Origin of the sequence: Mesorhizobium sp. ZC-5, from assembly GCF_025753855.1 — a bacterium.
Lineage (GTDB): Bacteria > Pseudomonadota > Alphaproteobacteria > Rhizobiales > Rhizobiaceae > Neomesorhizobium.
The window spans coordinates 55,253-278,309 of sequence record NZ_JAOWPT010000003.1 but is presented as its reverse complement, the minus strand read 5'-3'; the positions used below and the strand labels follow the sequence as shown (position 1 = coordinate 278,309).

General features: G+C 63.1%; 230 protein-coding genes, 1 tRNA gene and 2 pseudogenes (2 of these 233 cut by a window edge). 104 read left to right on the top strand and 129 right to left on the bottom strand.

What is annotated here, in order from left to right:
- On the bottom strand, nt 1-417 hold the start of the coding sequence (locus OHD58_RS09945; protein WP_263803069.1) for an AI-2E family transporter. The gene continues 741 nt to the left of window position 1, outside the view; the window shows 417 of its 1,158 coding nt (coding positions 1-417); the start codon lies at nt 415-417; its stop codon lies beyond the left edge, outside the window.
- Nucleotides 389-946 (bottom strand): CDP-alcohol phosphatidyltransferase family protein, encoded by a 558-nt coding sequence (locus OHD58_RS09940; RefSeq protein WP_263803067.1) that lies wholly within the window; start codon nt 944-946, stop codon nt 389-391. Before OHD58_RS09940 ends, OHD58_RS09945 begins: the two co-directional genes overlap by 29 nt.
- A gap of 199 nt (nt 947-1,145) precedes the next feature.
- Between OHD58_RS09940 and purM the strand changes: the two genes are divergently transcribed.
- From purM to OHD58_RS09925, 3 genes are read left to right on the top strand one after another with little or no spacing between them, the layout of a single operon-like run.
- Nucleotides 1,146-2,210: a phosphoribosylformylglycinamidine cyclo-ligase gene (purM, locus tag OHD58_RS09935; RefSeq protein WP_263803066.1), complete on the top strand. Its 1,065-nt coding sequence runs from the start codon at nt 1,146-1,148 to the stop codon at nt 2,208-2,210.
- Nucleotides 2,207-2,914 carry a phosphoribosylglycinamide formyltransferase gene (gene purN, locus OHD58_RS09930; protein ID WP_263803065.1) on the top strand — a complete coding sequence of 236 codons (708 nt, stop codon included), beginning with the start codon at nt 2,207-2,209 and terminating at the stop codon, nt 2,912-2,914. The genes purM and purN overlap by 4 nt, the downstream gene beginning before the upstream one ends.
- A gap of 36 nt (nt 2,915-2,950) precedes the next feature.
- Entirely contained in the window at nt 2,951-3,466 is a 516-nt protein-coding gene (locus tag OHD58_RS09925) for a SixA phosphatase family protein (protein WP_263803064.1), read from the top strand.
- A gap of 1 nt (nt 3,467) precedes the next feature.
- Here the strand turns inward: OHD58_RS09925 and OHD58_RS09920 are convergent, their stop codons facing one another.
- Nucleotides 3,468-5,576, bottom strand: coding sequence for a molybdopterin-dependent oxidoreductase (locus OHD58_RS09920; RefSeq protein WP_263803063.1), 2,109 nt, complete (start codon nt 5,574-5,576; stop codon nt 3,468-3,470).
- 110 nt (nt 5,577-5,686) lie between these two features.
- On the opposite strand from OHD58_RS09920, the gene OHD58_RS09915 reads away from it, so the two are divergent.
- The gene (locus OHD58_RS09915; RefSeq protein WP_263803062.1) at nt 5,687-6,553 is read left to right on the top strand and encodes a 23S rRNA (adenine(2030)-N(6))-methyltransferase RlmJ; all 867 of its coding nucleotides are present in this window, start codon (nt 5,687-5,689) and stop codon (nt 6,551-6,553) included.
- 9 nt (nt 6,554-6,562) lie between these two features.
- Here the strand turns inward: OHD58_RS09915 and OHD58_RS09910 are convergent, their stop codons facing one another.
- A complete protein-coding gene (locus OHD58_RS09910) occupies nt 6,563-7,129 on the bottom strand; it encodes a TetR/AcrR family transcriptional regulator (protein WP_263803061.1) in 567 nt (188 codons plus the stop codon).
- A gap of 109 nt (nt 7,130-7,238) precedes the next feature.
- On the opposite strand from OHD58_RS09910, the gene OHD58_RS09905 reads away from it, so the two are divergent.
- On the top strand, nt 7,239-8,153 hold the full coding sequence (locus OHD58_RS09905) for an SDR family oxidoreductase (protein WP_263803059.1): 915 nt from the start codon (nt 7,239-7,241) through the stop codon (nt 8,151-8,153).
- A 119-nt stretch (nt 8,154-8,272) separates the two neighbouring features.
- On the opposite strand, the gene OHD58_RS09900 is transcribed toward OHD58_RS09905, so the two are convergent.
- Complete coding sequence (locus OHD58_RS09900) at nt 8,273-8,875, bottom strand: CGNR zinc finger domain-containing protein (protein ID WP_263803057.1); 603 nt, start codon at nt 8,873-8,875, stop codon at nt 8,273-8,275.
- A 103-nt stretch (nt 8,876-8,978) separates the two neighbouring features.
- Between OHD58_RS09900 and OHD58_RS09895 the strand changes: the two genes are divergently transcribed.
- Nucleotides 8,979-9,866, top strand: a complete 888-nt coding sequence (locus tag OHD58_RS09895; protein WP_263803056.1) for an alpha/beta fold hydrolase — start codon at nt 8,979-8,981, stop codon at nt 9,864-9,866.
- A gap of 72 nt (nt 9,867-9,938) precedes the next feature.
- Here OHD58_RS09895 and OHD58_RS09890 read toward each other — a convergent pair whose 3' ends face one another.
- Both OHD58_RS09890 and OHD58_RS09885 read right to left on the bottom strand, forming a co-directional pair.
- On the bottom strand, nt 9,939-10,691 hold the full coding sequence (locus tag OHD58_RS09890; RefSeq protein WP_263803055.1) for an HXXEE domain-containing protein: 753 nt from the start codon (nt 10,689-10,691) through the stop codon (nt 9,939-9,941).
- A 164-nt stretch (nt 10,692-10,855) separates the two neighbouring features.
- Nucleotides 10,856-11,443 (bottom strand): TetR/AcrR family transcriptional regulator, encoded by a 588-nt coding sequence (locus OHD58_RS09885; RefSeq protein WP_263803053.1) that lies wholly within the window; start codon nt 11,441-11,443, stop codon nt 10,856-10,858.
- A gap of 138 nt (nt 11,444-11,581) precedes the next feature.
- Here OHD58_RS09885 and OHD58_RS09880 point away from each other — a divergent pair, with 138 nt between their 5' ends.
- Nucleotides 11,582-12,169 carry a DUF308 domain-containing protein gene (locus OHD58_RS09880; RefSeq protein WP_263803051.1) on the top strand — a complete coding sequence of 196 codons (588 nt, stop codon included), beginning with the start codon at nt 11,582-11,584 and terminating at the stop codon, nt 12,167-12,169.
- A gap of 9 nt (nt 12,170-12,178) precedes the next feature.
- Here OHD58_RS09880 and OHD58_RS09875 read toward each other — a convergent pair whose 3' ends face one another.
- The gene (locus tag OHD58_RS09875; RefSeq protein ID WP_263803049.1) at nt 12,179-12,655 is read right to left on the bottom strand and encodes an SRPBCC family protein; all 477 of its coding nucleotides are present in this window, start codon (nt 12,653-12,655) and stop codon (nt 12,179-12,181) included.
- 130 nt (nt 12,656-12,785) lie between these two features.
- Here OHD58_RS09875 and OHD58_RS09870 point away from each other — a divergent pair, with 130 nt between their 5' ends.
- From OHD58_RS09870 to OHD58_RS09860, 3 genes are all read left to right on the top strand, one after another.
- On the top strand, nt 12,786-14,084 hold the full coding sequence (locus tag OHD58_RS09870; protein ID WP_263803048.1) for a PQQ-dependent sugar dehydrogenase: 1,299 nt from the start codon (nt 12,786-12,788) through the stop codon (nt 14,082-14,084).
- Nucleotides 14,085-14,193: 109 nt separating this feature from the next.
- A complete protein-coding gene (locus OHD58_RS09865; RefSeq protein WP_263803047.1) occupies nt 14,194-14,634 on the top strand; it encodes a hypothetical protein in 441 nt (146 codons plus the stop codon).
- A 10-nt stretch (nt 14,635-14,644) separates the two neighbouring features.
- Nucleotides 14,645-15,376 carry a ribonuclease T2 gene (locus OHD58_RS09860; protein ID WP_263803046.1) on the top strand — a complete coding sequence of 244 codons (732 nt, stop codon included), beginning with the start codon at nt 14,645-14,647 and terminating at the stop codon, nt 15,374-15,376.
- Nucleotides 15,377-15,400: 24 nt separating this feature from the next.
- Here OHD58_RS09860 and OHD58_RS09855 read toward each other — a convergent pair whose 3' ends face one another.
- On the bottom strand, nt 15,401-16,552 hold the full coding sequence (locus OHD58_RS09855; protein WP_263803044.1) for an acyl-CoA dehydrogenase family protein: 1,152 nt from the start codon (nt 16,550-16,552) through the stop codon (nt 15,401-15,403).
- Between the two features lie 194 nt (nt 16,553-16,746).
- Between OHD58_RS09855 and OHD58_RS09850 the strand changes: the two genes are divergently transcribed.
- Together OHD58_RS09850 and OHD58_RS09845 are read left to right on the top strand one after the other, a co-directional pair.
- On the top strand, nt 16,747-17,439 hold the full coding sequence (locus OHD58_RS09850; protein ID WP_263803043.1) for a winged helix-turn-helix transcriptional regulator: 693 nt from the start codon (nt 16,747-16,749) through the stop codon (nt 17,437-17,439).
- Between the two features lie 106 nt (nt 17,440-17,545).
- The gene (locus OHD58_RS09845) at nt 17,546-18,142 is read left to right on the top strand and encodes a glutathione S-transferase (RefSeq protein WP_263803042.1); all 597 of its coding nucleotides are present in this window, start codon (nt 17,546-17,548) and stop codon (nt 18,140-18,142) included.
- Between the two features lie 129 nt (nt 18,143-18,271).
- Here OHD58_RS09845 and OHD58_RS09840 read toward each other — a convergent pair whose 3' ends face one another.
- On the bottom strand, nt 18,272-18,943 hold the full coding sequence (locus tag OHD58_RS09840) for an outer membrane protein (protein WP_263803041.1): 672 nt from the start codon (nt 18,941-18,943) through the stop codon (nt 18,272-18,274).
- A 393-nt stretch (nt 18,944-19,336) separates the two neighbouring features.
- Between OHD58_RS09840 and OHD58_RS09835 the strand changes: the two genes are divergently transcribed.
- The 7 genes from OHD58_RS09835 (at nt 19,337) to OHD58_RS09805 (ending at nt 26,068) form a co-directional block, all read left to right on the top strand.
- Nucleotides 19,337-20,101, top strand: coding sequence for an SDR family oxidoreductase (locus tag OHD58_RS09835; RefSeq protein WP_263803040.1), 765 nt, complete (start codon nt 19,337-19,339; stop codon nt 20,099-20,101).
- Nucleotides 20,098-22,206 carry an excinuclease ABC subunit UvrC gene (gene uvrC / locus OHD58_RS09830; protein WP_263803039.1) on the top strand — a complete coding sequence of 703 codons (2,109 nt, stop codon included), beginning with the start codon at nt 20,098-20,100 and terminating at the stop codon, nt 22,204-22,206. The genes OHD58_RS09835 and uvrC overlap by 4 nt, the downstream gene beginning before the upstream one ends.
- A gap of 116 nt (nt 22,207-22,322) precedes the next feature.
- Complete coding sequence (gene pgsA, locus OHD58_RS09825; protein ID WP_263803038.1) at nt 22,323-22,913, top strand: CDP-diacylglycerol--glycerol-3-phosphate 3-phosphatidyltransferase; 591 nt, start codon at nt 22,323-22,325, stop codon at nt 22,911-22,913.
- Entirely contained in the window at nt 22,910-23,167 is a 258-nt protein-coding gene (moaD, locus tag OHD58_RS09820; RefSeq protein WP_263803037.1) for a molybdopterin converting factor subunit 1, read from the top strand. The genes pgsA and moaD overlap by 4 nt, the downstream gene beginning before the upstream one ends.
- A 4-nt stretch (nt 23,168-23,171) precedes the next feature.
- Nucleotides 23,172-23,645, top strand: coding sequence for a molybdenum cofactor biosynthesis protein MoaE (locus OHD58_RS09815; RefSeq protein ID WP_263803036.1), 474 nt, complete (start codon nt 23,172-23,174; stop codon nt 23,643-23,645).
- Between the two features lie 71 nt (nt 23,646-23,716).
- Entirely contained in the window at nt 23,717-24,208 is a 492-nt protein-coding gene (locus tag OHD58_RS09810) for a YbaY family lipoprotein (RefSeq protein ID WP_263803035.1), read from the top strand.
- Nucleotides 24,209-24,304: 96 nt separating this feature from the next.
- The gene (locus OHD58_RS09805) at nt 24,305-26,068 is read left to right on the top strand and encodes an adenylate/guanylate cyclase domain-containing protein (RefSeq protein WP_263803034.1); all 1,764 of its coding nucleotides are present in this window, start codon (nt 24,305-24,307) and stop codon (nt 26,066-26,068) included.
- A gap of 101 nt (nt 26,069-26,169) precedes the next feature.
- On the opposite strand, the gene OHD58_RS09800 is transcribed toward OHD58_RS09805, so the two are convergent.
- The 3 genes from OHD58_RS09800 to OHD58_RS09790 all read right to left on the bottom strand — a co-directional run bounded on the left by OHD58_RS09800 (nt 26,170) and on the right by OHD58_RS09790 (nt 28,197).
- Nucleotides 26,170-26,787 (bottom strand): glutathione S-transferase family protein, encoded by a 618-nt coding sequence (locus OHD58_RS09800; protein ID WP_263803033.1) that lies wholly within the window; start codon nt 26,785-26,787, stop codon nt 26,170-26,172.
- Nucleotides 26,788-26,961: 174 nt separating this feature from the next.
- Nucleotides 26,962-27,384, bottom strand: coding sequence for a nucleoside-diphosphate kinase (ndk, locus tag OHD58_RS09795; RefSeq protein WP_263803032.1), 423 nt, complete (start codon nt 27,382-27,384; stop codon nt 26,962-26,964).
- A gap of 120 nt (nt 27,385-27,504) precedes the next feature.
- Entirely contained in the window at nt 27,505-28,197 is a 693-nt protein-coding gene (locus OHD58_RS09790; protein ID WP_263803031.1) for a glutathione S-transferase family protein, read from the bottom strand.
- Nucleotides 28,198-28,263: 66 nt separating this feature from the next.
- Between OHD58_RS09790 and OHD58_RS09785 the strand changes: the two genes are divergently transcribed.
- From OHD58_RS09785 to OHD58_RS09770, 4 genes are all read left to right on the top strand, one after another.
- Nucleotides 28,264-28,776, top strand: coding sequence for a DinB family protein (locus OHD58_RS09785; protein WP_263803030.1), 513 nt, complete (start codon nt 28,264-28,266; stop codon nt 28,774-28,776).
- A 189-nt stretch (nt 28,777-28,965) separates the two neighbouring features.
- Nucleotides 28,966-29,772, top strand: coding sequence for a hypothetical protein (locus OHD58_RS09780; protein ID WP_263803029.1), 807 nt, complete (start codon nt 28,966-28,968; stop codon nt 29,770-29,772).
- 118 nt (nt 29,773-29,890) lie between these two features.
- A complete protein-coding gene (locus tag OHD58_RS09775; protein WP_263803028.1) occupies nt 29,891-31,768 on the top strand; it encodes an ABC-F family ATP-binding cassette domain-containing protein in 1,878 nt (625 codons plus the stop codon).
- Nucleotides 31,765-32,571, top strand: coding sequence for a crotonase/enoyl-CoA hydratase family protein (locus OHD58_RS09770; protein ID WP_263803027.1), 807 nt, complete (start codon nt 31,765-31,767; stop codon nt 32,569-32,571). Before OHD58_RS09775 ends, OHD58_RS09770 begins: the two co-directional genes overlap by 4 nt.
- Before the next feature lie 17 nt (nt 32,572-32,588).
- Here the strand turns inward: OHD58_RS09770 and OHD58_RS09765 are convergent, their stop codons facing one another.
- The 4 genes from OHD58_RS09765 to OHD58_RS09750 all read right to left on the bottom strand — a co-directional run bounded on the left by OHD58_RS09765 (nt 32,589) and on the right by OHD58_RS09750 (nt 35,895).
- Nucleotides 32,589-33,206 (bottom strand): hypothetical protein, encoded by a 618-nt coding sequence (locus tag OHD58_RS09765; protein ID WP_263803026.1) that lies wholly within the window; start codon nt 33,204-33,206, stop codon nt 32,589-32,591.
- Nucleotides 33,207-33,338: 132 nt separating this feature from the next.
- The gene (locus OHD58_RS09760) at nt 33,339-33,890 is read right to left on the bottom strand and encodes an AAA family ATPase (protein ID WP_263803025.1); all 552 of its coding nucleotides are present in this window, start codon (nt 33,888-33,890) and stop codon (nt 33,339-33,341) included.
- Nucleotides 33,891-33,926: 36 nt separating this feature from the next.
- A complete protein-coding gene (locus tag OHD58_RS09755) occupies nt 33,927-34,376 on the bottom strand; it encodes a DNA polymerase III subunit chi (protein ID WP_263803024.1) in 450 nt (149 codons plus the stop codon).
- Nucleotides 34,377-34,401: 25 nt separating this feature from the next.
- Entirely contained in the window at nt 34,402-35,895 is a 1,494-nt protein-coding gene (locus OHD58_RS09750; RefSeq protein WP_263803023.1) for a leucyl aminopeptidase, read from the bottom strand.
- Nucleotides 35,896-36,276: 381 nt separating this feature from the next.
- Here OHD58_RS09750 and lptF point away from each other — a divergent pair, with 381 nt between their 5' ends.
- The 6 genes from lptF (at nt 36,277) to rsmA (ending at nt 43,845) form a co-directional block, all read left to right on the top strand.
- On the top strand, nt 36,277-37,482 hold the full coding sequence (gene lptF, locus OHD58_RS09745; RefSeq protein WP_263803022.1) for an LPS export ABC transporter permease LptF: 1,206 nt from the start codon (nt 36,277-36,279) through the stop codon (nt 37,480-37,482).
- Nucleotides 37,479-38,564, top strand: coding sequence for an LPS export ABC transporter permease LptG (gene lptG, locus OHD58_RS09740; protein WP_263803586.1), 1,086 nt, complete (start codon nt 37,479-37,481; stop codon nt 38,562-38,564). The genes lptF and lptG overlap by 4 nt, the downstream gene beginning before the upstream one ends.
- 65 nt (nt 38,565-38,629) lie before the next feature.
- Nucleotides 38,630-40,987, top strand: coding sequence for an LPS-assembly protein LptD (locus tag OHD58_RS09735; RefSeq protein WP_412177201.1), 2,358 nt, complete (start codon nt 38,630-38,632; stop codon nt 40,985-40,987).
- An 85-nt stretch (nt 40,988-41,072) separates the two neighbouring features.
- The gene (locus OHD58_RS09730) at nt 41,073-41,999 is read left to right on the top strand and encodes a peptidylprolyl isomerase (protein ID WP_263803021.1); all 927 of its coding nucleotides are present in this window, start codon (nt 41,073-41,075) and stop codon (nt 41,997-41,999) included.
- Between the two features lie 14 nt (nt 42,000-42,013).
- Entirely contained in the window at nt 42,014-43,024 is a 1,011-nt protein-coding gene (gene pdxA / locus OHD58_RS09725; RefSeq protein WP_263803020.1) for a 4-hydroxythreonine-4-phosphate dehydrogenase PdxA, read from the top strand.
- Entirely contained in the window at nt 43,021-43,845 is an 825-nt protein-coding gene (gene rsmA / locus OHD58_RS09720) for a 16S rRNA (adenine(1518)-N(6)/adenine(1519)-N(6))-dimethyltransferase RsmA (protein WP_263803018.1), read from the top strand. The genes pdxA and rsmA overlap by 4 nt, the downstream gene beginning before the upstream one ends.
- A gap of 7 nt (nt 43,846-43,852) precedes the next feature.
- On the opposite strand, the gene OHD58_RS09715 is transcribed toward rsmA, so the two are convergent.
- Nucleotides 43,853-44,299, bottom strand: a complete 447-nt coding sequence (locus OHD58_RS09715) for a type II toxin-antitoxin system VapC family toxin (protein ID WP_263803017.1) — start codon at nt 44,297-44,299, stop codon at nt 43,853-43,855.
- Nucleotides 44,299-44,553 (bottom strand): type II toxin-antitoxin system Phd/YefM family antitoxin, encoded by a 255-nt coding sequence (locus OHD58_RS09710; protein WP_263803016.1) that lies wholly within the window; start codon nt 44,551-44,553, stop codon nt 44,299-44,301. The genes OHD58_RS09715 and OHD58_RS09710 overlap by 1 nt, the downstream gene beginning before the upstream one ends.
- A gap of 94 nt (nt 44,554-44,647) precedes the next feature.
- Here OHD58_RS09710 and OHD58_RS09705 point away from each other — a divergent pair, with 94 nt between their 5' ends.
- Both OHD58_RS09705 and OHD58_RS09700 read left to right on the top strand, forming a co-directional pair.
- A complete protein-coding gene (locus tag OHD58_RS09705; protein WP_263803015.1) occupies nt 44,648-45,001 on the top strand; it encodes an ASCH domain-containing protein in 354 nt (117 codons plus the stop codon).
- A gap of 19 nt (nt 45,002-45,020) precedes the next feature.
- Nucleotides 45,021-45,545, top strand: coding sequence for a GNAT family N-acetyltransferase (locus OHD58_RS09700; protein ID WP_263803583.1), 525 nt, complete (start codon nt 45,021-45,023; stop codon nt 45,543-45,545).
- Between the two features lie 18 nt (nt 45,546-45,563).
- On the opposite strand, the gene OHD58_RS09695 is transcribed toward OHD58_RS09700, so the two are convergent.
- From OHD58_RS09695 to fabD, 11 genes are all read right to left on the bottom strand, one after another.
- The gene (locus OHD58_RS09695; RefSeq protein ID WP_263803014.1) at nt 45,564-46,322 is read right to left on the bottom strand and encodes a sulfite exporter TauE/SafE family protein; all 759 of its coding nucleotides are present in this window, start codon (nt 46,320-46,322) and stop codon (nt 45,564-45,566) included.
- Between the two features lie 2 nt (nt 46,323-46,324).
- Complete coding sequence (locus OHD58_RS09690) at nt 46,325-46,933, bottom strand: class I SAM-dependent methyltransferase (RefSeq protein ID WP_263803013.1); 609 nt, start codon at nt 46,931-46,933, stop codon at nt 46,325-46,327.
- A gap of 25 nt (nt 46,934-46,958) precedes the next feature.
- On the bottom strand, nt 46,959-47,618 hold the full coding sequence (gene gmk, locus OHD58_RS09685) for a guanylate kinase (protein ID WP_263803012.1): 660 nt from the start codon (nt 47,616-47,618) through the stop codon (nt 46,959-46,961).
- A gap of 3 nt (nt 47,619-47,621) precedes the next feature.
- Complete coding sequence (locus OHD58_RS09680) at nt 47,622-48,509, bottom strand: YicC/YloC family endoribonuclease (protein ID WP_263803011.1); 888 nt, start codon at nt 48,507-48,509, stop codon at nt 47,622-47,624.
- Between the two features lie 32 nt (nt 48,510-48,541).
- Nucleotides 48,542-49,729, bottom strand: coding sequence for an endolytic transglycosylase MltG (gene mltG, locus OHD58_RS09675; protein ID WP_263803010.1), 1,188 nt, complete (start codon nt 49,727-49,729; stop codon nt 48,542-48,544).
- A 94-nt stretch (nt 49,730-49,823) separates the two neighbouring features.
- The gene (gene fabF, locus OHD58_RS09670; RefSeq protein ID WP_263803008.1) at nt 49,824-51,086 is read right to left on the bottom strand and encodes a beta-ketoacyl-ACP synthase II; all 1,263 of its coding nucleotides are present in this window, start codon (nt 51,084-51,086) and stop codon (nt 49,824-49,826) included.
- Between the two features lie 37 nt (nt 51,087-51,123).
- A complete protein-coding gene (locus tag OHD58_RS09665; RefSeq protein ID WP_263803007.1) occupies nt 51,124-51,360 on the bottom strand; it encodes an acyl carrier protein in 237 nt (78 codons plus the stop codon).
- Nucleotides 51,361-51,547: 187 nt separating this feature from the next.
- Complete coding sequence (gene fabG, locus OHD58_RS09660) at nt 51,548-52,285, bottom strand: 3-oxoacyl-[acyl-carrier-protein] reductase (RefSeq protein WP_263803006.1); 738 nt, start codon at nt 52,283-52,285, stop codon at nt 51,548-51,550.
- Nucleotides 52,286-52,311: 26 nt separating this feature from the next.
- Nucleotides 52,312-52,578 carry a type II toxin-antitoxin system RelE family toxin gene (locus OHD58_RS09655; protein WP_263803005.1) on the bottom strand — a complete coding sequence of 89 codons (267 nt, stop codon included), beginning with the start codon at nt 52,576-52,578 and terminating at the stop codon, nt 52,312-52,314.
- Nucleotides 52,562-52,783 (bottom strand): DUF6290 family protein, encoded by a 222-nt coding sequence (locus tag OHD58_RS09650; protein WP_263803004.1) that lies wholly within the window; start codon nt 52,781-52,783, stop codon nt 52,562-52,564. Before OHD58_RS09650 ends, OHD58_RS09655 begins: the two co-directional genes overlap by 17 nt.
- Nucleotides 52,784-52,850: 67 nt before the next feature.
- Nucleotides 52,851-53,789, bottom strand: coding sequence for an ACP S-malonyltransferase (gene fabD, locus OHD58_RS09645; protein ID WP_263803003.1), 939 nt, complete (start codon nt 53,787-53,789; stop codon nt 52,851-52,853).
- Between the two features lie 322 nt (nt 53,790-54,111).
- Here fabD and ilvD point away from each other — a divergent pair, with 322 nt between their 5' ends.
- The 4 genes from ilvD (at nt 54,112) to OHD58_RS09625 (ending at nt 59,253) form a co-directional block, all read left to right on the top strand.
- A complete protein-coding gene (gene ilvD, locus OHD58_RS09640; protein WP_263803002.1) occupies nt 54,112-55,953 on the top strand; it encodes a dihydroxy-acid dehydratase in 1,842 nt (613 codons plus the stop codon).
- Nucleotides 55,954-55,992: 39 nt separating this feature from the next.
- A complete protein-coding gene (locus OHD58_RS09635) occupies nt 55,993-57,234 on the top strand; it encodes a flavin monoamine oxidase family protein (protein ID WP_263803001.1) in 1,242 nt (413 codons plus the stop codon).
- Between the two features lie 222 nt (nt 57,235-57,456).
- On the top strand, nt 57,457-58,791 hold the full coding sequence (locus tag OHD58_RS09630; protein ID WP_263802999.1) for a DUF2778 domain-containing protein: 1,335 nt from the start codon (nt 57,457-57,459) through the stop codon (nt 58,789-58,791).
- A gap of 156 nt (nt 58,792-58,947) precedes the next feature.
- Nucleotides 58,948-59,253 carry a hypothetical protein gene (locus tag OHD58_RS09625; RefSeq protein WP_263802998.1) on the top strand — a complete coding sequence of 102 codons (306 nt, stop codon included), beginning with the start codon at nt 58,948-58,950 and terminating at the stop codon, nt 59,251-59,253.
- 26 nt (nt 59,254-59,279) lie between these two features.
- On the opposite strand, the gene OHD58_RS09620 is transcribed toward OHD58_RS09625, so the two are convergent.
- A complete protein-coding gene (locus OHD58_RS09620) occupies nt 59,280-59,540 on the bottom strand; it encodes a hypothetical protein (protein WP_263802996.1) in 261 nt (86 codons plus the stop codon).
- Nucleotides 59,541-59,862: 322 nt separating this feature from the next.
- Here OHD58_RS09620 and rpsF point away from each other — a divergent pair, with 322 nt between their 5' ends.
- The 9 genes from rpsF to OHD58_RS09575 all read left to right on the top strand — a co-directional run bounded on the left by rpsF (nt 59,863) and on the right by OHD58_RS09575 (nt 67,469).
- On the top strand, nt 59,863-60,357 hold the full coding sequence (rpsF, locus tag OHD58_RS09615; RefSeq protein ID WP_263802995.1) for a 30S ribosomal protein S6: 495 nt from the start codon (nt 59,863-59,865) through the stop codon (nt 60,355-60,357).
- Nucleotides 60,357-60,605, top strand: coding sequence for a 30S ribosomal protein S18 (rpsR, locus tag OHD58_RS09610; protein ID WP_019170551.1), 249 nt, complete (start codon nt 60,357-60,359; stop codon nt 60,603-60,605). Before rpsF ends, rpsR begins: the two co-directional genes overlap by 1 nt.
- Nucleotides 60,606-60,800: 195 nt before the next feature.
- Nucleotides 60,801-61,391 (top strand): 50S ribosomal protein L9, encoded by a 591-nt coding sequence (gene rplI / locus OHD58_RS09605; protein WP_263802990.1) that lies wholly within the window; start codon nt 60,801-60,803, stop codon nt 61,389-61,391.
- A gap of 153 nt (nt 61,392-61,544) precedes the next feature.
- Nucleotides 61,545-62,831 carry an SAM-dependent methyltransferase gene (locus OHD58_RS09600; RefSeq protein WP_263802989.1) on the top strand — a complete coding sequence of 429 codons (1,287 nt, stop codon included), beginning with the start codon at nt 61,545-61,547 and terminating at the stop codon, nt 62,829-62,831.
- A gap of 241 nt (nt 62,832-63,072) precedes the next feature.
- Nucleotides 63,073-64,563 carry a replicative DNA helicase gene (locus OHD58_RS09595; protein ID WP_263802988.1) on the top strand — a complete coding sequence of 497 codons (1,491 nt, stop codon included), beginning with the start codon at nt 63,073-63,075 and terminating at the stop codon, nt 64,561-64,563.
- A gap of 63 nt (nt 64,564-64,626) precedes the next feature.
- Nucleotides 64,627-64,893, top strand: coding sequence for a type II toxin-antitoxin system Phd/YefM family antitoxin (locus tag OHD58_RS09590; RefSeq protein ID WP_263802987.1), 267 nt, complete (start codon nt 64,627-64,629; stop codon nt 64,891-64,893).
- 92 nt (nt 64,894-64,985) lie between these two features.
- Complete coding sequence (locus OHD58_RS09585; RefSeq protein ID WP_412177188.1) at nt 64,986-65,324, top strand: hypothetical protein; 339 nt, start codon at nt 64,986-64,988, stop codon at nt 65,322-65,324.
- Complete coding sequence (gene radA / locus OHD58_RS09580) at nt 65,324-66,721, top strand: DNA repair protein RadA (RefSeq protein ID WP_263802986.1); 1,398 nt, start codon at nt 65,324-65,326, stop codon at nt 66,719-66,721. The genes OHD58_RS09585 and radA overlap by 1 nt, the downstream gene beginning before the upstream one ends.
- 52 nt (nt 66,722-66,773) lie before the next feature.
- The gene (locus tag OHD58_RS09575; protein ID WP_263802985.1) at nt 66,774-67,469 is read left to right on the top strand and encodes a CvpA family protein; all 696 of its coding nucleotides are present in this window, start codon (nt 66,774-66,776) and stop codon (nt 67,467-67,469) included.
- 25 nt (nt 67,470-67,494) lie between these two features.
- Here OHD58_RS09575 and OHD58_RS09570 read toward each other — a convergent pair whose 3' ends face one another.
- Entirely contained in the window at nt 67,495-67,869 is a 375-nt protein-coding gene (locus tag OHD58_RS09570; protein ID WP_263802984.1) for a GFA family protein, read from the bottom strand.
- 117 nt (nt 67,870-67,986) lie between these two features.
- On the opposite strand from OHD58_RS09570, the gene OHD58_RS09565 reads away from it, so the two are divergent.
- The 5 genes from OHD58_RS09565 to purF all read left to right on the top strand — a co-directional run bounded on the left by OHD58_RS09565 (nt 67,987) and on the right by purF (nt 71,519).
- On the top strand, nt 67,987-68,493 hold the full coding sequence (locus OHD58_RS09565; RefSeq protein WP_263802983.1) for a DUF1993 family protein: 507 nt from the start codon (nt 67,987-67,989) through the stop codon (nt 68,491-68,493).
- 189 nt (nt 68,494-68,682) lie between these two features.
- On the top strand, nt 68,683-69,090 hold the full coding sequence (locus tag OHD58_RS09560) for an OsmC family protein (RefSeq protein ID WP_263802982.1): 408 nt from the start codon (nt 68,683-68,685) through the stop codon (nt 69,088-69,090).
- Between the two features lie 175 nt (nt 69,091-69,265).
- The gene (locus tag OHD58_RS09555) at nt 69,266-69,547 is read left to right on the top strand and encodes a BrnT family toxin (RefSeq protein WP_263802981.1); all 282 of its coding nucleotides are present in this window, start codon (nt 69,266-69,268) and stop codon (nt 69,545-69,547) included.
- A gap of 169 nt (nt 69,548-69,716) precedes the next feature.
- Nucleotides 69,717-69,944, top strand: coding sequence for a BrnA antitoxin family protein (locus OHD58_RS09550; RefSeq protein WP_263803581.1), 228 nt, complete (start codon nt 69,717-69,719; stop codon nt 69,942-69,944).
- A 105-nt stretch (nt 69,945-70,049) separates the two neighbouring features.
- A complete protein-coding gene (purF, locus tag OHD58_RS09545) occupies nt 70,050-71,519 on the top strand; it encodes an amidophosphoribosyltransferase (RefSeq protein ID WP_263802980.1) in 1,470 nt (489 codons plus the stop codon).
- Between the two features lie 159 nt (nt 71,520-71,678).
- Here the strand turns inward: purF and OHD58_RS09540 are convergent, their stop codons facing one another.
- Nucleotides 71,679-72,077 (bottom strand): DoxX family protein, encoded by a 399-nt coding sequence (locus OHD58_RS09540; protein WP_263802979.1) that lies wholly within the window; start codon nt 72,075-72,077, stop codon nt 71,679-71,681.
- Between the two features lie 190 nt (nt 72,078-72,267).
- Here OHD58_RS09540 and OHD58_RS09535 point away from each other — a divergent pair, with 190 nt between their 5' ends.
- Together OHD58_RS09535 and OHD58_RS09530 are read left to right on the top strand one after the other, a co-directional pair.
- The gene (locus tag OHD58_RS09535) at nt 72,268-73,047 is read left to right on the top strand and encodes an SDR family NAD(P)-dependent oxidoreductase (RefSeq protein WP_263802978.1); all 780 of its coding nucleotides are present in this window, start codon (nt 72,268-72,270) and stop codon (nt 73,045-73,047) included.
- Between the two features lie 112 nt (nt 73,048-73,159).
- Nucleotides 73,160-74,935, top strand: coding sequence for an SLC13 family permease (locus OHD58_RS09530; protein WP_263802977.1), 1,776 nt, complete (start codon nt 73,160-73,162; stop codon nt 74,933-74,935).
- A gap of 10 nt (nt 74,936-74,945) precedes the next feature.
- On the opposite strand, the gene OHD58_RS09525 is transcribed toward OHD58_RS09530, so the two are convergent.
- On the bottom strand, nt 74,946-75,455 hold the full coding sequence (locus OHD58_RS09525; protein WP_263802976.1) for an OsmC family protein: 510 nt from the start codon (nt 75,453-75,455) through the stop codon (nt 74,946-74,948).
- A 183-nt stretch (nt 75,456-75,638) separates the two neighbouring features.
- Between OHD58_RS09525 and OHD58_RS09520 the strand changes: the two genes are divergently transcribed.
- On the top strand, nt 75,639-76,271 hold the full coding sequence (locus OHD58_RS09520) for a hypothetical protein (protein WP_263802975.1): 633 nt from the start codon (nt 75,639-75,641) through the stop codon (nt 76,269-76,271).
- Nucleotides 76,272-76,445: 174 nt separating this feature from the next.
- Nucleotides 76,446-77,351, top strand: coding sequence for a DMT family transporter (locus OHD58_RS09515; protein ID WP_263802974.1), 906 nt, complete (start codon nt 76,446-76,448; stop codon nt 77,349-77,351).
- Between the two features lie 19 nt (nt 77,352-77,370).
- Here OHD58_RS09515 and OHD58_RS09510 read toward each other — a convergent pair whose 3' ends face one another.
- Nucleotides 77,371-77,772 carry a DUF6463 family protein gene (locus OHD58_RS09510; RefSeq protein WP_263802973.1) on the bottom strand — a complete coding sequence of 134 codons (402 nt, stop codon included), beginning with the start codon at nt 77,770-77,772 and terminating at the stop codon, nt 77,371-77,373.
- A gap of 136 nt (nt 77,773-77,908) precedes the next feature.
- Between OHD58_RS09510 and OHD58_RS09505 the strand changes: the two genes are divergently transcribed.
- A complete protein-coding gene (locus OHD58_RS09505; protein ID WP_263802972.1) occupies nt 77,909-78,508 on the top strand; it encodes a TetR/AcrR family transcriptional regulator in 600 nt (199 codons plus the stop codon).
- Between the two features lie 51 nt (nt 78,509-78,559).
- On the opposite strand, the gene OHD58_RS09500 is transcribed toward OHD58_RS09505, so the two are convergent.
- The gene (locus OHD58_RS09500) at nt 78,560-78,997 is read right to left on the bottom strand and encodes a VOC family protein (RefSeq protein WP_263802971.1); all 438 of its coding nucleotides are present in this window, start codon (nt 78,995-78,997) and stop codon (nt 78,560-78,562) included.
- A gap of 255 nt (nt 78,998-79,252) precedes the next feature.
- On the opposite strand from OHD58_RS09500, the gene OHD58_RS09495 reads away from it, so the two are divergent.
- Nucleotides 79,253-81,481, top strand: coding sequence for an AMP-binding protein (locus tag OHD58_RS09495; RefSeq protein WP_263802970.1), 2,229 nt, complete (start codon nt 79,253-79,255; stop codon nt 81,479-81,481).
- A gap of 3 nt (nt 81,482-81,484) precedes the next feature.
- Here OHD58_RS09495 and pssA read toward each other — a convergent pair whose 3' ends face one another.
- The 5 genes from pssA to OHD58_RS09470 form a co-directional block, all read right to left on the bottom strand.
- Nucleotides 81,485-82,324, bottom strand: coding sequence for a CDP-diacylglycerol--serine O-phosphatidyltransferase (gene pssA / locus OHD58_RS09490; RefSeq protein WP_263803580.1), 840 nt, complete (start codon nt 82,322-82,324; stop codon nt 81,485-81,487).
- Nucleotides 82,325-82,328: 4 nt separating this feature from the next.
- Entirely contained in the window at nt 82,329-83,027 is a 699-nt protein-coding gene (locus OHD58_RS09485) for a phosphatidylserine decarboxylase (protein WP_263802969.1), read from the bottom strand.
- 128 nt (nt 83,028-83,155) lie between these two features.
- Complete coding sequence (locus OHD58_RS09480; RefSeq protein ID WP_263802968.1) at nt 83,156-85,045, bottom strand: ABCB family ABC transporter ATP-binding protein/permease; 1,890 nt, start codon at nt 85,043-85,045, stop codon at nt 83,156-83,158.
- 31 nt (nt 85,046-85,076) lie between these two features.
- Nucleotides 85,077-85,409 (bottom strand): ArsR/SmtB family transcription factor, encoded by a 333-nt coding sequence (locus OHD58_RS09475; RefSeq protein ID WP_263802967.1) that lies wholly within the window; start codon nt 85,407-85,409, stop codon nt 85,077-85,079.
- A 49-nt stretch (nt 85,410-85,458) separates the two neighbouring features.
- Nucleotides 85,459-87,108 (bottom strand): Ig-like domain-containing protein, encoded by a 1,650-nt coding sequence (locus OHD58_RS09470; protein ID WP_263802966.1) that lies wholly within the window; start codon nt 87,106-87,108, stop codon nt 85,459-85,461.
- A 109-nt stretch (nt 87,109-87,217) separates the two neighbouring features.
- Here OHD58_RS09470 and OHD58_RS09465 point away from each other — a divergent pair, with 109 nt between their 5' ends.
- Nucleotides 87,218-87,829: a TIGR00730 family Rossman fold protein gene (locus OHD58_RS09465; RefSeq protein ID WP_263802965.1), complete on the top strand. Its 612-nt coding sequence runs from the start codon at nt 87,218-87,220 to the stop codon at nt 87,827-87,829.
- A gap of 9 nt (nt 87,830-87,838) precedes the next feature.
- Here OHD58_RS09465 and OHD58_RS09460 read toward each other — a convergent pair whose 3' ends face one another.
- From OHD58_RS09460 to cysS, 9 genes are all read right to left on the bottom strand, one after another.
- Nucleotides 87,839-88,528 carry a glutathione S-transferase gene (locus OHD58_RS09460; RefSeq protein WP_263802964.1) on the bottom strand — a complete coding sequence of 230 codons (690 nt, stop codon included), beginning with the start codon at nt 88,526-88,528 and terminating at the stop codon, nt 87,839-87,841.
- An 80-nt stretch (nt 88,529-88,608) separates the two neighbouring features.
- On the bottom strand, nt 88,609-89,523 hold the full coding sequence (gene rarD, locus OHD58_RS09455; protein ID WP_263802963.1) for an EamA family transporter RarD: 915 nt from the start codon (nt 89,521-89,523) through the stop codon (nt 88,609-88,611).
- A gap of 91 nt (nt 89,524-89,614) precedes the next feature.
- Complete coding sequence (gene cimA / locus OHD58_RS09450) at nt 89,615-91,228, bottom strand: citramalate synthase (protein ID WP_263802962.1); 1,614 nt, start codon at nt 91,226-91,228, stop codon at nt 89,615-89,617.
- On the bottom strand, nt 91,225-92,187 hold the full coding sequence (pip, locus tag OHD58_RS09445) for a prolyl aminopeptidase (protein WP_263802961.1): 963 nt from the start codon (nt 92,185-92,187) through the stop codon (nt 91,225-91,227). The genes cimA and pip overlap by 4 nt, the downstream gene beginning before the upstream one ends.
- Nucleotides 92,184-92,663, bottom strand: coding sequence for a GFA family protein (locus OHD58_RS09440; RefSeq protein ID WP_263802960.1), 480 nt, complete (start codon nt 92,661-92,663; stop codon nt 92,184-92,186). The genes pip and OHD58_RS09440 overlap by 4 nt, the downstream gene beginning before the upstream one ends.
- Complete coding sequence (locus tag OHD58_RS09435; RefSeq protein WP_263802959.1) at nt 92,660-93,151, bottom strand: GFA family protein; 492 nt, start codon at nt 93,149-93,151, stop codon at nt 92,660-92,662. Before OHD58_RS09435 ends, OHD58_RS09440 begins: the two co-directional genes overlap by 4 nt.
- A gap of 3 nt (nt 93,152-93,154) precedes the next feature.
- On the bottom strand, nt 93,155-93,538 hold the full coding sequence (locus tag OHD58_RS09430; protein ID WP_263802958.1) for a VOC family protein: 384 nt from the start codon (nt 93,536-93,538) through the stop codon (nt 93,155-93,157).
- The gene (locus OHD58_RS09425) at nt 93,535-93,942 is read right to left on the bottom strand and encodes an endonuclease domain-containing protein (protein WP_263803579.1); all 408 of its coding nucleotides are present in this window, start codon (nt 93,940-93,942) and stop codon (nt 93,535-93,537) included. Before OHD58_RS09425 ends, OHD58_RS09430 begins: the two co-directional genes overlap by 4 nt.
- A 244-nt stretch (nt 93,943-94,186) precedes the next feature.
- Nucleotides 94,187-95,701 (bottom strand): cysteine--tRNA ligase, encoded by a 1,515-nt coding sequence (gene cysS / locus OHD58_RS09420; RefSeq protein WP_263802957.1) that lies wholly within the window; start codon nt 95,699-95,701, stop codon nt 94,187-94,189.
- Between the two features lie 348 nt (nt 95,702-96,049).
- Between cysS and OHD58_RS09415 the strand changes: the two genes are divergently transcribed.
- The gene (locus tag OHD58_RS09415; protein WP_263802956.1) at nt 96,050-96,208 is read left to right on the top strand and encodes a transcriptional regulator; all 159 of its coding nucleotides are present in this window, start codon (nt 96,050-96,052) and stop codon (nt 96,206-96,208) included.
- 3 nt (nt 96,209-96,211) lie between these two features.
- On the opposite strand, the gene OHD58_RS09410 is transcribed toward OHD58_RS09415, so the two are convergent.
- Both OHD58_RS09410 and OHD58_RS09405 read right to left on the bottom strand, forming a co-directional pair.
- Nucleotides 96,212-96,820, bottom strand: a complete 609-nt coding sequence (locus OHD58_RS09410; protein ID WP_263803578.1) for a LysE/ArgO family amino acid transporter — start codon at nt 96,818-96,820, stop codon at nt 96,212-96,214.
- A 94-nt stretch (nt 96,821-96,914) separates the two neighbouring features.
- On the bottom strand, nt 96,915-97,679 hold the full coding sequence (locus tag OHD58_RS09405; protein WP_263802955.1) for an SOS response-associated peptidase: 765 nt from the start codon (nt 97,677-97,679) through the stop codon (nt 96,915-96,917).
- Between the two features lie 136 nt (nt 97,680-97,815).
- Between OHD58_RS09405 and OHD58_RS09400 the strand changes: the two genes are divergently transcribed.
- From OHD58_RS09400 to OHD58_RS09385, 4 genes are all read left to right on the top strand, one after another.
- Entirely contained in the window at nt 97,816-98,226 is a 411-nt protein-coding gene (locus OHD58_RS09400; protein WP_263802954.1) for an NUDIX hydrolase, read from the top strand.
- A 69-nt stretch (nt 98,227-98,295) separates the two neighbouring features.
- Nucleotides 98,296-98,667: a TIGR02301 family protein gene (locus OHD58_RS09395; protein ID WP_263802953.1), complete on the top strand. Its 372-nt coding sequence runs from the start codon at nt 98,296-98,298 to the stop codon at nt 98,665-98,667.
- 138 nt (nt 98,668-98,805) lie between these two features.
- Entirely contained in the window at nt 98,806-99,063 is a 258-nt protein-coding gene (locus tag OHD58_RS09390) for a hypothetical protein (protein WP_263802952.1), read from the top strand.
- A gap of 124 nt (nt 99,064-99,187) precedes the next feature.
- Entirely contained in the window at nt 99,188-99,988 is an 801-nt protein-coding gene (locus tag OHD58_RS09385; protein WP_412177187.1) for a hypothetical protein, read from the top strand.
- Between the two features lie 8 nt (nt 99,989-99,996).
- Here OHD58_RS09385 and OHD58_RS09380 read toward each other — a convergent pair whose 3' ends face one another.
- A complete protein-coding gene (locus OHD58_RS09380) occupies nt 99,997-101,328 on the bottom strand; it encodes a dihydroorotase (RefSeq protein ID WP_263802951.1) in 1,332 nt (443 codons plus the stop codon).
- A gap of 76 nt (nt 101,329-101,404) precedes the next feature.
- Between OHD58_RS09380 and OHD58_RS09375 the strand changes: the two genes are divergently transcribed.
- From OHD58_RS09375 to OHD58_RS09360, 4 genes are all read left to right on the top strand, one after another.
- Nucleotides 101,405-102,289, top strand: a complete 885-nt coding sequence (locus OHD58_RS09375) for a YgfZ/GcvT domain-containing protein (RefSeq protein WP_263802950.1) — start codon at nt 101,405-101,407, stop codon at nt 102,287-102,289.
- Entirely contained in the window at nt 102,286-102,900 is a 615-nt protein-coding gene (locus tag OHD58_RS09370) for an HD family hydrolase (protein WP_263803576.1), read from the top strand. Before OHD58_RS09375 ends, OHD58_RS09370 begins: the two co-directional genes overlap by 4 nt.
- An 89-nt stretch (nt 102,901-102,989) precedes the next feature.
- Nucleotides 102,990-105,149 carry a putative bifunctional diguanylate cyclase/phosphodiesterase gene (locus tag OHD58_RS09365; protein ID WP_263802949.1) on the top strand — a complete coding sequence of 720 codons (2,160 nt, stop codon included), beginning with the start codon at nt 102,990-102,992 and terminating at the stop codon, nt 105,147-105,149.
- Between the two features lie 115 nt (nt 105,150-105,264).
- Nucleotides 105,265-106,176 carry a hypothetical protein gene (locus tag OHD58_RS09360; protein ID WP_263802948.1) on the top strand — a complete coding sequence of 304 codons (912 nt, stop codon included), beginning with the start codon at nt 105,265-105,267 and terminating at the stop codon, nt 106,174-106,176.
- Nucleotides 106,177-106,183: 7 nt separating this feature from the next.
- Here the strand turns inward: OHD58_RS09360 and OHD58_RS09355 are convergent, their stop codons facing one another.
- The 4 genes from OHD58_RS09355 to OHD58_RS09340 form a co-directional block, all read right to left on the bottom strand.
- The gene (locus OHD58_RS09355) at nt 106,184-107,638 is read right to left on the bottom strand and encodes a RimK family protein (RefSeq protein ID WP_263802947.1); all 1,455 of its coding nucleotides are present in this window, start codon (nt 107,636-107,638) and stop codon (nt 106,184-106,186) included.
- A 138-nt stretch (nt 107,639-107,776) separates the two neighbouring features.
- Entirely contained in the window at nt 107,777-108,262 is a 486-nt protein-coding gene (locus tag OHD58_RS09350) for a GNAT family N-acetyltransferase (RefSeq protein ID WP_263802946.1), read from the bottom strand.
- 174 nt (nt 108,263-108,436) lie between these two features.
- Nucleotides 108,437-109,231, bottom strand: a complete 795-nt coding sequence (locus tag OHD58_RS09345; RefSeq protein ID WP_263802945.1) for an anti-sigma factor family protein — start codon at nt 109,229-109,231, stop codon at nt 108,437-108,439.
- Complete coding sequence (locus OHD58_RS09340; RefSeq protein ID WP_263802944.1) at nt 109,228-109,746, bottom strand: sigma-70 family RNA polymerase sigma factor; 519 nt, start codon at nt 109,744-109,746, stop codon at nt 109,228-109,230. The genes OHD58_RS09345 and OHD58_RS09340 overlap by 4 nt, the downstream gene beginning before the upstream one ends.
- 264 nt (nt 109,747-110,010) lie before the next feature.
- Between OHD58_RS09340 and OHD58_RS09335 the strand changes: the two genes are divergently transcribed.
- Nucleotides 110,011-111,249 (top strand): MFS transporter, encoded by a 1,239-nt coding sequence (locus OHD58_RS09335; RefSeq protein ID WP_263802943.1) that lies wholly within the window; start codon nt 110,011-110,013, stop codon nt 111,247-111,249.
- A gap of 2 nt (nt 111,250-111,251) precedes the next feature.
- Here the strand turns inward: OHD58_RS09335 and OHD58_RS09330 are convergent, their stop codons facing one another.
- The 10 genes from OHD58_RS09330 to rpoZ all read right to left on the bottom strand — a co-directional run bounded on the left by OHD58_RS09330 (nt 111,252) and on the right by rpoZ (nt 122,719).
- Nucleotides 111,252-113,993: a DUF2339 domain-containing protein gene (locus OHD58_RS09330; RefSeq protein WP_263802942.1), complete on the bottom strand. Its 2,742-nt coding sequence runs from the start codon at nt 113,991-113,993 to the stop codon at nt 111,252-111,254.
- An 86-nt stretch (nt 113,994-114,079) separates the two neighbouring features.
- Nucleotides 114,080-114,841, bottom strand: coding sequence for a DNA repair protein RecO (gene recO, locus OHD58_RS09325; RefSeq protein WP_263802941.1), 762 nt, complete (start codon nt 114,839-114,841; stop codon nt 114,080-114,082).
- A gap of 156 nt (nt 114,842-114,997) precedes the next feature.
- The gene (locus OHD58_RS09320; RefSeq protein ID WP_263802940.1) at nt 114,998-116,089 is read right to left on the bottom strand and encodes a helix-turn-helix transcriptional regulator; all 1,092 of its coding nucleotides are present in this window, start codon (nt 116,087-116,089) and stop codon (nt 114,998-115,000) included.
- Between the two features lie 198 nt (nt 116,090-116,287).
- Nucleotides 116,288-117,205, bottom strand: a complete 918-nt coding sequence (gene era / locus OHD58_RS09315) for a GTPase Era (protein WP_263802939.1) — start codon at nt 117,203-117,205, stop codon at nt 116,288-116,290.
- Complete coding sequence (gene rnc, locus OHD58_RS09310; RefSeq protein ID WP_263802938.1) at nt 117,202-117,924, bottom strand: ribonuclease III; 723 nt, start codon at nt 117,922-117,924, stop codon at nt 117,202-117,204. The genes era and rnc overlap by 4 nt, the downstream gene beginning before the upstream one ends.
- A 15-nt stretch (nt 117,925-117,939) precedes the next feature.
- Nucleotides 117,940-118,698: a signal peptidase I gene (gene lepB, locus OHD58_RS09305; protein ID WP_263802937.1), complete on the bottom strand. Its 759-nt coding sequence runs from the start codon at nt 118,696-118,698 to the stop codon at nt 117,940-117,942.
- 100 nt (nt 118,699-118,798) lie between these two features.
- On the bottom strand, nt 118,799-119,200 hold the full coding sequence (gene acpS, locus OHD58_RS09300; protein ID WP_263802936.1) for a holo-ACP synthase: 402 nt from the start codon (nt 119,198-119,200) through the stop codon (nt 118,799-118,801).
- Nucleotides 119,197-119,790, bottom strand: a complete 594-nt coding sequence (locus OHD58_RS09295; RefSeq protein ID WP_263802935.1) for a DUF2062 domain-containing protein — start codon at nt 119,788-119,790, stop codon at nt 119,197-119,199. The genes acpS and OHD58_RS09295 overlap by 4 nt, the downstream gene beginning before the upstream one ends.
- A gap of 163 nt (nt 119,791-119,953) precedes the next feature.
- Entirely contained in the window at nt 119,954-122,206 is a 2,253-nt protein-coding gene (locus OHD58_RS09290) for a RelA/SpoT family protein (protein ID WP_263802934.1), read from the bottom strand.
- A 111-nt stretch (nt 122,207-122,317) separates the two neighbouring features.
- Nucleotides 122,318-122,719, bottom strand: coding sequence for a DNA-directed RNA polymerase subunit omega (gene rpoZ, locus OHD58_RS09285; RefSeq protein WP_263802933.1), 402 nt, complete (start codon nt 122,717-122,719; stop codon nt 122,318-122,320).
- 232 nt (nt 122,720-122,951) lie between these two features.
- On the opposite strand from rpoZ, the gene OHD58_RS09280 reads away from it, so the two are divergent.
- The 6 genes from OHD58_RS09280 (at nt 122,952) to OHD58_RS09255 (ending at nt 128,870) form a co-directional block, all read left to right on the top strand.
- On the top strand, nt 122,952-124,022 hold the full coding sequence (locus OHD58_RS09280) for an ABC transporter ATP-binding protein (protein WP_263802932.1): 1,071 nt from the start codon (nt 122,952-122,954) through the stop codon (nt 124,020-124,022).
- A 48-nt stretch (nt 124,023-124,070) separates the two neighbouring features.
- A complete protein-coding gene (locus OHD58_RS09275) occupies nt 124,071-125,396 on the top strand; it encodes an ABC transporter substrate-binding protein (protein WP_263802931.1) in 1,326 nt (441 codons plus the stop codon).
- A gap of 244 nt (nt 125,397-125,640) precedes the next feature.
- Complete coding sequence (locus OHD58_RS09270) at nt 125,641-126,528, top strand: carbohydrate ABC transporter permease (RefSeq protein WP_412177200.1); 888 nt, start codon at nt 125,641-125,643, stop codon at nt 126,526-126,528.
- A gap of 1 nt (nt 126,529) precedes the next feature.
- Nucleotides 126,530-127,423, top strand: coding sequence for a carbohydrate ABC transporter permease (locus tag OHD58_RS09265; RefSeq protein ID WP_263802929.1), 894 nt, complete (start codon nt 126,530-126,532; stop codon nt 127,421-127,423).
- Between the two features lie 200 nt (nt 127,424-127,623).
- Nucleotides 127,624-128,205: an NYN domain-containing protein gene (locus OHD58_RS09260; RefSeq protein WP_263802928.1), complete on the top strand. Its 582-nt coding sequence runs from the start codon at nt 127,624-127,626 to the stop codon at nt 128,203-128,205.
- A complete protein-coding gene (locus tag OHD58_RS09255; protein WP_263802927.1) occupies nt 128,205-128,870 on the top strand; it encodes a uracil-DNA glycosylase in 666 nt (221 codons plus the stop codon). Before OHD58_RS09260 ends, OHD58_RS09255 begins: the two co-directional genes overlap by 1 nt.
- A 45-nt stretch (nt 128,871-128,915) precedes the next feature.
- Here OHD58_RS09255 and cml read toward each other — a convergent pair whose 3' ends face one another.
- The 6 genes and pseudogenes from cml to dapA form a co-directional block, all read right to left on the bottom strand.
- On the bottom strand, nt 128,916-130,097 hold the full coding sequence (gene cml / locus OHD58_RS09250; protein WP_263802926.1) for a CmlA/FloR family chloramphenicol efflux MFS transporter: 1,182 nt from the start codon (nt 130,095-130,097) through the stop codon (nt 128,916-128,918).
- A 226-nt stretch (nt 130,098-130,323) separates the two neighbouring features.
- Nucleotides 130,324-131,046, bottom strand: coding sequence for a GH25 family lysozyme (locus tag OHD58_RS09245; RefSeq protein ID WP_318528250.1), 723 nt, complete (start codon nt 131,044-131,046; stop codon nt 130,324-130,326).
- An 85-nt stretch (nt 131,047-131,131) separates the two neighbouring features.
- A pseudogene (locus OHD58_RS09240) lies at nt 131,132-131,220 on the bottom strand (SsrA-binding protein); the annotation flags it as partial.
- 40 nt (nt 131,221-131,260) lie between these two features.
- Nucleotides 131,261-132,160, bottom strand: a complete 900-nt coding sequence (locus tag OHD58_RS09235) for a M23 family metallopeptidase (RefSeq protein WP_263802924.1) — start codon at nt 132,158-132,160, stop codon at nt 131,261-131,263.
- Nucleotides 132,161-132,247: 87 nt separating this feature from the next.
- Nucleotides 132,248-132,727 carry an SsrA-binding protein SmpB gene (smpB, locus tag OHD58_RS09230; protein ID WP_263802923.1) on the bottom strand — a complete coding sequence of 160 codons (480 nt, stop codon included), beginning with the start codon at nt 132,725-132,727 and terminating at the stop codon, nt 132,248-132,250.
- A gap of 51 nt (nt 132,728-132,778) precedes the next feature.
- Nucleotides 132,779-133,660 carry a 4-hydroxy-tetrahydrodipicolinate synthase gene (gene dapA, locus OHD58_RS09225; protein ID WP_263802921.1) on the bottom strand — a complete coding sequence of 294 codons (882 nt, stop codon included), beginning with the start codon at nt 133,658-133,660 and terminating at the stop codon, nt 132,779-132,781.
- A gap of 229 nt (nt 133,661-133,889) precedes the next feature.
- On the opposite strand from dapA, the gene OHD58_RS09220 reads away from it, so the two are divergent.
- Both OHD58_RS09220 and OHD58_RS09215 read left to right on the top strand, forming a co-directional pair.
- Nucleotides 133,890-135,977, top strand: a complete 2,088-nt coding sequence (locus tag OHD58_RS09220; RefSeq protein ID WP_263802920.1) for a lytic transglycosylase domain-containing protein — start codon at nt 133,890-133,892, stop codon at nt 135,975-135,977.
- A 100-nt stretch (nt 135,978-136,077) separates the two neighbouring features.
- On the top strand, nt 136,078-136,959 hold the full coding sequence (locus OHD58_RS09215; RefSeq protein ID WP_263802918.1) for an alpha/beta fold hydrolase: 882 nt from the start codon (nt 136,078-136,080) through the stop codon (nt 136,957-136,959).
- A 219-nt stretch (nt 136,960-137,178) separates the two neighbouring features.
- On the opposite strand, the gene OHD58_RS09210 is transcribed toward OHD58_RS09215, so the two are convergent.
- Nucleotides 137,179-138,309 (bottom strand): porin, encoded by a 1,131-nt coding sequence (locus OHD58_RS09210; RefSeq protein WP_263802916.1) that lies wholly within the window; start codon nt 138,307-138,309, stop codon nt 137,179-137,181.
- Nucleotides 138,310-138,797: 488 nt separating this feature from the next.
- Between OHD58_RS09210 and OHD58_RS09205 the strand changes: the two genes are divergently transcribed.
- The 4 genes from OHD58_RS09205 to OHD58_RS09190 all read left to right on the top strand — a co-directional run bounded on the left by OHD58_RS09205 (nt 138,798) and on the right by OHD58_RS09190 (nt 142,793).
- Nucleotides 138,798-138,888, top strand: a tRNA-Ser gene (locus tag OHD58_RS09205).
- A gap of 75 nt (nt 138,889-138,963) precedes the next feature.
- Nucleotides 138,964-140,160: a serine hydrolase domain-containing protein gene (locus OHD58_RS09200; protein ID WP_263802915.1), complete on the top strand. Its 1,197-nt coding sequence runs from the start codon at nt 138,964-138,966 to the stop codon at nt 140,158-140,160.
- A 153-nt stretch (nt 140,161-140,313) separates the two neighbouring features.
- Nucleotides 140,314-141,426, top strand: coding sequence for a pyridoxal phosphate-dependent aminotransferase (locus OHD58_RS09195; RefSeq protein ID WP_263802914.1), 1,113 nt, complete (start codon nt 140,314-140,316; stop codon nt 141,424-141,426).
- Nucleotides 141,427-141,479: 53 nt separating this feature from the next.
- Complete coding sequence (locus tag OHD58_RS09190; protein ID WP_263802913.1) at nt 141,480-142,793, top strand: NAD(P)/FAD-dependent oxidoreductase; 1,314 nt, start codon at nt 141,480-141,482, stop codon at nt 142,791-142,793.
- Between the two features lie 30 nt (nt 142,794-142,823).
- Here the strand turns inward: OHD58_RS09190 and OHD58_RS09185 are convergent, their stop codons facing one another.
- Nucleotides 142,824-143,816 carry a helix-turn-helix domain-containing GNAT family N-acetyltransferase gene (locus OHD58_RS09185; RefSeq protein WP_263802912.1) on the bottom strand — a complete coding sequence of 331 codons (993 nt, stop codon included), beginning with the start codon at nt 143,814-143,816 and terminating at the stop codon, nt 142,824-142,826.
- A 188-nt stretch (nt 143,817-144,004) separates the two neighbouring features.
- Here OHD58_RS09185 and OHD58_RS09180 point away from each other — a divergent pair, with 188 nt between their 5' ends.
- The 3 genes from OHD58_RS09180 (at nt 144,005) to OHD58_RS09170 (ending at nt 146,188) form a co-directional block, all read left to right on the top strand.
- The gene (locus OHD58_RS09180; protein WP_263802911.1) at nt 144,005-144,289 is read left to right on the top strand and encodes an acylphosphatase; all 285 of its coding nucleotides are present in this window, start codon (nt 144,005-144,007) and stop codon (nt 144,287-144,289) included.
- A gap of 110 nt (nt 144,290-144,399) precedes the next feature.
- On the top strand, nt 144,400-145,059 hold the full coding sequence (locus OHD58_RS09175) for a TetR/AcrR family transcriptional regulator (RefSeq protein WP_263802910.1): 660 nt from the start codon (nt 144,400-144,402) through the stop codon (nt 145,057-145,059).
- Entirely contained in the window at nt 145,025-146,188 is a 1,164-nt protein-coding gene (locus OHD58_RS09170) for an isovaleryl-CoA dehydrogenase (protein ID WP_263802909.1), read from the top strand. Before OHD58_RS09175 ends, OHD58_RS09170 begins: the two co-directional genes overlap by 35 nt.
- 17 nt (nt 146,189-146,205) lie before the next feature.
- Here the strand turns inward: OHD58_RS09170 and OHD58_RS09165 are convergent, their stop codons facing one another.
- Nucleotides 146,206-146,598 carry a hypothetical protein gene (locus OHD58_RS09165; protein ID WP_263802908.1) on the bottom strand — a complete coding sequence of 131 codons (393 nt, stop codon included), beginning with the start codon at nt 146,596-146,598 and terminating at the stop codon, nt 146,206-146,208.
- Between the two features lie 239 nt (nt 146,599-146,837).
- Between OHD58_RS09165 and OHD58_RS09160 the strand changes: the two genes are divergently transcribed.
- Together OHD58_RS09160 and OHD58_RS09155 are read left to right on the top strand one after the other, a co-directional pair.
- Nucleotides 146,838-148,445, top strand: coding sequence for a carboxyl transferase domain-containing protein (locus tag OHD58_RS09160; protein WP_263802905.1), 1,608 nt, complete (start codon nt 146,838-146,840; stop codon nt 148,443-148,445).
- Between the two features lie 103 nt (nt 148,446-148,548).
- The gene (locus tag OHD58_RS09155) at nt 148,549-148,902 is read left to right on the top strand and encodes a DUF2200 domain-containing protein (protein WP_263802903.1); all 354 of its coding nucleotides are present in this window, start codon (nt 148,549-148,551) and stop codon (nt 148,900-148,902) included.
- 58 nt (nt 148,903-148,960) lie between these two features.
- Here OHD58_RS09155 and OHD58_RS09150 read toward each other — a convergent pair whose 3' ends face one another.
- Both OHD58_RS09150 and OHD58_RS09145 read right to left on the bottom strand, forming a co-directional pair.
- Nucleotides 148,961-149,461, bottom strand: coding sequence for a GNAT family N-acetyltransferase (locus OHD58_RS09150; RefSeq protein WP_263802902.1), 501 nt, complete (start codon nt 149,459-149,461; stop codon nt 148,961-148,963).
- 187 nt (nt 149,462-149,648) lie between these two features.
- On the bottom strand, nt 149,649-150,068 hold the full coding sequence (locus tag OHD58_RS09145; protein WP_263802900.1) for a VOC family protein: 420 nt from the start codon (nt 150,066-150,068) through the stop codon (nt 149,649-149,651).
- A gap of 211 nt (nt 150,069-150,279) precedes the next feature.
- Between OHD58_RS09145 and OHD58_RS09140 the strand changes: the two genes are divergently transcribed.
- Together OHD58_RS09140 and OHD58_RS09135 are read left to right on the top strand one after the other, a co-directional pair.
- Entirely contained in the window at nt 150,280-150,810 is a 531-nt protein-coding gene (locus OHD58_RS09140) for a MarR family winged helix-turn-helix transcriptional regulator (protein WP_263802899.1), read from the top strand.
- A gap of 174 nt (nt 150,811-150,984) precedes the next feature.
- Nucleotides 150,985-151,782, top strand: a complete 798-nt coding sequence (locus OHD58_RS09135) for a L,D-transpeptidase (RefSeq protein ID WP_263802898.1) — start codon at nt 150,985-150,987, stop codon at nt 151,780-151,782.
- A gap of 15 nt (nt 151,783-151,797) precedes the next feature.
- Here OHD58_RS09135 and OHD58_RS09130 read toward each other — a convergent pair whose 3' ends face one another.
- The 5 genes from OHD58_RS09130 to msuE all read right to left on the bottom strand — a co-directional run bounded on the left by OHD58_RS09130 (nt 151,798) and on the right by msuE (nt 156,502).
- Nucleotides 151,798-152,571, bottom strand: coding sequence for an ABC transporter ATP-binding protein (locus OHD58_RS09130; RefSeq protein WP_263802897.1), 774 nt, complete (start codon nt 152,569-152,571; stop codon nt 151,798-151,800).
- An 8-nt stretch (nt 152,572-152,579) separates the two neighbouring features.
- Nucleotides 152,580-153,584 (bottom strand): ABC transporter substrate-binding protein, encoded by a 1,005-nt coding sequence (locus tag OHD58_RS09125; RefSeq protein WP_263802895.1) that lies wholly within the window; start codon nt 153,582-153,584, stop codon nt 152,580-152,582.
- 48 nt (nt 153,585-153,632) lie between these two features.
- The gene (locus OHD58_RS09120) at nt 153,633-154,478 is read right to left on the bottom strand and encodes an ABC transporter permease (RefSeq protein WP_263802894.1); all 846 of its coding nucleotides are present in this window, start codon (nt 154,476-154,478) and stop codon (nt 153,633-153,635) included.
- Between the two features lie 25 nt (nt 154,479-154,503).
- Nucleotides 154,504-155,853 (bottom strand): LLM class flavin-dependent oxidoreductase, encoded by a 1,350-nt coding sequence (locus tag OHD58_RS09115; RefSeq protein ID WP_263802893.1) that lies wholly within the window; start codon nt 155,851-155,853, stop codon nt 154,504-154,506.
- Nucleotides 155,854-155,944: 91 nt separating this feature from the next.
- Nucleotides 155,945-156,502 carry an FMN reductase gene (msuE, locus tag OHD58_RS09110; protein ID WP_263802892.1) on the bottom strand — a complete coding sequence of 186 codons (558 nt, stop codon included), beginning with the start codon at nt 156,500-156,502 and terminating at the stop codon, nt 155,945-155,947.
- Nucleotides 156,503-157,321: 819 nt separating this feature from the next.
- Between msuE and OHD58_RS09105 the strand changes: the two genes are divergently transcribed.
- Nucleotides 157,322-159,289: an acetyl/propionyl/methylcrotonyl-CoA carboxylase subunit alpha gene (locus OHD58_RS09105; protein ID WP_263802891.1), complete on the top strand. Its 1,968-nt coding sequence runs from the start codon at nt 157,322-157,324 to the stop codon at nt 159,287-159,289.
- 190 nt (nt 159,290-159,479) lie between these two features.
- Here the strand turns inward: OHD58_RS09105 and OHD58_RS09100 are convergent, their stop codons facing one another.
- Nucleotides 159,480-159,746 (bottom strand): sel1 repeat family protein, encoded by a 267-nt coding sequence (locus OHD58_RS09100; protein ID WP_263802889.1) that lies wholly within the window; start codon nt 159,744-159,746, stop codon nt 159,480-159,482.
- A 448-nt stretch (nt 159,747-160,194) separates the two neighbouring features.
- On the opposite strand from OHD58_RS09100, the gene OHD58_RS09095 reads away from it, so the two are divergent.
- On the top strand, nt 160,195-160,536 hold the full coding sequence (locus OHD58_RS09095; protein ID WP_263802888.1) for a DUF2147 domain-containing protein: 342 nt from the start codon (nt 160,195-160,197) through the stop codon (nt 160,534-160,536).
- A 52-nt stretch (nt 160,537-160,588) separates the two neighbouring features.
- On the opposite strand, the gene OHD58_RS09090 is transcribed toward OHD58_RS09095, so the two are convergent.
- On the bottom strand, nt 160,589-161,299 hold the full coding sequence (locus tag OHD58_RS09090; RefSeq protein ID WP_263802887.1) for a glutathione S-transferase family protein: 711 nt from the start codon (nt 161,297-161,299) through the stop codon (nt 160,589-160,591).
- Nucleotides 161,300-161,454: 155 nt separating this feature from the next.
- Between OHD58_RS09090 and OHD58_RS09085 the strand changes: the two genes are divergently transcribed.
- From OHD58_RS09085 to OHD58_RS09075, 3 genes are all read left to right on the top strand, one after another.
- Nucleotides 161,455-161,592 (top strand): hypothetical protein, encoded by a 138-nt coding sequence (locus tag OHD58_RS09085; RefSeq protein WP_263802886.1) that lies wholly within the window; start codon nt 161,455-161,457, stop codon nt 161,590-161,592.
- A gap of 45 nt (nt 161,593-161,637) precedes the next feature.
- Nucleotides 161,638-161,832, top strand: coding sequence for a hypothetical protein (locus OHD58_RS09080; protein WP_263802885.1), 195 nt, complete (start codon nt 161,638-161,640; stop codon nt 161,830-161,832).
- Nucleotides 161,833-161,936: 104 nt separating this feature from the next.
- Nucleotides 161,937-163,439: an AMP nucleosidase gene (locus OHD58_RS09075; protein WP_263802884.1), complete on the top strand. Its 1,503-nt coding sequence runs from the start codon at nt 161,937-161,939 to the stop codon at nt 163,437-163,439.
- A 26-nt stretch (nt 163,440-163,465) separates the two neighbouring features.
- Here OHD58_RS09075 and OHD58_RS09070 read toward each other — a convergent pair whose 3' ends face one another.
- The gene (locus OHD58_RS09070) at nt 163,466-164,065 is read right to left on the bottom strand and encodes a DUF922 domain-containing Zn-dependent protease (RefSeq protein WP_263802883.1); all 600 of its coding nucleotides are present in this window, start codon (nt 164,063-164,065) and stop codon (nt 163,466-163,468) included.
- A gap of 223 nt (nt 164,066-164,288) precedes the next feature.
- On the opposite strand from OHD58_RS09070, the gene OHD58_RS09065 reads away from it, so the two are divergent.
- Nucleotides 164,289-165,290: an endonuclease/exonuclease/phosphatase family protein gene (locus OHD58_RS09065; RefSeq protein WP_263802882.1), complete on the top strand. Its 1,002-nt coding sequence runs from the start codon at nt 164,289-164,291 to the stop codon at nt 165,288-165,290.
- A gap of 30 nt (nt 165,291-165,320) precedes the next feature.
- Here OHD58_RS09065 and OHD58_RS09060 read toward each other — a convergent pair whose 3' ends face one another.
- Together OHD58_RS09060 and OHD58_RS09055 are read right to left on the bottom strand one after the other, a co-directional pair.
- Nucleotides 165,321-165,917 carry a DUF922 domain-containing protein gene (locus OHD58_RS09060; protein ID WP_263802881.1) on the bottom strand — a complete coding sequence of 199 codons (597 nt, stop codon included), beginning with the start codon at nt 165,915-165,917 and terminating at the stop codon, nt 165,321-165,323.
- Nucleotides 165,918-166,021: 104 nt separating this feature from the next.
- Nucleotides 166,022-167,704, bottom strand: a complete 1,683-nt coding sequence (locus OHD58_RS09055; protein ID WP_263802880.1) for an electron transfer flavoprotein-ubiquinone oxidoreductase — start codon at nt 167,702-167,704, stop codon at nt 166,022-166,024.
- Nucleotides 167,705-167,941: 237 nt separating this feature from the next.
- Here OHD58_RS09055 and OHD58_RS09050 point away from each other — a divergent pair, with 237 nt between their 5' ends.
- Together OHD58_RS09050 and OHD58_RS09045 are read left to right on the top strand one after the other, a co-directional pair.
- Complete coding sequence (locus tag OHD58_RS09050) at nt 167,942-168,568, top strand: hypothetical protein (RefSeq protein WP_263802879.1); 627 nt, start codon at nt 167,942-167,944, stop codon at nt 168,566-168,568.
- Between the two features lie 51 nt (nt 168,569-168,619).
- A complete protein-coding gene (locus OHD58_RS09045; protein ID WP_263802878.1) occupies nt 168,620-169,501 on the top strand; it encodes a uracil-DNA glycosylase in 882 nt (293 codons plus the stop codon).
- On the opposite strand, the gene OHD58_RS09040 is transcribed toward OHD58_RS09045, so the two are convergent.
- Complete coding sequence (locus tag OHD58_RS09040; protein WP_263802877.1) at nt 169,498-169,932, bottom strand: PaaI family thioesterase; 435 nt, start codon at nt 169,930-169,932, stop codon at nt 169,498-169,500. The genes OHD58_RS09045 and OHD58_RS09040 overlap by 4 nt on opposite strands.
- Nucleotides 169,933-169,957: 25 nt before the next feature.
- A complete protein-coding gene (locus OHD58_RS09035; protein ID WP_263802876.1) occupies nt 169,958-170,353 on the bottom strand; it encodes a hypothetical protein in 396 nt (131 codons plus the stop codon).
- A gap of 132 nt (nt 170,354-170,485) precedes the next feature.
- On the opposite strand from OHD58_RS09035, the gene OHD58_RS09030 reads away from it, so the two are divergent.
- On the top strand, nt 170,486-171,310 hold the full coding sequence (locus OHD58_RS09030; protein ID WP_263802875.1) for a helix-turn-helix domain-containing protein: 825 nt from the start codon (nt 170,486-170,488) through the stop codon (nt 171,308-171,310).
- Nucleotides 171,311-171,312: 2 nt separating this feature from the next.
- On the opposite strand, the gene OHD58_RS09025 is transcribed toward OHD58_RS09030, so the two are convergent.
- The 3 genes from OHD58_RS09025 to OHD58_RS09015 all read right to left on the bottom strand — a co-directional run bounded on the left by OHD58_RS09025 (nt 171,313) and on the right by OHD58_RS09015 (nt 176,797).
- Nucleotides 171,313-173,232 carry an ABC transporter ATP-binding protein/permease gene (locus tag OHD58_RS09025; protein WP_263802873.1) on the bottom strand — a complete coding sequence of 640 codons (1,920 nt, stop codon included), beginning with the start codon at nt 173,230-173,232 and terminating at the stop codon, nt 171,313-171,315.
- Between the two features lie 219 nt (nt 173,233-173,451).
- Nucleotides 173,452-174,423 (bottom strand): DMT family transporter, encoded by a 972-nt coding sequence (locus OHD58_RS09020; protein ID WP_263802872.1) that lies wholly within the window; start codon nt 174,421-174,423, stop codon nt 173,452-173,454.
- A gap of 64 nt (nt 174,424-174,487) precedes the next feature.
- Nucleotides 174,488-176,797, bottom strand: coding sequence for a xanthine dehydrogenase family protein molybdopterin-binding subunit (locus tag OHD58_RS09015; RefSeq protein WP_263802871.1), 2,310 nt, complete (start codon nt 176,795-176,797; stop codon nt 174,488-174,490).
- A gap of 250 nt (nt 176,798-177,047) precedes the next feature.
- Here OHD58_RS09015 and pepN point away from each other — a divergent pair, with 250 nt between their 5' ends.
- Nucleotides 177,048-179,693: an aminopeptidase N gene (gene pepN, locus OHD58_RS09010; RefSeq protein ID WP_263802870.1), complete on the top strand. Its 2,646-nt coding sequence runs from the start codon at nt 177,048-177,050 to the stop codon at nt 179,691-179,693.
- A 167-nt stretch (nt 179,694-179,860) separates the two neighbouring features.
- Nucleotides 179,861-182,197, top strand: a complete 2,337-nt coding sequence (locus OHD58_RS09005) for a PAS domain-containing sensor histidine kinase (RefSeq protein WP_263802868.1) — start codon at nt 179,861-179,863, stop codon at nt 182,195-182,197.
- An 83-nt stretch (nt 182,198-182,280) separates the two neighbouring features.
- On the opposite strand, the gene OHD58_RS09000 is transcribed toward OHD58_RS09005, so the two are convergent.
- The 5 genes from OHD58_RS09000 to OHD58_RS08980 all read right to left on the bottom strand — a co-directional run bounded on the left by OHD58_RS09000 (nt 182,281) and on the right by OHD58_RS08980 (nt 189,691).
- Nucleotides 182,281-182,721 (bottom strand): acid-shock protein, encoded by a 441-nt coding sequence (locus OHD58_RS09000; protein ID WP_263802867.1) that lies wholly within the window; start codon nt 182,719-182,721, stop codon nt 182,281-182,283.
- 69 nt (nt 182,722-182,790) lie between these two features.
- A complete protein-coding gene (locus OHD58_RS08995; protein WP_263802866.1) occupies nt 182,791-185,763 on the bottom strand; it encodes a bifunctional [glutamine synthetase] adenylyltransferase/[glutamine synthetase]-adenylyl-L-tyrosine phosphorylase in 2,973 nt (990 codons plus the stop codon).
- Nucleotides 185,760-187,208, bottom strand: a complete 1,449-nt coding sequence (locus tag OHD58_RS08990) for a sensor histidine kinase (protein WP_263802865.1) — start codon at nt 187,206-187,208, stop codon at nt 185,760-185,762. The genes OHD58_RS08995 and OHD58_RS08990 overlap by 4 nt, the downstream gene beginning before the upstream one ends.
- On the bottom strand, nt 187,208-187,882 hold the full coding sequence (locus tag OHD58_RS08985) for a response regulator transcription factor (RefSeq protein ID WP_263802864.1): 675 nt from the start codon (nt 187,880-187,882) through the stop codon (nt 187,208-187,210). Before OHD58_RS08985 ends, OHD58_RS08990 begins: the two co-directional genes overlap by 1 nt.
- Nucleotides 187,883-188,152: 270 nt before the next feature.
- The gene (locus OHD58_RS08980) at nt 188,153-189,691 is read right to left on the bottom strand and encodes a Do family serine endopeptidase (RefSeq protein ID WP_263802863.1); all 1,539 of its coding nucleotides are present in this window, start codon (nt 189,689-189,691) and stop codon (nt 188,153-188,155) included.
- 140 nt (nt 189,692-189,831) lie between these two features.
- Between OHD58_RS08980 and OHD58_RS08975 the strand changes: the two genes are divergently transcribed.
- Nucleotides 189,832-191,001 carry an adenylate/guanylate cyclase domain-containing protein gene (locus OHD58_RS08975; protein ID WP_263802862.1) on the top strand — a complete coding sequence of 390 codons (1,170 nt, stop codon included), beginning with the start codon at nt 189,832-189,834 and terminating at the stop codon, nt 190,999-191,001.
- A 19-nt stretch (nt 191,002-191,020) separates the two neighbouring features.
- Here OHD58_RS08975 and OHD58_RS08970 read toward each other — a convergent pair whose 3' ends face one another.
- From OHD58_RS08970 to OHD58_RS08840, 27 genes and pseudogenes are all read right to left on the bottom strand, one after another.
- Complete coding sequence (locus tag OHD58_RS08970) at nt 191,021-191,458, bottom strand: cytochrome c-type biogenesis protein (protein WP_263803574.1); 438 nt, start codon at nt 191,456-191,458, stop codon at nt 191,021-191,023.
- A 32-nt stretch (nt 191,459-191,490) separates the two neighbouring features.
- Nucleotides 191,491-193,467, bottom strand: a complete 1,977-nt coding sequence (locus OHD58_RS08965) for a heme lyase CcmF/NrfE family subunit (RefSeq protein ID WP_263803573.1) — start codon at nt 193,465-193,467, stop codon at nt 191,491-191,493.
- Nucleotides 193,467-193,907 carry a cytochrome c maturation protein CcmE gene (gene ccmE, locus OHD58_RS08960; protein WP_263802861.1) on the bottom strand — a complete coding sequence of 147 codons (441 nt, stop codon included), beginning with the start codon at nt 193,905-193,907 and terminating at the stop codon, nt 193,467-193,469. Before ccmE ends, OHD58_RS08965 begins: the two co-directional genes overlap by 1 nt.
- A gap of 3 nt (nt 193,908-193,910) precedes the next feature.
- A complete protein-coding gene (ccmI, locus tag OHD58_RS08955; protein ID WP_263802860.1) occupies nt 193,911-195,038 on the bottom strand; it encodes a c-type cytochrome biogenesis protein CcmI in 1,128 nt (375 codons plus the stop codon).
- Nucleotides 195,039-195,123: 85 nt separating this feature from the next.
- Nucleotides 195,124-195,564, bottom strand: a complete 441-nt coding sequence (locus tag OHD58_RS08950; protein WP_263802859.1) for a hypothetical protein — start codon at nt 195,562-195,564, stop codon at nt 195,124-195,126.
- A gap of 111 nt (nt 195,565-195,675) precedes the next feature.
- On the bottom strand, nt 195,676-197,052 hold the full coding sequence (locus OHD58_RS08945) for an ATP-binding protein (protein ID WP_263802858.1): 1,377 nt from the start codon (nt 197,050-197,052) through the stop codon (nt 195,676-195,678).
- A 43-nt stretch (nt 197,053-197,095) separates the two neighbouring features.
- Nucleotides 197,096-197,761 carry a response regulator transcription factor gene (locus OHD58_RS08940; RefSeq protein WP_263802857.1) on the bottom strand — a complete coding sequence of 222 codons (666 nt, stop codon included), beginning with the start codon at nt 197,759-197,761 and terminating at the stop codon, nt 197,096-197,098.
- 72 nt (nt 197,762-197,833) lie between these two features.
- Entirely contained in the window at nt 197,834-198,133 is a 300-nt protein-coding gene (locus OHD58_RS08935; protein WP_263802856.1) for a hypothetical protein, read from the bottom strand.
- 137 nt (nt 198,134-198,270) lie between these two features.
- The gene (locus OHD58_RS08930) at nt 198,271-198,486 is read right to left on the bottom strand and encodes a hypothetical protein (RefSeq protein WP_263802855.1); all 216 of its coding nucleotides are present in this window, start codon (nt 198,484-198,486) and stop codon (nt 198,271-198,273) included.
- A 29-nt stretch (nt 198,487-198,515) separates the two neighbouring features.
- Nucleotides 198,516-200,069, bottom strand: a complete 1,554-nt coding sequence (locus tag OHD58_RS08925; protein ID WP_263803572.1) for a phage tail protein — start codon at nt 200,067-200,069, stop codon at nt 198,516-198,518.
- A gap of 98 nt (nt 200,070-200,167) precedes the next feature.
- Nucleotides 200,168-201,359: pseudogene (locus tag OHD58_RS08920) on the bottom strand (glycoside hydrolase TIM-barrel-like domain-containing protein).
- A 1,060-nt stretch (nt 201,360-202,419) separates the two neighbouring features.
- Nucleotides 202,420-202,941 carry an NlpC/P60 family protein gene (locus tag OHD58_RS08915; protein WP_263802854.1) on the bottom strand — a complete coding sequence of 174 codons (522 nt, stop codon included), beginning with the start codon at nt 202,939-202,941 and terminating at the stop codon, nt 202,420-202,422.
- A 74-nt stretch (nt 202,942-203,015) separates the two neighbouring features.
- Nucleotides 203,016-203,906, bottom strand: a complete 891-nt coding sequence (locus OHD58_RS08910) for a DUF2163 domain-containing protein (RefSeq protein ID WP_263802853.1) — start codon at nt 203,904-203,906, stop codon at nt 203,016-203,018.
- Nucleotides 203,903-204,553 (bottom strand): DUF2460 domain-containing protein, encoded by a 651-nt coding sequence (locus tag OHD58_RS08905; protein WP_263802852.1) that lies wholly within the window; start codon nt 204,551-204,553, stop codon nt 203,903-203,905. The genes OHD58_RS08910 and OHD58_RS08905 overlap by 4 nt, the downstream gene beginning before the upstream one ends.
- 156 nt (nt 204,554-204,709) lie before the next feature.
- Nucleotides 204,710-205,318, bottom strand: a complete 609-nt coding sequence (locus OHD58_RS08900) for a phage tail tape measure protein (RefSeq protein ID WP_263802851.1) — start codon at nt 205,316-205,318, stop codon at nt 204,710-204,712.
- On the bottom strand, nt 205,311-205,496 hold the full coding sequence (locus OHD58_RS08895) for a phage tail assembly chaperone (RefSeq protein WP_412177186.1): 186 nt from the start codon (nt 205,494-205,496) through the stop codon (nt 205,311-205,313). The genes OHD58_RS08900 and OHD58_RS08895 overlap by 8 nt, the downstream gene beginning before the upstream one ends.
- 44 nt (nt 205,497-205,540) lie before the next feature.
- Nucleotides 205,541-205,885 carry a gene transfer agent family protein gene (locus tag OHD58_RS08890; protein WP_263802849.1) on the bottom strand — a complete coding sequence of 115 codons (345 nt, stop codon included), beginning with the start codon at nt 205,883-205,885 and terminating at the stop codon, nt 205,541-205,543.
- Nucleotides 205,882-206,298 carry a phage major tail protein, TP901-1 family gene (locus OHD58_RS08885; protein WP_263802848.1) on the bottom strand — a complete coding sequence of 139 codons (417 nt, stop codon included), beginning with the start codon at nt 206,296-206,298 and terminating at the stop codon, nt 205,882-205,884. Before OHD58_RS08885 ends, OHD58_RS08890 begins: the two co-directional genes overlap by 4 nt.
- A 111-nt stretch (nt 206,299-206,409) precedes the next feature.
- Nucleotides 206,410-206,826, bottom strand: coding sequence for a DUF3168 domain-containing protein (locus OHD58_RS08880; protein WP_263802847.1), 417 nt, complete (start codon nt 206,824-206,826; stop codon nt 206,410-206,412).
- Nucleotides 206,807-207,001, bottom strand: a complete 195-nt coding sequence (locus OHD58_RS08875; protein WP_263802846.1) for a hypothetical protein — start codon at nt 206,999-207,001, stop codon at nt 206,807-206,809. Before OHD58_RS08875 ends, OHD58_RS08880 begins: the two co-directional genes overlap by 20 nt.
- Before the next feature lie 113 nt (nt 207,002-207,114).
- Nucleotides 207,115-207,447 (bottom strand): phage head closure protein, encoded by a 333-nt coding sequence (locus OHD58_RS08870; RefSeq protein ID WP_263802845.1) that lies wholly within the window; start codon nt 207,445-207,447, stop codon nt 207,115-207,117.
- Entirely contained in the window at nt 207,447-208,016 is a 570-nt protein-coding gene (locus OHD58_RS08865; RefSeq protein ID WP_263802844.1) for a head-tail connector protein, read from the bottom strand. Before OHD58_RS08865 ends, OHD58_RS08870 begins: the two co-directional genes overlap by 1 nt.
- Nucleotides 208,017-208,287: 271 nt before the next feature.
- On the bottom strand, nt 208,288-209,544 hold the full coding sequence (locus tag OHD58_RS08860; protein ID WP_263802843.1) for a phage major capsid protein: 1,257 nt from the start codon (nt 209,542-209,544) through the stop codon (nt 208,288-208,290).
- Nucleotides 209,541-210,239 carry an HK97 family phage prohead protease gene (locus OHD58_RS08855; RefSeq protein WP_263802842.1) on the bottom strand — a complete coding sequence of 233 codons (699 nt, stop codon included), beginning with the start codon at nt 210,237-210,239 and terminating at the stop codon, nt 209,541-209,543. The genes OHD58_RS08860 and OHD58_RS08855 overlap by 4 nt, the downstream gene beginning before the upstream one ends.
- Complete coding sequence (locus OHD58_RS08850; protein ID WP_263802841.1) at nt 210,229-210,573, bottom strand: DUF6107 family protein; 345 nt, start codon at nt 210,571-210,573, stop codon at nt 210,229-210,231. Before OHD58_RS08850 ends, OHD58_RS08855 begins: the two co-directional genes overlap by 11 nt.
- 145 nt (nt 210,574-210,718) lie before the next feature.
- Complete coding sequence (locus tag OHD58_RS08845; RefSeq protein ID WP_263802840.1) at nt 210,719-212,068, bottom strand: DNA-packaging protein; 1,350 nt, start codon at nt 212,066-212,068, stop codon at nt 210,719-210,721.
- Nucleotides 211,962-212,564 carry a hypothetical protein gene (locus OHD58_RS08840; RefSeq protein WP_263802839.1) on the bottom strand — a complete coding sequence of 201 codons (603 nt, stop codon included), beginning with the start codon at nt 212,562-212,564 and terminating at the stop codon, nt 211,962-211,964. The genes OHD58_RS08845 and OHD58_RS08840 overlap by 107 nt, the downstream gene beginning before the upstream one ends.
- Nucleotides 212,565-213,217: 653 nt before the next feature.
- Here OHD58_RS08840 and OHD58_RS08835 point away from each other — a divergent pair.
- Entirely contained in the window at nt 213,218-213,928 is a 711-nt protein-coding gene (locus tag OHD58_RS08835; RefSeq protein WP_263802838.1) for an SMI1/KNR4 family protein, read from the top strand.
- Between the two features lie 161 nt (nt 213,929-214,089).
- Here OHD58_RS08835 and OHD58_RS08830 read toward each other — a convergent pair whose 3' ends face one another.
- Entirely contained in the window at nt 214,090-214,338 is a 249-nt protein-coding gene (locus OHD58_RS08830; RefSeq protein WP_263802837.1) for a hypothetical protein, read from the bottom strand.
- A gap of 289 nt (nt 214,339-214,627) precedes the next feature.
- Here OHD58_RS08830 and OHD58_RS08825 point away from each other — a divergent pair, with 289 nt between their 5' ends.
- From OHD58_RS08825 to OHD58_RS08805, 5 genes are all read left to right on the top strand, one after another.
- Nucleotides 214,628-215,428 carry an endonuclease/exonuclease/phosphatase family protein gene (locus OHD58_RS08825; protein WP_263802836.1) on the top strand — a complete coding sequence of 267 codons (801 nt, stop codon included), beginning with the start codon at nt 214,628-214,630 and terminating at the stop codon, nt 215,426-215,428.
- A 406-nt stretch (nt 215,429-215,834) separates the two neighbouring features.
- Entirely contained in the window at nt 215,835-217,991 is a 2,157-nt protein-coding gene (locus OHD58_RS08820; RefSeq protein ID WP_263802835.1) for a transglycosylase domain-containing protein, read from the top strand.
- Nucleotides 217,992-218,108: 117 nt separating this feature from the next.
- Entirely contained in the window at nt 218,109-218,693 is a 585-nt protein-coding gene (locus OHD58_RS08815) for a DUF1214 domain-containing protein (RefSeq protein ID WP_263802834.1), read from the top strand.
- Nucleotides 218,686-219,231 (top strand): DUF1254 domain-containing protein, encoded by a 546-nt coding sequence (locus OHD58_RS08810; protein ID WP_263802833.1) that lies wholly within the window; start codon nt 218,686-218,688, stop codon nt 219,229-219,231. Before OHD58_RS08815 ends, OHD58_RS08810 begins: the two co-directional genes overlap by 8 nt.
- A 431-nt stretch (nt 219,232-219,662) precedes the next feature.
- Nucleotides 219,663-220,646, top strand: a complete 984-nt coding sequence (locus OHD58_RS08805) for a hypothetical protein (protein WP_263802832.1) — start codon at nt 219,663-219,665, stop codon at nt 220,644-220,646.
- Here the strand turns inward: OHD58_RS08805 and OHD58_RS08800 are convergent.
- From OHD58_RS08800 to OHD58_RS08790, 3 genes are all read right to left on the bottom strand, one after another.
- Nucleotides 220,639-221,376: an alpha/beta hydrolase gene (locus OHD58_RS08800; RefSeq protein WP_263802830.1), complete on the bottom strand. Its 738-nt coding sequence runs from the start codon at nt 221,374-221,376 to the stop codon at nt 220,639-220,641. The genes OHD58_RS08805 and OHD58_RS08800 overlap by 8 nt on opposite strands.
- A complete protein-coding gene (locus OHD58_RS08795) occupies nt 221,373-222,203 on the bottom strand; it encodes a helix-turn-helix domain-containing protein (RefSeq protein ID WP_263802829.1) in 831 nt (276 codons plus the stop codon). Before OHD58_RS08795 ends, OHD58_RS08800 begins: the two co-directional genes overlap by 4 nt.
- Before the next feature lie 96 nt (nt 222,204-222,299).
- Nucleotides 222,300-222,647 carry a DUF1491 family protein gene (locus tag OHD58_RS08790; RefSeq protein ID WP_263802828.1) on the bottom strand — a complete coding sequence of 116 codons (348 nt, stop codon included), beginning with the start codon at nt 222,645-222,647 and terminating at the stop codon, nt 222,300-222,302.
- 238 nt (nt 222,648-222,885) lie between these two features.
- On the opposite strand from OHD58_RS08790, the gene OHD58_RS08785 reads away from it, so the two are divergent.
- On the top strand, nt 222,886-223,057 hold the 5' portion of the coding sequence (locus OHD58_RS08785; RefSeq protein WP_263802827.1) for a hypothetical protein. Its footprint extends 554 nt past the window's final position; the window shows 172 of its 726 coding nt (coding positions 1-172); its start codon is at nt 222,886-222,888; the stop codon falls past the right edge of the window.

Genomic DNA, 223,057 nt, shown 5'->3' with positions numbered 1-223,057 from the left:
GAGGCTGCCAGGGTCGACGCCGAAACGATCCTCCAGCCAATCGGGATCGAAATTGGTGACAAGCCCCTGAAGGCGCGTAAGGTATTCAGGCAGCCTGCCGACGAAATCAGCCATCTGCTGGGCGAGGATGGGGATCAGGATCATCAGGCCCAGCGCCAACACGATGACGAAGGCGACCAGGATCAACACCGTCGCCATGATCCGCGACAAGCCCGCCTTCTGCAATCTGTCGGCAACCGGATCGAGGAAATAGGCGAGCGCCATGCCGGCGACGAACGGCAGCAAAATATCGCTGAAAACATAGACGAAGAGCGCGAAAAGCGCGGCGGCGATCAGCCAAAAACGGATCTGGCGGCGGAAAGCTGCCGAGGCAGCTTCGTCGGCCTCGTCATCCGTGGGGACTTTTGCTCTCGCCATTGCCGCTCATATGCCTCGACCAGGCTACGAGATAGGCCGCGGCGGAAGCGACGGTCAAGAGGCCGGACAGGAATATGAGGGCGACGCGGGCATGGCCGAACTGGGTCGCAAAGGCCAGTTCGGCGAGCACTGTCGCCGCTAAGACGATCTGGATGGCGGTGTTGGCTTTCGACACGAACAGCGGCTTCATCTCGACCGGATTGCCCATGATCGTCGACAGCAGCACCGCACCGATGATCAGCGCATCGCGCGAAACCGCCGCAATCACCAGCCACAACGGCAGTTCGCCCATGAAGCCGAGCATCAGGAACACGCTGACCAGCAACAGCTTGTCGGCCATGGGGTCCATGTAAGCGCCGAGCTCGCTGCGCTGGTTGAACTGGCGCGCAATGAAGCCGTCGATGCCATCGGAAATGCCCGCGACCAGAAAGCCGGCAAGCGCCCAGCCCATCTTGTCCGTCAGCAAGGCGAAAATCACGCCCGGTACCAGCAGGAAACGCAGAATTGTGATCATGTTCGGTATGGTCACGCAGTTCGCCTCCCCTTCCCGCGTATCGTTAGCCGTTACATGGTCGAAAGCGCAGCGGCCCGCAAGGTGCCAGGGACTTGCCGGCCTCTGTCCACGGTTTTTGCCTTCTTCAGCGACACGAAACACGGCATTCTGTTGCGGCGCGTGGCGCTTCATGCGAAGAGCCCGGCAGGATATTCGCGCCACGCAGAGGATAATGATGAGCGAGCGCAAGAACGGCCTCACCTATGCGGAAGCGGGTGTCGACATCGATGCCGGTAACGCCATGGTCGAGAAGATCAAGCCGCTGGTGCGATCGACCAGACGTCCCGGTGCGGACGGCGAAATCGGCGGTTTCGGCGGGCTTTTCGATCTCAAGGCGGCCGGTTTCAGCGATCCGGTGCTGGTCGCCGCCAATGATGGCGTCGGCACCAAGCTGAAGGTCGCCATCGACGCCGGCATCCACGACACCGTCGGCATCGATCTTGTCGCGATGTGCGTCAACGACCTCGTCGTCCAGGGCGCCGAGCCGTTGTTTTTCCTCGACTATTTCGCCACGGGTAAGCTCGATCCCGAGCAGGGAGCGGCAATCGTCGGCGGCATCGCCGAAGGCTGCCGGCAGGCCGGTTGCGCGCTGATCGGCGGCGAAACCGCGGAAATGCCCGGCATGTACCAGGGCAACGACTACGACCTCGCCGGTTTTGCCGTCGGCGCCGCCGAGCGCGGCCAGTTGCTGCCGACCGACGATATCGTCGAAGGCGACGTGCTGCTCGGACTTGCCTCCTCCGGCGTTCATTCGAACGGCTTCTCACTGGTTCGCCGCATCGTCGAGCAATCTGGCCTTGCCTGGGACGCTCCGGCACCGTTCGCCGGCGACAAGACACTGGGTGCGGCCTTGCTGGAACCCACCCGCATCTATGTGAAGCCGGTGCTGCAGGCGATCCGCAACACCCATGGCATCAAGGCGCTCGCCCACATCACCGGCGGCGGCTTTCCGGAAAACATCCCGAGGGTGCTGCCCAAGGACTTCACCGCCGAACTCGATCTCGAAGCGATCGCGGTGCCGGGGGTATTTTCGTGGCTGGCGAGGACCGGCGGCGTTGCACCTGTCGAGATGATGCGTACCTTCAACTGCGGCATCGGCATGATCATGGTCGTTGCGTCAGGCCAGGCGGCACAGGTCGCCGCAGTGCTGCAGGAAGCCGGCGAGACCGTCGAGCCGATCGGCCGCATCGTGCCCCGCCGTGATGCCGGCGTCATTTACCGTGGTACCATCGACCTATGAGCACAAAAAGCAAACGCATCGTCATCCTTATTTCCGGTCGCGGCTCGAACATGGCCGCGCTGATACAGGCCGCTAAAGAGGCCGATTATCCGGCCGAGATCGCCGGAGTGATCTCGGACCAGGCCGATGCAGCGGGCTTGAAGGCTGCGGAAAGTTTCCGGGTCGCAACCCGCGTTGTTTCGAGGCGCGACCACGCCAGCAAGGAGGCGCATGACGCGGCCATCGACGCGGCACTTCGCAAATTCGGCGCCGATATCGTCTGCCTTGCGGGATACATGCGGCTGTTGACGCCCGGCTTCGTCGACAAATGGCAGGGCCGGATGATCAACATCCACCCCTCCCTGCTGCCGATGTTCAAGGGCCTGAACACCCATCAACGCGCGCTCGACGACGGATTGCGGGTGCATGGCTGCACCGTGCACTTCGTCACCCGGGACATGGACGACGGACCGATCATCGCGCAGGCGGCGGTCCCCGTTCTGACCAACGACACGGAGGAAAAACTCTCGGCACGCGTGCTCAAGGCCGAACACCAGCTCTATCCGCTGGCGCTGGCCCTGGTTGCCGGCGGCAAGGCACGCATGGAGAACGGACGAACCGTGTTCGACGGCATCGACCATGCCGGCGGCAGCGGCGTTATCATGATGCCCAGCACCTGGCACGATCCGAACGATCTCGAGAATTTGGCACGTTTCACACCGTAGACGCGATAAGGCACCGCCCCGAAAGCGGGAATCTCTATGAAAACCTTGCTCCTGTTGCGTCATGCCAAATCGAACTGGGACGATGCGTCTCTGGACGATTTCGACCGGCCGCTCGCCGAGCGCGGCCGCGAGGCCGCTCCGAGGATGGGAAAGGAACTCGCTGCACGCGGCTGGCTGCCGGACGCCGTTCTTGGCTCCGCGGCGGTGCGCGTCCAGCAGACATGGGCGCTGGTTGCGGCGCAGTTGACCAATGCGCCCAAACCGGCCCTTTCAAAGGCCCTCTACATGGCTGCACCTGCGCGCCTGCTTCAGCATGTCAGGAAAACGCCCGAGACGGTGAACTCTTTGCTTGTTGTTGGCCATAATCCCGGTCTGGAGGAGTTCGCGACGCTGATTGCCGGAGATGGCTCGGACGACGCCTCGCTTAGCCGCATGCGTGAAAAATTCCCGACCGCCGCATTGGCTCGGTTCGAATTCGACGGACCGTGGGAGAAACTTCGGCGCGGTACTGCGCGGCTGACACATTTCCTGCGACCGAGGGATCTGGGCTGAATTACCCCGCCGCCCGCACCCAGACCTTGTTGTCGTGGACGGCGGCACCCCCATAAGGCGCCGGGGCATCGGCGCCGGTCAGCACATTGATGCCCTCGCCGCGCTCATGCGCGCTGTTCGGCCAGATGCCCTCGGCTATGACCACGCCGCGCTTGAGGCCATCGAAGATCCTGGCATGCAGCACCACCTCGCCACGCGGATTGCCGATTTCGACACGGTCGCCCGCCGCTAGACCAAGCGTTGCCGCGTCGTCAGGATGGATCAGCAGTTCCGGCCTGCCTTCCTTGGCCTTTGATACCGGCGTTTCGGCAAAACTCGAATTGAGGAAGTTGCGCGCCGGCGACGTCGCCAGCCGGAACGGATGTTTTTCGTCCGCCACCTCGATCAGGTCGACATGGTCGGGGAACTCCGGCAGCTGCTGGTAAGGCCCGAAGATGCCCATGCTTTTCGGAGGCTTGTTCGGTGCGAAACCGCCGTTCCACTCCGGCTTGAAGCGGAACTTGCTGTCCGGATGGCCGAAGCCGTTGAGAAAATGCGCGTCGTCGAAATCGGGCTGCAGGTCGACCCAGCGCTCTTCCCTGAAAGAATCGAAATCGCCGAGCCCTTTCTTCTCCAGCATGACATCGATGTGCTGGCGTTCGGTCATGCCGAAGCCCGGCAGGTGCGAGACGCCGAGCCGCTTGCCGAGTTCCTCGATGACGTAGTGGTTGGTTCGCGGCCCCTCAGGCGGGTCGATCAGCTTCGGTCCCAGTGTGATGTGCTGGTTGCCGCCGCCCTTGTAGATATCGTCGTGCTCGAGGAACATCGTCGCCGGCAGAACCACGTCCGCCATCTTGGCCGTGTCTGTCATGAACTGCTCGTGCACGCAGGTGAACAAGTCGTCGCGCAGGAAACCTTGCCTCACCAGCCGCTGCTCGGGCGCGACATTCATCGGATTGGTGTTCTGGATCAGCATAGCTGTAACGGGTGGACCGCTGTAAAGAGCATCCTCGTGGCCCATCAGCACCGGGCCGATGCGCGAGTGGTCTAGATAGCGGATCGAAGGATCGCGCAGCTTGGTGCCTTCGAGAAGCTCGCCGTTGAGCTTCAGGACGCCGGAATTGGAGTGGAATGCGCCGCCGCCCTCATATTGCCAGCAGCCGGTGACGGCGGCGACGGAAAGTGCTGCATGCATATTGACCGAGCCGTTGCGCTGGCGCGCGAAGCCGTAGCCGAGGCGGAAGAATGTCTTTTTGGTCGTACCGATCAGCCGTGCGAACGCTTCGATTTCTTCCACCGACAGGCCGGTGATCGCCGCCGCCCATTCCGGTGTCTTGTCGGCGAGGTGCGCTTCCAGTCCCTTCGGGTCGTCGGTGTATTTTTCGAGGTAGGCGCGGTCGGCCAGCCCTTCCCTGAACAGAACATGCATGACAGCGCAGGCCAATGCGCCGTCGGTGCCGGGCTTCAGCACGAGGCCCATGTCGGCCTGCTTCATCGTCGCGTTTTCGTAGATATCGATGACGACGATCTTGGCGCCGCGTTCCTTGCGCGCTTTGATCGCGTGCGTCATCACGTTGACCTGGGTGACGACCGCATTAGTCCCCCAGATCACCACGCAATCCGACTTCGCCATCTCGCGCGGATCGCTGCCGCGCAGCGCTCCCGTGCCCATCACATAGCCGGTCCAGGCGAGATTGGTGCAGATCGAACCGAAGAAGCCGGAATATTTCTTGGCGTGGCGCAGCCGCTCGATGCCGTCGCGCTGTACCAGCCCCATGGTGCCGGCGTAAAAATACGGCCACACGGTCTCGCTGCCGTACTTTTCCTCAGCCGCGATGAACTTTTCGGCCACGAGGTCGAGTGCTGCTTCCCAGCTTGCTTCCTTCCAGCCGCCCTCACCCTTGGCGCCGGCGCGGATCAGCGGCTTCAGCAACCGGTCGGGATGATGCACGCGGTCGGCGTAGCGCGCCACCTTGGCGCAGACGACGCCGGCGGTGTAGCTGTTGTCCTTGGCGCCATGGACACGGCCTATCGTTTTGCTGTCCAGCAATTCGACGTCGAGCGCACAGGTCGACGGACAGTCGTGCGGGCAGGCCGAATGGCCGATTCTGAGCTTGGTGTGCTGGTTCATGCTTGGAAACTAGCGGGTTTCGTTACGGACGTGTAGACGCGGCTTGCGAAAATCGATTGTTGCAGATCTTGATCCCTGACTGCTGATTTTCGGGAGACGATGCTGCCCAAATGAATTATCGCCACGCCTATCATGCCGGGAATTTCGCCGATGTCGTCAAGCATGCGGTGCTCGTCCGCATCGTCGAATACCTGAAGCTGAAGGAAAAAGCCTTCCGCGTCGTCGACACGCATGCCGGCATCGGGCTCTACGACCTCTCCGCCGAAGAAGCGCGGAAGACAGGCGAGTGGCGGGACGGCATAGGCAGGCTGCTCGATGCAACGCTCAAGCCGGAAATCGCCAACCTTCTGAGCCCCTTGCTTGGAGCGGTTCACGCGATGAATCCGGAGGGTGGGTTGCGCTTTTACCCCGGCTCGCCGCTCATCGTGCGCCATCTCCTGCGCAAGCAGGACCGGCTGTCGGCGATCGAACTGCATCCCGCTGACGCTGCACTTCTCAGGGAGCGCTTTGCCGGCGATTTCCAGGCGCGCGTCATCGAACTCGACGGCTGGCTCGCTCTCGGCGCGCATCTGCCGCCCAAGGAGAAGCGCGGGCTGGTGCTGATCGATCCGCCGTTTGAACAGGAAGGCGAATTCGACCGGCTGGTCGATGGCCTTGCCAGGGCGCACCGGCGCTGGCCGGGCGGCATCTTCGCGCTCTGGTATCCGCTGAAGGACCGCACTGCCGTCAACCGGTTCCGCGCTGATCTGGTGGAGACCGGCATTGCAAAGATCCTCGACATCCGCTTCGAGGTACGGCCGCCCTCGCCTGAGCCGCGGCTCGACGGCACCGGCATGATCGTGGTCAACCCGCCCTACCCGCTGGAGGCGGAATTGCGCAGCCTGCTGCCAGCGCTAAAAACGCTTCTGGCGGAGAGCCCGCACGCCAAATGGACGGTCGAATGGCTGGCCGGTGAAACTGCGCCAGGCCGCGACTGAGTTGTCCGCTCAGACGTCCCTCCCGATGGAGCGGCAGAGGGCGATCAGGCCTTCCTTGACAGCTTCCGCCGGGGTGCCGTTGCGCGAAAACCCCCACCACAGCAATGCGCCCTGCCATTGCGACGCCAGCAGTTTTCCAAGGTCCGGCCGTGGGCCGCTTGCATCGCCCAAACACCGGCCGAGTGCTTCGGCCAGCCGCTTTCCCCATCGGTCGCCGCGCGCCCTCAGCTCCGCGTTCCTCAAGTCCTCGCGCAGGACCAGCAGGCCTTCCGCATAGTTTTCGCCGGAGCCGAAATCGCCGGACAGCGTGACCAGGATGGCAACGGCGCCTGCCGGGGTCGCCGGCTCGGCCGCGATTGCTGCTTCAGTACGCTGGTCGAGCAGATCCCAGGCTCGCAGCAGCGCAGCGTGCAACAGGCCGTCCCGCGTGCCGAAACGCTGCACCAGCGTCGGGCCCGAGAGCCCGGTTTCGGTGGCGGCGGCGGCAAAGGTAACGCCCTGCGGCCCCGACCGGCGCATCAGCGTCAGCACGCGGTCGAGGAGATCTGCATCCGAAAGCGACTTGCGTCTTGGCACTTGCAATCCATTTATAAATGATTATTAGTTTATATACGTCACTCACCCCGAAATAGCAAGCGCCGCCAACGCGGCGAACGCTACAGCTTTGCATTCAGGAGGCCAGTACATGAGCAACCCATTGGAAAGAAAAGTCGCACTTGTAACCGGGGGCACGCGGGGCGGCGGGCGCGGCATCGCGGTGGAACTCGGCGCCGCCGGCGCCACCGTCTATGTCACCGGCCGCTCGACGCGCGACCAAAAATCCGAAATCAACCGTTCCGAAACGATCGACGAGACGGCGGGCATCATCGAGGCAGCCGGCGGCAAGGCCATCCCCGTTCGCGTCGACCATCTCGAAAAGGACGCGGTGAAAGCGCTGGTGGAAAGAATCCGCCGTGACCACGGCCGCCTCGACGTCCTGGTCAATGACATATGGGGCGGTGAAAACCTGTTCGAATGGAACAAGCCGGTGTGGGATCACAATCTCGACAACGGCCTGCGCATGCTGCGGCTGGCCATCGACACGCATTTGATCACTTCACACTACGCCCTGCCCCTGCTCATCGAACGCCCCGGCGGCCTGCTTGTCGAAGTCACCGACGGCACTCGCGCCTACAATGAAACGCGCTATCGGCTCTCGGTTTTCTACGACCTCTGCAAGGTTGCCGCCGACCGGATGAGTTGGGCGCATGCGAAGGACCTGGAAAAGCATGGATGCACGGCCCTGTCGATCACGCCCGGCTGGATGCGCTCGGAAATGATGCTGGAACATTACAGCGTCACCGAGCCAACATGGCGGGACGCAATCGCCAACCAGCCCGACTTCGCCATTTCGGAGACGCCGCGCTTCGTCGGCCGCGCGGTGGCGGCGCTTGCCGCCGACGACAACAAGGCACGCTGGAACGGCCAATCGGTGTCGAGCGGGCAGATCGCCAAGGAATACGGTTTCGACGATGTCGACGGCTCGCGCCCTGATTGCTGGCGCTATCTCGTCGAAGTCCGCGAGGCCGGCAAGCCGTCGGACGTCACCGGCTACCGGTGAGGTCTTCCAGGGTCCAGTATCTGTAAACCGGGCGAAAGGCCGGATGACGGCTACCGACCCCGTTTGAGACATGCAGCCAAATGACCAAGCCTCCAAAAGCGGCCGTTTCGTGCGTGCATCTACTGATCATCAGCCTTTTCTTTGTGCCGCGATGCTTTCTCGCGGTTGCCGCAAGTCTGCATGCTGCACCACCGCCGCCTTCCGCCTCGTGATGTGTCGACAAAAAGCCAGCCACACCGAGGGCAGGCATGCAGCCTCTCTCGTGGCAAAGCGAAGTACGCCTCGATCGAGATGGTTGTAAAAAAAGCGACAATGGCTTTGGGATCATCAAAGCGCACAATTTGCGGTGCGGCGTCGGTTTCGACCAGCTTGAGCCCTCCTCCCGAAAGCCCTTTCGCTGCCCGTTCGAACAAGAGGCCTAGCGCCTCCGTCGATGGTGGTTTCCCGGCGGCAAGCGCATCGAAAACCGAAAAGGATGTCTCTCGCAATTCCCGAACGCTTCCCAGAAACGCCGGGGCCTGGATATCCGAAATCGCGTTCGCCTGAGCTTTCGTGGCCAGTCCAGCGAAATGAAGCCAGTTTCCGACATCTCGTGGGGAGTTCAACAAATCGTTGTCGTCGCCGGGCATGTGGCGGGTGAAGACGGCGTTGGTGAAGTCAACCGCCGGATGGCCACCTATGAAATGTCCGCGCGTCCAGACGGTATCCAAATTATTTGGCATGGAACCTAACCATATAAGAGCAGTTATCCGGTTGCCTAACAGATAACCGCTATATTGGGTTTAATCGGTTTTTCTGGCCAAGGATAGCAGTCTAGGAGGCCCCATGCAGACCAATGAGAAAACCAGACATCACACCGTTAATGTGGATGGCGTAGACCTTTTCTATCGGGAAGCGGGACGGCGCGGAGCGCCGGGGCTGCTGCTTCTGCACGGCCAACCCTGCTCGTCGTTTTATTTCCGCCACGTCATTGGCCCGCTGTCCGAAGTCGCGCATGTTGTCGCCCCGGACCTGCCGGGCTTCGGCTTTACAGAAGCGCCCGATGACTATCCCTACACCTTCAATGCCATGGCCGAAACTATCGACGCGTTGATGCGCGAGGTCGGCATGGATCGGTTTTTCCTTTACGTCCACGATTTCGGATCGCCCGTCGCCTATGCCTTGGCGCTGAAATACCCCGAACGCGTGCTCGGGCTTATCATTCAGAATGGCAATGCCCATGAAGAGGGCCTTGGGGCACCCTGGGATCTGGTCAAGTCATACTGGGCCGACCCCACTCCCGCAAACCTTGCCAGACTTCCAGAATGGCTCAACTTCGAGGGCGTCAAGCATACCTATGTCGGCGATATCCCGGATAGCCTCGTGCCGCTTGTTGCCCCTGAAGGCTGGCATCTCGACTGGGAGCGCATGAGCCAGCCGGGACGCGTCGAAATCCAACTCCGTATCTTTTCCGATTACAGTTCGCATGTGGCTCGCTTCCCGGAATATGCAGCCTACCATCGCGATCATCGACCCCCCGCGCTGCTGCTGTGGGGGCGACACGACCCGTACTATGAAATCGAAGAGGCCTACGCTTATGCCAAGGATCTCGACCGGATCGACATGCACCTCTACGACGGCACCCATCTGCTGCTTGAGACGCACTACGAGGAATGCGCGCGCGTGATGCGAAACTTCATCGTCAATGTGCAATATGAGAAGGCAGAAAGCTAACGGCTGCTTTTATATGAAATACGGCTAGAAGCGGTCCGACCGCTCCCTAGACCTCAAAGCGGAGATTCGCGGTTAGGTCCGCGCCGCTCTTGAGGTCAGTTGGTTTCGCGGGCTCGAGATCAGTTTCCCATCACGCCACCGCTCACCAAGCCACAGGATGAGCATCAGCAGGAAGGGATTCGCCAGTTGCAGCAAGACAAGCACGGCCGTGCTCATGCCAAGATTGAGAAACAGCAACAGCGGGGCCGCCAAAACGATGTGAACAATGATCCCACCAGCCACAAGAAGCGCGAGCGCGCCGTAGCTCATTCGGCCTGGACCGAAGCAGGCGCGGATGATCCACACGGCCAGGGCCGCGAAAAGTAATGAAGTCAAAAATCCTCCACCGAAATTACCCCCAAGCGCGGCCACCATATGTAACAGAGCGTTGATCATCATGATGCCGTAGACAGAAAGCCCGACAAGCGGGTGTCGTCGGCTCAACAGGGCTGCAAGGGGAGCCGCGATCCAGAACGCAGTTATATTGACCGCCAGGAAAAACACCGGTGGGATCGGACAATTCGGATAAGGCGGCAAACCGAGCTGTGCGCAAATCATGTCCGGAAATGCATGGAATGTCCCGAGCAGATCGATGCCGTATTCTTCGAAGTTGTGAAGCAGATAGGCCACCACCCCGAGCCAGGATAACCACACCCAGTCATGCCATCGCGAGCGGCTTGGATCGCTCCGGAGACGGTCAGTTGCAAAAAGCAGGACCGCCAGGACGATTGCGCCAACGCCGCCAATCCAGGGAAAGGCAATGTCGAACCAGTTCCAGTAGTGCATGGCGGCCCTCCGGGAAACAACCGATCGAATCCGACCCCAGTGATTCCAGAGCGTAATGCAATTCGGACCGAAATTAGATCGGGCAAACCGGACAGGTGAATTTGCGATCTGCGGAAACCTGCTTTCCACCCCATCTCGGTCGTTCCCGATTTATGGGTTCGCGACTAGCACCCCGGTGCTCGCAGCCTGGCGACCTGGGGGGTGACGATTGTGGTGAACAGTTCGGGATCGCTGAACGCCCGCGCAGAGAGCATTGCCCCATGAACCGAGGCCATCAGCATCTGGGCCACCTCTTCCGGCCGCTTGTCCAATCGGAACAGGTCCAGCTCCATTCCGGCCTGCAGCACCGACGCAAGCCAGTTCGCGAGACTACGGAAATGGACACGAACGCGTGATTCTACCTCTTCGGGCAGCATCTGCATTTCGCCGGCGAGCATCGCACAGACGCAGAAGGGCGGCGCGGCATCGCGAATGCATGTCTGCCAGTAGTTCAAATAGGTCTGCAGTTGCTCGGCAGGGTTTGAGAACTGCTGTCGAAGAGACTTCAAACCCGCGTCTGCCTGCTGGTTGTAACGATCCACCAGCGCCGAGACCAACTCGGCTTTCGTCGGAAAATGATGGTGGATGCTCGCTTTCCTGATGCCGATCGCAGCCGAGATGTCGGCATAACTGAACCCGTTGTAGCCTCCCTTCACAATGAGAGATTGCGCGACGTCTAGAATTTTCTCCGGGGTCGAAGTCATTGATTTCATGCTTCCGCCTACCTACTGGTAGGCAGTTTGTCAAGACTTCCGCATCGTTCCCGCGTCTCACAAGAAGGTGTTCCCGGACCCGGTTGACTCAAAAATTGCCTCCCTACTAGAAGGTAGGCGTCAACAAGGAACATACCAATGCAAACCCAATCTTCGATCCAGTCCAACTGGCTGCGATCCTATTACTTCGTGCGCGCCATATTCTCCATCGCGTGGATCGCCGCCGCCATTCTCTTCAGCGGGCAACCTGGCCCCGCCGCATTCCTGCTCGTGATCTACCCGGCATGGGACGCCTTCGCCAATCTGGTCGACGCCCGCGTGAACGGCGGCCTGAAAGCCAACCCGTCCCAGGCACTCAATGTCGTGGTCAGCACGATAACGGTGCTCGCCGTGATCGTGGCGCTCAGCAACAGCATCTATGCCGTTCTGGCGGTGTTCGGGGTATGGGCGATCCTCTCGGGCCTGCTGCAGCTGTACACGGGGGTGAGACGTTGGCGTCACTACGGCGCACAGTGGCCGATGGTGCTGAGCGGAGCGCAGTCGGCGCTCGCCGGCGGCTTCATGATCAGCCGATCCCTCGGCACAGTTGCGCCGACGATTCTGGACATCGTCCCCTATGCGGCGTTCGGCGCGTTCTACTTCCTGCTTTCCGCGATCTGGCTTGCCGTCGCAGCCTATCGCAACGTAGATGCCGCAGGTGCTGCCCAGTCGGGCAGTGGCAAATGAGTCCTGACTTCAGGCAAGTTCGGTAAACGCGGCGAGATTGTCCAGGCTGGATTTGAGGCCGGCGTCGTGGTCCTCCTTGCGTATTCCCTCCGGCACGTTCTCGCAGCGGATGGTCACTTCGCTGCCTCCCGGCACCGCCGCAATCGACCAGGTCATCGTCATCGTGCCGGCAAACGCCGCGTCGTCTGACTGGAACTCGACCTCCTGGACGATCTTTTCGTTCGGGACGAGTTCCAGAAACCTTCCGCCGACGGTGTCGGAATTCTCCGAGGTCTTTCCCGCGTGTCCTGCGTCCTGGTAGGTCAGCGTCATCCTGTAGGATCCGCCCGGCCTGGCATCGAAGGCATGCATCCGACCCGTCATGCCTTGCGGCGGCAGCCAGGATGTCAGCGCTTCGGGGTCGATGAAGGCCCGATAGATGGATTGCGGCGAAGCATTGATGATACGGGACGCGCAATCGGTTCTCTTCCGGTTCGGGGCATTCATCGCGCTGCTGTTCTCCCTTGCGTCGCCGGTCGGCCGAACGCCGCATCGTACAAACGATAACAGTGCCATCTCGGTGGTTCCACCCCTCACCCGGGTCGTGTAGCTTGCACGCAAATCACAGGAAGATACGATGAGTTTTTCAAGCATTTTTGCTCGTCTGGTGGCTTTGGTCGGCGCGGGCGCGATATTCCTGCGACACCGCGCCGATGGCACCCTGGAGCCAGCTTTCGGCAGCGCGCCCAACATCCCGCAGGCGAAGCCGCAAGGCATTCCGACGCTCAAAATGCCCACGGCCAGGGGGTGGACGGCGGGACGGACGCCCGTCGCGGCTCCCGGTCTCAAGGTCAACGCCTTCGCGCCGGGCCTCAAGCACCCGCGCTGGATCCATGTCCTGCCCAATGGCGACGTGCTGACCGCCGAGGCGTTGAGCGAGCCGGGCGGCATCAAGTCGGTTTTCGACTATGCCATGGCGAGCACCATGCAGCGCGCCGCCGCCACCGGCGTCAGTCCCAACCGCATCACTCTCCTGCGCGATGCCGACGGCGATGGCGTGGCCGAAACCCGCGAAGTGTTTATGGACAGGCTGAACCAGCCGTTCGGCATGGCTCAGCTCGGCGACACTTTTTATGTCGGCAACACCGACGGTGTCGTCGCCTTCCCCTACACGGCCGGGGCCAGCCGTATCGACTCATCCGGGCGCAAGCTTGTCGACTTCAAGTCCGGCGGGCACTGGACGCGCAGCCTGCTGGCGAGCCCGGACGGGCGCAAGCTCTACGCCGGCGTCGGTTCGCTGAGCAATATTGGCGACAAAGGCATGGAGGCTGAAGAGGGCCGGGCGTGCATCTACGAGCTGGACATCGAGACCGGCGACAGCCGCATCTTCGCCTCTGGCCTGCGCAACCCCGTCGGCCTGGCGTGGGAGCCGACGACCGGCGCGCTGTGGACCGTCGTCAACGAGCGTGACGGCCTCGGCGACGAGACGCCGCCCGACTACCTGACCTCGGTCCGCGACGGCGGCTTCTACGGCTGGCCCTATTGCTACTGGGGAAAGACCGTGGATGGCCGGGTTCCGCAGGATCCAACACTTGTTGCGGTCGCACTGACGCCCGATTTCGCGCTCGGCGGGCATACCGCTTCGCTCGGCCTGTGCTGGCACCCCGCCGGAACGCTGCCCGGCTTCCCCGATGGCATGATCATCGGCCAGCACGGTTCGTGGAACCGCAGCACGCTCAGCGGCTACAAAGTGGTGTTCGTGCCGTTCGAGAACGGAAAACCTGCCGGTCCGGTGCGCGACATTCTCAGCGGTTTCCTCTCCCTGGACGAGCGGGTGTCCTACGGCAGGCCGGTCGGCGTGGCGATCGGACCGGACGGTTCGCTGCTGGTGGCAGACGACGTCGGCGACGTGATCTGGCGCGTGACAGGCGCTTGACCGCAATCCTCGTGGCACCGAAGCAGTCTCCCGCTTGACCACTTCGCGCTTCGCTAGCACAGTGCAATGACGCGCGGTCGTTGAATCGCCGGGCGACGGAGAGATTATGATGAGACGCCTTGCCACCCTCGCTTTCACCGCCCTCATTGCCGCGGGAGCCGCGATTTTCGCTGGAAGCAAGGCGGAAGCCGCCGATCTTAGCAGTGTCTACGTGGAGGATTCCGGAATTTGCGGCGAAGCGTGGGTGTTGAACACGATCAGCAAGCGCTTCGATCATCAGGTCAAGCACGTTCCGAACCTGCCGGATGTCTCGATCACCGATTTCCGCCGCATCCACCAGCATCGGTACCTGCCGGCGCGTGAAGACCGTCCGATCGGCCGGCGCTACTGCGGTGCCACGGTCGACCTGTCGGATGGCCGTCCGCGCGACATCTGGTATCTGATCGAAGAAGGCCAGGGTTTCGCCTCGATGGGCGACAACGTCGAATTCTGCGTTGCCGGCTTCGACCGCTGGATGGTCTACAACGGGCGCTGCCGCGTTCTCAGGTGATCTCCTGGCGATGCGCGGCATCGGGACCCTAGCGGCGATCGCCTCTCTGTCAGCACTGCTCGCCGGATGCGAGCCGGCGCCTGAATCGCAATCGACCGCCAACGCGCCTATCGCCACTCCCGCACCGGCTGCCCCCACGGCCCCCGCCATCGACACGTTGCCGGTTGGCGCCGGTTTCGATTTTTACGTGCTGTCGCTGTCGTGGTCGCCGAGTTATTGCGAAGCGGAAGGCGAGGATGCCAACCAGCAGCAGTGCGCCGACGGGCGGCTCTATGCATTCGTCGTCCATGGGCTGTGGCCGCAATTCGAACGCAGCTATCCGCAGGATTGCGCGACGCAGGATCCGAATGTCTCCAGGGAAACCTTGCGCACCCTTTACGACATCATGCCGTCCGCCGGGCTGATCCGATATCAGTGGAAGAAGCACGGTGCCTGCGCCAACATGGCCCAGCAAGACTATTTCAGGGTGCTTCGGGCTGCCCGCGACAAGGTGGTCATCCCGACCCAGTTCCGCCGCCTCGACGACTACAAGACGGTCGATCCCAAGGAAGTCGAAAGCGCCTTTATCGAGACGAATCAGAGTCTTCCCGCCGAAGGCGTTGCCGTTACATGCGACAAGCGTTACCTGCGCGAGGTGCGCATCTGCATGACTAAGGACCTTGCCTACCGTCCCTGCCCCGAGGTCGATCGCCGCGCCTGCCGGCTGCCCAAGGCCGTGATGCCGCCGATGCGCGGCGGATAGCCGCCGCGCCGGGCAACTCCAGTTTTAGAAAATATTCGCCACAGGCAGGCCGAGAGCCATCGCCCCCGCATAATGCGCCTGTGGCCCAGCCTGCAGCGGATGGAACCGCGCACCCTGGATATCCCGGAAACGCCGTTCCAGACCGTTGCTGCGGTAGAAGCCGGCACCGCCCGCCAGTTCCATCGCCAGTTCGACGGTCCTGATGGCGTTTTCCGCGACGAGACTGCGGCCGATCATCACCTCGTTGATCGTCTCGGCTGATGGCGCGTTGCGTTCGACGATCTCGATCATCCAGCGATGCGCCAGTTGCGCCGTCCGCAAGGTCGTGTCCATCCGGCCCGCGAGTTCCGTGGCATAGGGCGTCTGCCGCTTCTGCTTCGCCAGCCCGATGGCGATGTCGCGGGCGCTCTCGGCAACGCCGAGATAGGCGGCGTAGACCAGCGGAAACGCGATCGTGGCGATGATATGGAACAGCGGATGCCATTCGCCGCTCTTGCGCGACACCGCAACGCTCGCATCGGGCACGAACAGTCCTTCGATGAGCACATCGTTGGACCCGGTGCCGCGCATGCCGAGGGTACGCCACGTATCGATGATCTTCACCTCTGGCGCTTTCATGGGCACCGGAAAATGTATCACCGCGTCCGGCTCACCTTCCGACTGCACGACGGCCCCGGTCATCAGGATATCGCCGGCTTCCGCACCCGAGGTGAAGACCTTGCGCGCGGAAACCCGGTAGCCGCCATCGACCTTCACCGCCTTGCCGGATCCGGCGATCCAGTCGGAACCGCCGCTGGACAGAAGCACGAGCCCTTCCCCGGCCACGCGCCGCAACAGCGGTTCGACGGCAGTCACCTTCTGGTGCCGCCAGCGCCATGCCGGAATGGCGACCTGATGCGTGTGCATTGAAAAGGCGAGCGCGGTCGAACCGCAGTGGTGCGCCAGTTCACGCAGCATGTTGGCAAGTTCAGCCACGTCCGCGCCGCTGCCGCCCAATTCCTTCGGCACGCCGGCGGCAACAAGGCCGGCCTGCTTCAGAGCCTTGTAATTTTCGGCGACGAATTGATCGTGTTCGTCGGCCTCGGTCGCCCGCTCGGCAAAATCCGCGCCGAGCCGGCGTGCTGCCGTGACGATGTCTTGTATTTCAGCTGTCTCTGCTCTCACAACACTTGTCATGGCTTCTCTCCCTTGGCCACAGTAACACGGATGAGAACATCCACCGGCTTTCGGCTACGATCTAGTTCAGGAACTGTACCGCTTTCCTGTTTGTCAGAAGCTTCCACATAGAAAAAGCACCGAACTCGGTGCCTTGGCAACGGCCTGGAGGACCGGTATTCTATGCGGATCAAAGACTTTCCCCGGAGACCAGCATGGAAGATCGCGGGGGATACGGCCAATTCTGCCCCGTTGCGATGGCATCCGAAATATTGTGCACGCGCTGGACCACACTGGTCGTTCGCGAGCTTCTCTGCGGCTCGACCCGGTTCAACGACCTCCGGCGCGGCGTTCCCCGAATGTCGCCGGCGCTTTTGTCCAAGCGCTTGAAGCAGTTGGAGAAAGCCGGCGTCATCGTGACGACGCCGACAGCTTCCGGGACACTGGAATACCGCCTCTCTCCGGCCGGCGAAGAGCTTCGTCCCATCGTCATGTCGATGGGATTCTGGGGGCAGCGCTGGGTCGAATCGCGGCTTTCGCTGAAGAATCTCGATCCGTCGCTGCTGATGTGGGACATGCGGCGCAATCTCAATCCGCAGCCGTTGCCGCCGCGGCGCTGCACGATTCAGTTTCAATACCCCGAATTGCCGGATGCGCAGAAAAACTGGTGGCTGGTGGTCGAAAACGGCACTGTCGACCTCTGCGGTTTCGACCCTGGCTACGAGGTCGACCTGCTTGTACGCGGTTCATTGAAGTCGATGACGGCAATCTGGATGGGCCTCGCCGTGGCACGCGGGGAAATCGATGCCGGACGGCTGGCCCTCGAAGGTGAGCCGTCGATCGCAAGCGCCATGCAACGATGGCTGGGCTTGAGCAGTTTTGCTCCCGGCACGCGCGCCGTTTCCTGATTTCGTAACGAAAACCGCCGCAAAACAGGCTGGCTCAAGCGAACACGATTGCTCCCCACGGCGTCGCCCCTTAGTTTTCAGCCGTCAGAAACAGGGATCCCGCTACATGCCGAAATTATTCTACGCACCCGCCTCGCCCTACAGCTGCAAGGTTCGCATGGCGGCTGCCCATGCCGGCATCGCGCTGGAACTCGTCAAGACCGATACCAATGCCGATCCGGCCGACTTGCTGCAGGCCAATCCGCTCGGCAAGATTCCGACGCTGCTGGCCGATGACGGCTCTGCGGTGCATGACAGCCGCGCCATTACCCAATATCTCAACCGCGTATCGAAGAACGCGCTGTTTCCGCGCAATGCCGAAAAGCGCACAGATGCCGAGAAGCTGGAAGCGCTGGCCGACGGCATGTGCGACAGCCTGCTGTCGCAAGTCTATGAACGGCGCTTCCGTCCGGAGGAAAAGATTCACCAGCCCTGGCTCGACCGGCAGTGGTCGAAGGTCGCGCGCGCTCTGGACGAACTCGAGGCGGTACCGCCGAAACTGACCGGAAAACTGCATGCCGGGCAGATCGCGCTGCGCAGCGCACTCGGCTACATGGATCTGCGGTTTGCCGGAAAGTGGCAGCAGCGCCGCCCCAAGCTCAAGCGCTGGGCAAAGAAGTTCGACCAGAAATTTCCCGACCTGGTGCCTTTGCTGCCGGCATAAGGAAGGCAATAGCTGATAGGACGGTAGGATTGGGTTTCCGGCTTCTGGCTGATGCCTATTCCTGCTGCCTTTATGAAAAAAGCCGGGCGTCGCCGCCCGGCTTTTCCTTGATCCAAGCGTGTCGCCGGATCAGAACTTCATGCCGACGCCGAACATCACGCGATGATCGCGCGAATCGGCTTCGACCGAACCGCCGTTGATGGCGTAGTCCTTCGAACCGAAGTCGGTGTAGCGGTACTCGACGCGGCCAAACACCTGCTCGGTGATCTTGACGTCGGTGCCGACACCGGCCGTCCAGCCGAGGTGGGTGTTGCGGTCGCTGCTGCCGGTGACGGTGTCGGTGATCTTGTTGCTCTGCAACGCGCCACCAGCCGTACCGTAGACGAGGATGTCCGGGGTTACCGCGACGCCCAGGCGAGCGCGCAGCGAGCCATCAAGGCCGGCCTTCGATTCGACGCCGGCATTGTCGCCCTCATAGCCGCCGTAGCCGAGATCGGCTTCCAGACCGTAGACGAAGCCGCCGTTTTCCATCTGGTAACCGGCAAAGCCGTGTCCCAGGAAGCCGTCGGTCTCGACTTCGAGAGCCGGGTTGCCGATATCGGTCTGACCGGCAAAGCCGTAGCCGAGCGTGACACCGGCATAAGGGCCGGACCAGGTGTTGACCGGCGGCTGTTCCATCGGAGCGGCCGGTGCCGGCGGCTCTTCCATGACAGCGTCGGCGGCGAAGGCGGGGGCCATGCCGAGGGCGAGAAGCCCGAAAGCAGCCGCAGTCGACCGCGCAAATTTGAGATTGGCTTTCATTCTTTTACTCCTTGGCTGCAGGGAACTCGCAGCCTTTTTCCGATTGACACTCAGACAACCGCGGGGGGAACGGCTGTCGCGTCAGACAGTTCCCAATGTCGGGTCGAAATGCGGCGCCACCACACCTGAAGTTGGGTGATTCCCCGGCTCCAAAAAGGCGGAAAGATGACGTTGCGGTTCGGCAACAGTTTTGTCAGCAGACTGACGAAACAGGGCTTGTAACCCGCTTGGAGCAAGGGGTTAGGCGACCTATATTGAAAACATGGGCTGCGGCGTGAAGCCATTCTGCGGCCCGTTCAGCAGCTCTTGCCACATTGCTGCCCTATGACCAAACACAACCTTACCGGAAATGGGGCATCGGGTCATATTTCCGGACTCCGGAGTTAGGCAGACATGGCGAAAGCCGAGAAGACCGCGCTCCTCACCGGCGGCGCCAGGCGGATCGGCAAGGCGATCGTCGAGGATCTTGCCGCGCACGGGTTTGCAGTGGCGATCCATTGCCACGAGTCACGCGAGGAAGCCGACAAGCTGGCGGAAAGCATCGTGGCGAAAGGCGGCCGCGCCGCCGTGATCGAGGTCGATCTGACCGATCTCGATGCCGCGGCAAACGTGGTTGCAAAAGCCCGCGCTGCGCTCGGGCCGCTCGGCCTGCTCGTTAACTCTGCCTCGCTGTTCGTCGACGATTCGGCTGAAAACTTCGATTGGGCGGACTGGGACCGGCATTTCGCCATCCATCTCAAGGCGCCGGCCCAGCTTTCCAGGGATTTTGCCGCGCAGGTGCCAGCCGATGCCGAAGGGCTAATCGTCAACATCATCGATCAGCGGGTATGGCGGCTTACACCGCGCTATTTTTCCTACACGCTATCCAAATCAGCCCTGTGGACCGCCACGCAGACGCTGGCCCTGGCGTTGGCGCCGCGCATCCGCGTCAATGCTGTCGGCCCCGGCCCGACGCTCGCCAACACCCGCCAGCAGCCGGAGGATTTCCAGGCCCAGCTTGATGGTCTCATCCTCGGTCGCGGGCCTGCCCTTGCTGAATTCGGGGCGACGATACGTTATCTATGGGAGGCACGGTCGGTGACCGGCCAGATGATCGCCATCGACGGCGGACAGCATCTTGCGTGGCAAACGCCGGATGTGACAGGCATGACGGAATGAACAGCGACGAAAATCCCAAGACACCGAAGCGGCCGCGCGGAAAGCTCGGCGCCAGCGACGACATAGCCGGCTACGTTCCCGGCGACGAATATGAGGAAGACGAGACGTCTGCCGACGAAGCGGTGATCCCCGAGATCGTCGCGGCGGACGGTCCGGCGCTGCCCTTCGTCGCCATCGACTGGGAAGCGCATGCCGGCGACGCCGACGGCATGCTCGGCGCAGAGGTGATCCAGACCCTGGTCAAGCGGCTGCCCAATTCGCCGGGCGTCTACCGCATGATCAACGCGTCCGGTGACGTGCTCTACGTCGGCAAGGCGCGCAACCTGAAGAAGCGTGTCACCAACTACGCGCAGGGCCGCTTCCACACCAACCGCATCGGCCGGATGGTGCGCGAAACCTCGACGATGGAATTCGTCGTCACCCGCACCGAGACCGAAGCGCTGCTGCTCGAGGCGAATCTCATCAAGCGCTTGCGGCCGCGCTTTAACGTCCTGATGCGGGACGACAAGTCGTTCCCCTACATCCTTCTGACCGGCGACCACCCTTCGCCCGGCATCTTCAAGCACCGCGGGGCGCGTTCACGAAAGGGCGACTATTTCGGACCGTTCGCGTCGGCAGGTGCTGTCGGCCGCACCATTAATTCGCTGCAGCGGGCCTTCCTGCTTCGAACCTGCACCGATTCGGTGTTCGAGAGCCGCACGCGCCCCTGCCTGCTCTACCAGATCAAGCGCTGTTCGGGGCCGTGCACCGGCGAGATCAGTGCGCCCGACTACGCCAACCTCGTCAGCGAGGCGAAGGATTTCCTGTCCGGCCGCAGCCAGAAGGTGAAATCCGAGATCTCGTCGGCCATGCAGGAAGCTTCGGAGGACCTCGATTTCGAGCGCGCCGCGGTCTACCGCGACCGGCTTGCCGCGCTGTCGCATGTGCAGAGCTACCAGGGCATCAACCCGCAAGGCGTAGAGGAAGCCGACGTCTTCGCCATCCATCAGGAGGGCGGCCATACCGGCATCCAGGTCTTCTTCTTCCGTACCGGCCAGAACTGGGGCAACCGCGCCTATTTCCCGAAAGCCGACCCGGCGCTCGAGCCCGGCGAAGTGCTGAGTTCGTTCCTCGCCCAGTTCTATGACGACAAGCCCTGCCCTCGCCTCATCCTCTTGTCGACAGCGGTCGAGGACCAGCCACTGCTTGCCGAAGCGCTGTCGACGCGCGCCGGCCACAAGGTCGCGGTCAGCGTGCCGCAGCGCGGCGAAAAGAAGGACCTCACCGACCACGCGCTGCAGAACGCCCGCGAGGCGCTCGGACGGCGGCTCGCCGAGACATCGACGCAGGGACGGCTGCTTACGGGTCTCGCGGAAACATTCGGGCTGGCCAAGCCGCCGCAACGCATCGAAGTGTACGACAACTCGCACATCATGGGCACCAACGCGGTCGGCGCGATGGTCGTTGCCGGGCCCGAAGGCTTCGTGAAGAACCAGTACCGGAAGTTCAACATTCGCTCGACCGAGATCACGCCGGGCGACGATTTCGGCATGATGCGCGAGGTGATGGAGCGCCGTTTTTCACGACTCCTGAAAGAACACGGACCGCCACTCGGCGAGAATGCCGAAGTGGTCGTGGATGACGAAGAAGTCAATCCTTCGGGTTTTCCCGCCTGGCCGGATGTCATCCTGATCGACGGCGGCCAGGGCCAGATGTCGGCGGTGCGGAAGATCCTCGATGATCTCGGCGTTTCCGGCTTCGTCACCGCGATCGGCGTCGCCAAGGGCCAGGACCGCGACGCCGGGCGCGAACGCTTCTTCATGCTCGGCCGCGACTCGTTCTCGCTGCCGGTGCGCGATCCGGTCCTTTACTTCGTCCAGCGGATGCGCGACGAAGCCCACCGTTTCGCCATCGGTTCGCACCGCGCGCGGCGCAAGAAGGAAATGATCAGGAACCCGCTCGACGAGATCGGCGGCATCGGACCCGGACGCAAGCGTGCGCTTCTGCTGCATTTCGGCACTGCCAAGGCGGTCAGCCGCGCGGCAATGGAGGATCTAATGGCCGTCGACGGCATTTCGGAGTCGATTGCGCGTCAAATCTACAACCATTTCCACGAAAATGGCTGAAACTGCTGTCATCGGCGGCAGGACAGCGCTTTTTGATTGGTCCATGGCGTGCTTGCGATTGACCGGCGGGCCGGCGTTCTGTTTTGAGTAACTGATCAGGAAAGCAGCAGGCATCCATGGCAAAACGCGCCTTCAACCTCCCCAACATGCTCACCTACGGCCGCATTCTTGCCGTCCCGCTGGTGGTGCTGTGCTTTTTCCTCGAAGGCCGGCTGCAGTCGAGCGATTTCGCGCGCTGGTCGGCGCTGGTGATTTTTGTCGTGGCCAGCATTACCGACTATCTCGACGGCTATCTGGCGCGGGCCTGGCAGCAAACCTCGAACATCGGCCGCATGCTCGATCCGATCGCCGACAAGCTGCTGGTCGCAACCTGCCTGTTGCTGCTTGCCGCCGACACCGACCGCACCATCGCCGGCTGGTCGCTGTGGGCAGCGATCATCATCCTTTGCCGCGAGATCCTGGTCTCGGGCCTGCGCGAATACCTCGCCGCGCTAAAGGTCAGCGTGCCGGTGACGCAGTTGGCCAAGTGGAAGACGGCCATCCAGATGGTGGCGATCGCCGTGCTGCTCGCCGGCCCCGCACTCGACAAGATCATCTCCTATGCCACGGAGACCGGGATCGCGCTGTTGTGGATCGCCGCGCTGGTGACGCTCTACACCGGCTATGACTATTTCCGCGCCGGCGCCAAGCACATCATGGACGAATGACGATGAAGCTCATCTATTTCGCCTGGGTCCGCGAGCGTATCGGCAAGCCTGAAGAAGACGTGGCGCTTCCCGCAGACGTGAAAACCGTAGCCGATCTCTTGCGCTGGCTGAGGTCGCGCGGCGAGGAATACGAGCACGCGCTGCAATATCCGGACGTCATCCGCGTCGCTATCAACCAGGAACATGTCGACCATCGCGAGAGCCTTGCCGGGGCGAACGAAATCGCGCTGTTCCCGCCGATGACCGGAGGCTGAGCCGATGACCGCGCAAGCGGTGCCGACCGTGCGCATCCAGGCCGAGGATTTCGACGTCACCGCCGAAATCGCCAGGCTGGCGCAGGGCCGCGGCGACGTCGGCGCGATCGTCACCTTCTCGGGGCTTTGCCGCGACGAAGCCGGCGCCCTGGCGGCACTCGAACTCGAGCACTATCCCGGCATGGCAGAGGCGGAGATCACCCGCATCGCAACGGAGGCGATGCAGCGCTGGCCGCTCACTGGGCTCACTGCCATCCATCGCCACGGCCGCATAAAACCCGGCGAAAACATCGTCCTTGTGGTCGCCGCCTCCTCGCACCGGCAGGCCGCCTTCGAAGCCGCTGATTTCCTGATGGATTATCTCAAGTCGCGCGCCCCGTTCTGGAAGAAGGAGCATCATGCCGACGGCTCCGCCGGCGACTGGGTCGATGCGAAGGAAACCGACGAGGTCGCGGCAAGGCGCTGGAAACCTTCCTGATCTTGTTGTCACGGAACCACCGCAATCACCTGATTCCTTGGCAGAACGCGCCGAACGGACGAGGTGGACCGATGATCAGCAGATTTGCCGAACTTTTCCTTTTTGGCGTGGCGCCGCTGCTGCTCGGACTTGCGGCGATGCCGGCAAACGCGCTGGCGGCCCAGAGAACGATCGAAGGCGAAGTGCTTTACCGCGAGCGCATCGCGATGCCGCCGGACGCTGTGGTGGTGGTGCAATTGGCGGATGTCTCGCTGGCCGATGCACCCGCCAGGATCATCGCGGAGCAGACCATCAAGCCCGCCGGACAAGTTCCGGTCCCGTTCAGCCTCTCCTTCGACGACGCCGAGCTCAAATCGGGCAGGACCTACGCGCTGCAGGCGCGTATCAGCGTCGGCGACACACTCTGGTTCATCACCGATACGCGCAACACCTTTGACCCCACCGCCGGCGACGGAAAGCACACGCTGCTGCTCAAGATGGTGCAGAAGTCGCGGGTGCCTTTGGACAACGCGCCGTTCGATACCGCCTGGCTGGCGAGCGGAAGGCAAACCGGCAACGCGTAACCGACCTCGGGTCTGGCTCCGACCGGCTCGGTTTCCACCCGAAATTGCTGGATTTGGCTGCCGCCGAGGAATACTCTCCATCGGGGCAAAAGCGTCATGGAACACAGACTAGCCGCGGTTCTGGCGGCCGACATGGCTGGCTACAGCCGGCTTATGGAAGCCGATGAAACCGGCACGCTTGCTCGTCTGCGAACCCATCGCATCGAACTGGTCGACCCGGCCATCGCCAAAAACAACGGCCGGGTGATCAAGACCACCGGCGACGGGATGCTCGTCGAGTTCCAGAGCGTCACCGACGCGGTCAGATGCGCCGTGGAAATCCAGGAACGCATGAAGCGACGCAATTCCGACGTGCCGAAGGAGCGGCGCATAGAATTCCGGATCGGCATAAACCTCGGCGATATCATTTTCGACAACGACGACATCTTCGGTGACGGAGTCAATATTGCATCCCGCATCGAGCAGCTTGCGGATATCGGCGGCATTTGCTTGACCGCAGCAGTCGCGACGCAGATCGTCGACCGCCTCGATATCGTCCTCGACGACCTTGGCGAGAAGAGCCTGAAGAATATCAGTCGTCCGGTTCATCTCTATCGCGTCACACTTGACGGGTCCTCTCAACCATTTCAGCAAGCAAAACATCGTCCGCAGGAGGCGCGGCCAGTTTCGAAACCGTCGATACTGGTGCTGCCGTTCGACAATATGAGCGGCGATCCGGAGCAAGAGTTCTTCGCAGACGGCCTGACCGAAGACATCATCACCGAATTGTCGCGCCATCACGAATTGTTCGTGATTTCACGCAACTCCAGCTTCATCTACAAGAATCGCGCGGTGAACGTGCGGGAGGTGGCTGAAAAGCTCGGGGCGCAATATCTGGTGGAGGGAAGCGTCCGGAAGGTGGGCGACCGGGTCCGCGTGACGGCGCAGCTCATCGACACAACGAACGACACCCACATCTGGGCCGACCGATATGACCGGAAGCTCGACGACATATTCGCAATCCAGGACGAGGTGACGGCCGCCATCGCGGCCACGCTGCCCGGTCGCCTGGAAGCCGCCCAGCGGGACCAACTGGCGCGGAAGAAGCCGGCAAGCATGGCGGCTTATGAATGCGTACTTACCGCCAAGGTGCTCCACCACCGAAGCACGCTTCCTGACAACGAACAGGCACGGGCCTTGATAGACCGGGCTGTCGCGCTCGACCCCGACTATGCCCATGCCCATGCCTGGCGCGCCTGCATTCTCGGCCAGGCCTGGGTTCATGACTGGTGCGAAGACAAGGATACTGTCTGGAACGAAATCGGGGCCGAGTTGGACAAGGCGTTGGCCCTGGATGACAACGATGCCGATGTCCATCGCATCCTCGCCGCGGTGAATGTGAACAGCAACGCCCTCACCACGGCGCGTTATCACCAGGAGCGGGCCTTAGCGCTAAATCCCAATTACGACCTTGTCGTTGTGCAGCAAGGCGAGTTGCTAACATGGTTGGGGCGCCCGGAAGAAGGAACCGAATGGATCCGCAAGGCAATGCGGCTCAACCCACACCATCCGGAGAGATTCTGGAGTCACCTTGGGAAGGCCCATTTTGCCGCGCATCAGTATGGCGAGGCGATTGAAGCGTTCATGCATCTGTCGGTGATGGACCATGTCCAGCACGCCTTCGTTGCCGCCTCCTACGGCTGGCTCGGAGATGAAATCGCGGCCTCGGCGCACGCAGCCAGGGTCAGAGCATTGGAGCCAGGATTCGACCTCGACGCATTTCTTGGGACGCTCCACTTCACGCGCGACTCCGATGTCCAGCACGTCCGCGACGGACTGCTGAAAGCGGGCTTGGGCAACGGGCTACAGCCGGCGGCTTAATGCATGTCGCCCGAGAGGTGTCCTCGATTTCGGGATAACGAGATGTATCAAATCAAAGAATCTGAAGCGCGGCCACCGAATCCCATTCGGCGCGACGCGCTTTAGTCGTGCGTGTCGCCTTCAAGCATCGTCGCCAGCATCGACGGCCGCTGCGAAAAGCTTTTGTACCACGCCGCCAGCCGAGGCCGTTCCGCCGCAAAATCGTAGACGTCGCGAAATTCGATCCAGCTCAGCGTCGTCGCCACCGCGATCTCGCCGATGGTCGGCACTCCTTCCAGTTCGGCTTCCTGCTCGATGAAATCGCAGGCCGCGGCGATCTTCTGCAATTGCGCGTCACGCATCGTCGGCCAGCGTACCTCTTCGGGCCGCCGCACGGCCTCCCAACGCACTGCGATCCCTGAATCGGCAATGCCCTGCGCCAGCGCCTGCAGCCGCAAGGCCTGCCAGCGTGCCTCGCCATCTACCGGGATCAGCTTGCGCCCTGCATGGAGTCCGTCGAGGAATTCGCAGATCACGCTGGAATCGAAGATCGCGACGCCATCGTCACGGATCAGCACGGGCACCTTGCCGAGCGGGTTGAGCGCGATGACGTCGTCATTCGGCCTGGTCGGACTGGTCTCGTGGTGGATGACTTCCAGCTGTCCGGCGAGCCCGGTTTCATGCGCCGCGACCAGCACCTTGCGGGCGTAAGGCGAATGCGTCTGGTAGAAAAGTTTCATCGGGACCATCCATGCCGCGTGACGGCTATATGGTCGGTGGCACGCTGGCACGCATGAGACCAGCGAGCCCAAAGCACCCGATCCAGCCATCTCCCGCCAACAAAAAGCCGGAGCTTTCGCCCCGGCTTTCATGAATCAGATCAGCGATCTGCGAAACGAAGCTCGTAAATTGATTCAGCCGACGACTTCGGTGCCCGAGAACCAGTAGGCGATTTCCTCGGCAGCGGTTTCCGGCGCGTCCGAGCCATGCACCGAGTTCTCGCCGATCGACAGCGCATGCACCTTGCGGATGGTGCCTTCGGCGGCGTTGGCGGGGTTGGTGGCGCCCATCACTTCGCGGTTCTTGGCGATGGCGTTCTCGCCTTCGAGAACCTGGACGACGGTCGGGCCCGACGACATGAACTCGGTCAGTTCGGCAAAGAAGGGGCGGTCCTTGTGGACGGCATAGAAGCCCTGGGCTTCGCGCAGGCTCATCCAGACGCGGCGCGATGCGACGACGCGCAAGCCGGCATCCTCGAGCATCTTGGTGATGGCGCCCGTCAGGTTGCGCTTGGTTGCGTCCGGCTTGATCATCGAAAAGGTGCGTTCAATCGCCATGGTCGGTCCTTTGGGATAAGTGATTTCGGAAGGTGGCGGGCTCTTTAGAGCAATTTCCGCCGGAACGGAACCCGGTCCGGCGCGACTTTTGCGCCGGACCGGCCAAACCTCCGGAACCGGTCAGGCGGCCGCGGGAACACGCCGACCCAGGCTGCCGTGCAGATCGAGGCAGCGGCCGAACCATTCCTGCACGAGATCGCCATCGGCGATCACCTGAAAGGGCGACATCACCCGCACCCACTGCAATGCGCCAAAGACGATGTAGTCACAGAACAATGGCCCCTCGCCGCCGATCCATTTCTGGTAGGTCAGCGTGCTGCGCAAGGGCTCCAGCGAAGCACGGAACGCGGCCAGGCCCGCATCGCGGTTCGACGCCACCTCTTCCAGGCTCTTGCCGAAACGCGCCTCGCGGCTGTTGCGGAAGTATGTCTTGTTGTCGTCACTCTGCCGCTCGTAGATGTCCATCAGCGCGGCGGCACCGAGATAGGGATGCAATGTGGCCTGCGACCAGCGTTCGACGAAACGGGCCATCGCCTCGCCGCCCGGCCCGCCGAACAGCGTCGGGCGATCCGGATAGGTTTTTTCGAGATAGAGCGCGATGGCGAAGGAATCCGACACCACGGCATCGCCGTCGCGGATCACCGGCACAAGTTTCGATGCGCCGTTCTCGACCTCCGGAACGTCCAGGAATCGCGTCGGCACGCTCTTGAAATCGAGGCCCTTGTGGGCGAGTGCCATCGTTGCCTTCCAGCAATGCGGGCTATACGGGCGGCCGGCATCGCTGCCGACAAGATCATAGAGCAGAATGGTCATTGACTTCCCTTTCGCGGCACGTCTGGTAACGCGGGAATTCTGTTTCGCTTCGCAAAGATAAAATCAATGAAAAAACACTTCATGATGTTCGCGGCCTACAACCAATGGGCCAATGGACGCGTCTATGATGAAACCGCGGAACTTTCGGTGGAAGAGTTCGGCCGCGATACCGGCGCCTTCTTCAAGTCGATGATGGGCACCCTCAACCACACCCTCGTCGCCGACCGCGTCTGGATGAAGCGCTTCACCGGCGAAGGCGAGGCCCCGGCGACGCTCGACACCATCATCCAGGCCGATTTCGCGAAACTGCGCGCGGCGCGGGAAGCGGAGGACAAGCGTATCCTGAAATGGGTCGGATCGCTCGGCGACAAGGAGTTCGGCGGCCGCTTCACCTACATGACCGTCTCGGACATGCGCACCATTTCGCAGCGCCTGGCGCCGGCGCTCGATCATCTCTTCAATCACCAGACCCATCATCGGGGCCAGGCTCACATGATACTGACGTCGCTGGGAAGACAATCCGTACAGCTCGACCTGATCGCTTTTCAGCGTACCGAAGAAGGAAGGGCGTTTGCGTAATGCTTACCCTTTTGATCTCTGTCCGTATTTCAGAAAGCGATTTATGATACTTTTAATATAATTCTGCGACATCTGGTTATTCTATATAAATGACAATCTCCTCTGCTTGAAACTTGCATTACACTCCTTCGTTGCTACGAATGCAACCGGCCCGACCGGCTGCGTTTCGCAACCACAGGAAGAAGTGTAATGGCAACGAATTTAAAGCGTTTCGCCGATACCCTGGCGAGTGGTGCTATCATTCTGGCGCTTTGCTTGCCGGCGTCGGCGCAGAGCCTGGGCGGCGGTAGCGGCGGTCTTGGCGGCGCGCTGGGCGGCGTCGGCGATACGGTCGGCGACGCTGTCGGTGGGCTCGGCCTCGGCGGCAACGGCGGCGGCCTCAATGTCGGCGGTGCCAACGGCATCAGTGTCGGCCCAAGCAAGAACGGCCCGCTGGGCGTAAGCGCCAACGTCGGCGGCGCCAGAGGTGTCAATGCAGACGTCGGCGCCGGTATCGACACCAGCAAGGGCCTCGCCAGCGTCGATGCCGATGCGACCGTCGGCGGTGCCAACGGCATCGCCGCCAAGAGCAACAACTCGGTGGCCGGTAGCAAGGGTCTCGTCGATTCCAAAACGACCGCGTCCATCGGCGGCACAAACGGCGTCAATGCCGATGTATCGGCTAATGTCGGTGGCAGAGGTCTTGCAAGTGTCGGCGTTGGCATCGGCATAGGCGGCAGCCCGCTCGATCCCGGCAATCCCGGCCCTGGCACGCCTGGTGCTCCTGGCGCTCCTGGCGTCCCCGGTGCGCCCGGAAGGCCCGGCGGTCCAATCGCCGGCAATCCGAACAACCCAGGTATCCCGGGCCGTCCCGGCCCCCGGCGCCCAGGTGTGAACATCGCAGGCCTTTCGAGCAGCAAGGTCGTCTTGATGAAGAAGCGCTGCCTCGATGTCATGGCCAATTCCGGCGGTTACGACCGCGGACTCGTGGAACTGTGCATGGCGCTGGGCCGCTGACAACGTTTCAACCAAGATTGGAAGGCCCGCGACGATGCGGGCCTTCTGCCTCGCAGCACCAAGCTTGTTTCGGGCAGCCCTTGCGATCAGCCGGCGGAGAGTGCAAAAGCGCCCCGCCATGCTTATCCTCAACGACATCTCGCTTCGCATCGCCGGACGGCTTCTGATCGATCACGCGTCGCTGACGCTGCCTGCGGGGTCGAAGGCAGGTCTGGTCGGCCGCAACGGTACGGGCAAGACGACGCTGTTCAAGGCGATCACCGGCGATCTCGCCACCGAGACCGGCTCAATCTCGATGCCCAAGAACACGCGGATCGGTCAGGTCGCGCAGGAAGCTCCGGGGACGGAAGAGCCGCTGATCGACATCGTGCTGAAGGCCGATGTCGAGCGTGCCGCCTTGCTGGAGGAGGAAAAGACGGCGACCGACGCGCACCGCATCGCCGAAATCCACATGCGGCTCGCCGACATCGACGCCCATTCGGCGGAAGCGCGCGCCGCGACCATCCTGGCCGGCCTCGGTTTCGATGCAGATGCCCAGAAGCGGCCCGCCTCGTCATTTTCGGGCGGCTGGCGCATGCGGGTGGCACTCGCCTCGGTGCTGTTTGCCGAGCCCGACCTGCTGCTGCTCGACGAGCCGACCAACTACCTCGACCTCGAAGGCACGCTGTGGCTTGAAAATTACGTCGGAAAATATCCGCACACCGTGCTGCTGATCTCGCACGACCGCGACCTGCTCAACCGGGCCGTCTCGTCGATCGTGCATCTCGACCAGCAGAAGCTCACCCTCTGGCGCGGTGGCTACGACCAGTTCGACCGGCAGCGCGAGGAACAGCAGATCCTGCAGGAAAAGAGCCGCATCAAGCAAGACGCGGCGCGCAAGCACATGGAATCCTTCGTCGAACGTTTCCGCGCCAAGGCCTCCAAGGCCAGACAGGCGCAGTCGCGCCTGAAGGCGCTGGAGAAGATGAAGCCGATCGCGGCGATCATGAACGACACCGTGAAGCCGTTCAATTTTCCCGAACCGGTGAAAACCGTCGCCTCACCGATAATCGCCATGAACGGCGTTTCGACCGGCTACGAACCGGGCAAGCCCATCCTGAAGCAGCTGACGCTACGCATCGACGAGGACGACCGCATCGCCCTGCTCGGCGCCAACGGCAATGGCAAGTCGACCTTCGCCAAGCTGCTGGCCGGCCGGCTGAAAGCCGATACCGGCTCAATGACAATCGCACCAGGCTTGAAGGTGGCGATCTTCGCCCAGCACCAGCTCGACGACCTGCGCCCGGAAGAAAACGCCATCGAGCATGTGCGTCTGCTCATGCAGGGTGCGCCGGAAGCCAAGGTGCGGGCGCGCGTCGCGCAGATGGGCCTTGCGACGGAAAAGATGATGACGCCAGCGAAGGATCTTTCCGGCGGCGAGAAGGCGCGCCTGCTGATGGGGCTTGCCGCCTTCGACGGGCCGAACCTGTTGATCCTCGACGAACCGACCAATCACCTCGACATCGATTCCCGCGAAGCGCTGGTGCATGCGCTGAACGACTATTCCGGCGCCGTTCTGCTGATCTCGCATGATCCGCACCTGATCGAGGCGACCGTCGACCGCCTCTGGCTGGTCAAGGACGGGTCGGTGAAATCCTACGAAAACGACCTCGCCGAATACCGCCGGGAGATCACCGGCGACGCCGGCGACCGGCGGCAGCGCCGCGAACAGGACAGGGCGTCTAAGGCGGACCGCCGCCGCGAGGCCGCGCAGCGTCGCGCTGCGTTGGAGCCTGTCGCCAAGGAAATCCGCGCGACTGAGGCGCTGATGGATCGCATCCGCAAGCGCATCGACAACATCGAGGACGAACTCGCCAACCCGGCGCTCTATGAAAAGGACCCGTCGACCGCGACGCGGCTTGCCAAGGAGCGTTCCGAGCTTTCCAATACGCTCGCCGGCCACGAGGAAAAATGGCTGGCGCTGTCGGCGGAATACGAGGAAGGAACGGCTGAATGACGATCCGGGTTGAGCAGGACGGCGAGATCACCATCGTCACCATCGACCGCGCGGAGGCGCGCAACGCGGTCAATCCGGATATGGCGCTGGCACTGTTCAATGCCTTCATGGCCTTCGAACGCGACGAGACGCGGAAGGTCGCGGTGCTGACCGGGGTTCCCGGCGTCTTCAGCGCCGGCTTCGACCTGAAATGGGCGGCGGGCGGCGGTGACGACAAATGGTTCGCCGAACACCAGCTCGACGGCAGTTTCGACGATCCGATCAAATATCCGCGCAAGGGCCCGATGGGACCCACCCGGCTCATGCTTTCCAAGCCGGTGATCGCGGCGATTTCCGGCCCGGCCGTCGCCGGCGGCATGGAACTGGCGCTGTGGTGCGACCTCAGGGTCATGGAAAAATCGGCCTACATGGGCGTCTACTGCCGCCGCTGGGGCGTGCCGCTGATCGACGGCGGTACAGTGCGGCTGCCGCGCATCGTCGGCCACGGCCGCGCCATGGACCTGATCCTGACCGGCCGCAAGGTCGAGGCTGACGAATGCCTCGCAATTGGACTGGCAACCAGGGTCTGCGCCGACGGAGCATCGCTGGAAACAGCGCTGGAGCTTGCCCGCGAACTCACCCGCTTCCCACAAGCCTGCATGCGCGCCGACCGCATGTCGGCCATGAAGCAATGGTCACTCGACCCGGCGCAATCGCTGGTCAACGAGTGGGAAAGCGCCGAGACATTCCGCTCGGAGGGTGCCGACGGCGCTGCTCGTTTCGCCTCCGGCAAGGGCCGCTCCGGAGATTTCGGCGAAATCTGAGGCGCGGGGAGCCGCCCTCAGCCCGTTCCGCCCCGTCCCCAGCGCCGCTGTGGCGGCTGCGAGTTCGGATTGGAAGGAGTACCGCCTCCCCGTCTGGCCATCGCCAGCACGAAGCCGATGAAACCGATTGCCGTCAGCGCGAAGCCGATAGGCTGGACGCGGCCATCGAGCGCCATGCTTTGCGTCCTCAGGAACAGTTCCGCCGATTTGACCGTGACGCCCTCGGCATCGCCCGGCCCGACGACAAACCTGTAAGTCGCATCCTCGACGGTGGCTATGGTCCCGGCGCTGTCGCGATACACCTTCTCGCCGAATTGCGGATTGACGTCACGCGGCTTCGACGTTTCGAAGGTGACCGGCTGCGCAAGTACCGTGCGGCCGCCAGTATCGGCCACCAGCGTCAGCACGGCGCCATTGCCCCTGAGATTGGGCACGCCTTCGGTCGTGATCTCGATCTCGACATCGACCGGCGCATCGCTCGATTTCAGCGGGATCTCGATCGGCTGATAACCCTTGACGTTGTCATAGGCATGCCAGGTGCCGATGTCGTGGCCGCCGACATTTTTCGTCATCCAAGGATAGCCGACACTTGCGGCGAGACCGCCCAGGAAAATCAGGAAAAACAGGACCCGCATCGAAAAACCTCGTTCCGCCCTCTCTGCCACGCAACGCCGCCGCTTGTCCAATCGGCCCATCCCATCCTGGCAACAGCGCGCACCGATATGTCGCCCGGCGCTGGTTTCGCTGCCTTGGCGGATGATGCCTTGCTACAAATCCAGCTGTCGAAGGCTTGCTGGATTGGCGAGAATCGCATCTACGGTCTCGCCGACCGCCTGCCCGGAACTGTCGATCCAGAATCCGATTCTCGGCGTCTCCGCATGGAGCAGGTCGCGCATCGCCTCGGCGGTCCACGCGCCGTAGCCCGTCTTCGCCCGTTCGGCATCCCGGCGCGCTAGGGTTGCTGGCGACGGATCAAGCACCACAACGCCTGGACCGTGAGATTTCAGCCGCCTCACGACCCGGGTAAGATATTCGCCCAGAATGACATCCTGATAGACGACATGGAAACCCGCGGCGGCATATTCGGATGCGACATGGCAAGCCAGATCGTAGCGTAATTCGAGCTGCCGCAGGGCTTCCGGCGATGCATCGGGCGACATCTCCTCGCGGCCTCCCACGACCATCTTGCGAAAGATGTCGCCGCGTAGGTGAACACTTTTCGGCAAACGTTCGGCGAGCGCCTGGGCGACGGTTGACTTGCCGGCGGCCATGCCGCCGGTCACGACAACGATTTGTGGAAAATCCCGGTCAGGCGGCATTCAGCGCTTCCATCATCACAACACAACAGCCCTTTTTCAGGCTTTGCGTTCCCAGCGCTTGTCCGGGGTCTGCTGCCAGTAGGTCACCTCGTGGCCCGCGCCCTTCATGGTTTTCCAGTGGCGGCGCGCGCCTTCGAGTTGGCCCGCGTCATGGCCGTCGAACATGAACACCGCGCGGGCATAGGCGGAAATCTCCGGCGGCACGGCACCGTCGACCAGAAAGCGGATCTCCGCAGCGTTCGGATTTCCCTGCTCCGTCGTCAGCAGCACCGGCTGCTCCTCGGGCCATGCCTCGCGATCCGTCGCATGGGCGAGAAAGGCATCGTCGCGGAAGGTCCACAGATGCGCGTCGAGCATATCGCGCCGCTCCTCGGTACCTGTCTGGACAACAGCCTTCCAGCCGCGCTGCAGGCTGCGCTCCAGCAGGCCCGGCAGCGCGTCCTCCAGCGTCGATTCGGTCAGATGATAAAACAGCACCTCGGCCATCGATGTCGCTCCGGCGCGATGAACCTCACGCCTCGTAGTGGTCGCGGACCAGCCTGTCGAGCAACCGCACACCGAAACCCGAGGCCCAGGACTGGTTGATCTCGTTGGTGGGCGAGCCCATCGCCGTACCGGCGATATCGAGATGCGCCCACGGCGTTTCCTTGACGAAACGCTGCAGGAACTGCGCCGCGGTGATGGCACCGCCGTAGCGACCGCCGATGTTCTTCACGTCGGCGTTCTTGGAATCGATCAGCTTGTCGTAATCCGCGCCGAGCGGCATGCGCCACACGCGTTCCTGCGTCGCCAGCCCGGCGGAAATCAGCCGCTCCGACAGTTCGTCGTTGTTGGAGAATAGACCGGCATGGTGCTGGCCGAGCGCCACCATGATCGCGCCGGTCAGCGTTGCCAGGTTGACCATGAATTTCGGCTGGAACCGCTCGTTGCAGTACCAGAGCGCGTCGGCAAGCACGAGGCGGCCTTCGGCATCGGTGTTCAGCACCTCGATCGTCTGCCCCGACATCGAAGTGACAATGTCGCCCGGTCGCTGCGCATTGCCGTCAACGCTGTTTTCGACGCAGCCGATGATGCCGACGACGTTGGCCTTGGCCTTGCGCGCGGCTAGCGCATGCATCAGGCCGGTAACGGCTGCTGCGCCGCCCATGTCCCCCTTCATGTCCTCCATGCCGGCGGCCGGCTTGATGGAATTGCCGCCGGTGTCGAACACCACGCCCTTGCCGATGAAGGCGATCGGCTTTTCCTTCGCCTTGCCGCCATTCCACGACATCACGACGAGGCGCGGTGGTCGCGGCGAACCTTGCGCGACACCCAGCAGCGCGCCCATGCCGAGCTTCTTCATTTCCTTTTCGGTGAAGATCTCGACCTTGACGCCGAGCTTCTCGAGATCCGTGGCATGCGCGGCGAATTCGATCGGGCCAAGGATGTTGGCCGGTTCATTGACCAGGTCGCGGGCGAGCAGCACACCGTTCACCACACCCTCGACCTCGGCAAACGCCTTTTTCGCAGCGGCCGGTTCGGCGCAAAGGATGGTGAATTTCGCCGGCTTCTTCTCCGGCTTGACGTCGCCATCGTCCTTCTTGGTCTTGTATTTGTCGAAGGCGTAGGCACGCAGCAGGATGCCGGCTGCAAAGTTGGCTGCATCGCTGCCGCTGATCTGAACTCCATCGACATCGAGCACGACCGACACGTCGTTCGGCTTGCGAATCTGCGCAAAAGCCGTGCCACCGAGCTTCAACCAGCTATATTCGTTGAGCGCTGAAGCCTTGCCCACGCCAAGCACGACCAGCCGGTCGAAGCCGGTGCCGTCGGGTGCGATCAATTCCACCGAAGTGCCGGACTTGGCGGTAAATTCCGTTATCGCGAACGCCTTTTCGAGCACCTTGCCTGGATCGCATGCCTTGGCGGCATCGCTCAATCCGCCGTCCTCCGCCGAAAAAACCAAAACGCTCCCCTTCTTCGGGGTGGCGAGTTTGGCAAAATTGATCGTGAGTCGGACGGTCATCGAAAATCCTTCGGGAAGGTGAGGTTCATTCCGGGCGCGATCTTGGGCGTTTTCGACGCCATGGCAAGGCTTTTAAGCTCAGGCAAGGCAGAATCAGCCCGCCTTCGCCAACCGTTACGCAACTCTCCGAAAAGTGACTTGCGGCGATCCGGCGGCGCTGCCAAACCCGCCACGCGACGCAATCGGGTGATGGAACGGAATGTTAACTTCGTTTGTTGGCCGTTTTTTAGCCAATGTTGACGAGACTTTTACCGAACCGGAACCTCGCGGCGCCGGGTTGATAGATGCGAACCAGTTGTGCGCCCTTCGCCGGGCGGATAAGTTTATCCTTTGGCGTCACTTCGGCGCATAACCATTTGTGATCGCGGAACCTTGTTGCTGATGAAAGTCGTCGAACGCTACATCCTGCGACGAGCGTTCGGGGTCTTTGCGGCTGCCCTGTTCTGGACGCTGGCTATCGTCTGGACGACGCAGGTGCTCACCCGCATCGATTTCGTCACCACCAGCGGCCAGTCGGCGCTGGCTTTCTTCGAACTGGCCACCCTCATCCTCCCATCCGTAATCCCGGTGGTGATTCCCTTCGCGGTCGGCATCGCGGTGGCGCAGACGCTCTCGATGATGAACACCGATTCGGAACTGGTGGTCATCAGCGCGGCGGGAAGCTCACGCATGACCGTCATCCGGCCGATCCTGCTTCTGGCGCTTGGCGCCAGCATCCTGTCCTTCGCCGTCGACAACGGCATCGATCCCTATGCGCGTCAGCGGGCTCGCGAACTCGTATCGAGCGCCCGAGCCGATCTGCTGTCGACGGTTGTGCAGGAAGGCAGTTTCCGCAAGGTCGACGAAGGTCTGTTCGTACAGATTGCCGAACGACGCCCGGACGGGCGAATGGGAGGCATTTTCGTCGCGGATTCGCGTGAGAAGAACATCGACCTCGTCTACTACGCCAAGGACGGTACGGTGGTTGAGCGCGACGGCAAGAATGTCTTGCTGATGAGCAACGGCGAAGTCCATCGCAAGGCGGTCGGCGGCGAAGTTTCCGTCATCAGGTTCAACTCTTATGCCTTTGATCTATCCGCCTTTTCTTCCGCCGCTTCGGAGGTATATCTGTTTGCGAAGGACCGTACGCTCGGCTTCCTCCTGAACCCCGATCCGAAAGATGTCGTCTACGCCAAGGCGCCGCAGCAATTCCGCGCCGAGTTGCACAGGCGGCTGTCGGAATGGACCTATCCGCTGGTCTTTGCACTGATCGCGCTCGCCGTCGCCGGCGACGCACGTTCGCATCGGGAAGCCCGGATACATCCGATGGTGACGGCCATGAGCATTGCGCTTTTTGCGCGCTGGCTGGGCTTCTTCGTTGCCAACGAAACGCAGACGACGCCGGCCTTTGCCATAGCCGTCTATGGCGTGCCGCTTGCCTATGCGGCGGTGTCGATCTGGTTCATCTATTCGCTGCGGACAATGGAACTGCCTATATCCTGGGCCGAAGGCGTCATGACGCTTGTGCGAAGGATAGGCGACCGCTTGATCATGATTCGTCACCGGTTGCTCGGGCATAAGGCCCCCTCGGCGGGAGGACGCGCCTGATGGGATGGACGCTCGGCCGCTATTTCTTCTTCCGCTACGTGACCATCACGCTATGGTTCTTCGTCGGCATCTTCGCGCTGGTCTTCATCATCGATTTCACTGAATTCTCAAGCAGCGCCGCCGGCCTTCCCGGCTTCACCATCCAGATCGCCCTCGCCGTGTCGGCACTGCGCGTGCCGATGGTGATGCAACAGGTGGTGCCGTTCGTCGGTCTTTTCGCGGCAATGGCGACCCTGGTGTCGCTCAACCGCAGGTATGAACTGGTCATTGCCCGCGCCGCCGGCATCTCGGCTTGGCAGTTCCTTCTGCCGGCTTGCATCGGTGCGCTGCTGTTCGGTCTTGCCACGATAGGGTTGCTCAATCCGATCGCGGCATATGGCTTTTCCCGGGCCGAAAATCTCGAGACATCGCTGCGATCCGGCCAATCCAACACGGTTTCCGCGTTTAGCGCGCCCTGGATCCGCCAGAAGACCGACGAGGGCGACACCATCATCGGCGCGCGCGCAATTCTCAACCAGGGGCTGGAACTTGCCGACACCGTGTTCTTTCGGTTTGACGCAGCCGGCGACATCGTGGAAAGGCTCGACGCCAAGCGCGCTTTCCTGCGCGACGGCTATTGGGAATTGATCGACCTCACCGAGTTCCGAGGCAGCAGCGAGAAGCCCCTCCCGTCGACCCGGATCAAGACGAATCTGCGCCCGGAAATCGTCCAGGAACGGCTTGCACGCCCGGAGACCATTCCCTTTTTCGAACTACCGGCTAAGATCGAGGTGGCGCGCTCGTTTGGATTGAGGGCAAATGCGTTCGCAATGCAATTTCATTCGCTTGTCGCGCTGCCGCTGCTGCTGGTCGCCATGACCTTGATCGCGGCGACGGTTTCGATGAGATTTGCGCGCATGGGACAGTCCGCGACGATGATTCTGGGTGGCATCGTCGCGGGGTTTCTGCTTTATGTCGTTTCAGTTCTGGTCAAAGCATTTGGAACTGCGGGATTCGTGCCACCGGTTATCGCGGCTTGGTTTCCGGTAATCGTGGCAATGTTCTTTGGGGTGACGTTCCTGCTCCACAAGGAGGACGGTTAGTGGTGGTGGCGCGGGCCAATATTCGCTCGTCGGCTCGTCTGGCGCGCCTGTTCGGCGCGACTGCGATGGCGTGCGTTTTTGCGTGCGTATTCGCGCCCGCACCTGCCCTTTCGCAAGACGTCCAGCTCGCCGCCCCGTCGATTCCCGAAAACGCGCAGATGCTGCTCGAGGCCGACACGCTGGTCTACGACAACGATGCCAACACGGTAACGGCGGTTGGTGGCGTTCAGATCGACTACGGCGGCAACAAGCTGGTGGCCGAGCGCGTCACGTATGAACGCAATTCCGGCCGCCTCATTGCCAGCGGTAATGTCGCCGTCGTCGACAACACCGGTACCAAGATCTTTTCCGACGAGATCGACATCACCGACGATTTCGCCGACGGCTTCGTTAACGCGCTGCGCGTGGAGACTGTCGACAAGACCTATTTCGCCGCCGAGAGCGCCAAACGCGAGCGCGGCGTGCTCACGACGTTCAACAATGGCGTCTATACCGCCTGCGAACCGTGTGAGGAAAAGCCCGACAGGGCGCCGATCTGGCGTATCAAGGCCAAGAAGATCATCTGGAACGGCCAGGCGAAGACGGTTCGATTCGAGCATTCGCGTTTCGAATTGTTCGGGTATCCGATCGCTTACTTCCCTGCCCTTGAGGTGCCCGACCCGACCGTCAAGCGCAAGACCGGCTTCTTGATGCCCGGCATCGCCTACAAGAAGGAGTTGGGCGTCGGGTTCAATATTCCGTTCTATATCGCACTGGCGCCGACCTATGATCTGACCCTGCACGGCCGCTACTACACCAAACAGGGTTTCCTCGGCATGGCCGAGTGGCGGCAGCGCTTCAACAACGGCCAGTACAATCTCAGGATCGCCGGCATCCAGCAGAAGGATCCGGGCGGTTTCCAATGGGGTAATGTCGACTCCGGCACCGAAGCCGACCCCAATAAGAACCGCGGCATGATCGGCTCCAAGGGCGACTTCACGATCAACCCGCGCTGGAGCTTCGGCTGGGACGTCCTTGTCCAGTCGGACAAGAACTTTTCCTACACCTATGGAATTCCTGGGTTTTCCAGCTACGTCCAGCAATCGCAGGTCTATCTGACCGGGCTGAACGACCGGAATTATTTCGATCTTCGCGCCATGCGCTTCCAGGTCCAGGAAGAATACTTCGATGGGAGGAGTGCCGCACGCAACGACAAGCAGCCCTGGGTCCTGCCGACACTCGACTATGCCTATACACCCGATGAGCCGGTATTCGGCGGTGAACTCAACTTCGACGTCAATGCGCGTGTCATCCATCGCTCCGAACTGGATTCCCTCGCCGCGGTTCCGGCCGTGCGCGGCATCGAGGGAACCAACAGCCGCCTGACCGCCGAGGCGGAATGGAAGAAATCGATCATCACCGACGGCGGCCTGGTCATCACGCCGATGTTCGACGTGCGCGGCGACGTGGGACAAGCCGACATGTCATCGGCATCCTTAACGGCGATCAACAATATGGCAGGCGGGCTGAGTGGCGCGCAATACAGTCATGACGGGTCGACGTTCGGCGACGTCACTGCTGATGTCCGTTCGGCCTACAACCGCTTCATGGCCACCGCCGGCCTCGAACTGCGCTGGCCGGTGCTGTTCTCGTCCACCAGTTCAAGCCATGTGCTTGAGCCGATGGCCCAGGTCTTCGCTCGACCGGACGAACGTTACGCCGGCGAACTCGGCATCCCGAATGAAGACGCCCAAAGCTTCGTCTTCGACGCCAGTTCGCTGTTCGAGCGTGACAAATTCTCCGGCTACGACCGCATTGAAGGCGGCACCCGCGCCAATATCGGTTTCCGTTATTCCGGCAGCTACGCCAACGGCTGGGCGACCAACGCGCTGTTTGGCCAATCCTATCACCTCGCGGGCGAGAACTCGTTCGCTCAGCCGGATCTCGTCAATGTCGGCGCCTACTCCGGCCTCGAAACGGATACATCGGACTATGTCGGACTAGCCGGTTTCACGAGCCCGAGCGGATTGTCGGCATCCGTCGCCGGCCGTTTCGACGAACAGTCCTTCGAAATAAGACGGGCAGAGGCGAAAGTCGGCTACGCGACCAAAGGGTTCTCGGTGACTGCGAAATATGCCTTCATCCAGGAGCAGCCGCTTTACGGTTTTCCGGAAGACCGGCGGGAAGTTACGCTCGGCGCTTCGGCGCGCGTACACGAAAACTGGAGAGTATTCGGGTCGGGGACGTATGACTTCGAAACCAATGTCATCGTTCGCGATTCGCTCGGCTTCTCTTACGACGACGAGTGTTTTTCCTACATGATGACTTTCTCGGAGACGCGTGATCGCTTCACCGAAGAAGCGTCGCAGAATATCGGATTTAACATTTCGTTCCGCACGCTTGGCGATTTCGGCACCAACACGAATACGTTCGCTTCAAATTGACGGAAAAGCCGAGGTCATGGTTTCGCCGCATAAGCGGAGCATGGAACAATCGTCTATCGACGTGCGGAATTCGGGGATAGTTGGAATGAAACTGATCAGGAAACAGCTGATTTCGACGGGCTTTGCCTTGCTCGTCGCGTTCGCCGCCTTGCCGGTGATCCATGCCGCCCCGGCATCCGCAAGCGAAATCAAATACGTCGTCAACGGCGTTCCGATCACCAGCTATGACATTCAGCGGCGCGCCGCCTTCATCAAGCTGCAGCGCAGCAAGGGCAGTGCATCGGAGCAGATGATCGATCAGGCGTTGCGCATGGCGGAAGTGAAGCGCCTCAACATTCGCGTTACCGATCAGGAAGTCGACCAGGCCTATGCCCGCTTCGCGCAGGGCAACAAGATGCAGTTGAAGCAGCTCGATGGCATCATGGCGCAATCCGGCGTCACCAAACAGCATTTCAAGGACTTCATCCGCGCCCAGATGAGCTGGAACCAGGCGCTTAGCGCGCGTGCTCGTGGCGGCGGCGGACGGATGACCGAGCAGGAGGCGGTCCGCAAGATGCTGCAGCAGGGCGGCGCCAAGCCCTCGGCGACCGAATACATGCTGCAGCAGGTGATCTTCGTGGTTCCGCCCGGCGAAAAAGGCTCGATGGGCAAGCGCAAGCAGGAAGCGGAAGCCATGCGGGCGCGTTTCAACAGCTGTGAGACGACCCGGCAGTTCGCCAAGGGCCTGCTTGACGTGACGGTGCGCGACATCGGCCGCAAGCTCGCACCGGAGCTGCCCTCGGATTGGGCGGATGCGATCAAGAAGGCCGGCGCGGGTTCGGCAACTCCGGTCCGCCAGACCGAGCGCGGCCTGGAGTTCATCGGCATCTGCAGTTCCCGTGAAGTCTCGGACGACCGCGTTGCGCAGTTGGTGCTCAACGGCGAGAACAAGAGCGGCGACCAGAACGCTGACCAGATCAGCAAGACCTACACCGAAGAACTGCGGAAAAAAGCCCGCATCGTCGAGCGTTAAGAGCCGGAGAAGCCGTGCCGCCTCTCGCATTGACGGCCGGCGATCCATCCGGGATTTCTCCTGAAATCGCCATCGCGGCGTGGCGCATGCGCGATGCCGCGAATGTACCGCCATTCTACCTCATTGCCGATCCAGCGCTGCTGTCAGCCCGGGCCCGCACCGCGGGACTTGACGTCAGGATCAGGGAAGTCGTGCCCTCCGGAGTCGGCTCGGTGTTTGCCGATGCGCTGCCCGTAGTTCCCCTGACGGCGCCGTTTGCCGATACGATCGGCAAACCCGACATGGCCAATGCGGCCGGCATCATCGAGTCCATCGATCGTGCCGTAGCCGATGTCTTCGATGGCGCCGCAAGCGCTGTCGTCACCTGCCCGGTCGCCAAGAAACCGCTCTATGACGCGGGTTTCAAGTTTCCCGGCCACACCGAGTATCTCGCGCATCTGGCTGCGGAGAGAACCGGCAAGCCGGTTGTCCCGGTGATGATGCTGGCCGGGCCGACCTTACGCGCGGTGCCGGTGACCATCCACATCGCGCTGGCCGACGTGCCGGCGGCGCTGACGACGAACGCCATCGTCACCACGTCCCGCATCACCGTTGCCGACCTGGTCGGCCGTTTCCGCATCCCGCGGCCCCGGCTGGCCATCGCTGGCCTCAATCCGCACGCCGGCGAAGGCGGCGCGATGGGCCGCGAGGACGAAGAGATCGTGCGTCCGGCCGTCGAGAAGCTGCGCACGGAAGGCATCGATGCCGTCGGCCCGCGGCCTGCCGACACCATGTTCCATGCCCGCGCCCGTGCCGGCTACGACGCGGCGATCTGTATGTATCACGATCAGGCGCTGATCCCCGCCAAGGCGCTCGCCTTCGATGAAACGGTGAACGTGACGCTCGGCCTGCCCTTCGTGCGGACCTCGCCCGACCACGGCACAGCCTTTGACATCGCCGGCAAGGCCTTGGCGCGTCCCGACAGCCTGATCGCCGCGTTGAAGATGGCGCATCGCCTTTCCAGCCACACGACAGGCCTCTCATGAGCGCCGACGGCCTGCCACCGTTGCGCGACGTCATCGAGCGGCATGGACTTGCCGCCAAGAAATCGCTCGGCCAGAATTTCCTGCTCGACCTCAACCTCACCGGCAAGATCGCCCGCGCCGCTGGAGATCTGACGCGGCATACGGTGATCGAGGTCGGCCCCGGCCCCGGCGGCCTCACCCGCGCATTGCTCCTGCATGGAGCCAGGAAGGTAGTCGCCATCGAGCGCGACGAACGCTGCCTCGCCGCTCTCGCCGAAATCTCGGCCCACTATCCAGGCCGGCTGGAGGTGATTGCCGGCGATGCGCTGAAAGCGGACTTTTCCGCGCTGGCAGACGATAAACCGGTGCGCATTGTCGCCAACCTGCCCTACAACATCGGCACCGAATTGCTGATCCGCTGGCTCACCGTGCCGCAATGGCCGCCCTTCTACGAATCGATGACCTTGATGTTCCAGCGCGAAGTCGCCGAGCGCATCGTCGCGCGTGTCGGCAATGACGCCTACGGGCGGCTTGGCATCCTCGCGGGCTGGCGGACCGAGGCGAAGATCGCCTTCGACGTGCCGCCGCAGGCCTTTACGCCACCGCCGAAGGTCACCTCCTCGGTGGTGCATCTCATCCCCCGCGCAGCACCGCTTCCCGCCGACGTGCGCAAGCTTGGCCGGGTTACCGAGGCGGCATTCGGACAACGCCGCAAGATGCTGCGCCAGAGCCTCAAGAGCCTGGGCGGCGAGCGGCTGCTCGAAGCCATGCACATCGACCCGACGCGCCGCGCCGAGACGCTGAGCATCGAGGAGTTCGTGCGGCTGGCGAACGCGGTCTGACGCGAGCTCAAACCTCTTTGTTAGCTTCCGGCCTTGGCATATAGCGCCACGGATCCAGGCAAGGCGCACCAAGCGCTTCGAAATGAGCAATATTTCGCGTAACCACGTGCAGATTGTGCTCCAGAGCCGTGGCCGCGATCATAGCATCCGCGGTCGGACGTTTCTCGGGCGTGGGCAAGCCTCCGGCGCGCAGTGCGACTGCGAGATCGAATGACAAGATACGATCGGCAAATTCCGGCAGGACGACCTCGTTTAGCCATCTTGCCAGATCAGCGGCGAACTCGGGATCCCTGTGCATTTCGCGTTGAATGCCGAAACGAAGTTCCATGATCGAGATTGAGGACAGGAATGCCTCATTCACATCGAAATCCCGCATGAAGTTCTGAAACGCGATTTCCTGCTTCTCCACTCTTCGGGCAGCGGAGATGACGGTCGTGTCCAGCAGCAACGGCATCAGAATTCGAATGTTCGCTCGTCGAAGCTGACGCGCGGCGGCTCGAAGCTCTTATCGTCAGTGGCTATGGGATCGCGCAAAGCATCGTAGAGCGTCTTTGGCTTCCGCCAGTTAGCTTCGAACTCGGCGTAGCTCACGAGCACATAGCTTGCCTCGCCGTGATCGGTTATGACCAAAGGCCGCTCTTCCGCCTTTTTCTTTGCCTTGCTCGGATTTTGGTTGAAGGCAGCGCTGGTCATGAAGGACATACGCATCGTCGTTTCCATGTAGTATTTTCTTTTTAAAAAGTACTACTTTCTTGGCCGCATTTCAAGGCGACAGATTCGAATGCGAAGTGAGAAGCAAATCATGCAACAGCTCGGAATTGTCCCACGCCTCTTTCCGCAGGTCGAAAGCGGAGAAAAGACCTCGACGATAAGATGGAGAGAGGCTCGCATCGAACCGGGGTACATGCGCTACATTTGCGACGGGGATCCTGCCAGAACGGCAATCGTCTGGGTAACGCGCTGCACCGACATGCCGTTGTCCAGTGCCGCCGCTTTCGTCGGCAAGGAACAGGAGTGGCCGAAACCGATTATGCTCGAAGGCATGCGCGAACACTATCCCGATATCCAGTGGGACGACCCGGTGCAGGTCATCGAATACCTGACGCCCGGCGAGACACGTCGACGCGATGATTTTCCGGCTAGTACCCATGGCTAAAACGCACTCGGAAGCTGACCTGGAAATGGAAAGTCCCCGCCTCCGCCTGAGGCATTGGCGGCCCGATGATCGCGCCTCTTTCGCCGCCATCAATGCGGAGCCGGAGGTGCAGCGCTATCTGGCGCCGATCACACGCGAGGGTTCGGATGCGATGCTCGACCGCATCGAGGCGCATTTCGCCGCACACGGTTGGGGATACTGGGCGCTGGAAGAGCGCCGTAGCGGCGCACTGATCGGACTGTGCGGGATGATGCATGTGCCCTTCGAAGCATTCTTCACGCCGGCCATCGAAATCGGCTGGCGTCTTTCCTCAGCTTGGCAGGGCAAGGGACTTGCCCGGGAAGCAGCGCAGACCGTTCTCGATGATGCTTTCGGCAGGCTCCGCCTTGATCGCGTGGTGAGTTTCACCGTTGCCGCCAACACGGCGTCCTGGGGATTGATGGAACGCCTCGGCATGCGCAGGATCGGCGATTTCGACAATCCCGGCCTGCCGGAAGGGCACCCGCTTCGCCACAATGTGGCCTACGAGATCCTGGCGCCATAACCGCCACGCAGCGGGACGTTACCAGGCCGATCGCAACGCGAGTTCGAGACCGAGCAGCAGCAGGCAGATCAGGAACCAGCGGCGGAAGGTTGCCGGGCTGATCCTGTCGCGCAGCCGCTGTCCCGCCCACATGCCGAGCAAGGCCGGCACCACCGCGAGCACGGACAGCACCAGGCCGTCGGCCTGCAACGCGCCACCGCGCGCCAGCCCGAGCGCCAGTGCGATTGTCGAGACGGTAAAGGACAGGCCGAGCGCCTGGACAAGATCGTCCTTGCTCAGTCCAAGCGCCTGCAGGTAAGGCACGGCGGGAATGACGAAAATGCCGGTTGCGCCAGTGACGATGCCGGTCGCCAGGCCGATCGCCGGCGACAAAAATCGCTCCAGGCGGGCCGGCACGGAGAGTTGGCGGGCGAGTAGGCTGAACCCGGCATAGACGACCAGCGTCAGGCCGAGTGCCGCAGTCGTCCATTGCTGGTTGCCGTCGGTCAACAGCGACGCGCCGGCCATGGTGCCGGCAACGATGCACAGCATCATCGGCCATAGCCTTTTCACCAGATGGAGCAGGCTCGGCCCGGCAAGCAGTTGCCAGATGTTGGTGACAAAGGACGGCACCAACAGCAGCGAGGTGGCCGCCACCGCCGGCATGAAGGCCCCGAGCAGGCCCATCGACACCGTTGGCAAACCCATTCCGGTCACGCCCTTGACGATGCCGGCCATGAAGAAGATCAGCGCCACGACGGCAACGAAATCGAGTGGAACTTCGGCCAGCGGAAGCATGCTTATGCCATACCACTGGCTTTCAGGGCGGTGACATGAAGCCAGTTTGTCGGCTCCCTGTCATAACCGCTGCCGATGTCGGCTTCGATCTCGACGCTGTCCCACTGAAACGCGCCATAAACCTCGCGCAGCCACTCGGGCGACGGATAATTATAATACCGCTGAAAACGGTCGCGACCTTCACGCGATCCAGCCTTGAAACTGGCATAAAAGACACCGCGCGGCCGCAGGGCGGCATGGATGCGTTCTATGATGCCTGGCAAATCGCGGCGCGGCACATGCAGCAGGCAGGCATTCGCCCAGACGCCGTCATAGTTGTCCTTTTCTTCGAGATGGCCGAACAACAGCACGCGGACCGGTCTGCCCAGTCGTTTCTCGGCTTCATGCGCGAGTTCGGCGCTGCCGTCGGTCGGCGTGACGTCGAAGCCTCTCGCCAGCATGGCCTGGCTGTCCTGGCCGCCGCCGCATCCGAGTTCGAGGATGGCGGCGCCCACCGGAAGCTTCGCCAGGAAAGGATCGAGGCGCGCGTCGTCGACGCCGCCCTGGCGGTCCGCATAGGCCTCCGCTTCCGTCGCGTAGAAGGCCAGGGTCGTCGGGTCCTTGGCTGCCACGGGATCTCCTCCGCCGGATGTCGGGCTAAACCACCTTCTCGTCGAGCAGGCCCGAGACAAAGTCGAACAGCCCCGGCCGGCGGTCGCGGCGCAAGCGCTCCACCGTGACGATCGCCCGCACCTCGGTATAGGCACGATCCAGATCGTCGTTGATGATGATGAAATCGTAATCGCGCCAATGCTCGATCTCGACGCGGGCATTGGTCAGCCTTGTTTCGATGACGGCTTCCTGGTCCTCCGCACGACGCTTCAGCCGTGCCTTCAGTTCCTGCATCGACGGCGGCAGGATGAAGATGGAGACGATGTCTGCCCGCATCTTTTCCTTGAGCTGCAAGGCACCCTGCCAGTCGATGTCGAACAGCATGTCCTGGCCCTTGGCCATTGCCGCCTCGACCGGCTCGCGCGGCGTCGCATAGAAATTGCCGTGCACCTCGGCCCATTCCAGCAGCGCATCGGAATCGCGCAGCCGGTCGAACTCCTTCTTGGAGACGAAGTGGTAATGGACGCCTTCGATCTCGCTTGGCCGGCGCGCCCGCGTGGTGACGCTGACCGAGAGAGAAAGGCCAAGTTCCTTCTCTTCCAAAAGGTTGCGAGCGATCGTCGATTTACCGGCGCCGGATGGCGACGACAGGACGAGCATCAGGCCGCGGCGGCGGATTGCGGCGGATGCGTCTTGGGCGGTCATTCGTCACTCCAGATTCTGGACCTGTTCGCGAAACTGGTCGACGACAGCCTTCAGTTCGAGCCCGGCGGCGGTAACCGCGGCAGCGTTCGCCTTGGAGCACAACGTATTCGATTCGCGGTTGAATTCCTGCGCCAGAAAATCAAGCTTGCGGCCGATCGGTCCACCATCGGCAAGCAGTTTGCGCGCCGAGGCGACGTGCGTCTTCAAGCGGTCGATTTCCTCGCGGATATCCGCCTTGGTGGCCAGGAACGCCGCCTCCATATGCAGGCGCTGCTCATCGAGATTGGCGCTGGCGTCCATCAACAGGCGCACCTGCTCGGTGATGCGTTCGCGGATCATTGCCGGCTCGCGCGATGGGTCGATCTCGGCGCGGTGGGTCAGCAGTTCGACGGTGTCGATGTGGCCGGCAAGCAATTCGCCGAGTGCCGCTCCCTCGGCCAGGCGTGCTTGTTCCAGCCCGGCAAGCGCGCTGTCGAGCGCGGTCAGGATCGCCGCGTCGGTCGCCGCACGCGTCTCCTCGTCCTCGATCGTTTCGGGCAGTTCCAGCACGCCGCGCAAGGCCAACAGCCCGTCGGCGCTGGGTGGCGTCGCGCCGAACTGTTCCTCGAGGCGCTTGGCGAGCCCCGCGAGGTCCTTCAGGAACGACTCGTTGACCACGGGCTGCACCTGGAGTCCGACTTTGGCGATGGTCAACGCGGCCTGGATGTTGCCGCGCGAAAACCGTTTCTGGATGGCCTGGCGAGCCGGCGCCTCGATGCGCTCGAAACCGGGCGGCAGGCGCAGCCGCGCCTCGACACCCTTGCCGTTGACCGACTTGACTTCCCACGCAATGACGGCGCCCGCTTCGTTGGCGGACGACCGTGCAAAGCCCGTCATGCTCTGCAAAGGCATCTATCCCCCCAATCCGCCTGCGTCCGTCCGCGTTACTGCGCGGCCGCCGGCTCCGCGTTTCCTCCGGCTTTCGCCGCCTCTTCCGCCTGTTTTTTCTCGAAGGCGCGGTAGCGCGCCACGTTGGCGTTGTGTTCTTCCAGCGTCGCGGCAAAGACGTGCCCACCGGTACCGTCGGCAACGAAATAAAGATCGCTGGTCTGCGACGGATTGGCGACCGCCTCGAGCGCCGCCTTGCCCGGATTGGCGATCGGCGTCGGCGGCAGGCCGTTGATCACATAGGTATTGTAGGGCGTGGCCTTGTCGATGTCCGACTGCCGGATCGGACGGTCGGAAGGTTTTCCCTTGCCGCCGAACAGGCCGTAGATGATCGTCGGATCCGACTGCAGCCGCATGTTCTTGTTCAGCCGGTTGATGAATACCGAAGCGACGCGCGAACGTTCATCGCCGCGTCCGGTTTCCTTCTCGACGATGGAGGCGAGCGTCACGAATTCGTCGACGCTGGCGATCGGCAGGCCTTCGGCCCGGCGTTCCCAGATTTCCTCCACCAGTTTCTTCTGGTCGGCCAGCATCTTGTCGACCACCTGCTGGCGCGAGGTACCGCGGGTGAAACGCATAGTATCGGCGGCAAGCGTTCCTTCCACCGGCATCGATGCCGGCATCTCGCCGCTCAAAGCTTCGCTGTCGGCGATACGCTGCCAGGCCTGGACGACCGTCAGGCCTTCCGGAATGGTCAGCGAATAAAGGATGGATTTTCCGCTCTTCAGCACTTCCATGATGTCGTGCATCGAGGCGCCGGCCTTGATTTCGTATTCGCCGGCCTTCAGCGAACCGTTATTGCCGTAGGCGCGCACGCCAACCTGGAAGACGCGCGCGTCGGTTATCAGGCCGCGCCGCTCGAGCTGGTCGGCGATTTCGGACACGCCGGTGCTCGGCTTTACCAGAAAGGTGCTGTTGGTCGCCGTCGGGCCAGGTGCCTCAAACGATTGCTTGCCGAAATAGACGATGAGGCCCGCGGCGAGCGTCACCATCATGATCGCCGACATCAGAAAATTCAGGAAAACCACGAACTGGTTGCGCGACTGTTTCGAGCGCCTCGCCTTGGCCGGAGGCGGTGTGCCGGTTTCGGGCCGCAGCGCATCGCTCGCCGACTTGGGAACGATCGGGTTCGGAGGGGTGGTACGCTGGCCGAAATCGCCCTGGTTCGCCGGAGTGGTATTCATCTTCCCACAGCACTTTCTCTTTCGATGAGTCCCGCCGAGAGACTAAATGCCAATTTGGCAAAATTCACGGCAGAGGCGCGCCTTGCGGCGCAACTCAGCCGGTGTAGCGCTGGAACACCAGCGAGGCATTCGTACCGCCGAATCCGAATGAATTGGAAAGCGCGACATCGATCTGGCGTTCGCGCGCCTTGTGCGGCACGAGATCGATCGCGGTTTCGACGGCTGGATTGTCGAGGTTGATGGTCGGCGGCGCGATGTTGTCGCGGATGGCCAGGATCGAGAAGATCGCTTCGGCGGCCCCGGCGGCGCCGAGAAGATGGCCGATCGCCGATTTGGTCGACGACATCGAGATTTTCGAGGCGGCGTTGCCGACCAGCCGTTCGACCGCGCCAAGCTCGATCGTATCGGCCATCGTCGATGTGCCGTGGGCGTTGATGTAGTCGACGTCGGCGGCCGTCAGCTTGGCGCGCTTCAGCGCGGCCGCCATGCAGCGATAGGCACCGTCGCCGTCTTCGGCTGGCGCGGTGATGTGATAGGCATCGCCGGTCAAGCCGTAGCCGGTCACTTCGGCGTAAATCTTGGCGCCACGCGCCTTGGCATGCTCGAGTTCTTCCAGGACCACTACGCCGGCGCCCTCGCCCATGACAAAACCGTCGCGGTCTCGGTCATAGGGGCGCGACGCCTGTTCCGGCGTGTCGTTGCGGTCGGTCGACAGTGCGCGGCAGGCGGCAAAGCCCGCGAGCGACAGCCTCGTCACCGGCGATTCCGCACCGCCGGCCAACATCACGTCGGCGTCGCCGAAGATGATCAGCCGGGCCGCGTCGCCGATGGCATGCGCCCCCGTCGAACAGGCGGTCACCACGGCATGATTCGGGCCTTTCAGCCCATGCCGGATAGAGACCTGGCCGGAGACCAGGTTGATGATGTTGCCGGGAATGAAGAAGGGGCTGACACGGCGCGGGCCGCGCTCGTGCAGGATCAGCGCCTGCTGGGAAATCCCTTCGATCCCGCCGATGCCGGAGCCGATCATCACGCCGGTTGCGTTGCGGTCTTCGTCGGTTTCCGGCTTCCAGCCGGAATCAGCCAGCGCCTCGTCGGCGGCGGCGATGCCGTAGAGGATGAAATCGCCGATCTTGCGCAGTTCCTTGGGTTCAAGCACTGCTTCGGGATTGAAGGTATTGTCGCTGCCGTCGCCGCGCGGAATGATGTGCGCGATCTTGCACGGCAGGTCTTCGACCTCGAATTCCGTAACCCGCCGGGCAGCGCTTCTGCCCGACAGGATGTTCTTCCATCCGTGCTCGACGCCCACCCCGAACGGGGAGAGCAGACCCATGCCGGTGACGACGACGCGCCTCATTGCAGGCTCTCGGATGCCGGTGGAGTTCTGGTAGACGTCAGGTCGACGCCTTGTCGATATACTTCACGGCGTCGCCCACGGTGAGAATGGTCTCGGCCGCGTCGTCCGGGATCTCGACGCCGAATTCTTCTTCGAACGCCATCACGAGCTCGACCGTATCCAGGCTGTCTGCGCCAAGGTCGTCGATGAAGCTTGCCGCCTCAGTGACCTTGTCGGCTTCCACGCCAAGATGCTCGACAACGATTTTCTTGACGCGTTCTGCGGTATCGCTCATGGGGGAACCCTCGTCTCTGTTAATTTGTCTTCGTTAGCGGCCCGATTGCCGCTAATCAAGCTGAAAGATTGTTTCCGCAAACGCGGAGGGATGCTGCGGGGCAATCAACCCCGAAACACCGGCTTGCGGGGCGCATTACACCAAAAACCGTTCGCGTCCAAGGCAAACGCCGCCTTTTCCCGACGAATTAGATCATCGCCATGCCGCCATTCACGTGAATGGTCTGGCCGGTGATGTAGCCGGCTTCGCTCGACGACAGATAGGCGACCGCGGAGGCGACTTCGCTGCCGGTGCCCATGCGTTTCATCGGGATGGCGCCGATGATCGCTTCTTTCTGCTTGTCGTTCAGCTTGCCGGTCATGGCCGATTCGATGAAGCCGGGCGCCACGCAGTTGACCGTAACGTTGCGGGTGGCGATCTCCTGCGCCAGCGATTTGGAGAAGCCGATCATGCCGGCCTTCGAGGCGCAGTAGTTCGCCTGTCCCGGATTGCCCATGACGCCCACCACCGAGGTGACGTTGACGATGCGGCCATAACGCCGGCGCATCATCGGATGCGTCAGTTCGCGGGTAAGCCGGAACACGGCGGTCAGATTGACCTCGATGACGGCATCCCAGTCCTCGTCGGACATGCGCACGAACAACCCGTCCTTGGTGATGCCGGCATTGTTGACCAGAATGTCGACGCCTTCGAGATCGGCCTCGGCCTTCTGGCCCAGCGCCTTCACCTCATCGCGATTGGACAGGTTGGCCGGGAACAGCTTGACCCGGTCGCCGAGTTCGCCCGCCAGCGCCTCCAATTTCTCTACGCGCGTGCCATGCAGCCCGACGATCGCGCCCTGCGCATGCAGCACCCGGGCGATCGCCTCGCCGATTCCCCCCGAAGCCCCGGTGACAAGCGCCTTCTTTCCAGTCAAGTCGAACATCTGTGAAACCTTTTCCTTCAAATCGGCTATCTGTACACGTTTCGCCGATTTCCAATCGCGACAACAAGAATGACGAGCTTCTTATCCTGGATATCGCAGATGATGCGAAAATCCCCTATTCGGTAACTCCAATAAGCAGCAAAAGAGCCCTTTAGTGCCTTACCCAGTTCCCTTGGGTTAGGGTGTTTCGCCAACCGATTTCGGAGAAATTCTTTAATTCTATCGCGACTTTGATGATCCAGCTTGTCAACGGCCTTGCGTGCGGTACGCGTGTATTCAAGCGTCCAAGTCACGCCAGAACTCCTCGTCGCTCAGGATTTCCTCCTCACCGCGGCGCACCCGTTCCATGACTTCCACAGCAAGGTAATAATCCTCGAGGTCCTCTAAGCCACGTTCGACCAATTCACGCAGATAATAGGCTTTGGTGCGTCCCGTGCGTTGGGCAAGCGCATTCAGGCGCGTCTCGGTCTCTTCCGACAGTCTGATGGATGTGGGCATCTCGAAACCTTATGCGATACATGTATTCAATGTATCGCATCTATCCTGTTTTCACAACTGACGCGGATCAGAGCGCCACCAGCGCCGCCTCGACATCGGACGGCGTATTGATGGCGGAGGTCGCGATGTCGCGGTTGATGCGCCGCGCCAGGCCAGAAAGAACCTTACCCGACCCAACTTCATAGAGCGTGGTCACGCCGTTCTGCCCGAACCATTCGACCGTTTCGCGCCAGCGCACCCGGCCCGTCACCTGCTCCACGAGACGCGCGACGATTTCCTCCACGTCGGTCAAAGGCTTCACCACCACGTTGGCCACGACCGGCACCAGCGGCGCCTGCTTTTTCACCTCGGCCAGCGCATTGCGCATGATCTCCGCCGCTGGCGCCATCAATTCCGAGTGGAACGGCGCCGACACGGACAGCATGATGACACGCTTGGCGCCCTTCTCGGTGCAGATCCGCCCCGCGTGATCGACGCCCGCCTTCGCCCCCGAGATCACCAATTGCCCGCCGCCATTGTCGTTGGCGATCTGGCAGGGCGATTGCCGTGCTGCCTCCGCGCAGGCTGCCTCGACGTCCGCCTGTTCGAGTCCCAGAACCGCGGCCATGGCGCCCTCGCCGGCTGGTACCGCCGCCTGCATGGCGTTGCCGCGAATGCGCAAAAGCCGCGCGGCATCGGCAACGGAAAACATTCCCGCCGCGGCAAGGGCCGAATATTCGCCGAGCGAATGGCCGGCCACGTAGGCAACCTTGTCCTTCAGGACGAAACCGCGCGCTTCCAGCGCCCGCAAAGCCGCCAGCGACACCGCCATCAGAGCGGGCTGCGCGTTCGCGGTCAGCGTCAGCGTCTCCTCGGGGCCTTCCCACATCACCTTGGACAGGTTTTCACCAAGCGCGTCGTCGACTTCCTGGAATACGGCGCGCGCTTCGGGAAACGCTTCCGCCAGATCCTTCCCCATCCCGACAGCCTGGCTGCCCTGCCCTGGAAAGGTGAATGCGATCGCCATTTTCCGCTTTCTCCGCCGCTTCGACGCCAAGCCTGTGCGGCAAGCAGGGGAGATGTGTCAAGGGCTACAGCAAAAGCTCCGAACAGGTCTTTTCCATCCTCGAAAACCTGGGTTCGCGAGCGCGGCAAGACCGTGGTCGCCTCCGCTGCCGGCAGGTGGAGCGCGATTCCGGCAAGAACGGTTACGATACTGTCTGCAAAGCGAGCAGCGATCGCTAACCGTACCCGCGGGTACGGTTTTCCTTTGCGCCCGCTTCCGAATGCCGCTATCAATCGCCTTCGCGCCTCTGGCGTCTTTCTTTTTCCAGCATGGTGAAGCCCAAATGCCCGCCTATAGATCTCGTACCACCACCCACGGCCGCAACATGGCCGGCGCCCGCGGCCTGTGGCGCGCCACCGGCATGAAGGATGGCGATTTCGGCAAGCCGATCATCGCGGTGGTGAATTCCTTCACGCAGTTCGTGCCGGGCCATGTGCACCTCAAGGATCTCGGCCAGCTTGTCGCCCGCGAGATCGAAAGCGCCGGCGGCGTCGCCAAGGAATTCAACACCATCGCGGTCGACGACGGCATCGCCATGGGCCATGACGGCATGCTCTATTCGCTCCCCAGCCGTGAGATCATCGCCGACTCGGTCGAATACATGGTCAACGCGCATTGCGCCGACGCCATGGTCTGCATCTCCAACTGCGACAAGATCACACCCGGTATGCTGAACGCCGCGATGCGCCTCAATATCCCCGTGGTGTTTGTCTCCGGCGGCCCGATGGAAGCCGGCAAGGCGATGGTCAAGGGCAAGCTGCAGGCGCTCGACCTGGTCGACGCCATGGTGATGGCGGCCGACGACAAATATTCCGACGAAGAAGTGCAGGCTGTCGAGGAAGCAGCCTGCCCGACCTGCGGCTCATGCTCGGGCATGTTCACCGCCAACTCGATGAACTGCCTGACCGAGGCGCTCGGTCTGTCGCTGCCCGGCAACGGCTCGACGCTCGCCACCCATTCCGACCGTAAGCGCCTGTTCGTCGAGGCCGGCCACCTGATCGTCGATCTCGCCCGCCGCTATTACGAGCAGGATGACGAGACGGCCCTGCCGCGTTCCATCGCCACCAAGGCGGCGTTCGAGAACGCCATGGCGCTCGACATCGCGATGGGCGGCTCGACCAACACGGTGCTGCACATCCTGGCCGCCGCGCATGAGGGCGGCGTCGACTTCACCATGGACGACATCGACGCGCTGTCGCGAAAAGTTCCGGTGCTGTGCAAGGTCGCACCGGCGAAGAACGACGTGCATATGGAAGACGTCCACCGCGCCGGCGGCATCATGGCGATCCTGGGCCAGCTTGACCGGGCCGGGCTGATCAACCGCGAAGAGCCGACGATCCACGCCGTCACGCTCGGCGATGCGCTCGACCAGTGGGACATCAGCCGCACCAATTCGGAGAATGTGCGCCAGTTCTTCATGGCGGCGCCCGGCGGCGTGCGCACCACCCAGGCCTTCTCGCAATCCAACCGCTGGGCCGAACTCGACCTCGACCGTAAGACGGGCGCCATCCGCTCGCCCGAGAACCCGTTCTCCAGGGACGGCGGACTGGCCGTGCTGAAGGGCAACGTCGCCATCGACGGCTGCATCGTGAAGACGGCCGGCGTCGACGAGTCGATCCTGAAGTTTTCCGGTCCGGCGCGAGTGTTCGAAAGCCAGGACGCCAGCGTGAAGGCGATCCTGTCCAACCAGATCAATGAGGGCGACGTCATCGTCATCCGCTACGAAGGCCCGCGCGGCGGCCCCGGCATGCAGGAAATGCTGTATCCGACCAGTTATCTGAAGTCGAAAGGCCTCGGCAAGGCCTGCGCGCTGCTGACGGACGGGCGTTTTTCCGGTGGCACCTCGGGCTTGTCCATCGGCCACGTCTCCCCGGAAGCGGCAGACGGCGGTACGATCGGCCTGGTGCGCGAAGGGGACAGGATCGAGATCGACATCCCGAACCGGACGATCCATCTGGCGGTGGACGACGCGGAACTTGCCGCGCGACGCGCCCAACAGGACGCGAAGGGCTGGAAGCCGGTGGAAAAGCGCAAACGCAAGATCACCGACGCGCTGCGCGTCTACGCCGCCTTCGCCACCAGTGCCGCGCGCGGCGCGGTCCGGGATCTGGGCGACGCCGAATAGCGACACAGCGGGCCGAAACATCTGGTCGAGGCCCGAATCATGGCTGGCGGCGATACCGAAGTGGTGGTGATCGGCGGCGGCGCGGCGGGTATAGCCGCGGCGCGCCGCTTGCACGACGCCGGCGTTGATTGCCTCCTCATCGAGGCGCGGCAGCGGCTTGGCGGCCGCGCCTGGACGATAGACCGCGATGTTCCTGTCGATCTCGGCTGTGGCTGGCTGCATTCGGCCGAGCGCAATCCCTGGGTGGAGATCGCACAAGCGCAGGGCCGCGCCATCGACCGTTCGCCGCCGCCATGGACGCGGCCACTGTTTAATTCCGCCTATTCGGCCGCCGACCGTGCCGATTTTGTTGAAACCCTGGAGGCATTCCGCCACCGGGTGGGCGAGTTTGGCGACGCGGAACCCGACCGCCCCGCCTCCGCTTTCGTCGACCTGTCCGGACGCTGGGCGAAACTCATCGACGCGGTCAGTACCTATTACAGCGGCGTCGAGCTCGATCGCGTGTCGGCCCGCGATCTCGGCCGTTACGCCGACGACGGCGTCAACTGGCGGATCCCGCAAGGATACGGCGCTACGGTCGCTGCCCATGCCGCCGGATTGCGCGTCGTGCTCGGCTGCCCTGTCCGTCGCGTCGACCACGGCGGACAACGCCTGGCGATCGAGACGGCAGATGGCACCGTCACAGCCGATGCCGCGATCGTCACCCTGCCGACCAGCCTGCTCGCCAAGGAGGAATTGGTGTTCGCCCCTGCACTTCCGGAGAAGACCGAGGCGGCGGCGGGGTTGCCGCTCGGGCTGGCCGACAAGTTGTATCTCTCGCTCTCCAACGCCGAGGAATTCGACACGGACCGCAGCTTCAACGGCCGCACCGACCGCACCGAAACCGCCGCCTACCAGGTGAGGCCGCTCGACCGGCCGCTGATCGAATGCTATTTCGGCGGTGGGCTGGCGGCCGGCCTGGAAGCCGGCGGCCGGGCGGCATTCCACGACTTCGCCGTCAGCGAACTCACCGGCCTGTTCGGCAACGATTTCGCGCGCCGGGTGAAGCCCATCCATCACCATTCATGGCTCGCCGATCCATTTTCGCGCGGCTCATATTCCTGCGCCTTGCCCGGCAAGGCCGATTGCCGCGCGACCCTTGCCACCCCAGTCGACGGGCGGCTGTTCTTCGCCGGCGAGGCCTGCTCGAAACACGATTTCTCCACCGCGCACGGCGCCTACCTCACCGGAATCACTGCCGCGGATCAGGTGCTTTCGGCGCGCAAGGACAAGCCGATTTGACGGACGATCCGGCCCGAAATACGCTCGCCCAACATTTAGACTGGATCGCAAAGCAAAATTTAACCATATTTGCCCATCTTTTGACGGACTGATGGTCAAACGGGGACAATTCGGGGATTAACAGTTCCTTAACGGCATACCAGTTTGGGGTGCTCCGAATAAAATTTGGTTGGTACGTTTGTGTTGAGTAGCTTTGTTCACTCGAAGTCTTTCGGCGGGTTGATGCGCCTGCTTCTGGTCACCTCCTTCTGCACCGCCTTTGCTGGTGGAGCCCTGTGGGCCAGTCACAACATGCTCACCGCCGGCGCTTCGCTGGCCTCCGAATCCAGTTCCTTCTCCTTCAGCGCTTCGAAACGGCAGTTTCTCGCCACCACCGGTCGATCGGACCGCCGCGTGGCCGCGCTGGACAGCGGTGGCGAGTCGGCAAAGGCCGAAAGGCTCGCCGTGGCGTCGGCACATCAGGCCTCTGCCGCCAAGCCCACCATCGAGGCCGAAAAAGCCGCGCGCCACGTCCTGAAAGGCAGTGCCGCCGCCAGTTTCGCGCCGGCGGCAAACGCGACGCTCGATCAGCGCTTCGACCGCGTGGTCGAGCAGGCGGCATTGACACCGGAGAAGCTGGCAAGCCTGTTCGGCACCACCAAGCCGGTAAAGACGGCAAGGGCGTCGGCCAGGAAATTGAAGGCACCGGCGCCGGAACGTTTCGCGTCGCTAACCCCGGCTATCGGCCAGTTGCCGCACCTGGCAATGGCCTATGCCGACCCGTCACAGGCCGGCAGCGCCGGCGCGCTTGCCGCACTTTCGACCGTCGCGCCGACAATGGACGACAGCGAAATTTACGGGGACGAATCCGATTTCGGCGTCGAGGACGATACGGCGATCCTGCCCGACAGCGAGGAAATGCCGTCCGACGTGCCGCTGCCGATGCCGCGCCCGCGCACCGAACAGGCGGCAAAGCCGGCTCAGCCGGCCAACGAGGAGCCGGAAGCGCCCAACGCACTGAAACTCGTCGAAAAGGCGCCGAAGGCGAAGGAACAGAAGCTCGCCTTCGCGCGACCGAACAATCCGGATCGGGACCACTCCGGCGGCGGTCTCGGCAACACGTTCCGGAAGCTTTTCAACCGCCCGAAGGCCGGCAATGGCGTCGCCGTCTACGACATCAGCGCGGCGAAGGTCTACATGCCCGACGGCAGCGTGCTCGAGGCGCATTCGGGCATCGGCAAGATGGCCGACAATCCGCGCTACGTGCATGTCAAGATGAACGGGCCGACGCCGCCGCACACCTACAATCTCAAGATGCGCGAAAAGCGCTTTCACGGCGTCGAAGCCATCCGCATGCTGCCGGTCGACGGCAAGAACAAGCATGGCCGTGACGGCTTCCTCACGCACAGCTATCTCTTGCGCGGCGGTCGCGCGGAATCGCATGGCTGCGTCGCCTTCAAGGACTACAAGCGCTTTCTCAACGCCTTCAAGCAGGGCAAGGTCAGGCAGCTTGTCGTGGTGCCGGGCAATGGTGGCGGCGGCAATGTGCGTGTCGCCAAGAACGGCGGCAGCGCCTGACCCTCGCATCTCCCGTCGCCTCGTGTGCGGTGCCTCGGGACACTTCCATCCCGACCATGGCATCCTGACCATGGCGCTGGCGTCCGACATATCCTAACCTTCCGCGGAAGCATGCGTCGGTTATACCGGCGCGCATGATACAGGGAGTGTTTTGTGATGGACGAAGCCAATCCATGGCGCCACATGAAGAATGCGCCGAGGGACGGCAGCCGCATCCTAGTGACAGTGAGGCCCACGGAGCAGGGTCCGGCCGAGATCGACGTGGCCTATTGGTCGCGGGCCGACCAGTTCGGCATCGAGGGCTGGCGCTCCGCCGATTCCCACCCCGGACAGATCATCGGATACGCCGACCCGGAACTGAAATGCTGGATGCCGTTGCCCGCGCCGAATGCCGGCGGCGCCGATATACCGGCACCCTGGGAAGGAGAGGACGCCGAGGAACTCTACGGATCGGGTATTTGACCCTCGCCGCCGGTCCGCGACAAACGCTACCGGCAGATGCCGCGATAACACGAAAACGCCCGCCCGCCGACCGTGCCGGTGGTGCGGCCGTCGGCATCGGTCCAGGCGCTGACCGCCTCGCCTCCGATGGTGCCGGTCGTGGTGCCGTCCGCATCGACGCGCAGCGCAACCTGTCTGCCGTTCAGCGATCCACGGATCGAAGTTCCGGCCTCGTTGCCGCTGAAAGTGACGGCGCCGGCCGCGCAGCCCGCGCTGAGCAGCAATGCGGCGAGGAGAAGATTCTTCATAGCCGCAGCAGGCTACCCGAATTCGGCAAGACAAAGGCATTGCTGCCGCGGCACGGGCCGCGCTTGCCTTTCCCTCAAGCCTCCTGTAAGAGCCACCGCAATCTGCCGGTCCCAGCTGGGGGCTGAACGGAGGGCCGGAGGTTTTCGCAAGGAAACCGCCGTCGCGAAGGCAAAAGCCTTCCGCCTCCCGTGTCTCCGCTCTCGACCGTCTCGACATGCGCCTTTCTTCTCCTGAGGTGGCCTTTGGCCCTCGAGGGATCAGAGAAGTTGCAGAGGCTTTAGCCGCCGGGAACCGGGAGAGAAACGAAGAAAAGGCAAGACAATGGCTCTATACGAACATGTGTTTCTTGCCCGTCAGGACCTCTCGCAGCAGCAGGTCGACGCGCTTGTCGAACAGTACAAGGGTGTCGTCGAAGCGAATGGCGGGTCGGTCGGCCGGGTCGAGAACTGGGGACTGAAGTCCCTCACCTACCGGGTCAACAAGAACCGGAAGGCTTACTACACACTGATGGACCTCACCTGCCCTCCGGCAGCCCTCAACGAGATGGAACGCCAGATGGGCCTCTCGGAAGACGTGCTGCGCTTCCTGACCATCAAGGTCGACAAGCACGAGGAAGGCGTTTCGGCGATGATGCAGAAGCGCGAAGAGCGCTCGGACCGCGGCGACCGTGGTTTCGGCGATCGTGACCGTGGGCCGCGCTCGTTCGGCGACCGTGACCGCGGCGATCGCGGCGACCGTCCGCCGCGCTCGTTCGGCGACCGCGACGACCGTGGCCCGCGCCGTCCGCGCGAAGGCGTTGAAGGGGGTGCAGAATAATGGTCGACATCAACCAGATCCCCACCCGGCGCCCGTTCCATCGCCGCCGCAAGACCTGCCCGTTCTCCGGCGCCAACGCACCGAAGATCGACTACAAGGACGTGCGTCTCCTGCAGCGCTACATTTCCGAGCGCGGCAAGATCGTGCCGTCGCGCATCACCGCCGTCAGCCAGAAGAAGCAGCGCGAACTCGCCAAGGCGATCAAGCGCGCCCGTTTCCTCGGCCTGCTGCCCTACGTGGTGAAGTAAACAGCGCCGGGGACAGTTTTTACTGTCCCCGGTATCAACCGCTTCGGGAGCGGACAAAATCCCGAGTTGGGGCCGGCAACGGCCTCTAACTGCCGACAGGCAGGACAGCGAAACCGGATGCAATCTGCGTCCTTTCTCTTCCTGACCTGTTCCGATTTTTACCGCGGCCGACGCCGCAAACGAAGGAACAAAGAGATGGAAGTCATTCTTCTCGAACGCATTTCCCGCATCGGCCAGATGGGCGACACCGTCAAGGTCAAGGACGGCTTTGCCCGCAATTTCCTGCTGCCGAAAGGCAAGGCGCTGCGCGCCAACGAAGCCAACAAGAAGAAGTTCGAAGGCCAGCGCGCACAACTCGAGGCCCGCAACCTCGAAAAGAAGTCGGAAGCCCAGCAGGTTGCCGACAAGCTTGACGGCAAAAGCTTCGTCGTCGTCCGTTCGGCCGGCGAAACCGGCCAGCTTTACGGTTCGGTGTCGACCCGCGACATCGCCGACATCCTGAACGCCGAAGGCTTCACGGTTTCGCGCAACCAGATCGAGCTCAACCAGCCGATCAAGGCGATCGGCCTCACCAACGTGGCGGTCGCGCTGCATCCGGAAGTCGAGGTGACGATCACGCTCAACATCGCCCGCACGGCCGACGAAGCCGAGCGCCAGGCAAAGGGCGAGACGCTCACCACCGCCGAAGCCATCTATGGCGACGACATCAACGAGAACGCCCGTCCGGATAGCTTCTTCGACCCCAACGAAGACGGCGCCGGCGAGGAAGCAGAAACGGAAGCCTGATTTCTCGGCTGTCCATCGAACCAAAAAGCCCGGGCCAGTGCCCGGGCTTTTTTTGTGCCAGAGGAACTTTACCGCTTTTCCATGATTTAAAACGGTGCACGATCTGACCACATGTTCGGGCGGGCTTGTCATTTAGGAGCGGAGTGCTCTGGCATGAACGTCTTTCTCAGAACCGTCGTCGACCGGCTGGTCCGCACCGGAAACCTTACCGTCACCGGCCCCGATGGCACTTCCCACAGCTTCGGCGACGGCAGCGGCGATCCGGTCCATCTCGTCATAAAGACAGGCCGGGCCGAACGCGCCATCACGCTGCACCCGACGCTCGCGCTGCCTGAAGCCTTCATGGACGAAGAACTCGACATCGTCGAAGGCGACGTGCTCGGTCTTCTGCATCTCGTGTACAGGAACATGGGTCCGCATGGCAGCATCGATGCCAGCTGGACCAAGGCCGCCGACGCCGTGCGCCTGGCGGTGCGGCGCCTGCAGCAGGTCAACACGATCGGCCGGTCGCGCAAGAACGTCGCCCATCACTACGATCTCTCGGGCGAGCTCTACCGGCTCTTCCTCGATGACGACATGCAGTATTCCTGCGCCTATTTCGAACGTCCCGACATGACGCTCGATGAGGCGCAACTCGCCAAAAAGCGCCACATCGCGTCCAAGCTCAAGCTGAAGCCCGGCCAGAACGTGCTCGACATCGGCTCCGGTTGGGGCGGTCTCGGCCTCTATCTGGCGAAATGTTTCGATGCCGACGTGCTCGGCGTCACCCTTTCTACCGAGCAGCACGCGGTCTCGACGGAACGTGTCCGCCAGGAAGAGCTCGAGGGACACGTTCATTTCGAACTGCGCGACTACCGCGACCTGTCCGAGCGTTTCGACCGCATCGTCTCGGTCGGCATGTTCGAGCATGTCGGCGTCAATTTCTACCGCGCTTACTTCGAGAAGGTCGCGACCCTGCTCAAGCCCGACGGCGTCATGGTGCTGCACTCGATCGGCCGATCCGGCCCGCCGTCCACCACCAACCCGTTCATCCGCAAGCATATTTTCCCGGGAGGCTACATCCCTGCCCTCTCCGAGGTGCTGCCGGCGATCGAAAAGGCCGGCCTCATGGTCACCGACGTCGAGATCCTGCGCCTGCACTACGCCGAGACGCTCAAGCATTGGCGCCAGCGTTTCCTTGCCAACCGCGAGCGCGCCAAGGCGATCTACGACGAGCGTTTCTGCCGCATGTGGGAATTCTACCTCGCCGGCTCCGAAGCGGCGTTCCGCTGGCAGGATTTGATGGTGTTCCAGGTTCAGCTTGCGCACCGCAACGACACGCTGCCGCTCACCCGCGACTATATCGGCAAATGCGAGAAAGCGCTGGCGATCCACGAGGCGGCCCACGAAACCGCGCCGCCGCGGGCTCCGGCGAGAAAACGTCGAAAAGTTTCGGAATGACGGTCGCACCGTAGGCTACTCCGAATTTTCTTGTTTTGTTCTTTTAATCAGGCGGGCTAAACTTCCTGCCTGATTCGCGTCAAACGGATTCTGGTTGCCGGCAAGACTGTCCTGTGGACGGTATGCAGCTGCTGTGAATTGCGGGCAGCAATTCGATATTCCAATCCGGCGATGCTGAATCTTTCCCTGTGCTCGTACCGCTTCTGGTAGCGAGGAAACGGGATAAGGAATCGGGGACAAGATGGCAGAAGCAGTCCGCAAGATCGGCGTCGCGGAACAACCGCTCTATCGCGAGGCGCCCAACAACATCGAGGCCGAGCAGGCGCTGCTTGGGGCCATCCTCGTCAACAACGACGCCTTCTACCGTGTCTCGGACTTTTTGAAGTCAGCGCATTTCTACGAGCCGCTGCACCGCAAGATCTTCGAGGTCGCCGCCGAGCTGATCCGCATGGGGAAGATGGCCAACCCGGTGACGCTCAAGACCTTCCTGCCGGCCGAGGAGAAGGTCGGCGACATGACGGTGGCGCATTATCTTGCCCGCCTTGCCGCCGAAGCCGTCACCATCATCAACGCCGCCGACTACGGCCGCGCCATCTACGACCTGGCTACCCGCCGCGCGCTGATCACCGTCGGCGAGGACATGGTCAACATCGCCTACGACGCACCGGTCGACATGTCGCCGCACGACCAGATCGAGGATGCCGAGCGGCGCCTGTTCGAACTGGCCGAAACCGGCCGCTACGACGGCGGCTTCGAGAGCTTCACCGACGCGGTCAAGACCGCGGTCGACATGGCGAATGCCGCGTTCATGCGCGACGGGCACCTGTCGGGCGTAGCCACCGGCCTGCGCGATCTCGACCGCCGCATGGGCGGGCTGCAGCCGTCCGACCTGATCGTGCTTGCCGGACGTCCCGGCATGGGCAAGACCTCGCTCGCCACCAACATTGCCTTCAACATCGCCCACGCCTATGAGCCGGTGCAGCAGGCCGACGGCTCCTTCAAGGCGGCAAACGGCGGCGTCATCGGCTTCTTCTCGCTGGAAATGTCGTCGGAACAGCTCGCCACCCGTATCATTTCCGAGCAGACCGAAATTCCTTCGTCGAAGATCCGCCGCGGCGAGATCAGCGAATACGATTTCGAGAAGCTCGTCGCCTGCTCGCAGACGATGCAGAAGATCCCGCTGTTCATCGACCAGACCGGCGGCATCTCGATTGCGCAGCTCGCGGCACGCGCCCGCCGCCTGAAGCGCCAGCGCGGCCTCGACGTCATCGTCATCGACTATATTCAGCTGATGCAGGGATCGAGCGCCAAGTCGTCGCAGAACCGCGTCCAGGAAATCACCGAGATCACCACCGGTCTGAAGGCGCTCGGCAAGGAGCTGGGCGTGCCGATCATCGCGCTCTCGCAGCTGTCGCGTCAGGTCGAAAGCCGCGACGACAAACGCCCGCAGCTCTCGGACCTGCGCGAATCGGGCTCGATCGAGCAGGACGCCGACGTGGTGCTGTTCGTCTACCGCGAGGAATATTACCTGAAGAACAAGGAGCCGAAGCCCGGCACCGAGGAATATTTTAAGTGGGAAGCCGAGATGAACGAGGTGCGCGGCAAGGCCGAATGCATCATCGCCAAGCAGCGCCACGGGCCGACCGGCTCGGTGTCGCTCGCCTTCACCGGCGAATTCACCCGCTTCTCCGATCTCGCCGAGGATTCTCACCTGCCGGAGCGGTATGAATAAGACTTCCTGATCTTACGCATTTCACGTATATTATGTATAATGCGCAACATACGGGAGATTGAGATGAATCCTCGCGTAAAAGTGAGTTCTGCCGACTTCCAGCGGAATTTCGGCCGCTATCAGGATATGGCGCTGACGCAGCCGGTTGCCATCACCCGCAACGGTCGCGAGCGTACGGTGATGATCTCGGTCGAGGAGTATGAACGATTGAAGCGCCGAGACCGACAGGTGCTGTCGTTGGACGATTTCACCGATGAGATGATCGCCGCCATCGAGCGTGCCGAACCGCCTGAGGAAGCTTCTCAATACGACCATGAGTATCAGCCTTGATCTCATCGTCTTGGCCGGAGCCGGTACCTGGCCTTGTCATCCGCTACAGCTATTTATGGCGGTCGGAACATGACAGGGGCCACGAGGAAGGCGTGAAAGACCGTCCGTGTGCGGTTGTGCTTGCCTTGCCCGGCCAGAATATTGTCGTTCTGCCGATTACCCACAGCCCTCCGCCCAAAGAACAAGCGGCATTGGAGATACCCGAACCGATCAAACGGCGACTTCGTCTCGATTCAGAACGATCGTGGGTCATTCTTACGGAAGCAAACCTTTTCAGTTGGCCTGGGCCGGACTTGCGGCCCCGGATAAACGGCGACCTTTCGACCATTGCGTATGGCCTGCTGCCCAGGTCCTTTTTTTATGCGATCCGCGCGGAATTCCTGCGCGGCGTCCGCGACCGGACAACTCGCCTCGTTCCCAGGACCGACTGATGGCCAAAACCCGTATCCAGTTCATCTGCCAGAATTGCGGCACGGTTCACACGCGCTGGGCGGGAAAATGCGACGCCTGCGGCGAGTGGAACACGCTGGTCGAGGAAGGCACCTCCGGCGGCATCGGCAGCGGCCCGCAATCGACGCGCAACGCGCGCAAAGGCCGCCCGGTCGCGCTGACCACGCTCTCCGGCGACATCGAGGACGCACCGCGCATCGCGTCGGGCATCGGTGAGCTCGACCGCGCCACCGGCGGCGGTTTCGTGCGCGGCTCGGCGGTGTTGATCGGCGGCGATCCCGGCATCGGCAAGTCGACGCTTCTGACGCAGGCCGCTGCCGCGCTCGCCTCGCGCGGCCATCGCATCGTCTACGTCTCGGGCGAGGAGGCCGTCGCCCAGATCAGGCTGCGGGCGCAACGGCTCGGCGTTGCCGAATCGGCGGTCGAACTCGCCGCCGAAACCAATGTCGAGGACATCCTTGCCACGATCGCGGAAGGCAGGCGTCCGGACTTGATCATCCTCGATTCGATCCAGACCCTGTGGACCGACATGGCCGATTCGGCTCCCGGCACCGTCACCCAGGTGCGTGCAGCGGCACAGGCCGTCATCCGTTACGCCAAGTCGACGGGCGCCGCCGTCGTACTGGTCGGCCACGTCACCAAGGAAGGCCAGATCGCCGGCCCCCGCGTCGTCGAGCACATGGTCGATGCCGTGCTCTATTTCGAAGGCGAAGGCGGTCACCATTACCGCATCCTGCGCACCGTCAAAAACCGATTCGGCCCGACCGACGAGATCGGCGTTTTCGAGATGTCGGACAAGGGCTTGCGCGAGGTTTCCAATCCATCGGAACTGTTCCTCGGCGAGCGCCATGCCAAATCGCCGGGCGCCGCAGTCTTCGCCGGCATGGAGGGTACCAGGCCGGTGCTGGTCGAGATCCAGGCGCTGGTGGCCCCCTCGCCGCTCGGCACGCCGCGCCGCGCCGTGGTCGGCTGGGACAGCCCGCGGCTCGCCATGATCCTCGCCGTGCTCGAGGCGCATTGCGGGGTGCGCTTCGCCACCCATGATGTCTATCTCAACGTCGCCGGCGGCTACCGCATTTCCGAGCCGGCCGCCGACCTCGCGGTTGCCGCCGCGCTCGTCTCCTCACTCACCGGTCTTGCCCTTCCCGCCGATTGCGTCTATTTCGGCGAAATCAGCCTTTCGGGCGCCGTCAGGCCTGTCGCGCACGCGCAACAGCGCCTCAAGGAAGCCGAAAAGCTGGGATTCGGACAGGCGGTGTTGCCGCGGGGCAGCGAGGAACTGGCAGGGGGAATTGGTGCCGGTTCATTCCAGCCCGCGACGCTCACCGATCTGGTGGTGCGCATCGCAGGTTCGCTCAGGCGGCGTGAGGAAGACTGACCGGGCACGGGGTCAGGCGGCGGAAAGTCCGCCATGATGGAGTGGGAACGACATGCCGATTACGCTGCTTGACGGAATTCTCGTCGGCTTCACTCTGGTTTCCGCAATGCTCGCCATGGTGCGCGGCTTTTCCCGCGAAATCCTGTCGATCGCCTCCTGGGTGGCGGCGGCGGCGGCGGCGTTCTTCTTCTATCCGGCGGTTCTGCCCTACGTGCAGCCCTATCTCGACAACGAGCAGCTCGCCATGGCGGCGTCGGCCGGCATCGTTTTCATCATCGCGCTGATCGTGGTGACCGTCATCACAATGAAGATCGCCGATTTCATCATCGACTCCAGAGTCGGCGCGCTCGACCGGACACTCGGCTTTCTCTACGGCGCCGCGCGCGGCATCCTGGTTGTCGCCGTCGGCCTGCTGTTCTTCACCTGGCTGATCGGCACCAACCCGCCGGCATGGATCGCCGAAGCGAAGTCGCGGCCGCTGCTTGAAGACATCGGCAGCCGCCTGCAGGCACTCCTGCCCGACGATCCGGAAAATTCGATCCTGAAGCAGCTTCAGCCAGGCGGCGATGCGGCGCCGGAGGCGGCTCCCGAGGGCGGCGCGGCCACCCCACCCGCCGAGGGCGGCGGCACTCCGCCCGCCGAAGCGCCGGCTGATGCGCCCGCCGAACCACCGGCCGATGCGCCTGCCGAACCGCCGGCCGATGCGCCTGCCGAACCGCCGGCCGAGGAAGCGCCCCCGGCCAACTGATTCTGGCTTCGCCGGAAATCCTGCCTCAGCCGGGGTCGCTGACCCAGGCATGCCGGTGTTCGCCATAAACGGATTGTGTCGGCGCCGGAAACGTCGGGTCGGCGAACGAACCGACACCGACCGCGATGGCGTCAGGCTTGCGCTGCGGTTCCCAGAACACTGTCGAGCCGCAGTCCGGACAGAAGTGAAGCCACACCGGAAAACCCCGGTCGGACTGGCGCTCGTAAGATTTGCTGGGCCCGTCCACCCGCACGTCCTGCCTCTTGAAGAATGCGGCGATGCCGTAGGTGCTGCCGGTCCGTTTCTGGCAGGCGAGGCAATGGCACAGCGATACCTTGGCCGGCTCGCCGGAACAGGTCACGCGAAGATTTCCGCAAGCGCATGTCGCAATTCTCGTCAAATCCGCCTCCTTGCTCTCGCGTTTCGAGTTAGTCCTTCCTAGCTAAGGATCGCAAGGGGATCGCAGGCAACTTCAGCCGAACATCCGCCAACCAGGAAACGAAACCAAGGAAACTCCATGTCCCTGTCGCTTTATGACGTCAGCGTGCCGGTATTCATCCGCGCATTTCGCAATCTGTCGGAAATCCTGGAAAAAGGCCGCGCCTTCGCCGACGAGAACAAGATCCCGCACAGCGAATTGCTGGAAGCGCGGCTTTATCCCGACATGGCGCCGCTCACCGGCCAGATCCAGCGCGCCAGCGATACGGCCAAATTCACCGCCATCCGCGTCGCCCAGGTCGAGAACGTTTCGATGGCGGATACCGAAACGAGCTTCGACGAGTTGCAGGCGCGCATCGCGGCGACCGTCGCATTCCTGGAAAAAGTGCCTTCCACCGCGATGGAAGGCCGCGAAGCGGCCGAAGTGGTGCTGAAATTCGGCAGCCTGACCAAAACTTTCACCGCGCCCGATTACCTGCTCACCTTCGCGCTGCCCAATTTCTTCTTCCACGTCACCACTGCCTACGACATCCTGAGGCACAAGGGCGTTCCGGTCGGCAAGCTGGATTATCTCGGAAGGAGCTGAGGGCCTGCCTTCACTGGTTGGTGCAGGATGCACGCGCAAAGTCTCCCTCCCCCTTGTGGGGAGGGGTTAGGGGTGGGGGTATACCTAGGCAAGCGCTTCGAAATTTCCATACGCAATCCCCTGCCCTTTGCCGGCGTGCGCGTCTGTGCTTAATTTCCAGCGCTTCCATTCTGGTGACAGGAATCCCGCATGCCGTCGATGACCGTCGAACTGCGCAATGTCGAGGGCACGCAAGCCGCCATGGGATGGGCCGGCGGACACACGCTGGTCGTCGACCGGCCCGAAGGCAAGGCCGGCGGCCAGGGTCTCGGCTTCAACGGCGGCCAGCTTCTGGCTCTCTCCATCGGCGGCTGCTTCTGCAACGACCTGCGCTATGCCGCCGCCGGGATGGGCATCGGCCTCGGCAGAGTCGCGGTCAGCGTGACGCTGGAACTGGAAGGCGATCCGCTGCTGGCGACAGGCGCGACCATGTCGGTTTCCTGCGAGACCCTCGACGGATCGGATCCGCAAACGGTCATCGATCGAGCCCAGGCCATCAGCACCGTCGCCAATTCTCTCCGCCGGGGCCTGCCGGTGGCAATCCAGGTGGCCGGATAGGCGCGAATTTCCGTTGAAAACGGGGGGGTAGGACGGCATCATTCTCTCGGCCACGACGGACCGTATGTGATGGGCAGCGGCGCTCACCGGCAATGCGGTCTATTTTTGTATATACGGAAACTCTTGTAGTCCTCATACTTTTCGTCTATACAGAAAAGGAAATCGGGCTGGTGGGATGAAGCTCGAGTGGGATGATAACAAGTCGAAAAAGAACCGGCGCAAGCACGGTATCGGCCTTGATGACGCGAAGCGCTTCGAGTTCGATGAGGCACTGATTTTTGTCGACGACAGCGAAGACTATGGCGAAGAACGGCTCGTCGGCATCGGCTTCATTGGCAACAAGATCCACTATCTCGTCTTCACTATGCGAGATGAAAGTGTCCGCGTGATCTCGTTGCGCCGCGCCACCAAGGAAGAAAGCAAAGGATATGTCGAATACATCGAAAAAGGGTACTGAACAGATTGCGGCAGCGCGCGTTTTCGGGGAACGGCCACGGCCGCCGGTCGGTGACAAGGATACCGGGAGGCAATCCTTGAGGGCTGCACTCGTTTCGATGAGAGATAGCGAACAAAGAAACCTGTCTCGAAAAACTCTTCTCGATCGAGCCAAGGCTGCCGCGGAAGCGATAACGCCGGAAGAGGACGCGGCCATCACCGCAGCGGCGCGAACCGATCCGGATGCACAGCCGAACCGTGCGCTTGCCAGGCGCATCGGACGCCCGCGTTCCGCAAATCCCAAGCAATCTGTGATGTTGCGCCTCGATCCCGATATTGTCGAGCGATTCAAAGCGGACGGCGACGGCTGGCAGACACGCATGAATGATGCACTGCGCAAGGCAGCAGGCTTGAAGTAGGTCGATCTGCCGCCGCTCCGGTGATACGTCGCCCTCGATTTGCCGGTGGCATTGGCGGCCCTGTTGCCCTATATGACGGTTTTCCGACACGAGACTCGTGACCCAATGGTTGACGCAGACAATTCCCTCTCCGCCGAGGCCGACGATCATTTTCACGACGAATGCGGCGTGTTCGGCATTTTTGGCCGCCAGGACGCGGCGGCGATCGTCACGCTGGGGCTGCACGCCCTGCAGCACCGCGGCCAGGAGGCCGCCGGCATCGTCTCCTATGACGGCACCCAGTTTCATGTCGAACGCCATGTCGGCCTGATCGGCGACACGTTCACCAAGCAGGCGGTCATCGACCGGCTGCAAGGCACCCGCGCCATCGGCCACACGCGCTACGCCACCACCGGCGGCGCCGGCCTGCGCAACGTGCAGCCCTTCTTCGCCGAGCTTTCCACCGGCGGCCTGGCGATCGCTCACAACGGCAACATCACCAACGCACTCACCGTGCAGCGCACCTTGCAGAAGCAGGGCTCGATCTTCTCGTCGACCTCCGACACCGAAACCATCCTGCACCTTGTCGCCACCAGCAAGGAACGCGACATCAATTCGCGCTTCATCGAGGCGATCCGCCAGCTCGAAGGCGCCTTCTCGCTGGTCGCGCTGACCTCCAAGAAGATGATTGGCGTTCGCGACCCGCTCGGCATCCGTCCGCTGGTGCTCGGCGATCTCGACGGCTCCTGGATCCTCGCCTCGGAGACCTGCGCTTTGGATATCATAGGTGCGAGATTTGTCCGCGATTTGAAGCCCGGCGAAATGGTCGTGGTAACTTCGAAGGGCATCGAGAGCCATTTCCCCTTCGAGCCACAGAAGACCCGCTTCTGCATCTTCGAATATGTCTATTTCGCCCGTCCCGACTCCTCGGTCGAAGGCCGCAACGTCTACGACGTGCGCAAGCGCATCGGCGCCGAGCTTGCCATCGAAAGCCCGGTCGAGGCCGACATTGTGGTGCCGGTGCCCGATTCCGGAACCCCCGCCGCGATCGGTTTTTCGCAGCAGGCGGGCATCCCGTTCGAGCTCGGCATCATCCGCAACCATTATGTCGGGCGCACCTTCATTTCGCCTGGCGATTCCATCCGCCACATGGGCGTCAAGCTGAAGCACAACGCCAACCGCCGCATGATCGAGGGCAAGCGCGTCGTGCTGGTCGACGATTCCATCGTGCGCGGCACCACCAGCCAGAAGATCGTGCAGATGGTGCGCGACGCCGGCGCCAAGGAGGTGCACATGCGCATCGCCTCGCCGCCGACCCGCGCTTCCTGCTTCTACGGCGTCGACACGCCGGAGAAGGCCAAGCTCTTGGCCTCGCGCATGTCGATCGAGGAGATGGCCGACTTCATCCGCGTCGATTCACTCGGCTTCCTCACCATCGACGGGCTCTACCGCGCCGTCGGCGAGACGGGCCGCGACAACGAACAGCCCCAGTTCTGCGACGCCTGCTTCACCGACCAGTACCCGACCCGCCTGCTCGACCACGAAGGCGCCGACAATGTCCGCACCCTGTCGCTTCTGGCCACCGGCGGGCAGTAAAAGGTTTCAGGTGCGTCCTTCGAGGCTCGCCCGCATATCCTCGCGCCAGCCTGTTGTCCGTTGAACCCGGCTCGCACCTCAGGATGAGGGAGGCAGGCGCAAACCGCCCTCATCCTGAGGTGCGAGCGCAGCGAGCCTCGAAGGACGCACGATCAAATTTCACTTCCAGATAAAACCCTGGCGCATCGCCAGCTTCTCGCCCGGCCCGTGCACCGCCGCGTAGAGAAGTCCGGCGAGAAAGGTGAAGTGGTTGATGAAGAAGCCGAACTCGGCCTGGTTGGCCGCCCACAGTGACGGGCCGTGGAAGGCGAAGGCGAGGAAGACCACATAGACCGCAGCCAGAAGCGCGGCTTCGGTGAAGAAGGCGCCGGTGAGAAACGCCAGCACCAGCGCGACTTCGAAGAAGGCGGCGAGCCAGGCGAAAAGCAGCGGAAACGGAAAGCCTATCGAGGCGATGTAACCGGCCGTGTCCGCCATCCCGGCGAATTTGAAGACGGCGGCCAATGCGAAGGCGGCAGCGAAGATCAGCCTTGCAAGGAGGATTGCGGCGGTTCTCATAGAACATCTCCCATGATTTGGCGTTCCCCGCCCGGGACGCTGGGCAGCATGCCTCCCGACATTCCCCAGCGGAAATTCCCGCACTCTCCGGCGGGTGTCCATCGCAATCCGGGTGTTAGAGGGTTTCGTCCACCGCGAATTCGTCCTATCTGGTGCCGCCAACGACCCCTGCAGCGACTGGATGCCCGCAATGACCCCTGCCCCCGACCTCACCGGCCGCATCGCGCTTGTCACTGGCGCCTCGCGCGGCATTGGCTACCACATCGCCAAACAGATGGCGGCGGCGGGCGCGCATGTCATCGCGGTCGCCCGCACCGTCGGCGGGCTGGAGGAGCTCGACGACGAGATCAAGGCGGAGCGCCAGAAGACCGGCAAGGGCGAGGCGACGCTGGTGCCGCTCGATCTCACCGACATGGCCGGCATCGACCGGCTCGGCGGCGCCATCCACGAGCGCTGGGGCAAGCTGGACACCCTGGTCGCCAATGCCGGCGTGCTTGGTGTCATTTCACCGATCGGCCATGTCGAGGCCAAGGTTTTCGACAGAGTGATGGCCGTCAACGTCACCGGCACCTGGCGGCTGATCCGCTCCGTGGACCCGCTGCTGCGCCTATCGGATGCCGGCCGCGCCATCATCCTCTCCTCCAATGCCGCCCATTCGGCGCGGGCCTTCTGGGCGCCGTATGCGGCCTCCAAGGCCGCGGTGGAGACGCTGATGCGCTCCTGGGCCGACGAAACCAGAAGCCTACCGCTGCGCGTCAACGCCGCCGATCCGGGTGGCACCCGCACCGCCATGCGCGCGCAGGCCTTTCCGGGCGAAGATCCTGAAACGCTGCCGCATCCCTCCGAGATTGCCGGGCGTATCCTCACCATGGCGTCGCCCGATCTCGTCAGGACCGGCCTCATCTATCAGGCCAAGTTCGACCGCTGGACGGAATACCAGCAGCCGACCGAAGTGGCGGCCGGTGCCTGACCGGTTACAGGCGCAGCATCCGGCAACCCTTGCGTCAGCGCCCGACGCCAATGCAACCAAGCGCCACCGCCGACGTTGACAGCGCGGGCTGCGGTGGGAGAACGTCCGGTCGATGACCACAATCCAGGTTCTCTCCTTCGCCATCATCGCGCTCATGATGGCGGCGTTCGTCTGGGGCCGTTTCCGCTACGATCTCGTCGCGTGCGTCGCCTTGCTCGCCGCGATCGCGACCGGAGTGGTGCCCTTTGATGCTGCCTTTTCAGGCTTCAGCAACGACATCGTCATCATCGTCGGCAGCGCGCTCCTGGTCAGCGCGGGCGTTGCGCGCTCCGGCATCATGGAATTCGCCGTCCAGCGTTATGCGCCGAATGTGACCGGTGTGCGCGCGCAACTCATCCTGCTGGTCGCCGTCGTCACGGTGCTGTCGGCCTTCGTCAAGAACATCGGCGCGTTGGCGATCATGATCCCGATCGCCTTCCAGTTCGCACGCAAGTCGGATACCTCGCCGTCGGTGTTCCTGATGCCGATGGCGTTCGGCGCGCTGCTCGGTGGCCTGATGACGCAGATCGGCACCTCGCCCAACATCGTCGTCTCGCAGATGCGCGAGGAGATCACAGGCACCGCCTTCACCATGTTCGACTTCACGCCGGTCGGCGCCGCTCTAGCGGCCGCCGGCATCGTTTTCCTGGCACTGTTCTACTGGTTGTTGCCGATCCGCAGCCGCGAAGGCGGTTCCATTCAGGAAGCGCTCGACGTCCACAGCTACGTTGCCGAGGCCCGGGTCGTCGCCGACTCGGCCGTCAATGGCAAGACCGTCGCCGACCTTCTGAAGTACGCCGGCGACGAGGTTGTGGTGACCTCGATCCTGCGCTCGCGCGTGATGCGCATCACGCCCCTGCCCGACGCGGTGCTCCGCGAAGGGGATATCATGCTGATCGAAGGCCCGCCGGAAGCGCTCGACCGCGTCGTCGCGCAGGCGCGGCTCAGCGTCACCGGCGACCGCGAAGCCGCGAGTGGCAGCGGCGAGGAACCGTCCACCGCCATCGAGGCCGTCATCGGCGAGCACTCCAGCCTGATCGGCTGGTCCGCGCAGCAGCTTGCGCTCTACGACCGCTTCAACGTCAATCTTCTGGCCGTCAGCCGCAAGGGCGAGCGCATCAGCGAGCGGCTCGGCACGGTCACGCTGAGGCTGGGCGACGTGCTCGTGCTGCAGGGCAATCCGCAGCGGCTGCCGGATATCCTGCGCGAGCTTGGCGCCCTCCCGCTCGCCGAGCGGCCGATCCTGCTCGGCAGCGTACGGCGCGGGGTAGTCCCTGTGCTCATCCTGCTGGCGGCGATGGGTTCCGCTGCCGGCGGCCTGCTGCCGGTGGAAATCGCCTTCTTCGCCGCCGCGGTCGCCATGATGCTGTTTCGCGTCATACCGGCGCGCGACATCTACAACGCCGTCGACGGTCCGATCCTGGTCATGCTTGCCGCGCTGATCCCGGTGAGCGACTCGCTGCGCAGCAGCGGCGCAACCGATCTGATCGCGATGTGGCTCGCCAGCGTCGGTTCCGCCTTGCCGCCGGCCGGAGCGCTGGCGCTGATCGTGGTCGTCGCCATGGCGGTGACGCCGTTCCTCAACAACGCTGCGACGGTGCTGGTGGTGGCGCCGATCGCCGCCGGCTTTGCCGCAACGCTCGGCTACAAGCCGGAAGCCTTCCTGATGGCGGTGGCCATCGGCGCAGGTTGCGATTTCCTCACTCCGATCGGCCACCAGTGCAATACGCTGGTGATGGGTCCGGGCGGCTACCGCTTCAGCGATTATCCGAGGCTGGGTCTGCCGCTGTCGATCCTGGTGATCATCGTCGCCGTGCCGATGCTGATGCTGGTCTGGCCGCTGCGCTAGTGCAAAGACGTCAGACCGCTTTCGCCACCACCGAAAGCTCCGGCTTCGTGTTTATGGTCTGGAAAACCACGCAATAGCGTTCGGTCAGCTTCAGCAGCGTGTCGATGCGTTCCTGCGGTTCGTCGGTGTCGAGGTCGAAAGCCAGCCGGATTGCTCGAAATCCCACCGGCGCGTCCTTCGCCACGCCCAGCGTTCCGCGGAAATCGAGGTCCCCCTCGGCCGAAACCGCAGCGCCGCCAAGCCGGAATTCCAGCGCCGTTGCCACCGCCTTCAGCGTCACGCCCGCGCAGGCCACCAGCGCCTCGAGCAACATGTCACCGGAGCAGAGTTCCAGCCCGCTGCCGCCGGTCGCCGGGTGCAGGCCGGCCACGGCAAGCGCCCTGCCCGTCTCCACCTTGCAGGCGATCGACTGGTCGTCGATCGAGCCCCTGGCCTTGAGCGTTATCAGCGCGCTGCCGGCATCCTGCCGGTAGGCTTCCTTCAGCGGTGTCTGCATCGCCTTCAGATCGGCTGCGTCCATGGCGTTTCTCCCTGCCGGTTTTTCCGGCTATCCTAATGGCCGCTTGCAGATCGAGGAACCGGCGATATCTTCCAATTGCGGCGCCGCAAGCACGAAGTCGTGATCGATGGACGAAGAATCGCGTCTTCAGCGTTTCATACAAACGTCGGAAGATTTTTCAGCAAAGGCCAGGAGGAGAATCCCATGCGAAAGTCACTGTTCCTGTCGGCAGCGGTGCTGTCCGCGGTTATCGGCGCGGCGAGTGCCCAGGACACGACGATGAGTTTCTTCGTCACCAGTGCCGGTTCCGGCAATGGCGCCAATCTCGGCGGCCTCGAAGGTGCGGACGCACTTTGCCAGAAGCTCGCGGAAGCCGCCGGCGTCACCGGCCCGAAAACCTGGCGCGCCTATCTCTCCACCAGCGAGGTCAACGCCAAGGACCGCATCGGCGCCGGTCCATGGTTCAACGCCAAGGGCGAGAAGATCGCCGACGATGTCGCCTCGCTGCACAGCGACGCCAACAACCTTACCAAGCAGACCGCGCTCGATGAAAAGGGCAATGTCATCAACGGTCGCGGCGACACGCCCAACAAGCACGATATCCTGACCGGCTCCATGCCCGATGGGACCAAGAGCGCCGACCAGACCTGCGGCGACTGGACGCTGAGCGGTGCTGATGGTGCCGCGATGGTCGGCCATTCCGATCGCACCGGGCTTGACGATTCGGCGGCCGCCAAATCCTGGAATTCGTCGCACGCCTCGCGCGGTGGCTGCGGCCAGGAGGCGCTGAAAGGCACCGGCGGCGACGGCTTGTTCTACTGCTTCGCGGCTGAATAAGACTCTCCGGCATCCTGCCGTCGGGCGTCACCCCGCCAAACGGCCTCGCTGGCCTCACACTCCGCCGGTTCTGGCGTAGCGCGGCTTGGTCCAGCGCTGGCATAGCCTTGCGCCGCCGGAGGTTTCCGGCGCGGCCGTCTGCTATGGCCGCATCTCGGGCCGCAGGCATCAGCGATGGTCGACACCGCCGTTATCGACACGCGCGAAAAGGTTTTCGCGGGCATCCTTTTGACCAGCCTTGCCTACCTCCTGTTTTCCTTCCAGGACGCCTCGATCAAGCTCCTTGTCGCCGGCTATTCGGTCTGGCAGATCCTGTTTTTCCGCAGTGTCACCATCCTCGTCGGCTGCACGGCGATCGGCGGGCGGCCGCTTATCCGGCAAAGCCTTGCATCGCCGATCGTCAAGCCGATGCTGTTGCGCTCCTTCATCATCCTGTCGGCCTGGCTGTGCTTCTATACGGCGATCGAGCACCTGCAGCTTGCCGAACTCACCACCATCTATTTCGCGGCACCCGTCATCGTCACGCTGCTGTCCGTCTTCATCCTCGACGAAAAAGTGCCGCTGATCCGCTGGGTCGCGGTCCTGCTCGGCTTCGCCGGCGTTTACGTGGCCTGCGACCCGGCGCGGCTCGGCCTTTCCGTGCCAGTGCTCCTGGTGCTTGCCGCCGCCTTCCTGTGGGCGCTGTCGATCGTGCTTCTGCGCAAGATAGCGCTGCAGGAGAGGACGCTGGTGCAACTTGTTCTCAACAATGGGTTTTTCCTGGTCATCGCCGGCCTGCCGATGCTCTGGTTCTGGCAGATGCCAAGTCTCGATGACGCACTGCTGCTCGCCGGCGTCGGGGCGCTAGGCGGGCTTGCCCAGTTCATGCTGTTCGAGGGCATGAAGCGCGCGCCGGTCTCGATCATCGCGCCGTTCGAATACACTTCGCTGGTTTGGTCGTTCATTCTCGGCTACCTGATCTGGCAGGACGTACCGCGCCGCGAAGTCTTTTTCGGCGCCGCGCTGATCTTCTGCGCCGGCCTGCTGATCATCGCCAGCGAGCATTTCCGCAAGCGTATCTTGCCGATCTCACCTCCCTGACCGACGGCCACGACATCGGTCAGGCGTGTCGGCGGTTTCGCCTGCTCGCTCCGAGGATGAGGCAGGCGGCAATCGGGATGCCGAGCGGAAAGCCGCTCGCCTCGATGATCAGCGATGCCACGGTGAACCAGGCAAGCAGCGCCCAGCCTACAAAGGCAGGAACGGGCAAACCTCTGCGATCGAGCCAGATCACCAGCGCTCCAAGCAGGATCATGGGCACGGCAAAACTGCCGACGGTTGCCCAGAAGGCGGCATTGCTGGCGAGGATGTCCAGCCGCTGTGCTTCGAAAGGCCGCCAGTGCTCGTCCGTCCACAGTTGCAGCCGCAGCCAGTCGGGCACATGCGGCAGCGCGTCCTTGCCGAGCACGATGACATGCAGAATGCCAACCGCGACCAGCTCTATTCCGCTCCATCTGATCATTCTTCCGGTCCTTCCAGTTCGCCGCATGAGCAGCCCGATCAGTTGCCATACGGTAGCGTATGTATCGTTTCGGCTTTCCAAAGTCCATACGGTACCGTATGGACTTGAGGTGGGATAGCGAGGAAGGAAAGAGCTGGTGAATGATAAGACAAAGGACCTGAGCCGCGACGACTGGGTTCTGGCCGCCTTGGCGGCGCTCGTCGAGGGCGGCATCGGCGCGGTCAGGGTCGAGCGCCTGGCCAAGGCGCTGAAGGTCAGCAAGGGTTCCTTCTACTGGCACTTCTCCGACCGGCCGGACCTGCTTTCCGCCCTGCTCGACCTTTGGGAACGCGATTTCACGGCGCAGTTGATCGCCAACGCGGCGGATATGCCGACGCCCCGCCAGCGCCTCCTTGCGGTGGCCGATGAAGCGCTGGAAGCAAACATGGACGGGGTGGACGTGGCGCGCGCCGAAGGCGCCTTCAGCGCCTGGGCAGCACTCGATCCGGTTGCTGCCGTCAGGGTGCGTGCCGTGGAGGCGCAGCGCGTCGATTATCTGGTCAGTGAGCTTTCGCTGATGGGCGCCGGTGCAAGAGATGCGCAATCGCTCGCCAGGGGCGTTTATCTGGCACTGCTCGGCGTCTACGCCGCGCGCCGCTACAATCCCGAGCTGGCGCAGGACAGCGTGTTCCGGCATGTCGTCGAACTTGTTCTGGATACCGCCGGGCGACGGCATGAGGCCGAGGCTGAGCCTTGAGCTTGTCGTAGAACAGGCGGCACTTCTTCGCCATTTGTCGTCGTATTGCGCTCAGCTGAGTTCCTGGGCGAGTCCGATGAGAAGTCCCTCAGGCCCGCGGATGTAGCAGAGCCGATACACGTCTTTATACTGCACGACTTCGCCTACGAGCTGCGCACCGCGCGCGCCGAGCCTTTCAAGCGTCTCGTCGACGTCGTCCACGGTGAACATGGCGCGGAGGTAGCCCAGGGCGTTGACCGGGGCGTTCCGGTGATCTGCGACGACTGGCGGCGTGAGGAAGCGGGAGAGTTCGAGCCGGTTGTGGCCGTCCGGTGTGCGCATCATGGCGACCTCGACATGCTGATTGCCCAGTCCGGTGACCCGCCCGGCCCACTCTCCCTCGATCGTGGCTTGCCCTTCGAGTTCGAGGCCGAGTTCGCGAAAGAAATCAATCGTCGTTGCGAGGTCTTCGACGACGATTCCTACATTGTCCATCCGCTTGAGCGCCATGTTTCCAATCTCCAACGTGTCGTTCCAATTACAAGGTATTGCCTGGTCGAACAACGGACGCTTGAGCCACCCCAACACCAGCGACCATCCAAGCCCGATTCGCTGCTGTCCACGTCAGAAGCTTGAATCATGGACCGCCACGGAGGGGAGCGAAAACGGCTACCTTCCATCATTGACCTTCGCCACGCTTCCGCTACCCTTGCCGGCCAAGCGTACATCAGAGACGCGGCAGACAACTGGCTGGGGAGATGCGGCATGATCCTTACCGGTGCGATGCTTCTTGCAGTTATCGCGGCGCTGGTCGCCGTCGCGATCGTGCTCAAATTCCAGCTCGGCTTGAGCTTCACGCAGGCGCTGCTCTACGCACCGCTGAAGCTCGCCTGGCGTGTCCAGGACCAGCGCATCGCCGTCGCCCGCGATGCCGAGACACCTGTCATCTACGCCATCTCGCATCAGTCGAAGCTCGACCCCGCGCTGATGCTCTCGCTGCTGCCCGAGCAGACCTTGCACATCCTCGACGACTATTCCGCCAAATCGATGTGGCTCGAGCCGTGGCGCGAACTCGCCCGCACCATCGCCTTCAATGCCGAGCATGTGTTCGTCAGCCGGCGCCTGGTGCGCCATTTGCGCGGCAGGGGCCGCCTCGCCGTCTATCTTCCCGATGCCGTCGAACCGGACACCAAATCCTTCAGGCTGTTCCGTGCCGTTGCCCGTATCGCGCTGAAAGCGGACGCCAAGATCGTGCCGATCGTCATCGGCGGCGCCCGCCACCTGCCGATGTCATCGACGCCTGCCGAGCAGGCGCCGCGGCGCTGGTTTCCCGAACTTCGCCTCAGCGTGCTCGAGCCGATGACGATTGCCGCGCTGATGGAGAGCGCCGGCGCCCAGCAGGCGACCGCGTCGAGTGCGCTGTTCGACCGCATCGCCGAGGCGCGCGTTGCAGCCGGCGATCCATCGCGCACGATCTTCAAGGCGGTCCGCGACGCCGCGCTGCGTTTCGGTCCGTCGCGCACCATCGTCGAGGACGTCGTCAGCGGCTCGATGACCTATCGCAACCTGCTGATCGCGGCGCGCGTGCTCGCCGGCCGTTTCGCGCACATCGATCAGCCTGGCGAGGCGGTCGGGCTGATGCTCCCCAATGCCAATGGCATCGCCATCTCGTTCCTCGCCTTGCAGTCGGCCGGGCGGGTGACGGCGATGATCAACTATACCGCCGGCACAGCCAGCGTCTCGGCGGCGATCCGCACCGCCACCATCCGCACCGTGATCTCGTCGCGCGCCTTCGTCGAAAAGGCCAATCTCGGCGATGTCGTGCAGGCGATCGAACAGGCGGGGGTCAAAATCGTCTGGCTGGAAGAGTTGCGCGACAAAGTGACGATCTTCGAAAAGGCGCTTGGCGCGCTTTTCTGGCGCTTCGCGGTGACCGATCGGGACCCGGCCAAACCCGCCGTCATTCTGTTCACCTCGGGTTCCGAAGGCCTGCCCAAGGGCGTCGTGCTATCGCACAAGAACCTGATCGCCAATGCCATGCAGGCGGAGGCGCGGCTCACCCTCACCCCTGAAGACACGCTGCTCAACGTGCTGCCGGCGTTCCACTCCTTCGGTCTTACCGCTGGCACCCTGCTGCCGCTGCTGATCGGCGTGCGGCTTTTCCTTTATCCCTCGCCGCTCCACTACAAGCTGATTCCGGAAATCGCGGCCAAGGCGAAACCCACTATACTGGTCGGCACAGATACCTTCCTCAACGGTTATGCGCGCACCGCCAAGGACAGCGACTTCGCCAGCCTGCGGCTGGTGGTCGCCGGCGCGGAGGCCGTCAAACCGGAAACCCGCCGCGTCTGGCGCGAACGCTTCGGCGCCGAGATCGTCGAAGGTTTCGGGTTGACGGAGGCGGCTCCGGTGGTTGCCGTAAACACGGCGAGCCATGGACGCGACGGCACCGTCGGCCGGCTGTTTCCCGGCATGCGCATGAAGCTCGAGCCGGTCGAGGGCATCGCCGAGGGCGGTCGCCTGTTCCTCTCCGGCCCGAACGTCATGATGGGCTACATGACCGCCGACAGGCCCGGCGAATTGCAGCCCCTGCTCGACGGCTGGCACGACACCGGCGACATCGTTTCGGTCGACCGCGAGGGCTTCATCTCGATTCGCGGCCGCGCCAAGCGTTTCGCCAAGATCGGCGGCGAGATGGTGTCGCTCGGCGCCGTCGAGATGCTCGTCCAGGCGCTGTGGCCGGAAGAGCATCACGCGGCGGTCTCCGTCCCCGACAAGCGCAAGGGCGAGCGCATCGTCCTGGTCACTACCGCCGACGCGGCCGACACCAAATCGCTGCGGCAATACGGCAAGAAGGCCGGCGCCACCGAACTGATGGTTCCCGACGACATCATCAAGATCGAGGAGATGCCGGTGCTTGGTTCGGGCAAGACCGACTACACCGCCGCCCGCCGCATTGCCGTGGAACGGCTCGGGCTGGAGGCCGCGGCGTAAGCTTCAGCCGGTGGAGACATCGGGTTTGATCTCGCCACCCTCCGCCAGGGCTTCCGCCTCAGCCTGTCGCGCGCGGCGCGCATAGGCGGTGAAGCTCCAGGGCAGGAAGGCGAAATAGGCGATCGCCGACGCGGTCAGCGTCTGCCATGTATAGGTCGCCAGCAGAAGCACGTAGAAGACGACGCCGAGGATCAGCGGCATCACCATGTCGCCGCGAATTTTCTTGCCGGCCGTCTTGCCCGAGTAGACCGGCAAGCGACTGACCAGCAGCAAGGCAACGAGCACGGTGAAGCCCGAACTGATGAAGGCTCCGAGAACGTTCAGCGGCATGCCGATGAAGCCGAGATAGACCGGCAGCAGCACCAGAACGGCGCCGGCCGGCGCCGGCACGCCGACGAAATAGTCGGCCTGCCAGACGGGCCGCTCGGTGTCCTCGTCGAGCACGTTGAAGCGCGCCAGCCTCAAGCCGCAGGCGATCGCGAACAGCAGCGCGGCAATCCAGCCGATCGGCCCCGCCCGGTCGAGCAGATAGGCGTAGAGCACCAGTGCCGGCGCCACGCCGAAATTGACGATATCGGCCAGCGAATCCATCTGCGCGCCGAATTTCGACTGCGCCTTCAGCCGCCGCGCGATTCGCCCGTCGATGCCGTCCAGGAAAGCCGCGATCAGCACCATCATCACCGCGGTCTCGAACCGGTGCTCGAATGCGAGCCTGATGCCCGACAGGCCGGCACAGATCGCCAGCACGGTGATCAGATTGGGGATCAGCATCCGGAGCGGAATCTCCTGGATGCGCGGGCCGCCCCTGCCATGTGGTTCGAATTTGTGGAAGAAGCCGGGCATCTGCTTACGAGATACGGACAAGCGGCGCAGCCGCGTTGCCGCCGAACTCGGCGATCACCGTTTCGCCGCCGACCGATGTCTGGCCGACAGCGACCCGCGGCTTCGCCTGCCTGGGCAGGTACACGTCGAGCCGCGACCCGAAACGGATCAACCCGATCCGCTCGCCGGTGCCGATGTTCGAATTGGTCTCGACGAAACAGACGATACGGCGCGCAACGAGGCCTGCAACCTGCACCACGCCGACGATGCCGTTGGGACTGTCGATGACCAGGCCGTTGCGCTCGTTCTCGCTGCTTGCCTTGTCGAGTTCGGCATTGAGGAACTTGCCGGGCCGATGTTCGATCCGGGTGATCTTGCCGCGCACCGGCGAGCGGTTCACGTGACAGGAAAAGACGTTCATGAACACCGAGATACGCGTCATTTCGTCGAGGCCAAGGCCAAGCTCGCGCGGCGGCACCGCAGGTCCGATCGAAGACACGACACCGTCGGCCGGGCTGATCACCAGCCGGTCGTCGACCGGCGTCACCCGCTCCGGATCGCGGAAGAAATAAGTGCACCAGCCCGTCAGGATCAAACCGACCCAGAACAGGAAGGTCGAGAACAGGCCGAGAATCAGCGTCACGCCAGCGAAGGCAGCGATGAACGGCCAGCCCTCGCGGTGGATCGGGACGAACGTGTTGCGCACTGTTTCGACGAGACTCATCGAGAACCGGCTCCAGCTAGAACAAAATCAGAGCAAGGACACCTGCTCCAGACCAACCTGAATTCTTGGTTGGGCGTGCTTAGCGGATATGGCCTTTGATCGCAACGCGGCAATGCCGCCGGCTGCTCTCAGTTCTCGAACTCCGCCGTCCGCCGCCGCACCACAACGCCGAGTTCGTCGGTTTCGCGGGCGATGCGCAGCCGCTCCTCGGCTTCTGTCGCTTCGCGCTGGCGGTCCCACATCGCGGCATAGAGCCCGCGCTCGCGCATAAGGTCGAGATGGGTACCGCGCTCGGCGATCTGGCCGTCCTTGAGGACGATGATCTCGTCGGCCGAGATCACCGTCGACAGCCGGTGCGCGATGACGATGGTGGTGCGGCCTCGGCTGACAAGGTCGAGCGCCGCCTGGATTTCCTGCTCCGTGTGCGTGTCCAGCGCCGACGTCGCCTCATCAAGCATCAGGATTGGCGGTGCTTTCAGAATGGTGCGGGCGATCGCCACCCGCTGCTTCTCGCCGCCTGAAAGCTTCAGGCCGCGCTCGCCGACCATCGACTTGTAACCCGCCGGCAGGGCTTCGATGAAGCTGCCGATCTGCGCAAGATCGGCGGCCTTCTCGATCTCGGCCTGGCTGGCGTCGATCCGGCCGTAGCGGATGTTGTAGGCGATGGTGTCGTTGAACAGCACGGTGTCCTGCGGCACCATGCCGATCGACGCGCGCAGGCTTTCCTGCGCCACCTCGCGGACATCCTGCCCATCGATCAGGATGGCGCCCTGCTGGATGTCGTAGAAGCGGAACAGGAGGCGCGAGATCGTCGACTTGCCCGCGCCCGAAGGCCCGACGATCGCGACAGTCTTGCCGGCGGGAACCTTGAAGCTGATGCCCTTGAGTATCGGACGGTCTGGATCGTAGGCGAAATGCACGTCGCGGAACTCCACCGCGCCCTCGCTCACCTTGAGCGGCTTGGCCCCGGGACGGTCCGTCACCTCCTGGGGCACGTCGAGAAGATCGAACATCTGCTCGATGTCGGTCAGCCCCTGGCGGATCTCGCGATAGATGAAGCCGATGAAGTTCAGCGGCACCGAAAGCTGCATCAGCATGGCATTGATGAAGACGAAATCGCCGATCGATTGCGTGCCGGCCATCACTTCCCGCGCCGACATCACCATGGCGATGGCCATGCCGACGCCGAAGATCAGCCCCTGGCCGAAGTTCAGCCAGCCGAGCGACGTCCAGGTTTTTGTCGCCGCGGCCTCATATCGGGCCATGGAATGGTCAAAACGCTCGGCCTCCATGCGCTCATTGTTGAAATATTTGACCGTCTCGAAGTTGAGCAGCGAGTCGATCGCCTTGGTGTTGGCATCGGTGTCGCTGTCGTTCATCTCGCGCCGGATCGAGATCCGCCAGTCGCTCGCCCGAACCGTGAACCAGGTATAGACCGCCACCGTCACCGCGACGACGACGACGTAGAGCCAGCCATAAGCAACGGCGAAGATCACCGCCGTCAGCGCGAATTCGAGGATCGTCGGCAAGGTATTTAGAATTGTGAACCGGACGATCGTCTCAATGCCCTTGGTGCCGCGCTCGATGATGCGCGACAGGCCGCCGGTACGCCGCTCCAGGTGAAAACGCAGCGACAGATTGTGCATGTGGACGAAGGTCTTGTAGGCCAGTTGCCGCACCGCATGCTGGCCGACCTGCGCGAACAGCGCATCGCGCAGCTGGTTGAAACCCCACTGGACGATCCGCACCACATTGTATGCAATCACCAGCATGACCGGCGCCAGCATGAAAGCCGGCAGCGGCGGCGCCGACCTGAAATCATGCGCCAGCGCGTCGGTTGCCCATTTGAAAAAATACGGCACGCCGATCAGCGTCACCTTGGCGACGACCAGGAAGATTGTCGCCCAGACGACGCGAAGCTTGAGGTCGGGGCGCTCCGCCGGCCACATATAGGGCCAGAGATTGCGCAACGTATCGAGGGTTGAGCCGGATTCGGCGGAAACGGTTTTGCTGGCCAACGTGCTTGCTTTCGAACTTTTCGTTGCCGCGTCAGGAAGCCGCGCAGCAGGAATCGATGAATGTGGAAACGGAGAGCGAGAGGCCTGCCAACGCTTCGCGGTCGAGTTCGTAGCGCGAGCGCTGCTTTTCCGGAGAAAAACGCACAAGTCCCGCATCGACGAGAATTTTCAGATGTTGCGAAACCGTGGACTGGGCGAGATCGAGATGGCCGACGACATCCTTGCAGCAACAACACCCGCAGCCGGCCAGATATTGCAAAATCTCGATGCGGGCGGGATGCGACAACGCAGCCAGCTTCGGCGCCAGGCTGCCGGCGCGCAGTGCTTGTCCGTTACAGTCGAATGGCTGAGACCTGCTTTCCATAGTTCATCGTCGATAGACGATGAAGGCCGCTGATGCAACCTCGATGGCGCTAGAGTGGCGCTTTTGCAGGCGGTGGCGCCGACTGATCCTTGACGGCGGTCATGTCGGCATCATCACCCTCGGGCGTCTTTTCCGGAACGCTGAAAACCTGACCCGGCCAGATGCGGTCGGGATCGCTGATCTGATCCTGATTGGCGAGGTAAATCGTCGAATAGCGAACGCCGCGGCCATAAACCCGGCGCGAGATCCGCCACAACGTGTCGCCCCGGCGGATGATGACGGCACCGTCCACGCTCTGCAATTTGGGCGCCACAGTCGCCGCTTCACCGGCTGCTGCCTGCTGGTCGGGAACTGGGGTGGGAGCGGCTCCCGCAGGAGCCGCCTCCGCAGGCCGAGATCCCGAGGTTGCCGTTTCGATAGATGGCGCGGTACCGGTGGCAGCCGGGGGCACGGGCGCAGTTGTGGGCGCGCCCGCTGTAGCGGGCGACCCAACCGGATCGGCTGCTTTCGGATCGGCAGCTTGAGCAGGATCCGTGGCAGGCTGCGGCGTCGACGCTTCTGGTGCGGCTTCGGGCGCCACGGCTGCAACCGCCTCACCCGGCTCGCGCTCGAACGGAACGGCAGCACGCGCCACCACCTTACCGCCATCTGGCTCCAGCCCATCGGCGCGGATGATGTAGTCGCCGACCGGCAGATCGCGCTCCGCCTCGATCAGGAAACGCCCGCTCGGAGACGCCAGCGCCTCTCCCAGCAGGATGTCGTTCGCATAGACGCGCACCCGGCGCCCGGGATCTGCGGCACCGGCGACAAACACCTTGCGGCCCTCGATCTCGACCGCATCGACGGCGACCCTCGGCTCGGTATTGGCCTGCGCCGGTTGCGGTGCAGGTTCGGCCGGCTTCGGGGGAGCGGAAGCCTCCGCGGCAGGCTCGGAATTCTCCTTCGCCGGCTGCTCCAGCGTCGCGGCCACGGTCTTCTCTTCGCTGGCGGGCGGCGTTTTGTTCTCGGCGGCGGCGGGCTCATCAGGCTGCACCGGCTTCTCGGGTGCGTCCGGCGCCTTGGCGTCGGTCATGACCTCCTGCTTCGGCTCCACCGGCTGTGGCACCGTGATCAGCTTGCTTGGTTCGCCCGCCTTTTCAACCAGCGCCAGGACCTGGCCGTCCTTCTGTTCCGGGATCGATACCACCGCCGTTTCCGGTGATGTCGCAACCACCTTGTCTTCGGTGGTCGAACGCAGCACGAGTTCATGACCGCCGGGCTTCAACGGTTCATCGAGCACAACGGCGAAATCGCCGTCCGCGCCAGCCTTGGTCGTGCCCAGCACCTGTGCACCTGCAACGATCTCCACGGTTGCTCCGGGAGCCGCCTTGCCGGCAATGACGAGCGAACCGTCCGGTTCGGCACGCACCAGATCGAAGGAAGGCGGGATAATCGCGGGAACTGCGGCCTCGGGAGCAGGCACCGCGGGTTTGACAGCCTCGGGGATCGTGGCGGGCGCCGGCAGCGGCGGTTGCGGCAGCCGCTGGCCCTTGGGCGATGCCGGATCGGCAGATGGCGCAGGCTCTTGCAGGGCCGCGACGGCCGCAACCTTCGGCTCGGACAGGTAGGGATCGAGAGCACCCGAGACGTAGGCGGTCGTCACCCCCGCAGTCGCACCTCCGGCAATGAATAAAAATGCCTTGAATGGGTTGATGACCATGATTCCTTGCCCTTAGCCGCCTAACCCGGTCTATCCTGTTTTGAAAAGAGCGACAAGAAAAAGCCCCTGAAGCCTTGACCTGATCCGTGACTGCCGATCAATCAGTTGCATGACTGCGATTCGATCCATCTGTGTTTATTGCGGCTCTTCCACTGGCCGCGGCGATCTCTACATGACAGCCGGGCTTGAACTCGGGCGGACCATCGGCCGCGCTGGAGTCCGGCTTGTCTACGGTGGCGGCACCAAGGGTATCATGGGCGCCGTTGCCAAGGGGACAGCCGAGGCAGGCGGCCAGGTTACCGGCATCATCCCGCGCTTCCTGATGAACAAGGAAGCAACCGAAAAGGCGCTTGGCGGACTCGACGAACTTGTCATCACCGACAACATGCACCAGCGCAAGCACATCATGTTCGAAAAATCCGACGCCTTTGTGGCGCTTCCCGGCGGTATTGGCACCGTCGAGGAGATCGTCGAGATCATGACCTGGGCGCAACTCGGCCATCACCGCAAGCCGGTCGTGTTCTGCAACATCAACGGCTTCTGGAACCCGATGGTCGCGCTGCTGGATCACATGCAGGCGGAAGGCTTTATCCACACGTCGCATCTGGTCAAGCCGCTGATCGTCGACAGCGCCGAGGCCGCGGTCGAGGTGATCCTCGAAGCCTCCGCAGACAAGGGCGTGCCCTCGCCCGGAGACGACGCCGTCATCGACAAGATGTGACGTCGAAACCTACTGTGCCACGGCGCGGTAGTCCGCGATATAGTCGCCCGACGCTCTGATTTCGTCCTCGTGCCCGACCTCGCGCCAGGTTTCAGCCAACGCGGCGTCGTACCACTCACGCATCGCCGGCAGGGCGCGGATCATCTCGGCGTAAGCGTTGGCGCGGTTCCCGAAATCTAGGTCGAAGATCAGCGCCCGAAACGTGACGGGCGCGAAAAAGGCATCGACCGCGCTGAAGGCTGCACCAGCCAGGAACGGTCCGCCGAAGCGGTCCAGGCCTTCCTGCCACAATTCACCGACCCGCTTAATATCGCGCAGCAGCCCTGCCGGTCGCTCGCGAAGCCGCACGCGAACGCCGCAACTCATGCCGCAGGTGTTGCGCAAATCCTGGAAGGAGGAGTGCATCTCGGCGGATGCAGAGCGAGCCCAGGCGCGGGCTACCGGATCAGCGGGCCAAACGCCCGGATGGCGTTCGGCGAGATATTCGACGATCGCCAGCGAATCCCAGACCGCAATATCGCCGTCGTGCAGGCAAGGCACTCGCCCGGTCGGTGAAAACGGCCGGTAGGTCTCATAGCTCGGACCGGACGGAAACGGTATCTGCCGCTCGGCGAAGGGGATGCCGAGCGTGCGCATCAGCAGCCACGGCCGCAGCGACCATGACGAATAATTCTTGTTGGCTATAAGAAGCTCGTACATGAGGTCCCTCACCCTTGGACTCTATACTGCCCGCAAAATCTGCCGGCTATGCGGCGCCGGCCACTCTACCTTGGCACCTTTCAGTTCGCGGCGCGGACACGCGAGAAGAACATCGACCAGGAATAGAGCGCCAGCGCCAGCCAGATCAGCACGAAGGTCACCATCTCGATGCGGCCGAAAGGCTCGTTGAAGGCAAAGACGGCGATCAGGAACACCATGGTCGGCGCGATGTACTGCATGATGCCGATGGTGGACAGGCGCAGCAGTTTTGCGCCGAACCCGAACAACAGCAGCGGCACCGCCGTAACAGGACCGCAACCGATCAGCAGCGCGGTATCGGACAGGTCGCCCGTACCGAAATGTCCTTTTCCGGTTACCGCCAGCCAGAAGATATAGCCGAGCGCCGGCACGGACAGCAGCAGCACTTCGAGCAGGAAACCCTGGCTCGGTCCGATCGGCAGCGTCTTGCGGAAGAAGCCATAGGCGGCAAAAGAAAGGGCCAGCCCCAGCGACACCCAGGGGAGCTTGCCTCCTTCGACAGTGAGGACGGCGACCGCGACGGCTGCAAGGAGCACGGCCGCAATCTGCAGCCGGTCCAGCTTTTCGCCGAGCAGGAGCGCGCCGACGACGACGCTGACCAGCGGGTTGATGTAGTAGCCCAGCGCGGTTTCCACGGTTCGATCCACCGCGATCGCCCAGACATAAATTCCCCAGTTGACCGAGATCAAAACGGCGGTCAGCGCCGCCATCATGAGCATGCGCGGCGAGCCCAGCGCCACCTTGAAGTCGGCGGTGCGGCCGAGCCAGATCAAGACGGCGGCGGCGATCGGCACCGACCAGACGATGCGGTGGGCGACGACCTCGAGCAACGGCAGATGGGCGACCGACTTCATGTAGAAGGGCAGCAAGCCCCAAAGCAGATAGGCACACAGCGCCAGCAGGAAGCCGCGCGCGGTTTCATTCTGGGTCATCGGTGTGGTCGGTTGGGCGGTCATGGCGCCGTCTATGCCCTGCCCCGCGCCAAAGAACCATTTCAAACTTCTTATGGCCCATGAAGTTCCGGTTGATGGTTCAGCCGGCCATTCGCTACTCGGCAGCCGCTAGCCCGGCCATTTCGCGGTTCTTCATGAGCTTGTAGACGATCGAATCCATCAGCGCCTGGAATGACGCGTCGATGATGTTGTCGGAGACGCCGACCGTCCACCAGCGCGCTCCGGTCGCGTCGTGCGATTCGATCAGCACGCGGGTGATCGCCTCGGTGCCGCCATTGAGGATGCGCACCTTGTAGTCGACCAGTTCCATGTCGCCGATCTCGGCCTGGAATTTCCCGAGATCCTTGCGTAGCGCGATGTCCAGCGCATTGACCGGACCATGGCCTTCGGCGACCGACATCTTCTCTTCGCCGTCGACCAGCACCTTGACGATCGCCTCTGACACCGTCTTCAGCTGGCCATTGGCGTCGAAGCGGCGTTCGATCATGCAGCGGAACGAGGTGACGCGGAAGAATTCCGGCACTGTGTGCAGCATCCTCAGCGCCAGAAGTTCGAAACTGGCGTCGGCGCCCTCGTAGGCGTATCCTTCCGCCTCGCGCTCCTTGACCACCGAGATCAGCGCATCCAGGCGATTGTCGTCTTTCGGCACGTCGATGCCGCGGCGCTTCAGTTCGGCAATGAAATTCGCCTTGCCGCCCTGATCCGACACCATCACCTTGCGGCGGTTGCCGACCGATTCCGGCGGCACGTGCTCATAGGTTTTCGGTTCCTTGGCCAGCGCCGATGCGTGGATGCCGGCCTTCGTTGCGAATGCCGAAGTTCCGACATAAGGCGACTGCGCTTCGGGCGCGCGGTTGAGCAACTCGTCGAAACCGCGCGACAGCCGCGAGATATCGGCCAGCGCCTCCGGCGAAATGCCGGTCTCGAACTTTTCGGCGAAAGCGGGCTTCAGCGCCAGCGTGGGGATGATCGAAATCAGGTTGGCGTTGCCGCAACGCTCGCCGATGCCGTTCAGGGTGCCCTGGATCTGGCGCACGCCGGCCTGCACCGCGGTGAGCGAATTGGCCACCGCCTGGCCGGTGTCGTCATGGGCGTGAATGCCGAGATGGTCGCCCGGGATCCCGTCGGCGATCACCTTGCCGACGATTTCACGGACCTCCGACGGCTGGGTGCCACCGTTGGTATCGCACAGCACCACCCAGCGGGCACCGGCGTCATAAGCCGTCCGGGCGCAGGCCAGTGCGTAGTCGGGATTGGCCTTGAAGCCGTCGAAGAAGTGCTCGCAATCGACCATCGCTTCCTTGCCGGCCGCACGCGCCGCCTCGACCGAGGCCCTGATGGCGTCGAGGTTTTCCTCGTTGGTGCAGCCGAGCGCCACCCGGACATGATAATCCCAGCTCTTGGCGACGAAGCAGACCGCGTCCGATCGGGCCTGGACGAGTGCCGCCAGCCCCGGATCGTTGGACGCCGACACGCCCGCCCGCTTGGTCATGCCGAAGGCGACGAACTGCGCGTGTGCTGTGCGCTTCTCGACAAAGAATGCGGTGTCGGTCGGGTTGGCGCCGGGATAGCCGCCCTCGACATAGTCGATGCCGAATTCGTCCAGCATCCTGGCAATGGCGATCTTGTCCTCGACCGAGAAGTCGATGCCCGGCGTCTGCTGCCCGTCGCGCAGAGTCGTGTCGAAGAGGTAGAGGCGCTCCTTCACGAAGTTTTTCCCGCAAAACCGTCCGTGGCGCGGATGAGGCGGTCCATGATACCCGGCTCGGAATAGGCATGGCCGGCGTTTTCGATCATATGGAATTCGGCTTCCGGCCAGGCCCTGTGCAGTTCCCAGGCGGTGGCCGGCGGACACGCGATGTCGTAGCGCCCCTGCACGATGACGCCCGGGATGCCTTTCAGCTTGCCGGCGTCGCGCAGCAGCTGGCCTTCGTCCATCCAGCCGCCATGAACGAAATAGTGGTTTTCGATGCGGGCGAAGGCGAGCGCGAACTCATCCTGGCCGAAAGCGCCGCTGGTCACCGGATCGGGCAAAAGCGTGATCGTTTCGCCCTCCCACAGGCTCCATGCCTTGGCGGCGGCGATACGAATGGCTTGATCGTCGCTGGTGAGACGGCTGCGGAAGGCGGCCATGAGGTCGCCACGCTCGCGCTCCGGTATCTGCGCAATGAAGCGTTCCCACTTGTCGGGAAACATCAACGAGGCGCCGCGCTGGTAATACCATTCGAGCTCGGAACGGCGCAGCGTGAAGACACCCCGCAGCACCAGTTCGCTCGTCCTCTCGGGATGCGTTTCGGCATAGGCGAGCGCCAGCGTCGAACCCCACGAGCCGCCGAAGACCAGCCATTTCTCGAACCCGGCCATCTCGCGCAGCCGCTCGATGTCGGCCACAAGATGCCAGGTGGTGTTGGCTTCCAGACCGGCATGCGGGGTCGATTTCCCGCAGCCGCGCTGGTCGAACAGGATGACGTCGTAGAGCTTTGGGTCGAAAAGCCGGCGGTGTTTCGGCGAGATGCCGCCACCGGGCCCGCCATGCAGGAACACGGCGGGCTTGGCGCCCTTGGTGCCGGAACGCTCCCAATAAATCTTGTGGCCGTCGCCGACGTCCAGCATGCCGGTGTCGAAAGGCTGGAGTTCCGGATAGAGGGTACGGAGTTCGCTTGTCATGTTCTGCTTTCTGCCGGAGGCCATTTTTCGGTGTCGTGGTCGGGATGCTGATGATTGGACGGTGCGATCGCCGCATACCATGCTGTCTCGTCAGTTGCCGGCTCCAGCGCATCGAACTCACCGAACCAAGGCATCTTCGCGTGCGGGGCGCACTGGAACGTCGGCCTGACCAGCGTCGGATCGTCGAGGGAGCCAAGCACGATATTCACGCTGTCCCGTTCGACAACCTCAAAGACAAGCGGCGTTCCGCACTCGCGGCAAAAACCGCGCCGCACGAGGTCGGACGAATGGAACCAGCCGATCTCGCCGCGCGTGACCGTGAACTTCGCCTTCGGTGCACGCGCCAGCGGCATGAAATAATTGCCAGAAGCCTTCTGGCACATGCGGCAGTGGCAGATATGGGCGTTCTCCAGCGCCTGATCGATGCGATAGTGCACGGCGCCGCACTGGCAGCCGCCAGTCACCTTCTCCGTCATCGCTTCTCCTCCGGCGGCCACGCCTCCGTGTCGTGGTCGGGATGCTGATAGGAAACAAGATCGGCCAGATACGGGGCCGATGCGATGTCGGCCATCGTGTCTTCGCCAGGCAGAGCCGGAATGCCGTCCACGAAGGGCAGCTTCGCCTCGGTGCCCCACTGGATTTCCGGCGGGGCGACGGAGGGATCGTCGAAAGCGCCGATTGCCAACGCAACACCGTCCGGCGCCTCGAATGTCAGCGGCGTGCCGCAGGCCGCGCAGAAGCCGCGTGTGCTGTGGTTCGAGGACTGGAATTTTTTCGGTTCCCCGCGCGTCCAGGTCAGCCTGGCGTCGCGCACGGAGACCAGCGGCAGGTAAAAATTGCCGCTGGCCTTCTGGCACATGCGGCAATGGCAGATCGAGGCCTCGCCCAGTGCGCCCTCGACGCGGAAGCGCACCGCGCCGCACTGGCAGCCGCCGGCATAGAACGGTTTGTTGTCGAGGCTCATGGTCTATTCCGGAGCATGGCAGACGGCTTCGACATTGTTGCCGTCGGGATCGAAAACAAAGGCGCCGTAGTAGTTCGGGTGATAATGCGGACGCGGACCGGGAGCCCCGTTATCCTTGCCTCCCGCGGCGATGGCTGCCGCGTGAAATGCGTCCACCTCGGCGTGGGTGCGTGCCTTGAAGGCATAGTGCCGGCCGGGGCCGGTTTCGGCATTCTCGTGCAGCCAGAAGTCAGGCTTCTCGCGGCCGTAGCCGCCGACCTTGACACCGCCGGTAAACTGCTCGGGCACCATGTAGAGCAGCTTCGCGCCGAGCGGCGCAAATACCTTGTCGTAGAAGGCCTTCGACACCTCGAAATCCTTCACGGAAATGCCGGTATGGTCGATCATGCGATTTCCTCCGGTTGGATTGGCCTGTCTGGGTCAGCCGCCGCATTCAGCCCGGCGACAATGACGATGTGCTGACACACACCATCGATATCGCGCAGCACGTCGTCGTTCCAGAAGCGGAGCGTGGTCCAGCCATCCTGCCCAAGACGGGCATCCCTTGCCTCATCACCAGTTGAATGCTCGGCATCGGCATGTTGCGATCCGTCGACTTCGACGATCAGCTTTTTGGACGAACACGCAAAATCGACGATGTATCCGGCAATGGGCACCTGTCGGCGGAAACCAAGGCCCATCAGACGGTGCGCGCGAAGTTCATTCCACAGTTTCAGTTCCGCATCCGTCATCACCCGTCGCATGGATTTTGCGCGAGAGCGATTTTTCGGAGGAAGCGGAGTGTGAGGCATGATCACATAGCCTCCGCCCAGGCGATGGACACCAGTCTATGCGCTCTACGTTGCCCCCCTCTGTCCTGCCGGACATCTCCCCCACAAGGGGGGAGATTGGCTGTCATCTCTGCTTTCGCTGATCGCAAACGTTGCAAAATGCAGCGCGGCGAAAGCGGCCGGCCTAATCTCCCCCCTTGTGGGGGAGATGTCCGGCAGGACAGAGGGGGGCGCTGTCCCGCTGACGTTTCCGTTCTTTCCCGGCTCACCGCTTCACCTCCCAGGTGGTCACGCGTTCGCCGGTGGCGGGGTTCTTGCCGTCCTTGAGCTGGATGCCTTGCGCGAGAAGCTCGTCGCGGATCTTGTCGGCCTCCGCCCAGTTTTTTTGCGCGATGAGGGCAAGACGGCGATCAATGTCTAGCTGGATATCTCCTACATCAGTCCTAGCCCTTATATCGACGCCCAAAAGCGTGAGAGTAGCTGCGAGAGCTTTGGCATTGATAGCCTGAGCCTCCGTATCGCCATGGGCTGGGTCCGGCTCTCCCCCTCCGAAGAAATAGCCGGAAGCCGCGCTCCCATACTTTGATAAGATTCTCATGACCCGAGGCGTGTTAAGATCATCCCGCAATGCGTCGAGCACTTCATTTGGAATCGAACTTTCGATGGCATCAAAATTCGAAATCGATCGGCTCCACCGATTCAACAGATTGGCCGCCTCCTCCAGCTTCCTGACACTAAAATCGATCGGCTCGCGGTAATGCGTCATCAGCATAGCCAGCCTCAACACCTCGCCCGGCCATTTCCGCCCGCCGAACTTCTCCGTGTTGAGCAACTCGTTGATCGTGACGAAATTCCCCTCGCTCTTGGCCATCTTCTTGCCTTCGACCTGCAAAAAGCCGTTGTGCATCCAGATGTTGGCCATGCGTTCGGAACCGAAGGCGCAGCAGGACTGCGCGATCTCGTTCTCGTGGTGCGGGAAGACGAGATCAATGCCGCCGGCATGGATGTCGAAGACATTCTTCTGAGGGTCGTCGCACTGCAGCCCGCCGCCGTAAGGCTCCAGCAGCTTCGCCATGGACATCGCCGAGCACTCGATGTGCCAGCCCGGCCGCCCGAGCCCTGAAATGCCGGCCGGCGACGGCCAGCCCGGTTCGCCCGGCTTCGACGGCTTCCACAGGACAAAATCCATCTCGTCGCGCTTGTAGGCGGCAACGTCGACGCGGGCGCCGGCCAGCATGTCGTCAAGCGCACGCCTGGATAGCGCCCCATAGCGCGGGCCGGTCTTGCGCGCGTTCATTGCCGAAGGCGAGAACAGCACATGGTCCTCCGCCACATAGGCAACGCCGTTTTTCACCAGCCGCTCGATCAGCGCCCGCATTTCCTCGATGTGCTCGGTGGCGCGCGGTTCACTGGTTGGAGGTAAGCATCCTAGAGCTTTGACATCCTTGTGAAATTGTTCGCTTGTCCGTTTTGTTACCAAGCGAATGGATTCGTTTAATGGATATCCCGGAAATGCTTGAAGCGCACGCGCGTTGATCTTGTCGTCGACGTCGGTGATGTTGCGGACATAGTTCACGTGCTCTGCGCCGTAGAGATGGCGCAGCAGCCTGAACAGCACGTCGAAGACGATCACCGGCCGCGCATTGCCGATATGGGCAAAGTCGTAGACGGTCGGCCCGCAGACATACATGCGCACTTTCTTCGGATCGATGGGGGCGAAAGCCTCCTTCGTCCGCGTCAGCGTGTTGTAGAGCCGCAAGCCGTTCCCTGCTTCAGACATGCAAAAAATCCCCTGGCCTGCTGGCCGGGGCGTTTGCTTTTCCTGTCGAGAGAAGGGCGAAAACGTCCGGTCCAGCGCTTGGCGCTAGCCAATAATGCAAATGCCGCAAATGGCGAAAGACGTTTTCATTGCCGGCTTTATCGCCCTGCCGACTGTTGCCGTCAAGCCGCATTCTCGAAGGAAAGATGTCGCTTTTTCGGAACCATCCCGATCCGTAAGTTTTTATTAAACATGTCTATACAAGAAAACAGGAGTACCGGCGGTTAATTGGTGCGGCGTCACGATTTCGACCCATTCAACCATCATTCCCGGCCCTCTCAACGCAACATGACCTTAGGGAAGAGAACAATGCCCCGAAAACAGAGCGAAGCCGAACGTGCCCGCGCTCAACATGCCGACCTCGCGAAACAATACCGCGCCATTGGCCCGGCCTCCCTGCAGGCGGCGCTGATCTGCATCACCAAGAAGCGTACCGCCAACACAGCCAAGGTTGTGAAAGCCGCCTGAAAGTCAGGCGAGACGGGCAAGCAGGCCGAAGCCGATCGCGGCCATGACGACGCCGATCAGGATGTCGAGCACGCGCCAGGCGGCAGGCCTGGCAAAGACCGGCTGAAGCAATCTGGCTCCGTAGCCCAATCCGAAAAACCAGACGAATGACGCGACCACCGCGCCGGCGCCGTAGGCCATACGCGCCGCGCCCTCGAAGCTCGCCGACAGCGAGCCGAGCAGAACGACCGTATCCAGATAGACGTGCGGGTTGAGGAAGGTGAAAGCCAGACAGGCGGCGATCGCCGCCTTCAGGCTGCCCTCGCCTTTCTTCGCCGCAAGCAGGGCTTCCGGATGCATGGCGCGGCGGAATGCCATGAACGCATAAGCGAACAGGAACAGCGCCCCGCCGATGGTGACGGCCACGATAAGCCGCGGCGACGTTGCGATCAGCGTGCCCAGCCCGGCAATGCCGGCGGCGATCAGCAGCGCGTCGGACGCCGCGCAGATCAGGCAGAGAACGAACACATGCTGCCGGAGCAGCCCCTGGCGCAGGATGAAGGCGTTCTGGGCGCCGATCGCCAGGATCAGCGAGGCGCCGAGCAGAAAGCCCGAAATGGCGGCGGAAACGATCGAGGACGACATGCAGCCTTCTCCCTACCTTCCAGGCTGGGTGCAATAGGCCAGCCGCGAAAATTCGGCGTGGATGGCTCTCCGACCGCTCAAGCTAGAAAAGGGTAAGTTGGTCAGGCTTCGGTTCAGCGGCTTTCTTCGCTTTCTCCGCCGCCATCGCCATCACCGGCTCGACCCGCTCCTGGATCTCCGGGCCGGTGTTGGCGAATTTGTTGACCTTGTCCGACACCGGCACGGCCTCGAAGAAACCGGGATCGGCCGGCCGCAGCAGGTCGGCAACGTCGCGCGGTTCCTGGAAGCGGCAATCCAGCCAGCGCGAAAAATCCTCCTGCCGGATGACGATCGGCATGCGGTCGTGAATCTGCGCGAATTCCGGATTGGCGTTGGTGGTGAGGATGGCGCCGGTGTCGATCTCGGAGCCGCCGGGTTCCGTCCATGTCTCCATCAGCGCGGCGAAGGCGACGAGCCCACCGGCTTTCGGCCGCACCCAATAGGGCTGCGACTGCTTGGTGCCGATGCGCTTCCATTCATAGAAGCCGGAGGCAGGAATCAGCGCGCGACGATGCCGCATCGGGGCCTTGAACGAAGCTTTCTCCGCGGCGGTTTCGGAACGCGCGTTGAAAAGCAGCGGCAGATCGCCGGGATTCTTCGCCCAGCCGGGGATGAGCCCCCAGCGTACCAGTTGGGTGCGGCGGTCGGGCAGGTTCGACCCCAGTCCTCGCGGCGGCGCGGCGATCGCCAAAAGCACCGGCTGGGTCGGCGCTATGTTGTAACGTGCCGGAAACTCCTCGACCTCGTCGAGGCCGAGGAAAGCGGCCGTCTGGTCCGGCCGGGCGGTGAGCGCAAATCGTCCGCACATGGTGGAAACCCGCATTTCTCGCTGACGTGTCCTGCAACGCCACTGCCAGTCCTATGTGGGCGCTAGGTCATGGCGGCTCAACCAAATCCATGCAAAGACAGTCGCCATCCACAAATATCTCGGCCGCGACGAAACCATGACCAGCCTTCTAGTCCCCGCCGTTTCGGTGGCCCTGGTGCGCGACGACCGGGTCCTGCTGGTTCGCCGAGGCCGGCCGCCATCGCTTGGCCTTTATGCGTTCCCGGGCGGCCGTGTCGAGGCCGGGGAGACGGCGGAGGCAGCGGCGCGGCGCGAGCTTTTCGAGGAAACCGGACTGGCCACCGGAAAGCTCGTCCCGCACCGCGAATATCTGATCGAGCGGGAGCCGCGCGGCAAGTCGGTCGGTTTCCGGCTTCAGGTCTTCTCCGGTTCCTACGCGGGCGGCGAAGCGATCGCCGGCGACGATGCCGCCGAAGCCGGCTGGTTCACGCTCGCCGAGATGGAAAAACTGCCGGTCATCGATTCAGTGCTGGAGGTCGCTAGGGAGCTTCTGTTACCTCCGGCTTAGCAAGCGTTCGCACAACCGGCACCCCACGTCACGCCTTGCGGCTGACAAAATCTTTGGCCACAAGGGCTTATGCGCTTTCGCTCAGCCATTCTCGCCTGCTGCCTCACCCTTGCCGCAACGGCAGGCACGGCGCGTGCCGCGGAAGCGCCGTTCGAGGGCAGGCTGATGCGGCTGGCGGAAGTTCTGGGGTCGCTGCACTATCTGCGCAATCTGTGCGGCGAGGCGGGCGACAAATGGCGCGGCCAGATGGAAAAGCTTCTGGCGGCTGAAAATCCGGATCCCACGCGACGGGCCAAGTTCATTGCCAACTTCAACCGTGGCTATCGCTCGTTCGACGAGATCTACGTCAACTGCACGCCGTCGGCGACCGAGGCGATCAGCCGCTACATGAAGGAAGGCGAGGCCTTGACGCGCGAAATTGCCGGGCGATATGGCAATTAGGGGACTATTAACTTTTCCGGCAATGCCTAAAATACATATCGGGGCAGTCGTGCTAAAAGCCTTAACGGGACATTAAAAGGGACGACTCAAGTTGATCCGTATTTGACGGATCCGAACTTGAAAGGGTGGAAGTTGAGTATGGAACATACCGCAGGCGACATTGATGCCCTCGTCAGGGAAGAAAAGCGGCTGACCGCTATCGAGAGTCACAACGAGGCTTGGGCGGAAGGCCTTTCCGCCGGCATCGAGCCTGAAATCATCGCCGAGGCGGCACTTGCGACCGCTTTTGCCGAATTGCTTCGCGCCAATGGCGAAACCGCGGCCCTCGCTTTGCTCGATCGCATGCGCGACAAGGTCATCGCCGGCGATTTCGAGGAAGACCGCCTCTGCCACTAGGTGTGGCCGGCGAGCTGTCATCATTCCGGCGGGTGTTGCTCTGACGCATCCCCAAGCCTGTATTTGTGTGTATGATCGCGCCGGATGACCCAGGCCAGCGGCGGCCTGTGCGAGAGAGTGCGACATGACTTCGAGAATGAACGCGGCAAGGTCCAGCCGTGAGCGGCGCATCGCCGGCTGGCTTCTGGCCGCCAGTACCACGCTGATGCTTGGCGTGACGGCGGCTGCGACGCCAGCCTGGTCGCTCAGCGAGATCAAGCGCGAGGAAGCACCAGCACCGCAGGAAGAGGCGATCGAGAAGGAGCCGCTTCCGCCGGTCAACAGCGTGCCGCTGCCCGACCCGATCCAGACAAACCCGCCGAGCGATGAGCCGACGTCCCCGGAAGAGGCCGAACCTGATGATGCCGAGCCGGGCGAACGCAATGTGACCCGACCGGAAATCGACCCCGACGCGCCACTTCCGGAAGTCGTCTACGATCTCGAAAGCCTGCCTGAACCGGTGAAGCGCATGCGCCAATTGATCGTGGATGCCGCCAGGAAGGGCGATATCGAGGCGCTGAGGCCGCTGATCGGAACCGGCGACAGCAGCACCCAGCTCTCGCTGGGCGGCCTCGACAGCGATCCGATCGAATTCCTGCGCGAGCTGTCCGGCGACAAGGAAGGCCACGAAATCCTGGCCATCCTCGAGGAAGTCCTCAGCGCCGGCTATGTCCGTGTCGATATCGGTACGGAGAATGAGCTCTATGTCTGGCCCTATTTCTTCGCGATCCCGCTCGACAAACTGGATTCGCGCCAGCGCGTCGAACTGTTCAAGATCGTCACCGCCGGTGACTACGAGGACATGAAAACCTACGGCGCCTACATCTTCTATCGTGTCGGCATCACGCCCGATGGCCATTGGTCGTTCTTCGTGGCGGGCGACTAGATAAGCCGCTAGGCCGGCAGGGCCTCCGAAAACAACACGGGCTGCCCCTGCCCCGGCGTCACGATCTCGCCTTCCCACATGATGCGGTTGCCGCGCACGATTGTGCCCACTGGCCAGCCGGTAACTTCCTTGCCGTGATAGGGCGTCCAGCCCGCCTTCGAGCCGGCCTGGGCGTTGGTGATCGTCTCGCGGCGCTTCAAGTCGACAATGGTGAAATCGGCGTCGTAACCGGCCGCGATCCTGCCCTTGCGAGCCATCCCGAACAGGCGCTGCGGACCATGGCTCGACAGGTCGACGAACCGTTCCAGCGTCAGCCGCCCGGCGTTGACGTGGTCGAGCATGATCGGCACCAGCGTCTGCACCCCGGTCATGCCAGAGGGCGAGGCCGGATAGGGTTTTGCCTTCTCCTCCAGCGTGTGCGGCGCGTGATCGGAACCGAGCACATCGATGATGCCTTGCGAAATACCATGCCAGACGCCGTCGCGATGCCGGCTTTCGCGCACCGGCGGGTTCATCTGGATGAGCGTGCCCAGCCGCGCATAGTCGTCGGCGGCCAGCGTCAGGTGATGCGGCGTCGCCTCGCAGCTTGCCACATCCTTGTGCTTCTCCAGGAATGCGATCTCTTCCGCGGTCGAAATGTGCAGGACGTGAATGCGCGCACGGACCGCGCGGGCAATGCGCACCAGCCGCTCGGTGCAGCGCAGCGCGGCGATCTCGTCGCGCCAGACCGGGTGCGAGGAAGGATCGCCCTCCACCTGTTCGCCAAGACGTTCGCGTAGCCGGAACTCGTCCTCGGAGTGAAAGGCCGCGCGGCGGCGCGTGTTCATCAGGATCGAGGCGACGCCCTCGTCGTCCTCGACCAGCAAATCGCCGGTCGACGAGCCCATGAAGACCTTGATGCCGGCGGCAGCCGGCAGCCGTTCCAGTTCGCCAACGTCCTTGGCGTTCTCGCGCGTACCGCCCACCCAGAAGGCAAAATCGCAATGCATCCGGTTGGTGGCGCGCCTCACCTTGTCGGCAAGAGCTGCCTCGCTGGTGGTCAGCGGCTTGGTGTTGGGCATCTCGAAGACCGCCGTCACACCGCCCAGAACGGCGGCGCGCGACCCGGTTTCCAGGTCTTCCTTGTGTTCCAGACCGGGCTCGCGGAAATGCACCTGGCTGTCGACCACCCCCGGCAGGACATGCAGGCCACGGCAATCGATCGTCTGGCCCGCGGACGCTGTTTTGAAATCGCCTATGCCGGCGATGCGCCCATCCTTCACGGCGATGTCGCGCACACCTTGGCCGTCATGATTGACCACCGTCCCGCCTGTCAGGATGAGATCGTAAGTCGCTGCCATGCCGTTACCGCCGCTCTTGCCGTGGGGTTGCCAGCGGCTTACGTAAAGGCCTTCCGAAATGCAAGCCGCCCAAGCCATGACAACCGTTCATCTTGCCAACCGCACCATCGTCTCGGTTTCCGGACCCGACGCCGAGCATTTCCTGCAAAATATCCTCACAACCGACCTCGACAAACTGGCCGCGGGTGTCGCCAAACCCGGCGCGCTTCTGACGCCGCAAGGCAAGATCCTGTTCGATTTCCTCATTTCGCGCCGCGGCGCCGATGGCTTCCTGCTCGACTGCCGCACCGATGTCGCCGACGACTTCGTCCGCCGCATAATGCTCTACAAGTTGCGGGCCAAGGTCGAAATCACCAAGCGCGATCAGCAGCTTGTCTCCGTTTCGTGGGAAACTGATTCCGGAGCCTCACATTCCGATTCAACGAGGTCACTGAGCGAAACAGGCCTCCGTGACCTCAGGTTTCCCCAATCCAATGCGGTCTATCGCTCCTGCGACACCGCCCTGCCCGGCACTGGCACCGAAGCCGATTGGGCAGCACTGCGTGTCGCGCACGGTATTGCCGAAAGCGGCAGTGATTACGCACTCGGCGATGCGTTCCCGCATGACGTCCTGCTCGACCAGATGGACGGCGTCGGTTTCAAGAAAGGGTGTTATGTCGGGCAGGAAGTGGTTTCACGCATGCAGCATCGCGGCACGGCGCGGCGGCGTATCCTGATCGTCGCCGCGGAACAAGACTTGCCACCGGCCGGAACCGACATCACAGCGGGCGGACGTTCCGTCGGCACGCTGGGCACCGTGGTCGGCACGGGCGGCTTAGCCATCGCCCGCATCGACCGTGTCAAGGACGCGGTAGACAGTGGCACACCCCTGTTGGCCGGCGATGTGGGCGTCACCCTGTCGATCCCGAGTTGGGCCAAATTCAGCTTTCCGCAGGACGCCGCAAACGCGGCCGACGCCTGATGGCCGACAGGGCCGGAGCGCCGCCGCGCGCCTGGCAGCGCATGCTGTCCGGCCGCCGGCTCGACCTGCTCGACCCGTCGCCGCTCGACATCGAGATCACAGACATCGCCCATGGCCTCGCCCGCGTTGCCCGCTGGAACGGCCAGACCAGCGGCGATCATGCCTTTTCCGTCGCGCAGCATTCGCTTCTGGTCGAGGCGATTTATTCCGCCTGTTGCCCAGGCATTACCCCGGACGGCCAGCTTGCCGCCCTGCTCCACGACGCCCCGGAATATGTCATCGGCGACATGATCTCGCCCTTCAAGGCGGTGGTCGGCGGCGGCTACAAGGACTGCGAATTGCGCCTGCAGCGCGCCATTCATCTGCGCTTCTCCCTGCCCGCCGAAATTGCCGCCGGCCTGCGCAAGGAAATCAAGAAGGCCGACCAGATCGCCGCCTATTTCGAGGCGACGGTCATCGCGGGTTTCTCCATCGCCGAGGCGACGCAGTTCTTCGGCCGCCCGCGCGGCATTTCCGCGAACAGTTTCGACCTCGCCTCGAAACCGGCCAAAAAGGTGCAGGAACGCTTCCTCGCGCGTTTTCACGCAATCGAGAACCTGCGCCGCGCCTGATGCTGAAATCTTGCACGCATCAGAAAACGTTAAATTAACCCGAAACCACCGACACTGGCCTCTCTGCGATAGTCTGTCTGGACCAATTCATGGCCACTGCGGATTTCGACGCCTATTCGTCTGCCGGTTCCGTTGTCGAAATCGACGTTGCCCCGGAAGACTGGCCTGTCGCGCACCGACACGGCGAACCGCTTTCGCAGAACGACCGCTTCTCCGCGGCGGTGGAGAACATGTCGCACGGCCTGTGCATGTTCGACGCCGAAGAGCGCATGATCATCTGCAACGGTCACTACATCGATATTTTCCGTCTCTCGCCCGCTGTAATGAAACCGGGCATCGCCTTCATCGACATTCTGCGGCACAGCGTCGAGGTCGGCATTGCCTCGCATACTGCCGAGGAACTTTACGCGATCCGCAAGCCGTTCATTGCCAGGGCGCAGCCGTCCAACTACGAGGAAATCCTTGCCGACGGGCGCATCATCAACATCTCGCATCGGCCGCTGGGTGTCGGCGGGTGGGTGTCGATCTACGAGGACATCACCGAGCAGCGCCGCGCCGAAACCGACTTGCGCGAACAGCATCGCCGCTTCGACGCCGCGCTTGCCAACATGTCTCAGGGTTTGCTGATGTATGACGCCGACAAGCGGCTCATCGTACGCAACGAACGCTTCCTCGAACTCTACGGCATTTCGGCCACCGACGTGTCGCTCGGCATGACCCACCGGCAAGTCTTCGATCGTCTGGTCGAGCTCGGTCTTTATCGGGATATCGACGGCGATATCGATATTCCCGCTGCCGAAGCCCGGCTGCAAACCGGATTGATGGTCGCCTTGCAGCGCCACCTCACCGACGGCCGCACATTCGAGATCAACCACCGGCCGATGAGCGGCGGCGGCTGGGTTGCTACCTTCGACGATGTCACCGAACGGCGTCGCGTCGAGGAGCGCATGATCCACCTGGCGCACCATGACCCGCTGACCAACCTGCCAAACCGCTCGGTGTTCCGGGAAAAACTCGATCACGCCATCGCCGCCGCGCAGCCCGCCGGCGGTTCGTTTGCGATCCTGTCGCTCGACCTCGACCGCTTCAAGGCGATCAACGACACCTGGGGGCATCCGGCCGGTGACTGGCTGCTCAAGAGCGTCGCGGAGAGGCTGCTACGCTGCCTTCGCGGCGAAACGGATGTCGTGGCGCGTTTCGGTGGCGATGAGTTCGCCATCCTGCAACTCGGCCTCAACACCCCGGCGGACGCGGAGCGGCTCGCAAGACGCATCGTCGATGCTGTCAGCAAACCATACAAAAACGACAGTTGCGAGATGCGGGTCGGGATCAGCATCGGCATCGCCCTGTCGTCCCTCGACGGCGAGGATGTCGATACGCTGCTGAAGAATGCCGACATGGCGCTCTACCGGGCAAAACACGAAGGCCGCAACATTTACCGTTTCTTTGAGCCGGGCATGGACGCCCGCGTCCGGGAGCGACGCGCGCTGGAAGCAGATTTGCGCAGGGCTCTCGCCCGCCGCGAATTCGCGCTGCATTTCCAACCTATCCTCGACATCGCTGCAGGCGAGATCGTTTGCTTCGAAGCGCTGCTGCGCTGGAATTCTCCGGAACGGGGCCAGATACCGCCGGATGTCTTCATCTCCGTTGCAGAAGAGACCAAACTGATCGTGCCGCTCGGCGAATGGGCATTGCGCAAAGCCTGCATGACTGCTGCCGGCTGGCCGGCGCATCTGCGCGTCGCCGTCAATGTTTCAGCCGTCCAGATCAGGAGCGGAACCTTCCCGCGCACGGTCGTCTCGGCGCTCGCCCACTCCCGCCTTCCGGCAAATCGCCTGGAACTGGAGATCACCGAAACCGTACTCATGGACGAGAGCGACGTCGTCGTGACGACGCTGCGCCAGTTGCGCGATCTCGGCGTGCGTATCGCGCTGGATGATTTCGGCACCGGATATTCGTCGCTCGGTTATCTCAGGCGTTTCCCCGTCGACAAGATCAAGATCGACCACTCATTCGTCAGCGATATCGACCAGCGGGACACCGCCGCCATCGTGCGGGCGATCCTCGGGCTCGGCGCACAACTTGGCATTACAGTCACGGCCGAAGGCGTGGAAACCGAAACACAACTCGATATCCTTCGAAAGGAAGGCTGCGTCGAGGCGCAAGGTCATCTCGTGGGTCTACCCATGAACAACGCCGATCTACGACAGGCTCTCAAGCAGATTTCGCAGAGCAGGCGCTTCGGCTGAATCGGAACGCTGGCAGAAAAACTTTTTCTATCGCATACTTCATCTTCAGGATGTTTCAATCATCTATGGCATTGCGGGGGCGAGCATGCGTATTTCTGCGTTGAATTTGTCTCGGTTGCTTTTTCTCTTATTCGCATTGCTGGCGGCCAGCCCCGCAGACGCCGCTGAGCCGGTTACCTTGCCCGGCGCCGTCTGGGCGGTCGTTCCGCCGGCTGGCTTTACGGTGGTGACCGAACCGATGGCGGTCTTCCGTCATCCCGCCGGCGCGCTGCTGATGGTTCAGGACTCTCCCAAACGCGCGGTGTCCAAAGCCGAATTCGACATTCCGCCCGAACAGGCGGGGCAAATGCGTGTCGACGAAGTGGCGGAAATCACGGTCGACGGGCGACATGCCGTGCTGGCCATCGTTTATGTCCATGCACAACGGGCGCTTTCGGTCGCACTAATGGTCGAGGGCGAAGACTCCAACGGCGCCATCATTGCCATGCTGCCGGACGCGGCGGCATCCCAGATTTCGGTGGCAACACTCCGCGAGGCGGTGCTGACCGCGGTGGAACGGCCAAAACCGATCGAGGCCAGGCTTGAATCACTGCCCTTCAAGATCGGCGACATGGCCGGAATGCGGGTGGCGTTCTATGCCGTCGGCGTCATGCTGCAACTCACCGACGGTCCCTCGGATGACCCGGACGAAGCCACCAGCCAGGCATTCGCCAACCTGATGACGATGGAGATCCCTGCCGGCACGGCGCTCGATATGCAAACCGACCTCGCCCCGATGGAGGCCCGGCTGCGTCAGGAATATCCCGACGCAAAAATCCTGGGCAGCACGGTCCTCAAGACCCAAACTGGCGACGTCGCGGAAATCCGTTATGAGCGCAGAACCAAGGCATCGAAGCCGGTCGCCGGCGTTACCTGGTTCAAGGTGATCGGCGGTCGAGGCCTCGTCATGATCTGCCAATATCCGGTCGGCGACGCAGCCGCCCTCGCCCAACTCGCCAAAGTCCGCGACGGCATCATGACGAGATAGCGGGACGCTACCTATCCAGCCGCTCCAGGAACCACTGGGTGAGCCTGACCCAGACCTCGTCCTTTTCGCCGGAATCCTCCCAGCCGTGGTCGAGGTTGGGATTGTCGTTGACCTCGATGACGTAGACGCCATCCGGCGTTTCCTTGATATCGACGCCATAGAGACCGTCGCCGATGCAGCGCGCCGCACGCACCGCAGTCTCCACGACATGCGAGGGCGCTTCCTTGAGCGTGAAGGTCTTGATGCCGCCCTGATCGGGCTTGCCGTTGGCCTTGTGGTTGACGATCTGCCAATGCTTCTTGGCCATCAGGTAATGAACGGCAAACAGCGGCTGGCCGCCCAGCACGCCGATGCGCCAGTCGTAGTCCGTCGGGATGAATTTTTGGGCGATCAGGAGATCGGAATCCTCCAGCCACTGTGTCGCCAGCGTCTTCAATTCCTGGATATTCGATGCCTTCTTGACGCCGCGCGAAAAGGCGCTGTCGGGAATCTTCAGCACCAGCGGAAAACCGAGCGTCTGTGCCGCGACATCGAGGTCGGCGGGACCCGCGATCATCACCGTAGGCGGCACCGGCACCTTGTTGTAGGCCATCAGTTCGTTGAGATAGACCTTGTTGGTGCAGCGGATCATCGACAGCGGATCGTCGATGACCGGCATGCCCTCCTGCTGGGCGCGCCGCGCGAAGCGGTAGGTGTGGTTCGAGATCGAGGTCGTCTCACGGATGAACAGTGCATCGTAGTTGGCGAGCTTGGCCAGGTCCTTGCGGGTGATCGGCTCGACCTCGACGCCCATCTTTTCGGCGATCTTCGCCCAGTGGCGCAGCGACTGGACTTCCGACGGCGGCAGTTCCTCATGCGGGTCGATGAGCGTGGCGAAGGTATAGCGCGCCGGCGTGCGCGCCTTGGTGTCGCGCCATTCGCGGTTGGTATAGATCTCCAGGCATTCGAGAAACCGCTTGTCCTCGTCGTCGCTCATGCGGGCGAGCGGCAGAAAGCCGATCTTGCGGATCGACGCCCATTCGGCGTTGTCGGTGATGCTCACCTCCAGTGCGGGCGCGCGAAACCAGTCGAACAGAAGCTTGGCAAAGCGGTCCCATGCCTTGGAAGGTCCGATGCCGAAGAAGATCGCGACCTTCTGCGGAAACGAACCGCCAAGGTCCTTGCGGCATTTGTTGAGCGTCAGCTCGAGTTCCGGCAGGGCGTGCTCGTAGAGCTTGCGCTCGGAGAGATCGATCATCGTCTCGACCGTCGGAATGACCTTGTGGCCGCGCGAACTGGCGAGCAGCGAAGCGTAGTAGCCGCGCGACTGGTAGCCGTAGTTGTTCGACAGGTTGATGACCTTCGGCCGCTGTCCGCGAAACAGTGCCGGATGCGCCAGGTAATCGCGGTTGGTGATGATCTTGTGCGGCGTCGCGAACTGATCGATGTCGTTCTGCCGTCCGGTAAGAATGACCCAGGTCATCGTGTCGAATGCTTTCCCGAGAATTTTTGCGCGAAGCGGCAAGAGTGGGATCGCGCTAGAGCGTGGAAACGGCGATAGGAAACGAGTCGGGCGCCGGCGTCGAGCCCCGCACCAGAACACATCTTTCCGCCGAACGCCTCAAGCACGCCGGAGTTCCCGCAGGGCCGGCTTGTCTTCGTCCACAAGCGATTTTTCGTAGCGGAGCGCCGTGGCGCCATCGGCGTAGTAGCCCGGCACCTCGCCGATGCGCCGATAGCCATTTTTCTCGTAAAGGGTGCGGGCGCGATCATTGTCGTCCCGCACCTCGAGGCGCAACGCCGTGCAACCTCTGCCCTGGGCGACGCGCTCGGCCGCAGCCAGCAGCGCCCTGCCCTGTCCCGGACCACCCCCCGGGGCGACCGCGATCGAATAGAGCCGCGCCGCAAGGTTTCCCTTCCTGAAGAGGACAACGCAATAACCGACAACCCTGCCGGCGGCGTCGGCAATAAGCACGGCCGCGGTAGTTGCCCCGGCAAGATGGCGGAACGATTTCCGTGAGATGCGGTCGGCAACAAAAACCGCGTTTTCGATCGCCACGAGAGCGTCGATGTCTGACACGCGGGCCGGGCGGATGTCGGCGGGCATTCGGACCACAAAACCTCGAATTCGAAGGAGGAAAGTCCAGTGTCGCTAGAGCAGGATGCCCGGCCCGTCACGGCCAGCATCGAAATCGCTTTCGCTCCTAGATTTGGGCCGAATTGTGACTGCCGATGCAAGCTGGAAGCAGTCCCGCAAGTTTAACCGATGCTGGCGTGGGTGTCAGCTTGCAGCGCCGGCGGCGACCAGTTGTTTCCAAGCGCTTTTCGCGACCTCGGTCAGCCGCTCCTGCGGCAAGGAGCCGACGATGGCGCAGCCATAATCCTTGTCCAGCCAGTATATGGCGGTCGGGCCGCCGGCCTTTTCCGTGTAGGTGCCGCGTGTCTTCTTCTCGCCCTCGGCGACCATATAGATGGAAATCTGGTTGCCTGCCTGATCCTTGTAAACCAGCAGGGCCGCCGGGCTTTCCGCGCCGGGCAGCAGGCGACCGCCGAGCAATTCGAAGCCTTCGTTCGCCAGATCGGGCGCGACCAGCTTCAGGCCCGTGCGTTTCGACAACCATCCCTCCAGATAGGGCTTGTCGGTTCCGCCCACCTCGACGGTGTGACCCCGATCGACGGCGTAGGTCACATAGGCGCCGATCGCCTTTTCGGCGAGCTCATTTTCGGCTTCGGCCTGCATTCGCAAGCCGCTCGACCCGGCGAAGTATCCTCCGGCAATACCCGCCGCAAAAATCACCGCCGCCGCGACTGCCGACTGCCTGCCCGCGAGCCACGATCTTGCAATCCTCGGCGGCCCCTCCGTCACCATTTCCGTCAACCGCTCGGGGGCCGGCTCCTTGAGAACCCCGGCGAAAACCTCGCGCAGGCGCCTGGCATCGTCGGTAAAACGGGCATTCTTCGCCTTCATTTCGGGATTGGCCTCCAGCCAGGCCTCGAAGTCGGCGCGTTCCTCTGCCGGCATCTCGCCGTCGAGCGCCAGGTGGATGTCGCGGATCGTATATTCGCGCTGCGTCATCTCTCAACGATCCTGAATGTCCGCCGCCGGGCGGCATCGTCCAGCAGGCCGCGCAATTCCTCACGCCCGCGGGCAATGCGCGACATCAGCGTGCCGGCTGGTATCCCGAGGATGTTCGCCGCTTCGGCGTAGGAAAAACCCTCCACCGCGACCATCATGATGGCGGCGCGGCGTTCAGGGCTGATTGCTTCGAGCGCGTCGAGGATGTCGCGCACGGCAAAGCTGTCCTGCTGCGTTGCAGCCGAGGGCAAATTTTCGGCCGCCTCGACCGGCACCGTCGCGTTGCCGCCACGCCGGCTCACCTTCCTCATCTGGTCGACAAACAAATGATGCATGATCGTAAACAGCCAGCGGCGGGGGTTTTCGCCGGTACGCCAGTTGTCCAGCCGGGTCAGGGCGCGCTCCAGACTGTCCTGGACAAGATCGTCGGCGGCATCCTTGTCGCGCAGCAGGGCGCGCGCATAGCGGCGCAGCCGGGGAATTTCCGCGAGAATGGCCGTCTTCTTCTCGTCCATTGGTTCTGCCGGCGTCTCCTGCCCGATTGTCACGCCCGCTCGATTGAACTCCCGATTTCACTGCCGCACAAGCAGCGGAAAACGGTCGAGGCTCCGGCGGTTCGCCCTTGGCATTCCACCAGCGCCTGCATAATCCACAACGCTGCCGGAGGGGAATTTATTCCCGCGGCTGCATCAACGGAATTGAAGCGACTGATACAAGCAATTCATTTGAATGGCGGCGGCGATACGATAAGAATTGTGTAGTTACACGGAGAGCCCCTCATGTCCGACGCTTCGGCAACCGCCCGGCCTGCCTCCAGCCTGCCCTGGCTGATCATCATCTGCGGCTGCCTGATCGCGGCCCTGACGTTCGGTCCGCGCTCCGCCATGGGTTTCTTCCAACTGCCTATGCTCGCCGAAAAAGGCTGGGACCGCACCACGTTCGGCTTGGCCATGGCCATCCAGAACCTGTTCTGGGGCCTCGGATTGCCGTTCTTCGGCGCCATCGCCGACCGCTACGGGACATGGCGTGTGCTGGCGCTCGCCGGCGTCATCTATGCCCTCGGGCTATTCCTGATGGCCACCGCGACGACGCCGACCATGCTGCATATCGGCGGCGGCGTGCTGGTCGGCCTCGGTGTCGCCGCCGGCGGCTTCGGCATCGTGCTTGCCGCTTTCGCCCGCCATGTGCCGGCGGAGCGGCGCAGCTTCGTCTTCGGCATCGGCACCGCGGCGGGATCGGCAGGCATGTTCATCTTCGCACCGATCAGCCAGGGGCTGATTACCGCCTATGGCTGGTCGGACTCGCTGATCATCATGGCAGTTGCGATGCTGGTCATCCCGCTGCTTGCCATACCGCTCGCCGGCAACTCCAAGTCAGGCACGGTCTCGCGGGCCGAGGTCGACCAATCCGTCGGCCAGGCGCTGCGCGAAGCCCTCGGCCACCAGAGCTTCCTGCTCCTCACCTCAGGCTTTTTCGTCTGCGGCTTTCAGGTGGCCTTCATCACCGCGCATTTCCCGGCCTATATCGGCGATATCGGCATCGACGCCCGCTACGCGGTGATTGCGCTGGCGCTGGTCGGATTCTTCAACATCATCGGCTCGCTGGCATCGGGTGTCATCGGCCAGCGCTATTCGAAGCCGATCTTCCTGGCATGGATCTATATCGGCCGCTCGATTGTCATCACGGCGTTCCTGCTGTTCCCGCAGACGCCGACCACTGTCATCCTGTTCGCCATCGCCATGGGTCTGCTCTGGCTTTCGACGGTGCCGCCGACCAATTCGCTGGTCGCCATCATGTTCGGCACCCGGCATCTCGGCATGCTCGGCGGCGTCGTCTTCCTGTCGCACCAGATCGGCTCGTTCCTCGGCGTCTGGCTCGGCGGCTATCTCTACGACCAGTTCGGCTCCTATGACGGCGTCTGGTGGCTCGGCGTCGCGCTCGGCCTGTTTGCCGCCGTGGTGCATTGGCCGATCGCCGAGCGGCCCGTCGAACGCCCGGCGCTGGCGCCTGCCGAATAGGCTTATTTGGCAGCCGCCGCCGTCAGCATGCGCTGGTAGAACAGGCCGATGCCAATCAGCACCGCGCCGAGGCCGATGAACGACAGCGCGCGCAGGACGCCCTCCAGCTCGGACATGTCGAACAGGAAGACTTTCGCCACGGCGACGACGACCAGCGCCGCCGAAGCGATGCGCACCACCCGCGAATTCAGTTTCAGCCCGGCGACCAGCAGCAGCACGCCCATCGCCAGCCACAGCGCCGAATAGGAATAGGTCTCGACCTGGTCCATGCCCTTCCACAGTCCGATGAACTCGTCGTGGAAGAGCCGCCGCACCGACAGCGTCGCATACACGAAGGCGAGCACGGCGGCCACCGTCGCCAGCAGCGCGACGTACCAGTCCGGCCGCTTGCCGCGTGCATAGAACGCCAGTCCGGCCATTGCCGCTCCGGGCAACAGATAGGCCAGCAGCAACAGGTTGAAGAAGACGATGGTGCCGGTCGATTCGTTGGTGAACAGCGGGTTTAGCACCACGAAATGCTGCAGGGCGATGAAAGCAACCGACAGGACGCCAATACCGATCGATCCGTAGCGGAACACCGGGCTCGGCGAACGTGCATCGAGCGCGATCAGGATGGCGCTGCCGCCGATGGCGATCAAAGTGTAGATAGCCTGCTCGGCAAGCGTCGGCGCGCCATCGTCGATGACGCCGCCATTCATCGCGTGGCGCACCAGCATCGCGACACTGAGCAGGCAAAACAGCGCCGCCACCGCCTCCATGACCAGCCGCGGCCGGCCATTGGTGGTGCGCGCAAGCTGCCAGGCGGCGAAGCCGAAGGCGAGCGCCGGAATGCCGTATCCGGGCAGCAGCCAGTTGAACACCGGCGTTGTCTGCAGGAACTCCCAGCCGACGATGGTCGGATCGAAAATCACACGCGAAAGTGTCGCCGCAGCCGCGCCGACACTCATCCAACCGAGGATCGGATAGCTGCGATAACGCGTCGCCAGTGCCGGCAGTACGGCGGCCAGTCCGATCAGAATCGTCGTCATGCCGGCGCCGAATGCCATCAGGACTGTCAGCATCAGCGCGAGGCCAGAGCCCACCAGCAGCAAGGAAACGGCGAGATCGCCTTTCAGCGGCGGATTTTCGGCACGCGCCACCCATTCACCGCCCGCCACGAGCAGGAGCGTCACCACCAGCCCGGCAAAGGCATAGCCGAAATCACGGTCGATGTTGCCGAACGCGAGCCAGGTGGCGGCGAGGATCACCAAGGACACGAGTGCCGCCCAGCCGGCCCACGAACCGGCCCGGTAGCGGCTACCGGCCACGAACTTCCGTGCCATCCACAGGCCGGCGGCAAGGAACACGGCGCCGATGGCGATGCCCAACGGCACGAAATTCACCGAAGCGGCGGAAACCGACATCCCATCGATCGAGACCTCGCCGCCCAGCAGGTCAACATCGAAATCTCCACCGAAGGCCGACTGGATGTAGATGAGGATGGTGGCGATACCGGAAGCATAAAGTAACGGGATGGCGCCGTAACGATAGACGGCAACCAGCACCAGCGCGATCAGCAGTATCGCCGACAGCCAGGTTCCTCCGGCGGCCGACATCAGCGGATCGACGCCGAGGCCGAGCGCTGCGATACCGATCAGCACGGCCGGCACGATCGACGGTTTGTCGACACCTGCCCAAACCCCCGCCGCGTCGGTGCGGGCCGCATCGCCGCGCAGCCAGACGAATGTCAGCACGGCGAGCGTGACTGCATTGATGAACGCGACGGCCTTCAGGTCGGCGAGCGGCGCGGCGATCATGTAGGTCAGGCACCAGAGCCCCGTGCCCGCGAAAGCCGCCGCCATCAGCAGCGGCCAGTTGCGCTGGCGTGCGATAACCGCGGTCGCGGCAAGGATGACGGCAAGGAAGCCGAACAGTGACCACGGGCTCGGCGAATTCGAGGCGACCAGCACCGGAGTCAGGAACGAACCGAGCAGGCCGAGGCCGGCAAGTGCCTGTCCATGCACCAGCGACGCGGCGATTGTCGCCAGGCCGATGATCGCCAGGAAGATAAAGGCCGGTGCCGGGCCGATGAAGCCATAGATGCCGTGCGCGGCGTAGACGGTGCCAAACAGCGTGAAGGCGCCGGCCGCGGTCAGGATGCCGGGCACATAGGCACCCTGCATGCCTTCCACCGGCACCTTGAAGCCGGTGCGGCGGATGAATTCGCCGCCGCCGGCAAGCAGCAGGCCGAGCAATGCGGCCATGGTCAATCTCACGCCCGGACCGAAAATGCCGGCCTCGATCGAATAGCGGACGAGGAAAATGCCGCCCAACGCAAGCGCCAGCCCACCGACCCATACCGCCCAGCGGGTGCCGAGCGCGGTCTCGATATCCGGCTTCCGGACCGGCTTCTCTTCGGTGGATGGAGCCGCGTCGACGCTTTGGGTCCACGGGCCTTCCGCCGCCGGCTCCGCCTGCGTGTCGGCGGCGATCGGCGTGACTTCGACACGCTCGTCGGCTTCCGGCTCTGCGGTAACGGCATCCCCGGTGTCCGCCACCTTGGGCATCGTGGCGCCGATCGGCGCGGCTTCGCGCTCGGATGCCTCGGCATTCGCGACGGCTGACGCTGACGTTGCGGCGCCGGACAGCACAAAGCTGCGCAATGCGCCAAGCTCGCGCTCGATCAGGCCGAGCCTGCTCTGCTGGCGCGCCACCACCACGATCAACCCGATGATCGCGACAAGACCGATCAGACTTTCGAACATGGCGGTCCCCTATCCAGCCGGTAGCAATATGTGCCTGCGAAATCAGCGCCCTGCAAGATCGGCTACGGCAAGATCAACACCCTCGCTCAGGCGGCGGTCTCTCCGTTGAAAGGGGATTTGTCCGCGAGCGCCTTGCGAAGCGCGCCGAGGAAACCCGATCGCGCTTCGGGTTCGGCCAGCCCGCGGGGTTCGTAGACATGACGCATGAAGAAGAACCCAGTCAGCCTGAACGCATCCTCGATGTCGGCAGGCGCGGCGCGAATGGCGGCGCCGCGATGCAGGAATTCCGGTAGCGCCAGCATCTTGTCGCGCCACGGCGCGCCGGCGGCTCGCGACACGGCGCGGCCGGACTTTGGCGAAACGTAAGCCAGATCGTCGCGCACGCCGGTGGCGGCGCATTCGGTCAGGTCGAGCCCGAAGCCCAGTTCGTCGAGGACCAGCAGTTCGAAGCGCACCACCAGTTCGGCGGCGGCGACCGGGTCATCCAGATGGTCCAGCAACAGCAGCAGCGTCTCGAACAGGCGATCATGCGGATCGCGCTCCGGCAGGAGACGCAGATGCGCGGCGAGCGTCTGCAGGCCGTAGACGGCGACGGCACTGTCGAAGAGCCGGGCCGCGTTGAGTTCCAGCGGCTCGGCCTGGAAGATGCCCAGATGTTCGTCGAGCCGTGCCCGCCACAGAAGCTCGACGCGGTTGCCGGCCTGCAGGACCGGCTGCAGCTTGCGCGAACGGCCACCGCGCACCAGTCCCAGATGGCGGCCGTGCGCGCGCGTCATCACCTCGAGTATGGCGCTGGTTTCGCCATGCTTGCGGGTGCCGAGAATGATTCCCTCGTCGCGCCATTCCATCGGCCAAGCCTTTCACGGCTTCCGTGGGGAAATCAAGAAAAAGCGCGAGCGGCCGGCACCCGCCAGCCCGCATTGCGTAAGGTTGACCAGGCTATCCGCTGTTCCCGGGCGACGCGGCCAGCATGACGGCATGGATCGCCGCGATCGACATCACGCCTATGGAATGATGGGGTGGGTCCCCTTCAACAGGGACACGAGCTGGGCCTGATGATGGGTACCGGTCTTGGTGAAGATGCGGTCCAGATAGGTGCGCGCCGTGCTGTACGTGATGCTGGAATTGGCCGCCACGGCCTTCAGGCTGTGCCCGGCCGTCAACGCCGCGGCCAACCGCGCCTCGGCTGGCGTGAGGTCGAAAAGGCCCGTGAGGATGTCGGGCGACGGCACCAGGTTGCTGGGTCTCAGGGCCGTTGCCGCGACAAGCACGTCAGCGCCGGAGAAAAGCTCGTGCGCCAGGCGGCGAAGCGGGATGAGATGCAGGATCATCGCGTCGCGGCCGGGGCTCGGCGATATGGGAATGGAGCGAACCGTCGCGCGATCACCGCCGTTCTGATGGGTGACTGCCTGCTGGAACAATCTGTTCGCCTCGGGGTCGGTGATCGCCAGCCCGCCGAACGCCGCCGGCAGGAATGTGGAGGTGAGCGTGTCGAGCAGCGTGTTGGTCGCAAGAACGCGTCCTGAAGCTGTCATTACCGCGGCCGGCAGGCCGATCGCAGCGAGCGCCGCCGTCGTGGCATGCGCGCGTTCCAGACGCAGGCGCGCACCGATCAGGCCTGCCCGCGCCAGGTGCGGTCGCATGTGATTGAGATGGTAGAGATCCTGCTTCGAGGGGCGGTCGTTGATAAGCCAGCGCTCCATTGCGAACAGGAGGACCTCACCAGTGGGCAGCGGAATGAAAGAGCCGACCTCTCCGCCGATCCCGAGAGGCAACACCCGGTCGAGCCGCATGCGGTTGCTCTCCAGCGCCTCCTTCGGGAAATAGTCGGCATCGTAGATGAACGCCGGCGGTGGTGGCAGCGCCTGCAGAAGCTGGACGACCCTGCTGTGCTTGAAGCCGCCTTCCAGCGCTATTTCGTCGAGGACGGGACGGATCAGGTCGGTCGAAATGAACTTCGCTTCGAGCCGGTCATCGAACAGAAGGATGCCGCCCGCGGCGGAGTTGGACAGGTCGCTCAACCTCTGGAGGACATCAGACCACAATTCGGGAACGAAAGCGGCTTCGTAGATACGGTCGACTAGGTCTTCGGCCATTCAATCGGTTGCCTGCGCACGCTTTCAACCGAAACCTATCGCGTGATAATGTTATGTCAATCCGGGTCGAACCGGATGGCATGGGCAAAATATCCAAATTCTACAAATGGATAGACGCCGGCTTACAACTCGCCGTCCCTGCGGCTCGATCATCAGCCGGGGCTTCAGCACAACGCTCTCATGCCAGCGAGCGTACCCCTAGCTTGGGAATTCCAGCCCCATTTCGCGATAGCGTTCCGGGTCGTTGCCCCAGTTCTCGCGTACTTTGACGAACAGGAAGAGATGCACCTTCTGTTCGAGGATACCGGCGATTTCGGCACGCGAAGCCTGGCCGATCGAGCGGATCGTCTCGCCCTTGTGGCCGAGCACGATCTTCTTCTGGCTGTCGCGCTCGACATAGATGACCTGCTCGATGCGCACCGAGCCGTCCTTCTTCTCTTCCCATTTCTCGGTCTCGATATGGGAGGAATACGGTAATTCCTGATGCAGCCTGAGATAGAGCTTCTCGCGGGTGATCTCGGCGGCGAGCTGGCGCATCGGCAGGTCGGAAATCTGGTCCTCGGGATAATACCAGGGACCGGCCGGCAGCGCTTCGGCGAGATAGTCCAGCAGGTCCTTGCAGCCCGATCCGGTCAGCGCCGAGATCATGAAGGTGCGCTGGAAGGCAACGCGCTCGTTTGCCGCCTTTGCCAGTTCAAGCAGGCTTTCGGGCGGCACCCGGTCGACCTTGTTCAGAATCAGCACCATCGGCTGGCGAACATCCTTGAGGCGTTCCAGGATCGCATCGGCATCGCCCTTGATGCCGCGCTCGGCGTCGATCAAAAGCAGCACGATATCGGCATCTTTCGCGCCGCCCCAGGCGGTGGTCACCATTGCCGTGTCCAACCGGCGTTTCGGCTTGAAGATGCCCGGCGTGTCGACAAAGACAATCTGCGCATTGTTGTGGGTGGCAATGCCGCGCACGATGGCGCGCGTCGTCTGCACCTTGTGGGTGACGATTGACACCTTCGCGCCGACGAGTTGGTTGACCAGCGTCGACTTGCCGGCGTTCGGCGCTCCGATCAGGGCGACAAATCCCGACCGCGTGGGAGTCGCGGCCTGTTCGGTTTCGCTCATCGTGCGTCCTCTTCTTTCTTGCTCCAGACGCCCTCGCGCAGCAGCACGGCCATGGCGGCGGCCTGTTCAGCCTCACGTTTGGAACGACCCGTCCCCGACGCCGGTTCGAAACCGCCGACCTTGACGCTTATGGTGAAAACCGGATCGTGGTCAGGACCTTCGCGGCTTTCCAGCGCATAGACCGGCATCGCGCCAGCCGCCTGGTGTCCCCATTCCTGCAGTTCGGTCTTGGGATCGCGGCGCGCTTCCCGCAGCGCCTTCGAACGCGGTTCCCAATAGCGCAGGATGAATTGCCGGGCCGTTTCCACGCCGCCTTCGAGATAAAGTGCCGCAATCAGCGATTCCAGCGCGTCGGCGCGCAGATTTACCCGCTTGCGGCCTTCCATGGAACGGATTTCGCTGCCGGCGTGGATGAGCTGCGGCAGACCGACCTCGTCGGCGATCTCGGCCAGTGTCTCGGCATTCACCAGGGCGTTCAGCCGCAGCGAAAGCTCACCCTCCGGCGCCTCGGGAAAAGCGTTGAACAGAAGATCGGCAATAATCAGCCCAAGCACCCGGTCGCCGAGAAATTCCAGCCGCTCATAATCCGCCCCGGTGCTGCCGCGGGCACTGGCATGGGTCAGTGCCCGGCGCAGCCTTGCAAGGTCGCGAAACAGATGGCCGGTCGGCTCTTTCAGCGCTAGAGCCAGCGCCTCACCCGTCAGTTTGCGCGTCGCCATGGCATCGCAACGGCCTCAATGGACCGGGTTGAAGAAGCGTGACAGCCGGACCGAACCCCAGCGCCAGATCTCGAGCGGGCTGGCGCCGTCGGCAATCGAGAAGAAGATGATGTTGGCACGGCCGACAAGGTTCTCCTCCGGCACGAAACCGACGCCGCTCGGCGGCGCAAAACGGCTGTCGGTCGAGTTGTCGCGGTTGTCGCCCATCATGAAGTAATTGCCTTCCGGCACCACGAACTCCCGGGTGTTGTCGGCAATGCTGTTCGGATAGAGATCCAGCGTGTCGTAGGAAACGCCGTTGGGCAAGGTCTCCCGATAGACATCGATCGGCTTGTTTTCTTCGGTAATGTCCGGATTGTCGATCTGGCCGACCTTTTCACGCACCACCGGCTGATCATTGATGAAAAGCTGGCCGCTTTCCATCCTGATGCGGTCGCCGGGCAGGCCGATTACGCGCTTGATATAGTCCAGCGACGGATTGGGCGGAAACTTGAACACCGCGACATCGCCGCGCTCGGGCGGCGTATTCCAGATACGGCCCGAAAATATCGGCGGCGAGAACGGCAGCGAATGGCGCGAATAGCCGTAGGCCCACTTGGTCACGAAAAGATAGTCGCCCTCCAGCAGGGTCGGGCGCATCGAACCGGACGGAATCGAAAACGGCTGGAACAGCAGCGTGCGGATGACGAGAGCCAGGAGCAGGGCCTGAACGATGACGCTGACGGTCTCGCCCAGACCGCCGGATTTCTTTTCGGATTTTTCAGCCACGCTCATGTCGTCCTCAATTGTGCGTCGGGTTCTCTTAGCCAGTTGCGCCGGGCGGGGCAACGGAATTGGTCGAACGCGCAGCCCCAAGAACGCACGACTGTGGCGGTTATTCGACCGGAAGCGCTTCGATGATGACGAATGCCTGCGCCAGCGGGAAATCATCGGTGATCGTCAGATGGATCACCGCGCGATGACCGGCCGGCAGCAGCCTTTCGAGTTTCGCCGCCGCGCCGCCGGTCAGATGCATGGTCGGCTTGCCTGAGGGCAGGTTCACCACGCCCATGTCGCGCCAGTAGACGCCGTCGGAAATGCCGCTGCCCAGCGCCTTGGAGCACGCTTCCTTGGCGGCGAAGCGTTTCGCATAGGATGCGGCACGCCCCCTGCGCCGCTCCGAGCGGGCCTTTTCGATGTCGGTGTAGATCCGGGCGACGAAGCGCTCGCCGTGGCGTTCCAGCGACTTCTCGATCCGCCTTATGTCGATGAGGTCGCTGCCGATGCCGATGATCATGGAGCGGTCGAGCCGAGGGTTCCGGCTGGTGGCGGAGCGGCCCGGCGGCCGGATCTTTCAGCCATGCGCCTGCGCCGCTGCTCGCGGAAGGCGCTCATGGCAAAGCGGGTGACGGCGTAGAAGGCGACACCGAAGACCAGCCCGAGCGGTATGGCGCCGATTGTCATCGGCTTCAGGATAGGCCCCCACAACTGCGCGAACGAGAGGTCGTGCAGCATCGTGCCGAGGCCGGCCGGCGGACCCCGATCGGGCAATTGTTCGTGCAGGATCAGCTTGCCGGTTTCCCAGGAAGCGCCCCACAGCAGCGGAAAGGTAAGCGGGTTGCCGAGTGCGGTGCCGAGCACCGCGGCAACTAGGTTCCCGGCGATCAGCCACGAAACGATAGCCGCGATGATGAAATGGAAGCCGAGCGGGAAGAAGGAAGCGAACACGCCCGCGGCGACGCCGGCGGCCACCGCATGCGGTGTCGCCTTCAGGCGCAAGACACGTTTCGAGAAATACCGGAACGAGCGCGAAAACGAGCGGCGCGGCCACAGATAGGTGCGGACACGCTGCCAGATATTTTCGGGGATCCTGCGTCTGAACAGCATTCTGGGACTCTAGCGATTAACCCGTTCGATGGACAAGCATCATATGTTGCGGCTGCCCGGCTTCACCGCCGCCTGCTTCGCGAAAGACCGCCAAACTTCATCTGTTTTCATCAAACTTCCCAGAATTCGCAATTCAACCGGAAATCCGGTGTTTCGGAAATTGTCAGCCGTTCACGCGCCGCGCCTCGCTGACGCTCGAATTGTCCTTCAGTTGCGACAGCAGCCGGTTCAGATGTTTCAGGTCCCAGACCTCGAGGTCGATCAGCATCTCGGTGAAATCCGGTGCCGTGCGGATCATCGACAGCGTGTGGATGTTGGCGTCGTTGGATGCCACCACCTGGGCAATATCTGCCAGCGATCCGGGCGCATTGATGGCGGTCACCGAAATCCGCGCCGGAAAGCGTTCCTTGGTGTCCTCGTCGATATCCCAGCGCACGTCGATCCAGCGCTCCGGCTGGTCGTCGAAGGCGGTCAGCGACGGCGACTGGATCGGATAGATGGTGATGCCCGAACCCGGCTGCATGATGCCGACGATGCGGTCGCCCGGCACCGCGCCCTCCGGCGCAAAGCGCACCGGCAGATCGCCGCGCACGCCCTTGATGGGCACAGCGCCGTCGCGCTGCTGTTCCTTGGCCGCCTCCTTGGCTTCCTTTCTGGACTTGCGCGAAGAGGAGCGACCGGGAAGCTGGAACAGCATGCCGGCGGCGTTGCGCAGATTGAACCAGCCCTCCTCGCGTGCCTTCGGTGCCTGGGTGATGCGTTCGTCCTTGAAGTCGGGATAGACCGCCTTCATGACATCGGTCGACGCTAGTTCGCCGCGCCCCACGGAGGCCAATACGTCCTCGATGTCCTTGCGGGCCAGCCGATGCAGCACCGGCTTCAGACTTTCCTTGGAAAAGGTCTTGCCGCCGCGCTCGAACGTCCGCTCCAGGATGCGGATGCCGAGACCCGAATATTGCTTGCGAATGGCGTTCTTCGTCGCCCGCCTGATTGCCGAGCGCGCCTTGCCGGTGACCACAACCGATTCCCAGGCGGCGGGCGGAACCTGCGCCTTCGACGTGATGATCTCGACCTCGTCGCCATTCTTCAGTTCGGTCATCAGCGGCATGATGCGGCCGTTGACCTTGGCCCCGACGCAGGTGTCGCCGACGTCGGTGTGCACGGCATAGGCGAAGTCGATCGGCGTGGCGCCGCGCGGCAGCGCGATCAGCCGGCCCTTCGGCGTGAAGCAGAAGACCTGGTCCTGGAACAATTCCAATTTGGTGTTTTCGAGAAAATCCTCGGGATTGTCGCCTTCGGCAAGCGCCTCGATGGTTCGCCGCAGCCAGGCATAGGCGTTGGTGTCCTTGGAAATCGTGTGCGCGGCGCCGTTCGTCTTGCCGCCTGTGTCCTTGTAGATGGTGTGCGCGGCAACGCCGTATTCGGCGACCTTGTTCATCTCGCGCGTGCGTATCTGCAATTCGATGCGCTGGCGCGACGGCCCGACGATGGTGGTGTGGATCGACCGGTAGTCATTCTGCTTCGGCGTCGAGATGTAGTCCTTGAAGCGGCCGGGAACCATCGACCAGGTCGTGTGGATGGCGCCGAGTGCGCGATAGCAGTCCTCGAGCGTATCGACGACGACGCGGAAGCCGAAAATGTCGGAAAGCTGCTCGAAGGAGAGCGCCTTCGCCTCCATCTTGCGGAATACCGACCAGGGCTTCTTCTGGCGGCTCTTCACCACGGCATTCAGCTTGTATTTGGCGAAGAGTTCCGAGAGTGACTGCTCGATTTCACCGATGACGCCCCGGTTGCGCTCGAAGGTGTCGGCAAGGCGTGCCGTAACCGTGCGATAGGCTTCCGGGTTGATGTAGCGGAACGCGAGTTCCTCGAGTTCCTCGCGCATACCCTGCATGCCCATGCGGCCGGCCAGCGGCGCATAGATATCCATCGTCTCTTCGGCGATGCGCAGCCGCTTGGCCTCCGGCACATGGTCGAGCGTGCGCATGTTGTGCAGCCTGTCGGCGAGCTTGACCAAGAGCACGCGGACATCTTCGGAAATCGCCAGCAAAAGCTTGCGCAGGTTTTCCGCCTGCTCGGCCTTCTTGGAGACGAGGTCGAGCTTCTTCAGCTTGGTCAGGCCCTCGACCAGCTTGCCGAGGTCCGCCCCGAACAACTCGTCGATTTCCTGGCGGGTGGCTGTGGTATCCTCGATTGTATCGTGCAGGAGCGCGACCGCGATCGTCGCCTCGTCCATATGCATGTCGGTGAGGATCGCCGCCACTTCGAGCGGATGCGAAAAATACGGATCGCCCGAAGCACGCCGCTGATGGCCGTGCTTCTGCATCGCGTAGACATAGGCCTTGTTGAGCAGCGCCTCGTTGACGTCAGGCTTGTAGCGCTGGACGCGCTCGACAAGCTCATATTGACGCATCATGGGCGGGTTCCGGCAGATCCAAATGAAACATGCGCCGCATCGGCTGAGCGGCGCATGTCATAGATAGCCACGAAAGTGCCGCCACGGAAGTGGCAGCGGCACTTCACATGCTTAGTAATCGTCGCTTTTCTCTGGCGGAACAAGACCTTCGATGCCGGCGAGCAGGTCTTCCTCGGTCATCCGGTCGAAGGTGATGTTGTCCTCTTCGCCATCGGCGTCGGCCGAAACGGTCGTCGTGTCGGTCTGGTCGGCGATTTCCTGCGCGTCGGCTTCCGGTTCGTCGACTTCGACATGCTTCTGCAGCGAGTGGATCAGATCTTCCTTGAGGTCGCCCGGCGAGAGCGTCTCGTCGGCGATCTCGCGCAGCGCCACCACGGGATTCTTGTCGTTGTCGCGGTCGATGGTGATCATCGCGCCCTGCGAGATCTGGCGTGCGCGATGGCCGGCCAGCAGCACGAGTTCAAAGCGATTGTCGACCTTGTCGATGCAATCTTCAACGGTTACGCGGGCCATGGATGCCCCTTTCAAAACATTGGATGTCGGGAAACTGGCCGGGCCTTACACCGGATGGGCACGAAATTCAAGAGTTAAGCGTTCCGCCGGGATGCCGGATGCGGGCTTTACACTTGGTTCTGGTAGCGCTACCAATTTCGTGCGTGATGGCGGGAGGAGCCGGCAACCGCGCAATTTGCCGGCGCATTTCCCTCGAAGGGCGTCATACACATACCCATTCGGGAGGAAATCGATGGCGTCCGTCGGGATTCGCGATGTCTATAAATCCTTCGGATCCGTCGAGATTCTCCATGGCGTGAGCATCGACATCGTCGACGGCGAGTTCGTAACGCTGGTCGGGCCGTCCGGATGCGGAAAATCCACCCTGCTCAGGATGATCGCAGGCCTCGAGGGCATCTCGCGCGGCGAAATCGCCATCGGCGAGCGGGTGGTGAACAAGGTCGCGCCCAAGGAGCGCGACATCGCCATGGTGTTCCAGAACTACGCGCTCTATCCGCACATGACCGTCGCGGAGAACATGGCGTTTTCCCTGAAGTTGAAGAACGCACCCAAGGCCGAGAGCGAGGCGAGGGTCCAGCGTGCCGCCGAAATCCTCGGCCTCACGCCGCTTCTTTCGCGCTATCCGCGCCAGCTCTCCGGCGGCCAGCGCCAGCGCGTGGCCATGGGCCGCGCCATCGTGCGCGACCCGCAGGTTTTTCTCTTCGACGAGCCGCTGTCCAACCTCGACGCCAAGCTGCGCGTCCAGATGCGCGCCGAGATCAAGGAACTGCACCAGCGGCTGAAGACCACGACCATCTACGTCACCCACGACCAGATCGAAGCCATGACCATGGCCGACAAGATCGTGGTGATGCATGACGGCATCGTCGAACAGATCGGCAAGCCGCTCGACCTCTACGACCGGCCGGGCAATCTGTTTGTCGCCTCCTTCATCGGCTCTCCGGCGATGAACCAACTGCGCGGCGAGATCGGCGGCGATGGCGCACCCGCTTTCATCGGCGCCGGGGGCGTCTCTATTCCGCTGAAGGACGTGGCGGGCGCCGCCAAGGGCGCGCCGGTGGTGCTCGGCATCCGGCCCGAGCATCTAACACTCTCTGAAAAGGGTTTCGAGGTCACAGTCACGGTGGTCGAGCCCACCGGATCGGAAATCCAGATCATCGGGCGCACACAAGGCGGCGACGATATCGTCGCCAATTTCCGCGAACGGCATGCGTTTGAACCGGGCGAGACGATCCGCCTGTCGGTCGAGCCGCGCCTTGTCCATCTCTTTCACGGGGAGACGGGCAAGCGACTGGGAAGTTAATGCTGGGAAGAACGTAACGAACAAACAAACTGGACAGGAGGAAATGGCATGAAATTCACAAGACGCGACGTGATCCGCACGACGGCCGGAGTGGCTGCCGGCGCCATCGGAAGCCGGCTGATCGGCGCCCCCGCCTTCGCCCAGGATGCGCCGAAGTTCACGCCCGAGGACGGCGCCACACTGCGCGTGCTGCGCTGGTCGCCCTTCGTGCAAGGTGACGAGGACCAGTGGCTGGAGAACACAAAGCGCTTCACCGAAGCCACCGGTGTCCAGGTTCGCATCGACAAGGAAAGCTGGGAGGATATCCGCCCGAAGGCTGCCGTTGCCGCCAATGTCGGCTCCGGTCCCGATATCATGTGGGTGTGGTTCGACGACGCGCATCAGTATCCCGACAAGTTGCTCGACGTCACCGACCTCGCCGATTATCTCGGCGGCAAATATGGCGGCTGGTACGAAGGCGGCAAGGGTTATGCGACCCGCGACGGAAAGTTCATCGGCCTGCCGCTGGCGGCCATCGGCAATGCCATCGTCTACCGCGACAGCTGGGTCAAGGAAGCCGGCTTCTCCGAATTCCCGAAGGACACCGCGGGCTTCCTCGAGCTTTGCAAGGCAATGCAGAAGATCGGCCATCCCGCCGGCTTCACCCACGGTCACGGTGTCGGTGACGGCAACAATTACGCGCACTGGCTGCTGTGGAGCCATGGCGGCAAGATGGTCGACGAAAGCGGCAAGGTGGTCATCAACAGCCCCGAGACGCTGAAGGCCATCGAATACGCGCAGGAGCTCTACAAGACCTTCATCCCGGGCACCGAGAGCTGGCTCGACGTCAACAACAACCGCGCCTTCCTGGCCGGGGAACTCGGTGTCATCGCGAACGGCATCTCCGCCTACAACACCGCCAAGATCAACAAGGACAACGATCCGAAGCTGGCCGAGATCGCCAAGGACATCCGCACCACCAACCTGCCGATCGGGCCGGTCGGACAGTCGGTCGAACTGCACCAGACCACCACCGCCGTCATCTTCAACTACTCGCCGTATCCCAATGCGGCGAAGGCCTATCTGCAATTCATGTTCGAGCAGGAACAGATGAACGACTGGATCGAGAAATCGGCGGGATACTGTTGCCAGCCGCTGAAGGGCTTCGCCAACAATCCGATCTGGACGGCGGACCCGAACAACGCCGCCTATGCTCGGGCGTCGGAGACACTTCGCCCGAACGGCTATGCCGGCCCGCTCGGCTACGCGTCCGCCGCTACCATGGCCGACTACGTGCTGGTCGACATGTTCGCCAAGGCGGTCACCGGACAGGCGACGCCGCAGGAGGCGATGGAAGAAGCCGACAAGCGGGCGAACCGGTATTACCGGGTGTAGCTCCTTCTTCCTTCTCCCCGCTTGCAGGGAGAAGGTGTCACGAACTGACGGATGAGGGGCGGCGCTTGACTTCCAACGTTTGCGTCGCCCCTCACTGTCCTGCCGGACCTCTCTCCCCGTGAACGGGGAGAGAGACACTGTCGCCGCCGGTTTCACCAATCGTCGGCGCGGTTCAAATGGAAACGCCGGACCAGACATGGCTACTGAAACAGTCACAGCACCGCGATCCTCGCTCCTCTCTCGCATGGCCGAGAGCCGTGGCTTCCTGAGCTTCGGTTTCATGCTGCCGGCGGCAGCGCTTCTGCTGGTGTTCCTGACTTATCCGCTGGGCTTGGGGGTGTGGCTCGGCTTCACCGATACCCGCGTCGGCCGACCGGGCATCTTCATCGGCCTTGAGAACTACGAATATCTCTGGGACGATTCGATCTTCTGGCTCTCGGTCTTCAACACGCTGCTCTACACCGTCACCGCGTCGATCCTGAAATTCATGCTCGGCCTGTGGCTGGCGCTGCTGCTCAACGAAAACCTGCCGTTCAAGTCGTTCTTCCGCGCCGTGGTTCTGCTGCCCTGGGTGGTGCCCACCGTGCTGTCGGCGATCGCCTTCTGGTGGATCTACGATTCGCAGTTCTCCATCATTTCCTGGGCGCTCATCGAACTCGGCATCATCGACCACCGCATCAATTTCCTCGGCGATCCGACGAACGCCCGCGCTTCGGTCATCGCCGCGAATGTCTGGCGCGGCATTCCCTTTGTCGCCATCACCCTGCTCGCCGGGTTGCAGACCATTCCCCAGTCGCTCTACGAGGCGGCCACTCTCGATGGCGCCGGCAAATGGCAACTGTTCCGCTATGTCACGCTGCCGCTGCTGACGCCGATCATCGCCATCACGATGACATTCTCGGTGCTGTTCACCTTTACCGATTTCCAGCTGATCTACGTCTTGACGCGCGGCGGTCCCGTCAACGCGACGCACCTGATGGCAACGCTCTCCTTCCAGCGCGGCATCTCCGGCGGCCAGCTTGGCGAGGGCGCGGCGATCGCGGTCGCCATGATCCCGTTCCTGCTGGCGGCGATCCTGTTTTCCTATTTCGGCCTGCAGCGGCGCAAATGGCAGCAGGGCGGAGGCGACTGAGATGACCGTGACCGAAGTCCGCAAACACGCCGTCGGCGACGAAGGCGGCATGGGCTACCTGCAGAGCGTGCCGCGCCGCGTCGTCACGATCTACCTGCCGCTGCTGATCTTCGTCATCGTGCTGCTCTTTCCGTTCTACTGGATGGCGATCACCGCCGTGAAGCCGAACGAGCAGATGACCAACTTCAACGACTACAGTCCGTTCTGGGTGGTCAGTCCGACGCTCGAGCACATCAAGTACCTGTTGTTCCAGACCTCCTATCCCGGCTGGCTGCTCAACACCGTCATCATATCGACGGCCGCGACCTTCCTGTCGCTGCTGGCCTCGGTGTTTGCCGCCTACGCGATCGAACGGCTGCGCTTTTCTGGCTCACGGCAGGTCGGCCTCGGAATTTTCCTCGCCTATCTGGTGCCGCCGTCGATCCTGTTCATCCCGCTGTCGCTGATGGTGTTCAATCTCGGCCTCTACGACACGTCATTCGCGCTGATCCTGACCTACCCCACCTTCCTGGTGCCGTTCTGCACCTGGCTGTTGATGGGCTACTTCCGCTCCATCCCGTTCGAACTTGAGGAATGCGCGCTGATCGACGGCGCCAGCCGCTGGCAGATCCTGACCAAGATCATCCTGCCGCTGTCGGTGCCGGGACTGATCTCGGCCGGCATCTTCGCCTTCACGCTGTCCTGGAACGAGTTCATCTATGCGCTGACCTTCATCCAGTCGTCGGAGAACAAGACCGTGCCGGTCGGCGTGCTCACCGAGTTGGTGCGCTCGGATGTCTACGAATGGGGTGCGCTGATGGCGGGAGCGCTGATCGGCTCGCTGCCGGTGGTCATCCTCTATTCCTTTTTTGTCGAGCACTATGTTTCTTCGATGACGGGTGCTGTGAAGGAATAGAACCGGCGAACACCGAGGCTGGACTTGCATTCAGCCTGGCTCCGCTCGTTTCCGACAATCACATTTTCTTGCTTTGCCGGCCAAGCCTCTTGGAATGACCTTGGCCGCGCGTTATTTCCGGATAGGCAAGCGGCGATTTGCGCCACGTAACCGCCAAGACGCATTTTTATGATCGTTTATTGACGCAAGGATTTTCCGGCATGTTCGATCCCCGCGAAAAAATCGCCCTGTTCATCGATGGCGCCAATCTCTACGCCGCATCGCGCGCGCTCGGCTTCGACATCGACTACCGCAAGCTTTTGTCGAGTTTCCAGAAGCGCGGCTACCTGCTGCGCGCCTACTATTATACCGCACTGATCGAGGATCAGGAGTATTCGTCGATCAGGCCGCTGATCGACTGGCTCGACTACAACGGCTTCAAGGTGGTGACCAAGCCGGCCAAGGAATTCACCGACTCGACCGGCCGCCGCAAGATCAAGGGCAACATGGACATCGAACTGACCGTCGATGCGCTGGAGCTTGCCGATGTCGTCGACCACTATGTGATCTTTTCCGGCGACGGTGATTTCCGCACGCTGGTCGAAGCGCTGCAGCGGCGCGGCCGCAAGGTCAGCGTTGTGTCGACCATGGCATCGCAGCCGCCGATGATTTCCGACGATTTGCGCCGCCAGGCCGATCACTTCATCGACCTGACGACGCTGAAGAACGAGGTTGGCCGTGATCCGTCCGACCGCCCTGCCCGGCGACCCGAACCGGCCGATGCCGAAGACGACGATTATTGATGTCGGCACAAAATCTGGCGCTGCTCGCGGAGCCGTCGCGCGACTGTCCGCTGTGTCCCCGGCTGCATGATTTCATCGCGCAGTGGCGGCAGCGCGAACCGGAATGGTTCAACGCTCCCGTGCCGACGTTCCTGCCGCCCGAAGGCGACGAGGCCGTGCGCTTTCTCATCATCGGGCTGGCGCCCGGCCTGCGCGGCGCCAACCGCACGGGGCGCCCCTTCACCGGCGACTACGCCGGCGACCTGCTCTATTCGACGCTGATCCGTTTCGGCTTCGCCCGCGGCGAATTCAAGGCGCGGCCGGACGACGGACTGGAACTGGTCGGCACCGCCATCACCAACGCGGTGCGCTGCGTGCCGCCCGAGAACAAGCCGGTCGGCGCCGAGATCAACACCTGCCGCGGCTTCCTGAAGCCGACGATCGAGCGTTTCCCAAACCTCGAGGCTGTTCTGACGCTTGGCGGCATCGCCCACCAGACGACGGTGCGGGCGCTCGGCGGTCGCGTCGCCGCGATGCCGTTCAAGCATGGCGGCCGTCATCAGGCCGGCGGCATCACGCTGTTCTCCAGCTACCACTGCTCGCGCTACAACACCAATACGGGTGTACTGACGGAAGAGATGTTTGTCAGCGTTTTCAGCGATGTAGCAAAATTTCTGCACAAATAGCGCAGCGGAATTTAGGGCGGACCGACGGCCCGCCCTCGCCGATTTTCATTCGTCGGGCAGGTATCGCGACAGGCCGATGGTCAGCAACGCCAGCACGACGCAGAACGCCGCCAACGGCCACGCCGTATCGCCCGGCAGCAACAGCACTGCGAGCGTGCCGGCAGCGGCGACGATGACGCTCTCGATGCAGTAATACACCGCCACAGCTGTACCCGCCGCCTCTCCGAACGGCCGCAGCGCCCCGTTCGCGGTGACCGCGCAGGTGACCGCGATGCCCGCTGACACGACCCACACCGGCACGATGAAGGCCAGCACCGAGGGGAAGAGGAACAACTGGCCAAGCGCCAGCAGCACACCGCCGCAAAGGAGCAGGCCCATGCCTCGGACGAGACAGCCCCGAAATCCCCAGCGCTCCACGAAACGTCCGGCAAAACGGCTGGTCGCGATCATCACCAAGGCAGCGGTCGCGAAGAGCAGGCTGAACACCGTCGGCGACAGGCCAAGCCGCTCGATCAGCAGCCTCGGCGCAGTGGAGAAATAGACGAAGAAAGCGCCCATCGCCGCACTGAAGCCGATCGTGTAGATCCAGAATGCTGCATTGCCGAGAATGGCGCCGACGCGCAGCCGCTGCACCGTTTCACCGGCTGGTCGGGTTTCCGGCCAGCGCAGCAGCGCCTGCATGCCGGCCACGGCGCCGAGCACGGCAAGCACCATGAAGATGCCGCGCCAGCCGGCGACATGGTCGATGAGCGCGCCGAGCACCGGTCCCACCGCCGGCACGAAGGCGAGCATCGAGCCGAAAAGGCCGTAGATCACCGCACTTTCGGGCCGGTCCGCATAGACGTCGCGCACCGTCGCGAAGGTCGCGACCAGCATTGCCGCGCCGCCCGCCGCCTGCACGATGCGCAGACCAACGAAGGCAGGCGCCCAGCCGGTATAGGCAAGGGCGACGGAAGCGGCGGTGAAAAGAATGACGCCGGCAAGCAATACCGGCCGGCGTCCGACGCGGTCGGAAAGCGGCCCGAACAGGAGCTGACCGAAACCCAGCACCACGATATACAGGCTGAGTGTGAGTTGCACGGTCGCCGGCGTGGTCGCCAGGATGGCCGGCATCACCGGCACCACCGGGAGGTAGACGTCCATGCCGAGCGAGGCCAGCAGGTCGAAAGGCGCCATCAGCAGCAAGGCTGCCGGCAGCGAATAAGTCCAATTTTTTGGGGTAAACATAGCAAAAGTCCGCACGAATGAGATTCGGCGGCGCTCCTGATCGCAGGACGCTGATTGCCCGAACGGAGAACGCCGCAATAGCTGGTTCAAGAGAAGCTATTGCGGCTTACTTGGTCGCGGTCTCGGCAGTCCTCATCGATCGGCAATCCAGCATGGCGGGAATGGAGGCTTTTAGGGTCGCTGCTCGGCCGTCGTCAAGACCAGGCCGGCATGGATCGCGCCGCCTCTACTCGGATGCACCATCCTGGGTGGGTGTTGGTGCGAGCGGATCGGCTAGGCGCGACGATCCTCCTTGAAGAACATTCAAATCGACATCGCCCTCGATCCCGTTGACCCGGCCCTTGTTGTGGTACTGCCAGTAGATCCAGTCTTCGTGACCGGGATGCCGGATCAGCGACCGCACCCAACGCTCCCGGTCCGGTATTGCCTGGGCATAGACATCGGCGGCTTCATCGATCAGGTAAACGACCGCCTTCTTGCCGAATGCAGCCTCGACGGGCGCGAGGAAGGCGGCCACTTCGGCTCTCAACTGCTCGACGGTCGGCCGCCGAGGACAATTGCCGACGAACTCGATGTCGACGACCGGCGGCAGCAACGACCGGTCGTGCGGTACTGTGTCGATGAAATTCTGCGCCTGGTCGGCGCCCGGCCTGCAAAAGGTGAAGAAGTGATAGGCGCCGACCGCCAGTCCCGCCTTTCTGGCGGCCGCCAGATTGGCGGCGAAAAGCCTGTCCCTGTGATCGCCGCCTTCGGTCGCCTTGATAATCGCGAAACGCACATCGTCAGCTGCGACACGAGGCCAATCAATGTCGCCCTGATGATGAGAAACATCGATGCCTCGAACCGGATATCGTTGCCGGTCCGGCGAGAACTCCCGGAAATATAGATAGCCGCCTGCCGCGAGGGCGCAACACAAAAGAACGATTGCAGCAGAGCGGAGCAGCGTCACAAATACAACCTTCAATTGTAGGTCGCCTCGGAAGCGATATCGGCCTGAAATTGGGCTTTTATAAAGCACCGATCGTCTGCCGGTGCTAACCCCGCTCCTTCAGCAGCCGCCCCTTTCATGGTTCCAGTCGCGCGGCTTTTCGCTCTCGCGCTTGTCGTGCAGCTTCTTGCCGCGCCACCGCGGGCAGCAGCTTGCGGCGGCGGCAGCGGCTGGGTCAGTTGGCGAAGGTCCGGTTGCGGATCGGCACACGCCCGTCGAAGGCGATCCGCACACCCTCGCCGCTTTCCGGATCGATCGCATGGATATGCAGATGCGGCTCCGTCGTGTTGCCAGAGTTGCCCACCAACGCGATCCTTTGACGGGCGGCAACTGGGTCGCCCACCGCAATGGTGATGCTGCCGGGTTGGAGATGCGCAAGCTCGACCCGGATGCCGTCGCAGTCGAGCACAACATGGTTGCCGGTGGCATTCTCGCGGTCCCGCTTCGGCGGCCGCTGATCCGGCAGCCCGTCCCGCACGCTCACTACCTTGCCGTCGCAAGGGCTGACCACGGTGCTGCCATAGACGGCGTAACGGGTTGGATCGTCCAGCGCGATGCCGTCAGCCCGGAAGCCAAATCTGTTCAGCGCCGTGAAATCCGCGGCAAAGCGCTGGGCGCGATGAGTGCTGTGATAGTTCAGAAGAGCATTGCCGCCGCCCTGCCCGACGACGAAATCCCCGCCCCGCAACGGGAAGGCCATCTGCCGGACATCCTCGCCGGGGAGAAATCCCAGTGCAACATAGACGGCGGCAGAGCCGAAGAAAGCGAACGAAATCAGCGAAGGCCATTGCGCCTTCCACGATTTTCCGGACCTGCCCGCCCAACCCGAAGCTGAATTCCGGCGCCAGGAAAGGACCAGCGCAAGAATTATCACGGCAATTACCGCAAAGCGCGTGTAATACCCCGCGATATCCCATCGACCGATCATCAGGATCAGCAGGAAGAAGACCAGAGTTTCGGCCACCAAGATAAGCCAGCCAGCGCGTGTGGCTCCGGCGAGCCGCCAGATGCGCCATGCGAGGCCGAGAGGCATCGCAATGCAGACGAAGAGCATCATCAGTTCGAGAAAGATCATCGCGTCCGATTCATTCAGGGTTCAAGGATCGTAGCCCGGTTTTCGGATCAACCGCCAAGCACCGAGGATCGTTTCCTGAAACCCCGATTACCCCCGCTCCTTGAGCAGGCGACCCTTTTCGCGGTTCCAGTCGCGCTGCTTCTCGCTCTCTCGCTTGTCGTGCAGCTTCTTGCCCTTGGCGACCGCGAGCAGGAGCTTGGCGCGGCCGCGATCGTTGAAGTAGATCTTCAGCGGCACCATGGTCATGCCTTCACGGTCGACAGCCTGACCGAGGCGCGCCATCTCGCGCTTGTTCAGCAACAGCTTGCGGCGTCGCCGCGGCTCATGGTTGAAGCGGTTGCCCTGCAGATATTCCGGCAGGTACGAGTTGATCAGCCAGATTTCGCCTCCCTCCAGCGACGCGTAGGATTCCTGGATGTTGGCATGGCCTTCGCGCAGCGATTTGACCTCGGTGCCAGTCAGCATCAGGCCGGCCTCGATGGTGTCGAGCACCTCGTAGGAGAAGCGCGCCTTGCGGTTCTCCGCCGCGACCTTGTTGTTGGGATCGGATTTCTTGCCGGGGGCCATGGTTCTTCAAGCGGTGGATACCGCTGCTTCCTTGCTCTTTGTAGAATCAGCCTAGTTGATAAGGCCCGCGTGTTTCATGGCCGCGTCGATCTTCTCGGCGGTCTGCTGTTCGACGGTCACCAGCGGCGAACGCAGCACGTTCTCGATCTTGCCCAGCCGCGAAAGCGCGTATTTCGCGCCCGACACGCCCGGCTCGATGAAGATCGCCTTGTGCAGCGGCATCAGCCGGTCCTGCAGATCGAGCGCTGCGTCCTTGTCGCCGTTGAGCGTCGCCTCCTGGAACTCTGCGCAGAGGCGCGGCGCAACGTTCGAGGTCACCGAAATCGCGCCGACGCCGCCATGCGCGTTGAAGCCGAGCGCCGAAGCATCCTCGCCGGACAGCTGGATGAAATCCTTGCCGCAGGTGATACGCTGTTCCGACACGCGCTCGACCTTGCCGGTGGCATCCTTGACGCCGGCGATGTTTTTGAAGTCGTGCGCCAGCCGTCCCATCGTTTCCGGCATCATGTCGATGACCGAACGCGGCGGGATGTTGTAGATGATGATCGGCAGGCTCGTCGCCTTGGCCACCGCGGCGAAATGCGCGTAGAGGCCGCGCTGCGTCGGCTTGTTGTAATAGGGCGTCACCACGAGAACCGCATCGGCGCCGACTTCTTCGGCATACTTCACCAGGCCGACGGCTTCCTCGGTGTTGTTCGAACCGGCGCCCGCCACGACGGGCACCCTGCCCTTCGCCACCTCGACGCAGGTCTTCACCACCGACCGGTGCTCGTCGTGCGACAGCGTCGGCGACTCTCCCGTGGTGCCGACCGGAACGAGACCGGTGGTGCCCTCGGCTATCTGCCATTCGACAAACGCGCGAAAGGCTTTCTCGTCGAGACGCCCGTCCTTCTGGAACGGTGTCACGAGCGCGGTAAGCGAGCCTCTCAGCATGTCGTCCAACTCCCTGGAACGCTTGGGTTTCAAAGTCTTTGCGATGTGGCGGGTTTTCTAGCCGAAAGCAAGGCGGCGCACCATAGTCCTGACACGTCCATGCAGCAATACCAGCTTACAGTCGATCGGCGGCGGTAACCTTTTGTTTACGTCCCCTTCATCGGGCGGGGATAATCTTTCTGCAACCCGCTCCTATCTGTATCGTGTCGGACAGGGAATGAAGAACTTCATGCCACCCGGATCATTGGTGCGACTTGCGCTTGCCGGCGCCGCGCTGGCCTTGGTGCCGGCTGCGTTCGCGCAGTCCGGGCAGCTTCCCTATGCGCCGATTCCCACATCCCGGCCGCAAGCGGCGATCAGTGGCAATCTCGACAACGAAACAACCGGCGCGGTGCGAGCGCAGCCGGACGCTATCGTCGAACAGCCACCCATTGGCGCGGCTCCTGTCTCGGCGCTGAAAAGCGGCCTCGACGCCTTGTCGGCCAAGGATCTCGGCCGGGCGCGGAGCGTGCGTGATGGCTTGCCGGCTGCCGCGCTCGACCGGCACATCCTCGCATGGGCCATCGCGCTGCAGGGCGGCGACGCCATTCCAAGCGGCGAAATAGCGGCGGCTGCAAAGGCATTGCCGGGCTGGCCCGGCATGGCAGCACTTCGCCGCAACAGCGAGAAGGCCATGCTGCGCGAAAATCCGGCCCCGCGGATCGTGGTGCAGGCATTCGGCGGCACGAAACCGCAAACGGCGGAAGGCGCGATCATTCTGGCGCGATCATTGGTGGCTCTCGGTGAGACCCGCCGCGCACTGGCCGTGCTTTCGCCGTTCTGGAGAACTGAAAAGCTCGACGCCAGGGACGAGATCGCCATCCTGACGGAGTTCGGCGCGTTGATCCCGGTCGCCGACCACCGTCATCGCATGGAACGCATGCTTTACGCCGACCGGATCGTCTCGGCGCAGCGTGTCGCGTCGCTGGCCGGCGCAAAACCGCTCGCGGATGCCTGGGCGGCCGTCATCAAGGGCGACAAGGACGCGCGCAAGCTCCTGGATGTGGTGCCTTCCAGCCAGCGATCCGCCGGCTATCTGTTTGCAGAAGCCAGGTACCTGCGGCGCAGCGATCAATTCACCAAGGCAGCCGCGATCATGCTGAAGGCGCCGAAGGAGAAGGCAGCGCTGGTCGATCCTGACGCCTGGTGGATCGAGCGCCGCGTGCTGTCGCGCGAACTGGTCGATGCGGGCGACATCAAGTCCGCCTACCGGCTCGCCGCGGCGCATTCCGCCGAAAGCCCCGCCAACGCCGTCGATGCCGAATTCCACGCCGGCTGGTACGCCCTGCGCGGCCTGAACGATGCACCGGCGGCGGCGAAACATTTCACCCGCATCGCCGAAATCGCCGACGGGCCGATTTCGCTGTCGCGCGCCTATTACTGGCTCGGCCGCACGGCCGAGGCCGACGGACCGGGCGATGCAAAGGCCTATTTCCAGCGCGCCGCCACCTACGGCACCGCCTTCTATGGCCAGCTCGCCGCGGCCAGGATCGGCGGCGGTGGCATTACCGTCACCTATCCGGCGCCCTCCAACGCCGATCGGCAGGCCTTTGCCAGGCGCGAGCCCGTGCAGGCGATCCGCCGTCTGGAGGACGCTGGCTATGCCTGGCGCGCCGACATCCTGTACCGCGACCTCGCCGAGCAACTGACCAGCCCGGGCGAACTGACGCTGCTGGCGGCGATGGCCGAAAAGCGCGGCAACCATTTCCTGGCGCTGCGCGTCGGCAAGATCGCCGCCGGGCGCGGCATCGAGATCGGCGCATTGTCGCATCCGACCGGTGCCATCCCCTCGTCGGCGAGGATCGGCGGCGCCGGGATGGCGCTCGCCTATGCGATCGCCCGGCAGGAAAGTGAATTCAACGTCGGAGCCGTCTCTGGCGCCGGCGCCATGGGCCTGCTTCAGTTGATGCCCGGCACCGCCAGGGAGGTCGCCAAACGGTCCGGCCTGCCCTTTTCCCAGTCACGCCTGACCTCCGATGCCGGCTACAATGCGACCTTGGGCGCAGCTTTCCTCGGCGAGCAGCTCGGCAGGTTCGACGGTTCCTACGTGCTCACTTTCGCCGGCTACAATGCCGGCCCGGCGCGGGCAAGGGAATGGGTCAAGCGCTACGGCGACCCGCGCGGCAAGGACATCGACACGGTGGTCGACTGGATCGAGCGCATCCCCTACGCCGAAACGCGCAGCTATGTGCAGCGGGTGATGGAGAATTACCAGGTCTACAAGATGCGGCTTTCCGGCCAGTTCGACATCGCGACGGACCTGGTCAGCGGGCGGTAGCTGTCGTCCGCCTGCGCTCGATGGCTATTGATTCTGCTCACCCCTACCGTCTAGCAATGACAGACACGGCGGCGACGGCGCTCGCGCGGCAGGAGCATTCATGGACATCTCGACCGGATTTTCGGACTTTTTCTACTCGGCATCCGACGGATTGAAGCTTCATGCGCGCATCTATGGCGACGATCGGGGCGAAAGACTGCCGGTCATCTGTCTTCCCGGGTTGACGCGCAACGCGCGTGATTTCCACGATCTCGCCTTGCGGCTGTCGCGCGACACCGAGCGGCCATGCAAGGTCGTCGTTTTCGACTACCGGGGACGCGGGCAGTCCGCTTACGATCCCAACTGGAAGAATTATGATGTGATCGTAGAGGCGGGCGACGTCATCGCCGGACTCACCGCGCTCGGCATCGAGCATGGCGCCTTCATCGGCACCTCACGCGGCGGACTGATCATCCACGTCCTCGCCGCCATGCGACCCGCCGTGCTGAAGGCGGTGGTGCTCAACGACATCGGGCCGGTGGTCGAAGGCGAAGGCCTGGCGCATATCCGCGCCTATCTCGAGCGCGCGCCAAAGCCCAAAAGCCTGGCGGACGCCATCGCCGTGCAGAAGGCAGTCCACGCGCAAGCGTTTTCAGCCCTCGACGACGCCGACTGGGAACGTTTCATCGGAGCCATCTATCGCGAGGACGGTGGCGTTCCGGTGCCGGATTTCGATCCAGCCCTGCTCAATGTCGTGAAAAGCATGGATCCGACGAAACCGCTGCCGGTGCTGTGGCCGCAATTCGAGGGCCTGTCGGCCGTCCCGATGCTGGTCATCCGAGGCGCCAACTCGAAGCTGCTTTCCGCCGCGACTTTGAAGGAAATGGCGCGGCGCCATCCCGATTGCAAGACCGTCACCGTCGCGGGCCAGGGCCATGCGCCGTTGCTCGAGACCGGAGACCTGCCGGTGATCATCGCAGCATTCCTGGCCCGCGCGGATTAGCAATTCGCAGCTGAGCCCTGGCGTAAAATTGTCGGATATTTCAATCCTCTAACACGGCGTCTTCAAGTCAAACGACTGGCATGCTGACGTTCGCGCTCGAGCCCGCTGTCCGGTGCGACGTTGCATGGAACGCGCCGACCAGATCACAACCGCAACCTTTTCACAAACAAAAAACCCGGCGGTTGCCCGCCGGGTTTTCTTGATCAGCTGTAAAGCTGATTAGAAGTTGCGCTGGAAGCGGATGAAGCCGCCGAAAGCGTCCGAGTCATCGACGTCGAAGTTTTCGCCATAAGCGATTTCCGGCGTGATGGTGAAGCCCGGAACCAGCTCGTAGTCGACGTTGGCGACAGCCGAGAAGTTCTCGTAGTCGTCATAGGCGAGCTGAACGTTGACTGCGGCCTTCGGAGAAACGACCCAACGGCCGCCGCCCCAGATGGCCCAATCGCCACCCCAGTTGCCGTAGAAGTTCGGCTCACCGACATCGTCATCCTTGAAGCCGCCCATCACGAAGAGGCTGAGGGCTTCCGTCGCCTTGATGTCCAACTTCGCCTTGATGGCGTATTCTTCCCAGACCGAGTCGTAACCAGCGACAACGCGGATGGCACCCCAGCCGGCGGTGTAGCCGACGCCGCCGGTTACGTGCGGGACGTAATCGTCGATCGTGTAGGTGAGGCCAGCGCCTTCTTCGAGAGCGATCGCGGCGGTGAAGCCGTTGCCAGCGTCGAAGCTGTACTGGATGGTGTGGGTGTCATACGGGCCGAACGGAACGGCAAAGTCGTCGTTGATGACCGAGCCGGCATAGTCGGTGAAGGTCGTGAACAGCGAGTCGGTCTTACCGATCTTGAAGCCGCCGAGCTCGATCCAAGCATGGTTCAACTTGGCCTGGCCGCTGGTGGTCGTGGAGAACACGCCAACCTGCTCTTCGATGCCGTCGCCGTCGATGTCAGCAAATGCGCCGGTCGTGGTCGAATCCCAGTCGAAGTTGACCTGGAAGTACGCACGCAGGGTGCCGAGTTCGGTTTCGGTACGGGCGTCGAGACGCAGGGCCGCACGAGCACGCTTGTAGTAGGTGTCGTTGGTGTTCAGGATGCCGTTGGCGAAGTCTTCCTTGTCCAGCACGTCCTGCAGGCCGAAGAGATCCCCCACGCCGATGTCGTAACGGACATAGCCGCTGACCTTCAGGCAGGTTTCGGTGCCGGGCATGTAGTAGAAGCCGGTGCCGTACACGTCGCAAACGCGAACGTATTCGACCGGCTCTGGCTCGGCGATCACGACCGCATCGGCGGCGCGTGCACCGGAAACTGCGACGAGGGCCGCAGCGGAGCCAAGAAGCAGGCTCTTGATGTTCATTTTCTGACCTCCAGTCAAAGTTAAAAAACGGGTCTGGGTATTTTTGCTGAAGGACAGCGTTCCCTGCCCCATCCCCAATGCCGAAAAAAGACGCGCACCGCGCTCCCTTCTTCGATGCTGACTTTTACCGATGCCGTTCGCCCGTTCAACAACCATCAGGCGTTTCGGATCACCGTCCGGCTGCTATGCCCAATCGCTGTTGCACAAATGACACGATTTTGCCCACCTTGTTCATTTCTCAGTAACCATCAAGCCCCGCCGAGGCCTTGCAGCATGCCTTTTGTCCAGGAACGGACCGAGGAATCACGACGACATCGTGGGCATGGAGTGTCGAATCGTCCGGCCATATTCCGGTTTGGAGAATCGGCGGCGTCACCGCAGGTTCTGCCCCGACATCGGTTATTTGACCGTCTCATCGGCATTTTCGCAAATGAACGCCGCCGCCCTTATTGATTGTCATGCCGTATTTCTTTATCCAGCGCAGCAACGGAGAGGTGGCCGAGTGGTCGAAGGCGCTCCCCTGCTAAGGGAGTAGGCCTCAAAAGGGCCTCGTGGGTTCGAATCCCATCCTCTCCGCCAGCGCGCTCGCGGCACCTTTGTGCCAAGCCAACCCGTTTCCTGCGCCCTAGCGTTTGCCGCGACAAAGCCTGATAGATGGCTGCCACGACATTCGACAGGCAGCATCCGATGCAATCCTTCTCGCGCGCCGACATCACGCTGGCCAACTGGCGTACGCACCCGTTCAGCCGCTGGTCGTTCCAGAACGTCCAGGAATTCGTGCCGGTGGCGGCAATCGCCGCGCCGGGCCGGGAATCCGAACCGCCCGGGTCCGGCAGCCTGCTGAAGGAACTCAGCCTGCGCGACCCGGCGGGCGAACGCATCACGGCGGTCGACCATCTTGAGAACTCCCATACCGACAGCTTCGTGGTGATGCGCGACTGGAAAATTCTCGACGAATGGCACGGCGCCGGCGTCGATCCAGCCAAGCCCCATATCGTCTTCTCCATCTCGAAATCGGTAACCGGCATGCTGGCCGGCATTGCCGCGGGCGACGGTGTGCTCGATCCTGACGCGCTCGTCTCCCGCTATCTTCCCGAGGCAAGGGGCTCGGCCTACGGCACTGCGCGCGTGCGCGACCTGCTCGACATGACCGTGAGCGTCGATTTCGACGAGGAATATCTCGACGCCGACGGTGCTTTCGACCGCTACCGGCGTGCGATGCTGTGGAATCCGGAGCGGACCGGCACCCGGACGGAAAATCTCGGCGAATTCCTGTGCTCGCTGAAGCCCGGCGGCGGGGCGCATGGAGAACGCTTCTATTATGCATCACCCAACACGGACATGCTCGGCATGGTCATCGAGCGTGCCACCGGCGTCCGCTACGCCGACTATCTCGGCGAGAGATTGTGGCGGCCGATGGGCGCGGCCGGCCAGGCCTACGTCACCGTCGACCGCGTCGGCACCGCGCGCGCCGCCGGCGGCGTCTGCGTCACCGTCCACGACCTGGCACGGCTCGGCCAGCTGGTGCTGGATCAGGGCCGCGCGCAATCGGGAGATCAGGTCATCCCGACCGACTGGATCGCGGACATGCGCCGGAACGGCGATGCCAGGGCTTGGAAGGACGGAAACTTCGCCCACATGTTCGAGAAGGGCCGCTACCGGTCGTGCTGGTATGATACCGGCGACGGCCGCGGTTCGTTCGCGGCGGTCGGCATCCACGAACAATGGCTGTGGGTCGATCCCGTCAGCCGCATCGTGCTGGCGAAATTCTCGTCGCGGCCCGAGCCCAGCGACGATGCCGCGAGTGCGCTGGAAATCCGCATGCTCGGCCAGATCGCCGCGGCGCTGTGACAGGACTGCGAGCGCCAGCTGCGCGAACGGAAGGCCAGCCCCGGAACCATGACCATTTGCGGCGCGCTTTGGCGAAAGAAAACGGAATTGCTTCCCGGCCGCCGGGTCAATATCTAGGGTCGCAACCGTCCTTCATCTGAAACGAGCCTTGCGATGCCCGAAACCCCGCATCTCACTCCCCTGGTGGCGTCACTGCCGGCTACGGTGCCTTTCGTCGGGCCCGAGGCGCAGGAGCGGACGCGCGGGCGAAAATTCCGCGCCCGCATCGGCGCCAATGAGAGCAGCTTCGGCCCCTCGCCCGCGGTGATCGCCGCAATGAACGCCGCAGCCCCCGGCATGTGGATGTATTGCGATCCCGACAATCATGACCTCAAGGCGGCGCTTGCGGCATTTCTCGGCATCGACATCGGCAATGTTGTCATCGGCGAAGGCATAGACGGTCTGCTCAATCTCATCGTGCGCATGTATGTTGCTCCCGGCGACGCGGTGGTGACGTCGCTCGGCGCCTATCCGACCTTCAACTTCCATGTCGCCGGCTTCGGCGGCCGACTGGTGCCGGTGCCGTTCGAAAACGACCGCGAAAACCTCGACGGGCTGCTGGCGGCGGTAAAGCGCGAAAAGGCACCGCTGGTCTATCTCTCCAATCCCGACAATCCGATGGGCACCTGGTGGGAGGCTTCGGAGATTACCCGCTTCATCGAGGCGCTGCCGGAAACGACGATGCTCATTCTCGATGAGGCCTATGGCGAGACCGGGCCGGCGTCGGCGCAGCCGGGGCTCAACGTTTCGCGTCCGAACCTCGTCACCTTGCGGACGTTTTCGAAGGCCTATGGGCTCGCCGGCATCCGCTGTGGCTACGCGATCGGCGAAGCGGACGTCATCGCCAGTGTGGAAAGAGTGCGCAACCACTACGGCGTCAGCCGCATGGCGCAGATTGCCGGTGCCGCGGCGCTTGCCGACCAGGCCTATCTCCGGGGAGTCGTCGCCAGGGTTGCCGCGGGCCGCGAGCGGATCGCCGGCATCGCCCGCGCCAACGGGCTGGCGCCGATCGGCTCGGCCACGAACTTCGTCACCATCGACTGCGGCGCCGACGGCGCTTTTGCGATGAAAGTGCTGCAGGGGCTCCTGTCGCGCGACGTGTTCGTGCGCAAGCCGATGGTGCCGGTGCTCGACCGCTGCATCCGGGTCAGCGTCGGGCTCGATCATGAACTGGCGATCTTCGAGGAAGAACTGCCGGGCGTACTTGCCGCGGCACGCGGCAACTGACCGCCGAAATCCCTATATCTAAGGCGGGAGATGATGCAACGTCCGAGGGCGAGATGACCGATCCTTCCCAACTGCACCATGTCGTCGTGGTCGGCGCCGGGTTTGCCGGCCTGCAGGCAGTCCACGATCTTGCCGGCGCGCCGGTGCGCATCACCATCATCGACCAGCGCAATCACCATCTCTTCCAGCCGCTGCTCTATCAGGTCGCCACCGCCTCGCTGGCGACATCGGAGATCGCCTGGCCGATCCGCCACCTTCTCCGCAACCGGCGCGAGGTGACGACGCTGCTCGCCACCGTGACGGGCGTCGAGGCCGATGCAAAACGCGTCGTGCTCGAGGACGGCAGCCACATCCCTTACGACACGCTCGTGCTCGCGACCGGCGCACGGCATGCCTATTTCGGGCATGACGAATGGGAACCCTTCGCGCCCGGCCTGAAGACGCTGGAGGATGCGACCACGATCCGCCGCCGCATCCTGACCGCCTTCGAACGGGCCGAGCGGGAGACCAATCCGGAGCGGCAGGCGGCTCTGCTGACATTCGTCATCATCGGCGCTGGTCCGACCGGCGTGGAACTCGCCGGGACCATCGCCGAACTGGCGCGCGAAACGTTGAAACGCGACTTCCGCCACATCGATACGGCCAGGACGCGCGTGGTCCTGGTCGAGGCCGGACCGCGCGTGCTTGCCGCCTTCACCGAGGATCTTTCGGCCTATGCCCGGAAATCCCTGGAGAAGCTCGGCGTCGAGGTAGCGCTCGGACAACCCGTTTCGGCCTGCGGTCCCGAGGGCGTCGTCTACGGCGATACCCGGCTTAACGCCGGCACGATCATCTGGGCGGCAGGCGTCCAGGCCTCTCCGGCGGCCGAATGGCTGGGCGCGGAGGCCGACCGCGCCGGCAGGATCAAGGTCGAGCCGGATCTCACGGTGGCGGGCCATCCCGATATCTTCGCCGTCGGCGATACCGCGACGATGCTTGCTCCCGACGGCAAGCCGGTTCCGGGCATCGCGCCTGCGGCGAAGCAGGCCGGCGCCCATGTCGCCCGCGTCATCCGGGCACGGCTGAAGGGAGACACCGCGCCGCAGCCGTTCCGCTACCACCATCAGGGCAATCTGGCGACCATCGGCAAGCGGCTGGCGATCATCGACTTCGGCCGCATCAAGCTGCGCGGCGCACTGGCGTGGTGGATCTGGGGCCTCGCCCACATCTATTTCCTGATCGGCGTGCGCAACCGCCTCAGCGTCGCGCTGTCATGGCTCTGGGCCTATGTCCGCGACCAGCGCAGTTCGCGCCTCATCACGCAGGGATCCGCTGGCGAATTGCGGCCGAACGACGCGAAAAAAGGCGCCGAAGCTGGCCAGCCGTAGGGCGTCGAAGGAAGCGGCCCCGGCCCGCATTCACAACACCAGTTCCCAGGTCTGTCCGACCAGGTCCTTGCCGAAGCTGTGGTGCTTCTCTTCCGCGACCAGCTTGAAACCAGCACGCTCGTAGAGCTTTCGCGCGGCTCCCAGCACGTCGTTAGTCCACAAGACAAGCCGTTCATAGCCGCATTCGCGCGCCTGCCTCACGCATTCGTCGACCAGACGCGCGCCGATGCCGTGCCCCCTCGCCCCTTCCTCGACATGGAGCATCCGCAATTTCGCGGTCGCGTCATTCTCGTGGACCAGAAAGACCGCGCCAACCGGCAGGGCGTCGAGTTCCGCGATCCAGCAGAAGTCGCGACCCGGCTTGAAATCGCGGATGAAGTTGGCGCCGATTTCGGCCAGCAGCGCCTCGAACTCGATGCTCCAGCCGTATTCCTGCGCGTAGAGGTACGCCTGGCGATGGATGACCCAGCCGACATCGCCGACACGATGCGGGCGCAACACGATTTGCGGCGCTTCGGCTGCGGCCCCGCCCAACAATTCCGTCATCACACGCAAGGACTTGCCGAGTTCCGGCAGTTTTTCGTCGGGCAGAGCACCGACGAGGGCCTCAATATCCTGATCGGCGGCAGCCTGGAGTCCGGCAAGAGCTTTCTCGCCTGCCTTGGTCAGCGACAATATCCGCCGGCGCCGGTCCGCGTCGTCGGCCCGCGCCTCCGTCAGGCCGGCAGCCGCGAATTTCTTCAGGATGCGCGTCAGGTAGGCGGGGTCGAGCCGCAGGTCGGTGGCGATCTCGGACGCCGCCGGCCCTTCGTCCAGGTGAAAGGTGTCGGCAAGAAAGCCCAGTTCTCCGCTGGCCCTGGCGTCAACCGGGCTGTTTCGATGGCCGATCTCGAAAAGCACGCGCGCCTCGGTCAGCGTGAACGGGCTGCGGGTCAGCGTTTCCTCGAGCAGGCCGATGGTGCGCGTGTAGGAGCGGTTGAAGCCGCGGATCTGCGAGACCAATGCCTCACGGGCAGACAGCATGACGGTTTCCTTCAAGGGATGATAGCTTCCTGGACTTAGTCCACTAAATTTATTGGACTGAGTCAACTAAATATCTGACGATTCGCCAGCTTCCGCCCGATACCGGAGGCAGATACGTATCCATCCCCGTTGCATTCACGCCCGGATGCGCCAGATTCGGTACGTTGGAGACCGATGCGGAGGCGGCGGTGGAGAAAGACCGCAAGGCGGTGATGGTCCGGATCACCGGCAAGGTGCAGGGTGTCAGTTTCCGCGTCTGGACGCGGATGGAGGCGCGAAAGCTCGGCCTTGCCGGATGGGTCCGCAACGAGGACGACGGGTCGGTGACGGCGTTGATCGCCGGCCATGACGCCGCGGTGGCGGCGATGATGGACCGGCTGTGGCAAGGCCCGGCGGGAGCATCCGTCCGCAACGTTGCCTCCCAGGACATCGAACCCGACGAACGGTTTCCCGATTTCAGGATCGTCGTCTAGACGCGATCATCCGAATCGGCCCCTGCCGGGCGTCACGTAGGCAACCTCACCCTTGAATTAATTGAACGTTCGTTTTATTATTTGCCGATATCGGCGAGGAATGTTTTCCAATGGCCAGAACCACAGGCTCGGATGGCGAAAAAACGGAAGCGGCGCTGCGTGAGGCTGCCGTCAATCTGATCGCCCGCTACGGCTACGAAGCCGTCTCGATGCGTCAGCTCGCGGCCGAAGTCGGCGTGCAGGCGGCGGCGCTCTACCGCTACTTCCCGACCAAGGAAGACCTTCTGTTCACCTTGATGCGCGAACACATGGAGGGCCTGATCGCGGCGTGGGAAGATACGCGCCCGGTGATTGCCGCCCCTGCGGAGAGGCTTGCCGCCCTCGTCGGCAACCATATCCGTTTCCATGTGGCGCGGCGCCACTCGACCCATGTTTCCAACATGGAATTGCGCAGCCTGTCGCGCGAAAACCTGACCCACATCCTCAAGCTGCGCACCAGCTACGAGAAGGAATTGCGGCAGATCTTGCGTGACGGCGCCGAAACCGGCGCCTTCGCCGTCGACGACACCGCGATGACGGCGATGGCGATCATCCAGATGGTCACCGGCGTCATCGTCTGGTTCCGACCGGACGAGCGGCTGTCGGTCGACGAAGTGACCGAAACCTACCTTGCCATGGTCATGCGCCTTGTCGGCGCCGAGACAAAAAACCAAGAAAATTCCAGGGAGAAAAACGATGTACACGCATTCGATGAATTTCGGGCTGGGTGAGGACATCGATGCGCTGCGCGACATGGTGCAGCGCTTCGCGCAGGAGCGTATCGCGCCGCTTGCCGCCGGCATCGACCAGTCGAACCAGTTCCCGGCGGAGCTCTGGAAGGAGTTGGGTGATCTTGGCTTGCTCGGCATCACCGCCGATCCCGACCATGGCGGTTCCGGCATGGGCTATCTGGCGCATGTGATCGCAGTCGAGGAGATTTCCCGCGCTTCCGCCTCGGTCGGGCTCTCCTACGGCGCCCACTCCAACCTCTGCGTCAACCAGATCAACCGCTGGGCAAAACCCGAGCAGAAGGCGAAGTACCTGCCCGATCTCTGCAGCGGCCAGAAGGTCGGCGCGCTGGCGATGTCGGAGTCAGGCTCCGGCTCTGATGTCGTCTCGATGCGGCTCAGGGCCGAGAAGAAGAACGACCGCTATGTGCTCAACGGCACCAAGATGTGGATCACCAACGGTCCCGATGCCGATACGATGGTCGTCTACGCCAAGACCGACCCGGAAAAGAAGTCGCGCGGCATCACCGCCTTCATCGTAGAGAAGGAAATGGCCGGTTTCTCGGTCGCGCAAAAACTCGACAAGCTCGGCATGCGCGGCTCCAACACCGGCGAACTGGTGTTCGACAATGTCGAGGTGCCCTATGAAAACGTGCTGCACGAGGACGGTCGCGGCGTCGAGGTCCTGATGTCCGGCCTCGACTATGAGCGCGTCGTTTTGGCTGGAGGACCGCTCGGCATCATGGCCGCCTGCCTCGATGTCGGCATTCCCTATGTCCACGAGCGCAAGCAGTTCGGCCAGAAGATCGGCGAATTCCAGCTCATCCAGGGCAAGCTCGCCGACATGTACACGACGATGAACGCCGCCCGCGCCTATGTCTACGCCGTGGCCGCCGCCTGCGATCGCGGCGAGACGACGCGCAAGGATTCGGCCGGCTGCGTTCTGTTTTCGGCCGAGCGCGCCACGCTGATGGCACTCGACGCGATCCAACTGCTCGGCGGCAACGGCTACATCAACGATTACGCCACCGGCCGCCTGCTGCGCGACGCCAAGCTCTACGAGATCGGCGCCGGCACCAGCGAAATCCGGCGGTGGCTGATCGGCCGGGAGATCATGGCGGAAGGTGTGTGATGACCCCCTCCGCCAGATCACTGGAAAGCCTTCGGCAAATCGACGGTTGGCTTGGTGACGATCTGGTGCGAATCCTTCCAGAGGAGTTCGCGCTCACCTGCAGTCCGGATGCTGCGAACAGGCAAGCCCCCCTCCTCGATCAGCCATGCGCAATAACGCGCCCGGCTGATCGCCTCCCTGGCGTCCGGATCGAACCAGCAGATACCCCAGATCGAATTGCGCCGCTTGAAATGCCGGCCGATCCGCCTCGGGACCGGCAAGTGCGCGTTGAACCAATCGAACTGGTCATCCAATTCGTCCAGAATCCAATGCGGGCAGCCGTTCCGGTAGAGATACCAGGACGCCTGGAAAAAGCCGGCCTCCACCCGGCTCGCCGGATGGATGAGCGGGGTCACGAACCGCACATACATGGTGATCGCCGCGCCACTTGCGAGCAGCGCGTTCCTCTCAAATTTCGGAATATTCAGGGTTTGGAAAGGCTGCCCTCGGCGGCCCTAAGCCTCTGCCGAAGGGAGACTTTTCAGAGGGCGCATATTGATGCGTCTCATTGGTCATCTCCTCGAGGATACGATACGGTCCGCCCGGGCGGGGAGCGGGCATCTACACGCTTTCCCTTGCCTCATCAAGATTTTTCATAAACAGGTTCTCAATGCCCGCCCTCACTTCCAACATCTCCCCCGCCTCCGACAGCTTCCACGCCAATGCCGAGCGCATGCGCGAACTGGTCGCCGACATCGCCGAGAAGGCGGCAATCGTCGAGCGCGGCGGCTCCGACGAGGCGCGTGAGCGCCATGTCTCGCGCGGCAAGCTTCTGCCCCGCGAACGCCTGGCGCAATTGCTCGACGCCGGCTCGCCCTTCCTTGAGATCGGCCAGTTCGCCGCCTGGAGCATGTATGACGACGACATTTCGTCGGCCGGCATGATTGCCGGGGTCGGTCGCGTCGAGGGCCGCGAGGTGATGGTCGTCGTCAACGACGCCACCGTGAAGGGCGGCACCTATTACCCGGTCACCGTGAAGAAGCATTTGCGGGCGCAGGAGATCGCGGCGCAAAACAACCTGCCCTGCGTCTATCTCGTCGACTCAGGTGGTGCCAACCTGCCCAACCAGGACGAGGTGTTTCCCGACCGCGAGCATTTCGGCCGCATCTTCTACAACCAGGCCAACATGTCGGCGGCCGGCATCCCGCAGATCGCCTGCGTCATGGGTTCGTGCACCGCGGGCGGCGCCTATGTGCCGGCAATGGCCGACGAATCGATCATGGTGCGCAATCAGGCGACCATCTTCCTCGGCGGCCCGCCGCTGGTGAAGGCTGCCACCGGCGAGGACGTGACCGCCGAGGAACTCGGTGGCGCCGACGTGCACACCCGCCTCTCCGGCGTCGCCGACCATTATGCGATGGACGACGAGCACGCGTTGGCGATCACCAGGCGCATCGTCCGGAACCTCAATCGGAAGAAGCAGATCGGCCTCGACCTTCGCGATCCCGTCCCGCCGCTCTACGCGCCGGACGAGATCTACGGCATCATCCCGGCGGACCTGCGCCAGCCCTACGACGTGCGCGAGATCATCGCACGGGTCGTCGACGGCTCCGAGTTCGACGAGTTCAAGCAGAACTACGGCACCACGCTGGTCACCGGTTTTGCACACCTTTACGGCATGCCGGTCGGCATCATCGCCAACAATGGCGTGCTGTTTTCCGAAAGCGCGGTAAAGGGCGCGCATTTCATCGAGCTCTGCTGCCAGCGCAAAATCCCGCTGGTCTTCCTGCAGAACATCACCGGTTTCATGGTGGGCCGCAAATACGAGGCGGGCGGCATCGCCAGGGACGGCGCCAAGCTGGTCACGGCGGTGGCGACCGCCCAGGTACCCAAGGTGACGATGATCATCGGCGGCTCGTTCGGCGCCGGCAATTACGGCATGTGCGGCCGCGCCTATTCACCGCGCTTCCTGTGGATGTGGCCAAACGCCCGCATCTCGGTGATGGGCGGCGAGCAGGCCGCCACCGTGCTTGCCATGGTCAAGCGCGAGGGCATCGAGCGCAAGGGCGGCAGCTGGAGCGCCGAGGAGGAGCAGAAGTTCAAGAAGCCGATCCTGATGAAATACGAGCACGAAGGCCACCCGCTCTATTCATCGGCGCGGCTGTGGGATGACGGCATCATCGACCCTGCAAAAACCCGCGAGGTACTGGCGCTGAGCCTCTCTGCGGCGCTCAACGCGGAGGTCAGGGAAACGAAGTTCGGCGTGTTCAGGATGTAGCGCCCTATCTCCCCCCTTGTGGGGGGAGAAAGGGATTTCAGCATCTTAGCCAAAGGCTAAGTGTTAGAAATCGCAAGAGAGGGGCATTTGGCGAGGAGCCGTAATGACCAAGCACCGCATCTACTCGATCAGTTTCGCCAGCGTCTACCCGCATTACATCGCAAAGGCGGAGAAGAAGGGCCGCACGAAGGCGGAGGTCGACCAGATCATCTTCTGGCTGACCGGCTACAGCCCCGCCGAATTCGAAGCCGCACTGAACAACCGGACCGATTTCGAAACCTTCTACACCGAGGCGCCCCGGCTCAACCCCGCCCGCGCGCAGATCAAGGGCCTGATCTGCGGCGTCCGCGTCGAGGAGATCGAAGACCCGATCATGCGAGAAGCCCGCTACCTGGACAAGCTGATCGACGAGTTGGCGAAGGGGAAGAAGATAGAGAAGATATTGCGGGCAGAATAAGGGCGAGTAGCCGGGGCTTGTGGCTGTCGCCGCGAGACCTGTTAGGCTTACAGCCCACCTACCCCTCGATTGCACGCCGCGCACCAAGCTCGCGGCGATAGACCATATGGCCGGAGGGTGATCCGAGCCTGTCGTAGAGGCGGAGCGCGGCTCCATTGTCTGTGCGCACATTCCAGGTCAGGCGCACGGCGCCCTCTGCTTCAGCCAATCTGAAGGCAGCCTCCATCAGGGCGCGGCCGATGCCACGACCATGCAGGGACGGCTCGACGAAGAGATCCAGCAGGAGGCCGGCCGGACCGCCCAGGCTCGTGGTCGGGTGAACAACCATGTGGGCAAATCCGACCACTCCACCCTCGCGCTCGGAAAGCAGAGCGTGCATGGGCATGGCGGGATCGGGAAAACTGGCCCAAGTGGCAGCCGAAACTTCGGCTGGCGGAGGCGCCCCGCCTTGCGGACCATGGGCGTGATAGGCGGTCCAGAGCTTCAGCCAGGCATCGCGATCAGCGGGTCTGGGCAGGCGGACATCGGCGGCTGGTTCCTCCCTGTTGCGTCTAGACATGGTCGCAATAACTCCCACGGTGATCGTTGCGGCCAAAGCCTGCCGGCCGCCGGTCGTGTAAACCTTTGGGCAGGCAGGCTACTGCATCGGCCCGAAAATCGGTCCCGATTTTCGGAAAGCACGATGCATGGATTCAGGTCTTAGAACGCCGCGCGTCGGACGCGCGGCGCTCTAAGTGGCTCACAGGCTACCCTTCCATCTCGGCCGATGCTGCCGCCATGTCCGCCGATATCGCTTCGAACGCGTGGCCATCGGGGTCTTGGAAGGCCCGGGTGTACAGCCAGCCCATGTCCTGCGGCTCGCGAATATCAGCCTTGCCGCCGGCCGCCGCCGCAGCCGCGACGATGGCGTCGACCTCCTCGCGGCTGTCACGGGACAAGGCAAGCAGCACCTGGCTCGTCGCATGGGCATCGGCGATCTTCTTCGGCGTGAAGGTCGAGAAATAGTCGTGGGTCAGCAACTGGAACGTGATGGTGTCGGACCAGACCATGCTCGACGACTGGTGGTCGCTGAACTGTTCGTTCTTCTCGCACCCGATCGCCTCGTAGAAGCGGGTGGCTGCGGCAAGATCCTTCACCGGCAGATTTATGTAGATCGTCTTCGGCATTGTCGTTCTCCGTTGGGTGTTTGTACGTTTGGGCTTGGGGGCCGATGAGGTTGCGCAACAGCCTGATCGGAAACCTAGGCGACAAGATATCTTGACGAGAAGACATATCCGTGAATTATCTTCACGTCAAGACAAAATATCTTCTTGTCGAGATATTTCGACCGTGGCACATAGGTACGTGCGACCGATGGTCGGGCGATGGAGGTGAGGTATGGCGGCAAAAGCCAAGGGACAAAAAGGGCCGGCAGCAAGCGACCATGTCGATCGCCTGCGCAGCCAATGGGCCCGCGAACTGCCCGATATCGATACCGAACCGATGGGCATCCTGGGGCGAGCGTCCCGCCTGACAAACCTGTTCCGGCCCAGCCTGGAGGCGACATTCGCGCGGTTTGGCCTCGATCGCGGCGAGTTCGACGTGATCGCCACACTGCGCCGTTCGGGGTCGCCTTATCGCCTGACGCCGACACAGATGTACACGTCTCTGATGATCTCCTCCGGCGGTCTTACCCACCGGCTCGATCGGCTCGAAAAGGCCGGGCTCATACGGCGGGAGAAGTCGCCGGAAGACGGGCGCAGCATGCTGGTTGCATTGACCGACGCGGGCATCTCGCGCGTCGAGGAAGCCTGTCGGGCGCATGTGGCGAACGGGGCCGCGTTCCTTGGAGCCCTGGATGCGAAGGAGCGCAGCCTGCTTGCCGATCTCCTGAGAAAATTGCTTGTCGGCATTGAGGACAACGCATAGCGGCCCCTAATGATGGCCAAAAGCAAGCGTGCGACCGCGCCATTTCGGGTGGAGCAGACGCACTCCCTCAGTCGCCGCCTGCCCACACTGCGCCGCATTCGCATCTTAAGCGGCCGGGAACACACTGCGCATTCCGCGCGTTGCTGGATTCCCGAACACTGGTATTAAGGGCCGATGTCGAATCTCAACCGCCGCCGGTTCCTGACCATGACCGCCACGGGTGCTGCCACCGCCGCGCTGTCCGCATGTTCCAGCACGCGTGAATCCGCCCAGCCGGTCTATCCGCCCGCGCCGCCCGCGCCGCGATTCACTCTCGATCCCGGCTTCGGCGATCCTCACCTGATGTATGCCGCGATGTCCGACGAGGGTCACGAGATACCCGCCGTTCCGTTCGAGCGGATCGACCCGAGATATTACCGGCAGCTCGTTCCCAACACGACCGGCGAGCCGTCGGGGACCGTCGTTGTCGACACGTCGAGCCACTTTCTCTACCTGGTCGGCAACCACGATCAGGCAATCCGATATGGCGTCGGCCTCGGCCGAGAAGGCTTCGAATGGGCCGGCCGCGGGGTGATCGAGTGGAAGCAGAAATGGCCGCGCTGGTTCCCGCCCAATGAAATGATCGACCGCCAGCCCGAACTGGAAAAATACCGTGCCCAGCAGATTCCCGGCACGAACGAATGGCTGGGCGGCATGGAACCCGGCGTCAGCAATCCGCTCGGCGCCCGCGCGCTCTACATCTTCCAGGACGGCAAGGACACGCTCTTTCGCCTGCACGGCTCGCCGGAATGGGCATCGATCGGCAAGTCCGTGTCCTCGGGCTGCGTGCGGCTCATGCACCAGGACATCGTCGATCTCTACGACCGTGTTCCCGACGGCACGCCGATCGTCGTCATCGGCGGGTCGATCCCTCCCGGCGGGCTGCCGCAAACCGAAATCGTGCCGGCCGAGGTCGCGCAATCGCAGATCTGACTACGCCGCCTTCCCTCAGTGCAGCCCGAACTCGCGCAGCAACTCCTGGCGATAGCGCACGAAGCGGCTTTCACTGCGCACACGCGGGCGCGGCAGGTCGATGTCGATCAGCCTGGCGGCGCGGCCTTTCTCCTTCGGCAGGATGAGCACCCGGTCGGCAAGGTAGATCGCCTCCTCCAAATCGTGGGTGACCATGACCATGGTGACGTTCTCCTCGCTCCAGATGCGGGCGAGTTCCTCCTGCATGGTTATCTTGGTCATCGCGTCGAGCGCGCCGAGCGGCTCGTCGAGAAGCAGGATCTCGGGCTGCACCGTCAGCGCCCGGGCGATGCCGACGCGCTGCGCCATGCCGCCCGACAGCTGCCGCGGATAGGCGTCGGCGAAATCGCCGAGCCCGACCAGCGCAATGCAGTCGCGCGCCCTCGCTTCGGCCCTGGCCCTGTCCTCGCCCCGCACCTCCAGCCCGAAGGCGACGTTGCCGAGCACGGTGAGCCACGGCAGCAGGCGCGGTTCCTGGAAGATCACGGCGCGGTCGGTGCCGACGCCCGACACCAGCCGGCCGTCGATCTCGACGCCGCCGCCATCGGCAGTCTCCAGCCCCGCCAGCACCCGCAGCAGCGTCGTCTTGCCGGAGCCGCTGGCGCCGGCGATCACCAGGCACTCGCCCGGGCGGATGTCGAGGTTGAGCCCCTTCAGGACGGAAAGCCGCCGTCCCGCGATGGTGTAGGATTTCGAGAGGTCGCGTATCGAGACCTCTCCGCGGCGTATGGTGTGTTCTGCCAGGGCCATCGTCGCGCTCAATTCGTTTTCGTCGCGCCGGCGGGCTGGTACAAAAGGTCGGCGGCCTTCAGCTTGCCCTTGGGCAGGCTGCCGTCGCGCTCCAGCACGTCGATCCAGAAGCCGAGATCGCGCTCGGTCGCCTGCGCTCCGGGACGCACGCCGAAGCCTGTCCAGTATTTCGCCAGTTCGGCGTTTTCGTCGCGCTTCTCCAGGATGCCGGCGAGCACCTTGCGCATCTCGTCCGGGTTTTCGCGCGCCCAGTCGGCGGCGCGCGCCGCCTGCTCGACGAAATTGCGCACCGCTTCCGGATGCGCCTCGACGAAGTCGCGCCGCAGCACGATGAAACCGCCGGCGATCTCGCCCAGCACGTCGGTGTCGTCGAACACCGCGCGCACCCCGCCATTGGCGAGCAGGGCGCCGTTGAACGTCGACTGCCAATAGCCGACGGCGGCGATGTCGACCTGGTTGGAGCGCAGCGTCTGTTCGAGCTGCGGTCCGGGCACGACGATCAGGTTCGCGGCGTTTTGCGGCAGGCCCGCCTGGTGCAGGGCCTCGCGAACCGTGTAGTCGAGATGCGCGCCGAGCGTGTTCACCGCGATCGACTTGCCGGCGATGTCGGCGATCGATTTGATCGGGCTGTCCTCCAGCACGTAGAAGATGCTCTGCACCTGATCGTCGATGCCGTTCGACGGATAGGCCGCGACAAAATCATTGCCGCCGGCGATGGAATTGATGACGGCTGCCGTGGCGGCCGAACCGACATCGGCGCTGCCCGAGGCAAGGGCGAAGAGCGAAGCCGGCCCGCCCTGGGCATAGCCGAGGTTCTCCAGCTTCACGCCGAGCCCCTCATAGTAGCCGAGTTCCTCGGCCAGTTCGTGCGGGGAGACGCCGCCCTGGCTGGAAAGATAGCGGAACGTCACCGGTTCTGCCGATTGCGCGAGGGCGAAGCTGGGCAGGCCGGCGGCGGACAGGCCGGCAACCAGAAGGGCGTGCAGGCCCAGGGAACGGCGTGTGAGTGTCATGGTCGGATCTTTCGCGTTGAGAGGATCGTTGAGGCTAAGGCTTGCATGTCAGATGGCCGCGTCGCTCCAGCGGCACAGCCGCCGCTGCAGCGTGACCAGCAGATAGTTGGAGATGAGGCCGAGGCCGGCGAGCAGCATGATCGCCGCGAACATCAGCGGTATCTGGAAATTGTACTGCGCGTTCATCACCTGGAAGCCGACGCCCTTGTTGGCGCCGATCATTTCTGAGGCGATGAGAAGCAGCAGCGCCGTGGTCGCGGAGAGCCTCAGGCCGACGAAGATCGAGGGCACCGCTCCGGGCAGCACGACGCGGCGGAATACGGTCAGCCGCGATGCGCCGTAGACCCGCGCCATCTCGATCAACTTCGGATCGACCTCCTTGACCCCGCTGATGGTGTTCAAGAGCAGCGGAAACAGCGTCGCCCAGAAGATCACGAAAATCTTCGAGGTCTCGCCGAGCCCGAGCAGCAAGATGAACACCGGGTAGAGCGCGAGTGCGGATGTCTGCCGGAAGAGCTGCAGGATCGGGTCGAGCGCGGTTTCCACCGCCCTCACCTGCCCCATGAAGAGGCCGAGCGGAATGGCCACCAGCACCGCCGCCACGAACGCGGTACCCGAGCGCTGCAGGCTGATGGCGATGTCGTCGAGCAGCGCTCCCCCGGCAATGCCCTTCCACAAAGCCGCAACGATCATGTCGATCGGCGGGAAGACCGCCGGATTGATCCACCCGGCGCGGCTCGACACCTGCCAGAACGCCAGGAAGCCGAGCAGCACGCCGTAGCGCGACAGGAACCGCCCCGCCGCCTGCCCGCCCCGGCGCGCCGTCTCGGTGCCGAGATTGGGGCCGCCTCCCGCGCCGAAGACAACCGGCCGCTCTATCTGCTGCAAACTCATCGTCTTGGTTCCTTCGGATCGAGGATCATTCGGCGGCAAGCACGGAGGTGCGCGCGGCGGTCCAAGGGTTAGTGGGGCGCGCCAGGCCGAGATTCTCGCGAAGCGTGCGGCCTTCGTATTCGGTGCGGAACAGCCCGCGCCGCTGAAGTTCCGGTATGACCAGGTCGACGAAGTCGTCGAGCGCGCCCGGCAGCCAAGGCGGCAGGATGTTGAAGCCGTCGGCGGCTTCATTGCGGAACCACGTCTCCAGCTGGTCTGCGACCTGTTCCACGCTGCCGACGATCGTGTAGTGCCCGCGCGCGGTCGCCACCCACTGGTAGAGCTGCCGGATGGTGAAGCCGTGCTCGTCGGCGATCTGGCGGATCAGCGCCTGGCGGCTCTTCATACCTTCGGTTTCCTTGCTCGGAGGCAGCGGTCCGTCGAGCGGATATCCCCTGATGTCGAGCGTTCCGCCGGCCAGCCCGTTGAGCAGCGCGACGCCGTCCTCTGGCAGGATGAGTTCGTTCAGCTTCTGGTATTTGGCGCGGGCTTCCTCCTCGGTGCGGCCGACGAAGGGCGCAACGCCCGGCATGATCAGCACCTGGTCGGGATCGCGGCCCGCGGCCCTCACACGCGCCTTGATGTCCCGGTAGAATTCCTGCGCCGAAGCCAGGTTCTGATGGGCGGTGAAGATGACCTCAGCAGAATGTGCGGCGAGTTTGCGGCCGTCCTCGGACTGGCCGGCCTGGACCACCACCGGATGGCCCTGCACCGGGCGCGGCACGTTGAGCGGTCCCTTCACGCTGAAATGCGCGCCCTTGTGGTCGATGTCGTGAAGCTTGGCGGTGTCGTAGAACCGGCCCGTCTTCTTGTCGCGGATGAAGGCGTCGTCTTCCCAGCTGTCCCACAGCGCCTTGACCGTCTCGACATGCTCATGCGCACGGGCGTAGCGGTCGGCATGGTCGGGCTGCGTGTCGCGGTTGAAGTTACGCGCCGTGTCGTCTCCCGCCGACGTCACCACGTTCCAGCCGGCCCGGCCATTGGTCAGGAGATCGAGCGAGGCGAACTTGCGGGCGAGCGTATACGGCTCCTCGTAGGTGGTCGAGGCGGTCGCGATGAAACCGAGATGGGTGGTCAGCGGTGCGAGTGCGGCGAACAGCGTGACCGGCTCGAAGCCGGTGATCTTGCCGTTGCCGCCTTCCCGGCCGCCCAGCCCGACCGACAAATTGTCGGCAAGGAAATAGGCATCGAACAGCCCGCGCTCGGCGGTCTGGGCAAGCTGCTTGTGGAATTCGAAACTCGTCGCGCCGTCGGCGGGCGCGTCGGGGTGGCGCCAGGCCGCGATATGTTGCCCGCCGCCGGGCAGGAAGGCGCCGAGTTTGATCTGTCTGGTCATTGCGATCTCCTGGAGTTTCGGGCAGGCGACGCCGGCCGCGAGCCCGCGGCGGCATTCGAATGCCAAATTTGCTGCGTCCGCGCCGCGGTTGTCAGGCGGCGAGGCTTACTTTGCTGGGCACGCCAACCACCCGGCACGCTTCTGCCACCGCCTGCTGCGAGCGGGCGCGGATGGCTTCGGACACGAGAACCCCGTTGGCGAAGTCGCGATCCGACGCGTAGATCGCGGTCGGCATCGTCAGCGCCTCGAAGAAGCCGAACAGCGGGCGAAGCTGGTGCTCCACGATGAGGGAATGACGCTCGCCGCCGCCGGTCGCTGCGAGAATGACCGGCTTTCCTTTCAGCGACGATGGGTCGAGCAGGTCGAAGAAGTGCTTGAAAAGGCCGGTGTAACTGCCCTTGAAGGTCGGCGACCCCACCACCAGGACAGCGGCGTCGGACAGTTGCTCGACGATGTTTCGGGTCGACGGGTCGAGATCGCCGAGACGTCTTGCGCTTGCGAAGGACGGTCCGAGATCCTCGATGTCGTACGTGGCCGAAGAACCGCTTATGCCCTTGGCCACATGGCCGGCGATGTGCTCGACAAATGCCCTGGTCTTCGACGGACGCGTCAGATTGCCCGAAATTCCCACCACAAGCTTTGCTGACATCCCGAACTCCTCGCAGCCAATTTGTGCATTAACTCTACGGATTTTATAGACTTAAGAGAGCGAGATAATTTCAAAAGCCGGCCGTCAAGCGGATGGAATTTGCAAAACATCGCCTTTCACTGGTTCATCCGATGTGAAGCTGGAGGGGCGCACAAATTGCCGAAGCACCTCTCCGCCCTGGTCATATGCCTTCACAAAGCGGCGTTTGGCGACGACGGCGACGCGACTGTGAGGGAGATGGCCAGAGGTGAATAGAATCCGCCCGTTTCGGGCGATTTTCGTCTTCGTTCGAAGATTCTTCTCCACGATTTCAACCACTTGTACGATTTCTGCAAAATTCGTCTGTCCACACCCTTCGCCGCCTCCCGCATAATGACCGTGTTGTTCTCTGTGGGGGTCTGGGTGGCCACCGGGTTGACCAGGGAGAACAGCGGCGTCGGGACTGGCCTCGCTCCGGGTGCGAGGCTGGGGGCGGTAATGCCTCCAAGGTCCCGGCCCTCGACGTACGGTGAGCCTACGGCCTTCGGGCACAGGGCGAGCCGGGCGGGGCAGCAACGCCGGCGGTGCGCGTCTTTCGGGCATCGTTACTGAAAACAGCGCTGTCGGTCCGTCCGGCAGGCGCGCACCGCCTCCCCCACACTTTTTACACGGGAGGCACCACAGCCTCCCAATGGCCAGGCCGGCAAAACCGGAGCGTGGCAACGGAGAAGCGCGCCGGTGACTTCCCTCAAAGGGAAGGGAAAACCGCCGCCCCGCCAAACGCCGGGGGGTGCAAAGTGACGGGCGCCCGGCTATGAACGAGTGGCAGATGGAGGTTCCATGTTCTCTAAAATCCTGATCGCCAATCGCGGTGAAATCGCCTGCAGGGTCATCCGCACGGCACGCAAGATGGGCATAAAGACGGTTGCCGTCTATTCGGATGCCGACACGCGCGCGCTGCACGTGCAGCAGGCCGACGAGGCGGTGCATATCGGCCCCTCGCCTGTCGGCGAAAGTTATCTGCGCGGCGACAAAATCATCGCCGCCGCGCTCGAGACCGGCGCGCAGGCGATCCATCCCGGTTATGGCTTCCTGTCCGAAAACCCGGATTTCGTCGACGCGGTCGAGGCAGCTGGGCTGACCTTCATCGGCCCGTCGGGCGCCTCGATCCGCGCCATGGGCCTGAAGGATGCCGCCAAGCGGCTGATGGAAAAGGCCGGCGTGCCGGTGGTGCCGGGCTACCACGGCGAGGATCAGGGCCTGGTGCTGCTTGCCGGCAAGGCCAAGGAGATCGGCTATCCCGTGCTGATCAAGGCGCGGGCCGGCGGCGGCGGCAAGGGCATGCGCCGCGTCGAGACGGCGGAAGAATTCGCCGAAGCGATGGCCGGCGCGCGGCGCGAAGCCAAGGCCGCCTTTGGCGACGACAGCGTGCTGGTGGAAAAATACGTCGACAAGCCGCGCCACATCGAAGTGCAGGTCTTCGGCGACAATCACGGCAACGCCGTCCACCTTTTCGAGCGCGACTGCTCGGCGCAGCGCCGTCACCAGAAGGTGATCGAGGAGGCCCCCGCCCCCGGAATGACGCGCGAGATGCGCGCGGCGATGACGGCCGCGGCGGTGAAGGCCGCCAAGGCGATCAAATATTCCGGCGCCGGCACCATCGAGTTCATCGTCGATGCCTCCGACGGGCTGAAGCCCGACCGTTTCTGGTTCATGGAGATGAACACCCGCCTGCAGGTCGAGCATCCGGTGACCGAGATGGTGACCGGCGTCGACCTCGTCGAATGGCAGCTCCGGGTCGCCGCCGGCGAGGCGTTGCCGAAATCGCAGAACCAGATCGCGCTCGACGGCCACGCCTTCGAGGCGCGCATCTACGCAGAGGATCCGGCGAAAGGTTTCCTGCCGGCGACCGGCACGCTGCACCACCTGCAATTTCCGCCGCAGGATACCGAATTGCGGGTGGAAACCGGCGTGCGCGCCGGCGATGTCATATCCCCCTTCTACGATCCGATGATCGCCAAGCTGGTCGTCCATGCCGGCGACCGCACGGCGGCGCTGCAGGCGATGGACGCCGCGCTTGCCGGCACGCAGATCGCCGGCTCGGTGACCAACATCTCCTTCCTCGCCGCCCTCGCCCGCGACGCGGATTTCGCGGCGGGCGACGTCGACACCGGGTTGATCGGCCGCAAGCAGGACTGCCTGACCGTCAGCGCGGAGCCCAGCGAAAAGATCGTCGCGCTTGCCGCCCTTGTCGCTTCTGGCGCGCGCGCCAGAAGCGCAGGTGCCGATCCCTGGGACGCCATTTCCGGCTACGCGCATTTTCACGCGCTGGCCCGCCGTGCCCGGCTCAAATCGGGCGAAGCGGCGATCATGGCTCACGTCGCGCCGCGGGCGGACGGCCGTTTCGAGGTCTCGCTCGGTGAAAACGGCCGGACCTATGTCCTTGCTGTCCCTGCCGCCGGGGGCGCGGCCGATGGCATCGGCGTCGCTTTGTGGCCGGGCCATGCGACGCTGTTCGAGGGTGGCCAGGCCTACAATTTCGCCATTTCCGATCCGCTGGCGCAGGCCGCCGACGCGGCCGGCGGTGACTCGATGCGGGCACCGATGCCGGGCCTGGTCAAGCTGGTCCGCGTCACCGCCGGCGACGCCGTGCTGAAGGGTCAGCCGCTCTTGGTGCTGGAAGCGATGAAAATGGAGCACACCATCGCCGCATCTCATGACGGCATCGTCGCCGACATCGTGGCGGAGGGCGCGCAGGTCACCGACGGTACGGTGCTGGTGCGGTTCGTGGAGGCCGAAGCCGCCTGAAGTGTAATCGGCTGCCTATTGGGGCAGTGCTAAAAATGGAAAAGCCGCGCCGGTTTTGTCCCCACCGGTCGCGGCTTTCCTGTTCAGGCTACGCCCCAAGCATCCCCGCGCCTGTTTCGTGCCATTCTTCCCGGGTGGCGGCATTGATGCCGCTCTTTCGCCAGGAACTCCCTGTCAGAACCTGCAATTCCTAATGCGTCGTCATCCATTCGCGCGCTTCGCGCAGCGCCTTGGCGATTTCCTGCTTGGACATCGAGGCGGAGAGTTCCGCGCGGACCTCCGCTGCCCGGTCCGAGCCCTTGATCGCCGCGATGTTGAACCATTTGTGGGCGGCGACGATGTCTGCATCGCAGTCGCGACCGGTCGCATACATCATGCCGAGTTCGAAAAGAATGTCGGCCTGTGCCGAGGTTCCCATGCCGCCGAAGCCGGCTTCAAGCATTTCAAAACGTGCCATTTCCGTCGTCCCCTGTCTGTCTCCCGAGAGCCGCTTCTTTCGTCCCTGCGAGCTGCCCTTTCGATGCTTCCGAGAATGACGGCGAGGCTTGAATCCGTCGTTAAATGGCGTGCTTAATTTGCCGCAAACAAAAATAAAACAGGAGGTAAACCTCGGATTTCGTTAAGGATAGAGTCGCCGCCGCTGCGGGGATTTCGGAAAAATTCGTCGAAAATTCGGGACGTCGGGGAGAACGGTTTGATAACCACGAAACCGGAACCGAACGCAACAATCAGCCTTCGCCCGTAAAAATCGGCAGCCGGAAAGGGTCGCGAAAATCCCGGCAACCTCACGCTGCGGCACGCTTTTGTTTTCCCGCGGACTGGATTAGCTTACGTTTGCGTAAGGGACAAAGCGGCGGGTTTTACAAATATCCTGGCCGGCGGAGGACCCTCGGAGGAGGAAACCGATGTTTCGCAAAATGAGCATGGCCGTTGCGGCCACGATTCTGATGGCGGGTGCGGCCTACGCCGACCCGATCGAAGGCAACTGGAAGACGCAATCCGGCGCCACGGCCGCGATCACCGGCGGCGGCCCTTTCACGATCACCTTGAAATCCGGCAAGCATTCCGGCAAGCGTATCGGTTCATTCAACGCCAGCGGCGGCGGCAAATACACCGGCAAGATCACAGATCCGGAAACCGACAAGACCTATTCGGGCAAGGCGTCGCTTTCGGGCAGTTCGCTTTCGATGAGCGGTTGCGTGCTCGGCGGCCTGATCTGCAAGAGCCAGAAATGGTCCAAGCTCTGAGCGCCGGCTAAAATATCTGGTTTTGCGGGGGCTTCGGCCCCCGCTTCCGTTTTCAGGCCCTGGCTTTCTGGCCGAACAGGATCTTCTGAGCTTCCTTGTCGTTGGCGAGATTTGATTTCTCGCGCTCTTCCTTGCCGACCGCCATTGCCCGCTCGACCGCAGGACGAGCCATGATCGTCTCGAACCAGCGTTTCAGGTTGGGAAAATCCTCCAGATCCTGGCCCTGGTTCTTGTAGGGCCTCACCCAGCCGACACAGGCCATGTCGGCGATCGAATAATCGCCGGCAAGGAATTCGCGATCGACAAGGCGTTTGTTCATGACTCCATAGAGCCGGTTACATTCGTTGGTGTAGCGGTCGATCGCATAGGCGATCTTCTCCGGGGCGTATTGGCGGAAATGATGCGCCTGGCCGGCCATCGGGCCCAGTCCGCCCATCTGCCAGAACAGCCACTGATCGACCTCCACGCGGCCGCGTTCGTCAGCCGGATAGAATTTTGCGAATTTCCGGCCGAGATATTGAAGGATCGCACCGGACTCGAAGATCGAGATCGGCTCGCCGCCCGGACCTTCGGGATCGACGATCGCCGGCATGCGGTTGTTGGGCGCGATCTTCAGGAACGAAGGCTCGAACTGCTCGCCGCGGCCGATGTTCACGTATTTCACCGTGTAAGGGATGCCGAGTTCCTCCAGCGCGATGGTGATCTTCCAGCCATTCGGTGTCGGCCAGTAATGCAGGTCGATCGGTTTCGTCTGGGTGGCCATCCGGCATATCTCCGCTCGATTTGATGTTGCCGCAAAAATGCCCGCCCGGGCAGCGCGCGTCACGTCAATGTTTTTGAACGCAGGATGAATGGCGATCTCAGGGCCGGTTCAGCGCGCCCGAGGCAAAGTGTCCCCACAAATCGAGGGATACACCAATGCTCGCCCGTCGCTTCACCATCGTCTGCCTGCTGACCGCGCTGTTTGGGGTGCTGTTTGCCCACCTTGTCGCCGAAGCAGGCCGTTCCACTCATTCGCGCGATGTCGGCACCGCCGTGCCGTTGCGCATCCGATAACCAACTCTCGCAACCTCAACCGTTCAACCCAAAGGCCCAACGTCCATGACCCGCTCGCTAACTTCCGCTTTCAAGGTGCTCCGGCACCTGCCCCGTGCGGCGGCAATCTTGCTGGTGCTGTGGAGCCCGCTGGTTGCCATGCAAAGCGTCCGGGCCGATACCGGCGCAACCATCGAAGCGCCGGCCCACAAGAAAAACGGCATGGGCTTCGTGCTGCTGGTCAGCTTGCAGCGCGGTTGATGCTTTCCTGAGAAAGTTTTTCGGATCGTAGCCCGTGGCATCGACCCCGCCGAATTCCGGGGGAGCCCCCTCCCGCAGGCCTATCCAAGTCTCTATAGTGGGTCATGGAAAAGCGAATCTACCCGGAACCCATCGAATCGATCGCCAGCCCGGAGCCTTTCGCCCGGCAAAGCTTCACCGACGCGCACGAAGCCGTCGCCGCCCTGAGGGCGCTCTACGAGCGCAACACAGCGTTCCTGCGCGACTCCTTCAGGAAACTCGCCGAAGGCGGCGAGAACCAGCGGCGCTACCGCGCCTTCTATCCCGAAATCAGCATCACCACGTCGTCCTACGCGCAGATCGATTCACGGCTTGCCTACGGGCACATGCCCTCACCCGGGCATTACTCCACGACTGTGACGCGGCCCGATCTGTTTGAAACCTATCTTGTCGACCAGTTGCGGGTGATCATGCGCAATCACGGCGTGCCGATCACAATTTCGGAATCGGAAACGCCGATACCCGTGCATTTCGCGTTCCTCGAAGGCACCCATGTCGACGCATCGTCGGCCGACCGCATCAAGCGGCCGCTGCGCGACATATTCGATGTGCCCGACCTCAACGCGACCGACGACCACATCGCCAACGGCACCTTCGAACCGATCCCCGGGGAGCCACTGCCGCTGGCGCCGTTCACCGCGCAGCGCATCGATTATTCGCTGCACCGGCTGTCGCACTACACGGCAACCAGCCCGCAGCATTTCCAGAATTTCATCCTGTTCACCAACTACCAGTTCTACATCGACGAATTCTGCGTCCACGCGCGCAACCTCATGGCCAGCGGCGGGGGCGGCTATTCAGCCTTTATCGAACCCGGCAACGTCGTCACCGAGGTCGGGGAAGGATCGCCTCAGGAAGGCGCTTCGCCGCTGCGCATGCCGCAGATGCCGGCCTATCACCTGGTCAAACCCGGGCATGGCGGCATAACCATGGTCAATATCGGCGTCGGCCCGTCGAACGCCAAGACGATCACCGATCACATCGCGGTGCTGCGGCCGCATGCCTGGCTGATGCTTGGCCATTGCGCCGGCTTGCGCAACACGCAGGCACTCGGCGACTACGTGCTGGCACACGCCTATGTCCGCGAGGACCATGTGCTCGACGACGATCTGCCGGTCTGGGTGCCGGTGCCGCCGCTGGCTGAGGTGCAAGTGGCGCTGGAGCAGGCCGTGGCCGAGGTCACCGGGCTTGCCGGCTACGACCTGAAGCGCATCATGCGCACCGGCACCGTCGCCACCATCGACAACCGCAACTGGGAACTGCGCGAACAGCGCGGCCCGGTGCAGCGGCTGTCGCAAAGCAGGGCCATCGCGCTCGATATGGAATCGGCGACGATCGCCGCCAACGGCTTTCGGTTCAGGGTACCGTACGGCACCTTGCTGTGCGTGTCCGACAAGCCGCTGCACGGCGAACTGAAGCTGCCGGGCATGGCGACGGAATTCTACAAGCGGCAGGTGGCCCAGCATCTGACGATCGGTATCCGCGCCGTCGAAAAGCTCGCCGAAATGCCGCTGGAGCGGCTGCATTCGCGCAAGCTCAGAAGTTTCTCCGAGACCGCGTTCCAATAGCGACATGCGCGCCGGATTGAACTGAGCTAGGGATTCACCAGCCGCAGGATGAGTTGCTGGATATTGCCGCCATCGCCCATTTCGACACGGTCGAATTCCCGGCTTTTCTGCCGTTGGGCGAGAGACGCCGCTGAAAGCGGTTTTTTGATTTCTTCCCTGATTTTCTTGCAGTTCGGGTCTCCGGGGACGGAGACCCCGACCGTGGTCTTCAGGATCGTGTCCACCATTTCCTTGATCTGTTCGCCATGCACCTTCTCGTGGTCGCGAATACCCGCGTAGAACGTATCCCATTTCTTGCGCATGGCTTCGGGCAGACGCTTGGAAGGCTTGGGCAGCGTATAGGTGATGATCAGCTTGGGTTTTGCCGAAACCAGCGTGCAGAGGTCGCCTTGCGGGACATAATTTCTGTTCCAGGTCAGTTTGAAGTCGGTGTGTGCGACGGTGCGGACCTTGCCGCCGATGAGCGGTCCGCGCTCGCCGATCGAGGTGTAGAGCTCGATACCGGTCGTGCCGGAGATCGCGTAGCTCTTGACCTGCTCGACCGCCTGCCATTCAGCGCCAGCCGCCGGCGACGCGGCGGAACAGGCCGCCGCTGCCAGCAGCCAAAGTCGGCCAACAATCTTCATGCGAATCCCCGCAATCACCTGCATCTTCGCGTCGACACTACGGGCGACGCGCTCCGGCATCAATGATGTGCGTTGCCGTGCAGCGAGAACGTCCGCTTCTCGGGTGCCTTCCTGGTTCAAGGAATGATTTTAGCCTTGGGCTGAAATCGGCCAAAATCGCCATGTTTTGTCGCCCGGCTTTTTGAGACATAACAGGCCAATGATTTTTCGAATCCTTCTTCCGTTGACAGCATTGGCGATCGCCGCCCTGTTGTCGCTGTCGTTCCTTGGCCGGCTTCATCCGGCTTTGGATTCGGTAGCGCATTTCCGCGGCCATCTTGCAGTGCTGCTCGGCCTCGTGGCGATCGCGCTCCTGCTGATCGGATTCTGGAAAGAGGGTGTCGTCGGGCTGCTGTTTGCCGCCGCCGCGTTTTCCTCGGTTTCCGCCTCTTTCTCTTTTCCCGGCCTGACCAGCGTGCATGCGGCCTTCGCTCCCAAGGATGATGCGCGTGCCGTCTATCGGCTGCTGCAGATGAATCTGCGCTTCGACAACCAGACACCGGAAAAGGTGCTGTCGCTGATCGGGAGGACGCAGCCGGACGTTATCACCTTCAACGAAGTCTCGACGAAATGGATTGCCCCGCTCGAGCGTCTATCCGCCGCATATCCGCATCGCGTGATCTGCAAGGGCACGACACGCGTCGGCGGCGTGGCGATCCTGTCGCGGCGGCCGTTCGAAGCCGGAGTGCCGGCAAATTGCTTCGGCAATGGTTCGATCGCGATCGCATCCATCGACTTCGGCGGGCAGATGGTGAAGGTCGCCGCACTGCACCTCGGCTGGCCCTGGCCTTATCATCAATGGGCGCAGGTCGACGATCTGGCCGGCGTTCTCGGCACGCTCGGCGATACCGCGATCCTGGCCGGCGATTTCAACGCGACCGGCTGGAGCGTTTCAGCGAGGCGCGTCGCCGAAGCAGGTGGCTTGACGCTGGTGGAGTCGATCGGGCCGACCTGGCTGCACCGCAAACTGCCGAAACCGCTGCGCCCCTTCATCGGTTTGCCCATCGACCAGGTGCTCGCCAAGGGCAACGTGGTCGTCCATTCGGCGAAGACGCAGGACGATGCGGGATCCGACCATCTGCCGGTGCTGGTGGAATTCTCGCTGCTGGCCGGCCCGCCGGCTCCCGACAGCGAAGCGCCGACGGTGACGGTGGACCTTTCGCCCCCAAGAGGTCCGCACGGCTAGTGCCGTACATGATATTGCGACGGTCGAAGGCTACTTCTTCAGAAACAGGAGCAGGTTTTCGACATTGCCGCCGTCGCCATGCTCCTTCTTGTCGAAGAGTATCTGCCGCTTCTCATATTGGCTGTAGATCGCATTGACGCGCTTCTTGACCATGGCCTGAGCCTTGCGGCAGCCCCGGTCGTCGGCGACGACAAGCCCCGATATCGAGCGCTCCGCGGTCGTGACCATCTGGCGCGCGATCGTCCCGTGCGTTTCCTCGTGTTTCCTGACGCCGCTCATGAAGCGCGCCCAGCGCTTGCGCAATTGCGGTGAGAGCGAATCCCTCACCTGCGGATAGGTGTAGGTCAGTGAGAGGAGGGCATCGGCTTTCTTCAGCCGGCAGGAGCCGTTTCTCTCCGCCCAGGTGATGTTCCATCCCACCGAATATCTGGTCTGGGCGATCGCCCGCGTCAGAAAGCCATGCTTTGGACCGCGGCGATCCATGGCCTCGATCAACGCCTCTCCGGTCTTGCCGTTGATCTCGTAGCTGGCTTTCTTGACGGTGATCTTGACGCCCGCAGAGGCAGCGCCAGCAAAACCGGCACACAAAGCTACTGCTAGTATCCCGGCCCAGGCGATGGAACGCATGATCGGATCTCCGCTCGACTGGAACACAGCATATCCGATGCCGTGTTTCAATATCGAGACGCAATCCACGCCGCGCGGAGAGGCTCGCCTACATGTTGGTTCGTCTACATGTTGGTATAGACCGGCCCTTCGCCACCCTGGGGCGGCACCCAATTGATGTTCTGGTTGGGATCCTTGATGTCGCAGGTTTTGCAGTGGACGCAGTTCTGCGCGTTGATGACGAACTTCGCGTCCTCGTGCCCCGGATCGTTGGCGATCGAGTTGCCGTCCTTGTCGACCCACTCATAGACGCCGGCCGGGCAGTAGCGCGACGACGGCCCGGCGAAGACTCCGTATTCCGAACGCTTCTGCAGCTCCATGTCCTTCACCTGGAGATGGATCGGCTGGTCTTCCTCGTGATTGGTGTTGGAGAGGAAGACCGATGAAAGGCGATCGAAGGTCAGCACGCCGTCCGGCTTGGGATAGGCAATCTTCTGGTGCTTTTCCGCCGGCTCCAGCGAGGCGTAGTCCGGCTTGCCGTGCTTCATGGTGCCGAACAGCGAGAAGCCGAACAGCGTGTTGGTCCACATGTCGAAGCCGCCGAGCCCGACGCCGACGATGGTGCCGAAGCGCGACCACAGCGGCTTGACGTTGCGGACCTTCTTGAGATCTTTGCCGATGTCGCTGTCGCGCCATCCGCTTTCATAGCCGTCGAGTTCGTCATTGGCGCGGCCGGCGGCGATGGCGGCAGCCACATGTTCGGCGGCCTGCATACCGGAGAGCACGGCGTTGTGCGAACCCTTGATACGCGGGACGTTGACCAGGCCGGCGGCGCAGCCGAGCAGCACGCCGCCCGGAAAGGACATCTTCGGCACCGACTGCCAGCCGCCCTCGGTGATGGCACGCGCGCCATAGGAGAGGCGCTTGCCTCCCTCGAAGGTGCCGCGGATCGAAGGATGCGTCTTGAAGCGCTGGAATTCCTCGAATGGCGCCAGATAGGGGTTCTTGTAGTTGAGGTGGAGGACATATCCAACCGCAACCATGTTGTCCTCGAGGTGATAGAGGAACGAACCGCCGCCGGTCTTCATGTCCAGCGGCCAGCCGAACGAGTGCTGGACGAGGCCCGGCTTGTGGTTTTCCGGCTTCACCTGCCAGAGCTCCTTCAGGCCGATGCCGTACTTGCCCGGATCGCGGCCGTCGGAAAGGTTGAACTTGGCGATCAGCTGCTTGGCGAGCGAGCCGCGTGCGCCCTCGCCGATCAGCACATATTTGCCCATCAGCGCCATGCCGGGGGCGTAGGACGGCCCGTGCGTCCCGTCCCGCTCGACACCCATGTCGCCGGTATAGACGCCGTTCACCGCACCCTTGTCGTCGTAAAGCAAACCGGCGGCAGCGAAGCCCGGATAGATCTCGACGCCCAGCGCCTCCGCCTTCGCCGCCAGCCATTTGCAGACATTGCTCAACGAGACGATGTAGTTGCCGTGGTTGTTCATCAGCGGCGGCATCATGAAATTGGGCAGGCGGAAGCTGCCGGATTTCGTCAGCACCAGGAAGCGGTCGTCGGTTACCGGGGTCTTGAAGGGATGGTCCTCTTCCGTACGCCATTCCGGCAGCAACCGGTCGATGCCGATGGGATCGACCACCGCGCCGGACAGGATGTGGGCGCCGACCTCGCCACCCTTTTCGAGCACGACGACCGAGAGTTCCGGATTGATCTGCTTGAGCCGGATCGCCGCCGACAGTCCCGCAGGGCCTGCGCCGACGATCACCACGTCGAATTCCATGCTCTCGCGTTCGATCTCGCTCATCAGGTCCTCCGCATCTTCGCGCTGCCGCAGGCGCTTACCCCGTACTCGTCGCTCATAGCGCATCCATCAGCGGCGTGAAACCATTACACAAACGGCGGGGCGTTCAGCCGCAGCATAGCACCAAGATAAATTCCGTTAACGTAAGCGTCAATGTGTATACGGCAGTTTGCGTCCGAGCGAGATGACCTGCCACCTTTTCCAGTTTGCGAAATCCCGGTTCTCGGTCATATTCGCCGCATGCGGCACCGCCTCCCGGGTCGAGTATCGGCAATCAGCGTCGTCGGAGCTCTCTCGCTCCTGCTGGCGGCTTCCGGGCTTCGCGCCGAGGAAAGCAATGCTGTACGAGGCCCCTTGGAAGCCGGGCCTTATTCCTTTTCCGACGAACTTGGCGGCTTCCATATCATTTCCGCCACGGGAAAAGGCAGCAGGAGGGATCCGATCGTCATCACGCAGGAGCTGGAATCGTCCAGTCCCGTGACGCTCGTGATCCGGACGATCGGGCCGCTCCAGCCATTCAGTTCGTCGGAGGATGCGGCCAGCGGATTTCTCTACATGCGCGCCGTCGTCATCAACAACAGCGGCCAGGCTTGGGTGGAGTTCGAATTCGAGCTTCAGGAGATACTCGGAAAAGCAAGCGTCTTCGGCGACGGCCTGTCCTTCGACCAGCGGCAATCCAGCGACGACCACATCTCGTCCGACAGTTTTGCCGAATTCAGCCGTGACTTCGAGCCCTATGACCGGCTGCTTCTGCGCAACGGTCGGGTGGATCCGCTGAAGGCGGCGACGTTTTCGTTTCTGGTGACCGATTTCACGCCGCGCACGCAGTTCTACCTGGTGCTGGATCCGCGCATTCCGTCTTCCTGAACTTGCGTTCGAGGCGGCAATCTGCGAACCGGTTGGCGGAGAGGCAGAACATTGACCGAGCCCAAGGAACCACTGCCGGACATAGGCGACCTCCTGCGCTTCTACGCCGAGGCGGGTGTCGACGAGGCACTGGACGATGTCGCGCCGAACCGATTCGAGCAGGGCGCGGCCAGAAAAGCACCTGCTGCGGGGCAGACTGCGGCGCCGGAAACCAGCCAGGGCGGGCGCCAGCCTTCGCAGCCGCAGGAAGAAACACCTCGAACCGAACTCCGGAACGCACCGGACGCTCCGCCGGCCAGGCCGCAAACAGCCGCGGTTCCCGACGGCGCACAGGCCGCCCTCGCCCGTGAAGCCGCAAGCAAGGCCGGTTCGCTTGCGGAACTCAGGGAGATCATGGCCGCTTTCGATGGCTGCAACCTGAAATTCACCGCGAAAAACCTGGTGTTTGCCGATGGCAATCCGGATGCCGACCTGATGCTGGTCGGCGAAGCGCCGGGGCGCGACGAGGATCTTGAGGGCCTGCCGTTCGTCGGACGCTCCGGCCAGTTGCTCGACCGCATCCTCGCAGCGATCGGCCGTGACCGGAGTTCGGTCTACATCGCCAATGTGATTCCGTGGCGGCCGCCGGGTAACCGTGACCCCTCCCCCATGGAGACGGAAATATGCCGGCCGTTCATCGAACGGCAGATCGAACTCGCCAACCCGAAAGTCATGATGACGCTCGGCAATCCGTCATCGAAACTGTTGCTGAAAACGCAGACCGGCATCATGCGGCTGCGCGGAAACTGGGGCATCCATCGCACGCCTGCAGGCCAGGAGATCGCGACCATGCCGACCTTCCACCCGGCCTATCTCCTGAGAAATCCCGCCCACAAGAAACTTGCATGGCGGGATTTCCTGGAGGTGAAGGCGAAGCTTCGCAATCTTGCCTAAGCTTTTGCCCCATCAGCCTGCCGGAAGATGCGGCTGATCACCGTTCCCTTGGCGACCAGTTTACCATCGGCATTGCGCACCGACACGTCGCTGACTGTCTGGCTGCGCGTACGATGGACGATCACAGCCTCCGCTTCGATATCGCGCCCGTCGGCGGGCGCCAGATAGGCAATGCTCAGGTGCGAAGTGGCGCCGCCGGTGACATCATCTCCGGTGACCCCCGAAGCCGACGCCGCGGCGCCCGCGACATCGATCAGCGTGGCGACCGCACCGCCATGGACGATGCTGCCCACGGTCGCGAGGTCACTGCGGAACGGCAGCCGGAGAATGACCCTGTCCATCTCTGCCGCCACCACTTCGAGGCCAAGCGGCGCGGCGAAGGGAGACTTGATCAGGACCTCGTCGATCCAGTAGCGAGCGCTCGTCTGCATCTGCCGCTCCTTCGATCCAATGGGATCAGGCTGCCGCCGCGGCACGCCGCATGCCGACGAACTGCAATTCCGCGAACAGGGCGACGGCAACCGCCTGCGCCGCGACGAACAGGATGCCGAGCAGGTTCGGCGCCACCGCACCGCTGACCAGCAACGCGACGCTGCCGACGACCCACAATGCGTTGATCGCGATGATGTCGACCAGCACCAGCCGCGAAACGGTTTGCCGACGGGCAACGACGACCAGCATCGCCACGAAGGGAACCAGCGCCAGCCCGGCTCCGAAGAGCAGCGGCGCCGGCAGTTCGAGAAACGGCGAAAGGAAGTTCGCGCCGCCCATCATCAGGAGGCCGGCGGCACCGCTGATCAGCGCGTCGGCGTTGAGTGCGTTGCGGAGGAAAGGGGTAATCGTCACGGACATGATCGTCTCCTTTGGTGTTGCTGTTCGCTTGGTCCGGCGGTTTCGATGACGGCAACATGCCAGCCGCCTTTCGGCCTGACGATTACGCATGAGGTAATAGGATCGATATTCGGTTTGGGTTAGGTTCCGGTCATGAACACGACACACGACATGCCGATCGGCAACCTCATCCGCGAGTGGCGCACCAAGCGCCGCATGAGCCAACTCGACCTCGCCAGCGAGGCGGAGATTTCGCAGCGGCATCTGAGTTTCGTGGAAAGCGGGCGCTCCGCCCCTTCGCGCGAAATGGTGATGCATCTGGCGGAGATGCTGGAGATACCCTTGCGCGAGCGCAACCACATGCTGCTCGCCGCCGGCTTTGCGCCGGCCTTCGGCGAGCGTCCGATCACCGACCCGACACTCTCGCCGGCGCTCGACGCGGTCAATCTGGTGCTTCGGGGGCACGAACCCAATCCGGCGATTGCCGTCGATCGGCACTGGAACATGATCTCCGCCAACAATGCGATCGGTCCCTTCCTCGCCGCGGTGAGCGAAGCTTCCTTGCTGACGCCGCCGGTCAATGTCTACCGCCTCAGCCTGCATCCGAAAGGCCTGGCGCCTTTCATCGTCAATCTGAACGAGTGGCGGTCGCACCTGATCGACAGGCTTCGACGGCAAAACGACGCCGTCGCCGACCCGGTGCTCATCGAGCTCGAAAAGGAAGTATCGGCCTATCCTGGCGCTGCGCGCGGCGGACCGGCCGTTATCCACAAGGATCAGGCAGCCATTGCCGTACCGTTGCGGCTGAAGATGGGCGGCGATGTTCTGTCGTTCATCTCGACAATCACCGTGTTCGGGACACCGCTCGACGTCACGCTGTCGGAACTGGCGGTGGAATCTTTTTTTCCGGCCGATCAGCGCACTGCCGAACTGCTGCGCGCCATGGCGGCGGCCAGCCCGACACGCCAGCCCTCCTGACGTCAGCGCAGATTCGGACGGCGTCCCTTGGTGCGGATTATACGGGCAAGCCGCATACGGCTTCCCTCGCCGGCGAAAGCCTGCACGACAGCCGGAACGTCCACGGGATGATCCGGCACGATCGGTGCCTTGACGGCGATGCCATCCTCGATCTGCAGGATGCTGTCGTAGAACGAGGCGCCATTTGCGGCTCTTGGCGGCTCCGGTTCATGCATGATGCTGATGACGGTGATGCCGGAGCAATTGTCCTTGATGGTCTGGTGGAAGGCAATCCTGGCTTCCGGATCGAGCGCGCCGGTCGCCTCGTCGAGGAAGAGAATGCCGGGCTGCAGCAGCAGGATGCGGGCAAGCATCAGCTTCTGCTTCTGGCCGCCGGACAGGACCTGATCCCACACCTTGCCCTCGCGGGACTCTTCGGTCAGGTATTCGATGAATTCCCCGAGGCCAGCCTTGTGAAGCGCCGCCGCGGCACGCGCATCCGAGTAGGCATCCTCGCCGTCAGGTAGGCAGACCAGCCGCTTCAGCGAAATCTGCGGCAGCTTCACGTCCTGGGCGGCATAATAGGAGCGGAAGCCCTCCGGGAACACGATCTCGCCATGGCCATAGGGCCACAATCCGTTGATCGCCTTGATCAGGCTGGTCTTGCCGCAGCCCGACTCGCCCTTGATGAGGGTCCACTCGCCACGGCGGAACCGAAGGTTGCTCGCCGCGACGAACGGAGCAACCCCATCGCCCTGATGCTTCAGTTCGAGCTGCTTGACGGTCAGGCCGAAGACCGGATGCTGCGTGGCGTAGCGGAAATCGGCCTCGCCGGTCTGACGATAAAAATCCTGCGGCTGCTGCACGTTTTCGATCGCCTTGGCGAGGTCGGTGACACGCTTGACGTTTGCCTTCAGCGTGGCGATCGCCGGCATCTCCTTGATGAGCCAGGAGCATTGGAAGATCAGCGAATGCACCAGTTCGGAACCGGTTATGTAGCTCTTGAGGTTGATCTGGTCGTTGGCGTAGGGCGCCAGTCCAGGGGCGTAGGCGACGATCCTTGCCGCCACGAAGCTGTAGATGTTCTCGAACGACATGTATCCCGCGTTGATCCAGTTGAGGCGTGCCCAGGTGCGGTCAACGTCGGTGTAGAGCCGGTCGTTTATTTCCTTCTGAACATTCTCGCCACGCGAGGCCGCGACATGGAAACTGCGGCGCAGAAAGGTCGTCAGTTCAGCGCGATAGCTGCCTTCCACCTGCTGGATGGCGATGGTCAGCCGCTGCAGCACGCCTCCAAGCTTCAAGGCGATCAGGGTATTCACCGGTACGTAGACCGCCACCACGGTCAATGCCAGCACCGCGCCGCCGTATTCGCCGAGGAATTCCAGGCCCCGGATCTCCGTCGAGGTCTCGAGCAGCTTCTGTCCAACGAAGAACAACGAGGTGGCGACTGCGATCACGCCCATCGCCAGGCCGATCGCGCCACCAGTCATCTGCTTGATGGAGTCCTGCACGCGCTGGTCGATATTGTCGGGAGCGTCGGGCGACAGTCCCTCGCGATCCTTTGCCGCGTGCTGCAGGTGGAAATGGGTGTGGTTGGCGTCAAGCAGTGCCTGATTGAAACGATCGTTCAGCCAGCCGCGCCATTTCCGATGCAGGGTCGTTGAAAAATAGTGTCGGATGCCAACGAACGCGATTTCCTTGAACACCACCAGTGTGACGAGCATGCCGGCGCTGCTGAGCAAGGTCTCGAGCGGAGAGAGATTGAGGGGGTTGTGGAAAAAGGCGATCGAATTGACCAACTCGCCCGAGGCTTCGGCGATCCAGACGCCGGCTTTGCTGGATATGGCGGTTAGAAGGACAATAACCGTCGTTAGCGCCCAGGCTTCCTTCCAGCGGTCCGAAAACCAGTAGGCCCGCATAAGGCCCCAGAAGCCGCGCATCGAAGAAACTGGTGTCGCCGGAGGAGGCCGCGAACCGCCATTCCACCATTTGTCGACCAGAGCTGGTAGCGGCCTTGCGGCCAGTACCCGAATCACAACGAATCCCACCCTCATATTTTTTTGTTACAAGAGAGTAACACAATTTGATTATTTGCAAATTGCTTATTCCCAAGCCTTTCGACCTGTGATGGAATTGCAACGGTTTTTCCGCCGATACGGTTAACCCTGAGGGGGCGTGACCTTGCGGGCCGCGCCGCGCTTGAGGCCAAGCTGACGTTCTCGCCAGATGATGAAGATGCCGGCAGCCACGACGATCGCGCCGCCCACCAGCATGTGGATCGTCGGCACGTCGCCGAACGCCAGGTAGCCGATGATGATGCCGAGGATCATCGAGGTGTACTCGAAGGGCGCGACCGTCGAGGCCTCGGCGTGGCGATAGGCCTCCGTCATCAGGATCTGGGCAATGCCGCCGCAAAAGCCGGCGGCGATCAGGAACAGGGCCTGCTGCGTGGTCAGGGCCTGCCAGCCGAACGGCAGCGTCAACAGCCCGACCACGCTTGCGGTCAAGGAAAACCACAGCACGATCGTCGCCGTCCTTTCGGTTTTGACGAGGTTGCGGACAAGCAGCAGCGCGACCGCCGAAATGCCGGCGGCGACAAGCGCCGCGGCAACGCCGACGGCCTGCTGGTTGCTCATCCCGCCGGGCGAATCCAGCAAGGTGAGGTTCGGCCACGAGACGATGAAGACCCCGATCATGCCGACGAAAACGGCACTCCAGCGGTAGACCCAGATTTTTTCACCGATGAACAGCGCACTGAAGACGACGACGAGCAGCGGCTGCGCGTAGTTGAGCGTGATCGCCTCCGGCAGCGGCAGTCGGGTCAACGCAAAGAAACCCAGCGCCATCGACGTGACCCCGACGCCACCGCGAAGAATGTGGTTGAGCGGCCTTGCCGTGACCAGCGCGGTGCGCAATTCCTTCTGGTAGGCCAGGAAGATCAGGATCGGGAAGATCGCGAAAAACGAACGGAAGAAAACGATCTGGCCAGCCGGCAGCTGGCCTGACGCCTTGATGAAGGAGGACATGCCAACGAAGATCGCGACCGAGATCACCTTCAGCGCGATCCCCTTCAGCGGGTTTCCGGTGTCTATTTCCTCGGCTGCCGAAGGCTCGTCTTTGTGATCATGCATTCTCGGCGAGCCGTGGATCGTCTCCGCCGGCCGGCGGAGGATGAGGGGAGAAACCCGCAAGGCCTCAATCCGAGGTTTTCGCGGCCTGGATGGCGTTCCAGATTCGGTCGGGTGTTGCCGGCATATCGATATGCCGGATTCCGTAGGCGCGATAGAGCGCGTCGGTGACTGCGTTCAATGTCGATGGCGTCGCACCGATCGTACCGGCTTCGCCGGCACCCTTGATGCCAAGCGCATTGGTGGTCGAAGGCACGTTGCGCGTTTCGAAATTGAATGAGGGAACGGTGTCGGCGCGCGGCATGCCGTAGTCCATGAAGCTTGCCGTCAGCAACTGGCCGTCATCCGAATAGACGGTGTTTTCGGTGAGCGCCTGGCCGATGCCCTGGACGACGCCGCCATGGATCTGCCCGGCCAGCAGAATCGGATTCACCGTCACACCGAAATCGTCAACGATCGTGTAGGCGACGATCTCCGTGTGGCCCGTCTCAGGATCGATCTCGACTTCGCAGATATGGGTGCCGTTCGGATAGGTATTTTCCTGCTGCACGAATTCGCCGAAGCCCCTGATGTCCTCGGGTTTCTTTGCCGCTTTGGCGATGCCGGCGAAATCCATCGACCGATCAGTGCCAACGATGCGGGCAATGCCGTCGACCAGTTCGATGTCGGCTGCCGATGCCTCGAGTTCGTCAGCGGCGATCTTCTTTATCTTTTCGGCCAGATCCTCGCCGGCGCGCGCCGCTGAAACGCCGCCGAGCGGAATCGAGCGCGAACCGCCGGTGCCGCCACCATCGGCCAGGCGGTCGGTGTCGCCCTGATGCAGGCGGACGCGTGAAATGTCGATGTTGAGCTTCTCGGCGATGAATTGTGCATAGGCCGTCGCATGCCCCTGCCCGTTCGACTGCGTGCCGATCAGTAGCGTCACCGAGCCGTCGCCGTTCAGTTCGACATGCGCTGGTTCCGAACCCGAAAATGCGCATGCCTCGACATAGGTGGCCATGCCGATGCCGCGGATTTTCCCGGCCGCGTTCGATTGCTTCAGCCGTTCGGGAAACTGAGTCCATCCTGCGCGTTGCATGGCGAGGTTCATGTGGCCCTCGAACTCGCCATTGTCGTAGAGACGGTCGGTCTGGGTGCGATAGGGGAACTGCTCGGGACGGATGAAATTACGGCGCCTGATTTCGTCGCGCGGCAGGTCCATGTCGCGTGCGCAGGCATCGACCAGCTTTTCAAGCAGGAAAGCCGCCTCGGGACGGCCGGCGCCGCGATAGGCGTCGACCGGACAGGTGTTCGTGTAGACGCCCGTCGCCGAAACGTCGATCGCCTCGATGTCGTAGACGCCGGTCGACATGGAAACGCCGACAACGGGGATGAACGGGCCATACTGCGAGACATAAGCGCCGAGGTTCGCGAGAAGCTCGACCTTCAAACCGAGGAAGCGGCCCGTCTTGTCCATGGCCATTTCCGCCGCGACGACATTGTCGCGGCCTTGCGCGTCGGTGAGGAAGTGCTCGGTACGGTCGCCCGCCCACTTGACCGGCCGGCCCAGGCGCTTGGCCGCCTCCAGAACCAGTGCGTATTCGCGGTAGACGAAGGTCTTCGGACCGAAGCCGCCGCCGACATCCGGCGTGACGACGCGCATCTTGTCCTTTTTTATCCCGAACAGATCGGCCAGGATTTTTCGCATGGAGTGCACGCCCTGCGAACCGGTCGTCAGCACGAAACGGTCTTCATTGGCATTCCACTCGCCGATCGCCGAACGCGCCTCCATGTAATTGCAGACCAGCCGGTTGTTGACGAATTCGATGCGGGTGACGTTGTCGGCCTTGGCGAAGGCCCGGTCTGTCTTTGATTTGTTGCCGATGTGGTAATTGAACGCGCGGTTGGAGCCGAGTTCCGGCCAGACCAGCGGCGTATCCGCATCGAGCGCCGTTGCCGTGCCCGAGGCGGCCGCCTCGGCATCGTATTCGATCTCGATCAGCTCCGCGGCATCCTGCGCCAGTTGCCGGCTGTCGGCGACGACGAATGCGACGGCGTCGCCGACATATTGAACCCGGTCGCGGCAAAGGATCGGGATGTCCCGGGTGGGCGCGAGCGTGCCGTCGGGCTGCGGCTGCATCACGTCGGACTTCAGGTCGCCGATATGGGCGAGATCCTTGCCGGTCAGCACCAGATGCACGCCCGGCGCAGCCTTCGCCGCCTCGACTGAGCCGATCGAGAACGTCGCCTTGGCCGTCGGCGAGCGCAGCACATATCCGTGCAGTGCCCTTGCCGGCGAAATGTCGTCGGTGTAGCGGCCCTTGCCGAGGATGAAAGCTTCGTCTTCAAGGCGCAGGACGGAAGCGCCCATCCCGAATTTCGGCGTGACGACGGTCATGACTGCTCCGAGGGATGATTTGAGGGCGAGACAGAAATATGCCCTGTTTCAGTTTTGTCGAGGGGGCTTGGCATGTAAAGGGCATTTTCCCGTTTTTGTTGTACCAGCCCGGAATGACAGCTAAACCGCCACAGCCTCCGCATGGTCCTCGAAATTGCAGGTCCTGGAAACGGATCAGGCGTAAACAAAGATTGGCAGGTGGACGGATTGTCCGGCAACCTGCCAAGGCGACGACAGGAAAGCGTTCTAAATGCGTTCAGATACCGGTCAGGTCTTCCGCCTCGAAGACTATCGCCCAAGCGACTATCTCATCCCGCGCACACATCTCGCCTTTCGGCTGTCGCCGGAAAACACGCTTGTCACAGCAGAACTGACGATCGAGCGACGCGACGGCGTCGCCAGGAATGCGCCGCTGGTGCTCGACGGCGACGAACTGATGCTGAAATCCGTCAGGATCGACGGTAAGGCGCTCGACAATTCGGCCTACAAGGCAACACCGGACCAACTCATCATCAAAAAGCCGCCAGCCGGCAAAAAATTCGTCGTTTCCATCGAGACATCGCTCAATCCAGCGAAAAACGAAAAGCTGATGGGCCTTTACCGCTCCAGCAATGTCTATTGCACGCAGTGCGAGGCCGAAGGCTTTCGCCGCATTACCTATTTCCTCGACCGTCCGGACATCCTCTCGGTCTACACGGTACGCGTCGAGGCCGATCGCGGCGAGGCGCCACTGCTGCTTGCCAATGGCAATCCCGGCGAGAAAGGTACGTTGCCGGACGGACGGCACTACGCGGTCTGGGAAGATCCGTTTCCGAAACCATCCTATCTCTTCGCGCTCGTCGCAGGCGATCTCGGTCGCGTTGGCGATACATTCGTCACCGCATCCGGCCGCAATGTCGAACTCGGCATCTATGTCGAACACGGCAAGGAGGCGCGCGCCGCCTACGCCATGGACGCATTGAAGCGCTCGATGAGATGGGACGAGGAGGCGTTCGGCCGCGAATACGACCTCGACGTCTTCAACATCGTCGCTGTGTCCGATTTCAACATGGGCGCAATGGAGAACAAGGGCCTTAACCTGTTCAACGACAAGTACGTGCTTGCCGACGAAGAGACGGCCACCGACGCGGACTTCGCCAATATCGAGGCGATCATCGCGCACGAATATTTTCATAATTGGACAGGCAACAGAATCACTTGCCGCGACTGGTTCCAGCTCTGCCTGAAGGAAGGACTGACCGTATTCCGCGATCACGAATTCTCGGCCGACCAACGCTCGCGGGCCGTCAAGCGTATCGCCGAGGTCCGCACCTTGCGGGCGCATCAGTTCCCCGAGGACCAGGGGCCGCTGGCGCATCCGGTGCGGCCGCGGCGCTACCGCGAGATCAACAATTTCTATACGGCGACCGTCTACGAGAAGGGTTCCGAGGTCGTCCGCATGATCCGGACCATACTGGGGGCGGAACTATTCCGCGCCGGCATGGACCTCTATTTCGAGCGACACGACGGCGACGCCGCCACGATCGAGGACTTCCTCAAGGTCTTCGAAGACGTTTCGGGACGCGACCTTTCGCAGTTCGCGCTCTGGTATCACCAGGCAGGAACGCCGAACCTCAGCGTCACGTCATCGCACAACCCGACAACCGCCGAGTTCACGCTCGAGATCGAGCAGTCGGTGCCGCCGACGCCGTCCGAGAGCCGCAAGCGGCTCATGCACATCCCGGTCGTCTTCGGCCTCGTCGGTTCGGACGGCGAGGATATCGCCTACGAAAGCGTCGAGGGCGCCACGGTGGACAATGGCGTGATCCATCTCAGGAAGCGCCGCCACACGGTTCGCTTCTCAGGGGTGAAGGCACGCCCCGCAGTCTCGCTCAATCGGGGTTTCTCGGCACCGGTCACGCTCGCCATCGAGCAAAAGCCGGAAGGCCATCATTTCCTGGCACGGTATGACAGCGACCTGTTCTCGCGCTGGCAGTCGCTGAATACGCTGTTCACGGATGCCTTGATTTCGGGTTTCCGGAAACGGCGCGGCGGCAAAGCCCTCGACTATCCGGCCGAACTGGCGGCGCTCGTGGGCGATATCGCGGCGGACGACGATCTTGAGCCCGCCTATCGCGCGCTGGCGCTGACCTTGCCCGGCGAAGCGGATATCGCCCGCGAGATCGGCACCAATATCGATCCGGATTGCGTATTCGAGGCTCGCGACGCACTGGCGCTTTCGATCGCCAAGACCAATGCGGACCGTTTTGCCAGCCTCCTGGGCAGGCTGCGCAACAAGGGCGAATTCAGTCCCGACGCCGCGAGCGCCGGCCGCAGGGCGCTCAAAAACGTGCTTCTCGATTATCTGTCGGTTGCCTCGGGCGATCCGGCGCTCGCCGAACGGGAATTCATCGACGCCACCAACATGACTGACCGTGCCGCAGCGCTCACCGTTCTCGCGCATCGCTTTGCCGGATCGCCGCAGACCGTTGCGGCGCTCGCTGCATTCGAGCAGCGCTTTCATTCCGATGCGCTGGTGCTCGACAAATGGTTCCAGATCCAGGCCGCGGCGCCTGGACCGGCTTCCGTCGACACGGTCGCCGCACTGATGAAGCATCCCACCTTCTCGCTCGCCAATCCGAACCGCGTGCGCTCACTCGTAGGCACTTTTGCAACAGCCAACCAGACCGGGTTCCATCGCGCCGACGGCGCCGGCTACAAGCTCTTTGCAGATACGGTCCTGGCGGTCGAGAAGCGCAACCCGCAAGTGGCGGCCAGATTGGCCACCGCCTTGCGGTCATGGCGCTCGCTGGAGCCGACCCGGCAGGGCAAGGCCCGGCAGACGCTGCTCGCGATCGCCGCGACGGAAGGGCTGTCGGCTGACCTGCGCGATATCGTCGAGCGCACGCTCGCCTGAGGCTGCAACGACGGTTGAAGCTTGCCCGGCGCAATAAAAATCGCGTCAATCGATGTTTTTTCGCTCCAGCCTATGGACAAGGCGAATCACCTTTGATTCTTTACTGAAGATTCGGATGTGCGGTGTTCCGGATCGTCAACAGCAAACCAAGGTTGGGGAGCCGGGTTATGGCAAAGGCGGACGCGTGGCTCGCGGCCGGAGGGCGGATTTTTTCCAAACGCAAGAGTACGCGCGAAAGCAGTCTTGCGGGCAACGCCCGCATCATCGCAGAACCCGCCTATAGAAGGCTGCTTGCAGCAGAACCGGTCCTGCGCCGATCCATCCCAACCCTGATCGTCATCTTCCTGACTGTTGTCGCTGCCGCGCGTTTCATGTCGCTGATGGCCTGGCACGACGATGTCGAGCGCAACGCGAAGGCGGTGCTCGGCCTCGCGTCGGGCGAACTCGTCAATGCGCTGATGCTGGCGAAGGCCGACGGCGACCCCCTGCCCCGCATCCATCAGGACCTGCTCGAGCGCACCGGCCAGCATGGCTCAATGGGAAACCGGTACATCCTGGCGGTCACGGACAAGACGTTCACGGTGCTCGCCGCGACGCCTGAATCGGCTCAACTGGAGGGCAAGTCTCTGCCGACGCTGATCAGCGGCGGGCAGCCTCTCTTTATGTTCGGCGAACGCGCCGGCGTGATGGAGGTGACGATCGACGGTGCGGAATGGTTCGCATCCGTCGGGCTGACCGACAACCGCGACGGCGCTGCGGTCGCGCTGATTTCCCAGGACGCCGTGTTCACGGAGTGGCGCAAGACCGTGTCGCTGAACGTCTCGCTGTTCGTGCTGACCTCGGGCATCCTCATCATCATCCTCTACGCCTATTTCAGCCAGGCGGCGCGCGCGCAGGCCGCCGACCGCATCTACCTCGAAGCGCATCAGCGGATCGACCTCGCGCTGGTGCGCGGCCGCTGCGGCCTGTGGGACTGGGACATGGTGCGCGGCAAGATGTACTGGTCGCGCTCGATGTACGACATGCTCGGCTATGAGCACTGCGACACGATGCTGTCGTTCGGCGATGTGGCGGAGATCATTCACGCGGAAGACGGCGACCTTTTCCACCTCGCCAACCGCATCGTTTCGCGGGAAGTCGACCATATCGACCAGATTTTCCGCATGAAACACGCCAACGGTCAGTGGGTCTGGGTGCGCGCCCGTGCCCAGGTGGTCGATCCCGACGCTTCGGAAATCCAGTTGATCGGCATCGCCGTTGACGTTACCGAACAGCGCAACCTGGTGCAGCGTTCGGAGGTGGCGGATCTGCGACTGCGCACCGCCATCGAAAACATCACCGAATCCTTCGTGCTCTGGGACGCCACCAACCGCCTGGTCATGTGCAACACCAAATACCAGCAGGACAGCGGGCTGTCCGAGCGCGACGTGGTGCCGGGCGTAAATCGGGAGATGCTGGAAGGCAGGATGGTACCGCTGGCATCGGAGCGGCGACTGGCCAGCGCCAACGGGCCGCGCGGCGCGGCAACCTATGAACGCCAGCTGGCCGACGGCCGCTGGCTGCAGGTCAACGAGTTGAGAACCCGCGACGGCGGCACCGTTTCGGTGGGCTCCGACATCACCCAGATGAAGCAGCACCAGGAGAAACTCGTCGACAGCGAGCGGCGGCTTATGGCGACGATCCACGACCTCAGCCTAGCGCGGAAGGCCGAACAGGAGCGCGCCCGCGAACTGGTCGACCTCAACCGGAAATACATGAAGGAAACCGAACGCGCCGAGGCGGCAAACCGGGCGAAGTCGGAATTCCTCGCCAACATGTCGCACGAATTGCGCACGCCGCTTAATGCAATCATCGGCTTTTCGGAACTCATGCAATCCGCGCTTTTCGGACCGCTCGGATCGGACCGCTACAAGGAATATGTCGGCGACATCCATTCGAGCGGCAATTATCTGCTTGGCGTCATCAACGACATCCTCGACATGTCGAAGATCGAGGCAGGTCAGTTTTCGATGGACCGCGAGGAGATCGATCTTTGCCCGCTGATCCGCGAGACGGTCCGCGTCGTCTCGCTGCAGGCGGCGCAGAAATCGATCACCGTCGAAACCAAGATCGCCGATACGATGCGGCTGGTCGCCGACCGGCGGGCGGTGAAGCAAATCGCCCTGAACCTCCTGTCGAACGCGGTGAAATTCACCGGCCAGGGCGGCCACATCCTGGTTCGCGCCCGCAACGTGTCGGGCGCCATGATGCTGACGATCGAGGACAATGGCTGCGGCATCCCGCGCGAGGCGCTGACGAAGCTGGGGCGGCCATTCGAGCAGGTGCAGAACCAGTTCTCGAAAAACCACACCGGTTCGGGCCTCGGCCTGGCGATTTCCCGCTCGCTTGCCGAACTGCACGGCGGCGCGCTGAAGATCCGCTCGACGGAAGGCGTCGGCACCATCGTCTCGGTGCGCATCCCGGTGCGGAAGCTATCCGCCAGGGCCATGAAGAAGGCGGCCTAGCCCAAGGTTTGGCCGCCTTGCTCGCTGGGCAGTGCGCGTTCTCCCGTCTCCATCAAAAGACGGGAGAAGCCGTTTCGGGGCTGTTACTTGCCCTGACGCCCTTGCCAGCGGCGGGGCATCTCTTCCTTGACGATCTTGCCGTCGTCGTTGCGGTCCAACAGCGCGAACCTCTTTTTCTGCCGCGATTCGATCTCGGCAGTCGTCAGCGCGCCGTCGCCGTCCGTATCGAAACGCTGGACGATCCGACGCGCCATCCGTTCGGCGCGCATGCGTTCGATTTCCGACGCGATCTCGCCGACGGTCATCTTGCCGTCCTTGTCGGCGTCGGCGTTGCCGATGCGATTTTTCATCGCCGCGGCGAACTCCTCGAACGTGACGTCGCCGCTTGAATCGGCGTCCGCCCGCTCGAAGCGCATACCCTGGCGTCCATCACGCCGGCCGTCGCGATCCGCGGCAAAGGCCGTGGATCCCGCGGCACCTGCAATGGCGAGAAAGGTAAGGGCGATCTTGGTCGACTTCTTCATTGTCTTCTCCTCGTTGCACCGTACCCCCGATGCAATTGGAAACACCAACCCGGCTTCCCATCGCCGGCATTACTGCTTCCCACGTAGCAGAAGGTCGAAATCGCTTCGCACCTTCCGCGCCGTCTCCTGAACATGTGCCTCCAGCACGCGAAAATCAGGAAGGTCCGTCGTCCCCAGAAGCAGGTCGGAAAGACCTGGCGGAACGTCATCCGGTTCGAACGCGCCCGTCAGGCACAGCCTGATCATCTGCGTCAGCGCCGAAAAAAGCGCATGGGCTTCGACAAGCTCCTGCCTCACATGGGCATCGGCAATCTCGGGCGCAAGCCGCGCCAGAATTTCTTGTGTCGAGGTCGTCCGCTGCTTGCCCGAAACCTGCCCGGCCAGGACGGCACACTGCGCGATGAACTCGAGATCGATCAGTCCGCCTGGGATGAGTTTCAGGTCCCATTTGTCATGCGGCGGCTTTTCTTTCTCGATCAGCGCGCGCATGTCCGCCGCTTCCCTGGCGAGCTTCACTCGGTCTCGCGGCAGCGCCAGGATAGCCTCGATCTCCTCCTCCAGGACGTCGACAAGGCCTGGGTCTCCCGCGACCGGCCGCGCCCGCGTCAGCGCCATGTGTTCCCAGGTCCACGCGTCGTTGCGCTGGTATTTGCTGAAGGCCGAGAAATGCGTCGCCACCGGCCCCTTGTTTCCGGAAGGCCGCAGCCTGAGGTCCAGTTCGTAGAGTACCCCTTCCGCGGTCGGCGCGGATACCGCGGCGATCAGGCGCTGCGTCAGCCGCGAGTAGTAATGGGAGGGCGCCATCGGCTTTTCGCCGTCGGACTCGTCGGCATCCTCGTCGTGATCGTAGAGCAGGATCAGGTCGACGTCGGAGCCGGCCGTCAGCTCGCGGCTGCCAAGCTTGCCCATCCCGAGGATGACCGCCCTGCCCCCCGGCACCTTGCCGTGCCTGACGGCGAATTCCGCTGAAACCGCGTCGAGCGCCGAACCGATCGTCAGGTCGGCGAGGTCCGAGAACGCCGTGCCGGCGCGCGCCGCGTCGATCGATCCGGTAAGCAGCCGCACGCCGATCAGGAATTTCTGCTCCGCGGCAAAGATGCGCAGCCGGTCGAGGATATCCTCGTAGAGCACGGCGCTGTCGAGAAACGCCGAAAGCCGCCCCGCAAGATAGGCCCGGTCCGGCAATTCCGACAAAAGCAGCGGATCGAGCAGCCCGTCGAAGACATGCGGCCGCCGGGTGATGATGGCGGCCAGCCTCGGTGCGGTACCCATGATCGTCGCCAGCAGCTTCAAAAGTGCCGGGTTGGATTGCAGCAGCGAGAAAAGCTGGATGCCCGCCGGCAGCCCGGCAAGGAATTCGTCGAAGCGCAGCAGCGCCTCGTCGGCCCGTTTCGTCTGCCCGAAAGCGCCAAGCAGCGCCGGCGTCAGTTCGGTCAGCCGCTCGCGCGCCTCGGCCGATTGCGTGGCGCGATAGCGGCCGAAATGCCAGCCACGAATGACGCGGCAGATGTCGCTCGGCCGCTGGAAGCCGAGATTGGCAAGCGTCTGCAACGTGTCGGGATCGTCGACATCGCCTGTGAACACGAGATTGCCGACATCGCCGGAAAGCTGCGGGGCGGTCTCGAACAGCGCGGCATAGTGACGTTCGACCAGTTGCAGCGACTTGCGGAACGCGGTGGCAAATTCCTCGCCGCTGGCGAAGCCCAGGATCCTGGCGATGCGCTCGATGCCCTCGTCGTCTTCCGGCAGTGTGTGTGTCTGCTCGTCGGCCACCATCTGGATCGCGTGCTCGACGCTGCGCAGGAACCAGTACTGGGCGGCCAGCGCGTCGCGCGCATCGGCTGTGATCCAGCCGTGCGACGCCAGTTCGCCAAGCATCGGCACCGTCTCGCGTCCCCGCAATTCCCGAAAGCGGCCGCCGGCGATCAGCTGCTGCGTCTGCACGAAGAACTCGATCTCGCGGATGCCGCCGCGGCCGAGCTTCACATTGTGGCCCTTGACGGCGATTTCGCCGTGCCCCCTGTGGGCGTGGATCTGTCGCTTGATCGAATGCACGTCCGCGATCGCCGCGTAGTCCATGTATTTGCGCCAGACATAAGGCTGCAATTCCTTGAGGAATGCTTCGCCCGCCTTGATGTCGCCGGCGACCGGGCGCGCCTTGATCATCGCGGCGCGTTCCCAGTTCTGGCCGCGGCCCTCGTAGTAGTTCAGCGCCGCCTCGACCGGGATCGCCAGCGGCGTCGAACCGGGATCGGGGCGCAGACGCAAATCGGTGCGGAAGACATAACCGTGCTCGGTGCGATCCTGCAGGATGCGCACGAGGCGGCGCGTCAACTTGGCGAACAGATCGACGGATTCGAACGGATCGGGGATCGCCGGTGCATGCGGATCGACAAAGACGATCAGGTCGATGTCCGACGAAAAATTGAGTTCATGCGCGCCGAGCTTGCCCATGCCGAGAATGATCCAGCCGGAGCCTGTAGCCGGGCGCTTCGGGTCCGGCAGTTTCAGCTTGCCTTGGCTATCCGCGTCGCCGAGCAGGAAATCGACGGCAGCGCCGACACAGGCATCTGCCAGGTCCGACAACCGCCTGACCGTCCTCTCGGTGGTCGCCTCGCCCGCGAGATCGGCAAGCGCGATCAGAAAATGCGCCTCGGTCTTCAGGGTACGCAGATCCTTCATCAGGCTCGCTTCGGAGACCTCGGCCCCGACACAGCATTTCCTGATCGCCTGAAGTATCGTCGCCAGGCGGTCATCGATGGAAAGATCGAGCAGCCGGTCGAGAATCTCGGGCTGGCGGCGCGCGCAATCACGCATGAACGGCGACAGATCAAAGACCGCTCCAAGGAAGTTGGCCGCCGCGCTTTTTCCGGCCAGAAGTTTTGCCAGACGCGGCAGCCCCCCGTCTCTTGCGGCTTCCGCCAGATCGGCCAGTTCCTGACGGGCGTCGTCGGCATCGAGCGGGACGAGTTTTCGCGGCGGCGTATCGAACCAGCCGCCGCTCGACTGTTTTTTCTTCACCTTCGCCGAAGCCGCCGTCATCCGCCGCCTTTCATGTCGGGAAACACCATGGTGACGGATAATCCCGGATCATTGGCGGAAAGATCAAGCTGCCCGCCATGGAAACGCACGATTGCCTTGGCGAGGCTCAGGCCAAGGCCCGACCCCGGCTGCGAGCGGCTTTCCTCCAGCCGCACGAACCGTTCGGTGGCGCGCTGGCGGTCGGCCTCATCCGGGATGCCCGGCCCGTTGTCCGAGATCTGGAGCCGGATCTCGTTTCCCGTTTTTTCGAGCGATACGATCACGCGCGGGTTTTCCGACGCGCCGGCCGAATATTTTATCGCGTTGTCGACGACGTTGGAGAGCGCCTGGCCGATCAGCTCGCGATTGCCGTCGACGACGAACGAACCGTCGACTGAAGCCTCGAGGGCGACGCCGACGTCTTCGGCGGCCGGCTCGTAAAGTTCCACGACGTCGCGCACGGCATCGGCCAGATCGACCTTGGTCACCGACTCGGCCGAATAGCCGGCCTCGAGCCGCGAAATCATCAGGATGGCGTTGAAGGTGCGGATGAGTTGGTCGGATTCGGCAATCGTCGCCTCCAGCGCCTCGCGATATTCCACCGGCTTGCGTTTACCCGCCAGTGCAGCCTCGGCGCGGTTGCGCAACCTGGTAAGCGGCGTTTTCAAATCATGCGCGATGTTGTCGGAAACCTGCCGCAGTCCCTCGTTCAGGGTACCGATGCGGCCCAGCATGGCGTTGAGGTTTTCCGACAGGCGGTCGAATTCATCGCCCGCCCCGGTGACCGGCAGGCGGCGCGTCAGGTCGCCTTCCATGATGCGGGCGCTGGCTTCCGACACGCTGTCGATCCGTTTCAGGGCGCGGCGGCCGACGAAAAACCAGATCAGCAGCGCACCAAGGCACATCATGCCGAGCGCAAACATCAGAGCGCGCTGCACGACGACCTTGAACCGCTCCGGCTCGCCGAGATCGCGGCCAACGAGCATGATCATCTGGTTGGGCAGGCGTAGAACCACGGCGATCGCGTTGTGGCGGGCGTCGAGCGGCCGTGCACCCGGCTCCAGCGCAGCCCGGTTGCGCTCGCCACTGCCCTCGCCGAACCGCTGATAGGCAAAGGGCCGCTCGGTCCAGCCATCGATTTCGAGCACGCCGGCATCGAGGCTCTCGACATTGCCGGAAAGGATACGGCCGTTGGGATCGGCTATCAGATAAAGGTTGGCGCCAGGCTGCCGCGCCCGGCGCTCGATGGTCCGCACCAGCAGCGGCAGGCCGCCGCGCTGATAGGCCAACCCCAGTCCCTGCACCTCTTCATTGATCGTTTCCATCGTCTGGCCGGTCAGCATGCGCGCCGACAACGAGGTCATGTAAAAAACCAGCACCACCGCGCAGACGGCGAACAACAGCAGATAAAGTGCGGAAAGCCGCGCCGCCGTCGTTCGCATCATCGCGGTCAGCCTGGCGAGCATCAGCCGGCTTTCAGCATGTAACCGGCACCTCTCACCGTATGCAGGACGGGGCTGTCGAAGCCTTTCTCGATCTTGCCGCGCAGGCGCGAGACGTGGACGTCGATGACATTGGTCTGCGGGTCGAAATGGTAGTCCCAGACGTTTTCGAGCAGCATCGTGCGGGTGACGACCTGGCCGGCGTGCCGCATCAGATATTCGAGCAAGCGGAACTCGCGTGGCTGCAGCGTGATCTCCTTGCCGGCCCGGCGAACGGTGTGGGACAGCCGGTCGAGTTCGAGATCGCCGCTGCGATAGACCGTCTCCACCTCCTTGGTACCGGCGCGCCGGTTGAGCACTTCGACGCGCGCCAGAAGTTCGGAAAATGCGTAGGGCTTGGTGAGGTAGTCATCGCCGCCGGCGCGCAGGCCGGTGACCCGGTCATCCACTTCACCAAGCGCCGAAAGGATCAGCACGGGCGTCTTGTTGCCGTGAGAACGCAACTCGGCGATGACCGAAAGGCCATCGCGGCGCGGCAGCATGCGATCGACCACCAGCACATCATAGTCGCTGGAATCGGCAATCGCGAAACCGGTCTCGCCATCGGCGGCGAGATGGGCCGTATGACCGGCCTCGGACAAGGCCTTCTGCAGATAGTCCGCCGCCTCGCGGTCGTCTTCGATGACCAGAATCTTCATGGCTGTCTTATACGCGAAATCTTTTCCTGGTGCGGAGTCCATGAACTGCCCTCCTGGCGCATTGTCCGAAATCGGAAGCATCATGCGCGTTTTCAAAGTCGTTGCGGCGATCTTGCATCCGTCGGGACGTGCGGCGCAGCGGAACAAAAATACGGCAGCAGGCGATGGGAGCCCGCTGCCGCCGGAACCGGATTACTTTACGCTCCGGCTCCTGCCTCCTCCGGGCCGACGGAATTGGGGGTGTTTACACCGTCGGCCCGAGAGAAGTACTCAACCCTTCGAGACAGGCAGCGCCACGAAGCGGCTGGTGTCGTCGCGGGTGACCTGCACCAGGACCGCCTTGCGGCCTGCCTTGGCGGCGTCGGCCATGGCTGCGGTCACGTCGGCGGAGCCGGAGACTTCCTTGGAATTCACCGCCACGATGACGTCGCCCGCCTGGATGCCGCGATCGGCCGCGTCGCTGTCCGGGTCGACGTCGGTCACGACAAGGCCCTTGCCGTCATCGGCCGGCGAGATCGTCAGGCCGAGGCTTTCGAGCGATTCCGTGGCAGGTGCGCTGCTGTCCTTCTGGTCGAGGCTGGCCTGCTTGTCGGAACCCGGCAGTTCACCCAGATCCACCTTGAAGGTCTCGGCCTTGCCGTTGCGCCACACCGTGATGTCGACCGGCTTGCCGGGTGCCATGTTGCCGATCAGGCGCGAAAGCTCCTTGGGCGAGGCAACATCCTTGCCGTCGACGGCAGTAATGACATCACCGGCGACGATGCCGGCTTTCTGGGCCGGGCTGTCGGCTTCCGCCTGCGACACGAGCGCGCCCTTGGTCCCGGTCAGGCCGAGCGACTCGGCGATATCGGTGTTGACGGGCTGGATCTGCACGCCGAGGAAGCCGCGCTGCACGCTGCCGTCCTTCATCAGATCGCCGACGACCTGCTTGGCGGTCGACGAAGGGATGGCGAAGGCGATGCCGACATTGCCGCCCGACGGCGAGAAGATCGCGGTGTTGATGCCGACCACTTCGCCGTTGAGGTTGAAGGCCGGGCCACCCGAATTGCCTCGGTTCACCGCCGCGTCGATCTGGATGAAATCGTCGTACGGACCTGCGCCGATATCACGGCCCCGCGCCGAAACGATGCCGGCGGTCACGGTGCCGCCGAGACCGAACGGGTTGCCGACGGCGACGACCCAGTCGCCGACACGGACCTTGGCATCATCGGCGAAGTCGACATAGGTGAATTTGCGACTGTCATCGACCTTCAGCACGGCAAGGTCGGTACGCGGATCGGTGCCGATCAGCTTGGCGTCGAGTTCATCACCACCATCCATGACGACGGTGAACTCGGAGCCGCCCTCGACGACGTGGTTGTTGGTGACGAGATAGCCGTCCTCGGAGATGAAGAAGCCAGAACCCTGGGAAACCGGACGCGGACCGCGCTCGCGGCGGTTGAACTGGCCGTGACGGTCGCCTCGCTGGTCACCCTCGCCGCGGAACTCGCGGAAGAAACGCTTCATCGGGTGATCGTCGGGGAGCTGGTCGAAACCGGGACCGCGGAAGTCGAACATCTGCGCGCCGTCGTCGGACGCAGGTTCCACCTTGGCCTTGACGCGGACGCTGACGACGGCCGGCGAGACACGCTGCACGACGTCGGCGAAACCAGGCGCCTGCGGGCCGTCGACACGCACCGCTTCGGCGAATACGGGAAGCGTGCCCGTGGTGACAGCGCCGAGGCCGATGGCGCCGGCTATCGCGACGGATGCCGCAGCAGCCATCATGCGGCTGCGGGACTTGAACGGGGAATTGGGGGAGGTAGACATATTCTCGTTGTCCTCTTCGCTGGAAGAAATTCCAAAACGGATGCGCGGGGACCGCATCTCTGGGACAAGAGATAGAAGCCGTCACATTACGGCGCCATTTCCGGTTGATGAAACTTTCGTAATGTTGAGGGGCGCCTGCCGTGGCTAAAACAGATCAATCCGCCGCGGTTCAGGCGAACATCGCCACCTGGCTGATCGGCCCCGCCCGTCAGCACGCAACTCCGGAAGAAATCGTCGCAGGCTTGGCGCAACGGCTGATCGGCGCCGGCATTCCGCTGCGGCGCGTTCGCATCGGCCAGACGGTCGCCAACCCGCTGACCGCCGCCTGGGGTGTTATCTGGACCCGCGAGGCAGGGCCGGAACTCTACAGCGTGCCGCGCGGCATGCTGGCGACGGATTCCTACAAGGGCAGCCCTTTCGAGCACGTCATCGTCACCAGGACGAGCTTCCAGCATTCGCTGGAACATCTTGTGGAGGGCGTCGATCATCCCGTGCTGTTCGAAGTCGCCGCCGGGGGCAGCACCGGCTACCTCGCCTTGCCCATCGAATATGGCGACGGGTCGGTTCAGGTCGGCGCCTTCACCACGGACCGCCCCGGTGGATTTGCCGACAATGAATTGGCGTTCATCGAAACATTGGCGCCGGCAATCGCGGCCGCGCTCGAGCCCGCCGCGATGCGCCATTCGATGGCGAGCCTGCTCGAAGTCTATCTCGGCGCCGGCCCTGCCGGCCGTATCGGCAAGGGCGCTTTCCGGCGCGGACAGACAACCGCGATCGAAGCCGCCGTACTGGTCACCGACCTGCGCGATTTCACCGGCCTGTCGGAGCGGTTGCCGCCGGAAGCGCTACTCGACAGCTTGGGGATATATTTCGAGGCCGTGGTCGACGCCGTACGGTCGGAAGGCGGTGACGTGCTCAAATTCATCGGCGATGGCGTGCTCTCGGTCTTCCCGGCCGAAGAGCATGGACGGCAGGACGCCTGCATGCGCGCCGCCCGCAGTGTCGTCCGGGCGTTCGGGCAAGCCACCGTCTCCGACAAGCCGTTCGTCGCCGCACTGCATGCCGGACCCCTCGTCTACGGCAATATCGGCAGCCTCGACCGGCTCGATTTCACGGTCGTCGGCCCGACGGTGAACTATGTCAGCCGCCTCGAAATGGCCGCCAAGCAGCTTGGGAAAAAGGCAGTGTGCTCGAAAGACGTCGCCGCCGCACTGCCGGCGGAAATGGTCTCCGATCTCGGCGCACACGCGTTCAAGGGACTTGCCGAGGCGCAGAGCGTGTTCGAGTTGAAGGTTGCGGGTACAGGGTAAGGAGATAGCGCGTCCGGACTTATTTTTGAGCTTCGCTCAAAATGCGCTCCACCGCCGCCTTCTCCTCGTCCGACAGTTTTGCCTCCGTCCGCCTCCTCGAACGCACCGCAACCACGGCAAAAATGCCCCCGGCCAGTAGCAGGATGATCGGCGTGCCCCATAGCAGCGCGTTGCGGGTGTTGAACCGCGGTTTCAAAAGCACGAACTCGCCGTAGCGCGCGACGACAAAGTCCATCACTTGTGCATCGGTATCGCCCGCCGTCAGCCGTTCGCGCACCAGCACCCTGAGGTCGCGCGCCAGTTCGGCATCAGAATCGTCGATCGACTGGTTCTGGCAGACCATGCAGCGCAGTTCCGCCGAAAGAGAGCGAGCACGCGCCTCCAGCGCCGGATCGGCCAGCACCTCGTCCGGCTGCACGGCATGGGCGACGCCAGCCGCGACGATGGCGAAAAGCATCGCGGCAAAGCGGATGGCGAAACGTTTCCCGTTCACGACGCGCTCAAACCTGGTCTGGCTCGCTTGGCCGGCGCGCCGACACGTAGCCGCCGGTCCATGAGCGACGTTACGCCGGCAATCATCATCACCAGCCCGCCCAGCCAGATCAGCGTGACCATCGGCTTCCACCAGACGCGGACGACCACGCCGCCATCGGCGGTGGCGTCGCCCAGCGCGATGTAAAGCTGGCTGAGGCCCAGCGTCTTTATGCCGGCCTCGGTGGTCGGCATCTGGCGCACCGGATAGAACCGCTTGGCCGAAACGATCTCGCCGAGCGCCCGGCCGCCACTTCCGGAAAGGACAAAACGGCCCTGATCCTCGGTGTAGTTCGGTCCCTTGAAAGGCTGGATGCCCTCGAAACGCAGCGTGTAGCCGGAAACCTGCAGCGTCTCGCCGGGCCGCATGGTGACGATATTCTCCGTCTCCAGCGAGACGACGCCGACGATGCCGAGCACCGTCAGGCCGAGGCCGAGATGCGCCAGCGCCGTTCCGAAAACGGAACGCGGCAGGCCGACCAGACGGCGCAGGGCCACCGCCGGTTTTACCGAGGCAATACCCGCCTTCAGCACGATGTCGGTCAAGGCGCCAAGGATCAGCCAGAAGGCCAGCCCTGCCCCAAGTGCCGCGAACACCGTCGCCCCGTCGACGAAGAGCAGAACGACCAGCACCGCCAGCAAGGCGCCGCCGAAGGCGAACATCAGCCGCTGCGCGGCACCCGGCAGATCGCCGCGCTTCCAGGCAAGCATCGGCCCGAACGGCACGACCGCCAGCAGTGGAATCATCAGCAGGCCGAAGGTGAGGTTGAAGAACGGCGCACCAACCGAGATCTTGTCGCCGCTCACCGCCTCGATGAACAGTGGATAGAGCGTGCCGATCAACACCGTCGCGGCAGCCGTGGTCAGGAACAGATTGTTGAGGACCAGTGCGCCCTCGCGCGAAATCGGCTGGAAGATGCCGCCGGCGCTCAGCGACGAGGCGCGGAAAGCAAACAACGCCAGCGAGCCGCCGATGAAGACCGTCAGGATCGCCAGGATGAAGACGCCGCGACTAGGATCGGTGGCGAAGGCATGAACCGAGGTCAGCACGCCCGAGCGAACCAGGAAGGTGCCGAGCAGCGACAACGAGAAGGTCAGGATGGCAAGCAGCAACGTCCAGATCTTCAGCGCCGAGCGTTTTTCCATCACCAGAGCCGAGTGCAGCAGCGCCGTTCCGGCGAGCCACGGCATGAACGAGGCGTTCTCGACCGGATCCCAGAACCAGAAGCCGCCCCAGCCGAGTTCGTAATAGGCCCAGTAGGATCCCATGGCGATGCCGCCGGTCAGGCATGTCCAGGCGGCGAGCGTCCATGGCCGCACCCAGCGCGCCCATGCCGCGTCGATGCGTCCGTCTATGAGCGCTGCGACTGCAAACGAGAAGCAGACCGAAAAGCCGACATAGCCGAGGTAGAGCATCGGCGGATGGATGGCGAGGCCGATATCCTGCAGGATCGGATTGAGGTCGCGACCCTCGAAAGGCGCCGGCGTCAATCGAGCGAACGGATTGGAGGTCGCCAGGATGAACAGCATGAATGCGGCGCCGATCCAGCCCTGGACCGCCAGCACATTGGCGCGCAGCGAGGCCGGCAGGTTGCCGCCGAACGCGGCCACCTGCGCGCCGAAGAAGGTAAGGATCAGCACCCACAGCAGCATCGATCCTTCATGGTTGCCCCAGGTGCCGGTGATCTTGAACAGCATCGGCTTCAGGGAATGCGAGTTCTCCCAGACGTTCGCGACGGAAAAGTCCGACTGCACATAGGCGATCGTCAGCGCGGCGAAGGACAGCGCGATCATGGCAAAGCCGGTGATCGCGACCGGGCCGCCGACCGCCATCATGCGCTCGTTGCCGAAACGTGCGCCGACCAGCGGTACGCTCGACTGGACCAGCGCCAGCGCGAAAGCCAGCACAAGCGCGAAATGGCCGGTCTCGACGATCATTGCGTACTCTCCTGCCAGACGCCCTTGGCCTTCAGGCTGTCTGCGACTTCCTTCGGCATGTAGGTCTCGTCGTGCTTGGCCAGCACGCTGTCGGCGACGAAAACCCCGTCCGGCCTGAACGTGCCTTCGGTGATGACGCCCTGCTCCTCGCGAAAAAGGTCGGGCAGAAGGCCATTGAACACCACCTTGACCGATTTTTCCTTGTCGGTCACCGAAAACGCCACTTCGGTGCCCTGCCCGCGCACGATCGTGCCCTCCTCGACCAGTCCGCCAAGCCGGATGCGCTCGCCAGGCGGCAGCGTCGCCTGCTGCAGGTCGGCGGGCATGTAGAAATACGAGGCCTTCTGGCCGAGCGCATAAAAAGTCAGCGCCGTCGCCAGCCCGAGGAAGCCAAGCGCTCCACCGATCACCGTCAGCCGTTTCTGTTTGCGCGTCACCGGCTACTCCGTTTTCGCTAGCCCGAGCGAGGCGCCGAACGCCTGCAGTCCCCTGGCTTCTTCACTCTCGGTTCCCAGTGCCGCGACACCCCGCTGCAGCGCGTCGCGCGCCGCATCGGCATTGCCGAGCACCTGATGTGAACGCACAAGCCTGCGCCATCCTTCCGCGTCTTGCGGATTTGCCCGCAATCTTTCGTCGAGCTGCGCGACCATCGTCTCGATCATCGCGGCACGGTCTTGCGCCGACATGTTCGCCGCCGCGTCGATCTCGTCCTGGCTCGGGCCTTTCGGCTCGCCAGCGGCAACCGTCATGCGGCGTTCGGCTTCGGCTATCGCCTGCTCGGTCGGCGACCGCCACGGCGAATCCGCCGGCAGCGCGCCAAGCATCGCCCGCCAGGCATTGGCCGCCTCGTCGAGCTTGCCTTCCTGCACCAGCGCACTCGCCAGGTAGAAGTGCGCCTTGGCATTGCCGGCCTCGAGGGCCAGCGCCCGCTTGAAAGCAGCTTCCGCCTCCGCCGAAACCATGCCGCCCGCGGCCACGGCGATTGCCTCGCCAAGCCCGCTTTCGCGTGCCGCCGTCGCGCCATTGATCGCGATCGTATTGCGGTAGGCGATGACAGCGTCCCCCGCGCGGCCGATCCTGAGATAGATCGGCGCCAGCACATCCCAGCCGCGGCCGTCCTTCGGATTGGCGGAAAGGAAGGCCTCGGCCCGCGCCACCAGCTCATCGACGCTGCTGTCGGCCGGATTTTTCGCCAGCCGCTCCTGCAGCGGCTGCGACGGCAGGTCGGGCGAGCCGAGGAAGGCGTAAAGGCCCCAGGCGACCAATGGCACGGCCAGCACCGCGGCCATGCCGGCGGCGCGCATCGCCGGCGGCGGCGACGCTGGCACTACTTCGGGAGTTCCCACCCGCAGGATGCGGCGGCCTATCTCGGCGCGCGCCTGCTCGGCCTCGACGGCGCCGATCAGTCCGCGCGAAGCGTCCCGTTCGACCTCGCCGAGTTGGTCGCGATAGACTTCAAGATCGTGACTCCCGCCGGAATCCGCGACCGATGGGCGGCGCACCAGCGGCAGCAGCACCGCCAGGCAGGCGGCCAAAGTCAGAAGCGCGGCAACGACCCAGAACAGCATGGAACCTCATTAGCCGCCGGAGCATAGCCATGCCAATGCGGCCAATTGACGAGAACCGGTAACCTTTCCGGCATCATGCGGTACGCTACGTCAGAAGCGTCCAGCTGCCATTGGCGTTGCGGCAGGCGGTTCCGCGCGCCCTTTTGGGTTGTCCGCCGGCATAGACTGTATGCGCGTACTGGCGGCAATCCTGCGAGCCGACGCGATAGGGCGAGGCGGCAACGACTTCGCCGTAGCGGCCAGATTTGTCGCCCCAGGTCACCTTCTGGCCGCCGGGAGTATATTCCAGCGCCTTGTATTCAGCTTCAAGCGCGATGCGGCGCTCACCCCTGCTGAGGTCGGCGCCTATGTCGCCGCCGACAAGGCCCCCGTCCATGGCGCTGATGATCGCGGCTGCCACTTCACCGGAACTGGGTTGACTGCTGGCGGCGGTCCCCGCCGCCGTGCCGATCGCGGGCTTCTCGCCTTTCGACGCGCACCCGGCCAGCGCCAGCATGCAGGCCAAAAAAGCCAAATAATTCTTCATCTTGTCCCCGGGGTGTTGGCGCAATCAGCCAAATCAATGGTTGGCGTCCGCATAAGGTTCATATTTGGCCGAAATTTGACCTCTGTCACACCCGTTCTTTCGGCGAAAGCATCAATGCGCCGTGCTGAGTTGGACAGTCGCTTTCAATCCGCCGAGAGTCGAGCGTTCCAGTCCCAATTTTCCACCATATTCGTTGACGAGGTCGGAAACGATCGCCAGGCCGAGGCCGGTTCCCGGCTTCGTCTCGTCCAGCCGCTTGCCGCGCTGAAGCGCGTCGCGAGCCTTGTCGGCCGGAATCCCGGGTCCGTCGTCCTCGATCGCCAGTTCGAACATACCGGAACCGGGGTCTGGTCCTTCGATCGCTCTCGCCGAGACGAGAACCCCGCTGCGCCCCCATTTCATGGCGTTTTCGAGAAGATTGCCGACGATTTCCTCGAAATCTTCGCGCTCGCCGGCGAACAATATTTCCTCCGCCGGCAGGTCGAGCGTCACCTTCGTGTTCGGGTTCAGCTTCTCCATCACCCGCACCATGCGCTTCAGCGATGGCGAAAGCGGCGTGCGGTAAACGACGCTGTCGCGCTGCGCGGCGATGCGGGCGCGCTGCAGATAATGTTCGAGCTGCTGCTGCATGGCCGAGGCCTGCGTCTCGATCAGCCTGCCCTTATCGCCGCCGATGATGCGGGCCTCGTTGAGCAGCACGGCGAGCGGCGTTTTCAGCGAGTGCGCCAGATTGCCGACCTGGGTGCGTGACCGTTCGACGATGCGCTTGTTGTTCTCGATCAGCGCATTGGTCTCGTTGGCGAGCGGCTCGATCTCGGCGGGGAACGTGCCGTCAAGCCGCTTCGCCGTGCCTTCGCGCACCTTCGACAGGGCCTCCCGCACTCTGCCCAGCGGACGCAGGCCGAGCATGATGGCGATGGCGTTAATCGCAACCATACCGACGCCGAAGATCGAGAGATAGGTGAAAAGCCGCCCCTGGAACGCCCCGATCTCGTTCTCCAGTTCGGTCCTGTTGCCCATCACCCGGAAACGGGCAACACGGTTTTGCGCGTCGAGAACGAACTCGCTCTCGAACACCTGCAATTCCTCGCCCGCAATGCCGTCCATCCTGTAGCTGCGCTGGAATTCGAAATCGAACGGCGCCTCGGCGGCCGTCGGCGACGGCAGCGCTTCGGTCATCGACAGCGAGCGCAACTGGCCGGTCAGCCCGCCTGAAACAGGCTCCACCGACCAGTACCAGCCGGAATCAGGTTCGGAGAAGCGCAGGTCGCCGAGGTCGACGCTGCCTGTCAGGGCGCCGTTGTCGGAGACGCCGACGGAGCTGATCAGGTTGAAAAGATGCGCCGAAAGCAGGCTGTTGAAGCCGCGTTCGCTGGCTTGCCGGTAGACCGTGCTGATGATGAGGGTGATGATGATGAGCGTGATGATCGCCCAGATCGTCGACAGCGCAATGATGCGCAGAGCCAGCGAGCGCGGAACAAGTGTCACGCCGGCGCCTGGCGAAAAAGATCGTTTGGCGCGGGCTCCCGCCTCACGCCGCCGGCTCGCGCATGCGATAGCCCATGCCGCGCACGGTCTCGATCATGTCGATGCCCATCTTCTTGCGCAGCCGGCCAACGAACACCTCGATGGTGTTGGAATCGCGGTCGAAGTCCTGATCGTAGAGATGTTCGACCAGTTCGGTGCGCGACACCACCTCGCCCATGTGATGCATCAGATAGGCAAGCAGGCGAAATTCATGCGAGGTGAGCTTCAGCGGCACGCCGTTGACGTCGGCTTTCGACGCCTTCGTATCGAGGCGCAGCGGCCCGCAGGAGAGTTCGGAGGACGCGTGACCGGCGGCGCGGCGGATCAGCGCCCGCACCCGCGCCAGAACTTCCTCGATGTGGAACGGCTTTGTCACATAGTCGTCGGCACCGGCGTCGATGCCCGACACCTTGTCGCTCCAGCGGTCGCGCGCGGTCAGGATCAGCACCGGCATCTTGCGGCCGGCGCGCCGCCACCGCTCGACCACGCTGATGCCGTCCATCTGCGGCAGGCCGATGTCGAGCACCACCGCGTCGTACGGTTCAGTATCGCCGAGAAAGTGCCCCTCCTCGCCATCATGGGCACGGTCGACGACATAACCGGCATCGGCGAGCGAATCCGAGATCTGACGGTTCAGGTCCTTGTCATCCTCGACGACGAGTATCCGCATGGAATCACATTCAAGCTGGCAAAGATTGATCGGAGATATAGGCGAAAACCGGCGCGATGGAAAACCGCATCATCACCCCTGCGGCACGACCATCTGCACGCGGCGCGGCCGCTCGCCGTCCTTGCCGGGAACCAGCACGACGATGACGCAGACCGGCTGGCCGCCCTGGGTGGACGGCGACGCCCTGGCCAGCGTGCCGCCATTTTGCGCCGCGACCTGCTCACCGATCGCATAGCAGTCGCTCTGCACCGGAATGACCGGGCTTTCGGCCTCCACGCGGACGGCAGGCACCGCGCCGGCTTGCGAGGCTAGCAAGGCCAATCCGGAGAGGGCGATGAGCGAAGATCGAAGCACTGAGCGAAATCCTTTCATGGCGATCTTCTAGCGGATCGCTTCTGAACGTTAAATGAACAGTAGATTAGCGGGACGGCATACAGTCAAACTTTGGGCTCCCGCCGCTTCAACAAAGTCCAAAAAAGGGTCGCGGAACATCGCAAAAAATCCCCTGCTCAGCCGATGCGGTTTTTGGCCGAAAGCCTGCCGAGAATGGCCACCAGCCCGGCAACCGCCGCGACCGCCGCGACCGCCTGCAGCAGCGTATCGGTCAAAGCGGAATTGTCCAGCCCTTCGACCGGCAATCCCAGGATACCGGCCAACGCCGTCGCGACGGTGATCAGCGATGCCCAGATGGTGCGCGAAAGATACCAGGGTTTTGTTTCCGTCATTTTTGTCTACCTTGTTGGAGTTGAAACGGTCAGACGAGCGAGAGCCGCCGCCTTGCGGGCAGGCCCCAGCCGGCGGTTGCGCTCAGCTGCGAAACGGCGACGTCGATCTCGGGCGGAATGGGTGAAAGATCGGCGGCGATCTGCGCTGCGGCATAGATCCAGTGCGGCGTCGCCGCCGTCGCCGTCCTGACTGGGATGCCGTCAACGGTCGCGATCTCGATCCGGTAGGTTTCGGTTTCCTCGCCGAGCGGAATGTCGAGGCCTTGCCAGCTGTCGGCGTCGATGCGGCCGCGCCTTTTCCATTCGATCGCAAGGTCGCCGGCCGCCGACAGCCTGCCCCTGAGATGTGCCGGCGCCAGCGGTAGGCTGGAGCGAATGCCGCCCGTCTCCGTTCGCTGCACGAAATTGGCCGCCGAGAAATCATGGCCGGCCCGCCCCACCCGCCAGTTCATCGCCAGCCCGCATTCCCCCGGCAGCAGGCCTGCGGCGCGCACCGCCTCGTCGATCAGCACGAAATCGGCGCCGGCCGCGGCACCCGCAGCCATCGCGTCCGTCGTGCCGAGCTGCCGTCGCAGCAGCCCGGTCAGCGACCACTCACCCGGCGCATATTCCTCGACGGTCTCGAACTGGACCAGCTCCCAGACGCCGATCGCCGATCGTATCGCCGCGACATTGGCGCCGTTGAGCAATTGCAGCTGGCTGACGCTTGCCAGTTCCCCGTCGAACAGCTTCACGGTGATGGTTCCCGTGCGGTCGATGCGCCCTTCGAAACCGGCTCCAAGCGGATCGACGAGCCGGCCGATCGTCGCCGCCACGCCGACCGACGCCCGCTGGACGAACCCGCTATCCTCGGGCGAAGCGAATACCATTTGGCTGCGCCAGGCTCGGTTCCACACAGCAACGCGAAACTGCTGGTGCGGCTGGCTTGCGCCAGGCGCCATCGGCAGATCGAGAAACAGGCTCAGCGGCCGCCCGGCGATCGTCAAGGGCGGCGGGTTGACTACCGGCAGCCTGCCGTCGGCGGGTACGGGTGCCGACCTCGACACCTGCCGCGCCGAAACCTTTCGCGTCAGCCCGTCCTCGATTTCGGTGACGAGGAATTCCGACGCGCCGATGGCCGGGAGACGGATGATCGCCCCGGGCTCGACGCCAGCTTCGGGCGCCGGCACCGCAAACGAAACGCTTTCGCGCCGCGACCAAGTCCTCCGCATCCAGTCGTCCAGGAGTGCGGCCGCCTCACCAGCCTCCAGCACGCCGGGAAACCCGATCGTCTCCTGCCGGTGGGCAGATGTTCCTTGCCTCAATTTGCGTGCCGACCCGGCCTGGTAGTCCGCGAATGGATCGCGGAAGCCCAGGATCGCTTCGGTCGGCAACTGGTGATCGGGCACGCGCGAGATTTCGATGACCGGCTGCCTGCCTTCGACCACCAGTTCGGTGACCGCGGCCGACGGCATGTTCCCCGCAATTTCGCGGCGGAAGCTCAGTCCTCCGCCGATCTCGCAAACGGCGATCCCGAAAAGATCGATCACCGGCTCGAGTGCTGCACGCGCCGACGCGGGATCGGAAACGACATAGCCATGCATGGTGCCGTCGACGTTGCCGATTTCGGCCACCGGCAGGCCATGATCGGCCAGCACCGCGTTGATCAGGTCGCCGCAGCCGATGCCGCTCAGGCGGCCGTTCAGCCAATGCCCCAGCCGCCAGTTGTCCCCGTCCCGCCAGATGCCGCCGCTCGCCGGAAATACCGGAAACGGCCGCGCATCCCAGGCCCAGGCATAGATCCGCTGCGGTCCACCATGCGTCCGCCATAGACCGGCGAGATCGGATTCGCGTCCGGCACGAATTGCGGGCTCGCCGGGTCCCAATGCTGCCGGTGCGCCGCCAGCAGCCGCTGCACCGCGAGATCTGAGCGTCCGCCGTTGGAAAAATAAGGCACGGCGCTCTCGGCCGATTTTGGATCGGGAAAGACGTTCGGCTGGTTCGGTCCCTTGTCGACGGCCGGGCAACCGAGTTCGGTGAACCACACCGGCTTCGACCGCGGCACCCGTCGACTCCGCCGCCTCGACACCCGCGATGCGGTCATGATGCAGGTTCGACCACCAGCCGGCGATGTCCTTGTAGCGGTAGATCCACGGCTTGCCATAAGCGCCGTCGGTGATCGGCGCGCGCTCCCGCGCAATCCGCGCCGCGTCTGTCGGATAATACCAGTCGAACCCCTCGCCGCTCGCGATCGAGTACCGCAACCTTTCCGGATCATATGGCCCGGCAAAGTTGTCCGGGTTGCCGCCGGCATAATCCTGGTCGCGCCAGTCCGACAACGGCATGTAATTGTCGATGCCGACCGCATCGACCGCGGCATGCGACCAGAACGCGTCGAGATGGAAGAAGACGTCACCGCTGCCGTCCGCGGGATGATGGCCGAAATATTCGCTCCAGTCGGCGCCGTAGGTGATCTTGGTGTCCGGCCCCAGGATCGTGCGTATGTCCGCTGCCAAGCCGCACAATTGCTCGACGAACGGGAAAGCATTCTCCTCGTCCTGCAAGGTCGTCAGCCCGCGCAGTTCGGAACCTACCAGGAAGGCGTCGACACCGCCCGCGGCGGCCGCCAGCCTGGCGAAATGCAGCACGAAACGGCGATAGCCCCAATCGTCGGGATCGCCATGGAAGGGGATCGTGCCCGCCTCGGCCACGACATCGCCCGGTTGCGCGGCGCCACAGAAGTTAGCGACCTGCGTCCGCGCAGCGGCTGTCTTGTCGGCTGAGCCTGGCTGCAATGTCGCCGGGTGGCAGGTGACCCGTCCGCGCCACGGATAGGCAGCCTGGGCCAGGCCGCCATAGGGGTCGGGCAGCGCGTTGCCCGCCGGAATATCCATCATGACAAAGGGATAGAGCGTCACCTTGAGACCGCGTGACTTGATCTCGGCGATCGCGTCGATCACCGAGCGATCCGATGGCGATCCGCCATAGGCAGCACCGCCGCCATGGCTCGAAACCAGCGGCGCCGTCGTCCGCGTCAACCCTGAAACCTTCCATTCCTGCGACAGCCCGGAAACCAGACGATCGGTCACCGCCGGCCGGATCGCGCAATGCCCGGCGCGCAGATCGTTGCCAAACCACGCTACGACCAGCGCCACATGTTCGAGATTCGGGCACAGCGCCTGAAGCTCGTCGAGCGACGCCGCGAGATCGGTCGCCGCATGCAGCACGTGCCGGTTCAGCGCCTGCGTGTCGCCCGCCGATATCTCGCGGGTGACGAGGTGCGGAGACAGTCCGAATTCGGTCGAGCCGGGGATGAGGGCCACGGCCCGAATGCCTTGCGCCACCTCGCCAACCGGACGCAGCACTTCGAACTGCAACTGCGGGATACGGTTGCCGTAGTCGCCGATCGGCAGCCTGTCGAAGACGACATAGGCGGTGCCGCGATAGGCCGGCGCGTTGCCGGCACCCTGCTTCGCCTCGATCAGAGGATCGGGAGTCTGGTCTTCCGACCCGTAATAAATGCGGATCTCCACAGTTTCGCGGTCGAGTTCCTTGCCGTCCGCCCAGATGCGGCGGATGCCGGCGATCCTTCCCTCGCACAGCGCAAACGCCGCGTTGGCGAAGTAGCTGTATTCCGTCACCTTAGGCCCTCCCTTGGAGCCCTGGCGCTTGGTGGTCCTGTCCTCCTCGAAGCGTGTCGCCCAGATCAGCGTGCCGCCAATCCGCGCGGTGCCGTAGACGCGCGGCAGCGCGGTCCCCTCTTCCGCGGTGAACGGCCGCGCACCGGTGAGCCTCGGCCCTTCGTGGCGCCGCGTGCCGTCGATCAGCGCCCGGTCGATGGCATAGCCGGCCATGGCGCCCGCGGCGGTCCCGACCGCGGTGCCGACCGGCCCGAGAAAGCCGCCAAGAAACGCGCCGGCGGCCTGCAGGATGATGGTTGCCATGCGGGCCGCCTCAATTGTTCGGGGTGGGGAAGCAAAAGACCGCCGCGATCCTCCGCCGCCATTGCGGCACCAGCGACGAGACGGTCACGCAGTGCCCCTGATAGGCATGGATGAAGCAGCCGTTCTCAACGAGAATACCGGCGTGCTTGGCGGGCAGATGCGGACGCCACCGGAACAGCAGCAGGTCGCCGGGTATCCGCTCGCCGATCGGCTTCTCGCGGCAATGGCGCCGTGCGGCAGCGAGGAACAGGTCTTCGCCGCCGGCTTCCGCCCAGTCCGCCGCGTAGGCCGCCGGCCGTTCCGCCTCGCCGCCATAGACCGCCCGCCAGATCCCCCGCACCAGGCCGAGGCAGTCGCAGCCGACGCCCTGCTTCGAGCCCTGATGGCGATAGGGCGTGCCTATCCATTCTCTCGCCGCCGTGACGATCAGCGCCGCCGTCTCGTCATGCGGATCGTCGCGTGCCGGTAAGGCAGTCGGCAGTCGGCAGTCGGCAGTCGAGTTCGTCGGGTGGTCGTGAGAAATTTTCTCCATCCACATCTCCTTCGAAGCCTCTGCCTACTGCCTACTGCCTACTGCCTACTGCCTACTGCCGACTGCCTACTGCCTTACGACACCAACGCCCCGCCATCGAACCGGCCGCCGTCGGTCACGTAGGCGTAGCCTGCATCATTGCCCGGCAGATGCGGAAATCCGCGAAAATTCGCAGCATTGGCAAACTTCGCCTTGCATGTCGCAAAAATCTTGTCGCAGCCCGCGACGACAGTAAACGCATCGCCCGTCTGCGGGTCGAGCGCATTTTCCTGCCAGAACGAAATGGTCACCTCAGCGCCCTTTCGCTGATGGCTGACGATCCGCACCTGCCGGCCTGCATCAGGCCCGGATTGCCAGGTCAGCACGCCATGCGAGAACCAGCCGCTGTCGAAACCGCCGAGACCCGAAACAGCAATCACCCCAGCGCCCGGCACCGATGCGACCGTCCCCGCCCCATAGAAACCGGCCTGCGAAAGCAGGAAGCCGCAGCGCTGGTCGCCGAGTTCGGCATCGCAACCGCGCCGCACATGGCGGCCGCGTACTATATCCAGTGAATGCGCCAGACTCTCCAGTTCGGCGACGAAGCGCTGGTCGCTGCGGGTGATCTTGCCGATGGTGGCTGTCCTCAGCCGCGCGAATTGCGACGGCTGCATCCAATTGACCAACAACGTCTCGACCATTGCGCCGTCGTAGTGGCCGGCGGCAATATCCTCTTCGCGGATGTCGAGCGACGACAAGGCGCCCTCGACATCGACGGTGTCAGTCGCCAGTCCCAACGTGTCGCGCGCCTCGCTGGCGCTGAAACCCGACTCCGGCTCGAACACGACGCCGTCGATTTCCAACTGCCGGTCATGATCGGTGTAGCCGGCGGCCAAGCCGTCCTTCCGCATCAGCCGCCAGCAATGGCAAAGCGTGGTAACGGTGCCGGCGAGATGTTCGGCCATCGCTTCGGGATAGACGCTCATGGCTGCACCTCGACGAGAGGGATCGAGGGGATCTGGCCGGCCTTGAACCCGGTCAGGCTGACCTCGATGCGCTCGGTGTCGAAGCGCACGGGAACGTCGAACTCGAATCCCGCCGTGATTGCCATGCCCGCCGCCGGCACGCCGCCCGGCGGGAAAACCAATTCGCCGGTCTCCAGATCGATCGTGAAACCCGCCGGGTTCGTTCGTTCCACCGTGTCGACGGCGACCCGCACCGTCGCCGCAACCGGCTTCAGGATGCTCCGCCGGTATGTATCGTTGCCGGAACCGTAGTTCTTGGTCAGGACGAAGCGCGCGGTCGCCCCGTCGCCGACACCGATATCCTGGTCAAGCGGCGACACCGTCTGGTTCGGCCTGCACGACTTCATGTCGAAAGGGTCTCGAAAACGGAACGCATGCAACGAGCCGCGCCGTGCCTCGAAGAAGGCAAGCACGTCATGGAGATCTTCCAGCGAGCGCACCCCGGTGCCGGCGTCATAATGGCGGCGCGAATCGAAGAACCGCGCGTTGCGGCGCTCGCGCCCTGACGTCATCAGCACGATTTCGTTGCGCCGCTCCGATCCGCCGGTCGCGCCGAACGAGATCGCGGCGGGAAAAAGCACGTCGTGAAAACTTGTAAAGTCAGCCATCGTTGAGCCTTGTTCGAGGCCGTTGCGAAAGTCGCTCCGGTGAGTCAGCTGGCGTGGTTTTCGAGAACCGGAGCGGAGCGGACATTGAGGTCCGTGAGCACCGGAAGCGGAGAAAACCGCGTCAGATGGCCACCGGAGTAGAGTTTCCCGACGGCCTCAAAAAGTCCGCGTGCCGCGCGAGACCGCCCGCGCCAGCATGCCTGTGATCTGCGCTTCGGACTTGCGGAATGAACCCGCATCCTGGGCGGTCACGTTGAAGACGACATTGACCGATCCGCCGCCCGCGGCCGCGACACCAAGCCGTCCGTCGGCCGACCGCTGGAGCGGAAGGATCGCCTCGGCGCCGGCCTCGCCCATCAGGCCGATATTGCACCCCATCGGAAAGAAGCTCGGCGTCGACACGATGCCGCCGCTGGCAAACGGCACGACATGTCCCGGCACGCCCCCCTTGGCGAAAGGCAGGATGCCGGAAAGCCCGCTGAACAGCTTCGAAAACAGCGAACCGGTCAGCGCCTGCAGCGGCGCCAGGCCTTGGCTCAGCGCCATGCCGGCGAGGTTGGTGCCGAGGCTGCGCAGCACGTCTTCCAGCTCGCGCCCATGCACCACGGCGCTCTTCAGCGAAAAGGTCAGCTGCGCACCGAAGGATTTTGAGAGCTGCTCGAGCGATTTCAGCGTTTCGCTCAGGGGCTGAAGATCCGACTTCGTCTTGCGCAATCCATCCCAGGGATCGACGTCCCCCATCCTCTGCCACGGATCTTCAACCATGCTGTTGTTCCTCGGGTGCTCTGTCCGGGTAGGTTTTCATCATCTCGAGAAGTGCGTCGCGCCCCGGCGGGATGCTGGCTCGAAACGGCAACGTGCTTGCCGCACGCTCGAACTCGCGCGGCGTCATCGACCAGAAAGTATCAGGCGAAAGCCGCAGCAGACCGAGCCCCGTCGCCATCACATCGTTCCACGGGAACGCTTGGGCTGCTCCTGCTGCGGCTTTCAAGGGTTTTTTGGCGGCGTCTCCGCCTGCTCAGCGGCGCCGAACGTGGCCGCCAGCAGTTCCGCCACGGTGGCCGCGAAGCCGGCAGCCCCATTGGCCGACTGCATCGCGCCCACCTCGTCATCGGAAATGGCGCTGCCGCCGCCGCGCAGGCCGGCGCCGATCACCCGGATGATGTCGAGCGCCGACAGCCTGCCGCGCGAGAAGCGCTCGACCAGCGCGCCGAGATCGTCGGCGGCGTAGACCGCCTCCAGTTCCGCCAACGCCCCGAGCGTCAGGCAGAGCCGGTACGGCTTGCCGTCGAATTCGGCCGCGATCTCGCCGCGGCGGCGGTTGGCGATCATGGCGCCACCGCGAAGCTGACCGGTCCCGCAGATTCCAGCGCGATCTCGAACGTCACCTCGCCGTCATGCGCGCCGGTGTATTCGAGCGCCGTAACCTGGAACGCGCCTTCGACGACGCCGAAACTCGGCACCACAAACTGCCAGTCGACGATCTCGCCGGCGAAGAAGCGCGAACGGATCGCCGTGTCCGACTGGGCGTCCTTGAAAATGCCCGAGCCGCCGACCGCCGCGCGCTGCACGCCGCTTCCGGCCAGCAGTTCACGCCAGCGCCCGGCCGAATCCGCGTCGGTGATGTCGACCGTCTCGCTGTTGAACGCAATCCGCTTCGACCGCAGCCCTGCGACAGTCACGAAGCTGCCCAGACCGTTGGAATCGATCTTGAGCAGAAGGTCCTTGCCCTTCTGTGCGACCATTGGCCGTCTCCTGAAATGAGGGATGGGATTAGTGAAGTAGTGAGTAGTGAGTAGTGAGTAGTGAGTAGTGAACGGAAATTCCGTACTGCGGCTTTTCCTACTCCCTGTTCACTACTCACTACTCTCTTCTTCCGTCACTGCCCGGAACCTCACCAGCCCGTGATGGACGGAAAGGTTGTCGTCGTGGCGCGCTTCGGTGAATTCGACACGCAGGTTGACCAGGTGGTGGCCGTCGAGCGGCAGCGCGACATCGTTGAGCCGCTTGCGCACCAGCTCCATGATGTCGAGCGTTTCCTTCTTGCCCTTCATCTTCGACCAGACATGCAGGGTGAACAGCTGTTCGGTGCCGCTTTCGGTGCCGGTGCTCCAGTCGTAGATGCTGGTGCGCCCGAAGGTGATGTAGGGAAAGGCGACATTGGCCGGCGCCTGGTCGAAGATGCGGGCGCCGCCCAGCATCGCCACCAGCGCCGCGTCGCTCGACAGCGACGAGAAGATCGCCTTCTGCAGTTCAGCGGCCGCAGCTGTCATAGCAATCTCCCCCAGATACCTGCCGCCGCTCGCGAACCAACCGCATTGAAGCCATCGCGACGGCATCATCCCCTTGCGAAGGGTATCGCCGTTGCGCGGTTTCCGCCAGATCGCCCGCCTTGTATTTCAGTGCCCTGACAAGCCCGTCGAGCGTCAGTCGCATAGCGAGATTCATGCAATCCTCCGGAATGAGCCAGTAGCAGTGGGTACCTCAGATGTCGGGTGGTGAGGCCAGTCCCCTACTCCCTACTCCCTACTCCCTACTCCCTACTCCCTACTCCCTACTCCCTACTGTTCTTCCTTCGCCCGACAGACCAGGTAGCGGCCCGTCTCGTCCGGATCGTGGACGGTTACGATGGCGAACACCCGCGTTCCCTTGACGAAACGCATACCGCTGCGGACCCCGTCGCGCCTGCGGATGGTGATGCGGTGCGTGATGGTCTCCAGTGTCTGGTCGGCGCTGACGACGCTGTTGGCTGCCAGCGGCTCGATCAGGCCGAACAGTGAGCCGACCTCGCTCCAGCTTTCCGCATGACCGCCGAGCCCGTCGGGCAGCGGCGTTGCGGATTGCAGGACGAGTTCGTGCCGCAGCGATCCCGCATCGAGGATGAGCGAGCGCATCAGAGCTTCCTTGCCTTGTATCCCGCGATCAGTCGCTCGTAGCCGGCGGGATAGGAGGCCGGCTGGCTTTCCGGACCGAAGGCACCGCGCAGGTCGTACCAATGCGCGGTCAGCACAAGGATGGCCCGCTTCAGCGTGTCGGGAACGTCCGTCCCCGCCTCGCCGTAGCCGGCCTGAAAGTCGATCTCGATGCCGTTCATCCGCCGCAGCGGCGCCGGCGTATCCTCGAAATGAAGACGCGCCGGACGCGCCAGCACGTCGACCTGGTAAGTCGACGGCGGCACCAGCGACGCGCCGCCGTCCGCACCATAGGCAGTGACGGAAATCACGCTCCGCACCGGATGACGGGCGAGATATATCGTGCCGCTGCGCGGCCAGCGATCGAGCGCCAGCCGCCAGCTCTGGTCGATCAGCGCAATGCCGGTGGCGCGCTCCACCTCCTCGCGTGCCGCCCGGATCAGGCCGGTAAGCAGCCCGTCCTCGCTGGCGTGGCCGAGGCGCAGATGCTCCTTCACCTCGACCAGCGTTACCGGCTCGGCGCCGGGCTCCACGGTGCGAAACAGAGTCATGAAACGTCCTGAATTGTTTGATTTTCAAGGGAAATGCTTCGCCGGCGAAGCATCATCTTCTCCCCGTTCACGGGGAGAAGATGCCGGCAGGCAGATGAGGGGCGGTGCTGACCTCGCAGAAGAAAGCCAAGGTTCGTTTCGAAAGCCGCTCCGGCGAGTCATATGGTGTGGTTTTCGAGAACCGGAGCGCAGCGGACATACAAGTCCGTGAGCACCGGAAGCGGAGAAAACCGCGCCAGATGGCCGCCGGAGTAGGCTTTCGGACGAACCGTCAGCTCACGCCGTATTTCAACAGCTTGATCGCGTCGAAGTCCTGCACCCCGCCGCCGACGCGCTTGGTCGTGTAGAACAGCACGTAGGGCTTGGCGGAATACGGATCGCGCAAGACGCGCACCCCGGTCCGGTCGACGACCAGGTAGCCGCGCGAGAAATCGCCGAATGCGATCGGCGTCCCATCGGTTGCCGCGTCCGGCATGTCCTCAGCCTCCACCAGCGCAAAGCCCATCAGCATGGCCCGCTGGCCGGCTGCCGCCGGCGGCTGCCACAGATAGTTCCCGTCGGCGTCCTTGAGCTTGCGGATCGCGGCCTGCGTCTTGCGGTTCATCACCCAGCTGGCGTTCTGCCGGTATCCCGCCTTCAGCGCGTAGACCGTGTCGATCAGCACGTCGGACGGATTGCTCGCCGGCAGCGCGCCGGCAACGCCGGTCGCGACATAACCGAGATTGCCCCAGCTCCAGCTGGCTTCCGCCACCATCGTGTAATCGAGGAAACCGTGCGGCTTGTTGGTGCCGTCGCCACTGACGAAGGCAGCACCCTCCTGTTCGGCGAACGCCGCCTCGACCTCGCCCGAAATCCACTGGTCGAGATCGACGACGCTGTCTTCCAGCAGCGAGGCCGTCGCCGCCGGCATGGCGTAGAGTTCCATCGTCGGAAACTGCAGCTCGGCCAGCGTCGAGCTCGCCGTCTGCGGCCGCGCCGCCGTTTCGCCTACCCAGCCCACCGCCGGCCCGGTGATCGCGAACGGCTTCTTCAGCACCGCCGCGGACACCTGCCGCACCGACGCGATGGAGCGGATCGGCGACAGTGCGGCGAGCCGCTTGCCGATCTCGGCCTCGGTTTCGTCTGGCACCAGATAACCGCCGTCCTGGCCCGAACCGTACGACATCGCCTTGGTGTCGAGTGAACGCAGCAGCCGGTCGTCGCCGTTGCGCACATAAGCGTCGAAGGCCTGCTTGTGTTCGGTGTCGAGCACGCCGGAACGCGTTTCGCGGCCGAGCACCGGGCGGGCCTTGCTTAGCGCCATCGTGTCGAGCGCCCGCTTCTGTTCGTCGAGCACGCGCGAGATGCGCTCGACCTTGTCGGTGGTCACCACGTCGGCGGTCATGCGCTTTTCGATCTGCGCCAGCCGCTCATTGTTGGCGTCCTTGAACGCCTCGAACGAGTTCATGAATTCGTCGAAGGCGTCGGGCAGGTCGAAACTGCCGATCGCCTTGGTTTCAGGCGCCGGCGCCTGCAGGTCACTGGTCATCGAAGACTATCCTTTCCGTTGATCATGCGTGTCGCCGCGCGGATCATCTCGACGATGCCGCCCGGCGTATTCCTTGCGGCATCCCGCTCGCGGACGAGGTTGGCGAACCCCTTGGCGATCACCGCCCTGGCGTCGCCGCGTGTCAGCCCAGCATCCCGCGTGAGCCAGCGTTCGAATTCGCGTGTCGTCGGCAGCGGACGTCCGCGCCCGAAGCCCTTGATCCGCTCGACGCGGGCGTCCGGCAGCATTGGAAACGTCACCACCGAGATTTCCCAGAGATCCGCCTCGAGAATCCGACGCACGCCGCTGGCGCCGTCGTTCTTCGCCCTGATGGCGCGAAAGCCGATCGACAGCCCGTCGAGCGCGCCGCCGCGGATCAGGTTCAAAACTTCCTTCGAGCGGCTGACGCCCTCGGTCAGCCTGCCGCGCACGAACAGCCCGCGCGCGTCTTCCCGCAGTTCCGTCCAGGTGCCGATCGGTTCGCGCGGGTCGTGCTGGAACAGCATGCGCACGCCGGCCGCACCCCGCGTCCTCAGCGATTTCGCGAACGCGCCGCGTTCGACCACGTCGCGTCCCAGGTCGACGCGACCGAAAAGGCTCGCATAACCCGAGAAGGAGCCGTTGGGCTCCAGTTCATCGACGACAAGCCCGACGAATTTCCTCTCGCACAGGCGGGTGATCCAGTCAGCGTTCATCGCTTTTCCTTCGACTCTTCGACCATGCCCACCGTCCCCGTTCAAAAGCCCGCGCCAGGAGACCGAGCGCCCACCAGGTGCACAGGCTGGCCGCGGCCGATCCCATCAGCATCAGTTCGAAGCTGCCGATCGTTTCGGCGATGCCGAGTTCCGTCGCGATCTTCAGTCCGGCCGTGCCGCCGAAGACGAGGCCGCAGACCACGCCGGCGGCGAAGCGAAGTGCTGCCTCGCGGCGCCCGCTGGGCAGGATGTAGGCCAGCGACACCGCCGAACCGGCAACTGCGCCAGCACCCCGCGCCGCCCACAGCCAGGCGGCTTCGTTGAAATCGGTCATGGGTTTGGTTCCCGGATAAGGGAGGCAGTAGGGAATAGGCAGTAGGCAGTCGGGGAGATAGAGCGGCAGGAGCGCGGAGTTCCGGGCAGGAGGCCACAGCCGAAATCCCTATTGCCTACTGCCTACTGCCCACTCCCCTGCTCCTTCACCCAAAATCCCGTATTCTCGGCCTCGCCGCCGACTTCGGCAAAAGTTCCGTAATCGCCCACACCAGTGCGTCGACCCGGTCCGGCGAGCGCCCGTTGGACAGGCCGTTCGGCCCGAAATCGCACATTTCGTCTTCCAGTTCGGGGAACCGCGCCGCGTGGCGGACTTTTCGCTGCTCATAAAGCGCTGCGACCGGTTCGGCCCGCAGCCATTTCCCACGCCGCGCCCGCACCGGCTTGACCGGCACCTCTGGGTCGACGGTGGCGATCACCGCGCCCACCATGTCGCCGCCCTGGTTGATTTCGACGACCAGGCAATCCGCCTCGAGCCGATGGAACAGGCCGACCGCCGCATTCGCCCATTCCTGCGGTCGGGCGGCCCGGATGGTCGCGTCGGCCAGCACGATCGCGGTGCCGTCCCGGTCCAGTCCGGCGGCGACGATGCCGCAGGCGTCCGACGTCTTCAGCGAACTCGCCGGCGGGTCGACCGCCACCACGATCCTGCGCAGTTCGGCAGGCCGTGCCGTCTGGACCTCCTCGATCATGTCCCGCGACCACAGGGCGTCCTCGCGATCCTCGATCAGCTCGCCGTCAAGCTCCTGCCTGCCGAGCCGCGTGCCGCCATAGCGGCTGCGAACCGCCTTCAGGAAGCCGCGTGCCAGGTTCGCCGCATTGTCGGCCGTCCGCATCCGCGTCTTGACGAAATCCGGGTCGGCCATCAGCCGCTTGATCAGCGGCGTCGGTTTCGGCGTCGAGGTGACCAGCTGCCGCGGCCTTTCGCCGAGCCTCAGTCCAAACTGCAGCATGTCGAAGCAGGCTTCGGCGTTCTTCCACTTCGCTGCCTCGTCACACCAGGCGGCATCGAACTGCGGTCCCCGCAGGCTCTCGGGATCTTCGGAGGAGAAGAACTGCGCCACCGCGCCGTTGTCCCACACCAGCCTGCGCCGGCCCGTCTGGAGGCACGGCCGTCCGCGCCGCGAGATCGCCAGGATTCCCGAGACGCCCTCCACCATCACTTCGCGCACGTCGCCCAGCGTCTCGCCGACCAGGGCGATGTGGCCGTATTTCCTGCGCGGCTCGGTGAAGGGCGAGAATCCGTGCACCAGCCCGTTCACCCATTCGGCGCCGAGCCGGGTCTTGCCGGCGCCGCGCCCGCCGCTGACGAACCAGCTCACCGGTCGTTCGAACAGCAACGGATATTGCAGCGGTCGCGCGCTTCCAAACCATTCGCCGCAAACCGGTTCAGCCCAGTTCGGCGGCACGTTCTCCCGCGACCAGCCGCTCTGCAAAGGCTCGGGCGAGTTCCACGATCCGGTCGTCGATGCGTCCGAGGAGTGTGGCGAGTTCATTGTCGCTCTTTTCTTCCTGCTTGGCCGCATGCTTGCCGGCAACGGTCTCCATCCGTTCGGAGAGTTTGGCGATCGAGCTCAACGCATCCGCGTCGCCCTTGCTCAACACGCCGCCGCGCGCCTCGGCCCGCACCAGGATGCGGGCGGCGCTGCGGGCGGCAAGATCCACCATGCGCGCCGCCAACTCCCCCGCCGGCACGTCGTCGACGGCGGCAAGTGCCGTCTCCACCGCCTGGTCCTCCGGCGCGGGATCGTAGGCCACAGGCTCGGCGCCGGTCAGGAAACGGCCGATCAGCCGGTCCCATAATTCCTTGTAGGCAGCGGCGATGTCGGCGCGGCGGAAATCGAGCACCTGCCAGTTCTCATCGGCATAACGTTTGGCGACGGTGGTCAGGTGTACACCCATGACAGTGGCGATGGTCTGCTGGGTCGGCGGCGCGCCTTCGGCGATCGCGCGCACGGCCGCCCACCGTTCCGGCGGGATCGGTGCTGGCATTTTCGTCCTGTATGGTTGGTTCGGGAGAGTTTTGCCCGGAGCATTCCGGTATCGCCTTCGGAAGCCGTGGGCTTCGCCACCCACACTTTTCCGACGATAGCGATAACCTACCAGAGCACCGTCACGGTGTCAAGAATAAATTCCTATTTCGTGCAAAGAATTTTTGACCCCCTGGGTATTTGGCAAGCGGCGACCAAACTCCCGACGGCCAACCCTGACCCTTGCTCACCTACGCCAGTCGAGGCGCAACCGACCGCTTTGCGCCCCATGGCGGTCGTTGAAGTTATTGTGGCCGCCGTCCAGAAGCGGACATCCCTGCAGCTAGCCGAGGTGGCTCCTTTGCGGCAGAAGCGGATACTGGTGAGTGTGTGCTAGAGGTTGCCACGGATGAGCCCACGTGCACAAATCTCACTAATCTGGATGGTGGCTGACGATGACGAAAAGGACTGATCGAGGCGGCAAATCGTGGATCCACACGGAGATCTACCACGCCATTGAAGCGTGCGAAGCGTTGACCGGCTGCGCCTAGGTCTTTGGTAGTGGATCCGACCAGGCGTAGGCTGCTGATCGGTGGCTCCCTCCTCGGAGTTCTGATCCTTGCGGGATTGCTTCCTGCCAGGTGCGCCAGGCAGCAAATCACGAGGCAATCCGCCATGGGCGAGAACAGCCGTCCCGAGCGGCCACCGGGAGAGGCGAAGCCGTTGCTGGAGGAAGATATTGCACCGGTGCTTGCGCGCCTCGACGCCTGGTATGCGGCCCACCTGCCGCCAGACGATTATGTGTTGAATCCGCCGGCCACGGACGCGCAACTAGATGCGTTCGAGCAACTAATTGGCCTCAAGATGCCGCGGGCCTACCGACAGCTGTACCGATGGCATGATGGTGAAGAGGATGACCGGTGGGGCCACATTTATGGCCTTCCGCTGTTGTCGCTGCACCAGGCCCGGTTGCAATGGACGTCGTGGAATGAAGTGCTCGCCAGCTTTGGCGGCAATCGCTACGAAATTCCGGGGGCAGGGTGGCCGCAAGGAGCGGTAGACCCATCTTACATCAACCCGCGCTGGATACCGCTAACCGGAGACGGCTCTGGCAATCATATAGGTCTCGATTTCGATCCTTGGCCTGGCGGACGCTTAGGCCAAGTCATTATCTATGGTCGCGACGAAGATATGAAGGCGGTGCTCGCGCAATCTCTCGGTCAGTTCCTCCATTGGATCGCCGACTTGCTGGAGAGCGGCAATTTCAGGTTGGAAGTGGAACCAGAAGAACGCGTGCTGCGTCGGTTTCGATTGAAGGCCCCGCCATCAAACCACTTCCACGAAGGGGCGCGCATCCTTCTGGGCGCACCTGGCCCCTTCCTATGAGTGCAGCATCACCCGCTCGACTTGCGTGCAAGTGTAGCAGCCGCGACTGCGCCCGCTAGTTCAGCTTCGGGCCAATTCCAGACCTTGGCATCCGTGGTCGTGTGTCCGCCTTCATGTTGGATAAACTGGCAGCGGACAGTCGGCAAGCGGCCCCCATACTGTTATCGCTTTTTCAGTTCTGCCAATATTTCGCGCTGCGTCGCCAGCAACTCTTGTTGCAGTCCAATGAGGGTGTCTAGCCGCTCTTTTGTGTCAAGGCGACTGATTTCACCCTGGACCATCAGGTTCCACAATGCCTGGTTTTCGCTCAGCGCTTTACTCTCAATCAACTTACACGCCTTGAAAAATTCAGCGTTGTAGCCGTCTCTCGCGTCCGACAGCGCCGGTCCTACGCCTGGGTTTTTCAACATGGTTTCGGCTCCTTGGATCTGTTGGGGACCGTAATCTGATAGCGCGGACGAAGGTCCGCAAGAGGTCATGAAATGATGGCTGCTTTTACCACTTGGATACCCGAAAGCTGCCGATCTCCTTGCTGCCCCGTGCAGTAGTACTATGAACAGCTTCGTCTGCGTGGAAAGCGCATGGCTGCTTTTCTAGCTAGTTTGCGTAAGCTGACGTTCGACTATAGGGCTCAATGTCGCGATCGTGTCCTTAGACACAGGGTGCCTTTAGGCATGTCTATGCTGGGAATACGTTGAAATGAGAATCATGAGTCTAAACGGCTGGGGAGGCAAGCTACATGAGGCGTTGATATCGTATCTCCAATCCGACCAGCCCGACGTCCTTTGCTTACAGGAGGTGGTTCATAGCCCGGAGACCGCGAAAGATTGGCTGACCTATCGGGACGGCGACCACATTCTCCCTCAACGCGCGAATTTCTTCCAAGACGTCGCAACTGCTCTGCCCTGTCATACTGCTCTATTCTGCCCGGCCGCCCAAGGCGTGCTCTGGGATGATGACGAGGCGGTCCCTTCGCAGTGGGGGCTGGCTACGTTCGTTCACCGCTCCCTGCCGATCTCGGCGCAAGCACAAGGGTTCGTGCATAAGTCATTTTCTCCTCACGGGTACGGCGATCACCCAAGGTCGCGGTGCGCCCATGCGATCCGCGTCTATAACTACGCACGGGGACGGTCGATATGCATTGGACACATGCATGGGCTGCGCGATCTCGGCGGAAAAATGGACACCCCCGAAAGACGTGCCCAGGCTGAAAGGCTCACTGACTTGGTGAAGCAGGTCGCGGAGCCGGACGATCCCCTGATCGTGTGCGGGGACTTCAATGTCGAGCCTGAAAGCGAAACTTTCGCCGTGCTGGCCAAGATCGGGTTGACGGACTTGGTCACGAACAGAGGGTTCGAGGGAACGCGAAGCTCGTACTATCGCAAGCCAGGCAAGTTCGCCGACTACATGCTTGTGAATCAACACGTCCCAATTCGGCATTTCACGGTGGTCACCGAACCAGAAGTGTCGGACCACTGCCCGCTGGTTCTCGATATCTGACTGTGCGTCCGCTGACGGTGAAAATAAGAAACTGGCCGCTATGAGGTCGGTTGCCGAACGGCAGCTATCTGCTGGGCAAGATCCGGGATCGGACTGTCAGCTGTCGGCCCCACCACGGTCATCATATCACTCGCATCCTGCTGGCCGCTTTCGGCGCAAGCCTGGCATCCGCCGATGGAAGATGAAGAGCTGGCCTGTAGCCCAACCGCGACCGCCTGCCCGCTTGTTGCGGCTTCGCACCAGCCTTTACCCTAATCTCCATATCGGCGCGGCGCCGGGGTGATTTTCCTTGTTGGCCATCGTCAAATCGGGGAAAAGGAAGCCGCGCGGGCGACGCTGGGACTTTTCGCCCTGAAATTGCCGGTTTGGCAGCGGAAACTTCATCAGGGACGTCGCCGGAAACAGAATGGACAACCGGTCCGCAGGTGGCAGAAAACCGAGAGCGCCGAAGGCCGGCAAGCTGCTGGCTATCGACGCCTGGATCGATTCGTCCCTCTACGAAGCCGGTTTCCTGGCCAGTCAGGCCTGGGAAAATCTCACCATCTTCTTCCGGCGTTTTCGCTTCACCGGCTGGCGCCGGGCAATCGCCGAGGTGCTGAGCGAAGGCTTCACAATGGGCACCGTGGGGTCGGTGCTCATGCTGGCGCTCGCCCTGCCTGCCTTCGAGGAAACCGCCGGAGACTGGCGGACCCAGGACGATTTCGCGGTGACCTTCATGGACCGCTACGGCAACGAGATCGGCCAGCGCGGCATCATCCAGCGCGATTCGGTTCCCGTCGACGAGATGCCCGACCACGTGATCCAGGCCGTGCTCGCCACCGAGGACCGGCGCTTCTTCACGCATTTCGGCATCGATTTCCTCGGCCTTTTCCGCGCCATGCAGGAAAACGTGCGCGCCAATTCGGTTGTGCAGGGCGGCTCCACCATCACCCAGCAGCTCGCCAAGAACCTGTTTCTCACCAACGAACGCACCGTCGAGCGCAAGGTCAAGGAAGCTTTCTTGTCCCTTTGGCTCGAGATGAATTTGCCGAAGAAGGAAATCCTGCAGCTCTATCTCGACCGCGCCTATATGGGCGGCGGCACCTTCGGCATCACGGCGGCGGCCGATTTCTATTTCGGCAAGGGCGTCAAGGATCTGACGCTGCCGGAAGCTGCGATGCTTGCCGGCCTGTTCAAGGCGCCGGCGAAGTACGCCCCGCACATCAACCTGCCCGCTGCCCGCGCCCGCGCCAACGAAGTGCTGACCAACATGGTGCAGGGCGGCTTCATGACCGAAGGCCAGGTGCTCTCGGCGCGGCTGCATCCGGCAAGCGTCGTCGACCGTGGTGACGTGAAGAGCCCCGATTATTTCCTCGACTGGGCCTTCGAGGAGGCCAAGCGCGTCGCGCAGAAATCGGGCGTTCATTCCATAGTCGCCCGCACCACCATCGACATGAATATCCAGAAGGCGGCCGAGGAGGCGCTCGAGTTCCATCTGCGCCAGTACGGCAAGGACTACCGCGCCGCCGAGGGCGCGATCGTGGTGCTGGAGAACAACGGCGCCGTGCGTGCCGTCGTCGGCGGCCGGGATTACGGCACCAGCCAGTTCAACCGCGCGACCAAGGCGCTGCGGCAGGCCGGCTCGTCATTCAAGCCCTATGTCTACGCCACCGCGATGGAGCACGATTTCACGCCGGATTCGGCGGTTTCCGGAGGCCCGATCTCCTGGGGAACCTGGTCGCCGAAAAACTATTCACGCGGCTATTACGGCAAGATGAACCTCACCACTGCCTTGGTGAAGTCGATCAACACGGTGCCGGTGCGTCTCGCCAAGGATCATCTGGGGGTCAAGCCGATCGTCGAGCTGGCGCATGCGATGGGCGTGGAATCGCCGCTCGAAGTGTTCAAGACCACCGTGCTCGGCACCTCCGGGATGACGGTGATGGACCAGGCGACCGGCTACAACACCTTCGCCAATGGCGGCTTTGCCGGCACGCGGCACGCCATCAACCAATTGCTCACGCATAATGGCGAGCTGGTCTACGATTTCGAGCGCGACGCGCCGAAACCGAAGCGCGTGCTGTCGGAAAAGGCCGCGTCGGAGATGAATTCGATGTTGGTGCAAGTGCCGGAATGGGGCACGGCGCGCCGTGCGGCGCTGCCGCTGATCCGCTCCGCCGGCAAGACCGGCACCACCCAGGGCTACCGCGACGCGTGGTATGTCGGCTTCACCGGCAACTACACGGCCGCCGTCTGGATGGGCAACGATGACTTCACCCCGACCAACGACATGACTGGCGGCTCACTGCCGGCGATGACGTGGCAGCGGCTCATGGCCTATGCCCACCAGAACGTCGAGTTGAAACCCATACCCGGTATCGAAAATCCATTCGTCGATCCCAAGCTCGTCGCCGAGGCCGCCGCCAAGAAGAAACCCGTCGATGCCGCCGACGCGCCGGAGGATGAGCGCCCGGCAGTCCTGTCGGTGGCAACCTCAAAGGTTCTGAAAGAAATGTCGGAAGATTTCAGACTGGCGCCGCCGATCCGGACTCCGCCCAAGTCCGAGACCCTTTCCGCGCTCTAGAACCTCTCGCGTTTGATCGGTCAACGGGCATACTGGAAGTACAGGATAAGCTTCCCGCCTTGCCTCTGTCGCCCGACGCGGGCTATTGCCATCCTCGATGTCACCAGCCGGCGCCTAATGCTCAAAACCGTATTCCTTTCCCTCCTTGTCCTTGCCATCGCCATCGGCGGCGGCGCGGCGAGCGTCTGGTACGCGCTGCAGGCTCGGGAGGGAATCGGTGCAGTCGCGGTCGGTCCGTGGACGACCTTTCCCGACCTTGGCACGCCGCAGGCCGATCCCTATTCCAAGGCCCGCATCGCACGCGAAGGGGTGCTGTCGCTCGGACTGACGGAGGGGCTGACATTCATTGCCCAGAAGGATTCCGATGGCGGCGTCCTGCGGAGGGATTGCAACTATACGATCGATGGCACATTCCCGCCGGCGCGCTTCTGGACGCTCTATGCCGCCGAACCGTCGCGGGCAGTAATCCAGGGCGGACACCTCAGGCCGCCTGCACTGCATTCCAGTGAAGTATTGCGCCGTGCCGACAACGCCGTATCCATCGCGGTCGGCCGGGATCCGACACAAGGCAATTGGCTGCCGGTGGCGGGCGCCGGGCCGATGTCGTTCGTGCTGACGCTCTATGACAGCCCGGCGGCCAGCAGTTCGGGCATTGCCGATGTGGCGTTGCCGCGGATCGCGAAGGCGGCATGCAATGATTAGGAGGTTGGCCTACGCGATACTTGTCGGACTGGTCGGCGCTGGCATCGTCCATATCGCGATACTCCTGATGCTACCCTCTTTTTCCGAACGCGACGCATGGTCGAAGCTGGCCGCCAGTGCGGAGCCCTACGCGGTCACCCGCTTAGCGCCAGCGGAAGGCCAGCCTTCGGTATTGCGCTCGCCCGATCCGTTTTTCAACGCGATCGCCTGCCGCTTCGATCTCGGCGAAGGTATCGCCCACCTGACCGCCGAGGGCAGCGTCCCGTTCTGGTCCGCTTCCGTCTACGACCGCAACGGCCAGAACATCTACAGCTTCAACGACCGCACATCGGCCAACGGATCGCTGGATTTCGTGATCGCGACGCCGCTGCAGATGACCGAGATGCGCAAGAACCTGCCGGCTGAATTCGAGGCGTCGGTGTTCGTCGAGGCCGACATCGGCGAAGGAATCGTAGTGATCCGGAGTTTCGTGCCGGATGCGAGCTGGAAACCGGTTATCAGCGGTTATCTCGACAGCGTGACATGCCGCATCGGTTGACGGCATCCCCGGTTCCACCGGGCCGAGGCTAGAAACATCTCTCAGTGGTGCAGCGGACCGGGATTTCGCTGGTCTGTTCGCTTGTCCGTAGGTGCTGAGCCGTCGGATTTTGCATCCGTTGACCGTTCGTAGCGGACACCTGGAAAGATGATGACGGATGCCGGCACCGAATGGTCGTCGGTGCGGCGGTTTTTTGCCGCTGGCCGCGGCACAAAAGACACTATGCTGCCCATGACTTCGCGCTTTCCCTCTCGGCATGACCGGAGCAGTACGCAACGCCTCCGTGATGATTACGCGCAGCAGACGGTTAACACCTTCCTAACGGATCACAGCTAAATTTATTCAAGTGTCGAGGTTTCCGGTGCTCCAGCCAAGGCTGGTCGCGTCGATCTTGATGCGGTGTTTGTAAAGTTGCGTCAGGCGTTCTCCACGTGTCATCCTCGGATTTCAGGCAAATCGCCATCAGCGGTGAAACGGAACGGGCCGACAGGCTTTTCCGGGCAGCTGTGTCCGCGTTCTGCTCCCTCACCCGCCCGTCTCGGCGCGAGATCGAGCAGCTGGAGGATCTGGCGTTTCCACTGTTCGATGCGGTCTCCGTGGAATCCAAGCGCTATGTGGCCGCCGCCCTGTCGGAATGCACCTACCCTCCCCCCGCGCTCGTCCGCCGCCTCTGCGACGCCACTGTCGATATCGCGGCCCCGCTGCTCATCCGTTCGGCGGCACTCAGCGACGTCGATCTCATCGCCCTGATTGGCCGTCACGGCCTGCCGCACGCCCGGGCCATCGCGCGCCGTCCGGGCCTCAACAAGACGATCTCCGATCTGGTAAGAGCGCTGACCGCTTCGACCCCGCCGACAAACACCCCGTCAGGACCGGAAGGCCTCGGCCGAAGCGTGCCCATCGCTTCAAACGACACGCCGGCCTCCTCCGAGCCGAAATCCGATGTCGACAGGGTAAGGCAGCGGCTGCGCGCGATGATGCGCTCCGCCGACGCGCAGGATACCGAGCCCCTGGTGATTCAGAGGGCGAGCGCAGAGGATTTCGGAAAACTTCTCTCCACCGCGCTGTCCGGCAACCGCGCCTTCTTCCAGACCGCGCTTGCCGATGTGCTCGAAGTCAGGTTCCAGTTCGCCAAATCCCTGACGGAAGATGCCCACTACACGGGTCTGATCCCCGCCCTGCGCGCGCTTGAACTATCGGAAGAACAAGCCTTCCTGCTGATCGCCGCGCTGTTTCCGATGGCCGTCAACGGCATCCAGGCAATCCGGACATTCCTCGACCACTACCGCCTCTGCAATGTCGAGGCGGCACGCATGTGGCTACGGGCCAGCGAGGAAACGGCGCAGGCCGCACCTACGTCCGGGGGCTGGCAGGCCGACGACACCCCGCGCCGCCCGGCATTCGGCGCTATCTGAATTTCGCGAGGAAGGCGTCGATCTCTTTCCAGTATTCTTCCGTCGCCTTGGTCTTCGGCAGCAATGTCCGCGATCCATGGAACCCCGCGCCGCCCGGCACAAACTGCGTCTTGTCGGCGGACGCTGTCGCCTCGAAGATCTGCCTGGTGGCGGGGGCTTCCCGGTTGCTCGACGTTATGAACACCGGAACCCGGACCTTCGCCGCAGCCTCCCTGACCGAGGGCTTGCCGTCGAAATATTCCGCCGGAGAAAACGACAGGATGCCGGAAATCTCCGGATGTTCTCCGGCGAGCACGATTGCCAGCGCCGCCGAATAACTCGATCCCCAGACAAGGATCCTGCCCGCGAGCTGTTTCTGCCTCGCCCACAGCAACGCCGCCTCGAGGTCCGGCAATGCATCGGCATGCACCCAGTAGGTCCCGGCAGCCCCTTTCGCCGTCTCGTTTTCCTGGCCGTTGTAGGTGCCGCCCGAGCGCTGGTCGATCGCCAGCACGGCAAATCCCTGGTCGACCAGCAGCGGCGCGATGTCGTTGTATTCGGCACGGCCGGAAGACGCTTGGTGAAACGCCAGGATCAGCGGATCGTCGGCGTCCCGGCCCGCATAATAATCCCCGTAGACGGTGACGCCGTCGGCAGCCTTGAAAGACACCGCCTCCTTGGCGTTCGATGATGCAGCGAAGCCGAAGAACAGAATGGCGGCCAGCACGCGCGGGACGATCGAAACTCTCATGGCGTTCCGGCTGGCGCCACGGGAATGAACATGGACCAGCGCTGCTGGGCGCGCGGAACCAACGCCGGGTCGTTGTGATAGACGCGGATGATCGGCGCATCGGATTTTCGATAGCCCCATGCCGGCAACAGGTCGGCTACCAGCCGCTGGTAATCGGCATGCGTATCCACAAGGCTGCCGCGTCGGTGCCACACGGCGTGGAGGCCGCCATCGACGGCTGCGACCGGCAGCTTCGTCTCGCGCAGGCCTTCCTCAGGCATCATCACCAGCATCCGGCAGTTGCATTGCGAACCCTGCTCCGCAAAAGGATCGTCCTGGCTGGCCTTCGCGACCGCCACGGGAAAGCGCTGTATCAGCGGCCGCGCCAACCCAAGCAGGTGTCCGAATTCGCCGGAGAGAGCTTCCCCCGCGCCGCGAAAATCGACGGATATGCTGCGACGCGACGGGATCGACACAATGGCGGGAGGAATATCCGTTGCATTAATCCTGATCTCGCCATTCGCAACCTTGCTGGGCGTCGCGCCGAAGACCGAACGGAAAGCACGGCAAAAAGCCTGGGTCGATTCAAACTGCGCTTCATCGGCCGCTTCCCGGATCGATCCGCCTGCCAAAAGCCGCTTGCGCGATCGTTCGAGCCGCAAGCGGCGGACCATCGAAAGCGGCGTTTCCTCGGTCAGGTCCTGGAAGACACGCAGGAAATGATAGGGCGAGAAACAAGCCATGTCGGCCAGCATCCGCACATCGATGTCGTCATCGAGCCGCAGATCGATATGCCTCACCGTGCGCCCGATGCGCCGCCGGTGGCTTGTGTATGTGGACGCCTTCAAACGGTTCTCCTCGAAGGCCGATTATTGCACGGACAAGAGGCGGAAAAAGTGACTGAAATTGCGAAATTTCACGCTACAGGCCGCAGGACCCTTGGATCACGACTCGACAGATCCGATCAGATCGCTCAGCCCGAGCTTGCCGGCTTCGATCTCGACGATCCAGATGTCGTAATCGAAACGCTGTTCCTTATCGAGCCTGAGATCGATCGCCGCCGCATCTGTGCTGGTCATCAGTTCGGCAAACCGGCGATCGTCGAGGCGACCCTCGCCATACGCGGTCTGCGACGCAGGCCCATAAAGCGTGATCTCCCCCAGCCGGTTTCTCGAAACGATGAAGACCGCTCCCGCCTCGGTGGCGCCGCGTTTTGCCACCGCCGCGAAACCGCCATCAGAAAAGACCCGGCGGACAAGGGCCGAAACCCAAAAATCGGTGGTTACACGCATCGATGATTTCCGCCTGAAGAAGAAGTGAGGACATAGCATTGCTTTTCGCGAGCCGGCCAGCCTCAACTCGGCGCAACGATTTGGGCCTGGTAACCGTTTGTGTCTGGGAGCGGACAAGATTGTAACGCCTGAACTCGCCTCGCTACCGGGTAGCCTTCTAAAAATCGTCGCGAGGAGTGGATGGCTGCGTGGCTCAGACTGAGCAGTTCAAGGCACGCCGCTCAGAGGAGAGATCGAAATGAAGTATCTGTTGGCTCTTGGCATCGCGCTTTTTTCGATATCCTCGGTTGCGTCCGAGATTGTTATCCAACCGGTTACCTTGCGGCGGGGGATGGAAGGGGACACCAAGCAATCCGGAGCCTTGGACAAGCCGGAGAACTATATCAAGAACAAGGTCTATGCTGAGCAGA

Coding starts and splice junctions, on each gene's coding strand:
- purM (WP_263803066.1), top strand. CDS start 1,146: ATGAGCGAGCGCAAGAACGGCCTCACCTATGCGGAAGCGGGTGTCGAC.
- purN (WP_263803065.1), top strand. CDS start 2,207: ATGAGCACAAAAAGCAAACGCATCGTCATCCTTATTTCCGGTCGCGGC.
- OHD58_RS09925 (WP_263803064.1), top strand. CDS start 2,951: ATGAAAACCTTGCTCCTGTTGCGTCATGCCAAATCGAACTGGGACGAT.
- OHD58_RS09920 (WP_263803063.1), bottom strand. CDS start 5,576: ATGAACCAGCACACCAAGCTCAGAATCGGCCATTCGGCCTGCCCGCAC.
- OHD58_RS09915 (WP_263803062.1), top strand. CDS start 5,687: ATGAATTATCGCCACGCCTATCATGCCGGGAATTTCGCCGATGTCGTC.
- OHD58_RS09905 (WP_263803059.1), top strand. CDS start 7,239: ATGAGCAACCCATTGGAAAGAAAAGTCGCACTTGTAACCGGGGGCACG.
- OHD58_RS09900 (WP_263803057.1), bottom strand. CDS start 8,875: ATGCCAAATAATTTGGATACCGTCTGGACGCGCGGACATTTCATAGGT.
- OHD58_RS09895 (WP_263803056.1), top strand. CDS start 8,979: ATGCAGACCAATGAGAAAACCAGACATCACACCGTTAATGTGGATGGC.
- OHD58_RS09890 (WP_263803055.1), bottom strand. CDS start 10,691: ATGCACTACTGGAACTGGTTCGACATTGCCTTTCCCTGGATTGGCGGC.
- OHD58_RS09885 (WP_263803053.1), bottom strand. CDS start 11,443: ATGAAATCAATGACTTCGACCCCGGAGAAAATTCTAGACGTCGCGCAA.
- OHD58_RS09880 (WP_263803051.1), top strand. CDS start 11,582: ATGCAAACCCAATCTTCGATCCAGTCCAACTGGCTGCGATCCTATTAC.
- OHD58_RS09875 (WP_263803049.1), bottom strand. CDS start 12,655: ATGAATGCCCCGAACCGGAAGAGAACCGATTGCGCGTCCCGTATCATC.
- OHD58_RS09870 (WP_263803048.1), top strand. CDS start 12,786: ATGAGTTTTTCAAGCATTTTTGCTCGTCTGGTGGCTTTGGTCGGCGCG.
- OHD58_RS09865 (WP_263803047.1), top strand. CDS start 14,194: ATGAGACGCCTTGCCACCCTCGCTTTCACCGCCCTCATTGCCGCGGGA.
- OHD58_RS09860 (WP_263803046.1), top strand. CDS start 14,645: ATGCGCGGCATCGGGACCCTAGCGGCGATCGCCTCTCTGTCAGCACTG.
- OHD58_RS09855 (WP_263803044.1), bottom strand. CDS start 16,552: ATGACAAGTGTTGTGAGAGCAGAGACAGCTGAAATACAAGACATCGTC.
- OHD58_RS09850 (WP_263803043.1), top strand. CDS start 16,747: ATGGAAGATCGCGGGGGATACGGCCAATTCTGCCCCGTTGCGATGGCA.
- OHD58_RS09845 (WP_263803042.1), top strand. CDS start 17,546: ATGCCGAAATTATTCTACGCACCCGCCTCGCCCTACAGCTGCAAGGTT.
- OHD58_RS09840 (WP_263803041.1), bottom strand. CDS start 18,943: ATGAAAGCCAATCTCAAATTTGCGCGGTCGACTGCGGCTGCTTTCGGG.
- OHD58_RS09835 (WP_263803040.1), top strand. CDS start 19,337: ATGGCGAAAGCCGAGAAGACCGCGCTCCTCACCGGCGGCGCCAGGCGG.
- uvrC (WP_263803039.1), top strand. CDS start 20,098: ATGAACAGCGACGAAAATCCCAAGACACCGAAGCGGCCGCGCGGAAAG.
- pgsA (WP_263803038.1), top strand. CDS start 22,323: ATGGCAAAACGCGCCTTCAACCTCCCCAACATGCTCACCTACGGCCGC.
- moaD (WP_263803037.1), top strand. CDS start 22,910: ATGACGATGAAGCTCATCTATTTCGCCTGGGTCCGCGAGCGTATCGGC.
- OHD58_RS09815 (WP_263803036.1), top strand. CDS start 23,172: ATGACCGCGCAAGCGGTGCCGACCGTGCGCATCCAGGCCGAGGATTTC.
- OHD58_RS09810 (WP_263803035.1), top strand. CDS start 23,717: ATGATCAGCAGATTTGCCGAACTTTTCCTTTTTGGCGTGGCGCCGCTG.
- OHD58_RS09805 (WP_263803034.1), top strand. CDS start 24,305: ATGGAACACAGACTAGCCGCGGTTCTGGCGGCCGACATGGCTGGCTAC.
- OHD58_RS09800 (WP_263803033.1), bottom strand. CDS start 26,787: ATGAAACTTTTCTACCAGACGCATTCGCCTTACGCCCGCAAGGTGCTG.
- ndk (WP_263803032.1), bottom strand. CDS start 27,384: ATGGCGATTGAACGCACCTTTTCGATGATCAAGCCGGACGCAACCAAG.
- OHD58_RS09790 (WP_263803031.1), bottom strand. CDS start 28,197: ATGACCATTCTGCTCTATGATCTTGTCGGCAGCGATGCCGGCCGCCCG.
- OHD58_RS09785 (WP_263803030.1), top strand. CDS start 28,264: ATGAAAAAACACTTCATGATGTTCGCGGCCTACAACCAATGGGCCAAT.
- OHD58_RS09780 (WP_263803029.1), top strand. CDS start 28,966: ATGGCAACGAATTTAAAGCGTTTCGCCGATACCCTGGCGAGTGGTGCT.
- OHD58_RS09775 (WP_263803028.1), top strand. CDS start 29,891: ATGCTTATCCTCAACGACATCTCGCTTCGCATCGCCGGACGGCTTCTG.
- OHD58_RS09770 (WP_263803027.1), top strand. CDS start 31,765: ATGACGATCCGGGTTGAGCAGGACGGCGAGATCACCATCGTCACCATC.
- OHD58_RS09765 (WP_263803026.1), bottom strand. CDS start 33,206: ATGCGGGTCCTGTTTTTCCTGATTTTCCTGGGCGGTCTCGCCGCAAGT.
- OHD58_RS09760 (WP_263803025.1), bottom strand. CDS start 33,890: ATGCCGCCTGACCGGGATTTTCCACAAATCGTTGTCGTGACCGGCGGC.
- OHD58_RS09755 (WP_263803024.1), bottom strand. CDS start 34,376: ATGGCCGAGGTGCTGTTTTATCATCTGACCGAATCGACGCTGGAGGAC.
- OHD58_RS09750 (WP_263803023.1), bottom strand. CDS start 35,895: ATGACCGTCCGACTCACGATCAATTTTGCCAAACTCGCCACCCCGAAG.
- lptF (WP_263803022.1), top strand. CDS start 36,277: ATGAAAGTCGTCGAACGCTACATCCTGCGACGAGCGTTCGGGGTCTTT.
- OHD58_RS09735 (WP_412177201.1), top strand. CDS start 38,630: ATGGCGTGCGTTTTTGCGTGCGTATTCGCGCCCGCACCTGCCCTTTCG.
- OHD58_RS09730 (WP_263803021.1), top strand. CDS start 41,073: ATGAAACTGATCAGGAAACAGCTGATTTCGACGGGCTTTGCCTTGCTC.
- rsmA (WP_263803018.1), top strand. CDS start 43,021: ATGAGCGCCGACGGCCTGCCACCGTTGCGCGACGTCATCGAGCGGCAT.
- OHD58_RS09715 (WP_263803017.1), bottom strand. CDS start 44,299: ATGCCGTTGCTGCTGGACACGACCGTCATCTCCGCTGCCCGAAGAGTG.
- OHD58_RS09710 (WP_263803016.1), bottom strand. CDS start 44,553: ATGCGTATGTCCTTCATGACCAGCGCTGCCTTCAACCAAAATCCGAGC.
- OHD58_RS09705 (WP_263803015.1), top strand. CDS start 44,648: ATGCAACAGCTCGGAATTGTCCCACGCCTCTTTCCGCAGGTCGAAAGC.
- OHD58_RS09695 (WP_263803014.1), bottom strand. CDS start 46,322: ATGCTTCCGCTGGCCGAAGTTCCACTCGATTTCGTTGCCGTCGTGGCG.
- gmk (WP_263803012.1), bottom strand. CDS start 47,618: ATGACCGCCCAAGACGCATCCGCCGCAATCCGCCGCCGCGGCCTGATG.
- OHD58_RS09680 (WP_263803011.1), bottom strand. CDS start 48,509: ATGCCTTTGCAGAGCATGACGGGCTTTGCACGGTCGTCCGCCAACGAA.
- mltG (WP_263803010.1), bottom strand. CDS start 49,729: ATGAATACCACTCCGGCGAACCAGGGCGATTTCGGCCAGCGTACCACC.
- fabF (WP_263803008.1), bottom strand. CDS start 51,086: ATGAGGCGCGTCGTCGTCACCGGCATGGGTCTGCTCTCCCCGTTCGGG.
- OHD58_RS09665 (WP_263803007.1), bottom strand. CDS start 51,360: ATGAGCGATACCGCAGAACGCGTCAAGAAAATCGTTGTCGAGCATCTT.
- fabG (WP_263803006.1), bottom strand. CDS start 52,285: ATGTTCGACTTGACTGGAAAGAAGGCGCTTGTCACCGGGGCTTCGGGG.
- OHD58_RS09650 (WP_263803004.1), bottom strand. CDS start 52,783: ATGCCCACATCCATCAGACTGTCGGAAGAGACCGAGACGCGCCTGAAT.
- fabD (WP_263803003.1), bottom strand. CDS start 53,789: ATGGCGATCGCATTCACCTTTCCAGGGCAGGGCAGCCAGGCTGTCGGG.
- ilvD (WP_263803002.1), top strand. CDS start 54,112: ATGCCCGCCTATAGATCTCGTACCACCACCCACGGCCGCAACATGGCC.
- OHD58_RS09635 (WP_263803001.1), top strand. CDS start 55,993: ATGGCTGGCGGCGATACCGAAGTGGTGGTGATCGGCGGCGGCGCGGCG.
- OHD58_RS09630 (WP_263802999.1), top strand. CDS start 57,457: ATGCGCCTGCTTCTGGTCACCTCCTTCTGCACCGCCTTTGCTGGTGGA.
- OHD58_RS09625 (WP_263802998.1), top strand. CDS start 58,948: ATGGACGAAGCCAATCCATGGCGCCACATGAAGAATGCGCCGAGGGAC.
- OHD58_RS09620 (WP_263802996.1), bottom strand. CDS start 59,540: ATGAAGAATCTTCTCCTCGCCGCATTGCTGCTCAGCGCGGGCTGCGCG.
- rpsF (WP_263802995.1), top strand. CDS start 59,863: ATGGCTCTATACGAACATGTGTTTCTTGCCCGTCAGGACCTCTCGCAG.
- rpsR (WP_019170551.1), top strand. CDS start 60,357: ATGGTCGACATCAACCAGATCCCCACCCGGCGCCCGTTCCATCGCCGC.
- rplI (WP_263802990.1), top strand. CDS start 60,801: ATGGAAGTCATTCTTCTCGAACGCATTTCCCGCATCGGCCAGATGGGC.
- OHD58_RS09600 (WP_263802989.1), top strand. CDS start 61,545: ATGAACGTCTTTCTCAGAACCGTCGTCGACCGGCTGGTCCGCACCGGA.
- OHD58_RS09595 (WP_263802988.1), top strand. CDS start 63,073: ATGGCAGAAGCAGTCCGCAAGATCGGCGTCGCGGAACAACCGCTCTAT.
- OHD58_RS09590 (WP_263802987.1), top strand. CDS start 64,627: ATGAATCCTCGCGTAAAAGTGAGTTCTGCCGACTTCCAGCGGAATTTC.
- radA (WP_263802986.1), top strand. CDS start 65,324: ATGGCCAAAACCCGTATCCAGTTCATCTGCCAGAATTGCGGCACGGTT.
- OHD58_RS09575 (WP_263802985.1), top strand. CDS start 66,774: ATGCCGATTACGCTGCTTGACGGAATTCTCGTCGGCTTCACTCTGGTT.
- OHD58_RS09565 (WP_263802983.1), top strand. CDS start 67,987: ATGTCCCTGTCGCTTTATGACGTCAGCGTGCCGGTATTCATCCGCGCA.
- OHD58_RS09560 (WP_263802982.1), top strand. CDS start 68,683: ATGCCGTCGATGACCGTCGAACTGCGCAATGTCGAGGGCACGCAAGCC.
- OHD58_RS09555 (WP_263802981.1), top strand. CDS start 69,266: ATGAAGCTCGAGTGGGATGATAACAAGTCGAAAAAGAACCGGCGCAAG.
- purF (WP_263802980.1), top strand. CDS start 70,050: ATGGTTGACGCAGACAATTCCCTCTCCGCCGAGGCCGACGATCATTTT.
- OHD58_RS09540 (WP_263802979.1), bottom strand. CDS start 72,077: ATGAGAACCGCCGCAATCCTCCTTGCAAGGCTGATCTTCGCTGCCGCC.
- OHD58_RS09535 (WP_263802978.1), top strand. CDS start 72,268: ATGACCCCTGCCCCCGACCTCACCGGCCGCATCGCGCTTGTCACTGGC.
- OHD58_RS09530 (WP_263802977.1), top strand. CDS start 73,160: ATGACCACAATCCAGGTTCTCTCCTTCGCCATCATCGCGCTCATGATG.
- OHD58_RS09525 (WP_263802976.1), bottom strand. CDS start 75,455: ATGGACGCAGCCGATCTGAAGGCGATGCAGACACCGCTGAAGGAAGCC.
- OHD58_RS09520 (WP_263802975.1), top strand. CDS start 75,639: ATGCGAAAGTCACTGTTCCTGTCGGCAGCGGTGCTGTCCGCGGTTATC.
- OHD58_RS09515 (WP_263802974.1), top strand. CDS start 76,446: ATGGTCGACACCGCCGTTATCGACACGCGCGAAAAGGTTTTCGCGGGC.
- OHD58_RS09510 (WP_263802973.1), bottom strand. CDS start 77,772: ATGATCAGATGGAGCGGAATAGAGCTGGTCGCGGTTGGCATTCTGCAT.
- OHD58_RS09500 (WP_263802971.1), bottom strand. CDS start 78,997: ATGGCGCTCAAGCGGATGGACAATGTAGGAATCGTCGTCGAAGACCTC.
- OHD58_RS09495 (WP_263802970.1), top strand. CDS start 79,253: ATGATCCTTACCGGTGCGATGCTTCTTGCAGTTATCGCGGCGCTGGTC.
- pssA (WP_263803580.1), bottom strand. CDS start 82,324: ATGCCCGGCTTCTTCCACAAATTCGAACCACATGGCAGGGGCGGCCCG.
- OHD58_RS09485 (WP_263802969.1), bottom strand. CDS start 83,027: ATGAGTCTCGTCGAAACAGTGCGCAACACGTTCGTCCCGATCCACCGC.
- OHD58_RS09475 (WP_263802967.1), bottom strand. CDS start 85,409: ATGGAAAGCAGGTCTCAGCCATTCGACTGTAACGGACAAGCACTGCGC.
- OHD58_RS09470 (WP_263802966.1), bottom strand. CDS start 87,108: ATGGTCATCAACCCATTCAAGGCATTTTTATTCATTGCCGGAGGTGCG.
- OHD58_RS09465 (WP_263802965.1), top strand. CDS start 87,218: ATGACTGCGATTCGATCCATCTGTGTTTATTGCGGCTCTTCCACTGGC.
- OHD58_RS09460 (WP_263802964.1), bottom strand. CDS start 88,528: ATGTACGAGCTTCTTATAGCCAACAAGAATTATTCGTCATGGTCGCTG.
- rarD (WP_263802963.1), bottom strand. CDS start 89,523: ATGACCGCCCAACCGACCACACCGATGACCCAGAATGAAACCGCGCGC.
- pip (WP_263802961.1), bottom strand. CDS start 92,187: ATGACAAGCGAACTCCGTACCCTCTATCCGGAACTCCAGCCTTTCGAC.
- OHD58_RS09440 (WP_263802960.1), bottom strand. CDS start 92,663: ATGACGGAGAAGGTGACTGGCGGCTGCCAGTGCGGCGCCGTGCACTAT.
- OHD58_RS09435 (WP_263802959.1), bottom strand. CDS start 93,151: ATGAGCCTCGACAACAAACCGTTCTATGCCGGCGGCTGCCAGTGCGGC.
- OHD58_RS09430 (WP_263802958.1), bottom strand. CDS start 93,538: ATGATCGACCATACCGGCATTTCCGTGAAGGATTTCGAGGTGTCGAAG.
- OHD58_RS09425 (WP_263803579.1), bottom strand. CDS start 93,942: ATGCCTCACACTCCGCTTCCTCCGAAAAATCGCTCTCGCGCAAAATCC.
- cysS (WP_263802957.1), bottom strand. CDS start 95,701: ATGTCTGAAGCAGGGAACGGCTTGCGGCTCTACAACACGCTGACGCGG.
- OHD58_RS09415 (WP_263802956.1), top strand. CDS start 96,050: ATGCCCCGAAAACAGAGCGAAGCCGAACGTGCCCGCGCTCAACATGCC.
- OHD58_RS09405 (WP_263802955.1), bottom strand. CDS start 97,679: ATGTGCGGACGATTTGCGCTCACCGCCCGGCCGGACCAGACGGCCGCT.
- OHD58_RS09400 (WP_263802954.1), top strand. CDS start 97,816: ATGACCAGCCTTCTAGTCCCCGCCGTTTCGGTGGCCCTGGTGCGCGAC.
- OHD58_RS09395 (WP_263802953.1), top strand. CDS start 98,296: ATGCGCTTTCGCTCAGCCATTCTCGCCTGCTGCCTCACCCTTGCCGCA.
- OHD58_RS09390 (WP_263802952.1), top strand. CDS start 98,806: ATGGAACATACCGCAGGCGACATTGATGCCCTCGTCAGGGAAGAAAAG.
- OHD58_RS09385 (WP_412177187.1), top strand. CDS start 99,188: ATGACTTCGAGAATGAACGCGGCAAGGTCCAGCCGTGAGCGGCGCATC.
- OHD58_RS09380 (WP_263802951.1), bottom strand. CDS start 101,328: ATGGCAGCGACTTACGATCTCATCCTGACAGGCGGGACGGTGGTCAAT.
- OHD58_RS09375 (WP_263802950.1), top strand. CDS start 101,405: ATGACAACCGTTCATCTTGCCAACCGCACCATCGTCTCGGTTTCCGGA.
- OHD58_RS09365 (WP_263802949.1), top strand. CDS start 102,990: ATGGCCACTGCGGATTTCGACGCCTATTCGTCTGCCGGTTCCGTTGTC.
- OHD58_RS09355 (WP_263802947.1), bottom strand. CDS start 107,638: ATGACCTGGGTCATTCTTACCGGACGGCAGAACGACATCGATCAGTTC.
- OHD58_RS09350 (WP_263802946.1), bottom strand. CDS start 108,262: ATGCCCGCCGACATCCGCCCGGCCCGCGTGTCAGACATCGACGCTCTC.
- OHD58_RS09345 (WP_263802945.1), bottom strand. CDS start 109,231: ATGACGCAGCGCGAATATACGATCCGCGACATCCACCTGGCGCTCGAC.
- OHD58_RS09340 (WP_263802944.1), bottom strand. CDS start 109,746: ATGGACGAGAAGAAGACGGCCATTCTCGCGGAAATTCCCCGGCTGCGC.
- OHD58_RS09335 (WP_263802943.1), top strand. CDS start 110,011: ATGTCCGACGCTTCGGCAACCGCCCGGCCTGCCTCCAGCCTGCCCTGG.
- OHD58_RS09330 (WP_263802942.1), bottom strand. CDS start 113,993: ATGTTCGAAAGTCTGATCGGTCTTGTCGCGATCATCGGGTTGATCGTG.
- recO (WP_263802941.1), bottom strand. CDS start 114,841: ATGGAATGGCGCGACGAGGGAATCATTCTCGGCACCCGCAAGCATGGC.
- OHD58_RS09320 (WP_263802940.1), bottom strand. CDS start 116,089: ATGGCCGAAGACCTAGTCGACCGTATCTACGAAGCCGCTTTCGTTCCC.
- era (WP_263802939.1), bottom strand. CDS start 117,205: ATGAGCGAAACCGAACAGGCCGCGACTCCCACGCGGTCGGGATTTGTC.
- rnc (WP_263802938.1), bottom strand. CDS start 117,924: ATGGCGACGCGCAAACTGACGGGTGAGGCGCTGGCTCTAGCGCTGAAA.
- lepB (WP_263802937.1), bottom strand. CDS start 118,698: ATGAGCGTGGCTGAAAAATCCGAAAAGAAATCCGGCGGTCTGGGCGAG.
- acpS (WP_263802936.1), bottom strand. CDS start 119,200: ATGATCATCGGCATCGGCAGCGACCTCATCGACATAAGGCGGATCGAG.
- OHD58_RS09295 (WP_263802935.1), bottom strand. CDS start 119,790: ATGCTGTTCAGACGCAGGATCCCCGAAAATATCTGGCAGCGTGTCCGC.
- OHD58_RS09290 (WP_263802934.1), bottom strand. CDS start 122,206: ATGATGCGTCAATATGAGCTTGTCGAGCGCGTCCAGCGCTACAAGCCT.
- rpoZ (WP_263802933.1), bottom strand. CDS start 122,719: ATGGCCCGCGTAACCGTTGAAGATTGCATCGACAAGGTCGACAATCGC.
- OHD58_RS09280 (WP_263802932.1), top strand. CDS start 122,952: ATGGCGTCCGTCGGGATTCGCGATGTCTATAAATCCTTCGGATCCGTC.
- OHD58_RS09275 (WP_263802931.1), top strand. CDS start 124,071: ATGAAATTCACAAGACGCGACGTGATCCGCACGACGGCCGGAGTGGCT.
- OHD58_RS09270 (WP_412177200.1), top strand. CDS start 125,641: ATGGCCGAGAGCCGTGGCTTCCTGAGCTTCGGTTTCATGCTGCCGGCG.
- OHD58_RS09265 (WP_263802929.1), top strand. CDS start 126,530: ATGACCGTGACCGAAGTCCGCAAACACGCCGTCGGCGACGAAGGCGGC.
- OHD58_RS09260 (WP_263802928.1), top strand. CDS start 127,624: ATGTTCGATCCCCGCGAAAAAATCGCCCTGTTCATCGATGGCGCCAAT.
- OHD58_RS09255 (WP_263802927.1), top strand. CDS start 128,205: ATGTCGGCACAAAATCTGGCGCTGCTCGCGGAGCCGTCGCGCGACTGT.
- cml (WP_263802926.1), bottom strand. CDS start 130,097: ATGTTTACCCCAAAAAATTGGACTTATTCGCTGCCGGCAGCCTTGCTG.
- OHD58_RS09235 (WP_263802924.1), bottom strand. CDS start 132,160: ATGATCTTTCTCGAACTGATGATGCTCTTCGTCTGCATTGCGATGCCT.
- smpB (WP_263802923.1), bottom strand. CDS start 132,727: ATGGCCCCCGGCAAGAAATCCGATCCCAACAACAAGGTCGCGGCGGAG.
- dapA (WP_263802921.1), bottom strand. CDS start 133,660: ATGCTGAGAGGCTCGCTTACCGCGCTCGTGACACCGTTCCAGAAGGAC.
- OHD58_RS09220 (WP_263802920.1), top strand. CDS start 133,890: ATGCCACCCGGATCATTGGTGCGACTTGCGCTTGCCGGCGCCGCGCTG.
- OHD58_RS09215 (WP_263802918.1), top strand. CDS start 136,078: ATGGACATCTCGACCGGATTTTCGGACTTTTTCTACTCGGCATCCGAC.
- OHD58_RS09210 (WP_263802916.1), bottom strand. CDS start 138,309: ATGAACATCAAGAGCCTGCTTCTTGGCTCCGCTGCGGCCCTCGTCGCA.
- OHD58_RS09200 (WP_263802915.1), top strand. CDS start 138,964: ATGGCTGCCACGACATTCGACAGGCAGCATCCGATGCAATCCTTCTCG.
- OHD58_RS09195 (WP_263802914.1), top strand. CDS start 140,314: ATGCCCGAAACCCCGCATCTCACTCCCCTGGTGGCGTCACTGCCGGCT.
- OHD58_RS09190 (WP_263802913.1), top strand. CDS start 141,480: ATGACCGATCCTTCCCAACTGCACCATGTCGTCGTGGTCGGCGCCGGG.
- OHD58_RS09185 (WP_263802912.1), bottom strand. CDS start 143,816: ATGCTGTCTGCCCGTGAGGCATTGGTCTCGCAGATCCGCGGCTTCAAC.
- OHD58_RS09175 (WP_263802910.1), top strand. CDS start 144,400: ATGGCCAGAACCACAGGCTCGGATGGCGAAAAAACGGAAGCGGCGCTG.
- OHD58_RS09170 (WP_263802909.1), top strand. CDS start 145,025: ATGTACACGCATTCGATGAATTTCGGGCTGGGTGAGGACATCGATGCG.
- OHD58_RS09165 (WP_263802908.1), bottom strand. CDS start 146,598: ATGTATGTGCGGTTCGTGACCCCGCTCATCCATCCGGCGAGCCGGGTG.
- OHD58_RS09160 (WP_263802905.1), top strand. CDS start 146,838: ATGCCCGCCCTCACTTCCAACATCTCCCCCGCCTCCGACAGCTTCCAC.
- OHD58_RS09155 (WP_263802903.1), top strand. CDS start 148,549: ATGACCAAGCACCGCATCTACTCGATCAGTTTCGCCAGCGTCTACCCG.
- OHD58_RS09150 (WP_263802902.1), bottom strand. CDS start 149,461: ATGTCTAGACGCAACAGGGAGGAACCAGCCGCCGATGTCCGCCTGCCC.
- OHD58_RS09145 (WP_263802900.1), bottom strand. CDS start 150,068: ATGCCGAAGACGATCTACATAAATCTGCCGGTGAAGGATCTTGCCGCA.
- OHD58_RS09140 (WP_263802899.1), top strand. CDS start 150,280: ATGGCGGCAAAAGCCAAGGGACAAAAAGGGCCGGCAGCAAGCGACCAT.
- OHD58_RS09135 (WP_263802898.1), top strand. CDS start 150,985: ATGTCGAATCTCAACCGCCGCCGGTTCCTGACCATGACCGCCACGGGT.
- OHD58_RS09130 (WP_263802897.1), bottom strand. CDS start 152,571: ATGGCCCTGGCAGAACACACCATACGCCGCGGAGAGGTCTCGATACGC.
- OHD58_RS09125 (WP_263802895.1), bottom strand. CDS start 153,584: ATGACACTCACACGCCGTTCCCTGGGCCTGCACGCCCTTCTGGTTGCC.
- OHD58_RS09120 (WP_263802894.1), bottom strand. CDS start 154,478: ATGAGTTTGCAGCAGATAGAGCGGCCGGTTGTCTTCGGCGCGGGAGGC.
- OHD58_RS09115 (WP_263802893.1), bottom strand. CDS start 155,853: ATGACCAGACAGATCAAACTCGGCGCCTTCCTGCCCGGCGGCGGGCAA.
- msuE (WP_263802892.1), bottom strand. CDS start 156,502: ATGTCAGCAAAGCTTGTGGTGGGAATTTCGGGCAATCTGACGCGTCCG.
- OHD58_RS09105 (WP_263802891.1), top strand. CDS start 157,322: ATGTTCTCTAAAATCCTGATCGCCAATCGCGGTGAAATCGCCTGCAGG.
- OHD58_RS09100 (WP_263802889.1), bottom strand. CDS start 159,746: ATGGCACGTTTTGAAATGCTTGAAGCCGGCTTCGGCGGCATGGGAACC.
- OHD58_RS09095 (WP_263802888.1), top strand. CDS start 160,195: ATGTTTCGCAAAATGAGCATGGCCGTTGCGGCCACGATTCTGATGGCG.
- OHD58_RS09090 (WP_263802887.1), bottom strand. CDS start 161,299: ATGGCCACCCAGACGAAACCGATCGACCTGCATTACTGGCCGACACCG.
- OHD58_RS09085 (WP_263802886.1), top strand. CDS start 161,455: ATGCTCGCCCGTCGCTTCACCATCGTCTGCCTGCTGACCGCGCTGTTT.
- OHD58_RS09080 (WP_263802885.1), top strand. CDS start 161,638: ATGACCCGCTCGCTAACTTCCGCTTTCAAGGTGCTCCGGCACCTGCCC.
- OHD58_RS09075 (WP_263802884.1), top strand. CDS start 161,937: ATGGAAAAGCGAATCTACCCGGAACCCATCGAATCGATCGCCAGCCCG.
- OHD58_RS09070 (WP_263802883.1), bottom strand. CDS start 164,065: ATGAAGATTGTTGGCCGACTTTGGCTGCTGGCAGCGGCGGCCTGTTCC.
- OHD58_RS09060 (WP_263802881.1), bottom strand. CDS start 165,917: ATGCGTTCCATCGCCTGGGCCGGGATACTAGCAGTAGCTTTGTGTGCC.
- OHD58_RS09055 (WP_263802880.1), bottom strand. CDS start 167,704: ATGAGCGAGATCGAACGCGAGAGCATGGAATTCGACGTGGTGATCGTC.
- OHD58_RS09050 (WP_263802879.1), top strand. CDS start 167,942: ATGCGGCACCGCCTCCCGGGTCGAGTATCGGCAATCAGCGTCGTCGGA.
- OHD58_RS09040 (WP_263802877.1), bottom strand. CDS start 169,932: ATGCAGACGAGCGCTCGCTACTGGATCGACGAGGTCCTGATCAAGTCT.
- OHD58_RS09035 (WP_263802876.1), bottom strand. CDS start 170,353: ATGTCCGTGACGATTACCCCTTTCCTCCGCAACGCACTCAACGCCGAC.
- OHD58_RS09030 (WP_263802875.1), top strand. CDS start 170,486: ATGAACACGACACACGACATGCCGATCGGCAACCTCATCCGCGAGTGG.
- OHD58_RS09025 (WP_263802873.1), bottom strand. CDS start 173,232: ATGCGCGGCTTCTGGGGCCTTATGCGGGCCTACTGGTTTTCGGACCGC.
- OHD58_RS09020 (WP_263802872.1), bottom strand. CDS start 174,423: ATGCATGATCACAAAGACGAGCCTTCGGCAGCCGAGGAAATAGACACC.
- OHD58_RS09015 (WP_263802871.1), bottom strand. CDS start 176,797: ATGACCGTCGTCACGCCGAAATTCGGGATGGGCGCTTCCGTCCTGCGC.
- pepN (WP_263802870.1), top strand. CDS start 177,048: ATGCGTTCAGATACCGGTCAGGTCTTCCGCCTCGAAGACTATCGCCCA.
- OHD58_RS09005 (WP_263802868.1), top strand. CDS start 179,861: ATGGCAAAGGCGGACGCGTGGCTCGCGGCCGGAGGGCGGATTTTTTCC.
- OHD58_RS09000 (WP_263802867.1), bottom strand. CDS start 182,721: ATGAAGAAGTCGACCAAGATCGCCCTTACCTTTCTCGCCATTGCAGGT.
- OHD58_RS08995 (WP_263802866.1), bottom strand. CDS start 185,763: ATGACGGCGGCTTCGGCGAAGGTGAAGAAAAAACAGTCGAGCGGCGGC.
- OHD58_RS08990 (WP_263802865.1), bottom strand. CDS start 187,208: ATGCTCGCCAGGCTGACCGCGATGATGCGAACGACGGCGGCGCGGCTT.
- OHD58_RS08985 (WP_263802864.1), bottom strand. CDS start 187,882: ATGAAGATTCTGGTCATCGAAGACGACCGCGAGGCGGCGGACTATCTG.
- OHD58_RS08980 (WP_263802863.1), bottom strand. CDS start 189,691: ATGTCTACCTCCCCCAATTCCCCGTTCAAGTCCCGCAGCCGCATGATG.
- OHD58_RS08970 (WP_263803574.1), bottom strand. CDS start 191,458: ATGCTTTTCGCCATCGTCGCGGCTGGCGTCGCCCATGCCGTGCAGCCG.
- ccmI (WP_263802860.1), bottom strand. CDS start 195,038: ATGCTGTTCTGGGTCGTTGCCGCGCTTCTGACTTTGGCCGCCTGCCTG.
- OHD58_RS08950 (WP_263802859.1), bottom strand. CDS start 195,564: ATGAAGAATTATTTGGCTTTTTTGGCCTGCATGCTGGCGCTGGCCGGG.
- OHD58_RS08940 (WP_263802857.1), bottom strand. CDS start 197,761: ATGCGGATACTCGTCGTCGAGGATGACAAGGACCTGAACCGTCAGATC.
- OHD58_RS08935 (WP_263802856.1), bottom strand. CDS start 198,133: ATGAAAGGATTTCGCTCAGTGCTTCGATCTTCGCTCATCGCCCTCTCC.
- OHD58_RS08930 (WP_263802855.1), bottom strand. CDS start 198,486: ATGACGGAAACAAAACCCTGGTATCTTTCGCGCACCATCTGGGCATCG.
- OHD58_RS08925 (WP_263803572.1), bottom strand. CDS start 200,069: ATGCATGGCTATGTCGTTTCCGATCCCGCGTCGGCGCGTGCAGCACTC.
- OHD58_RS08915 (WP_263802854.1), bottom strand. CDS start 202,941: ATGGAGAAAATTTCTCACGACCACCCGACGAACTCGACTGCCGACTGC.
- OHD58_RS08910 (WP_263802853.1), bottom strand. CDS start 203,906: ATGAGCGTCTATCCCGAAGCGATGGCCGAACATCTCGCCGGCACCGTT.
- OHD58_RS08905 (WP_263802852.1), bottom strand. CDS start 204,553: ATGGCTGACTTTACAAGTTTTCACGACGTGCTTTTTCCCGCCGCGATC.
- OHD58_RS08900 (WP_263802851.1), bottom strand. CDS start 205,318: ATGGTTGAAGATCCGTGGCAGAGGATGGGGGACGTCGATCCCTGGGAT.
- OHD58_RS08895 (WP_412177186.1), bottom strand. CDS start 205,496: ATGGCGACGGGGCTCGGTCTGCTGCGGCTTTCGCCTGATACTTTCTGG.
- OHD58_RS08890 (WP_263802849.1), bottom strand. CDS start 205,885: ATGATCGCCAACCGCCGCCGCGGCGAGATCGCGGCCGAATTCGACGGC.
- OHD58_RS08885 (WP_263802848.1), bottom strand. CDS start 206,298: ATGGTCGCACAGAAGGGCAAGGACCTTCTGCTCAAGATCGATTCCAAC.
- OHD58_RS08880 (WP_263802847.1), bottom strand. CDS start 206,826: ATGACAGCTGCGGCCGCTGAACTGCAGAAGGCGATCTTCTCGTCGCTG.
- OHD58_RS08875 (WP_263802846.1), bottom strand. CDS start 207,001: ATGAATCTCGCTATGCGACTGACGCTCGACGGGCTTGTCAGGGCACTG.
- OHD58_RS08870 (WP_263802845.1), bottom strand. CDS start 207,447: ATGCGCTCGCTCATCCTCGATGCGGGATCGCTGCGGCACGAACTCGTC.
- OHD58_RS08865 (WP_263802844.1), bottom strand. CDS start 208,016: ATGACTCTGTTTCGCACCGTGGAGCCCGGCGCCGAGCCGGTAACGCTG.
- OHD58_RS08860 (WP_263802843.1), bottom strand. CDS start 209,544: ATGACCAGTGACCTGCAGGCGCCGGCGCCTGAAACCAAGGCGATCGGC.
- OHD58_RS08855 (WP_263802842.1), bottom strand. CDS start 210,239: ATGAACGCTGACTGGATCACCCGCCTGTGCGAGAGGAAATTCGTCGGG.
- OHD58_RS08850 (WP_263802841.1), bottom strand. CDS start 210,573: ATGACCGATTTCAACGAAGCCGCCTGGCTGTGGGCGGCGCGGGGTGCT.
- OHD58_RS08845 (WP_263802840.1), bottom strand. CDS start 212,068: ATGAACTCGCCACACTCCTCGGACGCATCGACGACCGGATCGTGGAAC.
- OHD58_RS08840 (WP_263802839.1), bottom strand. CDS start 212,564: ATGCCAGCACCGATCCCGCCGGAACGGTGGGCGGCCGTGCGCGCGATC.
- OHD58_RS08835 (WP_263802838.1), top strand. CDS start 213,218: ATGGGCGAGAACAGCCGTCCCGAGCGGCCACCGGGAGAGGCGAAGCCG.
- OHD58_RS08830 (WP_263802837.1), bottom strand. CDS start 214,338: ATGTTGAAAAACCCAGGCGTAGGACCGGCGCTGTCGGACGCGAGAGAC.
- OHD58_RS08825 (WP_263802836.1), top strand. CDS start 214,628: ATGAGAATCATGAGTCTAAACGGCTGGGGAGGCAAGCTACATGAGGCG.
- OHD58_RS08820 (WP_263802835.1), top strand. CDS start 215,835: ATGGACAACCGGTCCGCAGGTGGCAGAAAACCGAGAGCGCCGAAGGCC.
- OHD58_RS08815 (WP_263802834.1), top strand. CDS start 218,109: ATGCTCAAAACCGTATTCCTTTCCCTCCTTGTCCTTGCCATCGCCATC.
- OHD58_RS08810 (WP_263802833.1), top strand. CDS start 218,686: ATGATTAGGAGGTTGGCCTACGCGATACTTGTCGGACTGGTCGGCGCT.
- OHD58_RS08800 (WP_263802830.1), bottom strand. CDS start 221,376: ATGAGAGTTTCGATCGTCCCGCGCGTGCTGGCCGCCATTCTGTTCTTC.
- OHD58_RS08790 (WP_263802828.1), bottom strand. CDS start 222,647: ATGCGTGTAACCACCGATTTTTGGGTTTCGGCCCTTGTCCGCCGGGTC.